The organism is Ureibacillus sp. FSL K6-3587 (genome assembly GCF_038593165.1).
GTDB classification, from domain to species: Bacteria; Bacillota; Bacilli; order Bacillales_A; family Planococcaceae; genus Ureibacillus; species Ureibacillus suwonensis.
Genome location: NZ_CP151969.1, coordinates 115,210 through 345,895 on the forward strand (window position 1 = coordinate 115,210; position 230,686 = coordinate 345,895).

The 230,686-nt window shown below is 41.5% G+C and carries 228 protein-coding genes, 5 pseudogenes and 2 other annotated features (2 of these 235 running past the window's edge); of the genes and pseudogenes, 52 read left to right on the top strand and 181 right to left on the bottom strand.

Annotated elements, in window-relative coordinates; genetic code table 11:
• From rpe to NSS77_RS00655, 15 genes and pseudogenes are all read right to left on the bottom strand, one after another.
• Positions 1–364, bottom strand: the 5' portion of a protein-coding gene (rpe, locus tag NSS77_RS00585; protein ID WP_342469914.1) for a ribulose-phosphate 3-epimerase. The gene continues 299 nt to the left of window position 1, outside the view; only the first 364 of its 663 coding nucleotides appear in the window; the start codon lies at positions 362–364; its stop codon lies off the left edge, out of view.
• Between the two features lie 2 nt (positions 365–366).
• Entirely contained in the window at positions 367–1,251 is an 885-nt protein-coding gene (rsgA, locus tag NSS77_RS00590) for a ribosome small subunit-dependent GTPase A (protein ID WP_342469915.1), read from the bottom strand.
• A 20-nt stretch (positions 1,252–1,271) separates the two neighbouring features.
• Positions 1,272–3,242 (bottom strand): Stk1 family PASTA domain-containing Ser/Thr kinase, encoded by a 1,971-nt coding sequence (gene pknB, locus NSS77_RS00595; RefSeq protein ID WP_342469916.1) that lies wholly within the window; start codon positions 3,240–3,242, stop codon positions 1,272–1,274.
• Positions 3,243–3,245: 3 nt separating this feature from the next.
• Complete coding sequence (locus NSS77_RS00600; RefSeq protein WP_342469917.1) at positions 3,246–3,992, bottom strand: Stp1/IreP family PP2C-type Ser/Thr phosphatase; 747 nt, start codon at positions 3,990–3,992, stop codon at positions 3,246–3,248.
• A 5-nt stretch (positions 3,993–3,997) separates the two neighbouring features.
• Positions 3,998–5,134: a 23S rRNA (adenine(2503)-C(2))-methyltransferase RlmN gene (gene rlmN / locus NSS77_RS00605; RefSeq protein WP_342469918.1), complete on the bottom strand. Its 1,137-nt coding sequence runs from the start codon at positions 5,132–5,134 to the stop codon at positions 3,998–4,000.
• A gap of 20 nt (positions 5,135–5,154) precedes the next feature.
• The gene (gene rsmB / locus NSS77_RS00610; protein ID WP_342469919.1) at positions 5,155–6,510 is read right to left on the bottom strand and encodes a 16S rRNA (cytosine(967)-C(5))-methyltransferase RsmB; all 1,356 of its coding nucleotides are present in this window, start codon (positions 6,508–6,510) and stop codon (positions 5,155–5,157) included.
• Positions 6,507–7,445 carry a methionyl-tRNA formyltransferase gene (gene fmt / locus NSS77_RS00615; RefSeq protein WP_342469920.1) on the bottom strand — a complete coding sequence of 313 codons (939 nt, stop codon included), beginning with the start codon at positions 7,443–7,445 and terminating at the stop codon, positions 6,507–6,509. The genes rsmB and fmt overlap by 4 nt, the downstream gene beginning before the upstream one ends.
• Positions 7,446–7,448: 3 nt before the next feature.
• Entirely contained in the window at positions 7,449–7,940 is a 492-nt protein-coding gene (gene def / locus NSS77_RS00620) for a peptide deformylase (RefSeq protein WP_342469921.1), read from the bottom strand.
• Positions 7,941–7,957: 17 nt separating this feature from the next.
• Positions 7,958–10,369, bottom strand: coding sequence for a primosomal protein N' (gene priA / locus NSS77_RS00625; protein WP_342469922.1), 2,412 nt, complete (start codon positions 10,367–10,369; stop codon positions 7,958–7,960).
• A 29-nt stretch (positions 10,370–10,398) separates the two neighbouring features.
• Positions 10,399–10,917, bottom strand: a pseudogene (gene coaBC, locus NSS77_RS00630) (bifunctional phosphopantothenoylcysteine decarboxylase/phosphopantothenate--cysteine ligase CoaBC); the annotation flags it as partial.
• 85 nt (positions 10,918–11,002) lie between these two features.
• A complete protein-coding gene (gene rpoZ, locus NSS77_RS00635) occupies positions 11,003–11,227 on the bottom strand; it encodes a DNA-directed RNA polymerase subunit omega (protein WP_342469923.1) in 225 nt (74 codons plus the stop codon).
• A 3-nt stretch (positions 11,228–11,230) separates the two neighbouring features.
• On the bottom strand, positions 11,231–11,848 hold the full coding sequence (gene gmk / locus NSS77_RS00640; RefSeq protein WP_342471323.1) for a guanylate kinase: 618 nt from the start codon (positions 11,846–11,848) through the stop codon (positions 11,231–11,233).
• 37 nt (positions 11,849–11,885) lie between these two features.
• Positions 11,886–12,761, bottom strand: coding sequence for a YicC/YloC family endoribonuclease (locus NSS77_RS00645; RefSeq protein WP_342469924.1), 876 nt, complete (start codon positions 12,759–12,761; stop codon positions 11,886–11,888).
• Between the two features lie 98 nt (positions 12,762–12,859).
• Entirely contained in the window at positions 12,860–13,780 is a 921-nt protein-coding gene (locus tag NSS77_RS00650) for an NAD(P)H-binding protein (protein ID WP_342469925.1), read from the bottom strand.
• Positions 13,781–13,868: 88 nt separating this feature from the next.
• The gene (locus NSS77_RS00655) at positions 13,869–14,435 is read right to left on the bottom strand and encodes a TetR/AcrR family transcriptional regulator (protein WP_342469926.1); all 567 of its coding nucleotides are present in this window, start codon (positions 14,433–14,435) and stop codon (positions 13,869–13,871) included.
• A 202-nt stretch (positions 14,436–14,637) separates the two neighbouring features.
• Between NSS77_RS00655 and NSS77_RS00660 the strand changes: the two genes are divergently transcribed.
• A complete protein-coding gene (locus tag NSS77_RS00660; protein WP_342469927.1) occupies positions 14,638–16,320 on the top strand; it encodes an NFACT RNA binding domain-containing protein in 1,683 nt (560 codons plus the stop codon).
• Between the two features lie 72 nt (positions 16,321–16,392).
• Here the strand turns inward: NSS77_RS00660 and pyrE are convergent, their stop codons facing one another.
• The 12 genes from pyrE to lspA form a co-directional block, all read right to left on the bottom strand.
• Complete coding sequence (gene pyrE, locus NSS77_RS00665) at positions 16,393–17,025, bottom strand: orotate phosphoribosyltransferase (RefSeq protein ID WP_342469928.1); 633 nt, start codon at positions 17,023–17,025, stop codon at positions 16,393–16,395.
• Positions 17,025–17,726 carry an orotidine-5'-phosphate decarboxylase gene (gene pyrF, locus NSS77_RS00670; RefSeq protein WP_342471324.1) on the bottom strand — a complete coding sequence of 234 codons (702 nt, stop codon included), beginning with the start codon at positions 17,724–17,726 and terminating at the stop codon, positions 17,025–17,027. Before pyrF ends, pyrE begins: the two co-directional genes overlap by 1 nt.
• Entirely contained in the window at positions 17,723–18,634 is a 912-nt protein-coding gene (locus NSS77_RS00675) for a dihydroorotate dehydrogenase (protein ID WP_342469929.1), read from the bottom strand. The genes pyrF and NSS77_RS00675 overlap by 4 nt, the downstream gene beginning before the upstream one ends.
• On the bottom strand, positions 18,631–19,404 hold the full coding sequence (locus tag NSS77_RS00680) for a dihydroorotate dehydrogenase electron transfer subunit (RefSeq protein WP_342469930.1): 774 nt from the start codon (positions 19,402–19,404) through the stop codon (positions 18,631–18,633). The genes NSS77_RS00675 and NSS77_RS00680 overlap by 4 nt, the downstream gene beginning before the upstream one ends.
• Positions 19,401–22,598: a carbamoyl-phosphate synthase large subunit gene (gene carB, locus NSS77_RS00685; protein WP_342469931.1), complete on the bottom strand. Its 3,198-nt coding sequence runs from the start codon at positions 22,596–22,598 to the stop codon at positions 19,401–19,403. Before carB ends, NSS77_RS00680 begins: the two co-directional genes overlap by 4 nt.
• Positions 22,591–23,688: a carbamoyl phosphate synthase small subunit gene (locus NSS77_RS00690; RefSeq protein ID WP_342469932.1), complete on the bottom strand. Its 1,098-nt coding sequence runs from the start codon at positions 23,686–23,688 to the stop codon at positions 22,591–22,593. Before NSS77_RS00690 ends, carB begins: the two co-directional genes overlap by 8 nt.
• On the bottom strand, positions 23,688–24,962 hold the full coding sequence (locus NSS77_RS00695) for a dihydroorotase (protein ID WP_342469933.1): 1,275 nt from the start codon (positions 24,960–24,962) through the stop codon (positions 23,688–23,690). The genes NSS77_RS00690 and NSS77_RS00695 overlap by 1 nt, the downstream gene beginning before the upstream one ends.
• A 2-nt stretch (positions 24,963–24,964) precedes the next feature.
• Entirely contained in the window at positions 24,965–25,834 is an 870-nt protein-coding gene (locus NSS77_RS00700; RefSeq protein ID WP_342469934.1) for an aspartate carbamoyltransferase catalytic subunit, read from the bottom strand.
• A gap of 113 nt (positions 25,835–25,947) precedes the next feature.
• Entirely contained in the window at positions 25,948–27,279 is a 1,332-nt protein-coding gene (locus tag NSS77_RS00705) for a solute carrier family 23 protein (protein ID WP_342469935.1), read from the bottom strand.
• A 20-nt stretch (positions 27,280–27,299) separates the two neighbouring features.
• Positions 27,300–27,845 (bottom strand): bifunctional pyr operon transcriptional regulator/uracil phosphoribosyltransferase PyrR, encoded by a 546-nt coding sequence (pyrR, locus tag NSS77_RS00710; protein ID WP_342469936.1) that lies wholly within the window; start codon positions 27,843–27,845, stop codon positions 27,300–27,302.
• 285 nt (positions 27,846–28,130) lie between these two features.
• Complete coding sequence (locus NSS77_RS00715) at positions 28,131–29,042, bottom strand: RluA family pseudouridine synthase (RefSeq protein ID WP_342469937.1); 912 nt, start codon at positions 29,040–29,042, stop codon at positions 28,131–28,133.
• On the bottom strand, positions 29,039–29,518 hold the full coding sequence (gene lspA, locus NSS77_RS00720; protein ID WP_342469938.1) for a signal peptidase II: 480 nt from the start codon (positions 29,516–29,518) through the stop codon (positions 29,039–29,041). Before lspA ends, NSS77_RS00715 begins: the two co-directional genes overlap by 4 nt.
• A gap of 563 nt (positions 29,519–30,081) precedes the next feature.
• Between lspA and tnpB the strand changes: the two genes are divergently transcribed.
• Together tnpB and NSS77_RS00730 are read left to right on the top strand one after the other, a co-directional pair.
• A complete protein-coding gene (gene tnpB / locus NSS77_RS00725; protein ID WP_141603390.1) occupies positions 30,082–30,435 on the top strand; it encodes an IS66 family insertion sequence element accessory protein TnpB in 354 nt (117 codons plus the stop codon).
• Positions 30,436–30,438: 3 nt separating this feature from the next.
• The gene (locus NSS77_RS00730) at positions 30,439–32,058 is read left to right on the top strand and encodes an IS66 family transposase (RefSeq protein ID WP_211358719.1); all 1,620 of its coding nucleotides are present in this window, start codon (positions 30,439–30,441) and stop codon (positions 32,056–32,058) included.
• Positions 32,059–32,279: 221 nt separating this feature from the next.
• On the opposite strand, the gene ileS is transcribed toward NSS77_RS00730, so the two are convergent.
• The 31 genes from ileS to NSS77_RS00885 all read right to left on the bottom strand — a co-directional run bounded on the left by ileS (position 32,280) and on the right by NSS77_RS00885 (position 62,170).
• Complete coding sequence (gene ileS, locus NSS77_RS00735) at positions 32,280–35,042, bottom strand: isoleucine--tRNA ligase (protein ID WP_342469939.1); 2,763 nt, start codon at positions 35,040–35,042, stop codon at positions 32,280–32,282.
• Positions 35,043–35,151: 109 nt separating this feature from the next.
• Positions 35,152–35,386, bottom strand: a binding site (T-box leader).
• 71 nt (positions 35,387–35,457) lie between these two features.
• On the bottom strand, positions 35,458–36,012 hold the full coding sequence (locus NSS77_RS00740) for a DivIVA domain-containing protein (protein WP_342469940.1): 555 nt from the start codon (positions 36,010–36,012) through the stop codon (positions 35,458–35,460).
• Between the two features lie 87 nt (positions 36,013–36,099).
• Positions 36,100–36,885: a YlmH/Sll1252 family protein gene (locus tag NSS77_RS00745; RefSeq protein WP_342469941.1), complete on the bottom strand. Its 786-nt coding sequence runs from the start codon at positions 36,883–36,885 to the stop codon at positions 36,100–36,102.
• A gap of 106 nt (positions 36,886–36,991) precedes the next feature.
• On the bottom strand, positions 36,992–37,255 hold the full coding sequence (locus NSS77_RS00750) for a YggT family protein (protein ID WP_342469942.1): 264 nt from the start codon (positions 37,253–37,255) through the stop codon (positions 36,992–36,994).
• Between the two features lie 24 nt (positions 37,256–37,279).
• The gene (locus NSS77_RS00755; RefSeq protein ID WP_342469943.1) at positions 37,280–37,738 is read right to left on the bottom strand and encodes a cell division protein SepF; all 459 of its coding nucleotides are present in this window, start codon (positions 37,736–37,738) and stop codon (positions 37,280–37,282) included.
• A 12-nt stretch (positions 37,739–37,750) separates the two neighbouring features.
• Positions 37,751–38,422, bottom strand: coding sequence for a YggS family pyridoxal phosphate-dependent enzyme (locus NSS77_RS00760; protein WP_342469944.1), 672 nt, complete (start codon positions 38,420–38,422; stop codon positions 37,751–37,753).
• 81 nt (positions 38,423–38,503) lie between these two features.
• Positions 38,504–38,740: a YlmC/YmxH family sporulation protein gene (locus NSS77_RS00765; protein WP_342469945.1), complete on the bottom strand. Its 237-nt coding sequence runs from the start codon at positions 38,738–38,740 to the stop codon at positions 38,504–38,506.
• A 278-nt stretch (positions 38,741–39,018) separates the two neighbouring features.
• Positions 39,019–39,801: an RNA polymerase sporulation sigma factor SigG gene (sigG, locus tag NSS77_RS00770; protein WP_342469946.1), complete on the bottom strand. Its 783-nt coding sequence runs from the start codon at positions 39,799–39,801 to the stop codon at positions 39,019–39,021.
• Positions 39,802–39,901: 100 nt separating this feature from the next.
• The gene (gene sigE / locus NSS77_RS00775; protein ID WP_342469947.1) at positions 39,902–40,609 is read right to left on the bottom strand and encodes an RNA polymerase sporulation sigma factor SigE; all 708 of its coding nucleotides are present in this window, start codon (positions 40,607–40,609) and stop codon (positions 39,902–39,904) included.
• A 20-nt stretch (positions 40,610–40,629) separates the two neighbouring features.
• Positions 40,630–41,457: a sigma-E processing peptidase SpoIIGA gene (locus NSS77_RS00780; protein ID WP_342469948.1), complete on the bottom strand. Its 828-nt coding sequence runs from the start codon at positions 41,455–41,457 to the stop codon at positions 40,630–40,632.
• 252 nt (positions 41,458–41,709) lie between these two features.
• Complete coding sequence (ftsZ, locus tag NSS77_RS00785; RefSeq protein WP_342469949.1) at positions 41,710–42,861, bottom strand: cell division protein FtsZ; 1,152 nt, start codon at positions 42,859–42,861, stop codon at positions 41,710–41,712.
• Between the two features lie 49 nt (positions 42,862–42,910).
• Positions 42,911–44,203, bottom strand: coding sequence for a cell division protein FtsA (gene ftsA / locus NSS77_RS00790; protein ID WP_342469950.1), 1,293 nt, complete (start codon positions 44,201–44,203; stop codon positions 42,911–42,913).
• 106 nt (positions 44,204–44,309) lie between these two features.
• Positions 44,310–44,678 (bottom strand): small basic family protein, encoded by a 369-nt coding sequence (locus NSS77_RS00795; RefSeq protein WP_342469951.1) that lies wholly within the window; start codon positions 44,676–44,678, stop codon positions 44,310–44,312.
• A gap of 2 nt (positions 44,679–44,680) precedes the next feature.
• Positions 44,681–45,397 carry a DUF881 domain-containing protein gene (locus NSS77_RS00800; RefSeq protein ID WP_342469952.1) on the bottom strand — a complete coding sequence of 239 codons (717 nt, stop codon included), beginning with the start codon at positions 45,395–45,397 and terminating at the stop codon, positions 44,681–44,683.
• Positions 45,398–45,411: 14 nt separating this feature from the next.
• A complete protein-coding gene (locus NSS77_RS00805; RefSeq protein ID WP_342471163.1) occupies positions 45,412–46,107 on the bottom strand; it encodes a DUF881 domain-containing protein in 696 nt (231 codons plus the stop codon).
• The gene (locus NSS77_RS00810; RefSeq protein ID WP_342469953.1) at positions 46,091–46,918 is read right to left on the bottom strand and encodes a cell division protein FtsQ/DivIB; all 828 of its coding nucleotides are present in this window, start codon (positions 46,916–46,918) and stop codon (positions 46,091–46,093) included. Before NSS77_RS00810 ends, NSS77_RS00805 begins: the two co-directional genes overlap by 17 nt.
• Before the next feature lie 19 nt (positions 46,919–46,937).
• Positions 46,938–48,026, bottom strand: coding sequence for a putative lipid II flippase FtsW (gene ftsW / locus NSS77_RS00815; RefSeq protein WP_342469954.1), 1,089 nt, complete (start codon positions 48,024–48,026; stop codon positions 46,938–46,940).
• Between the two features lie 34 nt (positions 48,027–48,060).
• Entirely contained in the window at positions 48,061–49,413 is a 1,353-nt protein-coding gene (gene murD, locus NSS77_RS00820; protein ID WP_342469955.1) for a UDP-N-acetylmuramoyl-L-alanine--D-glutamate ligase, read from the bottom strand.
• Positions 49,410–50,384, bottom strand: a complete 975-nt coding sequence (mraY, locus tag NSS77_RS00825) for a phospho-N-acetylmuramoyl-pentapeptide-transferase (RefSeq protein WP_342469956.1) — start codon at positions 50,382–50,384, stop codon at positions 49,410–49,412. The genes murD and mraY overlap by 4 nt, the downstream gene beginning before the upstream one ends.
• Before the next feature lie 169 nt (positions 50,385–50,553).
• Entirely contained in the window at positions 50,554–52,473 is a 1,920-nt protein-coding gene (locus tag NSS77_RS00830; RefSeq protein ID WP_342469957.1) for a stage V sporulation protein D, read from the bottom strand.
• Between the two features lie 65 nt (positions 52,474–52,538).
• On the bottom strand, positions 52,539–54,749 hold the full coding sequence (locus tag NSS77_RS00835) for a penicillin-binding transpeptidase domain-containing protein (RefSeq protein ID WP_342469958.1): 2,211 nt from the start codon (positions 54,747–54,749) through the stop codon (positions 52,539–52,541).
• On the bottom strand, positions 54,746–55,126 hold the full coding sequence (gene ftsL, locus NSS77_RS00840) for a cell division protein FtsL (protein WP_342469959.1): 381 nt from the start codon (positions 55,124–55,126) through the stop codon (positions 54,746–54,748). Before ftsL ends, NSS77_RS00835 begins: the two co-directional genes overlap by 4 nt.
• The gene (gene rsmH, locus NSS77_RS00845; RefSeq protein WP_342469960.1) at positions 55,127–56,077 is read right to left on the bottom strand and encodes a 16S rRNA (cytosine(1402)-N(4))-methyltransferase RsmH; all 951 of its coding nucleotides are present in this window, start codon (positions 56,075–56,077) and stop codon (positions 55,127–55,129) included.
• A gap of 30 nt (positions 56,078–56,107) precedes the next feature.
• A complete protein-coding gene (gene mraZ, locus NSS77_RS00850; RefSeq protein WP_342469961.1) occupies positions 56,108–56,539 on the bottom strand; it encodes a division/cell wall cluster transcriptional repressor MraZ in 432 nt (143 codons plus the stop codon).
• A gap of 179 nt (positions 56,540–56,718) precedes the next feature.
• Positions 56,719–58,332: a bacillithiol biosynthesis cysteine-adding enzyme BshC gene (gene bshC / locus NSS77_RS00855; protein ID WP_342469962.1), complete on the bottom strand. Its 1,614-nt coding sequence runs from the start codon at positions 58,330–58,332 to the stop codon at positions 56,719–56,721.
• Positions 58,333–58,457: 125 nt separating this feature from the next.
• The gene (locus tag NSS77_RS00860; RefSeq protein WP_342469963.1) at positions 58,458–58,850 is read right to left on the bottom strand and encodes a DUF3397 family protein; all 393 of its coding nucleotides are present in this window, start codon (positions 58,848–58,850) and stop codon (positions 58,458–58,460) included.
• Entirely contained in the window at positions 58,847–59,743 is an 897-nt protein-coding gene (locus tag NSS77_RS00865) for a 2-dehydropantoate 2-reductase (protein ID WP_342469964.1), read from the bottom strand. Before NSS77_RS00865 ends, NSS77_RS00860 begins: the two co-directional genes overlap by 4 nt.
• Before the next feature lie 171 nt (positions 59,744–59,914).
• On the bottom strand, positions 59,915–60,313 hold the full coding sequence (locus NSS77_RS00870) for a transcriptional regulator (protein WP_342469965.1): 399 nt from the start codon (positions 60,311–60,313) through the stop codon (positions 59,915–59,917).
• Between the two features lie 171 nt (positions 60,314–60,484).
• A complete protein-coding gene (locus tag NSS77_RS00875) occupies positions 60,485–61,255 on the bottom strand; it encodes an enoyl-CoA hydratase/isomerase family protein (RefSeq protein ID WP_342469966.1) in 771 nt (256 codons plus the stop codon).
• Positions 61,256–61,444: 189 nt separating this feature from the next.
• On the bottom strand, positions 61,445–61,618 hold the full coding sequence (rpmF, locus tag NSS77_RS00880; RefSeq protein WP_342469967.1) for a 50S ribosomal protein L32: 174 nt from the start codon (positions 61,616–61,618) through the stop codon (positions 61,445–61,447).
• A gap of 21 nt (positions 61,619–61,639) precedes the next feature.
• Positions 61,640–62,170, bottom strand: a complete 531-nt coding sequence (locus tag NSS77_RS00885) for a YceD family protein (RefSeq protein ID WP_342469968.1) — start codon at positions 62,168–62,170, stop codon at positions 61,640–61,642.
• Between the two features lie 146 nt (positions 62,171–62,316).
• Here NSS77_RS00885 and NSS77_RS00890 point away from each other — a divergent pair, with 146 nt between their 5' ends.
• The gene (locus NSS77_RS00890; RefSeq protein ID WP_342469969.1) at positions 62,317–63,525 is read left to right on the top strand and encodes a nucleotidyltransferase; all 1,209 of its coding nucleotides are present in this window, start codon (positions 62,317–62,319) and stop codon (positions 63,523–63,525) included.
• Here NSS77_RS00890 and NSS77_RS00895 read toward each other — a convergent pair whose 3' ends face one another.
• Entirely contained in the window at positions 63,526–64,572 is a 1,047-nt protein-coding gene (locus NSS77_RS00895) for a SepM family pheromone-processing serine protease (RefSeq protein ID WP_342469970.1), read from the bottom strand.
• A 227-nt stretch (positions 64,573–64,799) separates the two neighbouring features.
• Between NSS77_RS00895 and NSS77_RS00900 the strand changes: the two genes are divergently transcribed.
• Complete coding sequence (locus tag NSS77_RS00900; RefSeq protein WP_342469971.1) at positions 64,800–65,594, top strand: hypothetical protein; 795 nt, start codon at positions 64,800–64,802, stop codon at positions 65,592–65,594.
• Between the two features lie 45 nt (positions 65,595–65,639).
• On the opposite strand, the gene coaD is transcribed toward NSS77_RS00900, so the two are convergent.
• From coaD to NSS77_RS00915, 3 genes are read right to left on the bottom strand one after another with little or no spacing between them, the layout of a single operon-like run.
• Positions 65,640–66,131, bottom strand: a complete 492-nt coding sequence (gene coaD, locus NSS77_RS00905; RefSeq protein WP_342469972.1) for a pantetheine-phosphate adenylyltransferase — start codon at positions 66,129–66,131, stop codon at positions 65,640–65,642.
• A 13-nt stretch (positions 66,132–66,144) separates the two neighbouring features.
• Positions 66,145–66,696 carry a 16S rRNA (guanine(966)-N(2))-methyltransferase RsmD gene (gene rsmD / locus NSS77_RS00910; RefSeq protein ID WP_342471164.1) on the bottom strand — a complete coding sequence of 184 codons (552 nt, stop codon included), beginning with the start codon at positions 66,694–66,696 and terminating at the stop codon, positions 66,145–66,147.
• A gap of 19 nt (positions 66,697–66,715) precedes the next feature.
• Positions 66,716–68,134 carry an RNA polymerase II gene (locus NSS77_RS00915; protein ID WP_342469973.1) on the bottom strand — a complete coding sequence of 473 codons (1,419 nt, stop codon included), beginning with the start codon at positions 68,132–68,134 and terminating at the stop codon, positions 66,716–66,718.
• Positions 68,135–68,193: 59 nt separating this feature from the next.
• Between NSS77_RS00915 and NSS77_RS00920 the strand changes: the two genes are divergently transcribed.
• Positions 68,194–68,583 (top strand): methylthioribose kinase, encoded by a 390-nt coding sequence (locus NSS77_RS00920; RefSeq protein ID WP_342469974.1) that lies wholly within the window; start codon positions 68,194–68,196, stop codon positions 68,581–68,583.
• Between the two features lie 3 nt (positions 68,584–68,586).
• Here the strand turns inward: NSS77_RS00920 and NSS77_RS00925 are convergent, their stop codons facing one another.
• Complete coding sequence (locus NSS77_RS00925) at positions 68,587–68,862, bottom strand: DUF2129 domain-containing protein (protein ID WP_342469975.1); 276 nt, start codon at positions 68,860–68,862, stop codon at positions 68,587–68,589.
• A gap of 189 nt (positions 68,863–69,051) precedes the next feature.
• On the opposite strand from NSS77_RS00925, the gene NSS77_RS00930 reads away from it, so the two are divergent.
• Together NSS77_RS00930 and NSS77_RS00935 are read left to right on the top strand one after the other, a co-directional pair.
• Positions 69,052–69,987, top strand: coding sequence for a glycerophosphodiester phosphodiesterase (locus tag NSS77_RS00930; protein ID WP_342469976.1), 936 nt, complete (start codon positions 69,052–69,054; stop codon positions 69,985–69,987).
• 250 nt (positions 69,988–70,237) lie between these two features.
• Complete coding sequence (locus NSS77_RS00935) at positions 70,238–70,720, top strand: hypothetical protein (RefSeq protein ID WP_342469977.1); 483 nt, start codon at positions 70,238–70,240, stop codon at positions 70,718–70,720.
• Between the two features lie 49 nt (positions 70,721–70,769).
• On the opposite strand, the gene NSS77_RS00940 is transcribed toward NSS77_RS00935, so the two are convergent.
• The 6 genes from NSS77_RS00940 to NSS77_RS00965 all read right to left on the bottom strand — a co-directional run bounded on the left by NSS77_RS00940 (position 70,770) and on the right by NSS77_RS00965 (position 75,368).
• Positions 70,770–71,201: a hypothetical protein gene (locus tag NSS77_RS00940; protein ID WP_342469978.1), complete on the bottom strand. Its 432-nt coding sequence runs from the start codon at positions 71,199–71,201 to the stop codon at positions 70,770–70,772.
• The gene (locus tag NSS77_RS00945; protein WP_342469979.1) at positions 71,202–71,405 is read right to left on the bottom strand and encodes a helix-turn-helix transcriptional regulator; all 204 of its coding nucleotides are present in this window, start codon (positions 71,403–71,405) and stop codon (positions 71,202–71,204) included.
• A 131-nt stretch (positions 71,406–71,536) separates the two neighbouring features.
• Positions 71,537–71,995 carry a DUF523 domain-containing protein gene (locus NSS77_RS00950; RefSeq protein WP_342469980.1) on the bottom strand — a complete coding sequence of 153 codons (459 nt, stop codon included), beginning with the start codon at positions 71,993–71,995 and terminating at the stop codon, positions 71,537–71,539.
• Positions 71,996–72,111: 116 nt separating this feature from the next.
• Positions 72,112–72,555 (bottom strand): YlbF family regulator, encoded by a 444-nt coding sequence (locus NSS77_RS00955; RefSeq protein WP_342469981.1) that lies wholly within the window; start codon positions 72,553–72,555, stop codon positions 72,112–72,114.
• A gap of 100 nt (positions 72,556–72,655) precedes the next feature.
• Positions 72,656–74,122, bottom strand: coding sequence for a UDP-N-acetylmuramoyl-L-alanyl-D-glutamate--2,6-diaminopimelate ligase (locus NSS77_RS00960; protein WP_342469982.1), 1,467 nt, complete (start codon positions 74,120–74,122; stop codon positions 72,656–72,658).
• 187 nt (positions 74,123–74,309) lie between these two features.
• Positions 74,310–75,368, bottom strand: a complete 1,059-nt coding sequence (locus NSS77_RS00965) for a CAP domain-containing protein (RefSeq protein WP_342469983.1) — start codon at positions 75,366–75,368, stop codon at positions 74,310–74,312.
• Between the two features lie 146 nt (positions 75,369–75,514).
• On the opposite strand from NSS77_RS00965, the gene NSS77_RS00970 reads away from it, so the two are divergent.
• Complete coding sequence (locus NSS77_RS00970; RefSeq protein ID WP_342469984.1) at positions 75,515–75,877, top strand: YugN family protein; 363 nt, start codon at positions 75,515–75,517, stop codon at positions 75,875–75,877.
• Between the two features lie 117 nt (positions 75,878–75,994).
• On the opposite strand, the gene NSS77_RS00975 is transcribed toward NSS77_RS00970, so the two are convergent.
• The 6 genes from NSS77_RS00975 to coxB all read right to left on the bottom strand — a co-directional run bounded on the left by NSS77_RS00975 (position 75,995) and on the right by coxB (position 81,568).
• The gene (locus tag NSS77_RS00975; protein WP_342469985.1) at positions 75,995–76,456 is read right to left on the bottom strand and encodes a DUF420 domain-containing protein; all 462 of its coding nucleotides are present in this window, start codon (positions 76,454–76,456) and stop codon (positions 75,995–75,997) included.
• An 18-nt stretch (positions 76,457–76,474) separates the two neighbouring features.
• The gene (gene ctaG / locus NSS77_RS00980; RefSeq protein WP_342469986.1) at positions 76,475–77,407 is read right to left on the bottom strand and encodes a cytochrome c oxidase assembly factor CtaG; all 933 of its coding nucleotides are present in this window, start codon (positions 77,405–77,407) and stop codon (positions 76,475–76,477) included.
• A gap of 179 nt (positions 77,408–77,586) precedes the next feature.
• Positions 77,587–77,928 (bottom strand): cytochrome C oxidase subunit IV family protein, encoded by a 342-nt coding sequence (locus NSS77_RS00985; protein ID WP_342469987.1) that lies wholly within the window; start codon positions 77,926–77,928, stop codon positions 77,587–77,589.
• 1 nt (position 77,929) lies between these two features.
• Entirely contained in the window at positions 77,930–78,556 is a 627-nt protein-coding gene (locus NSS77_RS00990; RefSeq protein WP_342471165.1) for a cytochrome (ubi)quinol oxidase subunit III, read from the bottom strand.
• A complete protein-coding gene (locus tag NSS77_RS00995) occupies positions 78,553–80,445 on the bottom strand; it encodes a cytochrome c oxidase subunit I (protein WP_342469988.1) in 1,893 nt (630 codons plus the stop codon). The genes NSS77_RS00990 and NSS77_RS00995 overlap by 4 nt, the downstream gene beginning before the upstream one ends.
• 46 nt (positions 80,446–80,491) lie before the next feature.
• Entirely contained in the window at positions 80,492–81,568 is a 1,077-nt protein-coding gene (gene coxB / locus NSS77_RS01000; RefSeq protein WP_342469989.1) for a cytochrome c oxidase subunit II, read from the bottom strand.
• 819 nt (positions 81,569–82,387) lie between these two features.
• Between coxB and NSS77_RS01005 the strand changes: the two genes are divergently transcribed.
• Positions 82,388–83,317: a heme A synthase gene (locus tag NSS77_RS01005; protein ID WP_342469990.1), complete on the top strand. Its 930-nt coding sequence runs from the start codon at positions 82,388–82,390 to the stop codon at positions 83,315–83,317.
• A 314-nt stretch (positions 83,318–83,631) separates the two neighbouring features.
• Here NSS77_RS01005 and pyc read toward each other — a convergent pair whose 3' ends face one another.
• From pyc to NSS77_RS01020, 3 genes are read right to left on the bottom strand one after another with little or no spacing between them, the layout of a single operon-like run.
• A complete protein-coding gene (gene pyc, locus NSS77_RS01010; protein ID WP_342469991.1) occupies positions 83,632–87,069 on the bottom strand; it encodes a pyruvate carboxylase in 3,438 nt (1,145 codons plus the stop codon).
• Positions 87,066–88,253, bottom strand: coding sequence for a putative peptidoglycan glycosyltransferase FtsW (locus NSS77_RS01015; protein ID WP_342469992.1), 1,188 nt, complete (start codon positions 88,251–88,253; stop codon positions 87,066–87,068). Before NSS77_RS01015 ends, pyc begins: the two co-directional genes overlap by 4 nt.
• A gap of 54 nt (positions 88,254–88,307) precedes the next feature.
• The gene (locus tag NSS77_RS01020) at positions 88,308–88,601 is read right to left on the bottom strand and encodes a YlaN family protein (RefSeq protein WP_342469993.1); all 294 of its coding nucleotides are present in this window, start codon (positions 88,599–88,601) and stop codon (positions 88,308–88,310) included.
• A 176-nt stretch (positions 88,602–88,777) separates the two neighbouring features.
• On the opposite strand from NSS77_RS01020, the gene NSS77_RS01025 reads away from it, so the two are divergent.
• Positions 88,778–89,278, top strand: coding sequence for a peptidyl-prolyl cis-trans isomerase (locus NSS77_RS01025; RefSeq protein ID WP_342469994.1), 501 nt, complete (start codon positions 88,778–88,780; stop codon positions 89,276–89,278).
• Positions 89,279–89,288: 10 nt separating this feature from the next.
• Positions 89,289–89,492, top strand: a complete 204-nt coding sequence (locus tag NSS77_RS01030; protein ID WP_342469995.1) for a YlaI family protein — start codon at positions 89,289–89,291, stop codon at positions 89,490–89,492.
• Between the two features lie 108 nt (positions 89,493–89,600).
• Here NSS77_RS01030 and NSS77_RS01035 read toward each other — a convergent pair whose 3' ends face one another.
• The 4 genes and pseudogenes from NSS77_RS01035 to NSS77_RS01050 all read right to left on the bottom strand — a co-directional run bounded on the left by NSS77_RS01035 (position 89,601) and on the right by NSS77_RS01050 (position 91,930).
• Positions 89,601–90,395: an ABC transporter permease gene (locus NSS77_RS01035; RefSeq protein WP_342469996.1), complete on the bottom strand. Its 795-nt coding sequence runs from the start codon at positions 90,393–90,395 to the stop codon at positions 89,601–89,603.
• Complete coding sequence (locus tag NSS77_RS01040) at positions 90,385–91,149, bottom strand: ABC transporter ATP-binding protein (protein ID WP_342469997.1); 765 nt, start codon at positions 91,147–91,149, stop codon at positions 90,385–90,387. The genes NSS77_RS01035 and NSS77_RS01040 overlap by 11 nt, the downstream gene beginning before the upstream one ends.
• Position 91,150: 1 nt before the next feature.
• A pseudogene (locus NSS77_RS01045) lies at positions 91,151–91,612 on the bottom strand (ABC transporter substrate-binding protein); the annotation flags it as partial.
• A gap of 162 nt (positions 91,613–91,774) precedes the next feature.
• The gene (locus tag NSS77_RS01050; protein ID WP_342469998.1) at positions 91,775–91,930 is read right to left on the bottom strand and encodes a hypothetical protein; all 156 of its coding nucleotides are present in this window, start codon (positions 91,928–91,930) and stop codon (positions 91,775–91,777) included.
• 168 nt (positions 91,931–92,098) lie between these two features.
• On the opposite strand from NSS77_RS01050, the gene NSS77_RS01055 reads away from it, so the two are divergent.
• From NSS77_RS01055 to NSS77_RS01070, 4 genes are all read left to right on the top strand, one after another.
• Positions 92,099–93,535, top strand: coding sequence for a DDE-type integrase/transposase/recombinase (locus tag NSS77_RS01055; protein WP_340714312.1), 1,437 nt, complete (start codon positions 92,099–92,101; stop codon positions 93,533–93,535).
• Positions 93,536–94,434: 899 nt separating this feature from the next.
• Positions 94,435–95,565, top strand: coding sequence for an NADH-dependent flavin oxidoreductase (locus NSS77_RS01060; RefSeq protein WP_342469999.1), 1,131 nt, complete (start codon positions 94,435–94,437; stop codon positions 95,563–95,565).
• A gap of 200 nt (positions 95,566–95,765) precedes the next feature.
• On the top strand, positions 95,766–95,969 hold the full coding sequence (locus tag NSS77_RS01065; protein ID WP_342470000.1) for a hypothetical protein: 204 nt from the start codon (positions 95,766–95,768) through the stop codon (positions 95,967–95,969).
• Positions 95,970–95,990: 21 nt separating this feature from the next.
• Positions 95,991–97,571, top strand: coding sequence for a recombinase family protein (locus NSS77_RS01070; protein ID WP_342470001.1), 1,581 nt, complete (start codon positions 95,991–95,993; stop codon positions 97,569–97,571).
• A gap of 119 nt (positions 97,572–97,690) precedes the next feature.
• Here the strand turns inward: NSS77_RS01070 and NSS77_RS01075 are convergent, their stop codons facing one another.
• Positions 97,691–98,596 (bottom strand): TetR/AcrR family transcriptional regulator, encoded by a 906-nt coding sequence (locus NSS77_RS01075; RefSeq protein ID WP_342470002.1) that lies wholly within the window; start codon positions 98,594–98,596, stop codon positions 97,691–97,693.
• A gap of 146 nt (positions 98,597–98,742) precedes the next feature.
• On the opposite strand from NSS77_RS01075, the gene NSS77_RS01080 reads away from it, so the two are divergent.
• On the top strand, positions 98,743–100,230 hold the full coding sequence (locus NSS77_RS01080; RefSeq protein ID WP_342470003.1) for a DHA2 family efflux MFS transporter permease subunit: 1,488 nt from the start codon (positions 98,743–98,745) through the stop codon (positions 100,228–100,230).
• A gap of 159 nt (positions 100,231–100,389) precedes the next feature.
• Here NSS77_RS01080 and NSS77_RS01085 read toward each other — a convergent pair.
• The 3 genes and pseudogenes from NSS77_RS01085 to typA form a co-directional block, all read right to left on the bottom strand.
• A pseudogene (locus NSS77_RS01085) lies at positions 100,390–100,926 on the bottom strand (ABC transporter substrate-binding protein); the annotation flags it as partial.
• Between the two features lie 290 nt (positions 100,927–101,216).
• A complete protein-coding gene (locus NSS77_RS01090; RefSeq protein WP_342471166.1) occupies positions 101,217–101,516 on the bottom strand; it encodes a YlaH-like family protein in 300 nt (99 codons plus the stop codon).
• Between the two features lie 101 nt (positions 101,517–101,617).
• The gene (gene typA, locus NSS77_RS01095; RefSeq protein ID WP_342470004.1) at positions 101,618–103,465 is read right to left on the bottom strand and encodes a translational GTPase TypA; all 1,848 of its coding nucleotides are present in this window, start codon (positions 103,463–103,465) and stop codon (positions 101,618–101,620) included.
• Between the two features lie 119 nt (positions 103,466–103,584).
• Here typA and NSS77_RS01100 point away from each other — a divergent pair, with 119 nt between their 5' ends.
• The gene (locus NSS77_RS01100) at positions 103,585–103,770 is read left to right on the top strand and encodes a YlaF family protein (RefSeq protein WP_342470005.1); all 186 of its coding nucleotides are present in this window, start codon (positions 103,585–103,587) and stop codon (positions 103,768–103,770) included.
• Between the two features lie 375 nt (positions 103,771–104,145).
• Here the strand turns inward: NSS77_RS01100 and NSS77_RS01105 are convergent, their stop codons facing one another.
• On the bottom strand, positions 104,146–104,958 hold the full coding sequence (locus NSS77_RS01105; RefSeq protein WP_342470006.1) for an inositol monophosphatase family protein: 813 nt from the start codon (positions 104,956–104,958) through the stop codon (positions 104,146–104,148).
• Positions 104,959–105,291: 333 nt separating this feature from the next.
• On the bottom strand, positions 105,292–105,489 hold the full coding sequence (locus NSS77_RS01110) for a hypothetical protein (protein WP_342470007.1): 198 nt from the start codon (positions 105,487–105,489) through the stop codon (positions 105,292–105,294).
• 118 nt (positions 105,490–105,607) lie between these two features.
• Here NSS77_RS01110 and NSS77_RS01115 point away from each other — a divergent pair, with 118 nt between their 5' ends.
• The gene (locus tag NSS77_RS01115; RefSeq protein WP_342470008.1) at positions 105,608–106,237 is read left to right on the top strand and encodes a DUF1054 domain-containing protein; all 630 of its coding nucleotides are present in this window, start codon (positions 105,608–105,610) and stop codon (positions 106,235–106,237) included.
• A gap of 245 nt (positions 106,238–106,482) precedes the next feature.
• On the opposite strand, the gene NSS77_RS01120 is transcribed toward NSS77_RS01115, so the two are convergent.
• Together NSS77_RS01120 and NSS77_RS01125 are read right to left on the bottom strand one after the other, a co-directional pair.
• On the bottom strand, positions 106,483–106,755 hold the full coding sequence (locus NSS77_RS01120; RefSeq protein ID WP_342470009.1) for a UPF0223 family protein: 273 nt from the start codon (positions 106,753–106,755) through the stop codon (positions 106,483–106,485).
• Between the two features lie 31 nt (positions 106,756–106,786).
• Positions 106,787–107,755 carry a nitronate monooxygenase family protein gene (locus NSS77_RS01125; protein ID WP_342470010.1) on the bottom strand — a complete coding sequence of 323 codons (969 nt, stop codon included), beginning with the start codon at positions 107,753–107,755 and terminating at the stop codon, positions 106,787–106,789.
• Positions 107,756–107,891: 136 nt separating this feature from the next.
• Between NSS77_RS01125 and NSS77_RS01130 the strand changes: the two genes are divergently transcribed.
• Positions 107,892–109,361: an aminotransferase class I/II-fold pyridoxal phosphate-dependent enzyme gene (locus NSS77_RS01130; protein ID WP_342470011.1), complete on the top strand. Its 1,470-nt coding sequence runs from the start codon at positions 107,892–107,894 to the stop codon at positions 109,359–109,361.
• A gap of 50 nt (positions 109,362–109,411) precedes the next feature.
• On the opposite strand, the gene NSS77_RS01135 is transcribed toward NSS77_RS01130, so the two are convergent.
• The 5 genes from NSS77_RS01135 to NSS77_RS01155 all read right to left on the bottom strand — a co-directional run bounded on the left by NSS77_RS01135 (position 109,412) and on the right by NSS77_RS01155 (position 115,047).
• Positions 109,412–110,089 carry an LrgB family protein gene (locus tag NSS77_RS01135; protein ID WP_342470012.1) on the bottom strand — a complete coding sequence of 226 codons (678 nt, stop codon included), beginning with the start codon at positions 110,087–110,089 and terminating at the stop codon, positions 109,412–109,414.
• The gene (locus tag NSS77_RS01140) at positions 110,064–110,516 is read right to left on the bottom strand and encodes a CidA/LrgA family protein (RefSeq protein WP_342470013.1); all 453 of its coding nucleotides are present in this window, start codon (positions 110,514–110,516) and stop codon (positions 110,064–110,066) included. The genes NSS77_RS01135 and NSS77_RS01140 overlap by 26 nt, the downstream gene beginning before the upstream one ends.
• A 262-nt stretch (positions 110,517–110,778) precedes the next feature.
• On the bottom strand, positions 110,779–111,456 hold the full coding sequence (locus tag NSS77_RS01145; RefSeq protein WP_342470014.1) for an LrgB family protein: 678 nt from the start codon (positions 111,454–111,456) through the stop codon (positions 110,779–110,781).
• Positions 111,431–111,874, bottom strand: coding sequence for a CidA/LrgA family protein (locus NSS77_RS01150; RefSeq protein ID WP_342470015.1), 444 nt, complete (start codon positions 111,872–111,874; stop codon positions 111,431–111,433). The genes NSS77_RS01145 and NSS77_RS01150 overlap by 26 nt, the downstream gene beginning before the upstream one ends.
• A gap of 95 nt (positions 111,875–111,969) precedes the next feature.
• On the bottom strand, positions 111,970–115,047 hold the full coding sequence (locus NSS77_RS01155) for an efflux RND transporter permease subunit (protein ID WP_342470016.1): 3,078 nt from the start codon (positions 115,045–115,047) through the stop codon (positions 111,970–111,972).
• 106 nt (positions 115,048–115,153) lie between these two features.
• On the opposite strand from NSS77_RS01155, the gene NSS77_RS01160 reads away from it, so the two are divergent.
• On the top strand, positions 115,154–116,008 hold the full coding sequence (locus NSS77_RS01160) for a TetR/AcrR family transcriptional regulator (RefSeq protein ID WP_342470017.1): 855 nt from the start codon (positions 115,154–115,156) through the stop codon (positions 116,006–116,008).
• A gap of 175 nt (positions 116,009–116,183) precedes the next feature.
• Here NSS77_RS01160 and ehuA read toward each other — a convergent pair whose 3' ends face one another.
• The 10 genes from ehuA to NSS77_RS01210 all read right to left on the bottom strand — a co-directional run bounded on the left by ehuA (position 116,184) and on the right by NSS77_RS01210 (position 126,594).
• Entirely contained in the window at positions 116,184–117,002 is an 819-nt protein-coding gene (gene ehuA, locus NSS77_RS01165; RefSeq protein WP_342470018.1) for an ectoine/hydroxyectoine ABC transporter ATP-binding protein EhuA, read from the bottom strand.
• Positions 116,995–117,744, bottom strand: coding sequence for an ectoine/hydroxyectoine ABC transporter permease subunit EhuD (ehuD, locus tag NSS77_RS01170; protein ID WP_342470019.1), 750 nt, complete (start codon positions 117,742–117,744; stop codon positions 116,995–116,997). The genes ehuA and ehuD overlap by 8 nt, the downstream gene beginning before the upstream one ends.
• Positions 117,744–118,412: an amino acid ABC transporter permease gene (locus NSS77_RS01175; RefSeq protein WP_342470020.1), complete on the bottom strand. Its 669-nt coding sequence runs from the start codon at positions 118,410–118,412 to the stop codon at positions 117,744–117,746. Before NSS77_RS01175 ends, ehuD begins: the two co-directional genes overlap by 1 nt.
• Positions 118,413–118,495: 83 nt before the next feature.
• Positions 118,496–119,389: an ectoine/hydroxyectoine ABC transporter substrate-binding protein EhuB gene (gene ehuB / locus NSS77_RS01180; RefSeq protein WP_342470021.1), complete on the bottom strand. Its 894-nt coding sequence runs from the start codon at positions 119,387–119,389 to the stop codon at positions 118,496–118,498.
• A 23-nt stretch (positions 119,390–119,412) separates the two neighbouring features.
• On the bottom strand, positions 119,413–120,858 hold the full coding sequence (locus NSS77_RS01185) for an aldehyde dehydrogenase family protein (RefSeq protein ID WP_342470022.1): 1,446 nt from the start codon (positions 120,856–120,858) through the stop codon (positions 119,413–119,415).
• A gap of 16 nt (positions 120,859–120,874) precedes the next feature.
• On the bottom strand, positions 120,875–121,915 hold the full coding sequence (locus NSS77_RS01190) for a homoserine dehydrogenase (protein ID WP_342470023.1): 1,041 nt from the start codon (positions 121,913–121,915) through the stop codon (positions 120,875–120,877).
• Between the two features lie 20 nt (positions 121,916–121,935).
• Positions 121,936–123,174 (bottom strand): amidohydrolase, encoded by a 1,239-nt coding sequence (locus tag NSS77_RS01195; protein WP_342470024.1) that lies wholly within the window; start codon positions 123,172–123,174, stop codon positions 121,936–121,938.
• A gap of 13 nt (positions 123,175–123,187) precedes the next feature.
• The gene (locus NSS77_RS01200; protein WP_342470025.1) at positions 123,188–124,396 is read right to left on the bottom strand and encodes a cystathionine gamma-synthase family protein; all 1,209 of its coding nucleotides are present in this window, start codon (positions 124,394–124,396) and stop codon (positions 123,188–123,190) included.
• A 20-nt stretch (positions 124,397–124,416) separates the two neighbouring features.
• Complete coding sequence (locus NSS77_RS01205) at positions 124,417–125,394, bottom strand: cyclodeaminase (RefSeq protein WP_342470026.1); 978 nt, start codon at positions 125,392–125,394, stop codon at positions 124,417–124,419.
• A gap of 12 nt (positions 125,395–125,406) precedes the next feature.
• A complete protein-coding gene (locus NSS77_RS01210) occupies positions 125,407–126,594 on the bottom strand; it encodes a M24 family metallopeptidase (RefSeq protein WP_342470027.1) in 1,188 nt (395 codons plus the stop codon).
• Between the two features lie 234 nt (positions 126,595–126,828).
• On the opposite strand from NSS77_RS01210, the gene eutB reads away from it, so the two are divergent.
• Both eutB and NSS77_RS01220 read left to right on the top strand, forming a co-directional pair.
• Positions 126,829–127,836, top strand: coding sequence for a hydroxyectoine utilization dehydratase EutB (gene eutB / locus NSS77_RS01215; protein ID WP_342470028.1), 1,008 nt, complete (start codon positions 126,829–126,831; stop codon positions 127,834–127,836).
• Positions 127,837–127,867: 31 nt separating this feature from the next.
• Complete coding sequence (locus NSS77_RS01220) at positions 127,868–129,490, top strand: PucR family transcriptional regulator ligand-binding domain-containing protein (protein WP_342470029.1); 1,623 nt, start codon at positions 127,868–127,870, stop codon at positions 129,488–129,490.
• Here NSS77_RS01220 and NSS77_RS01225 read toward each other — a convergent pair.
• The 5 genes and pseudogenes from NSS77_RS01225 to pdhA all read right to left on the bottom strand — a co-directional run.
• Positions 129,470–129,688 (bottom strand): annotated as a pseudogene (locus NSS77_RS01225) (hypothetical protein); the annotation flags it as partial. The gene NSS77_RS01220 and the pseudogene NSS77_RS01225 sit on opposite strands and share 21 nt — an antisense overlap.
• Before the next feature lie 205 nt (positions 129,689–129,893).
• Complete coding sequence (gene lpdA, locus NSS77_RS01230) at positions 129,894–131,306, bottom strand: dihydrolipoyl dehydrogenase (protein ID WP_342470030.1); 1,413 nt, start codon at positions 131,304–131,306, stop codon at positions 129,894–129,896.
• A gap of 3 nt (positions 131,307–131,309) precedes the next feature.
• Positions 131,310–132,608 carry a dihydrolipoamide acetyltransferase family protein gene (locus tag NSS77_RS01235; RefSeq protein WP_342470031.1) on the bottom strand — a complete coding sequence of 433 codons (1,299 nt, stop codon included), beginning with the start codon at positions 132,606–132,608 and terminating at the stop codon, positions 131,310–131,312.
• Positions 132,609–132,628: 20 nt separating this feature from the next.
• Positions 132,629–133,606 carry an alpha-ketoacid dehydrogenase subunit beta gene (locus NSS77_RS01240; protein WP_342470032.1) on the bottom strand — a complete coding sequence of 326 codons (978 nt, stop codon included), beginning with the start codon at positions 133,604–133,606 and terminating at the stop codon, positions 132,629–132,631.
• A 3-nt stretch (positions 133,607–133,609) separates the two neighbouring features.
• The gene (gene pdhA / locus NSS77_RS01245; protein ID WP_342470033.1) at positions 133,610–134,713 is read right to left on the bottom strand and encodes a pyruvate dehydrogenase (acetyl-transferring) E1 component subunit alpha; all 1,104 of its coding nucleotides are present in this window, start codon (positions 134,711–134,713) and stop codon (positions 133,610–133,612) included.
• A gap of 381 nt (positions 134,714–135,094) precedes the next feature.
• Between pdhA and def (NSS77_RS01250) the strand changes: the two genes are divergently transcribed.
• Positions 135,095–135,661 (top strand): peptide deformylase, encoded by a 567-nt coding sequence (def, locus tag NSS77_RS01250; protein WP_342470034.1) that lies wholly within the window; start codon positions 135,095–135,097, stop codon positions 135,659–135,661.
• Between the two features lie 19 nt (positions 135,662–135,680).
• On the opposite strand, the gene NSS77_RS01255 is transcribed toward def (NSS77_RS01250), so the two are convergent.
• Together NSS77_RS01255 and NSS77_RS01260 are read right to left on the bottom strand one after the other, a co-directional pair.
• A complete protein-coding gene (locus NSS77_RS01255) occupies positions 135,681–137,333 on the bottom strand; it encodes an IS1182 family transposase (protein ID WP_342468739.1) in 1,653 nt (550 codons plus the stop codon).
• 262 nt (positions 137,334–137,595) lie between these two features.
• Positions 137,596–138,366 (bottom strand): Cof-type HAD-IIB family hydrolase, encoded by a 771-nt coding sequence (locus NSS77_RS01260; protein WP_342470035.1) that lies wholly within the window; start codon positions 138,364–138,366, stop codon positions 137,596–137,598.
• A 423-nt stretch (positions 138,367–138,789) separates the two neighbouring features.
• Here NSS77_RS01260 and NSS77_RS01265 point away from each other — a divergent pair, with 423 nt between their 5' ends.
• Together NSS77_RS01265 and rnjA are read left to right on the top strand one after the other, a co-directional pair.
• Positions 138,790–138,999 (top strand): DNA-directed RNA polymerase subunit epsilon, encoded by a 210-nt coding sequence (locus tag NSS77_RS01265; RefSeq protein ID WP_342470036.1) that lies wholly within the window; start codon positions 138,790–138,792, stop codon positions 138,997–138,999.
• A 5-nt stretch (positions 139,000–139,004) separates the two neighbouring features.
• Positions 139,005–140,669 carry a ribonuclease J1 gene (gene rnjA / locus NSS77_RS01270; protein WP_342470037.1) on the top strand — a complete coding sequence of 555 codons (1,665 nt, stop codon included), beginning with the start codon at positions 139,005–139,007 and terminating at the stop codon, positions 140,667–140,669.
• Positions 140,670–140,748: 79 nt separating this feature from the next.
• Here the strand turns inward: rnjA and NSS77_RS01275 are convergent, their stop codons facing one another.
• From NSS77_RS01275 to NSS77_RS01300, 6 genes are all read right to left on the bottom strand, one after another.
• The gene (locus tag NSS77_RS01275; protein ID WP_342470038.1) at positions 140,749–141,519 is read right to left on the bottom strand and encodes a sulfite exporter TauE/SafE family protein; all 771 of its coding nucleotides are present in this window, start codon (positions 141,517–141,519) and stop codon (positions 140,749–140,751) included.
• Positions 141,520–141,603: 84 nt separating this feature from the next.
• Positions 141,604–142,239 carry a response regulator transcription factor gene (locus NSS77_RS01280; RefSeq protein WP_141602986.1) on the bottom strand — a complete coding sequence of 212 codons (636 nt, stop codon included), beginning with the start codon at positions 142,237–142,239 and terminating at the stop codon, positions 141,604–141,606.
• A complete protein-coding gene (locus NSS77_RS01285) occupies positions 142,236–143,267 on the bottom strand; it encodes an ATP-binding protein (RefSeq protein ID WP_342470039.1) in 1,032 nt (343 codons plus the stop codon). The genes NSS77_RS01280 and NSS77_RS01285 overlap by 4 nt, the downstream gene beginning before the upstream one ends.
• Positions 143,268–143,470: 203 nt before the next feature.
• Entirely contained in the window at positions 143,471–144,883 is a 1,413-nt protein-coding gene (locus NSS77_RS01290) for an MBL fold metallo-hydrolase (protein ID WP_141602984.1), read from the bottom strand.
• A 12-nt stretch (positions 144,884–144,895) separates the two neighbouring features.
• Positions 144,896–145,429, bottom strand: a complete 534-nt coding sequence (locus tag NSS77_RS01295; RefSeq protein WP_141602983.1) for a hypothetical protein — start codon at positions 145,427–145,429, stop codon at positions 144,896–144,898.
• Between the two features lie 19 nt (positions 145,430–145,448).
• Positions 145,449–146,645, bottom strand: coding sequence for an FAD/NAD(P)-binding oxidoreductase (locus tag NSS77_RS01300; protein WP_141602982.1), 1,197 nt, complete (start codon positions 146,643–146,645; stop codon positions 145,449–145,451).
• Between the two features lie 312 nt (positions 146,646–146,957).
• On the opposite strand from NSS77_RS01300, the gene NSS77_RS01305 reads away from it, so the two are divergent.
• Both NSS77_RS01305 and NSS77_RS01310 read left to right on the top strand, forming a co-directional pair.
• The gene (locus tag NSS77_RS01305) at positions 146,958–147,728 is read left to right on the top strand and encodes a methyltransferase domain-containing protein (RefSeq protein ID WP_342470040.1); all 771 of its coding nucleotides are present in this window, start codon (positions 146,958–146,960) and stop codon (positions 147,726–147,728) included.
• An 84-nt stretch (positions 147,729–147,812) separates the two neighbouring features.
• On the top strand, positions 147,813–148,472 hold the full coding sequence (locus NSS77_RS01310) for a TrkA family potassium uptake protein (protein WP_342470041.1): 660 nt from the start codon (positions 147,813–147,815) through the stop codon (positions 148,470–148,472).
• Between the two features lie 25 nt (positions 148,473–148,497).
• Here NSS77_RS01310 and NSS77_RS01315 read toward each other — a convergent pair whose 3' ends face one another.
• The gene (locus NSS77_RS01315; RefSeq protein ID WP_141602979.1) at positions 148,498–148,935 is read right to left on the bottom strand and encodes a redoxin domain-containing protein; all 438 of its coding nucleotides are present in this window, start codon (positions 148,933–148,935) and stop codon (positions 148,498–148,500) included.
• A 54-nt stretch (positions 148,936–148,989) separates the two neighbouring features.
• Positions 148,990–149,532 (bottom strand): peroxiredoxin, encoded by a 543-nt coding sequence (locus NSS77_RS01320; protein ID WP_141602978.1) that lies wholly within the window; start codon positions 149,530–149,532, stop codon positions 148,990–148,992.
• A gap of 351 nt (positions 149,533–149,883) precedes the next feature.
• Here NSS77_RS01320 and NSS77_RS01325 point away from each other — a divergent pair, with 351 nt between their 5' ends.
• From NSS77_RS01325 to NSS77_RS01345, 5 genes are read left to right on the top strand one after another with little or no spacing between them, the layout of a single operon-like run.
• A complete protein-coding gene (locus NSS77_RS01325; RefSeq protein WP_141602977.1) occupies positions 149,884–150,426 on the top strand; it encodes an XRE family transcriptional regulator in 543 nt (180 codons plus the stop codon).
• Positions 150,427–150,444: 18 nt separating this feature from the next.
• A complete protein-coding gene (locus NSS77_RS01330) occupies positions 150,445–151,548 on the top strand; it encodes an ABC transporter ATP-binding protein (protein WP_342470042.1) in 1,104 nt (367 codons plus the stop codon).
• Positions 151,541–152,353, top strand: coding sequence for an ABC transporter permease (locus tag NSS77_RS01335; RefSeq protein ID WP_342470043.1), 813 nt, complete (start codon positions 151,541–151,543; stop codon positions 152,351–152,353). The genes NSS77_RS01330 and NSS77_RS01335 overlap by 8 nt, the downstream gene beginning before the upstream one ends.
• Positions 152,353–153,156, top strand: coding sequence for an ABC transporter permease (locus tag NSS77_RS01340; RefSeq protein ID WP_342470044.1), 804 nt, complete (start codon positions 152,353–152,355; stop codon positions 153,154–153,156). The genes NSS77_RS01335 and NSS77_RS01340 overlap by 1 nt, the downstream gene beginning before the upstream one ends.
• Positions 153,153–154,229, top strand: a complete 1,077-nt coding sequence (locus NSS77_RS01345; protein ID WP_342470045.1) for a spermidine/putrescine ABC transporter substrate-binding protein — start codon at positions 153,153–153,155, stop codon at positions 154,227–154,229. The genes NSS77_RS01340 and NSS77_RS01345 overlap by 4 nt, the downstream gene beginning before the upstream one ends.
• A gap of 82 nt (positions 154,230–154,311) precedes the next feature.
• Here the strand turns inward: NSS77_RS01345 and NSS77_RS01350 are convergent, their stop codons facing one another.
• Complete coding sequence (locus NSS77_RS01350) at positions 154,312–155,007, bottom strand: aspartate/glutamate racemase family protein (protein ID WP_342470046.1); 696 nt, start codon at positions 155,005–155,007, stop codon at positions 154,312–154,314.
• A 321-nt stretch (positions 155,008–155,328) separates the two neighbouring features.
• Here NSS77_RS01350 and NSS77_RS01355 point away from each other — a divergent pair, with 321 nt between their 5' ends.
• Positions 155,329–156,528, top strand: a complete 1,200-nt coding sequence (locus NSS77_RS01355) for an MFS transporter (RefSeq protein ID WP_342470047.1) — start codon at positions 155,329–155,331, stop codon at positions 156,526–156,528.
• 40 nt (positions 156,529–156,568) lie between these two features.
• Here the strand turns inward: NSS77_RS01355 and NSS77_RS01360 are convergent.
• The 14 genes and pseudogenes from NSS77_RS01360 to NSS77_RS01425 all read right to left on the bottom strand — a co-directional run bounded on the left by NSS77_RS01360 (position 156,569) and on the right by NSS77_RS01425 (position 169,994).
• Positions 156,569–156,992: pseudogene (locus NSS77_RS01360) on the bottom strand (DUF1801 domain-containing protein).
• On the bottom strand, positions 156,968–157,750 hold the full coding sequence (locus NSS77_RS01365; RefSeq protein ID WP_342470048.1) for a hypothetical protein: 783 nt from the start codon (positions 157,748–157,750) through the stop codon (positions 156,968–156,970). Before NSS77_RS01365 ends, NSS77_RS01360 begins: the two are co-directional and overlap by 25 nt.
• Entirely contained in the window at positions 157,747–158,448 is a 702-nt protein-coding gene (locus NSS77_RS01370; protein WP_342470049.1) for a hypothetical protein, read from the bottom strand. Before NSS77_RS01370 ends, NSS77_RS01365 begins: the two co-directional genes overlap by 4 nt.
• A 159-nt stretch (positions 158,449–158,607) precedes the next feature.
• Positions 158,608–159,864 (bottom strand): group II intron reverse transcriptase/maturase, encoded by a 1,257-nt coding sequence (ltrA, locus tag NSS77_RS01375; protein WP_342471167.1) that lies wholly within the window; start codon positions 159,862–159,864, stop codon positions 158,608–158,610.
• Between the two features lie 602 nt (positions 159,865–160,466).
• Positions 160,467–161,351, bottom strand: coding sequence for a LysR family transcriptional regulator (locus NSS77_RS01380; RefSeq protein WP_342470050.1), 885 nt, complete (start codon positions 161,349–161,351; stop codon positions 160,467–160,469).
• A gap of 92 nt (positions 161,352–161,443) precedes the next feature.
• A complete protein-coding gene (gene cbpB / locus NSS77_RS01385) occupies positions 161,444–161,887 on the bottom strand; it encodes a cyclic-di-AMP-binding protein CbpB (protein WP_342470051.1) in 444 nt (147 codons plus the stop codon).
• 114 nt (positions 161,888–162,001) lie between these two features.
• Positions 162,002–162,244, bottom strand: a complete 243-nt coding sequence (locus tag NSS77_RS01390; RefSeq protein ID WP_342470052.1) for a short-chain dehydrogenase — start codon at positions 162,242–162,244, stop codon at positions 162,002–162,004.
• Positions 162,245–162,343: 99 nt separating this feature from the next.
• On the bottom strand, positions 162,344–164,437 hold the full coding sequence (locus NSS77_RS01395) for an RNA degradosome polyphosphate kinase (RefSeq protein ID WP_342471168.1): 2,094 nt from the start codon (positions 164,435–164,437) through the stop codon (positions 162,344–162,346).
• 83 nt (positions 164,438–164,520) lie between these two features.
• The gene (locus NSS77_RS01400; RefSeq protein ID WP_342470053.1) at positions 164,521–166,065 is read right to left on the bottom strand and encodes a Ppx/GppA family phosphatase; all 1,545 of its coding nucleotides are present in this window, start codon (positions 166,063–166,065) and stop codon (positions 164,521–164,523) included.
• Positions 166,066–166,217: 152 nt separating this feature from the next.
• A complete protein-coding gene (locus NSS77_RS01405; RefSeq protein WP_342470054.1) occupies positions 166,218–167,120 on the bottom strand; it encodes a chemotaxis protein in 903 nt (300 codons plus the stop codon).
• Positions 167,121–167,160: 40 nt separating this feature from the next.
• Complete coding sequence (locus NSS77_RS01410; protein WP_342471169.1) at positions 167,161–168,480, bottom strand: MFS transporter; 1,320 nt, start codon at positions 168,478–168,480, stop codon at positions 167,161–167,163.
• A 30-nt stretch (positions 168,481–168,510) separates the two neighbouring features.
• Complete coding sequence (locus tag NSS77_RS01415) at positions 168,511–169,380, bottom strand: NAD(P)-dependent oxidoreductase (protein ID WP_342470055.1); 870 nt, start codon at positions 169,378–169,380, stop codon at positions 168,511–168,513.
• A 224-nt stretch (positions 169,381–169,604) separates the two neighbouring features.
• Positions 169,605–169,769 (bottom strand): aspartyl-phosphate phosphatase Spo0E family protein, encoded by a 165-nt coding sequence (locus tag NSS77_RS01420; RefSeq protein ID WP_342470056.1) that lies wholly within the window; start codon positions 169,767–169,769, stop codon positions 169,605–169,607.
• Between the two features lie 36 nt (positions 169,770–169,805).
• Complete coding sequence (locus NSS77_RS01425; protein ID WP_342471170.1) at positions 169,806–169,994, bottom strand: hypothetical protein; 189 nt, start codon at positions 169,992–169,994, stop codon at positions 169,806–169,808.
• Between the two features lie 114 nt (positions 169,995–170,108).
• On the opposite strand from NSS77_RS01425, the gene NSS77_RS01430 reads away from it, so the two are divergent.
• From NSS77_RS01430 to NSS77_RS01440, 3 genes are all read left to right on the top strand, one after another.
• Entirely contained in the window at positions 170,109–170,303 is a 195-nt protein-coding gene (locus NSS77_RS01430; protein WP_342470057.1) for a DUF2187 family protein, read from the top strand.
• An 80-nt stretch (positions 170,304–170,383) separates the two neighbouring features.
• Positions 170,384–171,001, top strand: coding sequence for a type II CAAX endopeptidase family protein (locus NSS77_RS01435; protein WP_342470058.1), 618 nt, complete (start codon positions 170,384–170,386; stop codon positions 170,999–171,001).
• 57 nt (positions 171,002–171,058) lie between these two features.
• Positions 171,059–171,706, top strand: a complete 648-nt coding sequence (locus NSS77_RS01440; RefSeq protein ID WP_342470059.1) for a hypothetical protein — start codon at positions 171,059–171,061, stop codon at positions 171,704–171,706.
• 77 nt (positions 171,707–171,783) lie between these two features.
• On the opposite strand, the gene NSS77_RS01445 is transcribed toward NSS77_RS01440, so the two are convergent.
• From NSS77_RS01445 to NSS77_RS01480, 8 genes are all read right to left on the bottom strand, one after another.
• On the bottom strand, positions 171,784–172,230 hold the full coding sequence (locus NSS77_RS01445) for a MarR family transcriptional regulator (RefSeq protein ID WP_342470060.1): 447 nt from the start codon (positions 172,228–172,230) through the stop codon (positions 171,784–171,786).
• Between the two features lie 74 nt (positions 172,231–172,304).
• Positions 172,305–173,756, bottom strand: a complete 1,452-nt coding sequence (locus NSS77_RS01450) for a HAMP domain-containing sensor histidine kinase (protein ID WP_342470061.1) — start codon at positions 173,754–173,756, stop codon at positions 172,305–172,307.
• A gap of 681 nt (positions 173,757–174,437) precedes the next feature.
• Positions 174,438–175,787 (bottom strand): potassium transporter TrkG, encoded by a 1,350-nt coding sequence (locus NSS77_RS01455; protein ID WP_342470062.1) that lies wholly within the window; start codon positions 175,785–175,787, stop codon positions 174,438–174,440.
• A 101-nt stretch (positions 175,788–175,888) separates the two neighbouring features.
• Positions 175,889–176,665, bottom strand: coding sequence for a TerC family protein (locus tag NSS77_RS01460; protein WP_342470063.1), 777 nt, complete (start codon positions 176,663–176,665; stop codon positions 175,889–175,891).
• Between the two features lie 290 nt (positions 176,666–176,955).
• The gene (locus NSS77_RS01465; protein ID WP_342470064.1) at positions 176,956–178,041 is read right to left on the bottom strand and encodes an SDR family oxidoreductase; all 1,086 of its coding nucleotides are present in this window, start codon (positions 178,039–178,041) and stop codon (positions 176,956–176,958) included.
• A gap of 226 nt (positions 178,042–178,267) precedes the next feature.
• Entirely contained in the window at positions 178,268–179,845 is a 1,578-nt protein-coding gene (locus NSS77_RS01470) for a peptide chain release factor 3 (protein WP_342470065.1), read from the bottom strand.
• A gap of 181 nt (positions 179,846–180,026) precedes the next feature.
• Positions 180,027–181,502 (bottom strand): UDP-N-acetylmuramoyl-L-alanyl-D-glutamate--2,6-diaminopimelate ligase, encoded by a 1,476-nt coding sequence (locus NSS77_RS01475; protein ID WP_342470067.1) that lies wholly within the window; start codon positions 181,500–181,502, stop codon positions 180,027–180,029.
• Between the two features lie 270 nt (positions 181,503–181,772).
• Complete coding sequence (locus NSS77_RS01480; protein WP_342470068.1) at positions 181,773–183,161, bottom strand: aldehyde dehydrogenase; 1,389 nt, start codon at positions 183,159–183,161, stop codon at positions 181,773–181,775.
• A 140-nt stretch (positions 183,162–183,301) separates the two neighbouring features.
• Here NSS77_RS01480 and NSS77_RS01485 point away from each other — a divergent pair, with 140 nt between their 5' ends.
• Entirely contained in the window at positions 183,302–183,466 is a 165-nt protein-coding gene (locus NSS77_RS01485) for a hypothetical protein (protein WP_342470069.1), read from the top strand.
• A 54-nt stretch (positions 183,467–183,520) separates the two neighbouring features.
• Here NSS77_RS01485 and NSS77_RS01490 read toward each other — a convergent pair whose 3' ends face one another.
• Entirely contained in the window at positions 183,521–184,108 is a 588-nt protein-coding gene (locus NSS77_RS01490; RefSeq protein WP_342470070.1) for a phosphatidylglycerophosphatase A, read from the bottom strand.
• A 125-nt stretch (positions 184,109–184,233) separates the two neighbouring features.
• On the opposite strand from NSS77_RS01490, the gene NSS77_RS01495 reads away from it, so the two are divergent.
• Together NSS77_RS01495 and NSS77_RS01500 are read left to right on the top strand one after the other, a co-directional pair.
• Complete coding sequence (locus NSS77_RS01495; RefSeq protein ID WP_342470071.1) at positions 184,234–184,959, top strand: alpha/beta hydrolase-fold protein; 726 nt, start codon at positions 184,234–184,236, stop codon at positions 184,957–184,959.
• Between the two features lie 68 nt (positions 184,960–185,027).
• Complete coding sequence (locus NSS77_RS01500) at positions 185,028–185,543, top strand: 2'-5' RNA ligase family protein (protein ID WP_342470072.1); 516 nt, start codon at positions 185,028–185,030, stop codon at positions 185,541–185,543.
• Between the two features lie 5 nt (positions 185,544–185,548).
• Here NSS77_RS01500 and NSS77_RS01505 read toward each other — a convergent pair whose 3' ends face one another.
• The 7 genes from NSS77_RS01505 to NSS77_RS01535 form a co-directional block, all read right to left on the bottom strand.
• A complete protein-coding gene (locus NSS77_RS01505) occupies positions 185,549–185,719 on the bottom strand; it encodes a hypothetical protein (RefSeq protein WP_342470073.1) in 171 nt (56 codons plus the stop codon).
• Between the two features lie 38 nt (positions 185,720–185,757).
• On the bottom strand, positions 185,758–186,003 hold the full coding sequence (locus NSS77_RS01510) for a stage VI sporulation protein F (protein ID WP_342470074.1): 246 nt from the start codon (positions 186,001–186,003) through the stop codon (positions 185,758–185,760).
• A gap of 11 nt (positions 186,004–186,014) precedes the next feature.
• A complete protein-coding gene (locus tag NSS77_RS01515; RefSeq protein WP_342471171.1) occupies positions 186,015–186,158 on the bottom strand; it encodes a YjcZ family sporulation protein in 144 nt (47 codons plus the stop codon).
• Positions 186,159–186,292: 134 nt separating this feature from the next.
• A complete protein-coding gene (gene spoVAE, locus NSS77_RS01520) occupies positions 186,293–186,661 on the bottom strand; it encodes a stage V sporulation protein AE (protein WP_342470075.1) in 369 nt (122 codons plus the stop codon).
• A gap of 9 nt (positions 186,662–186,670) precedes the next feature.
• Positions 186,671–187,666: a stage V sporulation protein AD gene (locus NSS77_RS01525; protein ID WP_342470076.1), complete on the bottom strand. Its 996-nt coding sequence runs from the start codon at positions 187,664–187,666 to the stop codon at positions 186,671–186,673.
• Positions 187,660–188,115 carry a stage V sporulation protein AC gene (gene spoVAC / locus NSS77_RS01530; RefSeq protein ID WP_342470077.1) on the bottom strand — a complete coding sequence of 152 codons (456 nt, stop codon included), beginning with the start codon at positions 188,113–188,115 and terminating at the stop codon, positions 187,660–187,662. The genes NSS77_RS01525 and spoVAC overlap by 7 nt, the downstream gene beginning before the upstream one ends.
• Positions 188,115–188,510, bottom strand: a complete 396-nt coding sequence (locus NSS77_RS01535) for a hypothetical protein (RefSeq protein ID WP_342470078.1) — start codon at positions 188,508–188,510, stop codon at positions 188,115–188,117. Before NSS77_RS01535 ends, spoVAC begins: the two co-directional genes overlap by 1 nt.
• Positions 188,511–188,664: 154 nt before the next feature.
• On the opposite strand from NSS77_RS01535, the gene NSS77_RS01540 reads away from it, so the two are divergent.
• Entirely contained in the window at positions 188,665–189,180 is a 516-nt protein-coding gene (locus NSS77_RS01540; protein ID WP_342470079.1) for a CotY/CotZ family spore coat protein, read from the top strand.
• A 172-nt stretch (positions 189,181–189,352) separates the two neighbouring features.
• Positions 189,353–189,697, top strand: coding sequence for a 4-diphosphocytidyl-2C-methyl-D-erythritol kinase (locus NSS77_RS01545; protein ID WP_342470080.1), 345 nt, complete (start codon positions 189,353–189,355; stop codon positions 189,695–189,697).
• Between the two features lie 93 nt (positions 189,698–189,790).
• Here the strand turns inward: NSS77_RS01545 and mgtE are convergent, their stop codons facing one another.
• From mgtE to NSS77_RS01570, 5 genes are all read right to left on the bottom strand, one after another.
• A complete protein-coding gene (gene mgtE, locus NSS77_RS01550; protein ID WP_342470081.1) occupies positions 189,791–191,164 on the bottom strand; it encodes a magnesium transporter in 1,374 nt (457 codons plus the stop codon).
• Between the two features lie 119 nt (positions 191,165–191,283).
• The gene (locus NSS77_RS01555; RefSeq protein WP_342470082.1) at positions 191,284–192,180 is read right to left on the bottom strand and encodes an RluA family pseudouridine synthase; all 897 of its coding nucleotides are present in this window, start codon (positions 192,178–192,180) and stop codon (positions 191,284–191,286) included.
• Entirely contained in the window at positions 192,180–192,974 is a 795-nt protein-coding gene (locus NSS77_RS01560) for an NAD kinase (RefSeq protein WP_342471172.1), read from the bottom strand. The genes NSS77_RS01555 and NSS77_RS01560 overlap by 1 nt, the downstream gene beginning before the upstream one ends.
• Position 192,975: 1 nt before the next feature.
• Positions 192,976–193,641 (bottom strand): GTP pyrophosphokinase family protein, encoded by a 666-nt coding sequence (locus NSS77_RS01565; protein WP_342470083.1) that lies wholly within the window; start codon positions 193,639–193,641, stop codon positions 192,976–192,978.
• A 32-nt stretch (positions 193,642–193,673) separates the two neighbouring features.
• On the bottom strand, positions 193,674–194,060 hold the full coding sequence (locus NSS77_RS01570) for a hypothetical protein (RefSeq protein WP_342470084.1): 387 nt from the start codon (positions 194,058–194,060) through the stop codon (positions 193,674–193,676).
• 101 nt (positions 194,061–194,161) lie between these two features.
• Here NSS77_RS01570 and NSS77_RS01575 point away from each other — a divergent pair, with 101 nt between their 5' ends.
• From NSS77_RS01575 to NSS77_RS01590, 4 genes are all read left to right on the top strand, one after another.
• On the top strand, positions 194,162–194,755 hold the full coding sequence (locus NSS77_RS01575; RefSeq protein WP_342470085.1) for a CYTH domain-containing protein: 594 nt from the start codon (positions 194,162–194,164) through the stop codon (positions 194,753–194,755).
• Entirely contained in the window at positions 194,756–195,469 is a 714-nt protein-coding gene (locus tag NSS77_RS01580; RefSeq protein WP_342470086.1) for a transglycosylase SLT domain-containing protein, read from the top strand.
• Between the two features lie 164 nt (positions 195,470–195,633).
• Positions 195,634–196,035 carry a globin gene (locus NSS77_RS01585; RefSeq protein WP_342470087.1) on the top strand — a complete coding sequence of 134 codons (402 nt, stop codon included), beginning with the start codon at positions 195,634–195,636 and terminating at the stop codon, positions 196,033–196,035.
• A complete protein-coding gene (locus NSS77_RS01590; RefSeq protein WP_342470088.1) occupies positions 196,032–196,856 on the top strand; it encodes a DsbA family protein in 825 nt (274 codons plus the stop codon). The genes NSS77_RS01585 and NSS77_RS01590 overlap by 4 nt, the downstream gene beginning before the upstream one ends.
• Before the next feature lie 564 nt (positions 196,857–197,420).
• Here NSS77_RS01590 and pepF read toward each other — a convergent pair.
• The 4 genes from pepF to spxA form a co-directional block, all read right to left on the bottom strand.
• Positions 197,421–199,226, bottom strand: a complete 1,806-nt coding sequence (gene pepF / locus NSS77_RS01595) for an oligoendopeptidase F (protein WP_342470089.1) — start codon at positions 199,224–199,226, stop codon at positions 197,421–197,423.
• Between the two features lie 43 nt (positions 199,227–199,269).
• Entirely contained in the window at positions 199,270–200,406 is a 1,137-nt protein-coding gene (locus NSS77_RS01600; RefSeq protein ID WP_342470090.1) for a competence protein CoiA family protein, read from the bottom strand.
• Positions 200,407–200,534: 128 nt separating this feature from the next.
• Positions 200,535–201,176 (bottom strand): adaptor protein MecA, encoded by a 642-nt coding sequence (gene mecA / locus NSS77_RS01605; protein ID WP_342470091.1) that lies wholly within the window; start codon positions 201,174–201,176, stop codon positions 200,535–200,537.
• Positions 201,177–201,550: 374 nt separating this feature from the next.
• Positions 201,551–201,946, bottom strand: a complete 396-nt coding sequence (gene spxA, locus NSS77_RS01610; RefSeq protein ID WP_342471173.1) for a transcriptional regulator SpxA — start codon at positions 201,944–201,946, stop codon at positions 201,551–201,553.
• 452 nt (positions 201,947–202,398) lie between these two features.
• Positions 202,399–202,611, top strand: a binding site (T-box leader).
• 55 nt (positions 202,612–202,666) lie between these two features.
• On the opposite strand from spxA, the gene trpS reads away from it, so the two are divergent.
• Entirely contained in the window at positions 202,667–203,662 is a 996-nt protein-coding gene (gene trpS, locus NSS77_RS01615) for a tryptophan--tRNA ligase (protein WP_342470092.1), read from the top strand.
• A gap of 261 nt (positions 203,663–203,923) precedes the next feature.
• Here the strand turns inward: trpS and fabF are convergent, their stop codons facing one another.
• Both fabF and NSS77_RS01625 read right to left on the bottom strand, forming a co-directional pair.
• Positions 203,924–205,162: a beta-ketoacyl-ACP synthase II gene (gene fabF, locus NSS77_RS01620; protein WP_342470093.1), complete on the bottom strand. Its 1,239-nt coding sequence runs from the start codon at positions 205,160–205,162 to the stop codon at positions 203,924–203,926.
• 68 nt (positions 205,163–205,230) lie between these two features.
• Positions 205,231–206,169, bottom strand: coding sequence for a beta-ketoacyl-ACP synthase III (locus NSS77_RS01625; RefSeq protein ID WP_342470094.1), 939 nt, complete (start codon positions 206,167–206,169; stop codon positions 205,231–205,233).
• Between the two features lie 190 nt (positions 206,170–206,359).
• On the opposite strand from NSS77_RS01625, the gene NSS77_RS01630 reads away from it, so the two are divergent.
• Positions 206,360–206,560 carry a DUF2929 family protein gene (locus NSS77_RS01630; protein ID WP_342470095.1) on the top strand — a complete coding sequence of 67 codons (201 nt, stop codon included), beginning with the start codon at positions 206,360–206,362 and terminating at the stop codon, positions 206,558–206,560.
• A gap of 165 nt (positions 206,561–206,725) precedes the next feature.
• Here NSS77_RS01630 and NSS77_RS01635 read toward each other — a convergent pair whose 3' ends face one another.
• Positions 206,726–208,864, bottom strand: a complete 2,139-nt coding sequence (locus tag NSS77_RS01635) for an AAA family ATPase (protein ID WP_342470096.1) — start codon at positions 208,862–208,864, stop codon at positions 206,726–206,728.
• A 207-nt stretch (positions 208,865–209,071) separates the two neighbouring features.
• On the opposite strand from NSS77_RS01635, the gene NSS77_RS01640 reads away from it, so the two are divergent.
• On the top strand, positions 209,072–209,758 hold the full coding sequence (locus NSS77_RS01640) for a Crp/Fnr family transcriptional regulator (protein ID WP_342471174.1): 687 nt from the start codon (positions 209,072–209,074) through the stop codon (positions 209,756–209,758).
• 50 nt (positions 209,759–209,808) lie between these two features.
• Here NSS77_RS01640 and NSS77_RS01645 read toward each other — a convergent pair whose 3' ends face one another.
• The 7 genes from NSS77_RS01645 to NSS77_RS01675 form a co-directional block, all read right to left on the bottom strand.
• A complete protein-coding gene (locus NSS77_RS01645; protein ID WP_342470097.1) occupies positions 209,809–210,486 on the bottom strand; it encodes an ABC transporter ATP-binding protein in 678 nt (225 codons plus the stop codon).
• Positions 210,483–211,313: an ABC transporter permease subunit gene (locus NSS77_RS01650; protein ID WP_342470098.1), complete on the bottom strand. Its 831-nt coding sequence runs from the start codon at positions 211,311–211,313 to the stop codon at positions 210,483–210,485. The genes NSS77_RS01645 and NSS77_RS01650 overlap by 4 nt, the downstream gene beginning before the upstream one ends.
• Positions 211,295–211,750 (bottom strand): nitrous oxide reductase accessory protein NosL, encoded by a 456-nt coding sequence (locus NSS77_RS01655; protein WP_342470099.1) that lies wholly within the window; start codon positions 211,748–211,750, stop codon positions 211,295–211,297. Before NSS77_RS01655 ends, NSS77_RS01650 begins: the two co-directional genes overlap by 19 nt.
• Complete coding sequence (locus tag NSS77_RS01660; protein WP_342470100.1) at positions 211,747–213,030, bottom strand: right-handed parallel beta-helix repeat-containing protein; 1,284 nt, start codon at positions 213,028–213,030, stop codon at positions 211,747–211,749. Before NSS77_RS01660 ends, NSS77_RS01655 begins: the two co-directional genes overlap by 4 nt.
• Positions 213,031–213,139: 109 nt before the next feature.
• Positions 213,140–213,790 (bottom strand): nitrous oxide reductase accessory protein NosL, encoded by a 651-nt coding sequence (locus NSS77_RS01665; RefSeq protein ID WP_342470101.1) that lies wholly within the window; start codon positions 213,788–213,790, stop codon positions 213,140–213,142.
• A 284-nt stretch (positions 213,791–214,074) separates the two neighbouring features.
• Entirely contained in the window at positions 214,075–214,383 is a 309-nt protein-coding gene (locus NSS77_RS01670) for a metal-sulfur cluster assembly factor (RefSeq protein WP_340705477.1), read from the bottom strand.
• Between the two features lie 69 nt (positions 214,384–214,452).
• Positions 214,453–215,229 carry a prolyl oligopeptidase family serine peptidase gene (locus NSS77_RS01675; RefSeq protein WP_342470102.1) on the bottom strand — a complete coding sequence of 259 codons (777 nt, stop codon included), beginning with the start codon at positions 215,227–215,229 and terminating at the stop codon, positions 214,453–214,455.
• A gap of 124 nt (positions 215,230–215,353) precedes the next feature.
• Here NSS77_RS01675 and NSS77_RS01680 point away from each other — a divergent pair, with 124 nt between their 5' ends.
• The 3 genes from NSS77_RS01680 (at position 215,354) to NSS77_RS01690 (ending at position 219,013) form a co-directional block, all read left to right on the top strand.
• Positions 215,354–216,163: a Cof-type HAD-IIB family hydrolase gene (locus tag NSS77_RS01680; protein ID WP_340710253.1), complete on the top strand. Its 810-nt coding sequence runs from the start codon at positions 215,354–215,356 to the stop codon at positions 216,161–216,163.
• An 83-nt stretch (positions 216,164–216,246) separates the two neighbouring features.
• Positions 216,247–217,104 (top strand): DegV family protein, encoded by an 858-nt coding sequence (locus NSS77_RS01685; protein ID WP_342470103.1) that lies wholly within the window; start codon positions 216,247–216,249, stop codon positions 217,102–217,104.
• A 142-nt stretch (positions 217,105–217,246) separates the two neighbouring features.
• Positions 217,247–219,013: an IS1182 family transposase gene (locus NSS77_RS01690; protein ID WP_342470104.1), complete on the top strand. Its 1,767-nt coding sequence runs from the start codon at positions 217,247–217,249 to the stop codon at positions 219,011–219,013.
• Between the two features lie 99 nt (positions 219,014–219,112).
• Here NSS77_RS01690 and NSS77_RS01695 read toward each other — a convergent pair whose 3' ends face one another.
• The 11 genes from NSS77_RS01695 to addA all read right to left on the bottom strand — a co-directional run.
• Positions 219,113–220,861, bottom strand: a complete 1,749-nt coding sequence (locus NSS77_RS01695) for an oligopeptide ABC transporter substrate-binding protein (protein WP_342470105.1) — start codon at positions 220,859–220,861, stop codon at positions 219,113–219,115.
• A gap of 30 nt (positions 220,862–220,891) precedes the next feature.
• Positions 220,892–221,785 (bottom strand): ABC transporter permease, encoded by an 894-nt coding sequence (locus NSS77_RS01700; RefSeq protein ID WP_342470106.1) that lies wholly within the window; start codon positions 221,783–221,785, stop codon positions 220,892–220,894.
• 21 nt (positions 221,786–221,806) lie between these two features.
• On the bottom strand, positions 221,807–222,769 hold the full coding sequence (opp4B, locus tag NSS77_RS01705; RefSeq protein WP_342470107.1) for an oligopeptide ABC transporter permease: 963 nt from the start codon (positions 222,767–222,769) through the stop codon (positions 221,807–221,809).
• 34 nt (positions 222,770–222,803) lie between these two features.
• Positions 222,804–223,748, bottom strand: coding sequence for an ATP-binding cassette domain-containing protein (locus tag NSS77_RS01710; RefSeq protein ID WP_342470108.1), 945 nt, complete (start codon positions 223,746–223,748; stop codon positions 222,804–222,806).
• Positions 223,745–224,743 carry an ABC transporter ATP-binding protein gene (locus NSS77_RS01715; RefSeq protein ID WP_342470109.1) on the bottom strand — a complete coding sequence of 333 codons (999 nt, stop codon included), beginning with the start codon at positions 224,741–224,743 and terminating at the stop codon, positions 223,745–223,747. Before NSS77_RS01715 ends, NSS77_RS01710 begins: the two co-directional genes overlap by 4 nt.
• 217 nt (positions 224,744–224,960) lie before the next feature.
• Positions 224,961–226,424 carry an alpha-amylase family glycosyl hydrolase gene (locus tag NSS77_RS01720; protein ID WP_342470110.1) on the bottom strand — a complete coding sequence of 488 codons (1,464 nt, stop codon included), beginning with the start codon at positions 226,422–226,424 and terminating at the stop codon, positions 224,961–224,963.
• 122 nt (positions 226,425–226,546) lie between these two features.
• A complete protein-coding gene (locus NSS77_RS01725) occupies positions 226,547–226,696 on the bottom strand; it encodes a hypothetical protein (protein WP_342470111.1) in 150 nt (49 codons plus the stop codon).
• A 148-nt stretch (positions 226,697–226,844) separates the two neighbouring features.
• Positions 226,845–227,207, bottom strand: a complete 363-nt coding sequence (locus tag NSS77_RS01730; RefSeq protein ID WP_342470112.1) for a YisL family protein — start codon at positions 227,205–227,207, stop codon at positions 226,845–226,847.
• A 192-nt stretch (positions 227,208–227,399) separates the two neighbouring features.
• Complete coding sequence (locus NSS77_RS01735) at positions 227,400–228,302, bottom strand: fumarylacetoacetate hydrolase family protein (RefSeq protein WP_342470113.1); 903 nt, start codon at positions 228,300–228,302, stop codon at positions 227,400–227,402.
• A 70-nt stretch (positions 228,303–228,372) separates the two neighbouring features.
• Complete coding sequence (locus tag NSS77_RS01740; RefSeq protein WP_342470114.1) at positions 228,373–229,548, bottom strand: DUF418 domain-containing protein; 1,176 nt, start codon at positions 229,546–229,548, stop codon at positions 228,373–228,375.
• A gap of 75 nt (positions 229,549–229,623) precedes the next feature.
• Positions 229,624–230,686, bottom strand: partial view of a helicase-exonuclease AddAB subunit AddA gene (gene addA / locus NSS77_RS01745; protein WP_342470115.1) — the 3' end only. Its footprint extends 2,675 nt past the window's final position; only the last 1,063 of its 3,738 coding nucleotides appear in the window; its start codon lies off the right edge, out of view — the gene reads right to left on this strand; it ends in the stop codon at positions 229,624–229,626.

Genomic DNA, 230,686 nt, shown 5'->3' on the forward strand with positions numbered 1-230,686 from the left:
TTTCAATCGGCGTGTGGGGATTTAGTACAACCCCCGGTTTTACACCAAAAGAACGGATTAATTGAATGGTGCGGTGCAAATGAGGACAAGCTTCCACATGCACAGAAATCCAGTCCGCTCCCGCTTTCGCGAAGGCTTCAATATATTGATCGGGATTTTCGATCATCAAATGCACATCCAATGGCAATGTGGTCAAAGGTCTCAACGCCTGTACGACAATCGGGCCCATTGTAATGTTTGGAACGAAATGGCCATCCATCACATCAATATGAATCAGGTCAGCTCCCGCTTCTTCCACTTCTTTTACTTCTTCGCCCAATTTCGCAAAATCCGCTGATAAGATTGATGGTGCAATTTTAATCATGTCTAATACCTCGGCTTTCGATCAATGATTTCTTGTAAAAATTGTAAATAATGCTCATAGCGGAATTCCTGGATCTCTCCGGACTCCACACCTTCTTTTATGGCACATTTCGGTTCTTTTAAATGGAGACATCCACGGAATTTACACTCATCTTTTTTTCTCTCGAACTCAGGAAAACAACTTGGCAAGTCTTCTTTTTCGATATGATCAAAGTCGAATGAACTGAATCCAGGTGTATCTGCCACAAGTCCACCGGCCACTTCAATCAATTCCACATGTCGTGTCGTATGTTTGCCTCTTCCCAAAGTTTGGGAGATTTCCCCTGTTTTTAAATTTAACTCCGGAATCAAGGTGTTTAATAATGTGGATTTTCCGACACCGGATTGCCCTGCCAACACCGTTGTTTTTCCTTCCAAAAAGGGTTCAAGTTTCTCAAGCAACTTAGGATCGTGTTTATAAGTATCTATCACTTCATACCCGATTTCTTGATAGATTTTTATATATTGTTGGATTTCTTCTTTTTCATTTTCCAAAAGCAGATCCATTTTGGTCAAGCAGATGATTGGCGTCACTTGATGGGACTCCAATACGACCAAAAACCGATCCAATAAAATCAGATTGAAATCCGGCTCTTTCACGGAAAAAACGAGCAATGCCTGATCCACATTGGCAATTGGCGGCCGAATCAATGCATTCTTCCGGGGAAAGATTTTGGTGATCACCCCATCGGAACCTTCTTTTTCTTTTGCGTATTCGACAAAGTCGCCGACGAGAGGTTGTTCCCCCCGTTTCCGGAAAACCCCTCGTCCACGGCATTGCAATAATTGTCCTTCGTCATATACATAGTAGTATCCGCTTAAAGCCTTTCGAATTTGCCCATTAGGCATCCCATTCCTCCTTCATCTGCTCACTCGTATGGAATTGTTTTTTCTTCAATAACCATTGAATCTTTTTCGATTCGGTATGCTGCTGTAGAACCTTCTTCAATCACCAATTGAATACGATATGTCGTATCTTCCGTAATCGTAAATTCATCATAAGGCTTCAACATATTGTTGGATTTATCCTGAATGAAAATTCTCACTTTCTGCGGTTGTCCCGTCAATGCATGATCATATGGGATCACCACATCTTTTACATAGACTTTTTCAAGTTTTTGTTTAGGTCCTTTTGAAATGGTAACGTTAATCGTTTCCCCAATTTCCAATTTTGTATTCGGCTTTGGATCCTGGGAAACGACGCTGCCAGCCGGTATATTGTCGGAATGGACTTCTTCGACAATTTTAATTTTATAGCCTGAACTTTTCTCATATTCCCTCATGGCTGACTGATTATAGCCAGTCAAATCCGCCACCGTGCCGATTTGTTTTCCTTTGCTCACCGTCAATGTGATAACCGTATCTTCCGGAACCACCGCCTCGCCCGGTGAAGGGTCTTGGCTGATGATTGTTCCTTCCGATTGATTGGAATATTCCTCGACCACATTTACATCTTTGAATTTATCACGAATAATGGAAAGCACCTGATCCAATTGTTTTCCGACATAGTCTTGCATTTCGACCTCTTCATCGCCAACCGATACGATCAAGTCGATTTTCGAGCCTTTCGCCCTTGTCAATCCGGCTTTCGGGTCCGTTTCGATGACCAACCCTTCTTCCACTTCATCGGAATTCTTTTCTCGTATTTCACCGATTTCAAATCCCGCTTTCTCTAATACGTCAGTGGCTTCTTCCACTTCCATATTCGAAACATCCGGTATTTCCACCTTATCCGGAAGAATCAAGTTAATCAAAACAATGAACAGGATAATTAGAAGAAGAGCTGCTCCTCCAATGATTGTCCACAGTTTTTTTCTATTTTTCTTTTGTTTGACCTTTTGTTTTTTCGTATTTTCCTTTTCTTTCCCATTATTCGTTATTTTATTTTTTTCAGAAAGGGCAGGCTTTATTTCTTTCGTTTTAGCCATATCATCGATTGGCATAGACTCCTTGATAATCGGAATGGCTTTCGTTTCTTCATTATCTATCGGTGGACGGAATTTCGGTTCGTTCCGCCTGCTGGGAGACAATACAGTTTCCAAATCCGCCGCCATTTCTTCCACAGAAGCATAACGGTGATCCGGATTTTTCGCTGTCGCCTTCAAGATGACATTTTCCAAACTTTGTGGAATCGACGCGTCAAAATCCCGGACGGAAGGTGTCTCTGCCTGCAGGTGCTTCAAGGCGATCGATACTGGAGATTCCCCCGAAAAAGGCACCTCTCCGGTCAATAGCTCATACAAAACAATTCCTAGAGCATAAATATCGGATTTTTTCGTCGCAACGCCTCCGCGTGCTTGTTCCGGCGATAAATAATGGACTGTTCCCATCACCGAATTTGTTTTTGTATAACTGGTCGCGGCAAGGGAGGTCGCAATGCCAAAATCCGTTATCTTCACATTTCCGTTTTCGTCCATTAAGATATTCTGAGGTTTGATGTCACGGTGTATGATTTGATTCTCATGGGCGTGGCTGATTGCGCTCGCCAGTTGCTTCATAATTTGGACGCTTCTGGCAGGGGAAAGAGGAGCATTTTCTTTTATGTACTGCTTCAGCGTTTTCCCTTTTACATACTCCATGACAATATAGTGCATATCCCCGTCTTCGCCTACGTCATAAATGCTGACAATATTCGGATGGGTCAAACTTGTTGCAGATAAAGCCTCCCGATGAAAACGGCGCATGCTTTCTTCTTCATTTGCCGAATCATAGCGCAATACTTTGATTGCCACATCCCGATTTAAAATCATGTCGTGAGCTAAATATACATTGCTCATGCCACCGCCGCCGATAAGTTTGATTACCTTATAGCGATCATTTATGCGTTTTCCTTCAAGCACACTTTACACCTCCTCTTCCGTCATCATCAGCAAGATAAGGGAGATATTGTCTTCCCCTCCGCTGTCATTGGCCAATTGGACAAGTTTCCGCCCTTTTTCGGAAATCGGCATTGGATAAGTGATAATGGCCGCCATTTCATCCGTTGATATTTTATTGCTCAAACCGTCTGAACAAATGAGCAAATAGGAATATTCTTTTAAGGTCAATTCGTAAAAATCCGGTTCAATTGTTGGCTCCGTCCCCAAAGCTTTTACAATAAAATTTTTCTGAGGATGATTTTGGGCTTCTTCTTCACTGATTTCACCGCTGTCCACCAAAATATTGACATATGAATGGTCCCTCGTAATCAGATCCACGCTGTTGGAAGTGAAATGATAAACCCGGCTATCGCCAATATGGCCGATCAGGCAGTGGTTTTTGTCGATCAACACAGCAATAAAGGTCGTCCCCATGCCTCTGCATTTTTCATTTTCCAACGAATAGTCGTAAATTTTTTTGTTGATATTGGCAATGGATTCTTCCATCCATTTCCGCTTTTCTTCCACACTTGCATTTTGAAACTCCACTTGCAAAAAATAATTGGTCATTTCCTGGATGGCCATTTCACTTGCCACGTCACCCGCGTTATGACCGCCCATTCCATCGGCGAGCAGCGCAAGTTTCAATGAATCCGGGCGCTCCAGAAAAGCTGCCCTGTCTTCATTGACGACTCTTTTTCGCCCAACATCACTTTCCACAGTAAATTTCACAATGGTCACCTCGTCTCGTGAACTCTCTCTTTCGCCCGTAATTGTCCACACGCTGCATCAATATCCGAACCGTGTTCCCTCCGGATCGTTACATTGATGCCATTCTTTTTCAAGGCCTTCTCAAAGGCAAAGATCTGATTTCTCGGAGTGCGTACATAATTCCGCTCCGGCACATAGTTGACCGGAATCAAATTGACGTGGCATTTAATGCCTTTGATGAGTTTCGCCAATTCTTCCGCGTGCTCGATTGTATCGTTGACACCACCGAACAGTCCATATTCGAATGTGACGCGGCGTCCGGTTTTCTCCGTATAATATCGGATGGCCTCCATCAATTTGTCCAATTTGTAAGCCCGGGCAATCGGCATTAACCGTTCCCGAAGTTCCTGATTTGGCGCGTGAAGGGACAATGCGAAATTAATTTGCAGTTCCTCATCGGCAAACTGGTAAATTTTTGGTATTATACCTGAGGTAGAAACGGTGATATGACGCGCTCCAATGTTTAAACCCTTCTCGTGATTGATGACATTCAAAAATTTCATCAATGCATCATAATTGTCGAATGGTTCACCGATTCCCATCACGACTACATGGGACACCCTTTCATCCGCTTCATCCAAAGCCTGCTGCACTTTGACCACTTGCTCCACGATTTCTCCCGGAAGCAAATGTCTTTTTAATCCGCCCAATGTAGAGGCGCAGAAGGTACAGCCGATACGGCAACCGACCTGCGTCGTCACACAGACGGAATTTCCATAATCATGACGCATCAATACGGTTTCGATGGAGTAGCCGTCTTGCAATTGAAACAGGAATTTAATCGTTCCATCCTTTGATTCCTGCTTTACAATTGTTGAAAGGGTTGTCATGGCAAATTGTTCTTGTAATTTTTCCCTCAGCGGTTTTGGCAAATTCGTCATATCATCGAACGTTTTTACCCGCTTATTATAAAGCCAATCATAAATTTGGGCGGCACGGAACGGTTTTTCTCCTTGATCCGTCAGCCACTCTTTCAATTCATCCAATGTGAATGAATAAATGGACTCTTTCAAATCGGGCTTTTCTTTTTTCTTTCGTTTCTGTGGTGTTTCCGCCTGCTCAACCAACTCATTAATACGTTCATTGAAAATATTGTTATCCATTCTTGATTAGGATTCTCCTTTTATTCAGCTTTTTCGAATAGGGCAACAAAGAAACCGTCGCTTCCAAAGTCTTGGGGAAACACTTGAAGCATTCCGTTCCGCTGTTTTTCCAGCAATGAAACCGGCAAATGTTGAATCGGTGCAAGTTTCATCTCAGGGTGTGACGCCAATAAGGCTTCAACGGTTTCTTCATTTTCTTTTTTATTGACAGTGCATGTGCTGTATACCAGTCTACCGCCCGGCTTTAACAAAGCGACAGCGTTATTAAGCAGTTCCGTTTGGATTTCATGCAAGCGGTCGAAATCCTCTTCCCTTTTCGTATATTTAATATCCGGCTTCCGTCGGATTACACCCAATCCGGAGCAAGGCGCATCGACAAGGATGGCATCGAAGGATTCGGGCTGCAACAGTTCCGCGGCTTTCCTTCCATCGATCGGTGCAGTGTCAACAATCGTGATTCCAAGCCGCGCGCAATTTTCTCCAATCAAATCCAATTTATGGGGATGAATGTCTGTCGCGAGAATCGATCCTTCGTTTTTCATGATTTCCGCCAAATGTGTCGTTTTTCCTCCTGGAGCGGCACACAGGTCCAGCACTCTGTCTCCCGGCTTCGGATTTAATGCGATGGAGGGCATCATGGAGCTTTCATCTTGAATCGTAATGATGCCGTTTTTGAACGCCTCCGTTCTCGCAGCTTGTCCGCTTAAAAGATATAAGCATTGTGGAATCACTTTGCTTTGAACAGCTTGTACGTCTTCATCAGCCAACAGTTGGATCGCATCTTCCACCGTAGCCTTCAATGTATTGACCCGAACGGTTTGTTTTGGTGGGAGATTATTAGCTTTTAGCATGTCCATCGTTGTTTCCAGTCCGTACATTTCGGCAAACATTTCCACAATCCATCGTGGATGGCTCGTTTCAATCGCGATACGGTCAATCGGGTCTTTGATCTTATCAAGGGAAGGGATCCCCATTCTCAGAATGGATCGTAAAATACCATTCACCATCGAAGCGATCCCTTTATGTCCCCTTCTTTTCGCAATTTCCACGGCTTCGTTGACAATGGCATGTTCAGGGATCTTGGACAAGTAAACGATTTGATAAACGGATAATCTTAGCAGCCATCGGACCCATGGATCGATTTTTCCGCGAATAAAGGGCTCCAAATAATAATCCAATGTATATTTATATTGCAGCGTTCCATAAGTCAATTCCGTGAGCAAAGCCCTGTTTTTCGCTTCGATCTGATATTTATTGATTGTTTGATTCAATAAAAGGTTGGAATATGCCTGATTCTGATCGACTGAAAGCAAAATGCTGAGCGCTGCATCTCTGACATTGCCATTCCAAATGAAACTGTTCTTCTTTTTCCTCATTCAAATAAATCTCCAATCTGCAATTTTGAACCCACGCCACGTAAATAATCTTCCGCTGACATGCGCTTTTTACCTGCAGGTTGTAATTCGAGAATTGCGAGGGTTCCTTCTCCGGTAGCCACTTCGAAGTGATCTTTTCCGATTTTGACAACTTCCCCTGGTTGACCTTCCGCTTTTGAGTCGCCCACTTTGGCCCACCAGATTTTCACGTTTTCCCCGTGAAAAGTTGTATATGCCACAGGCCATGGATGAAGGCCGCGCACTTGATTATAAATTTCCCGCGCACTCTTTGACCAATTGATCCGCTCTTGTTCCCTCGTAATATTGTGAGCAAAAGTCGCTTTGCTTTCATCTTGCGGGATGCGGTCATTTGTGCCGGCAATGATGTCGGGAAGGGTATCCTTCAACAAATCTCTTCCCAATAAACTTAACTTTTCAAACAGGATCCCTGTATGGTCCGTTTCTTCAATTGGAATTTCCCTTTGGGAGATGATGTCTCCCGCATCCAATTTTTCTGCCATATACATGATCGTTACGCCTGTTTTTTCTTCCCCATCGATGACCGCTTGATGGATTGGCGCACCGCCCCGGTATTTCGGAAGCAGTGAAGCATGCACATTGATGCATCCCAGTTTTGGAGCCTCCAATAATTCCTTTGGCAAGATTTGTCCAAAGGCGGCGGTAATAATTAAATCCGGATTGATGCGCAAAATTTCTTCCAATTCTTCAGAACCCCTCAATTTTTCAGGTTGAAGAACTTTTAAGCCTAAACGGACGGCTTCTTCTTTTACCGGAGGAGGAGTGAGTACCCGCTTTCTTCCGACAGGCCGGTCCGGCTGGGTAACAACTGCAGCAATTTCGTATCCTTCTTCATGTAGCATACGCAAAATTGGCACGGAAAAATCCGGTGTTCCCATAAACACGATTTTTGTCATAAATTATTCTTCCTCCTCCTCAAACATTTCTTCCAATTCTTCTTCCGTATAGATCCGGGTAATTTTCGAATCAAATAATATCCCATCCAAATGGTCGATTTCGTGTAAAATGCAGCGGGCGTCATAATCCATCGCTTCCAGCTGATACACTTGCCCGTATCGGTCATGGGCTTCAATTTTCACGTATGAAGGTCTCTCCACTTCCCCATAAAGCCCCGGAAAGCTTAAGCACCCTTCAATGTCCACAGATGAACCGGATGTTTCAATGACCGTCGGGTTGATCATTTCAATCAATGTCCGTTCTTCCCCCAACTCGACGAGGGCGATGCGAAGCGGGACATTCACTTGGGGAGCGGCAATGCCCATGCCGTCATATTCAACCATCGTTTCGTACATGTCATCCAATAAGGTGATGATTTCCTCATTGATTTCTGTCACTTCTTCGCAGACTTGCGTCAATATTTTTGCTGGATGTTTCACGATTTCTCTGATCATGGGTAACCTCTTTCCATCTATATCATCGTCGGATTCAAATCGATTGTTAAAACAATCCCTTTTTTGATCCATTCCGTTCGATATATTTTCATTAATTGTAAAAATGTTGGAATTAAATTCGGCTCTATTTTGTATTTTATCAGACATTGATAGCGATATCTATTTTGCAGACGGACGATGCCGGCTGTTGTCGGACCGATGATGGAAGCGTCAAAAGAAAGACTGGACCGCAGATAGTCGGCGCATCTTTTTGCGTATTCCGCCGACATCATAACATCTTCATGGGACACTTGGATGAGGGCGATATAATAATATGGCGGATAGGCCGCTTCATGACGCATCATCATTTCCTTTTTATAAAAAGGTTCATATTGTTGTTCTTTCGCAAATTGAATTGCATAATGTTCCGGCGTATAGGATTGGATGATCACCTCTCCAGGCTTTTCCGCTCTTCCTGCACGGCCGCTCACCTGGGTCAGAAGCTGGAAAGTCCGTTCAGCTGCCCGAAAATCCGGCAAATGCAGGGAAGTATCCGCACTTAAGACTCCTACCAGGGTGATGTTCGGAAAATCCAACCCTTTGGCAATCATTTGCGTTCCAAGTAAAATATCCGCTTTGCCGGCCCCGAAATCTTCCAAAATCGCTTCGTGGGCGCCTTTCCGTTTGGTCGTATCCACATCCATCCGCAATACGCGCGCTTCAGGAAAAAGTTTTGTCAATTCTTCCTCCACTTTCTGAGTACCGGTGCCAAAGTATCGGATATGCTCACTTCCGCACTCGGGGCAATTGGTTGGAACAGGCTGTTCATAACCGCAATAGTGGCATTTCAATTTCTCGTTATAACGGTGATACGTCAAAGAAATATCGCAATTTTCACATTGCATCACCGTTCCGCAATCCCGGCACAACACAAAGGAGGAGTAACCCCTGCGATTTAAAAACAGCACAATTTGTTCCTTCTTTTTCAAACGGTCGCGGATGGAGTCAGCCAATTTCTCTGAAAACATGGAGCGGTTGCCCTTTTTCAATTCCTCCCGCATATCGACGATTTCCACGGATGGCAACGGCTGCTTCAAAGCCCGCTCTTTTAACGTCAATAGTTTATAGACATTCTTCCTTGCCCTTGCATAGGATTCCAAACTCGGCGTGGCACTGCCCAAAATGACCGGGCATTGATGAAATTTGCCTCTCCAAATGGCCACATCCCTGGCATGGTATCTTGGCGAATCTTCCTGCTTGTAAGACGATTCATGTTCTTCATCGAGAATGATCAGCCCGACATTTTCAAAGGGCGCAAAGACAGCGGACCGGGCTCCGACCACCACTTTTACTTTTTGTTGGTGAACTTTCCGCCACTCATCGTACTTCTCGCCGACGGAAAGACCGCTATGCATGACCGCAACCTGCTCCCCGAACCTTGAGCGGAACCGGTTGGTAATTTGAGGCGTAAGGGAAATCTCCGGTACAAGGACAATGGCTTCCTTTCCTTGTTGGATGCAATGTTGAATGGCTTGAAGATACACTTCCGTTTTTCCGCTTCCTGTCACTCCATGCAATAAAAAGGTTTCCGGAGAACCTTTGTCCATTGCATCCAAAATGTCCTTTAAAGCCGTTTCCTGTTCCGCTGTCAATGTTAAAAAATCCGTTTTCTCCACATCTTTTTTAAATGGATTCCGATACACTTCCTCAAAAATGTATTCTGCAGCTCCCAGTTCAATAACGGCTTGCAGCACTTGGGGAGAACATGTTGTTTCTTCATGAATCACTTCCGGCTCCATGATTTCTCCCACATGTTCTTGCATCCATAAAACAAGCTGCTTTTGTTTTTTTGCACGATTTGAAAGTCCCTCATAAATCATTTGAAGAAGATTTTGGTCCGCTGCAATCTTCACTTTGCGGACTTCTTTGATCTTCCCTTTTTGTTTCACGACATTTTCGATTGAGAGCAAATGCATTTTTAACGCTTTTTTCAGCGGGATGAGCAATCCATCTTTCTCAAACTCTTTATAATCCACTTTCGTCGCATGTTGGAAAAACGGTTGCAACGGTTCTTCCAAATTCTTTACATCCGTCTCCAAAATGACCATTTTTTCGTATTTTGCCCTCAACGCCGATGGAAGCATGGCTTGTAAACAATCGATTTCATAGGAAATGGTTTCCCGTTTCATCCATTTCGCCAGTTCCAGCATTTCGCCCGTCAACACCGGCTCGATATCAAGCAAAACAGAGATGGGCTTTAATTTATCGGGGGGCACTTCCGTTTCATTTTTTATTGCCACAACAAAACCTAGAATGTCACGGTTTCCAAAAGGTACTTTCACCCGGCAGCCGCACTCAATAAGTTCCTCCATTGTTTCCGGAATGGAATAATCAAATGGGCGGTCGACCGGATATGCGGATACATCAACAATCACTTCTGCAATCTTCATTTGTTCCCTTCGCTTTCAAAATAACGGACAACCAATTCCGTTATTTTCTCAGGCTCTTCCAACCGTCCCTTCCCGACGTATCCGCATGCCAGGTACCCTTCAGAGGGTTCTATAAAGCCATAACCGTCTTCTATGAGCTGTGCAATATTGCGTTTCACTGCAGGATGGTCATACATATGAACGTTCATTGCGGGAGCGATCCAAACAGGACATGTGGCTGCAAGCAGGGTCGTCGTCAACATATCATCCGCGATTCCGTTTGCGAGCTTCCCGATTATATTTGCTGTGGCCGGGGCCACAATGATCAAATCCGCCCAATCCGCCAAATCAATATGGGCAATGGCACTCGGGTCTTTTTCATCAAATGTATCGATATATACATCATTTTTGGACATCACTTGAAACGAAAGCGGGGTAACAAATTTCATTGCCGATTCGGTCATGATCACTTTTACGTTAAACCCCGCCTGAGTCAATTTGCTGACTAGTGCAACCGCTTTGTATACTGCGATACCGCCTGATACTCCAAGTAAAATGTTCCGGCTCATCAAAGTTTCACCCTTTCAAAGGATAAGCTCCCAAAGAATGTTTCTCCGGGAGCTGTTCGTCGTTTCAGTCATTTTCTTTTTTCAGCTATTGTTCATCAGAATAAACTTTATTTTTATCCGGCATTTCCATTTGCAACACACCGGCAGCCACTTCTTCCAATGCCATGCCAACCGGTTTCAACGATTTATATTCGCTTAGCTTCAAAATTCCCGTTTCCTGGATTTGACGGGCACGTTTTGCGGCAAGACTGACCAATGAGTATTTGGAATCCACTTTTTCTTTAAGCAAATCGATCGATGGATAAAGCATATCTTATTCTCCTTTCAACATGGATAAATATCTTTTTTCGACCCGTTCACGGCGGCAATGTTCCGCTGTGATGATCGCATTTATTTTCTCACATGCTTTTTGGATTTCATCATTTTCTACAACATAATCATACAACTTCATCATTTCAAGTTCTTCTTTGGCTGTTTCGATTCTCTTTTTAATGATTTCTTCCGACTCGGTACCGCGTTCTATTAATCGTCTTTCCAACTCCGATAAACTCGGAGGTGCTAAAAAGATGAAAAGAGCTTCAGGCACTTTTTCCCGAATTTGGGCCGCTCCCTGCACTTCGATTTCCAAAAAGACGTCGCGGCCGGCATCCAATGTTTCATTGACGTAATCGAGGGGAGTGCCGTAGTAATTGCCTACAAACTCGGCATATTCCAATAATTTCTCTTCCTCGATCATTCGTTCAAATTCCTCTCTCGTTTTAAAAAAATAATCGACTCCATCCACTTCCCCTTCGCGAGGCGGTCGAGTGGTGATGGAGATGGAATATTCATAATTCGTGTCAGGTTGTTTAAATAGCTCTTTTCTCACCGTTCCCTTACCGACACCCGATGGACCGGAAAGAACAATTAATAATCCGCGTTCTTTTTCCATTGTTTCCATTCTCTCCCTCAATGCTACCTTTCCATGTTTATTCAATATTTTGAACCTGCTCCTTCATTTTTTCCAAAATGGTTTTCGATTGTACAACAACCGGTGAAATGTTCACTGACTGATTTTTCGATCCAATGGTATTGATTTCCCTGAGCATTTCTTGCATAAGGAAATCCAATTTTCTCCCGATGGAATGGGGTTCTTCCAATGTCTCTTCCAACTGTTGGAAGTGGCTTTCCAATCGATCCAATTCTTCAGATATATCAATCCGATCGGCAAAAAGGGCAACTTCCGCAAGAATCCGGTCATCCAAATCTTCCACATTCACGATTTCCGCAAGTCTTTCCGTCAACTTGTCGCGGTATTTCTTCACGGCATCTTGTGAATGTTCCCGGATGAATCTCACTTGCGTTTTGAGCTCTTCGTTATATTGAAGCAGTACTTGCTTTAATTCCTGCCCTTCCCGTTCCCGCATCTCCACCAATTTTTCCATCGCTTCGCGGACAGCAATTTCAACACTGGCTGCAATCTCTTCCGGTGTTAACTCCTTTTTTTCATACAACAGTGCACCTTCCAATGATAGCACTTCTTGCATGGAATATTGCTCATCTATCGGGATTACTTGGCGAAGTTCATCTTTTGCATTTTTATAGGATTCAATAAGAGACCAATTAATTTTAAAATCTTTTACTTCTTCACCAGTAAGTTTTAAGTTTACTAAACAATCAAATTTCCCCCGTTTAACATATTGGGAAATGATTTTTTTTGCAAGCAGTTCTGCCTCTAACCACTCTTTCGGAAATTTTGTATAAATTTCTAAAAAGCGATGATTCACTGAACGAATTTCCACTGTCAGTTGATAATCATTCGTAGTTGTGACACCTCTGCCAAAACCAGTCATACTACGCACCAAGGTAAGTCACACCTTTCATAAAGCTATGCTCCAATTATAACACATGATTAGAAAATTATAACGCATTTATCCATTATTAGAAGATGAACTCAACTTTTTTATTTTATTTGAAAAATATCTTTTAGTCCATCATAGTATGATGTTTTCGGCAAAGGACCGATTCCCCTCTCATATTTTTCACCGCTTAACACAACAGGTTCTTCAATTAAATAAAAAATCTCCGCAAATTCACGCATAAACGGGTTGAATAATCCCACCATTTGAACCATTCGTTTCGTTACAATGGAGATTTTTTTATCATATCCCGTAAACTCTCGAATCATTTGAATGATTTCTTCCCCGGTAATCGGACCGTAAGAAGGAATATTCCACTCTTGCCCATAAGCCTTTTCATTCAATACTAAGTTTACAAAAGCCTTTGCTCCGTCAGGCAAATAGATATATTCTCTCGCCAACTTTGGATTTCCTAAAAACATGGCCTTTTTATTGTTGATAACGGCACTGATGGTTGTATTTAATGTGGTATTGTCCGCATTTGGACCGTAAAAATCCGGGAAATGGGCAATTGTATATGTAATTTCGGAATTCTTGATCATGTTTTCCAATTGCAATCGGATTTTCCCTTTTTTAGTATGAGGATTTTTCGGCATATCCTCCGTCATTTTTTTGCCGACGCTTCGACCATAAGCATAGATATTATCAACATAAGCCAATTTTAAGTTGTACATTTTTACCGTTTGAATGACATTGTCCATTAATACAGGAAGTTTTTTCCATTCTTGATAAGGGATATTCACTGAATGGACGATTAAATCCACATCTTGGGCTGCTTTAAGTAAATCGGTTTGATTAAATAAGTCTCCTTGCACCACTTCCACTCGTTCTTCGTTGTGGAATAGCCTCAGCAATTTCTCCTTATTTCGTGCAAAAGCTTTCACTTCGATTCCCCGATCGGAAAATTCTTTTACAAGTGAAGAACCCATATTCCCTGAAGCACCAAGAACCAATACTTTTTTCATAAAAAACTCCTCCTTTTTATTGTCCAGTGGTCAATTAAAGGTTCATCAAGTTTTATTGACCACCGGTTAAATATATGTAAAAAAAAAATTAACACACTCCCTTAAGCAAAAATTTCACATGATCAATCGCAGCACCCTCCACCTCATCATAACCAACAATATGCGATAAATAGTGACTGACAAAACCATGCAAGGAAAGAAAAATTGACCAAATATCCTTTAATTGCAATTTTTGATTCGATAATGTGTATAAAGCATTGGCAAACTTGTCATATACCTTTATCGGTTCTTCATTGATGAAATTGCGCACCTCATCATCTTTAAGCATAAACATAATTTCATAATGGCTCTGATGGTTTAAACCAAACTTGATGTACCCAAGCATACATTGCTCAAGTTTTTCCGAGTTTTCAATGTCCTGCTCCAACACATGATCCAATTCCTGTTCCAATAGAACAAAATATTCCTTTACCAATGCATAAAATAATTCCGCTTTACTTTGAAAATGATAATACAGAGCTCCGTGTGAGCAGCCAAGTTCTTTTGCAATTTGACGCATCGAAACTTGCTGATATCCGTTTTTTACGAACAAATCTCTTGCTGCATCCATTATCATGTTTGGCGTAAGAACAGGTTTTGACGCATCTCTTGCCATAATAAATCCTCCATGTCTTTCTCGTTGCAATCAATTTATTGACCGCTGTTCAATAATAAGATAATTCAATTGCTGTTAAATGTCAAAAGAATTTTTCTCATTAAACTTTTCATATCTTGGGAATTGCTTTAGAATCAATGCAGATATATAGAAACATAATAAAATAATATCTCAGTGATTTTTTAAGAAAAGAGGAACAATTATGGCATTTGATGGATTATTTACAGTAGCGATGATCAATGAACTGAAGGGACTTGAAACCGGCCGGATTTCAAAAGTTCATCAACCGAATGCATTGGAAGTGATGCTCCATATCCGGGCAAAAGGGAAAAATGAGAAATTATTATTTTCCATTCACCCATCATATGCCCGTGTTCACATAACAAAAGAATCGATTGATAATCCACAAGAACCGCCAATGTTTTGCATGCTCCTCAGAAAACATATCGAAGGCGGCATTATTACACGAATTGAAAATGAAGGTTTTGAACGGGTGATCACGTTTCACATAGAAAGCAAAAATGAAATCGGCGATCCGGTCAACCGGAAATTGATCATTGAAATCATGGGAAGGCACAGCAATTTGGTCTTAGTCGATGGCGAAACCAATAAAATCATCGATGGATTAAAACACTTGCCGCCTTCCGTCAACAGTTTCCGTACGGTGCTTCCCGGATTTGAATACGTCCATCCGCCGGTACAGCACAAAGTGAATCCGCAAACCGTTTCAGATGAAGAGATTAAGCAGTTTTTCTCAACGGAAAAAACATCGCAAGAAGTGGTGTCCCATTTTGCCGGATTCTCCCCTTTTCATGCGAAAGAATTGTTGTATCGAATGAAGAGCGGGGATGCAATCAATGTGTTCCGCTCCTTTATCAATGAAGTGACGGGAAGCGCGAATCCAACTTATTTGGAAGCTGATGGAAAACCTTATTTTTCGCCGACAACCATCACGCATTTGACGGGTAAAATCACCCATTATGAAGATTTGAGCCCCCTTCTGGACCGGGTATTTTTCGCACGGGCAGAGAGGGATCGGGTGAAACAGCAAGCGGGTGACTTGGAACGCTTCATTCAGAACGAAATCAATAAACTGAACACAAAACTGGAAAAATTACATAACGATCTGGAACAGGCATCGAAACTGGATCAATATCAATTGTTCGGGGAACTCTTAATGGCCAATTTATATCAATTTGAAAAAGGCATGAAAGAAGTGACCGTCATCAATTATTACAATAATGATGAAATCACCATTCCGCTGGATGAAAGAAAAACGCCTGTGGAGAATGCACAAGGCTACTATACGAAATACAATAAAGCGAAAAATGCCCTTATCCGGGTAAAGGAACAAATTGATAAAACGAAAAAGGAAATCGATTACTTTGAAATGCTGTTGAACCAAGTCAACCAGGCAAGCCCGGCGGATATCGAAGAAATACGGGAAGAACTTGCCGAAGAGGGTTATTTGAAGAAGCGGAATAAAAAGCAAAAAAATAAACCGGTGAAACCCGCTCCCGAAAAGTTCATTTCATCTACGGGCATTCCGATTTCCGTCGGCAAAAACAATAAACAAAACGATTATTTGACCTTCAAGCTTGCAAAGAAATCCGATATTTGGCTTCATACGAAAGACATTCCCGGCTCCCACGTCGTCATTCATTCAAATCAGCCGGATGAAACAACTTTGAAAGAAGCGGCCATTTTAAGCGCCTATTTTAGCAAAGCACGAAATTCCTCTTCCGTCCCGGTGGACTATACCCAAATCCGCCATGTAAAAAAACCGAGTGGTGCAAAACCCGGCTTTGTCATTTATTTTGAACAAAAAACCCTCTACGTCACACCGGACGAAGAAGTCGTATTAAAGCTGAAGCAAAAAGAATAGCATCTCTCTTCCCTGGTTTGTTATAACAAAAAGACTCCTGATTTCTTCGATGAATCAGGAGTCTTTTTATTTTTATTTTAATCTGCCCGCTTTCAAATCTTCATGCCAATTTTTAAGGAACGGGATATCTTCCGATTTGATTGCGCCGGTTTCCTTTGCGGCTTCAATCAAATAATCGAAGTTTGTTAGGCTTACATATTTCACGCCGGCTTTTTCAAATGTCTCTTCCGCTTTTGGCAAATTGTATGTATAAACACATACAACCCCAACCACTTCGCAGCCTGCTTCTCTCAGCGCTTCAACCGCAGTCAAGGATGAACCGCCAGTGGAAATGATATCTTCCACCACAACCACTTTTTGCCCCGGCTCAATTTTTCCTTCGATTTGATTGCCGCGGCCATGATCTTTCGGTTTGGAACGCACGTACACCATCGGCAGCTGCAACAGGTCGCTCACCCATGCCGCATGGGGGATGCCGGCTGTGGCTGTTCCTGCAACCACTTCCGTTTCAGGGAAATGTTCTTTGATTTTCTCTGCCAATCCGTTCGCAATTTGTTTTCTTGCTTCCGGATATGAAATTGTCAGACGTGTATCACAATAAATCGGGGATTTGATTCCGCTTGCCCATGTGAATAAATCCGTCGGGTTCAATTCGACAGCCCCGACTTTTAACATAATTTGAGCGATATCTTTTTCGATTGCCATTAATTTCCCTCCCAAAGTCGACATACTTCTTTATATGCTTCCACTACATTCTCCGCTTTCGTCACTGCCCGTCCAACCACAATGTAGGACGAACCGTTTTGCCGCGCATAATCAGGTGTAGCCACCCGTTTTTGGTCGTGGGCATCTCCGCCTAAAAGTCTAATCCCCGGCGTCACCCGAAGGAATGCTTCCCCGCAACGCTCCGCAATCTGCTTTGCCTCATGAACCGAACAAACGACGCCATCCAAACCTGCTTCTTTTGTAAGTTGTGCATAATGCAACACCGATTCCATCAAAGTTAAAGGAATTTTTTGCTCCTTCTGCATTTGCTCTTCCGTTGTCGAAGTTAATTGAGTGACCGCAATCAGCAACGGTCTTTTCACGTCACTGCCTGCCTCCAATCCTTCAAGGGCCGCTTCCATCATTTTTTTGCCGCCAGCAGCATGGACATTGACCAAATCCACCCCTAATCGGGCAAGACCTTTCATGGCGGATTTCACCGTATTTGGAATATCATGCAGTTTTAAATCAAGAAAGATGTCATGTCCCAAATCCTTAATTTTTTTGACGATATCGGGACCTTCTTGATAAAACAGCTCCATTCCCACTTTCACGAACAATTTTTCATCGAAATGATGCAAAAATTGGAAAACCTCTTGTTCACTTGGAAAATCTAAAGCAATAATCGGTTTATTCATCAGCGGTGACTCCTTCCGATAATTTCTTTAATGTGTTTCACTCCAAGTTCATCCAATTTCGCCGGAAGTTCATCAATTAATTTTGGACAGATGAATGGATCGACAAAGTTCATTGTTCCTACCGCCACAGCGGAAGCACCGGCAGACATGAAATCGATCACATCTTGGACGTTTGTAACACCACCCATGCCGATGATCGGAATATCCACCGCTTTATACACTTCATAAACCATTCGAATGGCTATCGGTTTGACCGCTGGACCGGAAAGTCCCCCAGTCACATTGGCAATCAAAGGCTTGCCTGTTTTTTCGTCAAGTCTCATGCCCACTAATGTATTGATCATCGTAATGCCATCCGCACCGCCGATTTCAACCGCTTGGGCCATTTCAACGATATTGGTTACATTCGGGGATAACTTCACATATACCGGCACTTGAGAAACGGCCTTCACTTGTTCAACCAGCTCCCGGGCAATCACCGGATCCGTTCCGAACGTAATACCTCCTTGTTTGACATTCGGGCAAGAAATATTCAATTCCAATGCCTTTACATTAGGTGCAGTCGAAATGCGGCGGGCCACTTCCACATAATCTTCCGTCGTTGACCCTGCCACATTGGCGATAATCGGTACATCGAATCGCTCGAGCCAAGGCAATTCTTCAGCCATGACTTTTTCAAGACCCGGATTTTGCAACCCGATCGCATTCAACATCCCTGCAGGAGTCTCAGCTACACGCGGAGTCGGATTTCCAAGGCGCGGTTCTACGGTCGTCGCTTTAATCATGATGGCGCCCAACTTGGAAAGATCATACAACCCGGCAAATTCACGGCCGAATCCAAAGCAGCCCGAAGCAGGCATTATCGGATTTTTCAAATCTAATCCTGGGAGTTGGATATCCAATCGATTCATATTTTCACAACTCCTTTCTCAAAAACGGGACCATCCGAACAAATCTTCACGTAATCTTTTTCCTGTCCCTCCTGCGTTTTGCAAACGCAAGCAAAACAAGCGCCAATGCCGCAACCCATCCGTTCCTCCAAAGAAATATAACCTTTTTTGTCTTCATACATGGAGGAAAGCGCCCGTAACATTGGAAGCGGTCCACAGGAATAGAAGACATCAAAATCCGGTTTCAGTTCATTCAACAAATCCGTTACAAATCCTTTAAATCCTTTTGAGCCATCGTCCGTCACGTAATAGGTTTCACCTAATTTGGTAAATTCCTCTTCATAAAAGGCAACCTCTTCCGTTTGGAAACCAAATACGTGGATGGTGCGGACGCCACGGGCATTTAGCTGTTTGGCGAGTTCGTACAATGGAGGAACCCCGATCCCTCCGCCGACAAGCAAAGCTGTTTCACCTTGCTGGGCCGCTTCTACCGGAAAACCGTTGCCTAGCGGACCCAATACATCCACTTCATCGCCTATTTGCTTTTGGGATAACACATTCGTCCCTTTGCCTTGTGCGCGATAGATGATTGTAAACTCATTGGCGTTTTTATCAATATTTGCGATGCTGATTGGCCGTCTGAGCAGAGGATCCAGCAAATTTGAAACTCGTATATGAACAAATTGTCCAGGAGTCATCTCCTGAACAATTTGTCCTTGCAGCGTCATTTCGAAAATATTTTTCGCAATCTCCCTTTGGCGAACGACGGTCATCCGTTCCTGTTGAATCATGAATATACCTCCGATTTCGGCATTTCTTGAATAGCAAAGGTCATGGATTCAATGACTTTAATTAACGCATTTGCCGTATCCAAAGACGTTAAACAAGGGATTCCGTTTTCTACCGCTTCCCGACGAATGCGGAAACCGTCACGGGCAGGTTGTTTTCCTTTTGTTAATGTATTGATGACCACTTGCGCTTCTCCGTTTTGGATTACATCCACCAACGTTTTTCCTTTGCTGCCAATTTTTTCAACGACTTCAGTGAGGATGCCGGCTTCTTCAAATTTTTTCGCTGTTCCTTCTGTCGCCATGATGCGGTAACCGACAGCTTGGAAACGTTTCGCAATGCTCACCGCTTCTTCCTTATCTTTATCTGCCACCGTAAAGAGCACTGTTCCGTATGGTTGAATTTTCATGCCGGAAGCAACCAAGCCTTTGTACAATGCTTTTTCCAATGTTTCATCTTTACCCATTACTTCCCCAGTGGATTTCATTTCAGGGCCAAGGGTAATGTCTACACGGCGAAGTTTTGCAAAGCTGAATACCGGCACTTTGACATAGACGCCTTTTCTCTCTTCCACAAGGCCTGGTTGATATCCTTGATCCACAATGGATTGACCTAATATCACTTTTGTTGCGACGTTTGCCATCGGAATGTTTGTGATTTTACTTAAGAATGGCACTGTTCTGGATGCACGAGGGTTGACCTCAATGACATATACATTGCCGCCGGAAATGACATATTGGATGTTCATTAATCCAACAATATTTAATCCTCTTGCCAAACGCGTTGTGTAATCGACAATCGTGTCGATTTGTTCTTTTGTCAAACTTTGAGGCGGATAAACGGAGATGGAGTCGCCGGAGTGCACCCCTGCACGTTCAATATGTTCCATGATTCCAGGAATGATCACATTTTCTCCGTCTGAAATCGCATCGACTTCCACTTCTTTACCTGTCAAGTAGCGGTCAATCAACACCGGATGATCTGGTGAAGCTTCCACCGCATTTTCCATATAATGTTTCAATTCGTCTTCGTTATAAACGATTTCCATTGCACGGCCGCCAAGTACGTAAGAAGGACGAACCAATACCGGGAAGCCGATTCTTTTCGCAATGGCCAATGCTTCATCCAATGATACCGCAGTGTCCCCTTCCGGTTGAGGGATTTCCAATTCTTTTAATGCTTGTTCAAATAAATCGCGGTTTTCTGCACGGTCGATATCTTCCAAAGATGTACCTAAAATTTTCACACCGTGTGCCGCTAATTTGTCAGCCAAGTTGATGGCTGTTTGTCCACCGAATTGAACGACTACGCCAACCGGTTTTTCTAAATCGATGATGTTCATCACGTCTTCGATTGTTAACGGCTCGAAGTAAAGTTTGTCCGAAATTGAGAAGTCCGTTGAAACCGTTTCAGGGTTGGAGTTGATAATGATCGCTTCATACCCCGCTTCCTGAATCGCCCATACGGAGTGCACCGTTGCATAGTCGAACTCGATCCCTTGTCCGATCCGGATCGGACCTGATCCAAGCACGATGACGGATGGTTTTTCAGTCACAATCGATTCGTTTTCTTCTTCATAAGTGCCGTAATAATAAGGGGTTGCGGATTCGAACTCTGCCGCACAAGTGTCGACCATTTTGTAAACAGGAACAATTCCGTTTTCTTTGCGCAATTCATAAACTTCTCTTGCGTCCATATTCCAAAGTTCAGCGATTTTTTTGTCTGCAAAGCCCATGCGTTTCGCTTTTCTTAAAATGTCTAAATCCAATTTATTTTCTTTCAATTCAGATTCCAAATCGATGATATTTTTTAATTTGTACAAGAAGAATAGATCAATTTTTGACCATTCGTGGATTTGTTCAGGCGTAACGCCTCTGCGCATGGCTTCCGCAATGAAGAATAATCGTTCGTCCCCTGCTTTTCTGATGCGTTTTTCCACCCAGTGGTCGTCATGTTCTTCAGCATGTTTCAAATCGATATGAATATGGCCGGTTTCAAGGGAGCGCACCGCTTTCAAGATCGCCTCTTCGAAAGTGCGTCCTAAAGCCATCACTTCCCCAGTGGCTTTCATTTGAGTGCCCAAATTCCGTTTGGCTGATTCGAATTTATCGAATGGCCAACGTGGAATTTTTGCCACTACATAGTCGATGGCAGGTTCAAAGTCTGCATATGTAGTGCCTGTAACCGGGTTTTTAATTTCGTCCAGCGTTAAACCGACCGCAATTTTTGCAGCAATTTTCGCAATCGGATATCCTGTCGCTTTTGACGCCAAGGCAGATGAACGGGAAACCCGCGGATTCACTTCAATGACATAATAGTTGAAACTGTTTGGATCAAGGGCTAATTGAACGTTACAGCCGCCTTCGATTTTCAATGCGCGGATAATATCCAATGAAATGTCGCGGAGCATTTGATATTCCCGATCCGTTAATGTTTGGACAGGCGCAACGACGATGGAATCCCCTGTATGGATGCCGACCGGGTCCACGTTTTCCATGCTACATACAACAATCGCATTATTTTTGGAGTCGCGCATTACCTCAAATTCGATTTCTTTGTAGCCGGCAATGGATTTTTCAAGAAGACATTGTTTTACAGGGCTGTATTTCAAACCGCTTGACACGATTTCTTCCAGTTCTTGTTCATTATTACAAATTCCGCCGCCGGTACCACCTAAAGTAAAGGCTGGACGAACAATCACCGGATAACCGATTTTTTCAACAAAGGCTTTCGCTTCTTCCACGCTGTGCACAATGTCGGATTCCGGAACAGGAGCACCCAATTCATACATTAATTGGCGGAACATTTCACGGTCTTCCGCTTTATGGATGGCTTCCAATTTTGTTCCCAAAATTTCAATTCCCAATTCATCCAAAATGCCGGATTTTTGAAGTTCAATGGCCATGTTTAAGCCTGTTTGACCTCCAAGAGTTGGCAAGATGGCGTCAGGCCGTTCTTTTCGTAAAATCCGTGAAACGAATTCCAATGTAATCGGTTCGATGTAAACTTTGTCTGCAATTTGTGTATCTGTCATGATAGTTGCAGGGTTTGAGTTTATAAGAATAACTTTATATCCTTCCTCTTTTAAGGCAAGACATGCTTGTGTACCGGCATAATCAAATTCCGCCGCTTGTCCAATCACAATCGGACCTGAACCGATCACCAAAATGCTTTCGATATCTTTACGCTTAGGCATGTTGTTTTTCCTCCCCTGCTTGTTCCATTAATTTAATAAACTCATCGAATAGGTAGTTTGAATCTTCCGGACCCGGAGATGCTTCCGGATGGAATTGCACAGAAAATACCGGATATTTTTTATGTTTCAATCCTTCGATAGTTCCATCATTCAATGACACATGAGTGATTTCCAAATCCGTACCTTCCAATGAATTTTCATCGATTACATAACCGTGGTTTTGTGAAGTGATTTCGACGATTCCAGTTTGAAGATTTTTTACCGGATGGTTTGCACCGCGATGTCCGAACGGCAATTTATAGCTTTTCGCACCGCAAGCCAGCGCAATCAATTGATGTCCCAAGCAAATGCCGAACATCGGAACTTTTCCGATCAGTTGTTTGATTGTTTCGATGCCTTCAGTCACATCTGCCGGATTCCCCGGTCCATTGGACAGCAAAATCCCTTCAGGACGGAAGCTTAAAATTTTCTCCGCTGGTGTGTTATATGGAACGACGAGCACATCGCAATGGCGGTTATTCAATTCCCGCAAAATGCCCTTTTTCATCCCGAAGTCCATGAGTACCACGCGTTTTCCTCTGCCAGGGCTTGGGAATGGCATTTTTGGAGAAACTTCCTTCACATGGTTTTTCAAATATGGCGTTTCATTTAATTGTCTCACGATTTCTTCCACGTTTACTTCCTCGTCCGCTGCCGTCAACATGGCACGTACCGCACCTTTTGAACGGATAATCCGAGTCAGTTTCCGTGTATCGATTCCTTCAATTCCTGGAATATCTTGATTTTTTAAATATTCATCCAATGTGATTTCACAGCGGAAATTGGAAGGGATTTTCGTCAATTCTCTGACAACCACTCCGCGAATCACGGGAGCGATGGCTTCAAAATCATCGCTGTTGATTCCATAATTGCCGATCAGCGGATAAGTGAACGTAACGATTTGACCGTAAAAGGAAGGGTCCGTAAGCGTTTCCTGATAGCCAGTCATCCCTGTTGTAAATACAACTTCCCCTTGGCTTGCACGTTCGCTTCCGAACGCTTCTCCCTCAAATACTGTCCCATCTTCCAAAATTAAGAGACGCTTTTTCATCATTCTTCCTCCTTATAAACCACATTACCTTCAAAAATTGTCATTACCGGCCAGCCTTTTGCCTTCCAGCCATTGAATGGCGTATTGCGGCCTTTTGAATGGAATTCATTCGCATCAATTGTCTTTTCTTTATTTAAATCGATGATTGTCAAGTCGGCGGAAGCTCCTACCTCTATTTGTCCATATGGCAGATTGAAAATTTCCGCTGGTTTTTTCGTCATCCAATCCACCAATTGTTTCAGTGTGAAGATGCCCGGTTCCACAAATTTTGTATATAGCAATGGAAAAGCTGTTTCAAAGCCAACAATTCCAAAAGGTGCCCCAACCATGCCGCAGCATTTCTCTTCTTGCGTATGCGGCGCATGATCCGTGGCAATACAATCGATTGTGCCATCGAGCAATCCTTCGATAAGCGCCTTTTTGTCCTCGGAAGAACGCAATGGCGGATTCATTTTCCAGTTTGCATCATCGCTCGGAATATCCATATCTTCCAAAAGCAAGTGATGTGGACAAACTTCCGCAGTCACGCGGATTCCCGCTTTTTTCGCATCTCTTACCGTACGGACGGATTCTTTCGTGGAAACGTGGCAAACGTGATATCTTGCGCCTGCCGCCTCTGCCAGCAAAACGTCCCGCGCAATTTGCACCGATTCGCAAACGCTCGGAATGCCTGGGAGTCCCAATTCTTTATTGCGTTTTCCTTCGTGCATCACGCCGCCATAGATCAATGAATTGTCTTCGCAGTGGGCGACAACCACCGCATCGATTTTCGCTGCATCTTGCATTTGCTCGTACATTGTCGATGCAAGTTGAACACCGACACCATCATCTGAAAATGCGACTGCACCATGGGCTTTCAATTCGGCGATATTCGTGCGCTTTTCACCAGCTTCGGCAACTGTAAGGGAGCCATAAGGCAGGACACGAACGACAGCGCTTTTTTTAATCAAACCTTTAACATATTCAAGGTTTTCAACAGAGTCCGGAACAGGTTTAGTGTTTGGCATCGCACAGATCGTTGTAAATCCACCCCTTGCCGCGGAACGAGTACCTGTTGCAATCGTTTCTTTATGTTCAAATCCTGGTTCCCGCAAATGAACATGCACATCGACAAATCCCGGAGCCACAAAATTGCCTTTTCCATCGATCACTTCAGCATCGGACGGTTTTTCTTCACCGATGGCGGCAATTTTTCCTTTGTCGATTGTGATCGTTGTTTCAACGAGTTCTCCCTGTTCATTTAACATTTTGATATTTTCAATGAATGTTACCACTGTTATCTCTCCTTCAAAATTGTTTCCAGAATCGCCATACGAACAAATACGCCGTTCCGAATTTGATGGAAAATTCTTGAACGTTCACATTCCACTAATTCTGAGGCAATTTCCACTCCCCGGTTGACCGGTGCGGGATGCATGATGATGGCATGGTCTTTCATCTGCTTTTCCCGTTCAATCGTCAGCCCGTATTCTTGATGATAACTTTCTTTTGAGAAAGGTACGTCATGCCGTTCATGCTGAATTCGGAGCAACATGATTACATCGCTTTCTTCCAGCAGACCGTCCCAAGAGTGCTGCGCCTCAAATTTGCCTGCCCATTCCGGCGGACAAAGGAAATTCACTTTCACTCCAAGCCGGCTCAACGCAATCGCATTGGATTTGGCTACCCGGCTATGGGAAACATCGCCAACAATTGTGACAGTCAATCCTTCAAACCGGCCGAATTCCTTATAAATCGTGTATAAATCCAATAAACTTTGGGATGGATGCTGCCCGGTTCCATCGCCGGCGTTTATGACACTGACATTGATTCCTTCAAGCAATTCGCGATAATACTCATCTTCTTTGGCGCGGATCACTACCGCATCAAGGCCGATCATTTCCAAGGTTTTCACTGTGTCGTACAATGTTTCCCCTTTTAACATGCTTGAAAATCCGGCTTCAAATGGAATGACGGTACAACCGATTTTTCTTTCCGCCATTTCGAAACTGGTTTTCGTGCGGGTGCTCGGTTCAAAGAATAGATTGGCCACATAATAGGAGCGGTCCAACTTTGGTTCAGCACCGTTTTCAAACTCCCTTGCCCTTTCTAAAATTGCCATTACTTCATCGTTAGTTAAATGTTCCATTGAAAGTAGATTCTTCATGTCAATTTCCTCCTATACGAATTAAAAGGCTTAGGAGGGATGACAAGTATGCGCTTGCCATTCGTCTCCTTTTTTGCCTCACTGGACAAATCTTAAAGGATTGATGGATTACTTTATTCAAATTCTTCTATATTTTTATCTCTGCCTGGAAGAACCAAGTTTAGGATTACACCGATAATCGCCGCAAGTGCCATACCTTCAATCGAAAACGTTTCGGAGAACCGGATGGCCGCACCGCCGATTCCAACTACCAGAATGACAGAAGCAATGACCATGTTGCGGTTTTTGCCGAAATCCACTTTATTATCAACAATCATGCGGAGACCGCTGGAGGCGATAATACCGAACAATAGGATGGAAATGCCGCCAAGTACGGATGTCGGAATCGTTTGTACGAGCGCCATCGCTTTTCCAAAGAATGAAAGCAAGATGGCGATACAAGCTGCTCCCATTATCACATACACCGAATACACTTTTGTAATCCCTAATACACCGATATTTTCACCGTAAGTCGTTTTTGGAGGACCACCGATTAACGCACTGACAAATGTTCCAAGTCCGTCCCCAAGGATGGAACGGTGCAATCCTGGATCTTTAATATAATTCCGTTCAACGATTTTTCCTAAAACCAATTGGTGTCCGATATGTTCTGAAATCGTTACGATAACGATTGGAACCATTGCCAATAAAATGTTTGTCGTTACATGAAACTCATAATGGACGCCAGGAATTAAAAAGTCCGGCAAAGCGAACCATGATGCTTCTTTCACTTTTGTAAAATCCACGATACCAATGATTGCGGAATATATGTATCCAACGACCAGCCCTAAAAGGATCGGCATCGCACTAAGAATATTTTTAAAGTACACATTGAAAATAATCGCCGCAAACAAAGTCACCAAAGCTGCGGAAAAATGCCAACCGCTATATTGTTTTACCAGTTCCGTTTCACCTGTATCAGGATTCAATTGCTCAACGGAAATATTCATTGCCATGTCCACCGCTGTACCTGCAAGTCCAAGTCCGATTACCATGATGACCGGACCAACCACAACAGCCGGCAATAATCTCATAATCCACTTGTAACCACTTTTATAAATCAGTAAAGAAACGACGGCATAAACCAAACCGACTGCCATTGCACCAATCATGGCGTTTCCAGGATGTACTGCGGCGCCTTCCGGATCCAATCCCCCGGATACCAACAGCATCGGTGTAATAAAAGCAAAGGATGAACCCAAATAAGCGGGCACTTTAAATTGTGTTACAAGCAAAAAGATGATTGTAGCAATACCACTTGTTAAAAGCGCAATCGCCGGGCTCAATCCAACCAATTGCGGCACTAAAATCGTTGAACCAAACATTGCAAACATGTGCTGAAAACTTAATGTGATTAACTGTCCACCAGGCGGCTTTTCATGAATATCAATAACTTTGTTTGTCATATTGTTACCCCTCTATCTGTTTAATTTGTTTTGTGTAAAGTTACCTGATCTTTCCCATCTACTTCTGTGACTTGAACAACGATTCTCTCTGAACTTGATGTCGGAATGTTCTTTCCTACATAATCTGCGCGAATCGGCAACTCTCTATGTCCTCTATCGATTAATACCGCCAATTGAATTTGGGCTGGCCGTCCCAAATCCATCACAGCATCCAAAGCCGCCCTAACAGTTCTTCCTGTATAAAGCACATCATCCACAAGCACAATCTTTTGATCGTTCACAACATAATCAATATCCACTTGTTGAACTTTCGGCTCGTCACCAACAAATTTTGTGGATAAATCATCGCGGTATAATGTAATGTCCAACTCGCCGGTGCGAACCTTTTTCCCTTCAATTTTTTCGATCTTCTCAGCCAATCTCCTCGCGAGATAGGTTCCGCGGGTTCTTATGCCTACCAGAATGACTTTATCGATCCCTTTATTGCGCTCAATAATTTCGTGAGCAATTCTTGTGAGCGCCCTGTTCATGGCCTGGGCATCCAACAATTCTGTCACTTCGGCCATTTTCGAATTCCTCCTTTTCCCAAGAGTATTTTTTACGGGCATAAAAAAACCCCCTAAGCGTCTGCTTAAGAGGTTGAAATTACAGTAAAATATTATGTTGGTATAATAATTCTTTGCATATGAAGATACAGTATACCCATTCTTATAAAACTGGAAAAATATGATAGGGTATAAACTTCTTCACCAACATATCTTTTACCTTTTCAGCCTCTCTGGACTGCCATTAAAGGTATTTCCTATTTAATTTTTTACTGTTGTAAAGTATAGAACTAATTATCTCCCAAGTCAACCTTCTTTTCTTAATTGTTCAAGTAAGTTCACAAAATCATCCGGCAATGGCACTTCAAATTCCAGATATTCCTTCGTTCTGGGATGAACAAATCCCAAAACCCCCGCATGCAATGCCTGTCCGCCAAAATCGATGGTTTTCTTCGGACCATATTTCGGGTCTCCCACCAAAGGATAACCGATATATTTCATATGAACGCGAATTTGGTGGGTGCGGCCTGTTTCCAATCGGCACTCCACCAGCGTATATTTACCGCCGATCCGTTCAATTACTTCGAAGTGGGTAATGGCTTCTTTTCCATTATCTACCACCGTCTGTTTTTGGCGATCTTTCGGATCCCGGCCGATTGGTGCATCAATGGTCCCCTTATTATGGGGAATATGTCCATGAACTAATGCGGTATATTTTCTTTTCACCGTTTTATTCATCAACTGTTCGACAAGACCGTTATGGGCCATGTCATTTTTGGCAACCATCAACAATCCTGAAGTATCTTTATCGATGCGGTGAACAATTCCCGGGCGAAGGATGCCATTAATTCCGGATAAATCTTTGCAATGATACATCAATCCATTCACCAATGTCCCTGTCATATGCCCTGGAGCAGGGTGAACCACCATTCCCTTTGGCTTGTTCACCACTATGACATCCGAATCCTCATACACAATATCCAAGTCTATATTTTCAGGGATGACTTCCAGTTCTTCCGGTTCAGGAACTTCGACTTCGACAACGTCCCCTTCTTTGACTTTATATTTGGCCTTTACTTCCTTGCCATTTACCGTTACAAGGCCATCTTCAATCCAGTTGGAAATTTGTGTCCGGGACCATTCCCCTTGAATTGTAGATAACGCTTTATCAAGCCGTTCTCCTGCGTATGCTGCTTCAATCGTGATTGTTACTGTCATTGTTCCACCTTTTTCTTTCCGTTTTGATCTTCCTTAAACAATGCAATGATTAGCATGATGACTGAAATCGTCAACGCTGCATCGGCAACATTAAAAATTGGAAAATCATAATTGATGATCGGAATGAACACATCAATAAAATCAACAACTTCTCCGCGGAAAACCCGATCAATAAAGTTGCCAATCGCCCCGCCCAATAAAATCATTAAGCTGATGCCTAGCAATGGCTTATTTTTCCCTTCTTTATGAAAATAATAAATTACCGCAATCACCACAATGAGTGTAACCAGATAAAAGATCCACATTTGCCCTTGGAGCATTCCCCAGGCAGCCCCCCGGTTCCGGTGGCTTAAGATGCCAAGCCAAGGATCCCAAATTGCGATTCGATCCCCTACTTCCATATTTTTTACGATAAACCATTTTGTAAGCTGATCCATTATAATGACGAAAAGTGCTAAACTGTAGTATTTAAACACATTCTTTCCCCCGTTTGCCTATATATCTCCATTATTCTAACATATTCCTTCAATTAATACAGAAAATCTTCTCTTTCTTATGTAAGGGTCATGGGATGCATATCCTGTTCTTTGCAGAAGATAGGGTTTTTTGTTTGATGAGAACCCTTTAGTGCAGATGAATATCCCTTTGGTGCGGTTGAGAATCCCTTTAGTGTAGATGGATTCCCCTTTGGTGTGGATGAGAGCTCCTTTGGTGCAGATGGACATGCCTTTGGTGCGGTTGAGAACCCCTTTAGTGCAGATGCATCGTAAGCCCGAAATCAAACAACGCCTATAAATCAATGACACCTCCCTGTAAGATGAAAGTAACAATTACAGAGGAGGTGTTCTTTTTTTGACAACGGAAAAACTCAATATCGTGCCTGTAAAATTAGAGTCCAAATCTGATCCAACTCCATCCCCAGCAAGTCGTGGTCCACTCAGACCAATATGCGTCATTCAATCCAATCAGTGTAAAATCTCCTTCTACCCCGGTGTCAAACCTCAATTACTTCAAGCGGTTATCAGGGAGTTGAATCGAAATGATTCATGATTTTACAAAATGCAAAAATATCTATATCATTTGCGGTCATACAGATATGCGAAAAGGAATCGACGGTCTAGCAACGCTAATTCAGGATTCATTCGAACTCGATCCATACAGCGAGGCAATCTTCTTGTTTTGCGGTCGAAGGAAAGATCGTTATAAATGTTTATACTTTGATGGAGATGGCTTCGCTATGCTTTATAAACGATTGGATAATGGCAAACTCCAATGGCCACGAAATAAAAATGAAGTTCGTCGGCTCACGCAACAACAACTTCGTTGGTTACTTGAAGGACTCACAATTCATCAACCGAAAGCCATACAAAAATCTAAAAAAGGTGTCTTTTAACCAATGATTACTAGTGATATAATCAAGACATTATTGAATTTGGACGGAAATGTGGTGAATGATGTGAGCAATGATTCGAATGAAAAATTAATTCAATTATTAGAAGAACAACTCGCGCAATCCAATAAGAGAAATGAAGAACTGTTGAAACAAATTGAATCGTTGTCACAACAAGTTCGCTATTTAACAAAGCTTCTTTATGGCTCAAAATCAGAAAAATCAAAGTACCAAGCTCCAGATGGACAATGTTCTTTATTTGATGATGACTCTTTTTTTAACGAACCTGAGCACACAGAAGAACAAAGCACGGACACTGTTACCTATACAGTTGTTCGTAAAATACATAAAAAGAAACGAAACGATTTCTTCGTGGATGGTTTAGAAATTGAAGAAATTCATCATCACCCTGAAAACTTACAATGCGAGTGTTGTCAATCTCAGATGACAGAGATCGGCAGCACGATTGTTCGTGAGGAAGCAAAATTTATACCGGCTATTGTGAAGCGTGTTCGACATATCGAACACGCTTATGAGTGCAGGAATTGTAAAAAAGATCTCAGCAAAAATTCACAAATCAAACGAGGCAAAGCACCACAACCAGCGATTCAACGAAGTATTGCTGGACCAACGGTCTTGGCAAAAATCATCTACGATAAGTTTGTTCAATATTTACCTTTATATCGCCAGGTAAAGGAATGGAACCATTATGGTCTCCTTACAAACGATAAAAATTTATCGAACTGGGTGATTCGAATCGCGGAGGATTGGCTTCATCCAATCTACCATCGTATGAAAGAGCTCCTTATGAAAAAATCAATTCTTCATATTGATGAAACATACGCTCAAATACTCAACCGTTCGGATGGAAAGTCGGCTCAGTCTAATGCTTATAACTGGGTATTCCGAAGCGTTGCTTCTCAAGGGCCGACCATCGTCATGTTTCATAGTGCGTTATCGCGAAGTCGGGAAGTTTTAAAAGACTTCGTGGAAAAGTTCAAGGGAACCATCATTTGTGACGGATATTCTGCATACGCTGGTTTACCTAACGTCACATTCGCCAATTGTTGGGCACATGTGCGTAGAAAATGGCTAAAAGCCAACAGTAAAAACGCCGAAAAAGGTGTAGAATATTGTAATCGACTCTACGAATTGGAACGAAAGTTTAAGAAACTTTCACCAAGCAAACGTCGAAAAGCACGAAAAAAATATTCCAAACCGATTGTGGAAGAATTCTTACAATGGGTAGATGAATCTCCTTTTTACGGCAAAAGTGCCCTTGCGGAAGCGGCAAACTATACCTTGAAACATGCCGAAGGTCTAAAAGCATTTCTATATGACGGTCGAATTGCGATTGACAATAACCCAGCAGAAAATGCGATTCGTCCGAGTGTGATTGGTCGGAAGAACTGGCTTTTCTCTGTGAGTGAATTGGGAGCTGATGCCAATGCCGTTTGTTTGAGTTTAGCTGAAACGACAAAAGCTAATGGAATTGATTTCTATCAATACTTGGTCAAAGTATTGACAGAACTCCCAAACCTCCCAATCCATCAGCAACCAGAAATAATCGATCGCTACTTGCCTTGGTCTAAAAATATACGTGAATCATGTGCAATAGCAAAATAGCCCTCAATCTGAAAAAATTCAAGATTGTAGGGCTATTTGTCATGCGTACTAATAGGTACGCTTTTTTAATCCCTGTTTTAAGTTTTTCAATGCGTCATTTGAATTCGGGCTTACGATGCATCCCTTATTTGTTATTACTTTGTTTTCTTGCCAATTCCAACTGATCAAAAAAAAAAAAACGCCCTTGAATTGCAATCGCAAATTCAAGGGCGGCAAGAACATTATTCGTAATGATTGATCACAATTTCAGCGCAGCGGGAACATAATGTCGGATGTTTTTCGTTTTGGCCGACCGTTTCAGAGTAAGACCAGCAGCGCTCGCATTTTTCCCCATCCGCTTTTTCTACAGCGATGGATGTTTTTTCTAATGCAATCGCATTTTCAGGGGCATCTTTTCTGCTTCCGGCAACCACAAATTGAGATACAAGGGAAATTTGTTTGAAATCGACTTTTTCATCATTCAATAATGACAATACTTCTTCATCATCTGTATAAACCACCACTTTGGCATCCAATGGTTTACCGATGACTTTTTCATTACGCGCTTCTTCAAGGGCTTTAAGCACTTCATCGCGGATGTCCATCACTTTACTCCATTTTTCTTTGAGTTCTTTAAAGTTGCTGCGTTCATCCACTTCCGGGAAGTCTGTCAATTGTACAGACGGCTCTTCCTCATTTAAATAAGACCACAATTCATCCGTTGTATGCGGAAGGATCGGTGTCAAGATTTTCAACAATGTGAGCAAGCAATCGTACATCACCGTTTGCATTGCGCGGCGGTCTGGATTGTTTGGCGCTTCGATATAAACGACGTCTTTTGCCACATCCAAATAGAATGCAGACAATTCAACAGAAACGAAGTTGTTGATGGAATGGTAAACCGCAGAGAAGTCATACCGGTCATAAGCGGCGCGCACTTGTTTCAATACTTCCTGCAAGCGCATGTACATATATTGATCCACTTCTCGTAAGTTTTCATATGGTACACGGTCTTTTTTCGGATCAAAATCAAATAAATTTCCGTGTAAATAACGAAGCGTATTCCGGATTTTACGGTATACTTCGGAAATTTGTTTCAATAAATCCACCGAAATGCGCACATCGCCTGTATAGTCCACAGAAGCCACCCACAAACGGAGAATGTCCGCACCATACTGTTTCATTACTTGTTCAGGAACAATGACATTTCCAAGAGATTTACTCATTTTACGTCCTTCGCCATCAAGAACGAAGCCGTGGGACAGAATGCCTTTATATGGTGCAAAGCCGTTGATGGCAACCGATGTAATCAAAGATGAGTTGAACCATCCACGATATTGGTCGGAACCTTCCAAATAAAGGTCGGCAGGATATTTCATGCCCCGTTCCACAAGCACGCCTTGATGAGTGGAACCGGAGTCGAACCAAACGTCCATAATGTCTTTTTCTTTCGTGAATTTTCCATTCGGGCTTCCTGGATGCGTGAAACCTTCAGGCAATAAATCTTTCGCTTCTCTTTCAAACCAGATATTGGAACCGTGTTCACGGAATAAATTGGCCACATGAGCAATCGTTTCCGGCGTAATAATCTCCTCGCCATTTTCAGCATAGAATACCGGAATTGGCACACCCCAAGCCCGTTGACGGGAAATGCACCAGTCTCCGCGGTCACGGATCATGTTGTAAAGGCGGATTTTACCCCAGCTAGGAGTAAATGTCGTATTTTCAATCGCTTCCAATAACTGATCACGGAACGGCTCGATTGAACAGAACCATTGCGGCGTTGCACGGAAAATCACCGGTTTTTTCGTACGCCAGTCATGTGGATAGGAGTGCGTAAAGAAATTTAATTTTAATAAAGCTCCGACCTCTTTTAATTTTTCAGTCACCACTTTATTGGCATCATCATAGAACATGCCTTCAAATCCTGGGGCTTCATTTGTATAGCAGCCCCGGTCATCGATTGGGCTCAATACATCCAAACCGTATTTTTTCCCTACGATATAGTCGTCTTCCCCGTGGCCGGGCGCTGTGTGAACGCATCCGGTACCTGCATCCAATGTGACGTGTTCCCCTACCATGACTAAAGAATCGCGGTCATAGAATGGATGTTTCGCCACAATGTATTCCAATTGTTGGCCTTTCACTTCTTGAACGATTTCAACTTGTTCCCATCCAATTTCTTTTGAAACATTTTCAATCAATTCTTTTGCAATGATATATAAGTTGCCATCCACTTTCACAACGGCATAAGTAAATTCAGGGTTGACGGAAATTCCTAAGTTGGCCGGAATTGTCCAAGGGGTAGTTGTCCAGATGATGAATTTTGCATTTTCAGGAACAACACCTTTTGCGTCTTTGATTTCAAAGCTCACGTAAATGGAAGGTGATTTCACATCTTTATATTCAATTTCCGCTTCCGCCAATGCAGACTCGGAAGAAGGAGACCAGTAAACAGGTTTCAACCCTTTGTAAATGTACCCTTTCTCCGCCATGCGGCCGAACACTTCAATTTGGCGGGCTTCGAATTCAGGTTTTAATGTAATGTAAGGATTTTCCCAATCACCACGTACGCCTAAACGCTTGAATTGGGCCTTTTGATTTTCGATTTGTTCGTAGGCATATTCTTCGCAAAGTTTGCGGAATTCGGCAACCGACATTTCTTTGCGGTTCACGCCTTTTTTCGTCAAAGCATGCTCGATCGGAAGTCCGTGGGTATCCCAACCAGGAATATAAGGAACATGGTATCCTGTCATGGAACGGTGGCGGTTGATCATATCTTTGATGATTTTATTCAATGCGTGGCCGATATGAATATCTCCGTTGGCATATGGAGGGCCATCATGCAATACGAATTCCGGACGGCCTTTCGTACGCTCCAACACCAGCTTGTTAATATCCATTTCCGCCCATTTTGCTTGGATTTTTGGTTCGTTGACCGGCAGATTTCCTCTCATCGGAAAATCGGTTTTCGGCATTAATAACGTATCTTTGTACTCTACCATTGAATTTCCTCCTTCTAAAATTTTGACACCCTTTTAAAATCCTTTTTTAACTGCATAAAGGAATAGGCAAAAAAGAATTTCCCCCAAAATAAAAAAAGTTTCTCTATCCCTTAGGGACGAGAAACGATTACCCGTGGTACCACCCTTGTTCACAACGCAGAAAAAGGAAAAGCTCCGACGCTGCCTCATGACACTGTAACGTCGTGTGGACGAAATCACTTACTTTCCTTTCAGTGATTTGGCTCGGGAGTGATTTTCTTTTTTGCCGCTTGTTCGAGCTTCCACCGTCCTCGAATCGCTATATGACCGCCAGCAAAAAATACTCTCTCCTTCAACACCTGTCAGCCGCTTGTATTAAATTTCTGTGTATCAGTATATGAAAATCATGGGAGTCAGTCAAGTAGTAAGAAAATTGTTACAATTTTTCCTGCTCAGTCGCACTTTTTCTATAATATTCTTCATCGTCATCCTGCTTGAATTGCTCTTGTATTTCCGTAAGGCCCACATCATACTCCATTAAATGATCCCAATCATCGGAATTCAGCAAGTCCAATTGGGCTTCCACCAACATTTTGAAACGGTTGCGGAATACTTTGGACTGTTTTTTCAAAGCGTCGATTTCAATCGTAATTTTGCGCGCTTTGGCCAACGCTTCATTCACAATGCGGTCCGCATTTTTTTCCGCTTCCTTAATGATGAGCTTTGCCTCTTGCTGGGCATTTCTGCGCACTTCTTCCGCAGCCTCTTGTGCAACGACAATGGATTTTTGGAGCGTTTCTTCCATCGTATTGAAGTGTTCCATTTGTTCCGTCATTTGTTTCACTTTATCTTCCAGCTCTTTTTTCTCCCGGAGCAAGAGCTCATAATCTTTAATAATCTGGTCCAAAAATTCATTGACCTCGTCTTCCGCATAGCCTCGGAAAGACCTCGTAAATTCTTTATTATGTATATCAAGAGGTGATAGTGGCATCGTTTCGCACTCCTTTAATCAAAAATATAGGCATATTCCTATTATACCCATCAATGTTGTTCTTGACAGTAAATTTTTTTATACAATTCACTTTCTCTCGATTTGACTGATGACTAATCGGATCTTCTCCTTCTTCGTTCGCCCTTCGATTCCATCAATTTTGAAACGTCCATATCCCCGGCAGGAGACCAAATCGCCCTCTTGCAGTTCAAAAGCCGTTTCTTCGCAAAGGGCAAAGTTCACTTTTACTTTGCTTCCCCGAATCAAGTTTTGGGATTTTTGCCTCGAAAGATTAAAACTGCTTGATAAAACCGCATCCAGTCTCATGGAAGATACCGTCAGCCGTTGCTCCTTCCATTCCCCTTGCGGAGGAATCAGTTGATCCATGTTTTCAAGTTCTTGGATCCGGACATGAATTTTTCCCACTTTTTTTAAGTTTGTTTTTACATACGAGGCGATTTCCGATGTACAGGCAAACTGGATCGTTTCCTCGTCAATACGGATATCACCGAAGTGTTTCCGGTCAATTCCAAGGGAAAGCAATGCACCTAACACATCCGGATGCTTCAATTGGACAAACTTGGATGGAAAGGTCAACTGTAAAACGGTAATGTCGTAATCTTCCATTGTCGGAATAAAATAAGAAGGAGCGATATAAACCCTTTTCCTCTCCGCTTCCTGAAACATTCCTTCGCCATAAACGGATAGTCCGTCATGATTGCCCACAATGGACTGAACAATATGAAGTTCCCGTGGATCCAAAAAAGCGGTCAATTTAGGGGCGTAGCGATCTTCCACTTCTTTTTTCCACTCGATGACCCTTTCAATAAAAGGATGCTCATCTTTGCGAAAATGTTGCATAATATTTTGCATGGCGTCAACTCTCTCAGTACTTTTTCTTACAACCGGCACATGAATATTCAAGTAAAATCGGAACATTATATAAAATGGATGTGACTCCCCATTGAGCCGCATCCATTTAATAAAATAGCATATGCAACAAATTATAAATTCCCTGCTCGATAAATGTCAGCACAATTAAAGCGATAATCGGAGAAAAATCGATCATTCCAATTGGAGGAATGAATTTACGGAAAAATCCCAAATAAGGTTCGCACAATTTTTCCAAAAATTGTCCCAAAGCTGTATCCCTGGATGCAGGTATCCATGACATTAAAATGTAAATAATCAACATTAGCGTATAAATTCTGAAAGCAAAAGATATAATATCTGTTATGTCCATAGATTCTTTATTACCTCACTATTTTCATATATCGTCATAAAAGTATCCGGATATTTCGCCTTGCACTTCCACGTTGTCCGGTGTGCATAGGAAGATGTTATCACCGATACGTTGAATATCTCCACCTAAAGCATAGACGGTTCCGCTCAAAAAATCAATAATTCGCAATCCTGCTTCACGGTCAATCCGCTGAAGATTGACGATGATGGCACGTTTATTTTTCAAATGTTCAGAGATGTCCTGCGCTTCTGCATACACTCTTGGTTCAACAATGACGACTTTGGCATTTTTCAAAGCATTGGCCGATTGAATGTTGATGACATTCAACGTTTTTTCTTCGCCATGGCTATTGACGATTTTTTTCGTTGTTTTTCTTGTTACAGTCTCTTGCGGCAATGCGACCGGTTCATTCATTGATGGTTGAACTTGCTCTTCTTCTTCTTCCAAGTAAAAGAAATTTTTTATTTTGCTGAACATGCCCATCTTTCCAACCTCCTATCCAACAAGAGCTGTTCCGATCCGAATAAATGTGGCCCCTTCTTCAATCGCAATCTCGTAATCGTTGGACATACCCATCGATAATTCTTGACAAGGTGCGTAGGGCAAATTTAAATTTGCAATCTCTTGTTGTAATTCTTTCAATCCACGAAAGACTTTCCGAATCACTTCTTTGTCATCCGTATTTGGCGCCATCGTCATTAAACCGACAACCTGAATCTTGCTGAACTTTTCCAAAGATTGAATAAATGGTATCACTTCTTCCTTGCTTAAACCATGTTTGGATTCTTCGCCGGATACATTGACTTGAACAAAACATTTTACCGGGTTTACAGCCCGCTTCTCAATTTCTTCCGCCAAGCTCATACGGTCCAAAGAGTGCAAATAATCGATTTCATTGATGACTTTTTTTACTTTTCTTGATTGCAAAGTGCCAATATAATGCCAGATGGCTTGATCTTGAATCGCTTCTTTTTTTGCGAGCAACCCTTCCGGACGATTTTCTCCGAGATGGATGATGCCGGCTTCCAATGCTTCTTTTGTTCGTTCAACCGAAACTTGTTTTGTTACTGCGATTATTTGAATATGATTATCTTTTCGATGTGCCCTTGTTTTTGCGTCTTCTATTCTTTGCTGTATGATTTCCAAGTTTTCCCGAATGCTAGCCATATTGAATCCCATCTTTTCTTTACAACAATAGTTTCTTTCATTTTATCAATCAACTCTCGATTTTTCAATGAAATAGCGGCATTAAGAAATACCTTTAACTAAAATGACATCTTTCCCAATCACTAAAATATCACTGATCAGCACTTTTTGGATTGCCTCTTCTCCTTGGAAAAAGTTGAATAGTTTTTTTGGTTCCGCTACAAGAAAAGCTGTGATCATGCCCGTTTGTTCGCATACTTCAGCATCGATAATGTACCCGATAAACCGTCCGCTTCCCGCCTCAATGATCTCTTTTTGCTGCACTTCTGAAAACTTCAAGGGAATCTCCTTTCAACCAGACTATATTCTCAGTTATCACTAAATCTGATCAATTCATGAGAACAATCATAAAATTTCACAATTTCTCTAATCATTCACCCATAAAAAGACAGCTAAACCAATCGGAAAATGTATACGTTTAATTAAAAAAGTGTCAAAGACAATGAATTCAATTCTATTTTATGTTTCACAACCTTATTTGACCTCTTGCAGTTCTTCCTCTTTTAAAAATAAAAACGCACTTGTGAAAAGTGCGTTGGATTAGACGGAACAAAACATTATCCATATTTATAGTCTTTTTGCATTGTCTCAATGGCATTTTTTTCAAGTCTAGAAATTTGGGCTTGTGATATTCCGAGGGATTTTGCGATTTCTGTTTGTGTTTCGCCATAGTAAAACCGCTTTGCCAGAATCAATTGTTGGCGTTCATCCAACTTTTGAATACTTTCCTTTACGCTTACATATGCAACCCATTGATCTTCCGACACATCTTCATCCCTCAATTGGTCCATGATGTAGACAGCGTCTCCGCCGTCAGAATAAATCGGCTCCTGAAGGGAAAGAGGATCTTGAATCGCATCCAAAGCATAGAGCACGTCTTCTTTTTTCATATCAATCATTTCGGCAATTTGTTCAATGGATGGTTCATATAAATTTTCTGAAATGAATTTTTCTTTTGCCTGCATCGCTTTATAAGCAATATCTCTCAAGGATCTTGATACGCGAAGGGCATGATGGTCCCTTAAATGTCTGCGTATTTCTCCAATTATCATCGGTACAGCATATGTCGAAAATCGTACATTATGTTTTAAATCGAAATGGTCGATGGCTTTCAATAATCCGATACATCCAACTTGGAACAAGTCATCCGCTTGTTCTCCCCGATAAGAGAATCTGCCTACAATGCTCAACACGAGCCGCAGATTGCAGATCACCAATTGTTCTCTTACGGATGTATCACCATTTTTTAGACGGACAAACAACTCTCTCATTTCTTCATGTTTTAATACCGGCAAAGAAGCAGTATCAACACCGCAAAGCTCGACTTTTGTACGCACCATCTTCTTTTCCTCCAGACTTTTATCTCTTGGATTGTTTTTTAAGTTTGTCCGAAAAGGAAAAGAATATGCGTGCGTTGAGCGTCCAATTTCAACCAATTCCTTATGAGATTGGTTGGTTCAAGGATTCTCTCAACTCAGATATAATTTTCTTTTCTAATCGGGAAATATAGGATTGGGATATTCCCAAGTGATCCGCCACTTCTTTCTGCGTCATTTCCTTTTTGCCGTTGAGACCGAACCGGCATTCCATAATATATCTTTCCCGTTCGCTTAATCCGTTGATCGCTTCAAACATCGATGCACGCTCAATTTTCTTTTCAACATCATTCATAATAATTTCTTCATCCGTGCCTAAAATATCTGATAATAGGAGTTCATTCCCATCAGGATCCGAGTTCAATGGTTCATCTAAAGAGACTTCGCCTTTCATACGACTTGTCTTTCGCAAGTGCATCAAAATCTCATTTTCGATGCATCGGGAAGCATATGTGGCAAGTTTGATATTTTTTTCTTTATTGTATGTTTCGATGGCTTTGATTAATCCGATAGAGCCGATGCTGATCAAATCCTCAATTGGCGTGCCGGTGTTATCGAAACGTCTCGCAATATAAACAACAAGACGCAAGTTTCTTTCAATCAATGTATCACGCGCTTTCATATCACCATTCATAAATGCTTCAATTACAGACATTTCTTCTTCTCTGGACAATGGTACTGGCAATGAATCATGACCTCCTATATAGTATGTTTTTTTAGTACGAAACTTACTGAATATTTTCAAAAGAAGCTCTTTTAGTCTTTCAAACAACCATTCTCCCCCTTTATGAATTAGTTCAACGCTAAAACGTGGAGTATCATTTGTGCATTCTGCGGAAACCGGGCATCGTGTCGGGTAAATACCACATATTCTTCCAATATTTCCTTCTTTATGTTTCCGTAAAGAATCAGACGTTCAAAGCGAAAGGCAAGAGCGGTTGACGTTTCTTTTTGTACCGTTGACAACTTCAAAATTCTGATTTTAGGGTACATAAAGTCAGGAAACATTGTTAGTTGATAAGGATTCTTTTCGTCCCACGAAAGCAATCCCTCTTTTAACTCTTTCGGCAGTTTCTCTTCCACCGCCTGATACGATAAGAAATGAACCGGTTTGCCGCTGATCGGCTCCACACATTCATTTCCCGTATCAATGAATCCTTTCAACGAATACGATTTTTGGAAGAGCTCCAATTCGCAATCAACAACGAATGATTGCTGCAACCTCTCCTTTGTCATATTTCTCCATTTCGAATGAATAAAAGTTAAACTGAGAACAGCGATACTTAAACAAAAGATAAAAAAAATGAGATCGGATTGCCTGAGCAGGAAGGGCAATAAACTGGTCAAAAGCCCTCCCAGAAAAAAGGTGGCCACAAGCAGCACTGTGCCCTGTTTCAGCAAGGTTTGAATCCGAAAGGAGAAAGCGAGTCCAATTAGAAGAACAAAACTTGCAAGAGCCCCTATAAAAGATTGATAGAGAATTGATGACACGAGTCCGCTAATGAATGCACTGAACAACAACCTTCGTTTTTTTACATACAATCCCGTTATTTCCTTCGTAAACTTTAATAGGAAGTAATTAAATAACGTATTGTATAGTACGAGCAATTCTCCAATCATTTTAGCGTCCTCCTATTGATAGATTAACACTACCCTCATGTAGAAAATGTCAAAACGTCGGAGCTAATCCGGAGTTTTTATTGACAAAATATTGCATGGAACGGGAAATTATGCATAAAAAAAGAACTATCCGGAAAGATTTTCATCTTTACCGGATAGTTCATTCATAATTTGAATCAGAATACCGAAAAGCTCCGTTAAAAGAAATGTCGATTTTTTCGTTTTTTTGTAACAATATTTCCTTCACTGCTTTTATTGATTTCGGTGGCGACGGTTTCTTAAGAATGTCGGAATGTCTAATAGATCTTCTTGTTGGTTGCGGTAATATTCCTGTTGTTGCTGCGGCTCGATATTTCGTTCGCGCACAGGAGATTGCTGGGTTTGTCCAGCGTTTGCTTGCGTGCTGCGCGCATTGATGGACGTTCTTGCACTTTGGGCTGCCTGAGGTGCGGCATCATCGAAGCCAGTTGCGATTACGGTTACGATAATTTCATCATTCAAGTTTTCGTTAATGACTGAACCGAAAATCATATTCACTTCTTCATCAGAAGCGGAAGCAACAATATCCGCAGCCTCCTGAACTTCAAACAGGCTCAAGTTTGTACCGCCGGTGATGTTCATGATGACCCCTTTCGCACCATCAATGGACGTTTCAAGAAGCGGACTGGAAATCGCTTTTTTCGCAGCCTCTGTTGCACGGTTTTCACCGGAAGCGATACCGATCCCCATCAGTGCTGAACCTTTGTTTGACATGATGGTTTTCACATCAGCGAAATCCAGGTTGATAAGACCTGGTGTGGCAATCAAGTCGGAAATCCCCTGTACACCTTGGCGCAATACGTTGTCAGCTTCGCGGAAAGCTTCAAGCATTGGAGTGCTTTTATCAACGATCTGCAACAGTTTATCGTTCGGAATGACGATCAATGTATCCACCGCTTCTTTCATCGCAGCAATTCCACTGATCGCCTGTGTTTGTCTCTTCTTTCCTTCAAAAGAAAATGGCCTTGTCACAACCCCAACAGTTAAAGCTCCCATATCCTTTGCGATTTGTGAAATGATTGGTGCGGCACCTGTTCCAGTTCCTCCACCCATGCCTGCAGTGACAAACACCATATCGGCTCCACGTACAACTTCTTCAATCTGTTCTCTGCTTTCTTCAGCAGCCTTTTTTCCAATTTCAGGATTTGCCCCTGCACCTAATCCACGAGTCAGTTTACTACCAATCTGCAATTTTATTTCCGCTTTTGAGAGATTTAAAGCTTGAGCATCTGTATTTACAGCAATAAATTCAACACCTTGAACGCCATGTTCAATCATTCGGTTAACAGCATTATTTCCACCACCGCCAACACCAATTACTTTGATTTTGGCTAGTTGGTCAATATTCGTATCAAATTCTAACATTCTTTCTCCTCCTACCACACTAGTCTAAGATTTTGATTTTTTCTTTTCATTATTCGAAAAATTTGTCAAATAGTCGTTTGGCTTTGTCAAAGACGCTTGTTTTATTTTCGTTATCAGCTTTTTCAGATGCATGAGATTGTTTTTTAGGAGGAGTAGTAACTGAACCTACCGCTTGATAAACAGGTGCTTTCGAAACTGGGCTTCTTCCGAAGAATTCATCTTCCATATGCGCGTAACAAATTAAGCCAACAGCGGTTGTATATGATGGATCCCGGACACCTATAAAATCAGGTATATATATTCTTACACGGGTTTGCATCACTTGACGGGCAAGTTGCGCAATCCCTTCCAATGAAGCGACACCACCTGAAAGTACGATTCCACCTGGTAAGTCTCTGACTCCTAAACGGGCTAATTCATCCAAAACAAGTTCAAACAATTCTTCTAAACGTGAACCGATAATTTCCGCAATAAACTTTTGGCTGTACTCTTCTGTTACATCTGTGCCAACAACCGGCACTTCAAACACTTCATCTTCAGAAGCATCCTCATAAAAAGCATGTCCATACTCTCTCTTTATTTTTTCGGCTTGTTCAGTTGGAGTTTTTAATATGATGGATAAATCTTTTGTAATATGGTCGCCACCGACCGGAACGACTCCTGTATGAGTTAACAAGCCATCTTCAAATACGGCAATCGTGGTTGAACCCCCGCCTATATCAATAAATGCAGTACCTTGGTTTTTTTCGTCTTCCGTCAATGCAAAATATCCTGCTGCCAATGGTTGCAAATATATTTCTTTTATATCAAGACCTGCCCGTTCAACGCATCTTAAAACATTGTGCAATAGTGTGCGAGATGTGGTAATCATCGTAGCATCCATTTCCAGTCGGATACCAATCATTCCACGGGGATCTTTGATTTCATCCAGATTATCCACGATAAACTGTTTCGGAATCAAATTGACCAATTCCCGCTCCGGTGGTATCGACATCACTTGGGCAGATTCAAACACTCTTTCCAAATCTTCATCCGTAATTTCCCGATTTTCACTGTTAACTGCAACTACACCTTTTACCGGCTGTAATACTGTTTGATTTGCAGGAATTCCTAACACGACTTCTCTTATCTGTATTCCTGTCATTCGTTCCGCTTGTTCTACAGCTTTTTTTATGGATTGGACGGTTGCATCTATATCAACAATTGTGCCTTTTCTTACTCCGTTCGTTTTGACGTTTCCTACTCCTATCACATGCAACTGGCCGTCTGTCACGTCACCGATCAGCGCTTTTATAGAAGAGGAACCTATATCAAGTGAAATATATATATTTTGATGATTCATTCCACCGCACCTCCTTCGAATGCTACTCCACTCATTCTATTTTAAAATATTATATATGTGTCAGTAAATTTTTCTATAACATCATACATAATAAATTCTACCGTTATTATACAGTTTTTTCATCCTTTTTTACATGTCTGTCTTCCCACTTTTGTATCAAAATTCGTCGAATTATAGCAATATTTTGAAAAAGCCTTACTCCAAATGCAAAAATTGCAGCCAAATACAAGTCCACCCCTAAATGGACGCCCAAAAAAGCGAGTCCAATGGCCAATGCAATATTGAAGAAAAAGCCGGTAATAAATACCTTATCATCGTATACTTGTTGCAAATTGGCTCTTATACCACCGACAATGGTATCGAGGGCGGCAAGCACGGCAATGGAGAGATAATTTTCATATTCGGAAGGAATTTGAATATCCGTCAGCAATCCCAAAGCCAATCCTAATATCAATCCTAAAAATGGTAACCACATAATTAATCCCCTTCACTTTTCAACAAATAACTGTTCGTGAATTCTCCATCATAGGCGCCAATCGTAATTTCTTCTTCCGCCGGATTAATGGTCAACTTCAGATTATCGATGTAAAAACCATCCTGGAACGTTGATGCATATAAATAGCTGTAAAGTTTTTCAGCCTGTTCAAAGGTTTCCGTAATGATCAAAATATCCACATTCGAATTGCTTATTGGAACACTGTTCACCGTGGTTTTTCCATTGATATCCCGAATGGCCGTCGTATGGACAACCCTTTGTCCATCAATTTCGATATATAATCCGTTATATCGGTAGATTTCATTCACAAGGCGGATTAAAAGATCCGGGGATATTGGTTCCACTTTAAATCCGCTGAGAATCAGTTCTTCCGCAGGTTTAATATTTAAGCGCAGTCCAGGACCTGTCACTTCTGAAAGCCCCGCTCTTACCCTCAAATCTTCAACGGTTGATTGCAGGACTTTTCCAAGCTCTTTGCTGTTTTCATCTTCATACTCCGCTTTTATGTTTTTCAGGGAGGCAATTTCGTTCAGGAGCTCCGAATGCAGCTTTTTTTCTTCGGTCAGCTCTTGGCGTATTTCCCAAATGTCTCTCGTGTCACGGGATTCAGGCTTTTTTACTGTGTTATATTGGACTGCGATCATGAATCCTACAACAAAGGAGATTAAAGTAATCCGGATTACTACATTCTTCTCCACCTACCTGCCCCCTTTTACATTTTGATATCTTCCAAACCTTGAATCGTCACGACAATCGAATCATTGATTAATCGTTCGAAAACTCCGCCGGCTATTTTTAAAGAGGAGATTAAAGTATCAGCGTTTCCGATTGCTTCAATTTCGAATGGAGCAGGATATTGTTTTCCGTCGATTGTAATCACTGGACCGTTGCAATGAATATAAGAATTCGGTTTCAAGCGATGACCATTGATGGCGATGGCTTCTGCCCCGGAAATCTTCAATTCATTGATGACCATAAAAATGTGGCTCTCATGGACAATATAATCATTCGGATTTGTCGATTTCGGATCATAATGGCCATCTTGCAAAGTCACTTTGATTCCTTCGCCATGGGCAGGCAATTCACCAAGTATCAACCTCAGCCTCTCAGCCTCTTCGGCCAATTCCTTGTAATCTTCTTCATTTTCGGTAAAAGACTTCTCATATTCCCGGATCTGGGCTTTCAAATCATTGAGCTCGTCCATTAATTCTTTGTTTCTTTCCTGCTGCTCAATCAGTTCATTCCGGTAAGTATCCTCTTGTTCGATATAACTGGAACGGACTTTTTTATTGTCTTTTGCCAAATTGTAGGAATAACCGATCATGAAACCAGTCACGATGCAAACGAGCAGAAGGATGAAATGCTTTCTCGTAATTTTATTTTGTCTTCGGTTATGGAGTCGATTCATCATGTTCCACATCCTGTTCAACCGATGCATCATCGGATTGTCCGCCAATATTCAATTTCTTATATTCTTCGGAATATGGCTTGAAATATGAACCAACTTCAATATCTATGATCCCCTTTTCATTTTCCGCTGCGTTTTCAATCTGGGCGATAATGGCCGGATAATACTTCAGTTTTTCAGAAAGCGAAGTGATTTCCGCGCGAACCTCATAGCCATCATTCATAAACAACGTAATCGCATAGGGGTCCGTTTCCGTAGCGGTCAAATTAATTTGGGAAATTAATGCCAACACCTCATCATCGAGTTCAGCCAGTTCCTTCAGCACCATTTTTCTTAATTTCTCATCCTCAAAGTTTAAAAAGATGGGTGCGTCAATGGTGGGGACTTCGTCAGATGCTTTATAGACCACACCGTTTTCAAGAATTGGATGAAACTGATGATCTTCAAAAATATAGGCCACCCGGCGGTACTCTTTTACTTGTATTTCCACTGCCGTAAGCAATTTCCGTTTTACCTTCACTTCTTTGACCCAGTCTTCTTTCAATTTCTGTTCAACTTTTGATGCTTTGAATCCCCACAATGAATCGCCGACTTGGAGTCCGGATTTGTTCAAATAATATTCTTCTGTTGCCAGTTCGGCTCCATGTACTGTAATTTTTTGAATATTGCTGTAAGGAGATTGGAAGTAAAGGAGTAAAAATAACGTTCCCAAAAATAGCGAAATGATGACGGCAAACTTGATGTTCGTCCGTCTTCTCCGCTTTTTCTTTAAGGTGGGAATTCGTTCTTCAATATCAATGACTTTGTCCATTTTTACTCCTCCTTTCCATTTAAGTGGTTCGATTCGAAATTGAAACAATCACACCAACGATAAACCAGATAATCATAAGGGATGTACCGCCGTAACTAATGAACGGCAATGTCACACCGGTTACCGGAATGAGCCCGATCACGACTCCGATATTCAAGGCGGCTTGAAAACCGATCATTGCCACAAGAGAGCTGATGGCAAAGAAATCAGAGCTTCTGGTCGATTGCAATGCCAATCCCATTCCGGAATAGATGAATAAACAAAACAATGCGATGATGAAGCATCCGCCCAAAAATCCGATTTCCTCCAGTATGATGGAAAAAATAAAGTCGTTCTGCGGTTCCGGCAAATACAAAAATTTTTGTCTGCTTTGCTGGAAACCATGGCCCAAGAGTCCTGCAGGTCCGATTGCCATCAAAGACTGCACCGCCTGGAAACCGCTGCCCAACGGATCTGACCACGGATCAATGAAAGCTTCAATACGCTTCAATCGATAAGGTGCCGCTGCGATAAGACCGATCAGCCCAATCACCCCAAGGGCGATAAACGCCACATACAGCTTGATTGGATATCTTGCAATAAAAAGCAGGATAAATGAAGATACGACCAGGATAAACACGGAACCGAAATCCGGTTGCAGCATAATCAAAGCACTTGGAATAATGATGAGAAGGAAATGCCGGAGACGGACAACCTGCTCACCACTGGGCACCTTGCTTAATTGATGGCTTAAATACATCAAAGTCGTGATTTTCACCAACTCGGCAGGCTGTACGGTCAAAGGCCCGAGTCCAATCCAGCTTTGGGAACCGTTTCGCTCCAGCCCAATGCCCGGAATCAACACAAGTACCAGCAGTATGAGCGAAAATAGATACAAACTTCTCCATGTTTTTTCCTTGTGGAAAACCGGCATATTGGAGACGGTATAGAACACGATGAGCGCCAGCAGGAGATAAACGGACTGCTTGATGTAAAAAGGAATCTCCCCTTCGTAATGGATCGCACTCCAATATGTACCTGCCGAATAAATGAAAACCACACCTATTATGGAAAGCATAAATGCTGATATGATAAACAGCCTTTTATACGTAAATTTCAGTGAAGGCATCCTTTCCTAAAAATTTTTGCTTCCATACAAGCAATTAAGAAAGTTTCATTGCCGCCTCGATAAATAAATCTCCCCGGACTTCGAAGCTTTTGTATTGATCCCAACTTGCGCAAGCAGGGGATAATAAAATAATATCTCCACTTGCAGACAGCTCCGCAGCCTTTTCGACCGCTTCCTCAATATTTGCAGCAATTTCGCATGTTCCAACATTGCAGGATTTTGCAAATTCGATGAAACGGTGCTTTGTTTCTCCCATTGCAACAACGGCTTTCACATTTTTCATGGCTTCCCGCAATTCTTCAAAGGAATGTCCCCGGTCAAGCCCTCCAGCGATCAATACAATCGGCTGTTGAAAAGCTTCCAAAGCCACCTTGGTTGCCAAGCAATTTGTAGCCTTCGAATCGTTGTAAATCTTGCGCCCTTTCCATTCGCGTACAAATTGGGTGCGATGGCGTACACCAGAGAAGGTTTTCAGCACTTCTTCAATCGCTTCCTTGCCGCATCCGTAAAGGTTGCAAGCGGCAATCGCTGCCAACACGTTTTGCAAATTGTGTTTGCCCGGTAAAGCGATGATCTCCCGTTGCAAGAACGGTTCTCCCTGCCAGTAAATCGTTGTTTCATCTGCGCTGATCCCTTCATCCATCCGGCCTTGTATGCTGAAAGGTATTTTTTTGGCGCGCGATTCTTTCGCCCATTCCACCACTACATCTTGATCTTTATTGAAGATTAAATAATCCTCTTCCGTTTGGTTTTTGGTGATGCCGAATTTCGCTTTCGCGTATTCTTCAAAGGTGCCATGATAATCCAAATGGGCATTGTATAAATTGGTCAGCACCGCAATTTTTGGTTTGAATTGGTCAATCCCCATCAATTGGAAAGAGGATAATTCCGTTACAATCACTTCATCAGCTGCGGCCTTTTCCGCAACGCTGCACGCGACTGTACCGATATTGCCCGCAATTTTCGGATGGCGGCCACCCGCTTTTAACATTTCAAAAATCAATGTCGTTGTTGTCGTTTTCCCGTTTGTTCCGGAAATGCCAATCATCGGCGCTTCGCTGATCAAATAAGCCAGTTCGATTTCCGTAATCACGGGCAATTTACGGGAAAGAGCGTCTTTTACAATTGGATTCGTGTATGGAATTCCAGGATTTTTCACGACAAGTTCAAATCCTTCATCCAAAAGATCTTCCGGATGTCTTCCGCAAATGACTGTGATTCCTTTTTTCAGTAATGATTGGGCATCAGGATTTTCATCAAAAGGTTTTGCATCATTCACCGTCACAAAAGCTCCAAGTTTATGTAAAAGAAGTGATGCAGCTACCCCGCTTTTTGCCAAACCTAAAACTAACACTTTTTTATGTTGAAATTTTGTTGTATGAATCATAAATATGCCTCCGCTATCACAGCAATCATTGCTACTAATAATGCCATTGTCCAAAATACGCCAACCACTTTTCTCTCCGACCATCCTGATAATTCAAAATGGTGATGAATCGGAGCCATTTTAAATATACGTTTTCCTCTTGTTTTAAAGCTAATTACTTGAAGGATCACCGATAAAGTTTCAATCACAAAAACAAGCCCTACAACCAGCAGCAGCAATTCTTCCTTTACAATGATGGATACGAGCCCGAGAGCTCCTCCCAATGCAAGGGATCCGGTATCCCCCATGAACACTTTTGCAGGGTTCGCATTGAAAATTAAAAATCCTAACAATGCTCCCGTGACAGCAAAAGTGAATACCGCCACATCCGCTTGTTCATTAAATAGCGCAATCACTCCAAAGGCACTGAAGGCAATGGATGCAGTGCCGGCCACCAATCCATCCAACCCATCCGTCAAATTGACCGCATTGGAAAAACCGACAAGCCAAAAAATTAAGAAAGCTACATAAAGAATTCCCAGGTCAATCGACCATTCGGTAAACGGGATGCTGATGGAAGTATCGAAAGCCCCAAGTCTTAAAAGCAGGAATGCCAGGATGGAAATAACGATTTGACCAATCAATTTTTGCAAAGAAGTTAATCCCAAATTTCTTTTCAAAACAATTTTGATGCTGTCATCGAGCAGTCCGATCACGCCAAATCCCACCAGTACGAGCAACAGGACGACGGACTGGGTAGTGAATAAATTAAAGATTTTCCCTGCAATGATGGTAGTGGCAATGATGGAGATTAAGAATATCACTCCGCCCATCGTCGGTGTACCCGCTTTTTTCATATGGGATTTTGGGCCTTCTGTGCGAATGCTTTGACCGAATTTCAGTCTTCTTAATATTGGTATGAATATCGGACCTAATATCACTGAAATAATAAAGGATACAGCTAAAATGGTTATTGTTGTTTCGATAGACATGTTAGATCTCCCTCAAAAACTTCTTTCTGAATTGATTTCTACAATATCACAAAATATTACATGGCACCATTAACAAATTGTGGTAGTATTTCATTCCGGGAATTTCCTGCGGGATAAAAGCGGATCCCGCAGGTGATAAGCGATTGGAAAACAATCCCTTCCAATCTGATCAATCCCCCAAATATAGATGAATGGTTCCATCGACTTCCAATATGTTGTCCGGTTCTGGCAATTGGGATTTAACAACTTCTCCTTTTCCATGCAATTCGATATGGAACGGATAATTCAATTTCATGATTTCATCCACTTTCATTCCCACTAAATTCGGTACCCGTTCCGTCATTGGATCTCCCCAACGATACTGCTTTTCCAACTGGCCTTCCCGATTGACTTGCAACCCGATAATCGGCGCAATATCCTCGATGATTTGCCCTACGATAGGAGCGGCGATCGTGCTTCCAAATACAACGGAACTTTTCGGACTATCAACGGCAACGTATACAACCACTTGTGGATGATCGCTAGGTGCAAAACCGATGAAAGAAACAATATAATCACCCGATTTGTATCGGCCGTTTTCCACCTTTTGGGCCGTTCCGGTTTTTCCTCCAATGCGCAGCCCATCCCGGTAAGCATTGCGTCCAGAGCCATTTGCAACAACCGATTCCAAAGCGTACCGAACCTTTTCTGAAGTTTTTTCGCTGATTACAGTACGTTTCAGCTCCGGTTTATTTTCAAGAATGGTTTTTCCCGTTTCAGAATCGACTATTTTTGAAACGACATAAGGCTTATAAAGTTTCCCTCCATTAATGGCTGCGGACACTGCCTGGACTTGCTGGATCGGAGTCACCGCAATCCCTTGCCCGAAGGAAGTTGTCGCATGTTCAACGGGTCCGAAGGCTTCTTTTGAAAATAGGATGCCGGTCGCTTCACCTGCAATATTTGATCCTGTTGATTCCCCAAAACCAAAGTTTTTAATGTATTGCAATAATTTGTCCGGCCCCACCCGTTGGCCAAGTTCGATAAAACCAGGGTTACAGGAGTTTTCCACCACTTGCAAAAAAGTTTGCTGTCCATGGCCTTCCCGTTTCCAGCAACGCAACCTCGAATCTTCCACGATTGTATACCCTCTATCGTAGAATGTATCTTTGTCCAAATCGACTTTGCCCTCCTCAAGGGCAGCAGCCAAAGTAATAATTTTAAATGTTGACCCTGGCTCAAAGGTCATCCAGACTGGCAAGTTGCGGTTATAGATTTCAGGTTTCGCATTTTCATAATTGCTGGGATCGTATGTAGGATATGAAGCAAGGGCCAATATTTCACCCGAATTTGGATTCATCACGATTGCCAGCGCCTGTTCCGCATTGTATTTTTTCATCGCTTGCGCCAATTCTCTTTCCACCACTTGTTGGACTTCCAAATCAATGGTCAGTTGCACCGTCGCACCTTGTTTCCCTTCCCGCCACTCATCATCCACGTGTGGCAAAGCATTCCCTTTCGCATCTGTAAAAAGCCGGATGGCCGCATCTTTTGACGTCAAATATTTATCGTATTGAAATTCGATTCCTGCCAATCCTTGTGTGTCGTAGCCGGTGAATCCAAGGAAACGGGAAAGCAGCGTTCCGTAAGGGTAATGCCGTACGTAATCGACACCGGTATATAAGCCGTCGATTTTCAATCCTTGCAGTTCAACGGCTTGTTCGTACGTAATGTTTTTCCCTTCCGGCGCAAGCTTGACTAAATAGGATTTGGAGTTCATTTTTTCATAGAGTTTCTTTTCATCCACTTTTAATACGGAAGCGATTTGTTTTGCAGCTTGTTCGATATTGTCATTTTGAGCCGGCATGAAATATAGGGTCGGAGCCAATTTGTTTGTTACAATCACTTCACCGTGTCGATCGACGATTTCCCCACGCTCTGAAGCGAACGGAATTTCCCGATCCCAATTTTCCTTTGCCAGTTCTGTCAACTTATCATGTTGAATAACTTGGACATAAAACAGCCGTACAATGACAGCGGCCACAAAAAGAATAAATCCAAAAAGCACAATCCTTAACCGTTTTTTCGAAACGGTTGAAATCCACTTCATTCGACACCACACCCCGTTTTTAACAAGGTATGAATCGAACTTCTCATCTATTCAAAAGGGATGAATTAATCTTGTGGCAACTCTTCTTTTGTCCCCTCTTCATTTTGAACAAAGGATTCTTCAGGCGTTTTCAATTTTACAACGATTGGTGATGAATCGGTAATGACCGTATTTTCTGAAACACTTTGGCTTTCTACATATCCTTCCCCCACAATTTCAAGATTTATACCGGACATCGATTTATAGATGAGCAAATTTCTTAATGACCAATTTTCAAATGAAGGCAATGTCACAGCGCCATCGGTTTTTAAAAAGACGAGGCCGTTTTTCAACAAGGATACCCCCTCTTTCGGATATTGGTCGATGATTTCTCCCCCTTCACCGATAATGATCGGTTTCAAACCTTGACTCTCCAATTCTTGTTTTAGATTATCGGCATTTTTCCCTATATACTTTCCGATTTTCACCGTTTCTACCGGCTTCACATCTTCGGGGTTGATATTTAAATATTTCAAACTGTTTTCCATTACAGGTTTAAATACTTTGGCCACCGGTTCAGAACCTACTTCAGTATCTTTGAGTTTCGGTCTTTTTACCGCCACATAGACGATCAACTGGGGATCATCGGCAGGAGCCATCCCTAAAAAGGAATACAAATAATTGTTTTTGCCGTACAAATAGCCTCTTCCATTCGGATTCGGAATTTGGGCTGTCCCTGTTTTACCTGCAACTTCATAACCGTCAATGTGATAGTTTCTGGCAGTACCGACTTCCGAAGTGACTGTGGATGACAATATTTTCCTTACTTGTTTTGCGGTGCTTGCCGAAATCGGCTTTCCTTTTTCTTTCGGTTTATGTTCTTCAATCACTTTTCCAGTGGAAGAATCAACTATTTTGTCAATGACATACGGCTGCATCATCACGCCATCATTGGTGATGGCCGTCATTGCCTGCACAAGTTGTATCGGCGTCACCGTAGATCCTTGTCCAAATGAAGTCGTTACATAGTTGATGGGATAACGGGTCAAAATGGTTCCGGTTACTTCCCCAGGCAAGTCAATTCCTGTCTTTTGTCCGAAACCGAATGCATTTAAATATCGAATGAACGTATCGTTCCCCATTGTTTGGAGCAAATTGGCCATCGCCGTATTCGATGAGCGTTGGAAACCTTCCAAATAAGTGATCCGTCCCCAACCGTAAACGTTGTGGTCCCGGATTGTTCTGTCAAGCACCTTATATGCGCCCGATTGATAGGTGGCATTCGGATTCCAATGGCCGGAATCGATCGCTGCAGCCAATGTGAAGGTTTTCATTGTGGAACCCGGTTCAATCACTTCCTGGGTGAGATAGTTCAACCAATTGTTTTCCAAACCTTCCTGCGTTTCCGGATTGAAAGTTGGACGCTGGGACATTGCGAGGACTTCTCCCGTTTTGGCATCCGCGACAATGCCGACCATCATTTCCGGATTATATTCTTGGTAAACATTTGTCATGGCATCTTCCAAAAAGTTTTGAATCGTTTTATCAATCGTCAAGTATATGTTGTCTCCGTTTTTCGCCGGTTTGACCATTTTTTCTCTGTTCGGGATCAGATAATGGAATGCATCCGTTTCGTATTCAATCTTTCCGTTTTCCCCGGTCAATTGTTTATTGTAAATCAACTCCAACCCCATTTTTCCGACAGAGAGGAATGTTCCATCATCCTGCTTTTCCTTCTGCGTAAAACCGATTAAGTGGGAGGCAAAGACACCATTTGGATAATATCTTTTGGTATCACTTACAAACTTAATTCCAGGCAATTGTTCCTTTTCAATTTTAGTTTTGATTTCGTGGCTGATTCCTCTACCTGCCGCGCCAAATTCCACTTGGTAATAATAGCGGCCATCCGGTCTTCGTTTTGTTAAAATTTTATAAATTTCCGATTCATCCAGGGAAATATATTTTGACAACACTTCCGCCGTCTTTTCAGGGTCCACTACATGCTGCGGTTTTTTCGGGTTTGTTGTTGCGACCGGATTGACGATGGCTATCAATCGGTAACTTAACGTGTCCTCCGCAATCACATTGCCGTTCCGGTCCAGTATTTTGCCCCTTTCGGCAGTGATCACCGCTTCCTTTTGATACAATGCCGCAGCTTTCGCCTTCAATTGTTCCCCTTCCACTTGACCTGTCGCTTGAATAAACGTAATCCTCAACAATAATGCAAAAAAGAGCCCTCCATAAAAGACGAACAATAGAAAGGCTCCCCATTGAAAACGAAATTTCTTTTTCTTCATTCTCCCGGCACAACCTTTACATTATCTTCTTTCAGAGTCAAACCGAGTGAATTTGCTTTTTCCCAGATTCTTTCGTATGTTGATAATTCGCTGACTTGCACCTTTAAATCAACATTTTGTTTCTCAATTTCCGCAATTTCTCTTTCAATTTTCTCTATTTCGATCGTTGTTTTTTGAATAGAGCTTTGCTTATGTAAAATGAATATGGATAGTGTTGCGATAAGTATGACAAATGCTATATATAGAAACTTTTCCCTTGCTGTGATGATTTTCCGGTGTTTCTTTGGTGACTGTTTGGTCTTAGGTTGGATAGCGGGTTGTTCATAGGGTGCTTCTTGATGCTGATAATAAATTTGTTGCCTTACACGAACTGCCATTTAGCCACGCCCTTTTTCATGAATTTTTTCCGAGATCCGCAGTTTTGCCGATCTCGCCCGATTGTTCGCCATTATTTCTTCTTTTGATGGCACAATCGGTTTTTTTGTAATTATTTTTAATACCGGTTGGAATTCATCTGGAATGATTGGTAACCCTGGAGGTAACTCCGGCAATGAAGAAGCCTCTTTAAATATTGTTTTGACGATGCGGTCTTCCAATGAATGGAATGTAATGACGCTGATACGACCACCCACACGCAACAAATCAATGGCATCAGTAAGCGAATCTTCAATTGCTCCCAACTCGTCATTTACCGCAATGCGGATTGCCTGGAAAACTCTCTTTGCAGGATGTCCGCCTGTGCGACGACGGGATGCTGGAATCGCTTCTTTGATTAATTCCGCAAGCTGTCCAGTTGTTTCGATTGGTCCCTTTTTTCTTGCCAATTCAATTTTGCGGGCAATTTGCTTGGAAAAGTGTTCTTCTCCATAACGAAAAAAAATGCGCACTAACTCTTCATAAGGCCACTCGTTCACAATATGATAGGCAGTCAATTCTTGGGTCTGATCCATTCGCATGTCCAAAGGAGCATCATGTTGATAGCTGAATCCCCGCTCTGGAGTGTCCAATTGTGGGGATGAAACGCCCAAATCATAGAGAATGCCATCAACTTTCTGAATATTTAGCAAATCCAATTGTTGCTTTAAATAACGGAAATTGGAATGAACATAAGTGATTTTATCGTTGTATTGTTCCAAACGTTTTTTTGCATGCTCAATAGCATTTAAATCCTGATCAAAACAAATCAATCTTCCCGCGTCTGAAAGCTGTTGAACCAAATATTCGCTATGACCGGCCCCACCTAACGTACAATCCACATAGATTCCGTCCGGTTTGACATTCAATCCATCGACAGTCTCTTTTAGCAATACGGTAGTATGATTGAACATGTGATTTTGCCCCTTCACGGATGTATTCTCTTAGAAGTCAAAACCGATAAGATTTTCCGCAATATCGTTGAAAGACTCCTCTGCTTGGTTGAAATATTCTTCCCAAAGCTCTTTTGACCATATTTCAATTTTGGTTGAGACTCCCAAAATGACACATTCTTTTTCCAGTTTGGCATAAGCAGCAAGATTCGATGGGATGTTGATGCGCCCTTGTTTATCCAATTCAACTTCAGTAGCCCCTGAGAAGAAGAACCTGGCAAACGCTCTCGCATCTTTTTTTGTCATTGGCAAGTCTTTTAATTTTTCTTCGAGCTTTCGCCATTCGTTCATAGGATAGCCAAAAAGACAGTTATCAAGACCTCTTGTAATCACAAAAGAATTGCCTAATGCTTCACGAAATTTTGATGGTATGATTAAACGTCCTTTGGCATCAACGGTGTGTTGATATTCTCCCATGAACATGCTACTCACCCCACTTTAGTAAATAATGTACCACAATCCCCCACTTTCCTCCACACATTTTTCATTACGATGATAAACTTTTGATAAATCATGACAATCGTACTCATAAGGGAGCATTCTGATAAAGTAAAAAAGAGCTACCTCTGCCAGAGATAGCTCATAAAAATAGTCGGATATTATTAAAATTTTACTAAATAGTGGGAATTACTTATTTTCAAAGGCAACTTTAATAAATCCGAAATAAGACTTTGTCCATAGATATTTAAATACTGATAAGGATTGTATACCCGCTCTTGCCAATTGTCATTCGGATATAACTCACTTGCAATGGTATTTAATCTGCGGATCGTATGTTCATGCTTCAGCAGCACTTCCTGTTCAACTTTTTTATTCAAATAATCCAGCTGCATGAAATGATACTGTTTATTTTTTTCCAGTATCTTTTCCAAATGAATTTGTTTCGAATCAAGATATCGGGACAAGTCTTCGTATTCCGCTTCAAGCATTTTCCGAATATGATCGATTTTGTTTTTCGCTTCCGCATCCTGAATGTTTTCGATAAATTGTTGTTTTATTTTTTCCACTTGGCCATTTACAACATCTTCAAAAGTCAGATCGTATTCAGAAAGCAATTGTTCCGCTTGTCGCGTGACAAGGGTAATGTTTAATCTCGGCGCCAAAATCGGCATCTGCAAATTCAATATTTCAAAAGCATCTTTTAATGTCGCCCAATATTGAAGCTCACCCGGACCTGCCACAAATGCCAATACCGGCAAACACATTTCTTGCATCAATGGTCTTGTCACCACATTATTGCTCAACTTTTCCGGTGACCGTTCAGCAAGCTGCAAAAGCTCGTCTTCCGTAAATTTCACGTTTGCAGCCAAATTGACAAAATCCCCATTTTTTCTTTCCAGTAAAAATCGTTCTCCGTCTTTTACATAAAACAGGTTCGCATTTTCCTCCGCCGCTGAAATCGGCGTACCATATCCGTTTTTGTCAAATAATCGCTCTTTTTCAACAACCGCCGCGCTGATTGCCTCATTTTTTTGGATGATCTGTTGAAAAAAAGCGGATTGATAATGTCGAAATGGCGGAAACGCCGAATCAATCATCAAAAGTCCTTCTTCTTGAAATAATTCGTTCAGTAAACGGGAGAAGAAATCTGTGAATGTTTCGCTTTCATTCATATGATGGAGGACCGATTGATAAATTCCCCGTGTATGTTCCGTTTCTCCATAATCTTTAAAAATTTCATCAATGAAAGCTTTCATTTCTGCATGATCAAACCGGGTTTCGGAAGCAATGGTTTTATGGCGGGGAGCTGTGCCATAAATTCTCTTTTTCGGCACCCCTTCCGCAATCGTGAAGGTATGATTGATTTCAAGAATATCGTGATCTTCCCCTGCAATCCAAAATATCGGTACCACATCAATGCCCAATTTTTCACTTTGTTCTCTTGCCAATAAAATGACACTGATCGCTTTATAAACAGAATAAAGCGGACCCGTAAGCAGCCCTGCCTGTTGTCCGCCAACGACCGCCAACGCTCCGTTTTCCAATTTATTTAAATGCTCCATCGATTTTTGTGAAATTCCGAAAGGCTCCATAAATTGATAAATGACATTGCTCAAACCTTTTCTGTCATATTGCTGTTCTTTCAAATATCCGGCTCTTATGCGAAATGAATCGTCGTTGTATGGATATTGGTAAAACGACAATAATCGTTCGCTTCCCGCCCAAAAATCAGATAACAACTGATTGCCAACTGGTGATAATCTTTCCAGTTCCATATTACTTCTCCTCTACTTATCTCTATACATTCATATTCATTAAAAGAGTTTTACTTGTACTATTGTAAACTTTAAAGCATTGTCTGAAAAGAAAATGGCTTCAATTCTTATGTAATTCAATCCGACTATGTAACAAAAAAAATGACGCTTTGAACAATGCCCACTATCCAAACGATGTTATATACGATCAACAAGTATAAAAATTGCATCCGCCAAATCCTTCTTAAAAGGGGAACCACTTCGATCTCTTTTTGGGTTCTCCAGTCTATATAAGTCATAATCATGGCAATCAATAATGATATGGAAATGGTCACGATGCTAAATGTGGCCCCCCATAATGTTGTGATGGAGATGGTGACGGAGAAAAACAGAACAAAGGTGGTGATGTCCGCAGCCAACCGAAAACTGCTGTTCACTTGTTTTTTCAAGAGTTTGCGGAAGAACAGAAAAGATAGAATGAAAATCGTTACCGGTAATAATATCAGGATGCCAAGCACATATGCCAATACCAATTTCAAGTTTTTTCACCCTCTATGGCCAACACTAAATGGTATAACGTTTTTAGAGTGGGCAATCTTTTTCCTTTTTGCTCCGCTTTTTTAATCACAGCCCCTACAATCGAATCCACTTCCGTTTTTTTGTTCATCAAACGATCCTGGAGCATGGAAGAAGTGTTGGAAGCCGTTTTCTCACATAATGCAATCACATCTTGGAAAGATATAAGCTTTCTTTGTTCCGGAAAAGCTTCCATGCATTCTTCATATAATACTTCCAACAATTTTCTGGCATGACCATTTGTCGCCAAGTCGCCATTTTTCACTTGCAGTATCGCCGTCAATGGGTTGATGAAACAATTGTATAATGCCTTCTCCAACAGCATCGTTTCAGCATCATCAACCCATTGGACAGGGAACAATCCATTCTTCACATCAAGCAAGGATTGGTATGCTTCATGATTTCCCCGACCAACCGCTAATTTTAACACACCAACACCCCGATGAATAACCGTATGATCATTTTCCTTTTGCGCACCAAATTGGCAGGATCCGAAACCAATCGATTTTTGCGGCAGTTTCAGCGCTTCTTCAAAATGGGCCAATCCGTTCTGCATAAACAAAATGGGCATATCCATTGATAATTTTTCCAGCTGAGGCAAGACATCTTTCAAATGAGTATATTTCACTGCCACAATCACTAATGAATCCCCTGCTATTTCCGCATAGCCGGAAGTGACATTCACAAATGTCTCCGTAACAGTACCATCCAAATTTCTTCTAATGATTCCATGTTTACGGATCGCTTCTTCCTGCTCTTTTCTTCGAACGATCACCGTGACTTCAAAATGTTCGGCCAAAAACGAAGCCATCAACATTCCGACAGAACCTGCACCAATCACCACAATCTTTCTCATATCCGCTACCCTCTTTGACACTTCTTTTCTTTTCATTGTACCCGCTGCCATAAAAACTCAACAAGAAAAGGTGTGACCGAAAGAGTGCCACACCCTTTTTCCATATTATACTGGAACTATTTGAAGTTTTCGATCATTTTCGTCCGGATAGTAGAAAGAGAAAATATCCGATTATTGCTGCTGCTTTTGTTGCTGCTGTTCAATGAAAACGGCTCCTTGTTGAAGCCACTTTAACACGCGATCGTGTTCCGTTTGAAGCTCCCGGTATTTCAGTTCAAGCTCATTATACGCTTCCGTCAATTCATCAAAACTGTTCAGTGCAAGTTTCAAATGGCTTCTCATTAGTTGCTTCGGTCTTTTTCTGACACTATTCAGCATTTGACCGTATTGTTGCCTTAATGTTTTATTCCAGCGGAAACCGCAAGCTTGCTTTGTACGACCCAGCACTTGCGCAGCCTCTGCAAAAGCTTCCAATTGAGTTCTTCCATTTTGAACGGCAGTTATCACAATCTCTGCCAATTTTTCATCATCTTCAGGGGTCCATTGATCTTTCCTTCTTTTCCCTTCCATACCTATCACCTCTCATTTTTTTACTCTACTATATGCAAAAAGAGAATAAATAGAATTAAAGAACATAGAAAAAAATAGGTTGCGACATATAAAAATTTTGTCACAACCTATTTTCATCAACCCAGGTTTCTTTACGGTAATATGGTTGAAAAGAATGTTTTCATATACCATTTATTTTTTGCTGCTTGACTTGGACAAGAAACGTTCCACCGCTTTTTCATGCTCTTCGCTTTCCCAAAGTTTGGCGCAAAGTCTGATTTCTTCCATCACGCGTCCATAGACATTCCGCTCTCTCCATTTGCGAAGTTCAATTTCCTTATAGGCATGGTGGACAGAAGGATGAACTTTTTTCATATCCTCAATGAAGGCTTCCAACGCCTCTTCTTTTGGACCATCAAACACCCTCATCGCCCAGCCGATTTCATATAATTGCTCGGCCGTATAAGGCTTGGCATCAATCAGCATTTTCAACGCCCGATCATGGCGCAATCCTCTTTCAAACAAATAAGTTCCGCCACCCCATCCAGTCGTAATGGCCAATGTTCCTTGAATGAATCCGCATTTTGCGTGGCTGGCCACCAACCGGAAATCGCAGGCTGTGGCAATTTCGCAGCCTCCACCAACGGCTGTCCCATTAATGAGTGCAATGGTTGGAACATGCAATGTGGCAAGTTCATATAAAATATTCCCCATTTTGCTGAGCATTCCAAAGGCTTCCTCTGCCGTTTTCAAACTATGGAATTCCGACAAATCCCCTCCGGAACAGAAGGCTCTATCCCCCGCACCGGTGATGACCAAAAACCGTACGTCTTTATTTTCTTTTATATGCTTAATGACTTGTTTCAACCCATCCATCACTTCGTCATTAACCGCATTTCTCTTTTCTTCCCTGTCGATGGTAAATGTTAGGATCCCATCTTTTAGATCAATTTTGTAAGACAATGAACAACATCCCCTTTTAAACAATTATTTCAACATAACGCTATATGATTTCATAGTAATAGACGAATCCGTTCTTGACAAGATTTGGTTATTACCGAAATTCATTGAAAAAAGCAAAAAAAGACTATTAGAGAGCCATGGTCACTCTAATAGTCTTTTGTAAGCAGCGTACGAACGATGCACGCTTTATTATTTGCTTACCACTTCTTTACCTTTGTAATGTCCGCAAGATTTGCAAACATGGTGAGATAAAGTTAGTTCACCGCAGTTTGGGCAATTTACCATACCAGGTACTGATAATTTGTAATGAGTACGGCGTTTTCTTTTAGCAGTTTTAGAAGTTCTTCTAAATGGTACAGCCATGATTAGCACCTCCTTACAGGTTTATTCATCTTTTTGATCAAAAAACTTAGCTAATCCAGCAAGTCTTGGATCCACTTTTGGTTTGTCATTTTGTTGACTTAACTCTTCTTCTGTATAATAACTCCAGTCTTTTCCGCCTTTGATGGTACCTTCAGTGCCTTCCTTGAACACTTGCATCGGTACTTCAAGGAGAATCAAATCTTCCAAGACCGGTTTTAAATCGATGACTTCTCCATCTATATAATGGATATCCTCATCTTCATCATTTCCCCGAAGTTCTGAATCAGCCCAACTGAAGACTTCAACCGTCTCAACTTCAACAGGAAATTCAACATCTTCCCAAGTGCGGGCACAGGGAAGGGTTAAGGTCGCTGTCAAATGCAATTGACAAGTCATTTGTGAATTTCCGATAGTACAGTGACCTTTTATATGAACGGGTGAAATATCGCGAATATCTTTATTTCGCTTTTTCACATCATCCAGCTCGACGACTGTATCAATCGGCATTCCAGTATGGCGATACTTTGATAGTTGATGAATAGACCATTTCATTCACGAATCACCCCAAGACAACAATGATGATTATATAATGTGATAATTTAGATGTCAAGATATTTTCTTGTCACTTTACAAAAACGATGCAATATTTCAGTATAAACTTATAGGAATCAAACAGAAATTTTGGAAAGGGGCATATTATGAAAGCTGTCGGAATCGTTGTGGAATACAATCCATTCCATAATGGACATTACTATCATGTTACCCAATCAAAAAAAATTACAAACGCTGATGTGGTCATCGCTGTCATGAGCGGCCCCTTTCTGCAAAGAGGAGAACCGGCCCTCGTTTCCAAATGGCACCGGGCAAAAATGGCGTTGAAGAGCGGCGTTGATATCGTTGTGGAATTGCCTTATGTGTTTAGCACCGCAAACGCTCCTTTATTTGCTGAAGGCGCGATTTTCCTCCTTGGCGCGCTGCAATGCGAAGCCTTTTCATTCGGGAGCGAAGATGGCAAATTGGAGCCGTTTTTGAACACCGCCGACTTAATCGAAACCCATTTTGATGAATATAATGAACTCATTAAAAAGTTTGTGTCAACTGGCATAAGTTATCCGCAAAGTTTGTTTTATGCATATGAACAACTGAAACAAAAGAACAGCCGTGTTTATCTTGACTTATCCAAACCGAATAACATTCTTGGCTATCACTATATTGTCGCCGCCAAAAAATTCGATTTGCCTGTTCAACCGGTGACAATCCAACGAATCCAGGCAAATTATCACGATTCTATCAATGAAAGGTCGACCATTGCAAGTGCAACGGGCATCCGAAAAGAAATTTTTCAGAAGGGGACTGTGGAAATAGTCCGCCCTTACGTTCCGGATGCAACGTTCCAGGAACTTACGGAATGGCGGCATCAGTATTCGCGCTTTGTGGATTGGGAAGCGTTCTGGCCCCTATTGAAATATGCCATTATGCGTCATCGTCCGGAACACTTGACCGCCTTTGCAGACGTTTCGGAAGGCATTGAATATGCACTGATTAAGCATGCCAAACAAAGTGATACCTTTACACAACTGATGTCCGGCATCAAATCCAAACGCTACACATGGACGAGATTGCAACGGATGCTCACCCATATATATACAGGCATTACGAAAGAAGAACTGCATCAATCCAAAACGCCGACCTATATCCGTCTGCTTGGAATGACAAAAAAAGGGCAGGCCTATTTATCGGAACGGAAGAAAACCTTGGAGCTTCCTTTGATCAGCCGTGTGGCACAAGCAAAAGATCCGATGCTTCAAATCGATATCCGGGCATCCGAAATGTACGCTTTAGGCGTCGAGCATTTTTCAAATAAAAAAATTGACGGAGATTATAAACTTCCGCCAATTCGTCTGTAATCATTTCTTTTTTTCAGGCAGGCTCTCCAAATAGTTCAAAGCGTCATCAACCGTTTTTACCGGCACGATTTTCATGTCGGTATTTATTTTTTTGGCCGTTGTGACAGCCGCTTCATAATTGGAGATAAGTCCAGGATCTTTCTTCTTGGCTTCCTCTGAAATTTCATCATCGGGGGCGAAGAAAATTTCCACCCCGTCTCTATCGGCGGCGACCACTTTCTTTTCGATGCCCCCGATCCGGCCAACCGTGCCATCTTCATTGATGACACCGGTGCCCGCAACCGAATACCCTTTTGTAATATCTTCATCCATGAGCTGGTTGAGAATTTCTAATGTGAACATGAGTCCCGCAGAAGGCCCCCCGATATCTTTCGAATTAATTTTTACGACCGGATCTGTTTTTATTGTGACATTTTCCTTATAAGTAACGCCTAAACCGATTTTCCCGTCGCTATCGGGGATCTCTTTTAAAGTGACGGATTCGTCCAATAATTTTTCATCCCTTTGAACCACCAGTTGGACAACATCGTTTTCTTTTTTTTCTACCAGAGCATGAGCCAAATCTTCCGGCTTCTTAATGACTTTTCCATCAATTTCCACAATTTTATCCCCTGGCTGCAAGATACCGGCGCTCGCCCCATCGGACAATACGTTTAACACGATGATGCCGTCATATTCCACCTCATATGGCAAACCTGTCTTATTGAAGGCAACATAAATGGCATTAAATTGGGACTCTTTCATAAGCGTCAATTGACGAACATTATATTCACGATCGTCTTCTTCCTTTTGATGGATTTCCTTCTTTTTAACAATATCTTGATACTTGCTGAATTTCGCAATCAAGAGCGTCAAGGGAGTGGCATTGCTCATCGATACAGTCATTAAACTGAATGTTCCTTCATCATCCACATCGCCATTTTCCACTTTGACAAATTCGCTAACATCATAGGCGCTTCCAGGTTTCATAATATAGTAATCAAGCTGGTAAAAAGATAAAAAAATTGCGACGAACAACGCAAGTATCATCCATATCAGACGTTTCAACGGTTTGAGCACCCCCTATGTCAGCTCAAAAAAGCTAAATAAATAAAGTTGCACCTGCATATATTAGTTTAGCAATCAAAGAATGAACCAAAGAAAAACAAAAAGTTGAAAAGAGTTGATGGCTTATTCCACTACTATATCTTTTCGTATGTATTACACTCATTTGTTTATTATTGATCTTTCCAGGAATTGCACACAAAGGGGCAGACCTTGGACTTGAACTATTCATGGAAGCCCTGTTCCCCTATTTGCTGCCATATTTGATTTTAACACAATGGTTTATCCGCTTGACACCTGAAAAGGACAATTCCTTGTCCAGATTTAAATTATATTTGAAGACGTATGGCATCAGTGCCCTCGGCGGCTTTCCAACCGGTGCGGCAACCATTGCCTACTTGAAAAGGACAAATCAGATTTCAAAACAGGAAGCAAACGGCCTTTTAAGTATTTGCCATAGTCCAAGCCCTTTATTCGTATTGGGATTTGTGGGCAATGACTTATTGAACAATACCCGGTTCAGCTGGCAATACCTGATTTTATATCATACCGTTTCGATCTTGATTCTGATATTGTACTACTTTTATCATCGTTCAAATCCTCGACAGGCCGTGAAATCAGACAACCTTAAACGGATTGAAAACCCGTTTATATCAAGCATCAAAGACAGCATTCCGACCGTTCTGGTTGTCGGTTCTACCATCATTTTTTTCACAACCGTCTATACCGTCGTCATGTATACGATTCATACCATTTTTCCAAATATACATAAATATTTCCTACTACTGACAGCAGCATCTTTGGAAATGACGAACGGACTCCAAATTTCGCAAAAGTTTTTTTCCAATGACCCCATCTTGCTGCCGATGCTGATGGCCACCTTTTTATCCAGCCAAAGCTTGAGCATTCATATGCAAGTGGCGGTCATTGCTAAAAGCGAAAATATTTCGCTGAAACCCTATATTCTTTTAAGGATCTTTATCACTTTTATTATTCCTTTTTTATATTTTATATTATTTTTATAAGGCAGGATAAAGGAAAAACTCGACAGACATGCACGTCTGCCGAGTTTAAATGTTTTGCTGATATTTCGCTTTCAATGCTTCTTCCACTACACAAGGCACAAGCCCTTTGACACTTCCCCCATATCGGGCAACTTCTTTCACAATGCTAGAACTTAAGAAGGAATATTGATTTTTCGTCATGATGAAAAATGTTTCGATGGATTCTTCCAAAAAGCGGTTCATCGATGTGATTTGCATTTCATATTCAAAGTCAGAGACCGCACGCAGGCCACGAACGATGGCAATGGCGTTTCTGGCTTTTGCATAATCCACCAATAATCCGGAAGAACTTTCAACCCGAACATTCGGAATATCTTTCGTCACTTCTTTGATTAGTTCAATTCTTTCTTCAATGGTAAACAATGGCTTTTTCGAAGAATTCTTTAACGCAGCCACATAGACAACATCAAAAATATCCGCAGCCCGTCTGATAATGTCCAGATGTCCATTCGTAATCGGATCGAAACTTCCAGGTACAACAGCGATTTTTTCCGACAATTTTTCTCTCTCCCTAATTCATTCGATAAATTGAAATATTGGTATTTCCATAAGTTTCTTCTCGAACGCAAACAAATTGTCCGTAGTTTTTGGGCAATTGCACTTCTGACGAATGCTCACAGACGATGATGGCATCACGGGAAAGCTTTCCGCCTTCCGCAAGAATTGAAAGGTAATCATAATATTCCAGTTTTTTATATGGAGGGTCGGCAAATACATAATCAATTTGTATATCCCTCTTCAAGAGCGCCCTGACAGCGCGGCCGGCCTCTGTGCAATACATTTCCGAACGATCTTCGTAACGGCATTTCTTAATGTTTTCTTTCAATATTTGAAATGCCTTCCGATCTTTCTCAACAAAGATGGCACGTTCCGCCCCCCTGCTCAACGCTTCAATTCCCAAACCACCACTGCCTGCAAATAAATCTAAAGCGGTTCCTCCATCAAAAAAAGGACCAATGATATTAAAAATGGATTCTTTCACTTTATCTGCAGTCGGCCGTGTAGTGGTTCCAGAAATCGCTTTAAGCGGTATTCCTTTTCTTTCACCGGCTACCACCCGCAATTTCATCACCAAACTTTCCCTATTGTTCTGAATGGATCGTTTTAATGGAAATCGAGTCTTTCTTTTTAACAATTTCTACCATGAACAGTTTTTGCAGCCAAGATTCTTCAATATAGTATTTTCCGGCAATTTCTTTAATCGGTTGTGAAACCGTATTGTATCGTCTTTGATTATAAACATAAAATCCATGATCCATCGGGAAACGGAATTGCCGGATTTCATTATTCGCATAATAACCGTTTTCCCCAACCCGCGTTTCATAACCGAGATGACTCAACAAAGTATCGGCGGAATACAACACTTGCCCATCTTTGAAAATCACTTCAACATCCTTGGCCACATTGGAATTTACATATAATTCCCTGTTATCATTAAAAAGCAACGGAAATACTTCATCTGTTGCAGCATTGGCCTGGAAATATTGTGTGTGATTTCCAAACACTTCGCTCAACAATTCATCCAGCATTGCAACGTCCAGTTTGGTTCCTTCTAAATTTTGCAATTTTTCAGTCCAAACTTTTTGTTGTTCTTCCGTCATCCGGTTATTTAATGTTAAAGTAATTTCTTTTGCCTTTTCTCCGCCAATCCCGGTATTTGTCAGAAACGAAGCCAATACCTCAGGCACCCATTCCGGCACATCATCAAACTGATATTTCATGTTCAATTGGGATAAAATGATCTCTTCCTTTAAGGCTTCCAATGATGCATTGCCCGAAAATAAAATGCGGTTTCCTTGGGTTTTGATGCCGGAACCGAGAACGATGGCGATATGCTCATCATTCAGCAGATTCATTTCATCCAACTGTTCCATCATATCACTTTGAATCGGATTTGGCGAATAGATGGTAACCAATCCATCTTTTTCTCGATGTTGCAACGGATTCACTTGATAATACAGTTCGTTTACCGGGCCTGTACCGCTGAACATCGTGTAGTTTACCAAAGATAATGATTGCTGCCCGGTTAAAGGCAAACCCGATACCCATGTACCGTTAACGGATTGATCGGTTGTAATATGTACTGTCGTATGGGATACGATTCCATTTTCCAATGTAACAAAAATATCTTTCAAAAACTGATTGGATTTCAATCCGCCCTTTAAAGGGATGATATAAGAAATGGATTGATTTTGAATATCGCTTTTTTCGAATTTGGAAAAATCCTCGCTTAACCGTTTGCAACTGTTTTCCTTTTCAATAAAACAATCCGGGCTTACGGCTTGCTCCGGCCAGTTGATAGAAACCGTTTGATTTGGTAAATTTCTAAAGTGGTGGCGGATGTCCAAACTTTCTCCTCTCAGGACTATATCAATTTCCTGGTTGTAAGTGAAATCGTCCACTTTACTCTCCTGCTGGTTGGAAAACACCTGATATTGAAAAAAAAGGACACCGCCTATAAGTAAGACAAGCAAACTGAAGAAGCTGACAATATATTTCATGGGCAAGCCACCTCTAACATGCTAATATATGTATTATGTATATAGAAAGGATGATCAAAATGACACAACAATTTGTCGAGCTAGGACAAGGTTATGGAGATATTTATGAATTGTGTGAATTGATCCGCACAAACGAAAAACGATTCCATAATGCCTTTTTGTTTATATCTTATAAAGGAAACGAAGCGTACGCTTCCCCAGCTGTAGCCTTTCAACCGGTCGGCGATGGCAACTTTATGCCTATATACATATGCCGTGAAGGAATCCCTTATAATCCCGGAAAACCTTCCAAAAGGCTGCAATTATTTGAAGAAGCATTAAAAGAAATCGGCAAGGAAGCGATTCCGATGGACATCAAACATTCCTGCTATTATGCGGAAACCATTTTATTCTATCAACATTTGATCGGAGTATTGCGAATGAACCGCTTAATTCCGCCACTGGATTAACGGTTAAAGCCCGATGCGGTAGTCATATTCTTCTTTATCTTTTTTGAATTTTGTATTTTCAAATTCATTTTTTACAAACGGCAAGTAGGATTCAACCACGTCTTTCACGAATGGAAGGCGTTGTATTTTATTTTTTATATAAGGTATTTCGTCCCGATTGCAGTAGAGGACCACATATTTTAATTTTCTTGAAATATAATGCACATGGCCGAACTTTCTTAAACTCTTGGCGTGTTTCAACTGATAAACATACACGATAAGCCCTTGTCTTTCTTGCATTTTCATTACCCCTTTTCTTCATTTCAAGGATACCATACACGTATTTTTAATAGCAACCGACATTCGTGACATGACGTTACAATTTTCGTTATAATCTTTTTTAAGGGACTTGATTATGGTGGAATGAATACAAGGAAATCTCATATTAGAAAATATAGATTAGAAGCTCGTAAATGAAGGAGGCCAATCATGGGAAAAAAGACAAAACTGGCGTTGGCAATCGCCGCTGCAAGTGCGGCTGCATGGGCTGGAAGCAAAGCCTTTATGAAACCCCAAAAACGGGAAGGAAAAGAAGTGCTGCAAAAAGCCCCGGTCGTGCTGGCTCATAGAGGAGGGGCTAAACTCGCGCCAGAACATACAATGATCGCTTTTGAAAAGGCTTTTGAACTCGGAGTCGACGGTTTTGAAATCGATATCAGGCTCACGAAAGATGAAGAAATTGTCGCGTTCCACGATGAAACGATCGACCGAACATCTGACGGATTAGGTGCCGTAAAGGACTTTACACTGGAAGAATTAAAAAACTTTAATTTTGCTTACCACTTTAAAGACGAGGATGGAAATTACCCTTATCGGGATCAAAAAGCGGAAATTGTCACATTGAAAGAACTATTTGAAAAGTTTCCAAATATGTATATCAACATCGATATCAAAGATAGCCCGGAAACCTATGAAGGAAGTTTGATGCCTTCGAAACTTTGGAGAATAATTGAAGAATATAAGGCGGAAGACCGTGTAGTGGTAACGAGCTTCTATAGCGAACAAGTCGATCGTTTCAATTTGTATGCACAAAACCGGGTGGCTTTGGGAGCCGGTGAAACGGATGTAAGGAAAGCTTTTGCCGCATATACGAGCCAATTTGGGCATCTCTATCATCCGAAGGTGGACGTTTTCCAACTTCCGACAAAACATGGAAGATTTTCTCTTGATTCACCAAAATTTATCTCTTTTTTAAACAATTTAAATATTCCGGTGCATTATTGGGTCATTGATGATGAAGAGCAAATGGGGAAACTGTTGGACAATGGGGCGAAAGGCATCATCACCGACCGGCCGGATATCGCCGTTCCCTTCGTCCGGAATTGGATGGAGCAGCAACAGGAAAAAGGGGAAAATCAGAAATAGTGTTTTTTTGGAGATTTCAAGACTTCTTCACATTCGTAGTACAGGCCGTACCAAGGTTTGTGCTACTATTTTTTTAGCTGAAATCAAGATATCTTAAACAACTTATGAACTAACCAGTCATATCCGCTTCCTTCCAACATGTGTACCTATGGATTTTGAAAATCCCGCAGAAAGGGATGACTCCAAAGAAGAAGGAATAGGCATTTACAGTTTTAGGATGGGTTATCCAAACTTGAAAGGGGTATTTTATTTGAAAAAAACATTACTTGTCACATTTTTTGCCCTGTTATTGATTGCTTGCGGAAATGAAAAAACTTTCGATTATACAGTTCATGATTTTATACAAAAATATGAGGAAACGGCGGGGGATTCCATTCCGATTGGTGAAAAGATCCAATTTGATGAAAAAACTTATTTAGTTGAAATCCTCCCGACAGTTGCATTAGTTCTTAATACGGATGATCATAACAATCTTGAAAAAGCGGCTGTCAGCGTCAAACCGGAAGCGATTTCAAAGGATATGGATATAGTATTGGCCAGTTTTCATACGCTTCTAAAATCCATCGACCCCTCTCTGACGGATGACGACATCGATCAAATATACAATCAATTGGACATTGCCGGTCCAACCCTTGCCAATCATGAAAAATCATACACTTTGAACCATATCAACTATAAAATTGAAAAAGATATCGAAAGCGATTCAATTCTGTTGGAGGCCTCGCCCGACTGAGCTGAAAATAACCATCTTGGGGAGGCTTCCATTTCCGCAATCAGATTGATCATTCTTCCTGAGTTCCATCCAGACGTTTCTTTCTCAAGTTATACAAATAAACGATCGGGAAAATTCCGCAGATTAAGATTATTCCTCCTATTAACATCCCATCCAGGAAGTTGTAGCCATCGGTCAGTGCCGTTGCAATCCCTAAACCAAGGGAAATGAAAACAAGAACCACCATTGAAATCATCATTTGCTTTTTTGGATTCATTTCGGTGCTTTCATAATCTGCGGCAATACCCATGGACAAGTATGCAGAAATCACAGTCGTTAGCATAAATAACATCCATAGAGGATTATCCCACATTGCATCGAACCCTTTTGTCACCCAGTCATACCCCAAAATGCAAATAATCCCAAAAGTTTGGATAAAATAAACAATCCGGATGTTTTTTAAATTTTGCAGCTTTAGGCGTTCATCACCGATTTTTTTCATTTATTCATCCTCCTTTTCAATCCAAAATACCTCATCCAATGTTTTATTCACCGCATAACAAATATCCAGACACAGCCTGAGTGTCGGGTTATATTTCCCCTTCTCGATGAGGCTGATCGTTTGGCGGGTCACCCCGACCTTTTCCGCCAACTGTTGCTGTGTCAGATTTGCTTCTACTCTTGCAATCCTCACCCTATTTTCCAAAAGTTCAATCACCCCTTCTTACTTTATATTGTAATATATATATTACATAATGCAATATATATTTTACATTCCAATATAAATTTCTTGAATAAATTCAAAATAAAAAGGACCCTATACTTTGGGTCCATCGATCAACTCAATTCCTTCACAAACTGTTCTTCTGAAATGACTTTAAAACCATTTCTCTTAAGCAATGCGGAAGTGACTCCATCTCCCGCGATTTTCTGCCCGTTAAATTCTCCGGAATATATCATCGTGCTTCCGCAAGAAGGGCTGTTTTCTTTAAGTACAACCAAGGTGGCCCCCACTTTTTTAGCAACTTCCAAAGTGGCGTAAGCCCCTCTTAAGAAATGTTCCGTCACATCTTTTCCGTTTTCCGTTACGACCTTTGCCTTTCCATCCAAAACGTCATTACCGTCTCCGCCTATGATTTCTGCGGGTTCCCTTGGAGTCGATAATCCCCCCAAGACTTCCGGACAGACCGCCACAGCTTTCTTTTCCTCAATCAATTTCGCCACTTTTTCATCCAGACAATGGGTGCCATTATAGCGGACTTTTAATCCCGCCAAACAAGAACTGACCAGAATCATATCTACCTCCAGAATTGAATAAATTGCACTGTAAAATCCTTTGCCTTAAAGACTGTCGAAAACAATGAGGCTGTTCAGAAAGAAACTTCCTTCCAAACAGCCTAAATACTCCTTGTTTAAGCCGAACAAGAACATTTTCCGCCTGATCCGCAACCGCCGGAGTGGCAAGCCGTCTCAAAAAACGGATTGCTGACAGGCACTTTGACCGCTTCCGAAACAGACTTTCCAATAATGAGACTGATTTCATCCAGCATGTCTTGCAGCTGGTTTTCCACGAGCCTCAAATTTGCCACCTTTTCATTGAGATCCAGTTCTCTTTTTTGCTTTCTGATTTCTTTAGTAATTTTATGATAATCGGGATGATATTTGCCGAACCGCTGTACATCCTCGTATTGTTCTTTCATTCGATTAAATGCGGCAATCTTCTCAACCAACACTTGATCACTGTATACCGCATGATGGGCTTTACGATAATTGTGAACAAGTTCAGAATTGAGAATCATGGAGCTTAATGCGTCCGCTTCATCTAAAATGAAGGCCCATTCTGATGTCATCATCATCAATTATTCCTCCAATCTGTACATCTATCATAGCAAATTTTTATGGAAGTTTGTATTTGCAATACTTGCTTTTCCAGCCTTCATTAAGAAGTGCAATCCGCTACCTTTTTATTTTTGTCAATACGGATTGCACGCATTCATAATCGGAAAAATAGATTTCCCTATCCTTAAAGGTTTGGGTTGTTTCATGGCCTTTCCCGGCAATGAGGATGGTATCCCCTTCTTTGGCGGATAAAATGGCTTTTTCAATCGCTTCCGCCCGGTCCAAAATCATTTCGTATTTTTGCGTCGAGACGAATCCTGCCGCAATTTGGGAATTGATAAAGGCCGGATCTTCGCTTCGTGGATTATCTGTTGTCAAGTAAATCATATCCGCATATTTCGTTGCGACTGCTCCCATTTTAATCCGCTTATGTTTATCCCGATCGCCGCCGCAACTGAACACTAAAATCAAATCCCTTTTCGCCGTCTTTTTCAACGTTTTTAATACCGCCCTTAATGCCGCTTCCGTATGGGCATAATCAATATAAATAGATAAATTCAAATCATTTGGAACAGATTCCAGTCTTCCTTTCGGCAATCTTAACGTTTCGGCTGCTTCGCAAATTTTTTCGATCGGAAACCCTAATTCGCTGACCGTCGTAATGGCGGCAATGGCATTTTGCAATTGATGTTCTCCCACAAATGGCAATGTAAACACTTTTTGTCCTTTATCGCTTTGCAAGCAACAAGTGGTATGGTGAATCCCCTCCGCCAAAGTTTGCAATTGATAATTCACACGATTTCCGAGCCCAAAGTACGTTTTTTTCTTTTTGGACTGCAAGCCGACTGTGCGGCAAAAGGAGTCATCGCCGTTTAATACGAGTTTATCCGCCAGCTGGGCCAAAATTTGCTTGGACTGTTTATATTTTTCATAAGAACCGTGTTCTTCAGTATGATCTTCCGCCAAATTTAAAAAGACGCCAATGTCAATATCGCAGTCATCCAGCCGGTGAGTCGCAAGCCCCATGGAAGATGCTTCTAACGCGACATATTGCACCCGGTTCCTTACCGCATACTGCAATATTCTGTGCAAGTGTTTCGGTTGCAGTGTCGTCAAATGTTCATAATCCAGATCGATTTCTTCCCCGTTGATAAATACGCCAACTGTTCCAATCACCATTACTTTTTTATGTAGTGCATGGAGCAGTTGCCCAATAAAATGGGTTACCGTCGTTTTTCCGTTTGTGCCCGTTACCGCAATCACTTGCAATGCTTCCGCAGGGAAACGATAAATTTTTGCGGCGCTGAATGACATAAATTTTAAACAGTTTGGCACCCAAATGAGGGGTACTGACAATTTTAATTGATCGAGTTTCGTTTCATCTTCAATGACAACTCCAACTGCACCATTTTGGATGGCTAAATCAATGTATTGATAGCCATCAAATTTTTTGCCTTTTCTTACAACAAATAAATCTCCAGGTTTTACATGCTGGGCATAATCCTCTACCCCTGATACTTCCACTCGTATGGAACCGCCTTTTACCGTACAAGGCCAATCCTTTAATAGCTCCGCTAGCTGCACTGTGTCACTCCTTTTCCATATCATATGCCCAGGAAAATAATGTGACACAAGGGGGAAGGAGGTCGGGAAACATTTTTGCCATAATTCCCTATCCCCACGGAAAATAAAAAAGCGGATGTAAACACATCGGTTTCACCATCCGCTTTTCTGAAATTTTTTGTAAAAGTCCACAGTTACACACACTATTTCAGCGATCAGGTTTATTCAGAAAGATTTGCGTATAATAGTTCATAAAGACCCCCGAACCGACATGGGTGAATTTGTCATTCAAAATTAATTTACGGTGATCTTCCGAATTAAACCAGCCATTGGCGGCCTCAATGGCGTCATAATAAGCAGTGGCCAAGTTTTCCCCCACTTCATCATAAACGACTGAATGGGCTGCCAGACGCTCTTTCAACGAACCATAATTCGGTGAATCATGGGACAAATAGTTTTCCGTGTACATTTCTTCGCTATGCTCCATTGCCGCAACGCTTGCTTCATCATCCCATTTTAGCGTCGGAACTTGTTCATTGCTCCGAAATACATTGATAATATCAAACAATTGTTTCGAATACGCTTGATTGCTTTCTTGCAACATATAAGAATTTAAGTTCGGCACCCGGATTAATTCCCCGACAAAGGTCATTTCATAGGGTCTATGTTTCACAAGGGTTTCGCTGTTGACAAACCGGATCCCGATCAATTTTTCGGTAAACGGATCGATATATAACTGGGCAAAAACGCCATCGAATTTGACTAAAATGCGGGTTTGCATATCGTTTTCTGTCAAGGTGAAGGTGTAAACATTTTCGCCTATTTTCGCGGTAATTTCCGGTTCCACAATGGTCATACGATAAATTTCGTCAAGGGACTGACCCACTTTATACGGAGCAGCATCCAATTGATCTCCCGCTATATATACCTGGACAATCTTTCCATGTTCCACCCCAAACATGACAAAGGTTTCAGGATGGTTATTATAAACCCACCATTCATAGCCAAAAGCACTTTGATCAATCCGGTTCGGTTCACCAAATTCATTAATGAGAAGGTCACTGTTTTGATTTATGTATGTGGATAGTCCAGTTTCCGGTCTTGGCAAGGCATCTTCATCACCTTCAATAACCTCGGTTTTCGGGATGACAGAAGATTTGGAATTAGGCCCTTCCAACGGTTTCAGTTCATATGATGAATCGGATGTATAATAATAAAGAATCGCCAAACAAAATAGCACAATTAATATACGAAAGAGAGTTTTCATAAAAGTTCAGATCCTTTGCTATAATAATTTCATTGTACAAAATTTATTGAGTATGACACAATGTTGTCATTGCAACTATTAAGAAATTGCACTATTATAAAATTATGCGTTAAAATTTGTTCGATGTAACAAAAGGAGGATCATTCATGTATTTTGAAAACAAAACGGTTGAAGATATAATCGTAGACCAAGCGGTACTTGTTGAAGTAATGGAAAAAAACGGCTTGGAATGCCATGGCGGATGGGACTATGACCGTATGACATTCGACAAACGTTTTGATATCAAAGAAGGCCGTTACTATCTTCGTGTCTTCTGCACAGCGGTTTCCGGCGACTGTGGAAACAACTCCGCATCATTGAAAATCTTGAAACCTGCTCTTGGTAAATACTATTATCCTCATGGTGTGGAATACGGTGATGATGAAGTGTTCCCAGCTCATTTAGTGAAAAAATGTGAAACAATTTTGGAAAATGTGAAAAAAGATTTAGCAGAACTTGGCATCGCCTAATCGCACTTATATAATTCATTTATATTACAAAGGAGGCAATAAAATGGCCTCTTTTTTTTTATTTTCCATTATTTTTACCAAAATAAAAAAGAGGCTAGTGGTTAGCCTCAAAATAGGTTAAAATCCTAAAATCGCTTTAATGACGGAAGTGGTTTCCCCGCCTTCATAAATCACATAAAGGAGCAAATATACAAGTACTCCGGTGATGGCCGTAAAGAACCAAATAATGCTTGAGATCGGTCCGAGGCGGCGATGCACACCCAACTTGTCTTTCAATCCTGTAACGATACTTATAATGCCGAATACTGCGCCTACCGCAGCCAAAATAATATGGAAAATTAAAAAGAAAGTATAGTATATTTTTACCTCTTCAGGACCACCAAAAGCGGTATTTCCAATGAATACCGTTCTTGTTGCATAAATAATAAAGAAGATTAATGCGCTGGCTCCGGCAGCCAACATGACTTTCTTATGTGCTTCTATTTTTCTGGCGATGATTAGACCCCATCCAATGGCCACCAAAATGGCACTGATTACGATGAATGATGTACTGATTGTTGGTAAGATTGGTACACCCATGCCCACATTCTCCTATCCTTAATATTGGTTTCTTTTTTTCTCTTGAAAGTCATTTAAAGCTTTTGCTGTAATTTCTTCTTCAGTGAGTTTATGTTCCTCACTCCACCATTCACGAAAGGCAAAATACAAAATGACACCCAAAATGATTTCCTGGATGATTTTCATTAGCACTCCGCCCAATTGCTGGTCGCGCAGTGGAGACAAGTTTGTGAATAACTCCGGTCCGGACAATTTTACTGTCGTATTAAGGCTCGCCAACGTTTTATCCGGCACACAAAGCGACATCGCTTTCAGCCAGGCTTCTCCATCGGTATATGTTGCGTATACCGGATTTTTTGTAAAAATGATGAGTGCGCAAGCAGGTGTGATAACAACAGCAGTAGCGATAATATACCCGATTTTGTATAACCCTTTTATTTTCCGTTGGCCCGGTACTTCGTTTACCAACGGCCAATACATGAAGAAGGCTGACAGAAACAGTGCCAGACTAGCCAATCCATGCAATGTTTCATCAATTTTAATGTAGTCGAATACAATCGGAAGGTGATAAACCGAAAAGGTTAAGGCAAACCCTAGAACTGATACAACCGGGTGTGTTAACGCTTTGACGATTTTATCGACCACCGGGAATTCAACGACTACCCGCCAAACCCACCAAGGAATTCCTTTAATGATCAGGATCGGAATCAATAGCAGATAAAAGGCCATTTGAACCATATGCATCGTAAAGGTAATATTTGACAATAGATCAATTGGAGATCCTTTAACTATATATAACAATATGATACCTAAAATAAAGTAAACCGCTTCTTTCTTTTTTAACGGTTCGTTCCCCTTAAAATCGCTTCTCCAGCGAATGGTCACAAGAAAATAAACGATGATGATAAACACTAATGTCCCAATCATATATGGGCTCCACATTGCTTGAAACCCAAATATACTTAAAGGCATAATATCGCTCCTCAACAAAGAAGTAATCTAAAAAAAAGCAAAGTGCTATTGGTATTATAACATTATTTCTTAAGATAAAATATGAAGAAACCTATCAACTTTTTGAAGAAAATATGATAATTTTGAAAATCCGAACATACAAGAATGGCTGCCTAGATCATCTAGACAGCCATTTTCCATTACCACCAAATAATTGTGTTGAATGCTAGGAAGAATGTAAATGCAATTACAGCTCCTACCCACACAAAAGTGGAAATGACACCGATATATGGTGCGTGTTTATCATCCATATGCATGAAGGAATAGAGTTGCAATACAACTTGGATTCCGGCAAGCAATAAGATGATTGGTTTGATAAATGTTGGCGCAAAATCTGCCGCCACTGTTGCAAAAGCAACAAACGTTAGGAAAATCATGATCGCAAAATTGATCACCTGTTTACGCATTTGAACTGCGCTTTTTCTGCGATCGAATTCATATTGGGCTTGGCTTCTGCCTTGAATCTCAGTATCGTGACTCATATTATCCTAACACCCCCATGAGGTAAACTACCGTGAAGATGAATACCCAAACAACGTCGATAAAGTGCCAGTAGATAGAAGCAACAAAATATTTTGGCGCGTTGTAAAGGTTAAGACCACGTTTAGCGTTACGGATGATTAAGCAAATCATCCAGATTAAGCCGATGATTACGTGCAATCCGTGTGTTCCAACAAGCGTGAAGAATGCGGAAGAGAACGCGGATTGAGTGTAACCAAAGCCAATGTGTACATAATGATAGAACTCATAAATTTCAAGGCAAAGGAATCCGAGACCTAGAAGGATTGTTGCTCCAGTCCAAAGCTGAACCCCTTTGAAATTATAGTTTTTCAAATGATACATCGCATATACGGATGTTAGTGATGAAGTTAAAAGGAACATTGTCATCACAAAGGCGAGCGGCAGTTCAAAGAGTTCTTGGGAAGTGAACTCCATTCCTGCTGGACCTCTGTTTCTTAAAGAAATATATGTTGCAAATAAACTTGCGAACAATACGATATCGCTACAGATAAAAATCCAAATACCAACGTACTTATTTTTACCTTCTTGTGTAACTTGTTCCGGATGTTCTGGCCAAGTTTGAGGGGTGAATTTAGTATCCAACATTATTTATTTCCCCCTTTTCCATAAAGCTCTTCTTCAATTGCCAAGATTTCATCTACATGTACATGATATCCCAAGTCATCTTTCACGGAACGGGTAATCATAGCTAGTACTGTAATACCAAGTCCAATTACCATTACAGGAATTGACCAGGATACACCATCTGGATGATATAATGCACCGAATGCAGCAACGAATAATCCAATTGCCATTACCAACGGCAAGATTGAATTGTTTGGCATATGAATGTCGCCAAGAGGTTCTGCATATGTCATGCCTTCTGGGTTGCCTTCATGTTTTTCAATCCAGTATGGGTCAAATCCACGTACAAGTGGAAGTTGTTTGAAGTTATAGAATGGGATTGGTGTTTGGATTGCCCATTCAAGAGAACGTCCATCTCCCCAGTAGTCTCTGCAGTTCACTGGTTTAGATTTAATTGACAACAACATGTTGAGTACCATTAGTACTACACCGATAGCCATCATGATCGCACCGATGGATGAAATGAAGTTGAATAAATCCCAACCTTGACCTTCCATGTATGTGAATACGCGGCGTGGCATACCCATTAATCCAAGGAAGTGTTGTACAAAGAATGTTAAATGGAATCCGATAAAGAAAATCCAGAATGTCCAATAACCTAATTTTTCGCTCATTACACGGTTGAAGAATAACGGCCAATAGAAATGGAATGATGCAAAAATCGCCGTTACGATACCACCAACGATTACGTAGTGGAAGTGTGCAACGATAAAGTAAGAGTCATGCAATTGATAATCCAATGGTGCAGTCGCGTTCATTACACCTGTTACCCCACCGGCAACGAAAGACGGAATGAATCCTAATGCATAAATCATTGGTACAGTAACCTTGATTGAACCGCCCCAAATTGTCAGAATCCAGTTAAACACTTTCATACCTGTTGGAACGGCGATCGCCATTGTTGCTACCGCAAAGATCGCGTTTGCAGTCGCACCAAGACCTACTGTAAACATGTGGTGGGCCCAAACCATGAACCCTAAGAAACCGATCAAGATTGTCGCGAATACCATTGAAGAGTATCCGAACAAACGTTTACGGGCGAATACCGGAATAATTTCAGAGAATAATCCGAATGCCGGCAATACTAAGATATACACTTCAGGGTGACCGAAAATCCAGAATAAGTGCTCCCAAATAATTGTGTTACCACCCATTGTATGATCGAAGAAGTTCGCATCGAACATACGGTCAACCAACATTAGGAACAAACCTACTGTTAGTGGAGGGAATGCGAATAAAATCAATGTACTGGAAATAAGTGTAGTCCAAGTAAATAAAGGCAAACGCATGAACGTCATACCTGGTGCACGCATTGTGATGATTGTCACAATGAAGTTAATACCAGAAATCAATGTACCTGCACCGGAAATTTGCAACCCTAATACATAGAAGTCAATACCATGACCAGGTGAATATAAAGATAATGATGCATATGATGTCCAACCAGCATCTGGTGCTCCACCCATAAAGAATGATAAATGCAAGAATGTAGCACCTAAGAAGAATAACCAGAATCCTAATGAGTTAAGGAATGGGAATGCTACGTCACGAGCACCGATTTGCAATGGTACAACCATGTTCATGAATGCGAATAAAAGTGGTGTCGCTGCCAAGAAAAGCATTGTTGTACCGTGCATTGTTAATAACTCGTTAAAAGTACCAGCTGAGATGAAATCGCTATTTGGGTACATCAACTGTATACGCATTAAAAGCGCTTCAAAACCTGCGATGGCGAAGAACAATAGCCCGGAGAATAAATACAATACCGCAAGTTTTTTGTGGTCAACAGTTGTTAAATAGTCCCAAATAACCGCACCCACGCCCTTTTTCTTTGTGACTGCTACTGAGCTCACAACTTTAACCTCCTTAATTTGTTCTCTATCTATATCTGCGAATTAATTATTTTTCTACTGATAAGCCTAGCAAGTAATCAGCTACAGCGCTGATTTCCTCATCAGTCAACTCTTTGTACTTACCAGTCATCAAGTTGCCTGGTTTGATTTTTTCAGGATCTTTAATCCAAGCTTCAACGTTTTCTTTAGTGTGATCCAAGTAACCTGCAACGCGGTTGCGATCACCAAATGTTGTCAAGTTTGGACCAGCAGCGCCAGCAGGAGTTACTGCAGAAATTGCGTGACATCCTAAACAGTTTTGAGCGAATGTCGCTTCACCCAAATCAGTTGAATCAGCAGAAGCTGTTTGGCCTTCAGTAGCTTTCATTGCTGCTACCCAAGCATCGAAATCATCACGATTCAATGATTTTACTTTGAAATCCATCAAAGCGTGGGAAGGACCGCAAAGTTCAGCACATTTTCCGTACCATACGCCTTCTCCATCATTGAGTCCTGCAGATTCTTTATCGAATACCAAGTAGAATTTGTTCAAATTGTCAACGTTCGTATCCATTTTACCGCCGATAGCAGGAATCCAGAATGAGTGTTTTACATCAGCTGCTTTCAAGTTGAAGTAAACCTTTTCATTTGTTGGAACAACTAGTTCTTGGGAAGTGACAATGCCATATTGCGGATATTCAAATTCCCACCAATACAATTTTGCAGTAACATTGATTGTTAATGCTTTTGGATCTCCGTCTTCATCCACTTCTTCCATAGCGGATACATCGGCAAATTTGTAAGTAGCCAAGATTGTTGGTACAGATAGAATTAATAAAAGGATGATTGGAATAACTGTCCAAATAACTTCTAGAGTGTGGCTACCTTCCACTTGTTTTGGCATGTAATCTTCGCCAAGTTTAGAGCGGCGAAATTTTGCGAAAGTGAGTAAATAAAGAACAGAAACTACTACAACTACTAACGTCATGATACTTGCAGCTAGTAATAGTAGATTAAATTGCTCTTTTCCGACAGCACCGGATGGTCGAAGTGCAGAAATATATTCTTCACCACAGCCCGATAAAACAACAGCCAATGCTGCTAACAACGGGAAAAGAGACCATTTTTTAAGCCCTTTCTTCATAGCTTAATTAAACCCCTCTTTCTTTTAATTGTCTTGTCTAACTGGAAGTTATGCTCTATCTATTTGAATTCTTTATTGAAGAAAGAATCCCAAAGGGTATAAAAGCGCGGATTGATGAATATTATTTATTATCAAAAAATGGTAAAATGGTTATCATCAATCACAAGTAAACAACATATATTTAGTAAAAACTATTTTTAATCTAATTATGATGTTTAATAAGTGCAAAACCGCTAGAAAACAGTTTGTACATAAAAATGAAACAATAACCATATTAACACACAATTTTCGAATGATGAACGACATTTTTTATAATTTAAAAAATGTTCAAATCTCATTCATGTCTATACCTCTAAACTAACACACACCCAGTTTGGCCGATCGCCACATGCGAATATGATCCAAGTCTTCCAGCTTTGAGTTTACTATGCTGCTCTTTTTAAAAGCAAGGTCCATTAACTGGATAAACTCCAACCGCTGCCATTCCCCCTTTTTCTTTCAAATTTGTAAGCTTTACTTACTAAATTCTACTATATCGAACTTTGTGCCAAATTTCTAGATTTTAAGTGAATTTTATGTGAAGTGGACAAGTTCGATGAAAGCAGACAATACCTTATTAAAAAGCATATTATAAGGATTGAAGATTTAATAGTATCTTTGTGAAATATTTTTCACATTTCTGTGAACAGTTTGTGAAATTTCATAACAATTATTTTGTGAGAATTCTTTGAAGTTGTCTTTTTTTCCCGAATTCGCTATCATCATAAAAGCATAGCTTTTTTCATGCAATCTTTACAGATATAAAAGTAGGTGTCATTGATGCAACACAGGTATAATTGGTTATTGAAATGGGTTGCAGTACTTACCACCCTTGGCATGTTGCTAATCCTTCTGGGAGGCGCTCTCGTAACAAAAACAGACAGCGGTTTAGGCTGCGGCCGTAACTGGCCTGATTGCAATGGATCATTGATTCCAAAAGAAATCACGACAGAAGTGTTGATCGAGTTTTCCCACCGATTTGTTACCGGAGCAGTCTCGATACTGGTATTAATATTAGTGATTTGGACATGGAGAGCTTTAAACCACGTTAAAGAAGTGAAATTTTTAGGCTTTCTGGCAATCTTTTTCCTTGTACTGCAAGCATTGATCGGTGCTGCTCAAGTGCTTTGGGGACAAGGTGATTTTATTTTGGCCTTGCACTTCGGCATTTCACTGATTTCTTTTGCAGCGGTGATGTTGCTATCGATGATTGTTTTCGAAGTGGATCAGAAATTTGATGCCGATCGGGTGATCATTCGAAAAAAATTAAAGTGGCATACCATCGGTGTTACCCTTTATTCATACATAGTCGTCTATACCGGAGCGCTCGTTAGACATACAGGTTCCAGTTTAACATGTACAAGCTGGCCGTTTTGCGATAATCGCAATCCCTTTGAGCTGCCTGACAAAATGTATGAATGGGTGCACATGGGCCATCGGTTCGCTGCATTTTTAATCTTCATCTGGATTTTGTACATCATGGTTCATGCAATTAAACATTACAAAGACCAGCGGGTGATCTATTGGAGCTGGATTATCGCCCTTGTCCTTGTTTCATTGCAAATCATTGCTGGCGCATTCATTATCTTTACTCAATTAAGTCTATTCATATCTTTATTGCATTCATTATTTATTACGCTGCTGTTCGGGCTTTTATGCTACTTGATATTATTGGTGGCCCGAAGCTCTTACAACGAAAGAAACCACTGACACCAAGGATTGTTCCCCCGACCAAAGGGGACAATCCTTTTTTCTGCGCTTCAATTAATGACCATTTCGGATTGGAACTGCATACCAATGATCTTTGAACGGTTCTTTCATTCTATTTTCCCTAATTGTAGGAAATTACTCCTCAAAAATGGAATTATTACCAGATTTTCAAAATGGCCTCTCTATTCAGGAAAGATCTTTCCGAATCCAAAATTTTCCCCTTCCCCCATTTAAGTTCTAAAATGTTTTATGCAAATAAAAAAAGCGAATGAATGCTCATTCGCTCACAAACAATGGAATTGCCCCAAAATTTCTTATTCAAGCTCAATTAACAAATCGCCCGTTGAAATCGCATCGCCCGGTTTTGCGTAGATTTCCTTCACTACACCGTCACTTGGCGCTTGCACAGTTGTTTCCATTTTCATCGCTTCCGTAATCAATAAATGATCGCCGCGTTTTACATGGCTGCCTTTAGAAACGAGCACTTTCAATACAGTACCCGGCATTGTCGCCCCAATTTGATTTGGATTGTTCGGATCCGCCTTCACGGCAATTGATCCATCGGCTTCCACCGTTTTATCTTCCACAACCACTTCACGAGGCTGACCGTTGAATTCAAAGTAAATTACCCTTGTTCCATCGTGTTCCGCTTCACCGATGGACACCAATTTAATAATTAACGTTTTCCCTTTTTCGATTTCAACCTCAATTTCCTCACCGATTCGTAAACCGTAAAGGAAAGAAGGCGTGTCTAATACGGATAAGTTTCCATACTTTTCAACAGCCATGAAATACTCTTCCACCACTTTAGGATATAAAGCGTAGGAGATGACATCCTTTTTCTCCACCGGCTTTTTCACTTTGTTCTCCAATTCTTTTTTCAGTGCATCGAAATCCACCGGCTCAAGGAGTTCGCCAGGCCGCACAGTAATCGGCTTTCTTTCTTTCAAAATGACCTTTTGCAACTCTTCCGGGAACCCGCCATAAGGCTGTCCTAAATAGCCTTGGAAAAATTCGACGACTGAGTCCGGGAAGTCGATCGTTTTTCCTTTTTCCAAAATATTGTTTTCATCCAAATTGTTTTGCACCATAAATAGCGCCATATCGCCGACGACTTTGGACGATGGGGTTACTTTTACGATATCGCCAAACAGCATATTCACGCGGGAATACATTTTTTTCACTTCATCCCAACGGTCTCCAAGCCCCACGGCCTTCGCTTGTTGTTGCAAGTTGCTGTATTGTCCGCCTGGCATTTCATGAACATAGATTTCGGAATGGGGACTTTTCATGCCGCTTTCAAAATCCCGGTAATACTCCCGAACATCTTGCCAGTAATATGATAATTGTTCAAGCGCTTCGATGTCCGCGCGCACTTTTCGTTTTGCGCCGCTCATGGCATAATACAGCGCATTGGCGCTTGGCTGGGATGTTAAGCCTGCCATGGAACCCAATGCTGTATCGACTATATCGACACCCGCTTCGATGGCTTTTGCATAAGTGTAAATTCCGTTGCCGCTTGTATCATGAGTGTGCAAGTGGATTGGCAAGTCCGTCGCTTCTTTCAATTCAGAAATAAGGACATAAGCCGCCTCCGGTTTCAACAAGCCCGCCATATCTTTGATGGCCAAAATATGGGCTCCCGCACGCTCCAATTCCTTCGCCATTTCTTTATAATATTGAACCGTGTATTTTGAGCGGGAAGGATCCAGAATATCGCCAGTGTAGCAGATGGCCGCTTCCGCGATTTTCCCTGTATTACGCACTTCATCAATGGCGATTTCCATCCCCTTGATCCAGTTTAAGCTGTCGAAAATGCGGAATACGTCAATTCCGGCACTCGCCGCTTCCCTCACAAATTCGCGGATCAAATTGTCCGGATAGTTTGTATAACCTACTGCATTGGCGCCACGGAACAACATTTGGAACAAAACGTTCGGGATTTGTTTTCGAAGTTTTGCAAGTCTTTCCCATGGATCTTCTTTCAGGAATCGATAGCTGACATCAAACGTTGCGCCGCCCCAAAGTTCCAGGGAGAAGAAATCATGCATCATCCGTGCATTATAATCTGCAATTTGATACATGTCCTGGCTGCGGACCCTTGTAGCAAGCAGCGACTGATGCGCGTCACGGAATGTGGTATCTGTCAATAGAACATCATCCTGTTCTTTGATCCATCGAATGACTCCATCGACGCCTTCTTCTTCAAGTATTTGTTTTGTTCCCCGCGGAATTTCCGTATGCTTGATATCCAATTTCGGCTTTTCAGGTTTTACAAAGATTGGTTTATTCTTTTTCTCAATTCCAGGGAATCCGTTTAATGTAACATCCCCAATATATCTCAACAACTTAGTGCCGCGGTCTTTGCGAACGGCTAAGTCAAATAGTTCCGGCGTAGAATCGATAAAGCTCGTATCAAATTCTCCGGATAAGAACTTCTCATGCAACACCACATTCATGAGGAACGGAATGTTCGTTTTGACGCCGCGGATACGGAATTCCCTCAAGTTGCGGTCCATTTTAGCCGCGGCTTCCTTAAATGTTCTACCCCATGTGGAAATTTTGACGAGCAAGGAATCGTAGTAAGGTGTCACAACGGCACCTTGGAAACCGTTACCTGCATCCAAACGCACCCCGAAACCGCCGCTTGAACGGTAAACCATGATTTTTCCTGTATCCGGCATAAAGTTATTGGCTGGATCTTCCGTCGTCACACGGGATTGTATCGCATAGCCGAATAACGGAATTTCGCTCTGTTCAGGAACGCCGATTTCTTTTGAATGAAGTTCATATCCTTCCGAAATTTTAATTTGCGCATGAACGATATCAATGCCTGTAATCATCTCCGTGATGGTATGCTCCACTTGAATGCGCGGATTCACTTCGATGAAATAGAATTCGTTGCCGGAAACCAAAAATTCTACAGTGCCGGCATTTACATACCCGACATTTTTCATCAATTTTACTGCCGCTTCACAAATTCTATTTCTTAAATTTTCAGAAAGCGAAATCGATGGAGCGATTTCAACCACCTTTTGATGACGGCGCTGAATCGAACAATCGCGCTCATATAAATGGACAATGTTTCCTGCATAATCCCCTAAAATTTGCACTTCTATATGCTTCGGCTTAATGATCGCTTTTTCCACATACACTTCGTCGGATCCGAAAGCCGCTTTGGCTTCAGATTTCGCCCTTTCATAGGCGCTTTTCAGTTCCTCTTTTGCATGCACCAATCGCATTCCGCGGCCGCCGCCCCCCAAGGCAGCTTTGATCATCACCGGATATCCGACTTCATCTGCGAATTGTTCCAGTTCTTCATAAGATGAAACAGGGCCATCACTTCCAGGAATCACCGGAATTCCCGCAAGGATTGCCTGCTCTCTTGCCTTCACCTTATCGCCAAAAATCTCCAAATGCTTTGAATTTGGACCGATAAAGATGATCCCTTCTTCTTCACAACGTCTGGCAAATTCAACATTTTCCGCCAGGAAGCCATATCCTGGGTGAACGGCATCAGCGCCTGATTCTTTTGCGATTTCAATGATGCCCTCGATATCCAAATAAGCATCAATCGGACCTTTCCCGACACCGACAAGATAAGCTTCATCCGCTTTGTAACGATGGTGGGACGCGCGGTCCTCTTCCGAATAAATCGCAACTGTTTTAATATCCAATTCATTGCATGCCCGCAATACGCGAATGGCGATTTCCCCTCTGTTTGCGACTAAAAGCTTGTGAATCTTTCTCATTTTGTCCCCCTTAACTTTCTTTTTTCAAGTTTCTCATACATAGAAACATTGATTAATATGCCTATTGCGAAAGACAATACCAAAATAGATGATCCACCATAACTGATGAAAGGCAATGTCACCCCAGTCAATGGGATAAGTCCTGATAAACCACCTAAATTGACAAAGGTTTGTATGGCAATCCAGCTGGCAATACCTGCCGCAATCATTCTGGCCAACGGATCTTTCGTAGTCAGAGCAATGGATAATCCTTTAAATACGATAAATCCCAAACCTCCTAGAACGATTATAACGCCCAACAAACCTAATTCTTCCGCAATTACAGCCATTATAAAATCTGTTTGCGGTTCTGGCAAATATCCGAGTTTTTGCACGGATTGACCAAGCCCTACCCCTTCTATTCCACCAGAACCGATGGCAATATAGCCTTGAACCACTTGGTGCCCTGAACCTTGTTCATATTCAAATGGATTTAAAAATGCCTTGATTCTCCCGATGCGGTTTGGCGTCAAAATTTTATCCCCTTTGATCAATAAAATGACACCGAGAATGGTTGCACCGAGAATCGCCAATTCGGCAAAAAACTTAAAGAAGGTTCTTATCCGTATGCCGCTTGCCGCTACTACCGCAATGGCAATGCCGGAAATGATCATGACGGCACCGATATCTGTTTCAAGTGCCACGAAAAAGATGATAAAAATCCATACTAAAATAGGGTAAATAATATGATTTGGGTGTAAATCAACCATTGGGGTTTTTAAACTTTTCCGATAAAAAGCCCCTGCAAAATATAAAATAATGATGAGTTTTGCAAGTTCAGAAGGTTGGAAAGACATCAGGCCGAACAGACTGATCCAGCTTTTGGACCCCGTTCCGCTTTCACCGAATCCGAAAAAAAACACCCAGAACATCAAAACGGTGATCAATCCAACCATAAAGACCATTATATTTTTTCTGCTATAATGCTTGTACGGCACAAAAGCACCGACGGTAAAGAAGAAAAATGCAACCATTAAATTAAATAATTGTTTTTTATAATAATAATCCGGTTCCTTCCCGTCGACAAGTGCCACCATGATGCTGGAACTGTAAATCATCACCAGGCCGAATAAACACAAAAATACATAAACGAAGAATAAAGGGTAATCAAAATTCCGAATATAGTACGAAAGATATTTTCTCATAGCGAAGACCTCTTTTAGAAAAAAAACTCAAATCACATTGATTTGAGCCTTTTGTTACTTGTTCGAGTTTGCGTTTGTATATGCTTCATGTAACAAGGACAATTCTTTTTCTAATGTATCCAAAATCTTTCTTCCTTGTTCACGTTCAATTAATCCCAATTTCACGGCGAAATCGATTTCCCGGGACAAACCAAACATTTGTGTATCCAGAACTTCTTCGTACAAAGGACATTGCGGCATCGTCAAATGATCCATTTGCACTTTGATCAAACGCGCTATTTTATCTGCATCTTCAAGCAGCAATTCCAACGCTTTTTCCTGGAAGGAAGCTTGAGTTTTTTTCTCCATGAGGACGCCCCCATTAATGTAATTTCTTCTATTCTATCTTAATAAAGTTTATCTTTTAGCAAATAAAAATGCAAGTGGCAACACAAGATAGAACAGTTAGAAATGATTATTTCTTTATTATGTGAAAATCTAACTGTATACTGATATATGTAAAATAGTTAAGGGGGAGAATTCTGATGGAAAGCATCATTCCAATTAAAGGAAAAGTGAAATATAAATTGACATTGGATCCATCCGTGTGGATTTTTGACGATCGAAGAATTGATTTGAAAACATATTTTACAAAACCAAAAGAAAATGAGGACGAAGATTTAAAATACTTGTTTAAAATGGGCGAACATTGGTCCCGTGAAATTATGGAAGGTGCAACATTCCCTCCTACTTTAAAAACGGAAAGAAAATTTGACCGGAAAGGGATGCAAACCGGTACGTTCGGCATGGAAATAAAATATTTCCTTAACAATGCCGAAATCGAAGAAGATGCAACAAAAGTGGTCTTTGAATGCAAAGATGGCACAGAGCACGCTTTTGCAATCGATGATGCATACAAATTGATTTTCAAATTTAGCCAAGATGGTAAGCCGCTGACAGAGGATGGGCCTGTTCATATTATTTTTGGTGACGGTTCCAATTTGGACAACCCAATCAAAAACATTGCAGCGATTCGGGTGGAATAGGATTTAACCTATGCGTGTCCAATGTGTAATTTGTGATTCCATCCATGAACTGGAAGACGACTCACCACTGGCTAAAAGATTAAGAAATCGGCCGATCCACACATACATGTGTGAAACTTGCCATGATCGCATTACAACAAAAACGCTGGAGAGACTGGCGACGGGCAAATTCCGTTTCTTCCGCAGCTCTTCAAGCATTGATGAAGAACTATGACAATATCATTTTCCCGCAAAAAAATGGCCTATTATGAAATCCAAAATGGAATTTCATAATAGGTTATATTTTTTATTCTTAAGGATGAACAAAATGTTGCATGATGGATTACTCATTTTTGATCAATCGTCTCTCCAGCATTTCCACCAGCTGGTACATGAGTGTTGCGAAGATGGCAATGATGAGGAGCGACATTAATACGAGATTGAAGTTGAACACTTGGAATCCATAAATGATCAAATAGCCGAGCCCCTGGGAAGAAACGAGGAATTCGCCGACAATGACCCCTACCCAAGACAATCCCACATTCACTTTTAATGTGGAGATGATTGTCGGAAAAGAGGCGGGCAAAATCGCTTCTTTGAACATTTGCCATTTCGTCGCATTGAAGGTTTGCAACACTTTCAGATAGTTGGCATCCACGTTGCGGAAAGATGTGTAAATGACGATGGTGGAAATGATGACGGAGATGATGGCCCCCATTGTGATGATGGATGTCATCCCTGGACCGAGAGCAACAATCAAAATCGGTCCAAGTGCGACTTTCGGCATGGAATTCAACACAACCAAATACGGGTCCAAAATTTTGGAAAAAGTCGGGAACCACCAAAGAATGGCCGACAAAACCGTGCCTACGAGCGTCCCCAAAATAAACCCGAGAACCGTTTCAAACAATGTATAGTTCATGTGGATAAAAATCGTGCCATCCGAAATCATGTTCATCAGTAACCGGAAAATCCTCGAAGGCGCGCTGAATATGAGCGGATCAATCCAGCGGTTGGAAGAGGCGGCTTCCCATATGGCAAAAAAGCCGACCAGGATGAACAACTGGTAAAATCGAATCCATCGTTTTTCCTTCGCCAATCTTTTCTTATATGCCAGATGGAGTTCTTTAATGTTCAAGGCTTTCAAGCTCCTTCCAAATTTGTTGAAATAATGGTGAATAGCTTGAATGGCTTCTTGCTTCAAAAGGAGTCAAGTTTCTGATTTCTTCCGGCACTTCAAAGGTTTGATGGATTCGTCCGGGCCTTCTGGAAAATAAGAAAATGCGGTCGCTCATCGCAATGGCTTCCCCGATGTCATGGGTCACAAGAATGGCCGTTTTATTGTACGCTTTTAACATGTTGTATACCAAATCTTCCAGCTTCAATTTGGATTGATAGTCCAGGGCGGAAAACGGTTCATCCAGCAATAGCACTTTCGGATCCACCGCAAGGGTTCTGGCGAGCGCCACCCTTTGCCTCATCCCCCCCGATAATTCCCGGGGATATTTTTTCTCGATGGATGGCAATCCCACATCTTCCAGCAGCTTTGACGCAATATGCCGATCATACTCTTGATTCGACAGTTTTAATCCAAGGGTGATATTTTCCTCGATGGTTTTCCACGGGAATAAATAATCCTGCTGCAACATATACCCGATGGAGAGCTCTTTATTTCCGTACACCTTTTGATTTTCAATGTAGACATTTCCTGAAGTCGGCTGAAATAATCCGGCGATGATGGAGAGAAGGGTTGTTTTACCGCACCCGCTCGGCCCGATAAAGGAAACGAATTCCCCTTCATCAATGGTCAAATGGATGTCCTGTAACGCTTCCGTTGCCGCATCCTTTGAAAAATACGCATGGCTGACGTGATCAACAAGCAAGAAACTCATATCACTTCGTTACCTTCTCGGCGAATGTTGTATCCACCAGTTTTGAGTAATCTATGCGCATCGGAAGCTCCCCCACTTCTTCCATGATATCCTGCAAGTTGTTCCACTCTTCCTCATCCAAAATCGGATCCTTCGCAAAGGATTCCTGCTGGCGGTAGCGTTCCACCACTTGTGCAATCAATTCAACGTCCGTATCTTCAAAGAATGGCTGAATGGCTTTTGCCACTTCTTCCGCCGGAGCATCATACACAAAGTCTTGCGCTTTTTTGATGGCTCTCGTAAATTTCTCCGCCACTTCCGGATTTTTCTTCAAGTAACTTTCTTTCGCCATAAACACCGTATATGGAACATGCCCGGATTCCGTACCGAATGATGCCACCACATAGCCGATTCCTTCTTTTTCAAAAACGCTTGCAGTCGGTTCAAATAGTTGTACGAATTCCCCCGTTCCGGATGCAAAAGCGCGAGGGTACAAAAGACACTACTGTCATGTCAGGAAAGGTCATCCTAAATACAGATGGCAACATAGGCTTTTGATTCCGGGATGGCCGGCAGTTAGGATGGAAGATTCGGGATCATTGACTGCAGGAATAAGGCCCTAATCGATGTTTGCAGCAATTGATGATTAAGATAAACGGGCGTTTTGCCGAATCCCTAACAAAATAAAAATCGCCCCCAAGAGAAAGAAAAGGATCCCTTTTGTAAAACCGATCATAAAAAATACAACCCCGATTAAAAGATAGCTTGCTACATGTGGATTCTTAAAATTGATTGGCTTCATAAATATTCCCCCTTAAAAATACGGCGTATTGTCAAAAATTACTTAATAAAACTTACGTTTTTGTTGATATAACTAGTTTTATATAAAAAAAACTTGCCACCCCCTTAAAATTAGGGTATTTATGAGGTAACCACACACTCAAAAATCCCTAATAAAGGAAGTGACAAGTTGTTACCTCAATTATTAACCTATTTGCTTGAATATATCAAGTACCAAGATCAAATGATTCGAACATTACTTACCCTTCTGATTGGAAAAAACATGTTTGATAAGCCAACTGAAAAGCCTGTCAATAAGCCTTATCAAAAACTCCAGGTGGATGAGCTGCCAATCATTGAAACTCTACAAAAGCTCGATTATCAAATTCTTCTCAAAGAATATTTGGAGAAGAACGGGAAACCTCTCAAACCTGTTCAGAGGCGTTCCAATTCAAAAGGTAAAGTACCTTCATCCATGAAATGTCCAAGGTGTGGTGCTCCGTCAGATTATCTTTATGCCAATAACGGAGGTAAAGGACAGTATCAATGCAAGGTGTGTGCGTGTCTGTTTAATAAAAAGAATCAATATGCCAAGGAGGCTATACTAAAATGTCCACACTGTTCGAAAACACTCGAGAAGATCAAGGAAAGAAAAGATTTTCTCGTATTTAAGTGCAAAAACAATGACTGTCCGTATTACAAAAAGAAACTGCAAGGAATGTCTAAAAAAGAGAAAAAGCAGTTCGAAAAGGATTCTCCGTCTTTTAAAGTTCGATACATATTTCGTCAGTTTCAAATTGATTATCAGCCGTTAGCCAAACATTCACCTAAGAAGCCAAAAGTGGATTTGTCCAGGCTTCATGTGTCACCGCACACATTGGGGCTCATTTTAACCTACCATGTAAACTATGGCTTATCGGCTCGGAAAACAGCTGCACTGATGAAGGATGTTCATGGCGTACCCATCTCTCACCAGAGTATATTGAATTACGAAAACAGCGTAGCACTTCTTCTCAAACCTTATGTGGATCATTATCCTTACGAGCTTTCTGATCAATTCTGCGGAGACGAAACATACATTAAGGTGAATGGTCGTTGGCATTATCTTTTTTTCTTTTTTGATGCGGTAAAGAAAATTATTCTGTCCTACCCTGTTTCTCCAAATCGTGATACGGTATCAGCCATTCGTGCGATTGATGAGGCCTTATGGAAGATGAAAGAGATCCCGGAAGACCTCACCTTTGTCGTAGATGGCAATCCGATTTACCTTTTAGCACAACACTTTTTTGCCCAGCACGGTATTACGTTTGATGTGAAGCAGGTCATTGGACTAACCAACGAAGACCAGGTTTCAACGGAATACAGACCGTTAAAACAAATTATTGAAAGACTGAATCGAACATTTAAGGGCAATTACAGATCGACACACGGATTTGGATCCGATCACGGATCCGTTTCTTATGTGACTTTGTTTGTGGCTTATTTTAATTTCTTGCGGCCACATTCAGCCCTGGAAGGCAAAGTGCCTGTAGTTATTCCAGAGCTAAAAGGACTGCCGAATATGCCTGCACGTTGGACAAAACTGATTGGTTTAGCTCAACAATGGCTAGTAGAGCAAACTGCCTAACTTTTTGTTTAGCAGAGCCCTTACCAGCATCGGCGAAGCGAACTCTTGACAAACCGAACCAGTCAATGGTTTAAAATGGGAATTGGCAAGGGCTTCTTTGGTGTGCCTTCTTTTTGTTCCCTTCGCCCTTGTTGGTTCGAAATCAAACCATTGACGTGTTTGTCAAGAGCGATTGCGGCGGCATTTCCTCTAGTTTCGCTAGATCACATCCCTCCAAAACTAAGTTTTCATAGATTTTTTGACACTACCAAATACGGTGGTGATTTCTACGAATCAATGGAAAAAAGTTCCCTGATTTTTGCTTGGCCATATTTTCAAAAATAAACATTCCAATCCGCCCATAAACAAAAAAAAGCCCCTTTTTCAAGGAGTCTCCTGATTGCCGGATCTGACTGAAGCTTCCAAACGGTCATTCAATCATTCGCCTTCAAAAAGGGCATCTAAAAAAAGAAGCAAAAAACTGGAGGCAAAAAGGAATACGGATAAGCCCGTCAATAGATACATTACATTCTCAAACGCCGAAACCTTTTTCTCCAACCTTTTTCTTTTTAATTGTCTGTAATAGATATACCCGCAAAATAATAAGAAGAACGTTGCTATTCCTTGTACCGTTTCAAAAAAATGAATCAGCGGACTCACCTCTGCAACATGCAATCAAAAAATTCTTTTTTACAAAAGATGGTTTAATGGATTAAGCCATCAGTTTGAATATATGTATTTTCACTTCAGAATATCTTAAAGGAGAAATCATATTTGTAAAGAAATAACGCCCTAAAGAAGCCGTTCCTCACCTCTGCCCAACAGGGGACTCTCCATCTTTTTTATGCGTTATATTTGAAAAATTATCCAACATAGACGTATCGTTAAAGAGAGTGAAATAACTGATTGGGGGAAAAGTTATGAAGGACAAATTTAAAAGTTTATTTTCACCTTTTACCTTCCCGAATGGTGTGACATTGAAAAACCGCATCGTCATTGCTCCAATGACACACTGGTCATCCAATCCGGACGGCTCCGTTTCAGAAATTGAATTAAAATACTATGCCCGGAGATCTGCGGGCGTGAGTGCAGTCATCACGGCTTGCGCTTATGTAACCCCAAATGGGAAAGCATTCCACGGCCAATTTGCCGCAGATCGTGATGAAATGATTCCGGGGTTAAGAAAAGTGGCAACCGCGATTCAACAACAAGGAGCCAAAGCCATACTTCAAATCCATCACGGCGGAAGATTATGCCCGCCTGAACTTGTACCGGACGGAGATATTGTTAGCGCGAGTGCGGTTCCGGCTGAAAGACCCGGGGCGGAAACACCCCGATCTTTGACGATTCAAGAAATTGAAGAAATCATTGATGCATTTGGTGAAGCGACCCGCCGCGCGATTGAAGCCGGTTTTGATGGCGTTGAGATTCATGGGGCGAACGGCTATCTGATTCATCAATTTTTCTCGCCACATTCCAACCGCCGGGAAGACCAATATGGCGGCACCCTTGAAAAACGAATGTCGTTCCCGCTTGAAATCATCAAGAAAGTAAAAAGCGTTGTCGACCAACATGCAAAATCCCCTTTCATCGTCGGTTACCGTTTCTCTCCGGAAGAACCGGAAACACCTGGCATTACAATGGCGGATACTCTTGTCTTTGTTGATGTACTTGCAAATCAAGGACTTGATTATCTGCATGTTTCATTAAATGATTTCCGCTCCACTCCAAGAGTCGGCGTCGAGGATTTCACTAAAACGCGGATTGAATATTTACTTGAAACCATCAACGGCCGTGTACCACTCATCGGTGTCGGTTCCATTATAACTGCCGACAATGCGAAAGAAGCGCTGGAAACAGGGGTTGACCTCATTGCCATAGGCAGAGAAATGATTGTGGATCCGGATTGGGTGCAAAAAATCCAGGAAGGAAGGGAAGATGAAATCTCCATTGTCATTTTCACTGACCAACAGGAAGAACTGATCATTCCGGATGGATTATGGGAACAAATCATTTCCAGACCAGGCTGGTTCCCGGTGAAAGAACGCTAAAGATTCCTGATTCATTATAAGTAAACGGAAAAATTGGCCCCATGAAGCTGTACACACATGTGCAGGTCTTTTATGGGGTCTTTTTTTGTAAAAAAGTTGATTCCGACTTGGCGTTTCGACATTTCCGTTTCGGAAAATGACTAATATTATCAATTCAGCACGAATACAATTTAACACCTTAAAAAAACGGGGGGATTTGATTGAATGATGTTAATCCTTCAAAGCAATCGGGTGAAATGGTCATTGGCGGAGTGAAATATTTGCACAAATCCGATGATGGGTTTGATTATTTAACGGATTTATCAGACAACGAAGTGAAAATACACCTGAAATTCACGAAAGATGAGGAGAAAAGAAAGGAAGCCCGCAATGCATTAAAAACCTTTTTCCTGGAGCTATTATAACTTTTGGACGGGTGTGTGGTAATGAAACGGGTTTGGTGCCTTTACCGGGTGTCGAAAAAACAACAAGTCAGCGCAGATGAAGACATTCCTATGCAAAAAAACGCCTGCCATGAATTCGTCAACGGCAAACCCGATTGGACCATCACAAATGAGTTGTACGAAAAGGGCGTATCCGGCTGGAAAAAATCCGTCAATGAGCGGGATGAAATGGCGGCACTAAAAGAAGGAGCTTTAAAGAAAAAATTCGATGTGTTGCTGGTTTTCATGTTCGACCGTTTAGGACGCCGGGAAGATGAAACACCGGTCATGGTCAATTTTCTGATTCAACATGGCATCGAAGTCTGGTCAGTAAAAGAAGGGCAACGGAAAATCGAATCCCATGTCGACAAACTGCTGAATTATATCAGTTTTTGGCAATCCGATGGGGAAAGCCAAAAAACATCCATCCGGGTGAAAGAAGCCAAAAAACAACTGAGTGAACAAGGCTATTTTCAAGGCGGAACAGCACCATTGGGCTATAAAATTGTCGAAACAGAAGAGCGGCATTGGAAAAACAAAGACCGCCGTGTAAAAGAATTGGTGCCGGACGAAATGGAATCAGAAATCATTAAGCTGATTTACCACTTATATGTAAACAAACATATGGGCTATCGAAAAATCGCCGATCATTTAAATGAACAGGGCTATCGTAACCGTGATGGCAAAATCTTTGCTGTGAGCACCATCCAAAGAATACTGTCCAACCCCATTTATATCGGATTTAAAAGATATAAAACGGCTGCAGGAGGAACGCTGCCATTTAACGAAAAACTGCAAATCCTTCCTGAGGAATTGTTTTATCAGGCTGAGCGAATCCGAAAAATTAGACGCGGCAACATGAAAGAACAGGACAAATCGGATATCCCGAGATCAGGAAAATTGCTGCTGTCAGGCCTTGCCTATTGCAAATATTGCGGTTCAAAGCTGACTTCCAATTACCTTTACAAATCTTCAAAAGATAAAAGGCATAAAACCGCCATTTACCGATACCGATGCCCTTTAAACAAAGGCAAAACTTATTGCCGTCACCGTCAAAACATATGGGGTGGAAAAAAATACGACACGCTCATTATCAATAAACTCAAATCCATCCTATCCCAATTCGAACTTCAACCATACCTGGAAGCAGGCAAACATTTGAAAGCTGAAAGAGTAAAACTGAAAGAACAAAATATCAAACATTTAAAAAAAGAGTACGTTGATTTAAAGAAACAGCAGGAAAAACTGAATTTAGAAATCGGGAAGGCTTTGATCGGCGAGAGCGCATTTACACCGGAACAGCTTTCTCTTGCCTTGGAAACAATTGAAAAACAAATGGAGGAAAAGTCGGCGCTAATCCATTCTTTGACGGAAGAATTGCAAAAAGAACGGGAAACCTGTTCAGATGTCAATTTCTTGGCGAATGAATTGAAACATTGGGCGCAAAAGTTCGAAGTAGCGGATGGGGATCATAAAAAAGCATTGCTCTCGAAATTAATCAATAAAGTGTATTTAGGCAAAAACGAAATTGAAATTGAATTGAATATCGGGTTGTCGGATTATTTTGAAGGGAACATCAATTAAACTTTTTCATCGGAACGGCTCTTCTTGTACGGCATATAAAAATGAGCTATTTTAGTGGCTGGCGTCTACTAAAATAGCTCATTTTTTTAGAAGTTGTCCCGCTTCCTTCGTCAATGGGATCAAACTTTTTGCGCCTTTTTTTGACGCAACTGTTTTGAACGCACATCATACCAAATAAGGCTTGCGATTTCTTTCACTGTCTGTTCCAATTCGGAGCCTTTAAATTCGTCAATAAAAACTTTCAATAAAGCATTGAGTATAATGGTCCGGGGAGATTCGCGATGGAATTCCTCGATGATGGCCATTGTAATTTCTTTCTGATTGCTTGATAAATTTTCCTTGATCAGATCTTCCAGTTTCTTTTTTATTTCTGAAATATCCAAACGATATTGTTTTTTCGAAATGGATAAAATGGTATTTATTTTATCGGCATTTAATACTGCCGTTTTTTCATTTATCATCATATCAATAATTTTTTCCAAATATTTCAACAATATTGAAGCGATTTCCTCCAAAGAAATGGAATGGTGATTGGAAATTTTGCAGGTGAAGGTTAAATATTGAAACATTCCATAAAATAATATTGCCGCTTCAAACCCGTAATTGCGCATTTCATCTCCGTAAACTTCAATCAAACGCAATCGGAACCATTCAAACTCCAATATCCGATGACGCAAAACCAGTTCTTTCAATTCGTCTTCCCCTGAATGCAAAATTTCTTCGTATAGCACATCCAATCCGGATTCCTGATTAATCTTCCATAATACAGCAATCTGGTTGGCGAATACGTTGATATCCGTAGGGTCTTTTCCTATCATGAGTTCGGCCCGTAAAAGTGAGGCATCATATCTCGCCTGCTCCAATATCGCTTCAATACATTCCGTTTTGGAAGAGAAGTAATTATAAAAAGTTCCTTTTGAAATCCCTGCTCTTTCAATGATTTGTTGGATTGATGTTTTCGCAATTCCATGTTCTACAAACAATCGCAAAGCATGATCAATGACCGCTTTTTTTCTTTTATTCATTTTGAACTCCTCTATTTATATAATGCTCTATTTATTATACACAAAAAATCAATGTTGGACTGAATGTATTTTTTTATTGATAAAATTGAACTATGGGTATAAAATGTTTAAGTCGATAAAAAGAAAGAAATGGGGAAAGGGATAATATGACATTAGATAAACAAGGGAAAAAACCGCCATATTTAGTGATTGCAATACTTTTCTTTGGCGCGTTTGTTTCATTCTTAAATAACTCTTTGTTGAATGTTGCACTACCAACAATCATGAAAGATTTTGAAGTGGATTATTCAACTGTTCAGTGGTTGGCTACAGGTTACATGCTGGTAAGTGGTGTTCTGATTCCTGTATCCGCCTTTTTAATTACACGGTTTAAAAACCGTCATTTATTTATTACAGCCATTTCGCTATTCACTATTGGTACCGCATTGGCGGCATATGCTCCCCACTTTGGTGTGCTTTTGGCCGGGCGTGTGATTCAAGCGGCTGGCGGTTCCGTAATGGGTCCGTTGCTTATGAACATCATGCTTGTGAGCTTCCCCCGCGAAAAACGTGGCGCGGCAATGGGGATTTTCGGATTAGTTATGATTACTGCCCCAGCCATTGGTCCAACATTATCCGGTTATATTGTGGAATATTGGGACTGGCGGGTATTATTCGAAATGATACTGCCCTTTGCTGTCATCAGCTTGATTTTAGCTATTTGGAAATTGGAAAACATATTGGAAACACGCGACGTTTCCATTGACTACTTTTCCATTCTATTATCGATTATCGGTTTCGGTGGCGTACTATACGGCTGTTCAACGGCCAGCACTGAAGGATGGTCGGATGCAAAAGTTCTTTCGACGTTGATTATAGGAGCAATCGGCATCATTTGGTTCATCATCCGCCAATTCCGCTTGGAACAACCTTTATTGGATTTGCGCGTTTACAAATACCCAATGTTTGCCGTTGGTAACATCATTTCGATGGTTGTCACAGCCGCCATGTTTTCAGGGATGATTTTAACACCGGCTTACGTTCAGAACGTCCGCGGTATTTCACCGCTTGATTCAGGTTTAATGATGTTGCCGGGTGCCCTCGCAATGGGAATCATGTCACCAATCACAGGAAGATTGTTCGACAAATTCGGTCCGCGTATTTTGGCATTTGTCGGGTTATCCGTTACTGCTTACGGAACTTATTTGTTATCCACGATGGATTTGGAAACAACAAAAACGACCATTGTTTTAATGTACACATTGCGGATGTTTGGTATGTCAATGGTCATGATGCCTATTATGACAAACGGTTTGAACCAATTGCCGAACCGCTTGAATCCACATGGTACAGCGGTCAACAACACGGTTCAACAAGTGATTGGTTCAATCGGAACGGCGTTGTTCGTGACGTTGATGAATTCTGTCGCTACCAATAAAGGGGAAGAATTGGTGGAAGCGGTAAAAGCCGCAAATCCGGCAGAATTGCAAAATCCGACGTTTATCGCAGGGATCCAGCAACAGGCATTGCTTGAAGGTATTCAAGTGTCATTCTTGGTTGCAACAATCGTGACGATTGTGGCTTTAATCTTGACATTATTCTTAAAACGGGTTGATGTAAGCAAAGTCATCGCGGAAAATATTGAAAATAAATAAACGGGTTGAATCAAATCCATTAAACAATGAAGCTGCTTGCCCCTTTGAAGGAAAAGGGATAAGCAGCTTCATTTTGTCATTCACCATATGGTTTAAAATCTTTTCATTGCAACTTCCATGAATCCATCCCGGTTGTAAGTAGTGTCTTATGTACCCGCATGCAAAGGCTGTTGCAATATTGGCAAATTCTATGTTTTGGATCAAGTTTAGATCCTTGTGAGGGTCGATGCCATGTTTTTTCAATACAAATTCCCCAACCATTTGCGGCATGCCGCCTTTGCGCTGGCCAAGGAATGTGGAACCTTTCAGCAGATCCCATGAAAATTCGTCAATTTTTTCCCGGGACACTAAGAACGTTCCATCCGTTTGGGTTAATTGGGCAAAGTTTTTGATCGGATCATTGGCGCCTTGTGCTGTCACATAAATGGAAGTTTCCGCTCCAACAAGGGCAATATCGATTCCACCTGAAAGGAGGGCAGTCATTGTTTTATCCCCGCCGGGAATTGTGGAAAGTTCAATTTCCAGCCCTTCTTCTTCAAAATATCCTTTGGAAATCGCCACGTATTGTGGTGCATAAAAGATGGAACGTGTTACTTCCCCTACTTTCACTTTTGTCATCTCTTTGTCTCCGCACGCGGCAAGAAAAACCATCATCCCTGCCAGCATGACGGAAAGACTAATCTTCCACCATTTCATCCCTCTTACCTCCTTGTTTCGTCAGTATCCATTATCAAGAGTAGGTTATGCGAAGGGAAAATAATGTGTGAATGCCCATGAATTTGGTCCGGCTCCCGGATAACGATACCAATGTGTCTTATCCGCCTTCCAAAAGGAGGGTAAGCTGGCCGATCAAAAATATGAAACCATGGACACATGTGCAACAAAAAAAGCGAACCGGGAAAACAGTCCGTTTCCCGATTCGCTCAACTCTACAAATCTTCATTGAAAAATGATTGACCCGATGACAAGTCTCCCTATTTCCCTTGTCAGGAAGCCTCTTTCTCTTCTCTTTTCTCTCGCCATAAACGGATTTTATAGAGAATCAAAACAAGTGCCGCAACAATCAATCCTTCAATCATCGGCAAGAATAGGGCGAAAAAGGTAAGAAGAATACAACCTAGAAATAGAAAAATATAAATGATTATATTTTTCCCCAAACTCAGTTTTTTGGCAAAACCGAGTTTGTAAACAATGGCGGACAGGATGAACACCAGGATAAAAATGATGTATCCTGCCACTTGATTATTCGGTGCGTTTTCGTAAACATAGCGAGTGACTGCCGACATGCGATTAAATACCCGGTCAGAATCACTGACAGCGGCGGATGCCAAAATTAAACCAAATAGCTTCAAGTCGAACAACACCTTTCACATTCCCAAGAAGAGAATTATTCTTGCTCGGCGTATTTTTGTTTTTTCGCCAATTTTTCTCTTTCACTTTTATTTAAAATTTGTTTTCTTAAACGGATGGATTGTGGTGTTACTTCCAAATATTCGTCATCATTCAAAAATTCCAATGCTTCTTCCAGTGTCAAAAGGCGCGGTTTTTTGATGACCGCTGTCTGATCTTTCGTTGCGGAACGGATATTCGTTTTTTGTTTTTGTTTTGTGATGTTGACGGCAAGGTCGTTCTCCCGGCTATTTTCCCCGACAATCATTCCTTCGTAAATATCCGTGCCCGGCTCTACAAATAGTGTACCACGATCTTCTATCTGCATCATACCATAAGTTGTCGCTTTTCCAGTTTCCATCGATACAAGAGCCCCGTTATGGCGGCCACCGACACGGCCAGGAACAACCGGTTGATAGCTGTCAAAGGAGTGGTTGATGATTCCGTACCCTTTGGTGATGGACATAAATTCCGTTGTATACCCGATCAATCCGCGGGATGGCACCATGAAAATGAGGCGGGTTTGTCCATTGCCGTTATTGATCATATCCACCATTTCGCCTTTGCGATTGCCCAATGATTCAATCACGGCACCCACATATTCTTCAGGAACATCCACTTGTACCCGTTCCACCGGTTCGCATTTGACTCCATCGATTTCTTTGATGATCACTTTCGGTTTTGAAACTTGCAATTCGTATCCTTCGCGGCGCATATTTTCAATCAAGATGGATAAATGAAGTTCTCCTCTGCCGGAAACAATCCATGCATCCGGTGAATCGGTATCTTCCACCCGCAATGAAACATCCGTTTCCAATTGCTGTCTTAATCTTTCTTCCAATTTACGGGCCGTCACAAATTTTCCTTCTCTTCCTGCAAATGGGGAATTGTTCACAAGAAACGTCATTTGCAATGTCGGTTCATCGATGCGAAGTGGCGGCAACGCCTCTTGATGCTCAATGGCACATACCGTTTCCCCTACGTTAATGTCATCCATTCCGGAAACCGCGACGATATCTCCGGCACTTGCCGATTCAATTTCTTCCCGTTTCAAACCGGAGTAGCCCAACAATTTCGTCACGCGATATTGTTTGACACTGCCATCCAGTTTCATTAGGGCAACGGATTGGCCCACATGGATTTCTCCCCGGAAAATGCGTCCGATTCCGATCCGTCCTACATAGTCATTATAATCCAGCATAGTCACTTGGAATTGCAATGGTTCATCCGAATTATCCACCGGTGCAGGAATGTGATCAATAATCGTATCAAACAAGCATTGCATATCAGCGTCCTGATTTGCCGGATCCGGATCAAGGCTTGCTGTTCCGTTGACAGCTGAGGCATAGACAACCGGGAAGTCCAATTGGTCTTCATCCGCACCCAATTCAATTAATAGATCCAATACTTCATCCACCACTTCCAAAGGGCGGGCAGAGTCTTTATCAATTTTGTTCACCACCACAATCGGTGTCAACTTTTGTTCCAACGCTTTTTTCAATACAAAGCGTGTTTGGGGCATACAACCTTCGTATGCATCCACGACGAGCAGAACCCCGTCAACCATTTTCAGAATACGTTCCACTTCGCCCCCGAAATCCGCGTGTCCCGGAGTATCCAAAATATTAATTTTTGTCCCTTTATAGTGAACGGCAGTATTTTTTGCTAAAATAGTGATGCCGCGTTCGCGTTCTAAGTCATTCGAATCCAATACTCGCTCTTCAACATGCTCATTTACACGAAAAGTTCCGGATTGTTTCAATAATTGATCGACTAATGTTGTTTTTCCGTGGTCAACGTGTGCAATGATAGCGATGTTGCGAATATCTTCACGTAATTTTGTCATGATTCCACTCCAATTTCTTTGTTCATAAGATTAACTGTGTTATTATATCACAAGAACATGAAAAATGTCTTTTTTTAATAACACTTTTTTAACCTTCGAACTCTAAAGGGGGGCTTTTGATGAATAAAGCGAAGTTTGTCATGCTGCTTTTCTCCATCGCTGCACTATTATCAATGGTTTCCATTGGTTACGCGATCGCCATAAGAAGCGTTCCTACAATCATTGCTTGCATCGTGGCATTATGTGCCGTTATGGGAATCGGTTTCCGCATGAAAAGAAAATTTCGTGAAAAAGGGCTGCTATAGTAAAAAGAGGCTGGGACAAAAGATAAAAAACACCATTTTCTCACGGGAGAAAAATGGTGTTTTTTTGATAATTGAAGAAAATTGATTTCCGTTCCGGGGACGCTTTCCGCGGGCCCGGCTCGAGCCTCCTCGGAGCTCAAACCTTCGCTCCTGCGGGGTCTCGAGACTCGGGCTGTTCCCGCAGGAAAGCTTTTGCTTTGCGACGAAAGCGGAGCGACAGGAGCACTCGCCCCGTCACTCCAATCAATTTTCTGTGATATCAATTTTTTACAAAAAATTTTTTTGCAGCTCGTTCACTTTATTAGTTATGTCTCAGCCTCTTTTTATTTTATCCCAGATCCGCAATCTTAAAATTGGATTGGAAAGGTTGATTATTTAATTGGAATGCTGCTTCTCGTCTTTTAATTCGATATAATGTTCCAGCAACAACTGATGGATTGATGGGTTCGCAATAAGGAATGTATCGTGGTTCAATAAATTGAACGGTTGGCCTTTCAAGTTCGATACAACCGCTCCCACCTCCTGGGCGATGACCATTCCGCCTCCGATATCCCATGGAGCCAATCTCATTGATAGATAAGCATCCAGTTTGCCTGTCACCACCAAAGCAATTTCCATGGCGGCTGAACCGTATGAACGGGTGCCGCGCACAGTCCGGATCAGTTTTACCACTTTTTCGTGATTGATTTTTCCATTCGGGATCACCCAGCTGGAGTTGATTCCAATCACAGCTTCTTCAATCTTCAACGGCTTTAATTTGCCGATTTGCTGATCATTGATGAACGCACCTTCGCCTTTGATCGCGTAAATTAATTCATCCCGCATCACATCATACAAATACCCCAACTTCCCGACTCCATCGACAAAGAAACCGATCGAAATCATGAAATTGCGGCCTTGTTTGATGAAATTCATCGTGCCGTCAATTGGATCGATAATCCATAGGGGGCCATCCAATGTCACAATTTTATCCCCCATCCCTTCTTCCCCCAAAATCTTATGGGAAGGGTCCAATTCCTTTATTTTTTCCACAAAATATTGTTCGATTTTCCGGTCGATGTTTGTCACCAAATCATTGGCGCTCGCTTTTGTTTCTATAATCAATTCTTTTGAAAAAGATTCGCGTATTTGATCACCGGCATGAAAAATAGTTTTTATTGCAAAATCGTTTATTTTCCGTAAATCCATTTGTTAAAAACCTGCCTTCTTATCTACCATAGATTTCTACTATTTTGAAATATATTTTCTAAAATTCAGAAATTTCATAAGGCCATTTAAGAATGAAAGATTCCCCTTTATCATTATTTTAACATGATTTATTGAAAAGGGGTCCTAAATTGCCAAAGTTGCAATCCCTGTCATAAAATCTTAATTTTTTTTATTTTTCACGTTATTATTATATACTTTTTTAGAAGGCTGCAGAAGATAAATTGAAAACAACCTATGACTTAACATTTTTCAAAAATAAAAAATCACTTGCTCGACGATCAAAGCAAGTGATTCTATAGGAAGGGAAACTGCTTACGCATACGCGTGCAGACCGTTTAATTCATCTTGGATTTCTTTTAAGCGTTTTTTGCATCTTTCCATTTCCTTCGTATCGTTTTCTTGCATCGCGGAATAAAGGGAAGCCAATTCATAATCTAATTCCAACCGTAAAGCGTGTTCATATTGTTTTTCAATATCAACTTTGCGAATAATCTTAACCGTTTGTCTCATGCCACTCACTTTCCTTTCCCAATTATTTTTGTCTCAAGGTGAAGTGCTGTTTGTTACAAGATTTTTCCCAAAAAACATGGAAAATAAACATAAGATTCAAAAAGGAGGAAAACAATTCATGGTTGATATCAAATGGACAAATTCCGATTTTGATGTTTTTACAATAGACGGTTTAGACGCCCGAATGGATGCATTGAAAACGATTGTACGTCCCAAATTCCAAGCGCTGGGGGAACATTTTGCCGGATATTTCAGTGCGAAAACCGGTGATGAATTTTTTGCCCATATCGCCAAACATGCAAGAAGAACCGTCAATCCGCCGAATGATTCATGGGTGGCATTTGCCCCATATAAACGCGGATACAAATCGCTTCCCCATTTTCAAATTGGGCTTACAAACAACCATTTATTCATCGTTGTTGCAATAATTTATGAAGTTCCACAAAAATCTGCCATGGCCCATCGTTTGCTGAATTCATTGGATGCATTTCGGAAGTTGCCTGATGATTTCATTATTTCAGGCGATCATACGTCCCCTGATGCCATTCCTTTAAAGGATGCATTGGATGTCCGGTTGGAGGAACTTCTGGTTCGACTTCGGGATGTGAAAAAAGGGGAATTTTTGGTTGGACGTCATATTCCTCGTGAAACATGCATAAATCTATCTTCGGAAGAGTTTTTAAAAGTGGCGGAGGATACTTTTGAAGCACTTTTCCCAATTTACGAAATGATGATTGGAAAAAATTAAATTGTGCTTTTTGTATTCCATTTAAACGGCATGAACTTCTTCATTTTCTTTTGAATGAGGATTGATTTATTTCCTGCTGTATGTTGTATAAATAAATATGCTGTTGACGACATTAAACATTACATTTTTCAGCCGCTTTTTTTCTTGGAATTTAATAATATTCCGCATCAAGTCTTCATAAAATGCTGTTTGGAAAAAGAAAAAGGAGCCATATTGCTCCTTTTTTTCGTCAAGAGGATGTGGACTCAATTCAAATGAATCCAATCCCCATCCTTTAATTCCCTCGCCTGCTTCACCACAGGGTAGCTTGCATATCCGCTGACCTCTTCAAATTCCCGGAAGAGGGTTTTTTCTTCCGCTTTTGAAGGGACGATTTGTTTAAAACGGCGATACTTTTCCAACATCTCCTCCCTTTTGATCCCTTTTTCGTACGCTTGTTCAATTCCCTCAAAAAATTTCACCACTGCAATTATTTCCTCTGTTGACCAATCAGGTGAAATTGGATACGCATATTCCATACGGCTTTACCTCGCTTCATTTGTTTTTTCTTTATCTTCCCCATTTTAACCGAATTTCTTCCGCTTCCCGAATCATACGCTCAAACAATTCTTGTACTGAAGGGACATCTTTGATTAAACCGGTTACTTGCCCTGCCCAACCAAAGCCGTTTTCCGCGTCCCCATCGTAAATAAAGCGTTTATTCGCTTCTCCGCTGATATAGTCTTTAAGGGCTTCATAGGTTGGGGTTTCCTTTTCGATTTGCAATATTTTTTCTGTAAATCCGTTTTTTAAGGCTCGGGCTGGAGTTCCTAATGATCGCTTGATGACCGCCGTATCCGTTTCGGAACTGTTGAGCAAAGCTTTAATATATTCCGGGGAGGCATGCACGCATTCCTTCGTCGCAATGAATCTTGTCCCCATTTCGATTCCTTCCGCTCCCAAAGCCAAAGCCGCCATCAACCCTCGTCCATCTCCAATCCCTCCAGAAGCGATGACAGGGATGGATACGCTATCCACGACTTGCGGTACGAGCACCATTGTCCCCACATCATCTCTTCCCAAGTGTCCCCCTCCTTCTTGTCCAACCACCATCACTGCATCCGCACCAAGTTCTTCCGCTTTCTGGGCTTGACGGCGTGCCGCAACCAAGACCAACTTTTTCACGTCGACCCCTTCAAGCAATTTGAACATCGGAGCAGGATTACCGCCCGTCATCGAAATGACCGGCACTTTTTCCTCGATTGCCACTTCCACCATCGGTTCATAGCCTTTTCCATAATTGCCGAAAGCAAAATTCACTCCGAAAGGTTTATCGGTTTTTTCTTTTGTTTTTCGGATCTCTTCCCTTAATTGTTCAGGAGATTCCAAACTGAGGGCTGTAATTTGTCCGAGTCCCCCCGCATTGGATACGGCGGCCGCCAAATCGGAGTAGGCCAAATAAGCGAGTCCCCCCTGTATGATCGGATATTGGATTCCCAATAATTTTGTCACTCTTGTTTCCCAATTCATCATGCTCATCCCCTTTTTTTCATATTGATTAATGAGTTCTTCAATAAAACTTAAATTTCCTTTAAATTTTTATAGCAAGTGGAGCCCATAGATGCTATAATTTCATTGTTTTTTAAAATTACAATAAAGTGAGGTGGTACCTGCGTTGTCACAGTTAGAAACTCCTCTGTTCGACGCATTGTTAAAACATCGAAACAGACATCCGATCCAATTCCACATCCCAGGCCATAAAAAGGGGCAAGGAATGGATCCTGCTTTTCGAGAATTTATTGGAGACAACGTTTTATCCATTGATTTAATCAATATTGCTCCACTAGATGACTTACATTCGCCAAAAGGTGCAATTAAAGCGGCACAGGAACTTGCTGCCGAAGCCTTTGGTGCTGACCATACATTTTTTTCTGTTCAAGGAACTAGTGGTGCTATCATGACGATGATCATGTCTGTCGTCGGTCCGGGAGATAAAATTTTGGTACCACGAAATGTTCATAAATCTACGATGTCTGCGATTATTTTGTCTGGTGCGATTCCGATTTTCATTTATCCTGAAGTGGATGAAGAATACGGGATCACCCATGGAATTTCTGCCGAATCCGTTGAAAAGGCAATCGAAACATATCCAGACGCAAAAGCTTTGCTTGTGATTAATCCGACTTATTTCGGATTTGCTGCTGATTTAAAACGCATTGTGGAGATCGCACATGCTTCAGATATACCGGTAATTGTCGATGAAGCCCATGGAATCCATTTGAGATTCCATGATGAACTGCCAATCTCAGCAATGGAAGCTGGAGCCGATATGGCTGCGACAAGCGTACATAAGCTGGGAGGTTCTTTGACCCAAAGTTCCGTATTAAACGTCCGGGAAGGACTTGTGAGCATTAGCCGCGTACAATCCGTATTATCGATGTTGACAACCACTTCAACATCATACCCATTGCTCGCTTCCCTTGATTGCGCCAGAAGACAACTGGCAATCAATGGCAATCATTTAATCGACAAAACGATCCGTTTGGCAAAAGAAGCAAGAAAACGAATCAATAAAATTCCGCATTTGAAGGTAGCTGGACGAGAGAGGCTCCATTCATCCGCGACATATGATATGGACCCTACAAAGCTGTTAATCAGCGTCAAAGACTTGGGGATTACGGGCCATCAAGCGGAAGAATGGCTCCGACAAAATGCCAACATTGAAGTGGAATTGTCTGATCTTTACAACATCCTTTGCCTTGTTACATTGGGGGATACAAAAAAAGAAATCAATTTGCTTGTGAATGCATTGCAACGCATGTCCCAGGCATTTGATTCGGAGGCTTGCATAAAAGAAACGGAAGTGAATGTGCCGGATATTCCAGCCCTTGCCATGACCCCAAGAGATGCCTTTTATTCCAGCACGGAAGTGATTCCTTTCAAAGACTCCGCCGGCTATATTTGCGCCGAGTTTATCATGGTGTATCCGCCTGGCATCCCAATTTTTATTCCGGGTGAAGTCATTACCCAGGAAAATATAGACTACATTCAAATGAACATTGAAGCGGGACTGCCGGTGCAAGGACCCGAAGATACAAGTCTGCAGACGATTCGTGTCATTAAAGAACGGAAACCTATATATTAATATGCGGAAAATGTCAAAAGCATTCTAGCGGGACTAGAATGCTTTTTCCTTTACATAAAAAGATAAACAAATATCGGACATAGAATGGCACCAACCACCGCGCTTAGCCCCATCGACAATGAACCGATCGATAAATCCAGTTCACCATAGTCGACAAGCTTTGCCGTGCCGACTCCATGGCTTGCGCTTCCCATGGCAATCCCCCGGCTGATCGATGAATCGATTTTTCCAATGGTGAACATGACCGAACCAAGCAGGGCACCTGTAAAGCCCGCAATTAATACCAATACAGCGGTAAGGGATGGGATTCCACCGATCGTTTCGCTCACATGCATCGCGACCGGTGTCGTCATCGATTTTGGTAGGGCCGTCAATATATACTCCTTATCGATTTTAAATACGACTAGAAGCGTATAAACGCTGATCAAGCCGCTTACCATCGCAATTACAATGCCTGATAAAATCGTATATTTGTATTTCAGCACCATATGCCACTGGTTGTACAACGGATAGGCCAAAGCGACGACAGCAGGTCCAAGCAAATGTTGAAGGTAGCGCCCGCCTTCCATATAAACGTCAAATGGGACATTCAAAAAGAGCAGGCCCGCAATGATGATAATGGTCGAAGTTAAGATGGGCATGAGGATCGGCGAAGGGTACCGGGCATGCAACTTCTTCATTAATAAAAAGATGATGACCGTACTAATGATGGATAAACTTGCTCGCATGTTCCACTTCCCCCTCTTTCTTCCTCTTCATCGCCAATTCTTTTTTCTCAATCCATTGGCAAATCATGCTTGTCGTCAGAAGCACGAAAAGCGTACTGATGATGACCGACGCCACCAATAGCGAACCGGATACGGAAATAAGCTCCGGATAATCGATGATGCCGACAATGGGCGGAATAAAAAATAACGTCATAAACCCTATCAGGAAATTTGCCCCGTCTTTTATATAATCCACTTTGATCCATTTAAATTGTAGGCAAATAAATAGAAGCACCAAACCGATGATGCTGGCAGGCAATGGTAAATGTGTGATTTCAACCATAAACACCCCAATGTAGTAAAAAACGTACAGAAGCAGAATTTGAATGATCGTTCGAACAATTTTCATACTTCCATCGGAAAAAGGAACACCCTTTTCCAAACTCACCTCCCCCGTATTCGTTATTTTATACTTGTGACAAAATATTGTCTATTAATTATTATAGAAAAATCAAAAGAATCTAAATTTTGGAGATGCATTCAGGATATTTGTGATGAAGATATCCCTTTGGGGAAATCGGCTTCAGAAAGGATGTTTTTACGGAATAGGAAACTATCAAATGAAAAGAAAACAGATGCCAGAAAATCGGCATCTGCTTCCATTATGTGGTTATCGGCACCAAACATTTTTTTAGACAACCCAGCCTATGTTAGAAAAAGAGAGAGACAAAAATGGGACAAAGGATGGCCCCGATGACTATACTCAAACTCATGGAGACCGAACCGATGGACAAATCTTCCTCGCCAAAATCCTTCAGCCGTGATATTCCGACACCGTGGCTGGCACTTCCCATGGAAATCCCCCTACTGATGGGTGAATCGATTTTGCCCAATTTATAAACGACAGGTCCAAAAAGCGCCCCGGCAAAGCCTGCCACCATCACCAAAACGGCGGTTAACGGCGGGACTCCCCCGATGGTTTCACTTACTTGCATCGCAATCGGTGTTGTCAAGGATTTGGGCAATGCGGTCAAAATAAACGTTTTTTCCTCGTGGAACAATTTCAATCCGGCAAAAACACTAAACAAGCCAATCAGCATGGCAAAAACGATACCCGAAAGGATGGTATATTTATATTTCAGCACCAAATGCCGTTGGTTGTATAACGGATAGGCCAGGGCAACCACTGCCGGCCCCAATAAATGTTGGATCCACTTTCCCCCTTCCATATACTCGTCATATGGAATATGCAGCAATAAGATGAAAACAACCAAAACGATGGTTGTAGTAAGGATTGGCATCAAAAACGGATAGGGGAAACATTTATATATTTTCATCATAATTAAAAAGATTATAATCGTGCTAACGATATAAATGATGGCTTCCACTCTTTTCTTCCCCCTTCCCCTTCTCTTTTTCTTCTATTTTTTTACTAAAAATGCCCGTCATATAAATTGTCAATATCGTACTTGCAAACACGGTCACTATTAAAAAAAACCCTTTTGAAGACAACAATTCAGGATATTCCACGACGCCAATCATCGATGGAATAAAAAATAAAGTCATAAACCCTATTAAAAAACCTGCCCCTTCCCGGATTATTCCGACTTTGATCCATTTTTGCCGCAAGCACAAAAATAGCAAGAGCAAACCGATTATGCTTGGCGGGATGGGAAGATGCGTCCCTTTAACAATAAATACGCCCATATAATAAAAAAGATATAAAATCAGGATTTGCAAAATTGTTCGAATAACGGTCATATCAACGGTATAGAAATTGTTATACCTTCCCTCCTTCTTGTACACCGCTATTCTACGCCTGCGTTTTCAAATTGTCCAGTCATGCAAAAAAAGAATTCACCCCAAATTCCATGCAAGAAGGGCGAATTCTTTTTTGAAAATTAATCTTCTTCAATTTCTGTACGGTTTTTTCTCAACACTTTTGACAAGATTTCATACACGATCGGCACGACGATCAACGTTAACATCGTTGAACTGAATAAACCGCCGATTACACAAATACCTAAGTCCCTTGAAATCATTCCGCTTCCTTCCGCACCGATTGCAAGCGGTATTAACGCACCGATTGTGGCAATCGCGGTCATTAAGATTGGACGCAAACGAGTGGCTCCCGCTTCCAGGATCGCTTCACGCATTGGCATACCCGTACGTTCCATGTTGATGATTCGGTCCACCAATACAACGGCATTTGTAACAACAATACCGATCAGCATGAGCATACCCATCATAACCGATACGGAAATGGTTTCTCCTGCAATCCAAAGTCCCACCAATGAACCGATGACCGTAAACGGCAATGAGAAGAGGATGGCAAATGGCGCCAAACCTTCACCAAATGTTACCACCAGAATGAAGTACACGATTCCTATCGCGACAATCATGGCAAAACCTAATTGGGTAAAGGCTTCTTCCATATCCGCTGTAACGCCGGAAACGCCGATTTCAACGCCTTTAGGCAATTCAAGTTTATCGATTTTTTCATCCACTTCTTTTGAAGCTTTTGTCACGTCTTTGCTTGTCACAGTACCGGAAACACTTGCATACAACTGTCCTTTACTGCGGGAAATTGTGTTGGATACTGTTCCTTCTTCCACTTGCACAATGTCTTTCAACTGTACAGCCGCTCCCGTAGCGGTTGGGACAGGTTGATTCAACAAATCTTCGAAGGATGTCGCCAAATTGACATTCCGTTTCACAATGACATCGATGTCCGTGCCGTCTTTTTTCAACGTCGTCAACACTTCATCCTGTTTGTTCGGATTTAACATCATGGCCAGCTGTCCTGCTGTTAAACCATATTGCAGCAATGTTTGCTGGTTCACTCTTAATGTGAATTCATCAAATCGTTCGGAAAGGGATGTATCCACATCTTTCAAATTTCCGGATTCTTTCATGATATTCTCGATGTCTGCTACCGTTTTTTCAATTTTATCCATGTCATCTCCATAAACGGTATAGCTGAGTTCATTATTGGACATGGACATGCTGAAGTTCTGATTGATCCATTTGCCTGATTGATCCAAACCTTCAATGTAGTTTGTGATTTCATCTTGGACATCATCAAAATTCTTTGTATCATCATCGAAAATGACATACATTAATGCTCCGTCAGTGCCCATCATGCCCATCATCGCATTACCGCTGCCACCGATGGAAACTTGAACGATATCCACATCATCCCGGGCCAATAATTTATCTTCAACGACTTGGACATTTTCCAACGTTTTTTCTTCAGACTCACCCGGCTCAGGAGTGTAAGTGAGATACATCACTTTTTCCTGATCAGCGGAAAGGAAACTGAATCCTACCACCGGAATCAAGAATAAGCTTCCCACCAATAATGCAATCGCAATTAGGGATGAAACGACTTTATGATTCAATGACCAGCGCAACACTTTTTTATACCATAAAGCCAATGCGCCCGGTTTTTCATGTTTTACTTTTCCGCCTTTTTTACCGCCATATAAACGCTTTTTAAACAGCGTATGGGACAGTGATGGAACCACCGTGATGGCCACCAGCAATGAAGCAAGCAAGGCGAAAGCCATCGTAAAGGCGAATGGAGTGAACAGTTCTCCAACCATGCCTCCGACTAATACAAGCGGCGCAAACACGGCGATTGTAACAAGGGTGGAGGCCAATATCGGTTTGAACATTTCGATCGTTGCTGAACGGATCAATGCTCGTCCTTTTAATTTTTCATCTTTCAAATGCAATCGTCTGTATATATTTTCAACCACTACAATCGAATCGTCGATTACCCGTCCAATCGCAACCGTCATCGCGCCAAGGGTCATAATGTTCAATGTAATGTCCATTTGATGCAAGATGGTAAAGGCAATCAACAAAGACAACGGAATGGAAATGATGGATATGATTGTTGATTTGATATCACGCAAGAACAGCAAGATAATGATAATCGCAAATCCTGCACCGTATAACGCTTTTCCTAACATCGTAGAAACGGATTCTTCGATCGGTTCCCCTTGGTCAAGCGTCACATCGATGTGCAACCCATCATTTTTCGCTTCCAATTCTTTGATAATGTCTTTGGCTTCATTTACGACTTCAACCGTGTTAGCATCCTGACCTTTTACAATTTGGATGCCGATCGCTTCTTTTCCGTTCGTACGTGAAACCGATTCGACTTCTCCTACTAATTTTACTTTTGCAATATCACCCAAAGTCACAAAAGGTGTCGGATTTTGTGCTGTTGGTGTAACCGGGATCAACAAGTTTTTCAACTCGTCGACGGTCGTAAATTTTCCATCAATGACGATGGATTGTTCTTTTTCTTTAAATGGATACAAACCAAGCGGCGCCTTCAAGTCGCTTGCTTGAATCATTTGTTTTACATCGTCTTCCGTCACGCCCAGAGAAGCCATCTTTACTTGGTCGTATTCAATTTCCACTTTATTCACATGTTGGCCTGAAATCGAAACGGAAGAAACGCCATCAATACCTTCCAATTTTGGTACAATGACATCTTCGACTGTAGCAGTCAACTCTGCAATATCTTCAGTGTCACTTGACACGCTTAATGCCAAAATCGGGAAAGTGTTGACCGTGATACGGGCAATTGTAGGATCCTGTGCCGTATCCGGAAACTCCATGCCATCAATGACCGAACGCAATTCCCGTTCCGCATCCAGCATGTCTGTTCCATATTCATATTCGATTTGTACGCTGGACATATTCGAATATGATGTTGAATAAACACCTACAACATTTCTCAGGTTTTGTACCGCTTTTTCCAGAGGAATGGAAATATCATTCATCGATTGTTCAGGAGTAGCACCTGGATATACTGTCATTACAGTAATATAGGGAATGGAAATATCAGGAATTGTTTCTTTGTTCATTCGGGAAGTGGAATAAATTCCCGTCACCATTAAAATAATGGCTAATAACCATACAGCTAGTTTATTTTTTATGACGAAATTCACTAATCCATTCAAAATTGAACCCACCTTTTTTGACTAATCGGTCACATTTTAATATAATAATTGACTAAGCAGTCACTGTCAATGTAATTGATTTACTTAGATACCCGGAGGAGATTTTGTGTCAAAAAAATTGATGATCATGGAAAAAGCAATAGAACTTTTTTCGAAAAACGGAGTAGAATCCACTTCCATACAAGATATAACCAATGCATGCGGAATTTCCAAAGGCGCCTTTTATCTCAGCTTCAAATCGAAAGATGATTTGCTCGTGGAAATTACCGATTACTTTATAAAAAAATTTATCGCCGTACAAAACGAAATTTTGGATGACAGCATCCCGGTCAATGAGAAATTGCCGAAGTTCTTTTACTACAATTTCAGATTATTGGAAGAACATTATTCCTTTATTTCCATGTGCATGCGGGAAAATTTCCAGCCGATGAACAATGAAGTCATCCAGAAAATAAAAGAATTTAATACGGTTCATAATGAAGCTCTTCTCACGATTATACACCAAACTTATGGTGAAAAAGTTGAACATTTTAAGTATGATTTATTATTAGTTGTTCGTGGATTATTGATCAGTTATACGGAATTTATTACAACCCATCCACGAAAATATAATTTTGAACAGCTTGCAAATAGCCTGGCTGAAAAAGTGAATATTATCGCCGAACATAGCACCCTTCATTTCGTTACAGAAAAGCTGTGGAATACAAAAAGCGCTTCCTCTTTCGTCGAAATGGTTTCAAAAGAACATATTTTATATTTGCTTCGACAATTGGAAGGCCAATATAAGAAAACGCCTTTAATCGATGAATCGATCCATCTTTTGATGGAAGAATTGATGAAAGAAAAACCGAGATTGGCCATTTTATCCGGATTAGCTTCCAATTTGCAAAAAAATGAAGATTTTTCAATGGTTGTGTTCCTCGTAAGACAATACGTTTCGGATCTGCAATCGGTTTCATAAAAAAGTGATAAAAAAAGGAACATTTTATAAAAGCCGGGTTAATTCAATATTTGATACACACAAAAAAAAGAGAATTGGTATTCACCAAAATTCTCTTTTTTCCTTATCTGGAGAGGGCTTCTATCCCAGCTGCTCCATTTTTTTATCAAATTCATACTATTTCGCCCTTTGTCACCTATGCTTTTCTAAATCGTTTCAAGAATGATTGAACACGTTCATTTTTCGAATCCACCAATACCTCATATGCCGTTCCTTGTTCAACAATAACCCCTTGATCAAGGAAAAGGACTCTATCGGCAATGTCCAGGGCAAATTCCATTTCATGCGTTACCAAAACCATCGCCATATCATCATTTTGGGCAATATCCCGAATCACTTCCAGCACTTCCCCTACTAATTCCGGGTCCAGGGCGGAAGTCACTTCGTCAAAAAGCATGATTTTCGGCCGCATCACCAAAGCCCGGGCCATCGCGACACGCTGTTTCTGTCCGCCGGAAAGTTGGGATGGATAAAAATTCAATTTATCCCCTAATCCCACTCTTTCCAACATTTTTATCGAACGTTCCCTCACTTCATCTTTGTTTTCCTTCTTTACATGGATTGGTGCCGCCATACAATTCTCCAAAATTGTCATATGGGGGAAAAGGTTGAAATGCTGAAATACCATGCCGATATCTCCGCGCACTTCTCTTAAATGTTTTTCATTCGCCTTTACCAGTTGCCCTTTTTTCTCCATCTTCCATAAATTTTTTCCGTTTACAACAATATCGCCGGAACTGGGTTCTTCCAAAGTCATCAACATTCGGATAATCGTTGTTTTTCCGGAACCGCTTGGGCCAATGATCGCAATTTTCTCTCCCGGATGAATTTCCAGATCGATCCCTTTTAACACATGATGATCTCCAAAGGATTTTGTTACATTACGATATTTCACAATTGGTTCGGCCGAAATGGGTACATTTTTTTCTATATTTTTTGTCAATGCATTAGGCAATACGATCACTCTCCTTCAGATTCATGTTGGGGAGGCCATTCTTTTTTGTCTTTTCCAAAAGTGCATTTTTATCGAATTTGGTATTCATTTTCACTTCCAATTTTTTAATCAGTATAGAAGATGGGTAACTCAAAAGTAAGAAAATGATACCCGCAATTGTCAATGGCTCTAAATAAGCGAAGTTCAAAGCGCCATATGAATTCGCCATCGCCAATATTCCGGTAACACCAATGATTGACGCTAATGGCACCTCTTTGAACATAATGATAAAGTAGTTCCCCAGCATTGGAATGGTTGGCGGAATTGCCTGGGGTAAAATGATCTTTCTCCACTTATCAATAGTGGAAAAATTCAAAGCGGTCGACGCTTCCCATTGACCTTTATCCACACTCTCAATACCTGAACGGTAGATTTCTCCAATATACGTACTATAATGGATACCAATGGCCAGAATTGCGCATGTAAAAGGTTCCAATGTTATACCGATAACCGGTACCACGGGCAATGCATAATAAACAAAATATAATTGAACCAGAGGTGGCGTTGAACGAATAAATTCCATCACCCAAACAGCGATTGTCACAACCGGTTTATTCGGAAACCGTCTGAAGAGGATCCATACAAAACCGAAAAGAAGGGCAAATCCAAAACAGGCAAATGTCAAACCGATCGTTGCGCCCAATCCTTGTAAGACTATTGGCAAAGCATCAAAGAATGTATCCCATCTGAAATTGCCATTCATCAACCGGCCACCCCTTTCTTCGCGATCGTTTCTCCTTTTTTAGTCAACCAAATCAAAGGCAATGCCAAAATGAAGTATATAAATAACACTACTACGTAGATTAATGGAGCTTGAGATAGATTCGTATTTCTCATAATATCGCCGTAATATAAAATATCCCTCATGCCAATCAATGAGACGAGCGATGTCGCTTTCATCATTTGGATTGTGTAGTTGCCGAACTCCGGAAGCATCATCCGTACTGCTTGGGGTAATATGATGAACCTCATCCGTTGATAACGGGACATATTCAAAGCGATAGCCGCTTCCGTTTGCCCTTTATCCACTGCCAAAATGGATCCGCGTACCACTTCTGATAAATAAGCGCCATAATTCAGAGCGATTGCAATGACTCCGGTCCACCAGTTTGAACCCAATTGAATACCAAAAAGCATCGGGATGGCATAATAGAGCCAAAATAATTGTACGATGAGTGAAGTTCCACGAAATACTTCGACATAGACTCCTGTCACCTTGTTTAATATGACATTGTTCGAAACTCTTGATAACCCTGCAGCAAAAGCGACAATATATGAGATGATTGCCGAACCAAGCAATACAGAAATTGTGATACCCAGTCCTCTCAACAGTTGTGGGGTAATTTCGAATATGGCACTAATAATGATCATCCCCTTCTTCCAAGGTTGTAAATAGAAAATCCGAAATAGGGACAAGACTTTTCGGAATTAAAGCTTGTCCCTAATAAGTTTACCTAGTTTTGACCTGCACATATTTGTTCAGTTGTTATTTCACCCGCTTTGACAATATTGTTCACAGAACTGAATCCATACTCTTCCAAAATTTTGCCGATTGTACCATCTTCTATTAATTGTTTTAATTTTTCGTTATAAGCGTCCCGAATTTCTTTGTCTTTTAAGTTGAATGCGGCTGCACCGTAACTTGGTACTCCTTCCACATCCGGTTGTTCAAAGGAATCAACAAACTCCAATTTATCCGTTGCCGCAGACTGAAGGGCCATTTTCAGCGTCATTTCAGTAGCTGTTGTCACATCCGCACGACCTGCTTGAATGGCGGAAAATGTTGCTGGAATATCCGGAGCAGTAATGATTTGATTTGGGTTTACCCCCTCTTTTTGTAAAAATTCAATTTCCGTTGTCCCTTCCATCACAACGACTTTTATATCAGGATTTGCAGCAATATCTTTATAACTGTGGATGTTATATGGGTTGCCTTTTGCTACAACGATACCTTCACCGTACTTGATTTCAGGTTCGCTGAACAATACGCGTTCACAACGGTCCGGTTTAATGGCCATTCCCGCAGTAATTACGTCAAACTGTCCTGCTTGCACCCCAGGGATCAATTGGCTAAAATCTGATAATTGTGCTTCCAAATTTTCAATTCCCAATTCTTTAAATACCGCTTTGGCAATATCTACGTTTGCCCCTTTGATTTCACCGTTTTCTTCATATGCATAAGGAACTTCATTCGCAAAGCCGATTCTCACCTTTCCGGATTCTATTAATTGATCCAGCTTGCCTGTATCCGATGTGCCATTCGCTTCATTTTTTTCATTTTCCGAACCACTGCATGCCGACAAAATTACCATGAATACTGCGATTAATGTGATCAATAATTTTTTCATACGCAACCCTCCAAATTTATTGATTAGAAATTTGATCCTATTTTGAAACATACAACTTTTTGTTCTGTCATTTCCTGAATGGCAAAAGCCACACCTTCTCTGCCGATTCCTGATTGTTTCATTCCGCCAAAAGGCATGGAATCAATTCTGAAGTCGCTGCTATCGTTGACCATAATGCCCCCAAACTCCATCTCTTTTATCGCGCGGAATGCGAAATCAAGATTTTTTGTAAAGATACCTGCCTGCAGACCATACATGACATTGTTCGATTTTTGGATCGCTTCATTCAGATCCCTTATACTGTCCAAAATGACAACCGGACCAAAGATTTCCTCTTTTGCTATTTTGCTTTCCGGATGAACATTTGTAAGGATGGTCGGTTCATAATAAGCGCCATTTCTTCTGCCGCCACAAAGAAGTTTTGCACCTTCCCGCAAAGATTGCTGGACAAGTTTTTCTATTCGGATCGCTTCTTTTTCAGTGATTAACGGGCCCATATCGGTCATTTCGTTAAGCTTATCACCGACACGCATTTGTTTGGTCCGATCAACCAGCAATCTTTCAACAGTTGAATAGATTTCTTCCTCAATATAAACCCGCTGGACACCTAAACAGTTTTGTCCGGCTGCCCAAAAAGCGCCTGATACAATCGATTCGACCGCATCTGGGATATCCGCATCCCGGAGGACAATGCAAGGTGAATTTGAACCCAGTTCCATACTTAACTTTTTTATCCCGGCTTTTGATGAAATGCTCTTTCCCGCTTCATATCCGCCGGTAAACGAAATCATCCGCACTGCTGGATGTGTCACCAGTTCATCGCCAATGTCACTTGAATGACCCGTTATGACCGTTAAAACTTTTTTGGGCAATCCCGCTTCATGAAATGCTTCAGCTAATAACAACGCACTTAATGGGGTGAGTGTCGAAGGTTTCACAATGATTGAATTCCCGGCAGCAATAGCTGGACCTATTTTGTGCGCAACCAGATTCAGAGGATCGTTAAATGGAGTGATTGCAACAATTAACCCGATTGGGAAACGCTGATAGTATCCAACCCGATTTTCATTTCCTGCCAACTGATCAAAGAGAATCGTTTCTCCATGAAGTCTTCTTGCTTCTTCCGCACTGATGCGGATCGTCTGGATGCATCGAAGGACTTCTTTTTTCGCTTCACGAATTGTTTTACTGCCTTCAGTGGCAATCGTTTTAGCAAAAAGGGATTGTCGATCTTCAATCCAATTTGCCACTTTATTTAATATGGAGATCCTTTCATAAGTCGGCATATTTCTTGCGATTTCTGCGCCTTTGATCCCTTCTTTTATCGCAAAGATCGCATCTTCCCTGCTCGCGGCCGGCACTTGGGCGATAATCTCGCCATTTTGGGGATTTTCCACATCAATCGTTTTGTCCCGGAAAACCCATTCACCAGCCAAATACATTTTCCTTTTTAACATCGTTTGTTCCATTCACTCACTCCTCTCGTTAAAGTTGCTTTCGATGGATATTAATCAAATCGATCAATATCGCAAAACCCGTTTCGGTTTTGCCTGCCCCTGCCCCGATTAATGTAACGGGACCGGATAAATCGCAATGGTACGTTATGGCATTTGTGGCATCAGAAATATTTGCCAAAGGATGGTCTAATGGAATCATTTCAGGTTTAACGGAAGCAACCACACTGCCGTTTTCCTTTTTCAGCTTTGCAATCAATTTCCACTTTCGGTTGCTTTGCCGCGCCAGTTCAATGTCTTCGTTTGTCAAATGGGAGATTCCCATTCTTTCAACTTCGTGAACTTTTAACGGATAATTCATCACCACATTTGCTAAAATGACAATTTTGTATAGAGCGTCATACCCTTCCACATCACTCGTCGGATCGGCTTCCGCATAACCCAATTTCTGGGCTTCGCTCAACGCCTCGTCATAAGAAAGTCCATCTTCCATGCGAGTCAACATATAGTTGGTCGTACCATTTAATATCCCTTGAATTTCATATATGTCATTTCCCGCCAGTGAAGTGACGGGCATACGCAAAGATGGTGTCCCGCTCATTACGGAACCTTCAAAGCCCCAACGGACGTTCCTTTTCTCCGCCATTTCTTTTAATTGGGCGTATGCCAGTGCAACCGGCCCTTTATTGCTCATGATGACATTTTTTCCATATTCAAAGGCGCATTGACAATGATCGATAGCCGGTTGACCTGTTTTCACATCCGTAAAGGTGACTTCGACAATTGTGTCCGCATTTGTTTGCTTGATCGTTTCAAAACTGTTCAATCCCCGGATCAGCCCTTCTTGTTCGGGATAATCATCAAGCTTTCCGGTTTCCTTCACAACCGCCAGTAAATCCTCTATTGACAGTCCATCGGGATGATAAACAGAACCTTTCATCACGTCACTTACCGCCACTATGGCCGCATCGAGCCCAAACTGCTCTTCCAGTACTTGCTTTTTATTTTTCAAAATTTCCGCAAACCCTTGTCCTACAACACCAAAACCTAATAATGCGATACGATGTTTCATGCATTGATCCCCTCCTTTCCCTATATAACGGCTTTCTCCTCATTTGCATATTGTTGAGGAAGTTGTGCATTTCCAAGTAAATATTTAAGTATCGCTTGAGTTAAAATCGCTGTGCCGATTGGTAAACATCTTTCATCAATATCAAAAATCGGTGTATGGAGATCCCGCTTGATTCCATCAGGATAGGCACATCCCAGGAAAAACATGGCCCCAGGGACTTTGTACGTCATATGGGAAAAATCTTCGCCACCCAATCCAAAAGGAATTTCCTTTATTTCCATGCCCGGATACAATTCGGAAACCACTTCTTTCAACACTTTGTTGACCTCAGCATTATTAAATAAAGCCGGTTCTCCATGGGTAATATTCAATTCGAACCGTCCCCCAAATGCTTCAACTATCGAAAAAGCATTTTTCAACCTTGTTTCCAACTCTTTTCGGACTGATGGCGTATAACTGCGAAGGGTGCCCTGCAAATATACTTCGCTCGGAATAACATTACTTGCCGATCCGGCTTTTATCTCTCCCACACTGATCACCGCTGCATCAAGGGGAGATATATTTCTTGCAACAATTCCATGGATGGCTTGGAGCACCGGACCCAGCATCCAAATTGGGTCCGTTCCTAAATGGGGGTATGCTCCATGTCCTCCGGTTCCAAAGAGTTTCCCTTGAAATACATCCACATTGGCCATGCTGTATCCATCGTGTATCAACACGGTTCCCACTTCATGTTCCGGATCCATATGAAGGGCCATAATGCAATCCACATCATCAAGGGCGCCTGCTTCTATCAAATAAGGGGATCCTGTCTTTCCGTATTCATCTGTATTTTCTTCAGCTGGTTGGAAGATGAATTTTACTGTGCCTTGAATGTCAGTTTCTTTCCAAATTTGACCTATGATGGTCGCTACCGCCAAACCGATTGAAGTGTGGGCGTCATGGCCACAAGCATGCATGACGCCTACATTTTTTGAAGGGAAGGAATGGGAAGTTGCTTCGACAATGGGAAGGGCATCCATATCTGCGCGAATGGCAACGGTTGGGCCATCCCCTCTGGAAAGGGTGCCGATGACAGCCGTTTCAACCCCGACTCCCTTGACCACTTTCATACCATCGATGTTCGACAACTTTTCATAGACAAACTGTGAAGTCTCATATTCTTTAAAGCTGAGTTCCGGATTTCGATGAATATGTCTTCTCCATTCAATGATTTCATCCGTCAATTGTTGAACCCTGGAAAGGATATTGTGTTCCATCCGTTTCACCTTCTTATTTTCCGACTGACAACATGTGCTCTTTTAAAATGGCGAAAGCATTTTCCAAATCGTTAATTAAATCTTCCGTGTCTTCAATACCCGCCGAAATTCGTACAAGCCCATCCGGAATGCCGACTGCGGCGCGTTCTTCCGGAGTACATTCAATATGGCTTGTCGTTCTTGCAGGACCGTAAGTTGTTTCAACAGCTCCCAGATTGGCTGCACGGTTGGCGTATTTTAATGCAGGAAGTAAAATTTTTACCGCATCCATGCCGCCTTTTAATGAGAAGCTGAGCATTCCGCCGAAACCTCTCATCTGCTTCTTCGCAATATCATGATTCACATGAGTTTCCAGTCCTGGATAGAAGACTTCCTCGACAAGTTCCTGAGTTTGTAGGTAACGTGCGATTGCAAAGGCATTTTTCTCTTGCTGTTCCATACGCAGTTTCAATGTTTTCATACCGCGCAATAATAAGTAAGCTGACCAAGGATCCAATGTGGCACCATTAATTTCACGGTAATGATAAATTGGTTCAATTAATTCCTTCGATCCGCAAACGACACCACCAAGTGCATCCGCATGACCGCCCAAGAATTTCGTTGCACTATGAAGGACAAGATCTGCGCCGAGTTCAAGCGGTTTTTGATTAATTGGTGTGGCAAATGTGTTATCCACCACAACAAGCGCACCGACTTCTTTTCCTTTTTTCGCTATTCTTTCAATATCCGTAATTTTTACAGTCGGATTTGTTGGCGATTCCAAATAAACGATTTTACAGCCCTTTTCAATTTCTCTTTCCATTTCTTCATGATTGCCGGTTTCGCATAATACGATTTCAATGTTCATTTGCGGCAAAAATTCAGTAAAAATTTTATTTGTACCGCCATACGTATCTTTGATTGAAACAATCCGATCACCTGGTCTCAAGAATGTATAAAATATGTTGCTAATGGCAGCCATTCCTGTTGAAAAACTTGTGGCAGCTTCTGCCCCTTCCATGATTCTCACTTTTTCTTCAAAGGCTTGTACTGTCGGGTTCGTATTTCTTCCGTAGATATGTCCCGGTTTTTTTCCAGTCGCAACATCATACCATTCGTCCATGTCATCATAGTTGTAAGCGACACTTACCACGACCGGAACTTGTGTGGCTCCATGCACTAATACGTCTTTTTCTCCTGACCATACAGCTTGTGTACCCATGTTCACTTTTTTGTTACTCATAAAATACCCCTCCAATGTTTTTATCTAATAAAAGATTTTTTGCCTGTTACCAGCTGTTCATAGGCAAAGCGCGCGATGACTGTATCTTGCACCCCAGTGCCTGTCAAATCGCAGACGGTTATTTGCCCATGATCGGTTCTTCCTGTTTTTGTACCTGTGATGATTTCTCCCAGTTCTATAATGTTTGCCTCTTCATCTATGATTCTCTTATCTTTTGCGTGATGCAGCTCACCTAATCGGAAACATTGAGATTTGACATCACAAGCGATCAAATCCGCCTTACTAAAAATGTTTTCATCCAGTTCCTGCTTATGCTCGGCATCAGATCCCATCGCCGTAATATGAAGACCCGGATGCAGCCATTCGGCTTTAATCAATGGTGAAGTGGCAGGAGTTGTTGTGATTACAATTTCACTCATTTTGACCACTTCTTCCGGGCTTTTGGCGACAATGACCTTTTTCCCTAATTTCGCTTCCATTTCAACAGCATAGTTTTTTGCGGCTTCATCTTTGCGACCATAAACATAGATCGTCTCAAATTGCCTTATTAGTGAAAGTGCTTCAATCTGGTACCTGGCTTGGGTTCCGGTACCTATGACACCGACACTTTCAACGTCCGGTTTCGCCAAATACTTTGCAGCAATGGCACCGGCCGCCGCTGTTCTTACATCGGTCAAATAGCCATTATCAAGCAAGATGGATTGGGCAAGCCCTGTTTTCGTGCTGAACAGGAGCATCATGCCGCTCAGGCTCGGAAGGCCGATCGACGGATTGTTGAAAAAACCTGAAGATATTTTGATTGCAAACGTATCCAAACCTTTTATATAAGCTGTTTTTACATCAACTTCTCCATTGTTTTCCGGAATATCGACCCGCATAATCGGTGGCAGGGTGACCATTCCATTTGCCAATGCCGCAAAACCTTCCTCCACAATTTCAATTGCTTTTAAATTCAATCCGACCAATTGCCGAATCTCTTCTTCTTGGAATATTTTCATAGCATTCACCACTTAATAAACATTTGTAGCATTCTTTACAAATAATTTTCTTGGGAAGTTTGCAAATACTTCGATTCCATTCTCCGTCACTCTGAACGATTCACTCAGTTCAACCCCATAATCATCCAGCCATATTCCCGGAATGCAATGGAAAGTCATATTCGGCTCGAGTACGGTTTTATCTCCCGGCCGCAAGCTTGCAGTGTGTTCACCCCAATCAGGAGGATAATTTAATCCCATTGAGTAACCGATACGGGATTCTTTTTCAAATCCGCTTTTTGCAATCGTTTTTCTCCAGACTTTCTCGACTTCTTCACAAGTGACACCCGGTTTAATGAAATCCAGTGTCGCATTCAATCCTTCGATCACAACGTCCGCCAAATATTTGACCTTTGGATCGGGTTCTCCGATAAATACGGTCCGTGATAATGGAGAATGGTATCGATTATAACAACCTGCCAATTCCAAAATGACCGGTATTCCGGATTTGTATTTTTCATCTGTCCAAGTCAAATGGGGAGTTGATGTCTTTTTGCCGGATGGAAGTAATGGCATAATCGCCGGGTAATCCCCGCCAAACTCTTCCGTTCCGCTGATTTGGGCATGCATGATTTGCGCCACTACATCACATTCGCGAACGCCTTCTTCAATCGCATCAATGCCGGTTTGCATCGCCTTTTCCACAATCTTTGCGGCCTTCCTCATATATTCAATTTCTTTATCCGATTTGATAATGCGCACATAATTCACTAATGAAGTCGCATCCACAAAAGTGGCCAGTGGGAGTCCAAGTTTTAATTGCGTATAACACTTTGCTGTAAAATAGTAAGTATCCATTTCAATACCAATCGTTGCATTCGACTTTCCAATTTCTTTTAATATGTTGCAAACGAAATCCATTGGATGCCTTTCAGTGGATTGAACATAATGGTCCCGGTAAGGAATGATGTGGTTTTCATTCAACCAGGTCGTAACTTTGGCACCATTTGCATCTTGGCCTCTTCCAATCCAGAATGGCTCTTCATCATCCAGAAGTACAATTAAACATTGATGCACATAAAACGACCATCCGTCATAACCGGTTAAATAATTCATATTGGCCGGATCGGTCACCACCAGCACTTCTATCCCTTTTTCCTGCATCCTTTCTTTTGTTTTTCTTAACCGCGTTTGATACTCTGATATGTCAAATATCGCCATTCTACAAAACTCCCTTCCATATCCTCATTGCGATGAATGATTTGTTAATTGAATGGTAAATTATCTGACATTTCAGAACAATGCGTCAACTTGTATGAAATTTTTAGACAATTTATACTATTGAGATTTTTGATATTTTTTTATACATTTTTTTCAAAACCGAATAGAAATACGTAAGATTCCATTACACAATATGTTAGAATACTTAACATAGGGGAAGGGGCAGTCGAATTTATGGCAAAATTATTAAATGTACGAATCAATGAAAGTAAGGAAATTACATTGCAAAATGTTTGGCAGGCTAAAAAAAATTTAGCTTCCCATATTAACAAAACACCTTTAATCTTTTCACCCAAACTTTCAAATTTAACGAACTCTGAAGTCTATTTAAAATATGAGCATTTGCATGAAAGTCGCTCATTTAAAATGCGCGGTGCTTTTAATGCCATTTCCAACTTGTCCCCCGCTCAGAAATCCCGGGGCGTGACGACATTTTCCACAGGAAACCACGGATTCGCTGTAGCACTGGCAGCCAAAAAATTAGGAATACGCGCAGTGATTTGTGTATCCAAACATGTTCCAAGGGCGAAAATTGAAAAAATCAAGAGTTTGGGCGCAGAGTTGGAAATTTACGGAGATGGACAGGATGATGCAGAGCAACGCTGTTATGAACTCGTTAAAGAAAAAGGGTTGACGGTTATCCCGCCCTTTGATCATCCGGAAGTAATTGCAGGCCAAGGAACCATCGCTCTTGAAATCCTTGAAGAATTGCCGGATGTCAATTGTGTCATTGGAGGTTTATCCGGGGGAGGGCTGCTTTCCGGTATTGGTTTGGTGATGAAAACCACGAATCCGGACATAAAAGTGATAGGTTTATCCATGGAAAAAGGAGCGGCAATGTTTGAAAGTTTAAAAAGAGGAAAACCGGTGACCGTTCGCGAGGAACCGACCCTGGCAGACAGCCTGTTGGGCGGCATTGGGGAAAAGAATCAATATACATTTAAAATGGTTCAACAATTTGTCGACCAATCCATCTTAGTGGAGGAAGAAGCGATCAAAAAAGGCATGGCTTATTTATACAAGGAACATAACATTGTCGTAGAAGGAGCGGCAGCCATCGGTATCGGGGCTATATTAAACAATGCGGTTTCACTTGAAGAAAACACAAAAAACGTCATTATCATTTCAGGATGCAACGTTGATTTGGATGCACACGCAAATGCCATAGAAGCATATTTATAACTTTCTATTCGAAACATCAAGGGGGAATCTTATGCAATTTACAATCAGAGATTTGTTGTCCATTCCACTTTTTTCAACCGCAAAACTATTATCTGCTAACAATATCATTTCTTCACAAGTAATCGAATCTGTTACCGTTATGGAAATTCCCGTTGAAGACTTCATCAAAAAGAACGAACTCGTTTTAACAACCGCCATTGGATGCGGGAACAATCCCGACTTATTTCTTACATATGTCAAAGATGTTCACTCCTCGAATGCTGCCGGAATGACGATAGCAGTCGGGGGGCATGTCCAATATATCCCGGAAGAAGTGATTGAATACTGCAAATCCGTAAATTTCCCTCTTATTGAACTACCGTGGGAAATGCGCTTTTCGGATATTCTCAAAGTCATTTTGGAACAGTTGAACAGTTGGGAACAACAATCCATTGATAAAGCGGATACTCTCCAAAGAGAGCTTTTAAAACTTTATTTGGATAACTATCCTCTCGAAGAAGTTTTAACATTTTTATCGAAAGAATTTCAGATGGAAGTGGAATTGAAATACAAGGAACAAATAGAAAATGACACAATACAACAAATCTCCGAGACATCGTACACCGATCAACCCGCCATCATCCGGTACGATAACGGAAAGTTTTTGCAAATCGTCCCTATCAGCCCTTTATTGGATCAATCTTCAAGCTTTCTTATTTTTAAATCAAGAAAATTAAATGCGAAACCCATTTCCGCTTTAATTTTAAATAATATCGTAACCATTTTGACGTTATGGATTCAAAAAGAAATGGCGTCAATGATTTCCAAAAATAAAGAAAAAAAAGAATATATTAAAACCCTTTTAAACGGAAGCTGGACAAAAAAAGAAGATTTCATTAACCAAGGGAAAAAATTCGGATTCGAAGTGGATCTTCCTTACATTTGTATTGTCGGTTCTCCGGAAAAATTGAAGGAATTTTATATTGTCCATAAAAAAGAGCACATACATGAAATGGAGAAAGATTTTAAAAGAACCTTCTCAGAAATTTTAGAGAATGTCAGCAAAAAATTAAATAAGCATCTCATTTACACATTCAAAAGGGACTTGACCATCATTTTCCTGGAATGCAAATCTTCAGAGGCAGACCGGGAAGTGAACCACTTTTTAGATATGATTGACAGTTATGTGAAAAAAAATCAACTGCCAACCATTTCATGGGGAATTGGGGAAAACCATACCGGAAACTTAATGTTTCATTTAGGTTATAAAAATGCCCGCACTGCCCTGGAGATCGGAAGAAATCATAAAGGGCCCGGAACTAGGAACACTTTTGCAAGTACAGGCATTTACCACCTATTGATTTCCTTATCCAATAATTCCATGTCCACCGAATTGATGCACTCAACGATAGGTGCAATTGCCGCTTACGATAAAAATAACGGATTGGATTTGATCAATACCCTTTCGACCTATATTTACCATCAGGGCAATGTCAGTCAAACCGCCAGGGCGCTATCTCTCCACCGTCAATCTTTATTATACCGTTTAAGAAAAATAGAAGCCTTGACGAATCGGTCTTTAAACGATCCTGATGATATCTTCTTACTCCAACTTTGTTTAAAATTGTGGTCTGTTCGTTTCGAAAATAACGACTCATATGCTGTTGCCGAATAACCGCCTGTACGAAAAGAGGCTGGGACAAAAGATAAAAAACACCATTTTCTCACGGGAGAAAAATGGTGTTTTTTTGATAATTGAAGAAAATTGATTTCCGTTCCGGGGACGCTTTCCGCGGGCCCGGCTCGAGCCTCCTCGGAGCTCAAACCTTCGCTCCTGCGGGGTCTCGAGACTCGGGCTGTTCCCGCAGGAGTCGCCCCGTCACTCCAATCATTTTTCTGTGGTATCAATTTTTTACAAAAAATTTTTTTGCAGCTCGTTCACTTTATTAGTTATGTCCCAGCCTCTTTTTAATTTTGCCACTATGGCAATAAAATTTATCCCCTCTATCCTTTCCCGATATCACCATTCCGTCATAACAAAAAAGGGCGCCTAAAAAGACGCCCTCTTTCATTACACATTATTTGGAAATGATATGGATTGGATTGCCTAGAAGGACTTCGGCAGTTTCCATTGTGATTTCGCCCAATGTTGGGTGTGGATGGATTGTAAGCGCGATATCTTCAGCAGTCATGCCGCCTTCGATGGCCAAGCAGATTTCTGAAATCATGTCGGATGCACCCGTACCAACGATTTGTCCGCCGATGATAAGGCCATCTTCTTTACGCGCAACAAGTTTCACAAATCCTTCTGTTTGATTTAATGCTAAAGCACGGCCGTTTGCAGCAAATGGGAATTTTGCCACTTTCACTTCGATGCCTTCCGCTTTTGCTTGTTCTTCTGAATATCCTACAGACGCCATTTCCGGATCTGTGAAGCAAACCGCAGGAATTGCCAAATAATCCACAACAGATTTGTGTCCGGCAATTGCTTCCGCAGCCACTTTACCTTCATAAGAAGCTTTGTGGGCAAGCTGTGGACCAGGCACGATATCACCGATCGCATAAATGTTAGGAATATTTGTGCGGCATTGTTTGTCCACTTTGATTAAGCCTCTTTCGCCAAACTCGATGCCGATTTGTTCAAGACCAAGTTCATCTGTATTCGGTCTGCGTCCTACTGTCACAAGCACGTAATCCGCTTCCACTTTTTTCTCTTCGCCGTTCACTTCATAAGTGACGATGACACCATTTTCTGTTTCTTCCACACCTTTGGCAAGAGCGTTTACTTCAATTGTCACGCCTTTTTTCTTCAGACCTTTTTTCACGATTTGAGTCATTTGTTTCTCGAATCCGGCTAAGATGTCGCTTGCCCCTTCAAGAATCGTTACTTCTGTGCCGAAGTTTGCATAAGCAGTACCTAATTCTGTACCGATGTAGCCACCGCCGATAACCACCAATTTTTTAGGCAGTTCTTTCAGATTCAATGCGCCAGTGGAGTTCAATACGCGATCAGAATATTTGAATGTTGGGATTTCCACAGGACGTGAACCTGTCGCAAGGATGGCATTTTTAAATTTGTATGTTTGAGCTTGATCACCGTTCACAACGCGAACCGTATTGGCATCAACGAAATACGCTTCACCTTTGATAACATCCACATTATTTCCTTTTAATAGGCCGGCCACCCCGCCAGTCAATTTTTTCACTACGCTGTCTTTGAATGCTTGCACTTTTGAAAAATCAAGTTTGACATCAGAAACGATAACACCCATATCTTCTGAATGTTTCGCCTGCTCATAGCGATGGGCAACTGAAATTAACGCTTTTGAAGGGATACATCCTACGTTTAAGCAAACGCCGCCCACTTCATTTTTTTCCACAACTGTCACTTTTTGTCCAGTTTGTGCCGCACGAATCGCTGCAACATATCCACCAGGACCCGCACCAACTACCAGTGTGTCGATTTCAATTGGAAAATCTCCTACTACCATCTGTTACGCCTCCATTAATAAAAGTTCTGGATCACTGATTAATCGTTTTAAGTAATTTAATGCATTTTGAGCCAATGCTCCATCGATCAATCGATGATCAAAGCTCAAAGATAATGCTAACATAGGTGCTGCTATAATTTCACCTTCTTTTATTATAGGCTTTTCTGAAATTCTTCCAAGCCCCAAAATTGCGATTTCCGGATGATTAATGACCGGCGTAAACCATTGGCCTCCAGCAGATCCTATATTCGTGATGGACATGGAGCCGCCCTTCATTTCATTCGGAGCCAGTTTGCCTTCGCGCGCTTTTGTTGCCAATTCATTAATTTCTGACGCCAGGGCAAAAATGGATTTTCTGTCGGCGTGTTTGATCACTGGTACAAGAAGCCCTCGTTCAGTATCCGCAGCGATTCCTATATTATAGTAATGTTTTTGGATAATTTCTTCCGTCGCATCGTCGAAGGAACGGTTGAATTCCGGAAATTCTTTCAGCACCGCCACCAACGCTTTGACCACGTAAGGCAGATACGTCAGCTTGATTCCTTTTTCCGCTGCAATGTCTTTGAATTTTTTGCGGTGTGCCACCAATTTTGAAACATCCACTTCGTCCATCAGTGTCACATGAGGAGCTGTTTGTTTGGAATGTACCATCGCTTTCGCAATGGCTTTGCGGATTCCTGAAATTTTTTCCCTAGTTTCCGGGAATTCGCCCTCCAATACCGGAACTTGCGGAGTTTTTGCCGGCACTTCTTCTTTTTCCCCATGAACTTCCGGAGCTTCCTGAACTTTTTGGCCGCCTTCGATAAATCGGATAACGTCTTCTTTCAAAATACGGCCGTTTTTGCCTGTTCCTTGGACTTGACGAATGTCGACTCCCTGCTCCCTTGCAAATTTGCGGACTGAAGGCATCGCAATGACGCGTGTAGCCACTTCTTCTTTAGCCGTTTGTGATGCTACTTGTTCTTTCGCATCTTCCACTTTTCCATCTTCCGCAGTTGCTTGCACCTGCTCTTTCGTCTCCTCTTCCGCATGCACGTCGCCTTTAAATTGCATATTTTCATATCCTGGTGCATCAAAACGGATGAGCACATCACCAACAACCGCGACAGTTCCTTCTTCCACTAAAATTTCTTCAACTTTTCCGTCCACCGGGGAAGGAATTTCCACAACCGCTTTATCATTTTGGATTTCACATAAAATGTCGTCCTCTTTCACTTCATCCCCAGGTTTTACAAACCATTTCACGATTTCACCTTCGTGAATTCCTTCGCCGATATCAGGCATACGAAATTCAAACGCCATACCATTCACCCTTTCTCCCACTAGAATGTCAATACTTTTTTCGCTGTTTCGATTATGTCTTTATAATTCGGCAACCAAACATTCTCCGCTTGCGGGAATGGATAAACCGTATCCGGAGCCGCCACCCGAAGCACCGGTGCTTCCAGACTTAACACAGCTCTCTCCATAATTTCCGCTACGACATTTGCCGCGATCCCCGCCTGTTTTTGCGCTTCTTGGACAACAATCGCCCGGTTCGTTTTTTCAACGGAAGCCACGATTGTTTCAACATCAAGCGGCTGCACTGTACGAAGGTCCACCACTTCCACGGAGTATCCTTCTTTCTCCAATTCTTCCGCCGCTTTCAAACTTTCATGCACCATGAGTCCATACGCAAAAATGGATAAATCTTTTCCTTCACGTTTTACGTCCGCTTTGCCGATCGGAATTGTATATTCTTCTTCCGGCACTTCTTGACGGAAGGAACGATATAATTTCAGATGTTCCAGGAAAATCACCGGATCATTATCGCGAATGGCGGAAATCAACAATCCTTTGGCATCGTAAGGAGTTGAAGGAATGACCACTTTTAATCCCGGTTGTTGCGCCATCAATCCTTCCAAACTATCAGAGTGCATTTCAGGAGTTTGCACACCGCCTCCAAATGGCGAACGAATGGTGATTGGCATATTAAATGTTCCGCCAGTACGGTAACGATAACGGGCCATTTGACCGCTGATGGAATCCATCACTTCATAGACGAAACCGAAGAACTGGATTTCCGGAACCGGACGGAATCCCTGCAAAGCAAGTCCGATCGCTAGCCCTCCAATTCCTGATTCAGCAAGAGGAGTATCAAATACCCGGTCCACGCCAAATTCTTTTTGCAAACCTTCCGTTGCCCGGAACACCCCGCCGTTGACGCCGACGTCTTCCCCGAACACCAACACATTTTCATCATTTCTCAATTCCGTTCTTAACGCATCCGTAATCGCCTGAATCATTGTCATTTGTGCCATAGGTTATTTCAACTCCTTTGCTTTATAAATCTCATATTGCTCTTTTAGATGGGATGGAAGTTCTTCATGCATGATGGAAATTAAATCCGTCACTTTTTGTTTAGGAGCTTCATCCGCTTTTTTGATCGCTACTTTTATGTCATTTTTCGCCTTTTCAATCACTTCTGTTTCTTTCTCTTCAGACCAGAGCCCTTTGCTTTCCAAATATTTGCGGAAGCGCACAATCGGGTCTTTTTTCGCCCATTCATCATCAATTTCGGCTGTGCGGTAGCGCGTTGGATCATCACCGGACATTGTATGAGGACCATAACGGTAGCAAACCGTTTCAATCAACGTTGGTCCTTCCCCAGCCACCGCGCGATTGCGGGCATCTTTCGTCGCCACATAAACCGCAAGCGGATCCATTCCATCCACTTGCACACAAGGGATACCTGCCGCGATTCCTTTTTGTGCAAGCGTTTTTGCTGCTGTCTGGATTTCCCGCGGAGTGGAGATGGCATATTGGTTGTTTTGAATAAAGAAGATCGCCGGCGCTTTGAAGGCGCCTGCAAAGTTGATGCCTTCATAGAAGTCGCCCTGTGATGATCCGCCATCGCCTGTATACGTCACCGCCACATTTTTTCCTCCGCGCTTCTTAATTCCCAACGCCACACCGGCTGTTTGGATATATTGGGCACCGATAATGATTTGAGGAGGTACAATATTCAACCCTTCCGGTATTTGGTTTCCGATAAAATGGCCGCGGCTGAACAAAAATGCTTTCCATAACGGCAAACCATGCCATACGATTTGTGGCACGTCCCTATAACCAGGCAAAATCCAGTCATCTTTTTCCAATGCGTAATGGGAAGCGATTTGGGAAGCTTCCTGTCCTGCAGTAGGTGCATAGAAACCGAGCCGTCCTTGTCTATTCAGGGAAATGGATCGCTGGTCTAAAATTCTTGTATAAACCATGCGAGTCATCAATTCTACTAAATCTCCATCTGATAATTTCGGATCATATTCTTCGTTCACGATTTCTCCGTTTTCATTCAGAATTTGAAACATTTCAAATTTACTTTCCACATCTTGTAATACGCCCTTTGGATCAAAAATTTTCTCACTCATAGAACACCTCTCCTTTAACTGTATTAGTTTTCACGACCCGAAAAACTGATACAACCTGCAATTAATTACAGTATATATTACCAATACACAATCGGTCAATTATTGTTTTTTCTTTTTAGGTCACAATTTTTCTAGTTTGCTATACTAAAAGGATTTCCCTCTCTGTTGTAATACAAAAATATATTGTATTATAACAGTTTAAAAAATTAGACAAAATTAACATGTTATGTTCAAAAAACTTTTTTCATTCACGAATTCATTATCGCCTATGAAAGGCATATAATATTCATTGGTCCATTTATTAGAAAAAGAAAATGACATATGATATTTTTATACTGAAGAACTTTAATTTTTGATAGAGAAATTGAAAGGGAGTAAAAGATGATTTTAATGAAAGACATTGTCCGTGAAGGGCATCCTGCCTTAAGAACAAGAGCGGAAGAAGTGAAATTCCCGTTAAGTGATGAAGAACGCAAAACAGCAGAAGACATGCTGCAGTTTTTAAAAAACAGCCAAAACCCGGAATTGGCTGAAAAATATGGCCTTCGCTCCGGAATTGGTCTTGCCGGAAACCAAATCAATTTCTTAAAAAGAATCTTTGCCATTCATATAGAACAAGAAAACGGAGAACCTTTGAGCTTTATCGCAGTAAATCCGAAAATTGTCAGCCATTCCGCCGAAAAAACTTATTTGCCTCAGGGAGAAGGATGTTTATCTGTTGACCGCAGCGTCCCTGGCTATGTCCCTCGCTACGCACGGATTACCGTAAAATTTTACACATTGGATGGGGAAGAGAAAAAATTGCGCCTGCAAGGTCTACCGGCCATTTGTTTCCAACATGAATTGGACCATTTAAATGGCGTGATGTTTTATGATCACATCAACAAAGAAGATCCATTTGCCCCAATCCCGAACGCCTTCCCATTGGAAGCGGAAGAAGAGGAATAAAAAAGAGGCTGGGACAAAACTAGCTTCTAGATAGGAAAAAGGAGAATTTGAGCCAACTCAAATTCTCCTTTTTCCATTTATCCCCATTATTTTTGGTTAGTTGATCTTTGTTGGCCGTGTATTTTCGTAAATTCACGGCCATTAAGGCAATGCCCATTTCATTTTCCACTTTCGATTTTCCTCGAACGGAAAATCGAGTGAAACGCAAATTAGCCTTCAAGAATCCAAAAACTGGTTCTACGTCTATTTTACGTTGACGGAAAATAGAACCAGCTTTTTCTTCTGAAAGCTTCGCTCTTACATATTCTTTTTGTTGTTCCCATTTTTCATTCACCATGACCTTTCGGTGATTGCCTTCCTTTGCTTTTGTGCATGATGAACGAAATGGACATCCTGAACAGTTTTCACATTCATAGATTTTCAATTCTCGTTTGAAACCAGTCTTATCTGTACGTACAGAACGATAACGGAAGGTTACTCGCTGCTGATTTGGACAAATGTAGGTATCACTTTCTTCGTCGTACATCCAATTGTCTGGATGAAATGGATTTTGTTTATATTTCTTCTTTTGTTCTTTCTCATACATGGTATATGGAATAAGTGCCTCACATTTTCGATTCGAAAGGATGTCCTCATAGTTCTGTTCACTACCATAACCAGCATCTGCGACAATATATTTTGGCAATGGAAAATAATGCTTCTCAATCTCATTCAAGAACGGAATCAATGTACGTGTATCAGTAGGATTTGGAAAGATGCTATAAGCTAGTGCGTATTGACCTTCTGTTGCGATTTGTACATTGTATCCAGCTTTCAATTGACCGTTTTTCATATAGTCGTCTTTCATTCGCATGAACGTTGCATCTTGATCTGTTTTGGAATAACTGTTCCGTTCCCCCAAGATGTCCAAGTCTTTTTGGTATTTTTGTTTTCGTAGAATGAAGTCTATTAATTGTTTGTACGCTTGTTTTGGATATTTTCGTTCGCTTCTTAATGCTTTTCGTTCTGTGGCATCGGGCGATGTTTCTATCTTTTGGTCATATTCCTTAATGACTTCATCGACTTGTTGCACCATTTGAGCGAGTTCTTCAACGGACAGTTCTCCCTCATTTTCCCGCTCCATTTCAGGGATGATTTCTTTTTCTAATAGTTCGTTGTATAACTGATTGGACTTTTCAATTAAGTTTTGGTTGTATTTTTCAATGGATTTCTTCCATACGAAAGTAAATTTATTGGCATTCGCTTCAATCTTCGTACCATCGATAAAAATGGCTTCTTGATCGATTAACTTTTCTTCCACCAGTTGGCAACGGAATTGGACAAAACATTGACGAATTAATTCTTTTACTTCCGGATGCACACGAAAACGATTGATCGTCCGATAACTTGGTTCATATCCTTGTGCCAACCACATCATTCGTATACTGTCCTTTAATAGCGCTTCAATTTTTCGACCTGAAAAGACAGACTGCGAATAGGCACACAAAATAATTTTTAGCATCATGCGTGGATGATAAGCAGGACAACCTGTATTTCGAAGAAACGGCTGGAAGGCTTCATCTGGAATACTTTCAACTAAATGGTGAATGTGGAAGGCAATATCATTTTCTTGTAATTTTATTTCTAAATCTAGAGGCAAAACTAATTGATTCATGTTATAATATTTGAACATAAGGACCCTTCTTTCTGTTAGGTTTTGTCTGCTAACTTAATTTTAACAGAAGAGGTCCTTATTTTTTATTGAAAAAATGAAAAACAGCCCATGAAATTTCATTCCAAAATTTCATGGGCTGTTTCCATTTTAGAGGGGGTTTTGTCCCAGCCTCTTTTACATTCTCACATCATCTATAATCTAATCTGTAAAATACTTGCTTTCTCCTTCCATTCAGAAGGAGCCGAGACTGAATACCATCCTCATGCATATAATTAAAATACTAAATAATCTCTAATTTCTTCATCACTTTTGCCAGTCCGTCACGATCGACATGATCGCCGACCACATCAGCAATTTCTTTTACCTGCTCTTTCGCATTGCCCATCGCAACACCGACGCCGACTGCCTGAAGCATTTCAATGTCGTTTAATCCGTCGCCAAAGGCAATCGCATTTTCAATAGGGACATTCATTTTTTCCAACACTTTATGAATCCCTCTTGCCTTTGAACCGTTTTTGGGCAGAATGTCACAGGAATACGGATGCCAACGGACGAATTTGACATTGGAAAAGTTTTGATGATAAACCGGTTCTTCCTGTTCTTCCATAAAGATGAGGGTTTGATAGACGGCATTTTCTTTATAGAAGTGGGGATTGATCTTCGGATAAGGATAGCGAAGGGACTTTAAGCTTTGTTCAATCTTTTTGTTTCCGCCTGCCGTCGCAATCATTTTTTTGTCATCAATAAAAACGACCGGATGATCCCGTTTGGAACCAAATTCGATAATTTCCGTCAACTCTTCTTTCGGGACACTGTCGGTAAAAATCACTTCATTTTTATAAACGACATACTGCCCATTAAAAGTGACATATATATCAATCTCCAACTCTTTTAAAATCGGCTCGATCATAAAAGGGGCACGGCCTGTAGCAATCGCAATTTCATATCCGTTTCTTTTCGCTTGAAAAATCGCTTCTTTTGCGGATGGTGGCAATTGTTTCTTACTGTCGTAAAGCGTTCCGTCCACGTCAAAAAACAGCACTTTCTTCATAGTCACTAACCCTTCCAACGCATATTTGTATGTAAATGAAAAATACTTTACATATATATCATTCTACCTTATACTTTTAATAAGGAGTGATGTGCCATGTTGAAAAGACTCAAAAAGAAACTTTTGAGACGTCTCAATGGCATCCTCGGCAAAAAATCAATCGCTTAAGCCCTTCTCCGAAAATGAAGGGCTTTTCTTTATTTTAAAAGATTCCCATGATAATATAAAAGAAAATGCATGTCATTTTCTTTGGGAAATTTTGCTTTTTTTGATTTTATTATTTTAATGATGAATCGCCACTTCACGCAAATGGTTGTGAAAGGAAAAACCATTTGCGTTAATATATAATATTAATTGATTATATTCGTAAAAAGTGGAAAAATAATAAATGCAAAAATGTACGGTTAAAGAAGGAGAGAAAAAATGATTTACAAAGTGTATTATCAAGAAAATCCAGATGAAGTGCCTATTCGCGAAAATACAAAAAGCCTATACCTGGAAGCAGATTCAGAGCGAGAAGTCCGCGAATATTTAAAAGATCGCCGCATTTTGATCGAGTATATCCAATTACTAGAGGGCAAATATTTGGATTACGAAAAAAATAGCCCGAATTTCCGTTTGGAGAATGCATAACCTATATGAAGTTTGTAAAAAATGATCAAACGGCTGTTTTCGCTCTCGGCGGACTGGGCGAAATCGGCAAAAACACTTACTGCGTACAGTTTCAAGACGAAATTATTATCATCGATGCAGGCATTAAATTTCCTGAAGATGACCTTTTGGGAATCGACTATGTCATCCCTGACTACACTTATTTAGTGCGAAATGCAGATAAAATAAAAGGGTTGTTTATCACCCATGGCCATGAAGACCACATCGGTGGAATTCCGTATTTATTGCGTCAAGTCAATGTTCCGGTGTACGGAGGAAAACTGGCTCTCGGGCTCTTGCGCAACAAATTGGAAGAGCACGGATTGCTTCGCCAGACAAAGTTAATCGAAATCAAAGAAGACGATGTGATCAAATTCCGAAAAACATCCGTCAGCTTCTTCAGAACAACCCACAGTATTCCGGACGCATTTGGAATCGTGGTGAAAACACCGCCTGGCAACATCGTTCATACGGGCGACTTTAAATTCGACTTTACACCGGTTGGCGAACCCGCGAACTTAACAAAGATGGCTGAAATTGGTCGCGATGGAGTGCTTTGTTTATTGTCGGACAGCACGAATGCCGAAGTGCCCAACTTTACAATGTCAGAACGGAAAGTTGGCGAAAGCATCCACGATATTTTCCGCAAAGTGGAAGGACGCATCATCTTTGCAACTTTTGCTTCCAATATTCACCGTCTCCAACAAGTAACCGATGCAGCAGCCCAATACGGCAGAAAAATTGCGGTTTTCGGACGATCAATGGATAATGCCATTTCGATTGGCCGGGAATTAGGTTACATTACCGCTCCCAAAGAAACGTTTGTTGACGCTCAAACGATCAATCGACTTCCTGCAAATGAAGTGATGATTTTATGTACAGGCTCTCAAGGTGAACCGATGGCCGCATTGTCGCGTATCGCAAACGGCACTCACCGGCAAATTCAAATTCAGCCTGGAGATACTGTTGTGTTTTCCTCTTCACCAATTCCTGGAAACACGATAAGTGTCAATAAAATTATCAACTTATTGTACAGAGCGGGAGCAGAAGTCATCCATGGATCCATCAACAACATCCATACTTCCGGACACGGTTCCCAAGAAGAACAAAAGTTGATGCTCCGATTGATGAAACCGAAATTCTTCATGCCGATCCACGGTGAATATCGCATGTTGAAAATGCATACAAAGCTTGCCATTGATTGCGATGTTCCACCTGAAAATACTTTCGTGATGGAAAATGGAGATGTGCTTGCGTTAAGCTCAGATGAAGCGTATGTGGCAGGAAGGGTTCCATCCGGAGATATCTACATCGATGGAAGCGGCATTGGTGACATCGGCAATATCGTGTTGCGCGATCGACGCATTCTTTCCGAGGAAGGATTGGTCATCGTTGTGGTCAGCGTAGATATGAAACAGCAAAAAATTATGGCAGGTCCTGATATCATTTCCAGAGGCTTTGTGTATATGCGCGAATCGGCTACGTTGATCAGTGAAGCACAAAAAATGCTTTCTGAACACTTGGCAGAAAAAATTCAGGAAAAATCCCAATGGACAGAGTTAAAAAATGAAATTACGGAAATTTTATCTCCTTATTTATTTGAAAAAACGAGACGTCGGCCAATGATTTTGCCGATTATTATGGAGGTATAAAAAACAAGGCTGCCTGGGAAGCGTTCTTCTCCTTGGCAGCCTTGCTTTATTTCCAATCCTCATTTTCCACAAATAAGAACTACAATATGTCAATCCAAGTTTTAATGGCAGCGGCAGTGATAAGTACAGCCAAAATCATTTTTAACACCTTTGTATCCATTTTCTTCCCCACCTTTGCTCCAAGGGGAGTGGCAGTAATACTGGCGATGATCATAATGAAAGCGGACCAATAATCTATTTGATTGGTTATTATTTTCCCAAAAGTCCCTCCAATAGATGAGATGAAAGTGACGGCTAAACTTGTTGCAATGGTTACCCTTGTAGGAATTTTTAAAATGACTAATAAAATAGGAACGAGCAAAAAACCACCGGCTGCCCCAACAATTCCAGAACCTATTCCGACAATAAATGCCAGGGAAGCAGCCAACCATTTATTAAAAGTGAGGGTTGATATATCATCAATTTCCTTTGTGGGAATGAACATCAATAGAGCCGCGATGATAGCTAACAATCCATAAACAAAATTAATCGCTTCTTCCGAAAAATAATTGGATCCAAAACTTCCCAAAAGACTTCCTGCTAATATGGAAACCCCCATATATAAAATAAGAGTTTTATTTAAATAACCGTCTTTGCGGTACGACCAGATGCCTGCAAGTGAGGAAAAGAATACTTGGATTGCGCTGATACCAGACACTTCATGGGCAGTGAAAGATGCGAGTCCAAAAAGTGGCGGCAAATAGAGGAGCATTGGGTATTTAATGATGGAACCACCTATTCCAACCATGCCGGAAACAAATGAGCCCACAAATCCAATGCAGAAAATGACAACGGCAAACGTGAATGCCATACTTGATTCACCTGCTTTTTTAGAACTTTTTTTCAATGTATAGCATTCACGTTGAATATCCTATAGGGGGATTCCACTAATTTTTCAGATAATATATTTATTGGCAATGCCGTATTGAATCAGTTCCGCTTTCGTTTTTAAATCCAATTTCTGCATGATGTTTGCTTTGTGGTTTTCCACTGTTTTGGAACTGATGGACAATTTATCGGCAATTTGCAAATTGGTATATCCCAATATGGTTAACCGCACAATTTCTTGTTCTCTGCTTGATAGAACGTCCTTTTTCTGTTTTCCTTTATTTTTAAACCATTTTTCAAGCTGCTCTTTTGGAATTCCAACATCATAATATTTTCTTCCTGAGTAAACCGCCTGAATGGCTTGATATACTTGGTTTGCCTGACTATTTTTTAAAATGTAGCCATCCGCATCAGTTTCAATAGCCTTTTGAATGTAAGCAAATTCATTATGCATCGTAAGCATGACAACCTTGATTTTTGGAAACTCCTTCTTTATCTTTCGAGTGGCTGTGAAACCATCAATGCCTTTTGGAATGGAAATATCCATTAAAACCACATCCACATCCAAACTGTATAACTGTTGCAAACATTCTTCTCCATCGCTCGCTTCCCCTACCACTTCCAAATCACGATAGTTTTCTAATAATAAGGCGATACCCTTGCGGATTAAAACATGGTCATCGACTAGAAAAACTTTTATCATGTATTCGGCCTCCATCTCGGAATAGTAACTTCAACAACGGTACCTTTGTTCATTTCTGAACGAATGGCACATGTACCGCTTAACAAATCAACTCGTTCTTCAATATGTTTTAAGCCGAGTCCCTTGTTTTGAATCGATTTGCGGTCAAATCCGATTCCGTCATCTTCAATTTTCATATGAATGTGCGTATTATTTTTCCGAATAGAGATTTTCACATAGGATGCCTGCGCATACTTGACCACATTGTGCAACGCTTCTTGGGCAATGCGGTATAGATTGATTTCAATAGCCGGATCACATCGGTCAAGCCCTTGGGTTGTTAACTCGAATATCAGATGAGGGGTCATTTTTTTCATATTGTCTATTAAGTTTTCCAAAGCTGCTTTCAATCCCAATTGATCTAAACTTTGCGGACGTAAATTGTAGGAATACGTATACACATCTTCAATCACTTTCCGCAGCTCATTTCGCACTTCTTTTACATAACTGGACAGTTTTTCATTATCCTGCATATACGCTTCAATCGCTTCTAAGGCGACCGAAACCGAGTAAAGTGATTGTCCAACCCCATCATGCAATTCCTGAGCTAATCGCTTATGTTCAGATTCTTTCGCATCAATCAAAGCTTGAATCATTTTTTTATTGAGCGCTGCTTCCTGCGCTTTCAACATGGTTTCACAATCCCTTAATACAAGTAAATACTCATTTTCTCCAGTTTCTACATTTCTATTAATGACCGAAACACTCATTTCCACATCCAGTGTTTTTTTTCGATTTGTTGACATTTGGGACAATATGGACGGAACATCTTCGTTGGCCATTAAATAACAAGACGGGGTTTCTACCCGCCGATTTCTTGTCGTGCAAAAACTGCAGTAAGGAACATAGTCACCAACTTTCCACCCGGTCAGCCTTTTTGCCGCTGGATTCAACATAATAATTTCCCTGGATTCCCTCATTACAACGATTCCATCTTGAATGTGTTCGTAAACCTTTTGGAAGTATTCTGTATGATTGATTTTGTGCAATGAAAACACCTCAATTAAATTACTTTCCGATATCATAATCTCATATGTTTATGATAAAAAAAATATAACAATGGCAGAAAGAATCCCTACAGAAATTGAAAAAAATAAGCAACTGATTCCGTTAAAAAGAGCCTGAGCCTCCAAACTTAATTGAACAAGTTTCGAAAGGCCCAGGCAAAATTTTTACTAGTGTTGTTTATCCATTAATTTCTTACGGCATCTGTTTGAGTTTCTGTTACCCATCTTTCATATCCGCCATCTAAATTCACGACATCTTTAAATCCTTTTGACAATAAAATGCTTGTAGCTATACCCGAACGGGCACCAGAACGGCATTGCATAATAACTTTTCCTTTTGGCACTTCGTCAAGTCTATTCTTTAACGTTCCCAGCATAATGTGCTTTGCTCCATCAATATGCCCTTCTTCATACTCGGATAAATTCCGCACATCCACAATTTGCGCTTTTCCCTCACTTAATAATGTTCTTGCTTCCATTGGTGTAATATTTTCATAACTGCATAACTTATTGGATTGAGACAACATCCCCTTTACATCGGCAAAGCCGGCAATTTTGTCAATTCCAATGGAGCGGAGAGCAATCAGTACTTCTTCAATATCAGTTGGATTCGTCAATACATAAATTGGTTGATTGTAATCGACAATCCAACCTGCCCAAGTGGTGAATGATTGACTCAATGGAATATTGACTGTTCCTGCAATAAAGCCTTTTGAAAAATCTTTAGGGCTTCGGGTATCGATTACTAAGAATCCATCCTTGATCACTTTTTCAATCTCTTTAAGGGAATCGATGAATGGTATTTCCGGTAAGTTTTTAATCAATTCTATTCCGATTTTGTTCACTCTCTTCATAACGGCAAAGTAATATGGTGCCTCAGGCTGTCCCCGAAGTAATTCCTTTACAAATTCCTCTTCATTTTCAATTTTCATTGCCCAGTTAAATTGCTTTTCATAACCTACCGTTGATGATGGAACCGCTCCCAACGCTTTTCCGCAGGCGCTTCCCGCTCCATGTGCCGGCCACACTTGCAAATAATCGGGCAGTTCTTTAAAACGTTGAATGGACTTAAACATTTGGCGTGCCCCAACTTCCGCAGTCCCAGCCATTCCAGCTGCTCTTTCCAATAAATCCGGACGGCCAATATCACCGACAAAAACAAAATCCCCTGTAAAAATGCCAATCGGCTTATCCGCAGCTGCACCGTCTGTTAATAAAAAGGAAATGTGCTCTGGCGTATGCCCTGGAGTATGCATCACTTCAAAAGTAAGATTCCCTAATTTAATAATGTCGCCGTCTTTCAATAGTTGATAGGAAAGCCCCTCTAAATTTGTATATTTCCAATTTTCGTCCCCTTCATCGGAAATGTACAAAGTGGCTCCGAACCGGTCGGCCAATTCCCGGGATCCGCTGACAAAATCTGCGTGAATATGCGTTTCCAATGAACCGACTATCTCCAATTTTTCCTTTCGGGCTACTTCAATATATGGTTCAATATTCCGCATAGGATCAATAACAACCGCCTTGCCATGTTGTTGGCAACCCACCATATAAGAGGCATGGGCCAATTTTTCATCGTAAAAATAACGCAATAACATAGTCATTCCTCCTTATGATTTTTTATTTAATACCGATAAAGTGGCTTGCACATATTGAAGCACCTTTTGAACAGCAGGATCTTTCAACCACTTGTAAATTGTGATTAGTTTAATAGGCTCCTGTGCAGATTCAGCCCGTTGCTGAATTTCTTTTAGCAGGGACATGCCGCTTTTTCCTTTTTCAACAATCGGATGGGCATATTCTTTTAAAGCATCAGTAATATGTTGTGTTGTCGCTTCGTCATGCATTATGGATTGTATAAAATCAAGGATATTTTCAAGTTGCTCAATCATTTTGTTCAGCCTTGGCAATTTCTCCAATAATTCAAGTATTGCTTCCAATGTTTTTAAATTGATATCGTAAGTGCGAAATAATTGATCGTATGGTTGCAAAACCTCTTTATCGGCTAAAATTTCCTTGCCGAAATTGACGTATTGTCCAATTTGTTGTAGTTGTTTTTCATAAGCCGGCAAATTTTTAAGAAAGGAAACAATAGCCTCCTGTATTTCCGGCTGTTCCAACTGATTTTGAACAGATGTATTCACTGTTGGATTCCCTCCAATTTTACATCGTGCCTTTTAACATGCCATTCCAATATAAAACAGGCAGCAAGTCTTTTTTCAAAATGTACATACTCGTCCTTTCAACTCCTTGGTCAAAAGGCATTGATTCCGTAGGTTCTTTGGAGTAGTCAAATTCCGCTAAAATCAATTTGTTATATCCTGTTACAATCGGACAAGAAGTATAGCCGTTATAAATCGTTTTTGTCGTTTGATTTCTGATGCTGGCAATCAAGTTATCAACAAGAACAGGCGCTTGCTTTCGTATGGCCGCACCTGTTTTCGAAGTAGGAAGGTTTGCGTTATCCCCCAGTCCGAAAACGTTTTCAAATTTTTTATGTTGAAGGGTATGAATGTCGACCGCCAAGAATCCTGTTTCATCTGCAAGAGGACTTTCTGCAACAAACTTCGGTGCCCCCATATATGGGGTAACATGTATCATGTCGTATTGGATTTCATCTTTTTTTCCGCTATTTAAATCTTCAAAAATCGCAATTTTTTCATCCGGTTTAATTTCTACCAAGTTATAACAGAAACGGGCATCAATCCCCTTTCTCACCAATATCTTTTCCAACTCTTGACGGTACTTGGCAACATCAAATATGGTTGCGTTTGCTGAACCGAAAATAATTTTGATTTGATCTCTTACACCTGTTTTTCTGAAATAATCATCTGCCAAGTACATAATTTTTTGAGGTGCACCGCCGCATTTTACAGGTGAAGCAGGGTGTGTAAAAACAGCGGTTCCCGATTTGAAATTCCGAATGGTTTCCCAAGTGTAATCAACATGTTCATAAGAATAATTGCTGCAAACGTTTTTCGTACCTAACGCCTCTTTTAATCCCTTAATTTTATCCCAGTGAATCTCGAGGCCTGCAGCCACCACTAAAAATTCATAATGAACGAAATCATTGTTTTCCAGCTGCACTTTATTGTCTTTTGGATAAAATTTCTTAACTGCTTGTTGAATCCAAGTAGCCCCTTCAGGAATTACTGTTTTCATGTCTCTTACAGATTTTTCTTTTTTGTATACCCCACCGCCGACCAATGTCCATAAAGGCTGATAATAATGCTTGCCGGAAGGATCAATTATGGCAATTTGATCCCTCAAAGTCGGCATTTTTCTCAAAAGCTGGGCAGCGACGGTTATCCCACCCGTTCCTCCGCCTACTATTACGATTTTATAAGTCTGATTCTCCATTTTCAGCCCCTTCCTTATCCATCAGTAATTCTCTTATTGTCATGGTATAAGATTGGAGATTTGTAACATATAGGGGAATCCCCCTAATATTTAATATTTCAGAAAATTACGAAGTTTTGTTTTCCATTTCTATTGGAACCGGACAAACAATGCTATGTCATGCTTTGGAGGAAATGCACCGGCGATCGCATGTTACAGACCTTTTTTGTCATCCTTAAATGAAAAAAAGTTATAAAGAATATTCTTATCATTCATTTTTTCATTCAAATCGTTTTATGTATAATTTTTCTAAATATGGAAGGAGTGATGTTCATGGGCACAATGCGGAAAGATCAATGGAATCCATCACTTTATGATGATAAACATTCTTTCGTTTCAGCATTTGGAGATAGTTTGGTCAAGGTGCTGGCACCGAAAAAGGGGGAAAAAATACTGGATGTCGGATGCGGAACAGGAGATTTGGCTTGTCAAATGGCGGATGCCGGAGCAAAGGTTGTTGGGATTGATTCAAGCGAAAAGATGATTGCCAAAGCGAAAGAGAAATACCCGCATCTTTCATTTTACGTAAAGGATGTGACACAACTCGATTTTCATAATGAATTTGATGCCGTTTTCTCGAATGCCGTATTGCACTGGGTCAGACAGCCCGAAAAAGCCCTGACAAATATTTATAATAGCTTAAAAAAAGGCGGCCGATTTGTTGCCGAGTTTGGCGGCAAAGGAAATGTGCAAACGATTTCCCAAGCAATTGATACGCAAATCAAAAAAGCGGGAATCGAAAAAAACATCCCATTCCCTTGGTATTTTCCGAGCATCGGGGAATATACCACTTTGATGGAACAGGCCGGTTTCCGTGTAATTTTTGCCATGCATTTTGACCGCCCTACACCGCTTGAAGGGGAAGAAGGACTAAAAAATTGGATTGACATGTTCGGAAGTCTGTTTTTCGAAGGCATCCACGAGGAAACGAAACAGCAGATTATTGAAAATGTTGAAAAATCATTGAAACCTTCCCTTTTTGAAAACGGGGTTTGGGTTGCGGATTATAAACGAATCTGTGTCATTGGCATCAAAAAACAATAGATGGGCTTCCCCTCTATTTGTGGAAATTAGAAGACTACGTTACAATAATGACATCGATGTACATACAACGCACGGAGGTAACTAATGAGAAAAGAATTTGTCGTCATCGGATTAGGACGGTTCGGAGGAAGCATCGTGGAAGAATTGGTCCGACTGGGGGCGGATGTGATGGCAATCGACTCTGATCCCGAACGGGTGGAAGATTATGCAAAAATTGCAACGGAAGCGGTCATTGCGGATGCAACGGATGAAGAAGCTTTGAAATCGCTCGGACTCCAAAATTTTGAGCATGTCATCGTCGCGATTGGGGACGATATCCAAGCCAGCATACTGGCAACGCTAATCTTAAAGGAAATGGGAGTGCCGCAAATCACAGCGAAAGCCCAAAACGATTATCATGCAAAAGTGCTGCATAAAATCGGTGCGGACGTCATCGTTCATCCGGAGAGGGATATGGGCATCCGGATCGCCAACAACATGATGTCCAATAACGTACTCGATTATCTGGAATTATCTGATGAATATTCCATTATGGAAATCAAATCCAATGATCGGATTGCCGGTTATTCCATCAAAGATTTGGACATTCGTGCCAATTACGGTATCAACATCATCGGCATCAAACGCGGGGATCACATTATTATCTCCCCTGGGGCTGATGAGAAAATCCTATTGGGCGATGTGTTGCTTGTAATCGGAGCGGTAGTGGACATCAACCGTTTCGTTAATCGGGCAATGACATAAGTGCCTGGCATTTTCGCCAGGCACTTCAATTTAGGATACGATTCAACCGCTGTTCCAACATTTTCATTCCTTTTCCGCCAGCCTGATAGTGGCGCAACAAACCGGAACGGTCAAATACGTAATACGATGGCACATATTCATTTTCAAATAAATCCGATAAGATAAAATCATTATCCACGTAGATTGGCTGTGTGATTCCTAAATCTTTGGCCACTTGTTCAATCGTTTCCAAATCCTGGTCCTCTTCGGAACGGGGCATATGCACAGCCACAACATTCAATTGATTTTTATACTTTTCCCGAAGCCCGTTAAGATCAGGCATCGCTTCTTTACATATATAACAGCTGACCGACCAGAAATGAATTAACGTCGCTTTTTCCCCCAGCAACTCTTCCTTCGTCACTTTACCATTGATCCAGGTCGTTGCACCACCCAACTCAGGCAATGGTGAACGCAGTTTCATCGATTTCCTCCTTTTATTGATAAATCCCCACATTAATTAATATGGGAAAAAACATCACAAAGTTGATTCGCCTGGACGCCAATTGGCTGGGCATAGGCCTCCCGTTTGAAGCGCCTGCAATACACGCAAAACTTCATCCACATCCCTGCCCACATTGTTGTGATGCACCACTTCATATTGAATTTGGCCCAGAGGATTAATAATGAATAATCCGCGCAATGCGACTCCCTCTTCTTCGATTAACACTCCGTACTCCTTGGCCACAGCATGGGTATGATCTGAAGCCAAAGGATATTTCAGTGTACCGATGCCGTTTTTTGTGCGCTCCGTATTAATCCAGGCAAGGTGGGTATATATGGAATCCGTCGAAACACCAATCACTTCCGCTTCCAATTCCTGAAACTCATCATAACGGTCGCTGATTGCCGTAATTTCAGTCGGACATACGAATGTGAAATCCATTGGATAAAAAAATAAAACTGTCCATTTCCCTTCATTTATAATTTTTTCCAAAGAGACTTTACCAAAGGTTTTGTCCGGCATTACCGCATCCAGTTCAAATAATGGTGCCTGTTTGCCGACTAAACGCTCTGCCATGATTGTTTCCCCCCTTATTGAATAATGAAGGTAATACTTTCCTAATTTTTACACTAACAAATGAATGAATGAATTTCAATTTATTTCACAAAACGTCCTTTATTATCATACTGAAAACCCCATAAAAATATATCTCCACAGAATTGTTCCGTTGCGAATCGGTCCACAAATCAGCTGCTTCTCCAAAGAAGCCTTTTGAAATTGAAATTTTAATAAAAAATGTTGCATTCCCTTTAAAATTCTGTATAATCATTATCTGTAATTGTAAACTTAAAGTTTTGTATTAGTAAACTTTCTTACTGAATGTTTAGGAAAAATAAACCGCTTGTTGCTAAAGAGGAGTTTTACTATATGCAAATTGGAAAGAAAATTAAAGCATTGCGCATTAAAAAAGGGTTGACACAAGAAGAGCTTGGTGAAAGAACAGATTTGACAAAAGGCTATATTTCCCAGCTTGAACGTGATTTAAATTCCCCTTCCATCGACACGCTTTTTACCATTTTAGAAGTGTTGGGTTCAACCCCCAAAGAATTTTTCGATGATGATATGGAAGAACAAAAAGTGGTTTACAGCGAAGAAGACCAAACCTCTTATATAGATGAAGAAAAGAAATACGAAATCAAATGGCTGATTCCCACTTCCAACGATAAAGAAATGGAGCCGGTGATTATCACTTTTCAAAAAGGCGGGGAATATAAACAATTTGAACCGTCCCTTTCGGAAACCTTCATTTATGTTTTGAAGGGGCGGATCCGTGTAGTGCTGGGGGAAGAAGAATTTATTGCAAGCGAAGGAAACTCGGTCTACTATGAAGCTTCTAGCAATCACCAAATTTTTAATGCCAATGATGGTGAGTCACAACTGCTTCTTGTAGCAACAGAATCTTATTTATAGGGTTTAGGAGGCTTGAGTATGGGTAACACAATCATTCAATTTGAAAATGTTTCAAAATCTTATGACGATGGAACAGTCGTACTGAAAAATATCAACTTTGAACTGGAAAAAGGAAAATTTTATACCCTACTGGGGCCATCGGGTTGCGGGAAAACAACCATCCTTCGAATCATCGCGGGTTTCACAGCGCCTTCTAGCGGAAACGTTTACTTTAATGGAAAAAAAATAAACAACGTTCCGGCTCACCAGCGGCAAGTCAACACAGTGTTTCAGGATTATGCACTTTTTCCTCATTTAAATGTTTTTGAAAATGTCGCGTTCGGCTTGCGCATAAAAAAAATGAAAGAAAAAGAAATCCAAGAGCGTGTGAGAGAAGCGCTGAAATTTGTCAACTTGGAAGGATTTGAAAACCGGGAAATATCCGAAATGTCAGGGGGGCAACGACAACGGGTTGCCATTGCCCGGGCCATTGTCAATGATCCGGAAGTGATTTTACTCGATGAACCATTGTCAGCTCTTGATTTAAAATTGCGTTATGAAATGCAATATGAACTCAGGGAATTGCAGCAACGCCTCGGCAAAACCTTTGTGTTTGTCACTCACGATCAAGAAGAGGCGTTGGCCATGTCCGATGAGATTTTTGTTTTGAATGATGGCGAAATTCAACAATCCGGTTCCCCTGTTGATATATACGATGAACCAATCAACCGGTTCGTTGCGGATTTCATTGGAGAATCGAACATCGTTGAGGGAATCATGTTGGAAGACTATAAAGTGCAATTTACCGGAAAAGTATTTGATTGTGTGGATAAAGGGATGAAACCGAACGAAAAAGTGGATATTGTCATCCGCCCGGAAGACTTGGAAATCACTTCCGTCGATAAAGGGAAGCTTGTTGTGACGGTGGATACCCAATTATTCCGAGGCGTGCATTATGAATTATCAACTTATGACAAAGACGGCAATGAATGGCTTGTCCATTCTTTGAAAAAGGCGGAAGTGGGCGAAGAAATCGGCTTATATTTTGAACCGGAAGCAATCCATGTCATGCGTTTGAACGAGACGGAAGAAGAATTCGACAAGCGATTGGAATCCTATGGAGATGATGAGCGGAATGCGTGATCGCGTAGCAAAGGGGCCTCTCATCCCCTATATTCTTTGGATTGTATTCTTCGTCATCGCTCCAATCGCGTTAATCGTCTATTATTCCATGCTCGATTTGAACGGCCATTTCACATTCGAAAACTATAAACGATTCTTTTCGCCTGTTTATCTGAAAATGACATTCACAAGCTTTTTTTACGCCGTTGTGATTACATTCTTTACTTTATTGGTATCTTACCCAACGGCCTACTTTTTGACGAAAACGAAACATAAATATCTTTGGCTGATGTTCATCATCATTCCTTCATGGATCAACCTGCTGTTAAAAACCTATGCATTCATCGGCATCTTCGGTTTATACGGACCGATCAATGCCGTCATCAGCGTGTTTGGTATCGAGCCGAAACAAATCTTGTTTACCGATTTCAGCTTTATCTTTGTGGCTGTGTATATCTTTATTCCATTTATGATTATTCCGATTTTCAACTCCTTGGATAAACTGAATCCATCATTGGTGGATGCGGCAAGGGATTTAGGGGCATCACCATTTACCACTTTCCGCCGCGTCATTTGGCCATTGACGATTGAAGGGGTGAAATCGGGAATCCAGGTGACATTCATCCCTGCCTTGTCGCTCTTTATGATTACGCGCTTAATAGCAGGAAACCAGGTGATTACACTGGGTACAGCCATTGAACAGCAATTCCTTGTGGCGCAGAACTGGGGAATGGGTTCAACGATTGCCGTATTCCTCGTGCTGATCATGTTTGCAAGCATGATTTTTACTGCCAGAACTAGAAGAACTAAAGGAGGCCGCGTATAATGAATAAATTATCAACAACTGCAAAAATTTATCTGGTTGTCGTATTCATTATATTATACGCGCCTATCTTCTATTTGATTTTCTATTCGTTCAACAGCGGCGGTTCCATGTCCAACTTTGAGTCCTTTACTTTGGAGCATTATGAAGCCGTTTTTGAAGATTCCCGGCTGTTGGTGATTTTGATTAATACGATCATCATCGCTCTGTTGTCGAGCCTGATTTCCACCATTCTCGGCACTTTGGGGGCAATAGGAATCGCATCCATCAAAAGCCGGAAAATGCGGAATACATTGCTTTCATTGAATAACATTTTGATTGTCAGCCCGGATGTTGTCATCGGGGCGAGCTTCTTAATCCTTTTTACAATGATCGGCGTGAAACTTGGGTTTGCATCCGTGTTAATTTCCCATATTGCCTTCAGCATACCGATCGTTGTGCTGATGGTGTTGCCGAAGCTGGCCGAGATGAATCCGAATTTAATTGACGCAGCCCAGGATTTGGGGGCTACGAAAAGGGATGTCATGTATCGCGTGATTATTCCTTACATCAAACCGGGCATTTTTGCCGGCTTCTTTATGGCGCTCACTTATTCGCTCGATGATTTCGCCGTTACATTTTTCGTGACAGGAAACGGATTCACGACATTATCCGTGGAAATCTATTCCATCGCCCGTGTAGGTATTTCGTTGACGGTCAATGCCCTTTCCGGAATTATCTTTATCGTGACGGTGCTGATTGTCATTGGATATTATTTCGTAACCCGCCGCACGAAATTAATCAACGGGGGGGGCGGTAAATTATGAAATCTTTGATCAATATAAGCATTGCCATTTTAATCGTCTGTGCCGGACTTTATTTTGTCGCTGACCATTTGGAAGCCTCCGGAAGCAAAGGAAGCAAAGACACGATCACGATCTATAACTGGGGTGACTACATCGATCCGGACTTATTGAAACGATTTACCAAAGAAACCGGCATTAAAGTCATTTACGAAACGTTTGATTCCAATGAAGCGATGCTCACCAAAATCGAGCAAGGCGGCACAACTTACGATATTGCCGTCCCATCTGAATATACAATCGAAATGATGATTGAAAAAGATTTGCTTTATCCGATCGATCATTCAAAAATACCAAATTTAAAATATATCGATCCTTATTATTTGGATTTGCCTTTTGATCCCGGCAACCAATATTCCATCCCTTATTTCTGGGGTACGGTGGGAATCGTCTATAATCCAAACTTGCTCTCCAAACCTTTGAATTTTGAATCTTGGAACGATTTATGGGATCCTTCACTGAAAAACAAAGTATTTTTGGTGGACAGCGCCCGTGAAGTCATGGGAATGGGCTTGAACTCAATGGGCGAATCGTTGAATGCAAAAGATGAAAAACTGTTGCAAAAAGCCACGGATAAGCTTATTAAACTTTCTCCCAATATTAAAGGGGTGATCGGTGATGAGATTACTCCGATGATGGAGAATAATGAAGCAGCCGTTGCCCTCACTTGGTCCGGGACTGCCGCCGATATGATGGCGGAAAATGAAGAATTGGACTATGCGGTGCCAAAAGAAGGTTCCAATTTGTGGTTTGACAACTTTGTCATCCCGAAAACGGCGAAAAATATCGAAGGAGCCCATAAGTTTATCAACTTCATGCTGGATCCTGAAGTGGCGGCGCAAAATGCCGAATATGTCGGATACTCCACACCGAACAAAGAGGCATTGGAAATCATGGATCCGGAAATCGCCAACGATGAACGTTTCTACCCGCCGGAAGAAGTGAAAAATAGATTGGAAGTGTATGAAAACCTGGGATTGGAATGGCTAGGCAAATACAATGAATACTTCCTGCAATTCAAAATGTCCATTAAATAACATCTAAAAATGAAAAGGGTTTTACATAGTTCGATACAACGATATGTAAAACCCTTTCTTTTTTATTAACATCTTCATGATCTCATTGAGAGGCCAATGCTTTATTCACCGCTTCAATTGCATGAATTTTTGCCGTATCAAATAAAGGCGCTTCCGAATCCTCTTGCTTCACTAATAAACCAATTTCCGTGCATCCCAAAATAATTCCTTCCGCACCTTGTTCAACCAAATTCCGAATCACGTTCTTGTAATAATCTCTTGATGATGGTTGGATTTTGCCTAAACACAATTCTTCATAAATAATCTGATTGATCCTTTTTCTTTCTTCTTCATTCGGCACCAAAACTTTTATTCCGTTTGATTCAATCCGTGATTTATAAAAATCCTGCTCCATCGTGTATTTCGTCCCTAATAGTCCCACCTTTTGGAGGCTTAATCTTTTGATCTGCTCTGCAGTGGCATCCGCAATATGTAAAACGGGGATGCTTATTTTTTCTTCCACATACTCTACCACCTTATGCATCGTATTCGTACAAATGACAATAAAATCCGCCCCCGCTTTTTCCAATGAATAAGCCACATTTCCTAACAGCTTTCCTGCTTCCTCCCACTTGCTTTCCGACTGGAACCGCTCGATTTCCTCAAAATCGACGCTGTATAAAAGACATTTTGCCGAATGCAAACCACCCAATCTTTTCTTCACTTCTTCATTGATGATTCGATAGTATTCAACCGTAGATTCCCAACTCATTCCGCCGATTAGCCCTATTGTTTTCATGTAAGTTCCTCCACTATTTCATTGTCATCAGTTCAGTGAACACTTCATAAAATGCCAAAATTTCGGGAAACAACATTTTGGCATTTTGTATTTTTTGGATAAATTGATGAAAAAATATTAAAATAAAATTTGCCCGCCAGCACAGTTGATGGTTGAACCATATTTTGCCGTTGGAATCGTTATGTTTATATTTTACAAAAAAATATGTTAAATTAATGTTATTTCAAGTAAATTTCATCTATGTTTTGCCCTTCGCAATATGATAAAATATACTTCATTATTTTGAAAGAACGGTTTTTGAATTGAATGGTAGGTGTGCGTATGTCACAGAACAAGAAAAAATTCATCATCATGATGTTAATGTTTAATTTATTTATCACGATGGGAGGCGTTGGTACAGTTGTTCCGGTATTGCCTTCCTATTTGCAATTATTTGGGGTTGGAGGCACCATTCTCGGATTTTTAATTGCCGATTTTGCCTTTGCCCAATTTATTTTTTCACCGATAGCAGGAAATTTATCGGACCAACACGGAAGAAAAATTTTCATCATTATCGGTCTCATCATTTTTGGTTGTTCCCAAATTATTTTCGGAATGGCAAAAGCGATTGGCATGCTGTTCTTTGCCCGCTTTCTTACCGGTACGGGAGCAGCCTTCATCATGCCGCCGGTAATGGCCTATGCTGCGGATATTACCACCATAGAAGAACGCGGGAAAAGTATGGGGCTTTTGGGTGCAGCCATCTCTTTCGGATTTATGATCGGACCGGGAATTGGCGGCTTCCTGGCAAAAGTGAATTTGCATTTCCCTTTCTATTTTGTGGGCGTCGTTGCTCTAATCGCTGCCTTCATTTCATTTGTTGTATTACCAAATATTAAAATGCAGCCAACGGAAGAAAAAATTCCAGCAAAAAATGAAAATATATTAAAACAATTAGCCCGTTCCGTACATACTTCTTACTTTGTCATGTTAATCGTTGTTTTTGTATTCAGTTTCGGCATTGCCAATTTCCAATCCACCCTGTCCATGTACTTAACGGAGAAGTTTGATTATACACCAATGGATATTGCGATTGTGATGACGATTGGCGGATTTCTTGGCGTCATCTTGCAATTGTTCATTGTCGATCAATTATTCAAACGCTTTGGAGAAATGAAAGTCATTTTAGTCAATTTAATCATTGCGGCCATATCGATGATTGGCATGGTGTATGTCAGCGGATTCTTCCTTATTTTGTTGGTTGCATCAGTCTTTCAAATCGCCACTACCTTTATCCGGCCAGCCGTTAACACATTGATTTCAAAACTGGCAGGAAACGAGCAGGGATATGCAGCCGGCATGAATAATGCCTATATGAGTTTGGGCAATATGATCGGCCCGGCCCTTGCCGGCGTACTCCTTGAATGGAAGCTGTCTTCCCCATTTATTTTCGGTGCAATGATTTTATTCGGCTGCTACCTCTTGGCCCATCTTTGGACCGTCAAAAAAGCGCCGCAATTATTGAAAACAACAAATGAATAAAATCGTGGGCGGATGGACGCTTGCTTTCCATCCGCCCTTTTTATCTTTGGGGATAAGTTTTTTGAATATATTCAATGGAATGAAGTATAAGTTTCTTTAGTACCCCTATATCTATATCCTCCAATTTATTAATATAAACACATGCTTTCTCTTTTGTATGTTTCCCCAAATTTTCACTTCTCTCTTTCCTGTTCATCCAGCGTGAAATATAAACTGATTTTTGACTTTCTGGGAGAAAATCCTACTAATGGCGCATCGCCTTCATGTCCGCTTGCATACTTGTAATGGTAAGAACCGAATCCGATTATGCTCGGCCCCCACATCTTCCCTTTATATCCTGTCGTGTCATCAAAAATCTTTAATAGTTTATGGGCATCTTCACGTTTTTTTGGACTTTCGACGGCTTCGATGAATTCATTGACGTCCATGTCCGTTTCTCTCATTTTTTGTTCGTATTTTGCCATTTGCCTTCATCCTCTTTCCATTCCAAAAATTCGATATCCTTTTGATCTTCAAAAAAGATGGATTCACTCATCACTTTTGCATCACCGCCGTAAGAGCTGTTTCTTTGTTCAATCCAGGCAACTTCACCCTTTTGATCAATCATGTTCCATGAAAAATACAACTCATTGTTTGTTGAAAATATATTGCTGAACATATCCCCGTTTTCTTTCGAAATGCCGCTCATTTCTTTATACACCTTCAGCATTCCTCCACTCAAGGGCACTACACCATAAGACTTTTCCCGGTCAAAAGATGCCCCCATCTGCAAACGGGGTTCATAATAAAAATCCTCGTCATTCCCCCGGTAAGACCGATTCCTTATCAAGTAGATATTTATTTTTTTGATTTGTTCATCTTCCGGGAAGTTCCAAACAAAATAATAAGTCGAAGGGTCGTTTTCATCCAGTTTGACGATGTTTATACTGCTATTGACCGTTTTTTCAGAAAGGCGCCATTTTCCATTTTTCCACTCCCAAAGGCTGAAGCCATATTCATTGTCTGCTGAAATAAAAGGCATAAATACATGCTTTTTATCCAAAAAAACAACATCCTGAACCGTTTTTACTTCGATTGCATTTTCTGCTTGATTCAATTTTTTTATCGCTTCCCCTTCCGATAAAAATTCATCCGGAAAAAGATTGGCCGCCAAATAAATGATGTTTGCCAACACCACCAAAATTACAGCAACAACCCCCAGGATTATTTTCTTATTTCTCATAAATCTTTCTCCTTCAACACTTTTTCATTGGAACGGAAATAAACGCTTCTCTTTTCCGTATTCACCAAAATGCCTTTCCCATCCTTTTCGATATAAATGACGGCATCCGCACCGCTTCCCCATCTTGGCTTGCTATTGGCCAATAAATATGGAAAGCGTTCATTCTCCTTTTGGAAATCATCCACCATGTCGTCATAAGAAACGACAGAAAAGAATTCCTTCTGTTTCATTTTCGATATGATTTCCATAAAATCCCCGCTTAACTGCGGATTTCCTTCTCCATCGGGATGGACTGGTATGATTTCCGCTTCAGAAATGTCGCTTATATAGTGGGACAACTCATTTTCATCGTAAATCAGATGATAGATGAAGATGGATATGAAAAAAGCGGCAAGGAAAATATAATTGCCGGCAAAGCCTAAAAGTGCATATGGACGATAATTTTTCCAACTGTTTCCCTTATTCCTTAAGAGGAAATACAAAATCCATACACCCAGCGGTAAAATGGCCAATTCAACCGTCTTTTCGAACATTGGAAAATGAATCGAAAAAGAAAATACCCCGACAATGATGACTACAATCACTTTCCATTTGCTCAATTTTACTTCCTGTTTTCTATAAATCCTAATCGCAAGAAAGGCGATGATCCCCAATGCAACCAGATAAAAAATCAAGTCCACGATATTATCAAACCACAAATAGAATCACTCCTTCATCTTTCCATATTCTACATAAAAAGGGAGATTCCCTTTTGCCGTCCGGAAGAAATGGTAAATAATCGAGTAGGAGGGAGCGATTAACTCCCGTCCTCTCACACCACCGTACGTACGGTTCCGTATACGGCGGTTCAATTAAGATCATTGACGCAAGTTTTCATAACGAGCTTCAAGACTTTCCAACCCTTGGTTTCTCCAATAGGAGTTACCAAGGGTTCTGTGTAATATTGGACTATTTGAAATACGCCAATAACTCTTCCGAGTATTTCCCCATTCATACGCTTGCCATTGTGGTACGCCAAGCTGAATAAGGTTGCGTGTCTTTGTTTTCGGTTTCTTCCAGTTCTTCCATAGACACATTCGAAGTCTTCTACGAATCCATTTATCTAATTCAAGGAATATAGATTTGGTGTCTGCTAACGCAAAATATCCACACCATCCCACTAGATATTGATTCAGTTTCTGAATGCGGTATTCCATCGGGTAGGGCATCTTGCGTGATGTGATTTCACGAACTTTATTCTTCATTCGTTTAAGGCTTTCTTTTGCGATACGAACCTTTGGCTCTTTATGATAGGTAAAGCTAAATCCTAGAAACTTACGTTTCCATGGACGGTCGACCGCTGATTTCTTTTCATTTACTTTCAGTCGTAGTTTTCCTTCAATGAATCGTTGAATGCTTGCCATTGTGCGAAGTCCTGCTCGTTTACTTTTCACGTAAATGTTACAGTCATCCGCATATCGAACGAATTTGTGTCCTCTTCTTTCCAATTCTTTATCTAGTTCATCTAGTACAATGTTAGATAGTAGCGGACTTAATGGTCCTCCTTGTGGAGTTCCTTCTAATGTGCTTGACACCACACCATTAATCATGACTCCCGATTGTAAATACTTACGAATCAATTTCAGTAATGGTTTATCTTGGATTCTCTTCGCGAGTGTACCCATTAATCTGTCATGGTTGACCTTATCAAAGAATTTCTCCAAGTCCATATCTACAACCCATCGATGTCCATCTCTTATATATTCTTTCGCTTTCTTCACCGCATCATGGGCACTTCGGTTTGGTCTAAATCCGTAGCTGTTTTCAGAGAATGTAGGGTCATACACTTTTGAAAGTACTTGGGCGATTGCTTGTTGAATCAAACGGTCTGTTACGGTAGGGATTCCTAGTAAACGAACACCGCCGTCAGGTTTCGGGATTTCGACTCTGCGGACTGGCATTGGTTCATAAGTTCCCTTGAGAATTGCCTCCTTAATAGATAGCCAGTTTTCGACTATGTGCTGTCGTAGGTTTTGTACGGGCATCATATCTACTCCGTGGCTTCCTTTATTCTGTTCTACACGTTTTAGTGCTTGAAGCATGTTCTCCCGTGACAGGATTTGATTCAAAAGCATCGTTATTCTCCTTCCGTGAATAGCTGTTCTCTTTATGCCAGTGGTCACTCCACCCTCCAAGAGGTCCCCCACGGGATTCACCGCTTCCTTCCTCAAGTGAGGTACTACGTTTTCTGTTTTCATCATGACTCACTGAATGCCAAGGGCTATTCTCTCTTAATTGTTCGGTCCTTCTTAGTTGTTCTAGACCAACTAATACTATGACCTCTGCTGACTTCTGACGGTTCAGCTACTTATCACTAAGTAGGTTATGAAGCGTACTTCACCTATCCGCCAGACCTCCCCGGGTAAGTACATGCACTTTCACACCATCTATCCGCCTCATCTACTCGATATGACCTTCGACAGAAAGAGCTTTGTTTTGTTTTGCAAACTCACTCAATCATACCTAGCCTTATATGAGGTTCGTGTTCCTCGGACCGGTGTTTTGCCTCCAGCTTCCTTCAGATTCCGCGTCACCACGGACACCCTTCGTTGAGCTAACCTCTACTTCTGTCTTCGGGGTTCGGGACTTACACCCTATAGTTCATGTACATGCCGGGCGCACAAAAAGAGCAAATCGGAAAATGTTGTTTTGCCGATTTGCTCTTACGATATGCGCTTTAAGTTTCATTGACGGAATGGGCATGGTTTTTCACGATTTCAACAAAAGCCGCCACTTGGCGTAATTGGAAGGAAGATTCATAGCCAATCAGCCAAGTGTCCCGTGTCAACCCGATATCATGATTGCCGGATGTCAGTGCGATTTTATTGACATTTTCCCCTCCGTTCAATGTGATGGAAGGTAAAATGGCGTAACCGATCCCATTGAGCGCCATCTGCTTGCAAGTTTCAATTTGATCCACAATAATTTGCCGTTTTGGACTGGAAGCGAAATGCTCCTGCCACCAAACTTGAATTTCCTGATAATAATTGGAATCGCTTTTGAATTGAATAAAAGGCCGTTCCGTCGTTAAAACTTCTTCCAATCTCTGTATTTCTGTATCGACCAAATACATCGTGTCCCGGAATAAGTGCATTTTTTTCCCTTTCCACTCGGATTGTCCTCTGACGATTCCCACTTGGGCTTCCCCATCGTAAATCGCTCTTACAATTTCTGAACTCCAACCGGTAATTAAAGAGATTTTTACATCCGGATATGTTGTGACAAATTCTTTCAGCACTTTTGGCAGCCAGTTGATTCCGACAATCGATGCACAAGCGATCTTTAGTGTACCATGCACTTTTGAATCAAGGGCCTGAATCTTTTCAAGCACTTCTTCCTTCTTCTGCAATGTTTCAATCGCATACTGAATGACCAATTCTCCTGCCGGTGTCGGTGTCAAACCTTTTTGGGAGCGGATAAATAATTGCGTCCCCCAATATTTTTCAATCGACTGCAACCGCTGGGACAAGGCCGGCTGGGTGATAAACAGCCGCTCGGCAGCCTTGCGCATGTTCCGTTCTTCCGCCAATATTTTTATAATTTCTGCTTCTGTTGTTGTCATCCAATCACTCCAAGAAAATACACTACATAAAAATTCAATAAAAATCGACAAAATCCTCTTTCCTTATGGATTTTGCCGATGATTTTCAACTGTTAATCTAATGTTTGATAAATATATTTTTTCAGCTGCTTCAAAATCACTCTTCGTGTTAAAATTCCGGCGAATGTGCCATCATAATCGACAACACATAAAAATGGATGGTTAATGACCAGATCCAATGCTTTTTTAAAAGTATCATCGATTCTCAAATAAGCCACATTCCGCTCCATGCAATCATCCACTTTGATATGGGCCAACTTCTCATATTCGATGCGTTCCAGCCCAAGTATGGATTCTGTAATCATTTTGGAACTTACCAATCCATGAATCTTAAAGTTTGTATCCAGTACCGGTACTTGCGAATATCCTGTCTTTGTCAGAACCAATAGCGCATGCTCGGCGCTGTTTCCGACCAATACGTGGGCCACTTTTTCCGCCGGGATGATGAAATCACTGATTGGCGTTTCTAAAAAAGCCCGTGTCTTTGTTGAAATCAAAACCTTCAACCCCTTCCATGAGGACCGCACTTACCAATATCATATCATATTTGACAGATTTTTGACCATGACAATGGCACATGAATTTCGGGTTGAAGGTTGAAATTAAATTATTTAATAACCGTATTTTGCCCATAAGTAAAAGATCAAAATTCCTAAAAACGTAAGAAACACCACATACATTAGAATGATTGGATTCATCAAGATGGGATGATCGCGAACCATCCTGCTGATTGGCACGTCTGTCGTGGAAGCCCGCTCATCCGTTTTCTTCATGACACCGACAGTCGTCACATACGATACTCCAATTAAAATGATGCTCACGATAATGGTTAAAACTGTCCAAACACTGTTCATCCGCAAACACTCCCTTCCTAGAGTTACAAAAAGTATGTGCCGTTTCAATCTTTTTATTCCGTACCCTGAAGGGAGTGGATTGATCTTTAAAATTTAATGTCATTCTTCCACTACAACGGTTCTCATCGCTTCCAAAATAAATTGCTCCTGGCTGTTGATGATTGGTTCTCCTTCCTTGCGTTCCTTATAATGGTATTTCCCTCTGTGGTCCTGGATGCGCGCTTTCACATTATCCGCAAGTTGGGTGGATAAAATATGCATCACCCGTTTTTTGATTTCTTCCGAATAAATCGGGAACAATATTTCCACCCGTCGTACCATGTTCCGGGTCATCATATCCGCTGAAGATAAGAAGATTTTATTTTCTCCGTTATGATGGAACCAGTAGATGCGGGAATGTTCCAAGAAACGTCCGACGATGCTTGTAACGGTGATGTTTTCACTAATACCTGGAATGCCCGGCCGCAAACAGCAAATTCCGCGTATAAGCAACTCGATTTTGACTCCATTGATGGAAGCTTCATACAGTTTCATAATTAAATCTTTATCTGTCAGTGCATTCATTTTGGCGCGGATTAAACCGTTACCGTATTTCTTATGGTATTCGATTTCTTCATCAATCAATTCAATAAACTTATCCCGAATATCATAAGGGGAAACAACAATATGGTGGAATTTCGGCTTCTCCGTATAGCCGCTCAAATAATTGAAAAAGTTCGTCGCATCGGTGCCAAATTCTTTATTTGTTGTAATAATGCCCATATCCGTATAGATTTTTGCCGTCGCATCGTTATAATTGCCCGTTCCCAAATGGACAAAGCGCTCAATTTTTCCATTCTTCCGCCGAACGACAAGGGTGATTTTCGAATGGGTTTTTAAATTATGCATTCCATAAATGACAAGGCAGCCGGACTGTTCCAACTCTTTCGCCCAGTGCACGTTGTTTTCTTCATCAAACCGCGCCTTCAACTCCACTAAGACGGTCACCTGCTTGCCATTTTCAGCCGCCTGTTTCAATGCCTGGATGATCGGTGAATTGCCGCTTACCCGATACAAAGTTTGCTTGATCGCTAAAACCGATGGATCATTTGCCGCTTCCGTAATGAATTCCACAATCGGCTCAAAGGACTCATATGGATGATGGAAGAAAAGGTCTTTTTCGAGGGCCTTCTCAAAGATATCCTCATCCGACTCCAAATCCAGCGGCCGCTGAGGAATAAAGCTTTCATACAATAAATGTTCCCTTCCCTTTGACAACTCTTTCACAAAACTAAATAAAAAGGTCAAATCAAGGGGACCGTCAATTTTAAATACATCGGATTCGCTCAGTTCAAATTCGTCTAATAAATATTCCAATACGTCATCGTCCATTTCGCCTTCCCGCACTTCCAGTCTGCTTCCAGATCCCCATTTGCGCTTTTTCAATTCCTTTTCAATTTCAACGAGCAAATCTTGTGCACCTTCTTCATGAATCGTCAAATCGGCATTTCTTGTCAATCGGAATGCCTGTACCGATTTCACTCTATAGCCGTAAAATAATCGATCCACATGGGAAGTGATCACATCTTCCAATAAAACAAACACTTTTTCGTCCGTTCCGGTTGGGACTTCAATAAAGCGGTTCAATACCGACGGCACCTGGACAATCGCCACTTTCTCATTAAACTCGCTGGATGCCCTCACATCTTCCAACATGACAAGCAAATTCAGCGTTTTTCCCTGCAAAGTCGGAAACGGGCGGTAAGCATCGACCGCAATTGGCGTCAATACCGGAAAAATCGTTTCTTCAAACAGATCATTAATATAGTGGTGCTGTTCAAAGGATAATGATTTTAAATCCGCCAAGTGTATCTTTTCTTTTGGAAGCGATTCGTAAACAAGATGTTTATAGACTTCCATCTGTCTTCGCACAAGGGCTTGGGTTTTTTCCGCAATCTTTTCCAATTGTTCCTTTGGAGTCAAGCCGGCTTTATTTTCCGGTTTATGGAATCCTGCACGGACCTGATCTTGAAGTCCCGCCACCCGAACCATGAAAAACTCGTCTAAATTGGAGCTGAATATGGCCAGAAATTTCAAGCGTTCCAATAAAGGATTTGATTCATCTTCCGCCTCTTCCAGCACCCGTTCATTGAATGCAAGCCAGCTGAGTTCCCTGTTGTTGTAATATTCAGGTTTCGCAATTTCTTCCAGCATTTTCTGCCTATCGATTTCATTCACTTCATCGACTTCCGCAAAATTCTCCCTATCAGAAAAGTTTAGTCCTGTCTCAGTACTCATCACTCATTCCACCCTTCATTGTTAAACTCGATTTTTAATTTCTTCTTAAACAACCGTTCAATGTGTTTCTTTTGGTTTTCGGCCCTGTAAATTTCCGCCATCGCCCTGTTTGTTACATAGACATAAAGAATCAGTTTATCCCCTTCTAATTCCATTTTAATACTTTTTACGACATTTCTTTTGGAAACATTTAATGAATATGCAAATTTTAATAATGCCCCGAACTGGCTCAACATTTTCAATTCTTCCCGGGTAAACCATGTACGGAACGGCCGGCTTAAACGTCTAAAATAATCTCTATTCTTGTAGGACGCCAATAATGCAATCCTTACCCGATCTTTGTGGTTCAAGCCCGGAATCGATTGGTTGGCCAGCAAATAAAACGTGTGTTGATTCGATGAATCGATTTCGATGTAATCCCCAATCGAAAACACGCTTGCCGCTTTTTTTAATAATTGAAAATGTTCTTCATTATAAGGCAATAAGTTGAGTTTACAGCTTTCCAAATATAAATTTTCCGCCAAATTCACCAAATTGGCGACTTCTTCCTCCGTTCTGCCGTATTTAAAAGCGAGGTGGTTGGCATATTCTTCAAAAATGTTGTCGAGATGAAAAGCTTCCGGATTGGATTGCATCACATTATGGATGATCAACCCTTCCCGCAGTCCGCTTTTGCTGATATAAAAGGAATCTGTATTGACAATTTCCATCAATGTTTGAAAGACGACTAAAGCAATCTCAATGATGTCCGCCCGGTCGGAGGATAATCCCTCGATTTGGATCAATTGTTCATAAGTTCGTCTTCCCAAATAATCCCCGAGATTTCTTAACGCTTCCCCGTCCATTTCATAATGGTGAAGACCGGAGATGGGATAATCGATCAAATGGTGATGGATTTGGGCAAGATTTCTTGCACTTCCACCGATTCCAACTACGGGCAATCCCACTTGGCCGATCCAGCCCAAACTTTCGAACTGTTTTTTTACATATTGGTATAGTCGGGTTTTTTCTTTTTCATTAATTTTATCCCCAGAGACAAAACTTTGTTTTAATGAAACCGTGCCAAATGGAAAGCTGAAGAAATGCTGCAGTTTTTTATTGTCATAAAGCGTGATTTCCGTTGATCCTCCGCCGATATCGATGGTTACGGCTGAAGGAAGATCCATCGAGTAAACGACCGCCAAATAGCCGAAATAGGCTTCTTCTTCTTCGGACAATAATTCGATTTTGATCCCGGTTTCCTGTTCCATCCGCAAAAGGATTTCTTCATTGTTTTTTGCCTGCCGGATTGCCGCGGTTGCAACAACCTTCATTTTTGCCACATCAAAGTCTTCCAAAATATGTTTAAATGAAATCAACGTATTTTTTAATTTTTCAATGCCTTCTTCAGACATGTTTCCATCCCGTTGAATATATTTTCTTAATCTGGCAACCTTCTTTACATTGCTGATTTCATGCAATCCCGCCTTCTTGCTGTAACTGTATATCACTAAGCGGATTGTATTCGAACCAATATCGATGATGGCTGTATTGAATGTTTCCACGGAATTAAGTCCCTTCTCCCTTGTTTGAATATTGAAATATTATCAATATTTTGACATAGGAACAGTGACGGTTCAACGAATAAAAATAAAACACAAGCCGGCGCCCTTGAGGCAACCGGCTTGAAACAGTATGTATATGCAATGTAAGGGGATTACAAAATCAATTCATCAATTTTCAAAATCAAATCCGCTATTTCCGGCTTCGATACTTGATCATCCGCCCCCACTTGTTCCCCTTTATGTCGAAGATCGTCGGTAATCAAACTGGAGAAGATGACAACCGGTAACTTTTGCAATTCCGGGTGGGTTTTGATTCTCTTCGTTAAATGATGTCCATCCATTTGCGGCATTTCAATATCCGTTACAACCAATTGGACATATTTTGAAATATCTCCGCCTTTGTCCAGCAAGGACTCCAAATAATCATATGCATCTTTGCCGTTTTCGAAAAACTCCAGATTTCCATAACCCGCTTCGGATAATGTTTCATTCAACAATTTACGCAACAACGGCGAATCTTCCGCCACAACAATTCTCTTTTCGGAACGTTCGCGTTTTCCCAATTTTTTCACCGGTTCCACACTGATACCTGAATCCGGATTAATATCCATCATAATTTTTTCAAAATCCAGCAGCAAGATCATCGTTTCTCCTATCTTCACAACGCCGATCACCTGGTTTGAGCTGCCTTGATAAATATCCGAAGGCTTTTCGATCTGAGTCCATGAGATCCGGTGAATTTGGGTTACATTATCCACATGGAAAACGACTCTCAATTTGTTAAAGTCAGCCACAATATATTTTTGCTGATCGCTGTATTTCCCATTATTGATTCCAAGCACTTTCAACATATCCACAACCGGCAGCACTTCACCGCGGAGCTGAATAATCCCCTCTATGTGCGGATGGGCATGGGGAATAATTGTGACAGGAATCGGCTGGATAATTTCCTTCACCTTAATGACATTGATTCCATACTTATTGTTTGCCACCTCAAATTCGACAATTTCCAATTCATTCGTTCCAGATTCCAATAATATCCCTTTTTGCTCCATTTCAATCATCCCTTCCTTATGTAATGCTACACCAGCTTTTTTAATCGGAAATTTGCCGTTGATCTTGTTTGACTTGCAAATGGACAATCAATCCAATGACCGTCAATACAATCAACGATCCAAGGGCAACCCGTGAAGCAAGAGTGCCATAATCCTTCAATAAGAGCGTCACTGTCCCGTACAATGCCGGTCCGATGATGGATGATACTTTTCCGGAAAAAGCAAACAGTCCAAAAAATTGCCCGCGTTTTTCTTCAGGCGATAATTCAATAATCAACGTTCTTGATGTCACCCACATGGAACCCAGAGACACGCCAAACATGCTGCCTGCAATCCAAAACATCCATTCCTGTGTGGCGCAGACCGCGATAATGAGCGCAATGATCATGATGACGCTCACAATGGCAACAGATTTCCGCGCACCGATCGCTTTTGTAATGTTGCCGAACACGAACGAACCAATCACGGTGGAAATGGTGCTCACCAAATATAATAAAATAAATTGCCCGGAGGTGAAGCCGACGATGATCGTTGCATACACAGCCATCATGGCAATCGTTGTCTGAATGGCATCGTTCAAGAAAAAATAAGCAATCATGAATGTAAAAATTGCTTTGTATTTTTTCATATCTTTAAAAGTATCGACAATTTCTCTGTACCCTTTAATAAAACGGATCTTTTTTCGATTTTCTTTCGGAATCGGGGAGTCTTTAATAAAGAAAAACAATGGCAGAGAAAAGATCAAATACAGTATGGCTGTTGGAATAAAAGCCCGATGGAAACCGCCATCCTGCACGAAAAAGTAGACGAGTAAACCGACAATCGTTCCCAGATAACCAACAGCGACCCCAAATCCTGAAATTAACGGGATTTCATCTCCCTTGCCAAGATCTCCCAACATCGTATCATAAAATACTAAACTCGAATTAAAACAAAATTTTGCAATGACAAAACTGAGAACAACCAAACAAAGACTGAGGGGCAACCCTGAAAATTGAGAAGAAACATCCAGATGCGCAAATACCCCCATCATAAATGTGAAAAATATGGATATGGACGCAAACCACACGATGAATCGCTTTTTATAACCGGTTTGGTCGATCCAAACTCCATACAGAGGGGAAAACAGCACCAAAAAGAAACTCGCGCAAGCATTCGCATATGAAATGAAAGTGCTTGCCACCTGCTCCATCACCTGATCTGTACCGAGCACTTCATCCATATAAAACGGGAAAAAAACCGTATTGATATTGGATGAAAAAATTGTATTGGCAAAATCGTACAATGCCCATGAAAGAATCGGAAGGGAAAAATATAATGCCCATTGACTCCTCGCGCCCAAATGTTTTTTCAATAAAATCGCCCCTATCAGTCTATGAATTTGTAAAACTTACACTTGATAATATTTGATCAACGCCTGTGTGCCAAAATCCCCATACCCTTTCTCCAGCAACGTCTCATACATTTCTTTGGCCAGTTTCAATCCAGGCAAATCCAGCTCCATTTTTTCCGCTTCTTCCAAAGCGATTTTCATATCCTTGATGAAATGTTTAATATAAAAACCGGGATCCAAGTCCCCTTTTAATATACGCGGTCCCAAATTCGATAATGACCAGGAGCCGGCTGCACCAGTGGAAACGGATTGCAGCACTTTTTCCAAATCCAGTCCCGCTTTCATGCCGTAAGCGATACATTCGCAAACACCGATCATATTGGTCGTCACCAGCAATTGGTTGCACATTTTTGCGTGCTGGCCGGCGCCGGCGCCTCCGTGATAAACGATATTGGAACTGAACAACTCAAAAATCGGCAGCATTTCCTTAAATACTTCTTCATCTCCGCCAACCATGATGGATAACGTGCCGTTTCTCGCCCCGATATCTCCGCCGGACACCGGTGCATCCAAACTCCGGACCCCTCTTTCCTTGGCGGCCACATAAATTTCTTTGGCCAGACTTGGCTTTGAAGTGGTCATATCCACAACGATGGAACCTTCTTTGGCCGTCCGGAAAATCCCATGTTCCCCAAAATATACTTCTTCCACATCTTTAGGAAAACCGACCATTGTAAAAATGATATCCGCATTTTCTGAAGCAAGGGCTGGTGTATCAGCCCAGAGAGCCCCAAGCCCAATCAGAGGATCCGCCTTTGCTTTTGTCCGGTTGTACACCGTCACTTCAAAACCCGCTTTCAATAAATGTTTGACGATGCTTGATCCCATCACACCCGTGCCGATAAATGCAATCTTTTTTTGACTCATTGTCACCCAACACCCCTTTAAGATATAAATTTATGTATATTTTACACTTTCTTGTAATGTACCATATAAAAGGGGAATTGTTGATATGTAAAAAAAAGATTATTTTCCATAAAAAAAGAGCAGCAAAATTGCTGCTTGAAAAGGGGGAAAATGAGAATGTTGCTGTGTTCAAAAATACTATTTCCCATTGACATGCATTTTATAACAAAATATTGAAAAATTTTTTATTTTTTCGCAATTAGCAGCAGGGATATTTGAACATATTGATTGATGATTTGATCCAACTGTTCGCTTAGTCGAATCGTCTTCGGAGCATGCAGGCCGTGCTCCAAACCCGAACGGATCATTTTTTCCCGAATTTGCTCCAATTGAATTAATAATTGCTCCATGTCCTGATCCCCTCTTTCTAATGAATTGAGGAAGGTTTATGCTCGCGGTTTTTCCGAATACGTATAGATGACCCTTCCCCCCTGCTTTGCTTCCCCTCGGAAATGTTTAAATTTTTCATCGTTCACAAGCACTTCTCGAAACTCCCAAAATTCCTCTTTCGTAATTTCTATACTTTCTATTTCCCCGTTTTTTAACTTTTCAATCATCATTTTATATTTATTCATCATCCTTAACCTCCTCATATTGCTTGTTGACAGAAATTATTCGAAAATCACTTTACTTTTGTTCTATTATCATGCAAACTAACTTCATAGTAGCTTAAAAGGAGGAGCATGCCTATGAAAATTGCTGAAGTGGGAGATATCATCGAATTCAAAGACGGGCTTCGCGGATTGGTGGAAAAAGTGAACGACAACTCGGTGATTGTTGATTTAACCATCATGTCCAACTATCGGGAATTGGATTTGGAAGAAAAAACGGTCGTTAATCATAAACGTTATAAAATTATAGAATCAAAAAATCATTTAGAATAAAAAAACCTTCCCCTTTTCATTGGTTATAGATGATAGGGGGAATTTTTTTTGTTAATATGATATCAAAGGAGGCAAAAAACATGAAATCATCCAAACATTTGATTGTACTCCTTCTCTCTCTTGCTTTCATCTTTATTAGCATGTATTTCACCTTCGAAGAAAAAAATATCTTCTGGCATCTATATACGTTCACTCTCCTCGTTGGCATCGCCATTTCCATCCTTTTCGGGAAATTCAAAGATGAACTCCCAACTTGGAAGTATATCTTATTTGGAATCGGATTTGGTACAATCACTTACGGAGTTGTACGGCTCAGCTACATTTTGCTAAAAACCGTGGATCACGGTTCCGTCAAAACGATCCGAAAATTCTTGGAAACTTATGGTCCAAATAATATTTGGCATTATTTACTGCTCATCTTTATTATCGTTATCGGTGAAGAAATGTTTTGGCGCGGCTATATTCAGCATGCTCTCAAACAATACGTCCCGCCAATCCTTTCATGCATCATGACAAGCGTTTTGTTTGCACTGACAATTGCGTTGAGCGGATTTATTCCGGGCGTTATTTGTGCATTCATCATCTCCCTTATTTTCGGCCTTTTATATGAGTGGAAGCAAAGCATACCTTTAGTCATTGTCGCGCATGAAATTTATGTTTTGCTGTTGTTTTTCATCTTGCCTTTTATCCATTATTGACCGGGAGATGAAACTTTTTAAAAGCAGAGACCGTCTTATTATCAAGGAGGCTGGAGAATGAAAAAATTACAACTTTTATTTACATCCCTTTTACTTATTTTATTGCTTGCCGCATGTGGAACAGCGGAAGACCAGAATGCCGAACCTGACAATACAGACCAGGAGACGGAAGAGGAAACAAACAACATTGAAGATGAAAGTGCAAAAGAGAACGGAACTCAACAAGAAGAAAATGCAAATCAAAATGAAAATCAAATTCAATACACTTCCAATAACGAAACACGCACCGCTGAAACTGCCAATGTAGAAGAAGATCTTTATACGATTCAAATTATGGAAGGCTATGAACTTACAAAAGAAGAGCCCGGAAAAGAATTGCTGTTCCTTCAAGATAACGATGCCATCAACATGCGCATTGAAGTGATGCCAAAAGAAGAGGCGGATTATAATAATCTTGTAAAAAATACACAAGAAATGATGGCAGCAATCAGCGACTATGAACCGTTCGATATCAGTGAAGCGGTGAAATCACATCCGGAAATTTCAAATTCCATTGCGTATATCGCGACAATTGAAAATGACGAAGTGGTCGGCATCGTTTACGAAAAAGGCAATCTTCTTGTCCGTTTAACGGTATATGACCAAAAAGATTACGATTTGAAAGATGCTCTTATCAAAATGGGGCTGACAATCAAAGAAAAATAATCTTCCGAAGGGTCTTGAAACCCGTTCTGTTTCCACAAAAAAGGGCTGTTCAAACAAGTCGAACAGCTCTTTATTAATTAATAAGACAAATCTTTGATCGATAACCCCAATTTTTTCAACAATTCAATGGCGGTATCCTTTTCTTCCGGGGTTAATGCATTCATCAACTCGTGCAAATTTTTTTCATGTTCCGGAAATATTTTTTCCATGAAGGCGGCACCTTTTTCGGTAATTTCCGCATAAGTGACTCTTCTATCTGAAGGACAGGATACCCGTTTGATTAAACCTCTTTTTTCAAGTTTATCGACCACATATGTGATCGAACCGCTGGCCAATAAAATTTTGCTTCCTATTTTTTGTAAGGGCTGTCTACCTTTATGATATAACAATTCCAACACAGCAAATTCTGTCGGATTGATTCCATTTTGCTGAAAAAACTGATTTGTCACTTCATTTATTGCCTTATTGGCCCTTGACAATACGATGTACAGTTTAAGCGATTGTTTGATTTCATTTGACGACAAGACAAATCATCCTCTTTTTTCTATCTCTTTAAGAGCATTATAGCTATTAGAGAAAAGATTTGTCAAAGCGGCGGCTATACAAGCGGGACAGAATTGGCCGTGCGGGATGCCAACAGTTTCTTCATTTGATTTTCATCGTAATAATACTTAGTATAATTCTCTGTATAACCCGGAAATTCCAAAATGAAAGTGGAACCGACATCAACGATGCTTTCCACCGAAATTTTTCCATGATGCTCATCCACCACTTTTTTGACGAGTGACAACCCGAGTCCTGTTCCTTCATCTTTTGTTGTAAAAAATGGCGTGAATAATTTATTTAAATTTTCTTCCGGAATCCCTGTTCCTTCATCTTGGATCAATACTTGGACTTTATTGCATATATTTTTTAATTCAATTGTAATCGTGCCGCCATTTTCCATCACTTCAATAGCGTTTTTTACCAAATTGATGAACATTTGTTTTAAATGATTGACATTGCCGGTAATCATTGAATCACATTCTTCATCGGCCTTCAATTGGATCACGACATGGTTTTTATAAGCTTGGGGCTGCATAATTTCAATCACTTCTTCGATCACATGCAGCATGGATACCTTTTCTTTAATAAATTTGGTCGGTTTTGCCAAATAGAGTATTTCTGAAAGGATGGTCTCCATTCTTTGCATTTCGGATTCAATGATTTTTATATATTTTTTTCCTTCTTCCGTCGTATTGAATTTCAATAACTCCATAAATCCTTTCAACGAGGTTAACGCATTTTTCAGCTCATGGGTAATATTTGCGGAAATCTTTCCGATTTCACTAAAATGTTCAAGTTCTTTCACTTTTTGTTTCAATTTGACCGTTTCCGTATGATCCACAATGGAAACCACAATCATGTCCAAATAATGGAAATATTTGCAATTCATTGTTAAATATCTTTCTTCATTTTGCCGATTCAAACGCTTCACTTCCAGCGTTGCATGTCCAAAAGCTTTCAGTTCGGATAAAAATTGCAGCTTTTTATAACCGTAATCGAAATACTTTGAGAGAAAAGAATCAAAAGACAAGTTTGAAATATTCCCCAAGTCGATATCCAGCAATTCAATCGCCCGTGAATTGAATTCATTAATCATTTCGTCTTTAAAGAAGAGAAGGCCATAAGGCAAATCATTCAGAAAATGTTTCCTGTACAATTGAAACTTGTTGTCCGAATCTTCGTTCAATATTTTTAAAAACACCAGGTTATTCTTTTTCAGAAACATTCCGAAAACTTTTATTTCTTTATACGCAGAATCTTTGCCTTTAATATTAAATGAAGAGAAGGAAAATTTCTCTTGCCGGATTCTTTTTAAAAATGAATTCCATCTTGATTGTGATAAATCGTCCATGGGAAGGGGCTTCCCTATCTCTTCATCCAAATTTAATATCTGAGCTGCCTTGTTGCTGATTGACTCGATATTACATGAAGTATTTAATATAAGCACAGGATCATCATATTGGAACAAATTTTCCAATAGAGGTACCATTGTCGCTTTTGTCATTTTGAAACACCCATCCTTCCCCACAATCATTAAATAATTTTTTTCTCTCTCTATCTACAATTTATTCAATAAATTTTAACTTTCCGAAATTTTCTTAATATAAGTTTTATAAAAATTATTTCATAAAATTTTAAAGAATAAAATAAGCATTAAATACCGATTTTCAAAATTCAGACAATTTTTGGTGTTATTTTTTTGTTTTTTTATGTATTTTTTTATGTATATGGTAGTATTGCTCTATATTTTTATTACTCGTTGATAAAAGATTTTGAATTATATATTATTACTTATAGACTATTTTTTGTTTCTCACATACTGTTCATTATTATTGTCTGTAAAATATTATTATTTTAATAAAAATATATCCACTTCTACACAGCATATGACATAAAAGACGAGAATATTCATATTTTTTAGAAATTATTTCGTTTTTGTCCATTTTATGACAACTTTGTACAGATCTATTTAAAAAAAATTGTTTTTCCCCTTTCTCCATTTCACCAAAATGCTACCGGAAAACGGTGGCTTGTCCACAAAAAAATCATCCATTCGCAATGAATGGATGATTTTTTTTGATTGTATACCGCACTAAAGTGGCAGGTCTCTTCCAGGAGTGTTTTTACATCAAGGAAAACCGTTCACACCTTGCGCTTTTGACATAATTACATTTTTTCCTTCCGATTATCCGATGATAATGCGTTCTTCCGGATATCGGAATTTCGGTTTTTGCGCCTTTCCGCCCAATGTATATAAGAACGAAATCAGCCCGACTCTTCCGACAAACATTAATACCATGATGACCAATTTGCCTGCGGTCGATAAACTTTCTGTGATTCCGAGGTCCATACCGCACGTACCGAATGCGGATGTGATTTCAAAGATGATTTCTGTGGTTGTTGCATCCGGCTCCGTCATCGACAACACCATTGTCGCAATCAATACCATAAACGCTGCAAGGATGATCACCACAAAGGAACGCAAAATATCTTCCAAGCAGATTTCCCGTCCAAACACTTGAATCTCTTTTCTTCCATTGGCGAAATTAATCAAAAATAACATGGCGATCGCAAATGTCGTAGTCCGGATACCCCCACCGACGGAACTTGGCGATGAACCGACAAACATCAAAAAACTCAAAAATATATTTGTCGCCTCACTAAACAATTCCACATCCATTGTCGTCAATCCCGCTGATCTTGAAGAAATCGATTGAAACATCGAAACAAAGAGTTTCTCATGCCAAGGCATTCCTTTTAAAGTTTGAAACGACTCCAGCAAAAAGATGGCAAAAGCGCCGATAATAAACAATACACCGTATGTTACAGTGGTGATTTTCGTAAAGAGGCTGAAACGAAAAGAGGGATCTTTCTTCAATAAATAATGCTTCAATTCCACCAGCACCGGAAATCCAATGGCGCCAAGCACAATCAATATCATTGAAATAAATTGAACGAAATAGTCATTATAAAAAGGTTCGAAGCTGTGTCCGGTAATATCAAAGCCGCTGTTCGTCGTTGCGGAAATTGCGGCAAACAGCCCATTTTTGAATGCTTCCGACCAGGAATCAAAATATCTCATAAAATGGATGGTCAGTATCAAAGTGCCGATCGCTTCAATAAAGAACAAAATTTTGATGATTTCTTTAAGAAGCCGTACTACCCCCGCCAACTGAGTCTGATTAAAATCGATCATGATCAGCTGTCTTTCGCGCAAGCCGATTCTTTTGCCTATCAGCAGCCAAATAAAGGTGCCGATGGACATGACCCCAATCGCACCCAATTGGACAATAATCAATAAAATGATTTCCCCAAAATCCGTAAACGTTTCTGAAATATTGAATACGGTCAATCCCGTTACACTGATGGCACTCACGGCAGTAAAAAGCGTATCAATTACGGATACTTCTTTTCCATCCTGGTATACGCCCGGAATCCGCAACAACAAAAAAGAAATCAACATGGCCAGAAAATAAAATGTGACAAGAAGTTGAAACGGTGTTATTTGTTTGTTTTTAATGGACATGTTTGCCATGGGCTTCTCCTCTTTATTTCCAAATAAACTTTTTATTAGTATAAGAAAAATTCATTAGAAAATAAAGAGGAACAGCCTTTTTACAGCCGTTCCTTCGCAGGTTAGATCTCTTTTGCTTTTTCCTTTTTTTTCTTTGCCACACTGATGATCCATCCACCGGCTGCAATAGCCACAAGCACAGCCCAGAATGTGATTTCCCAAGGTGCTGAATGCGGGAAATCATGAGGCAGGATGCCGACTTTTTCGTGGGATAATGTCAAAACCACCAATTTAATACCAACCCATCCAACAATTAAAAAGGCAGCTGTTTCAAGTTCCGGATAGTTGTTCAACAATTTGACGAACGCTTGTGCAGCAAATCGCATCAAAATCATCCCGATGATTCCGCCGAGGAACATCACCGTAAATTGTCCCGCATTGATGCCACCGATATGAAAATGGCCAATTTCCGGCAGTGTCACCGCAATTGCAACGGCAGCAAGCATTGAATCCACAGCAAAGGCGATATCCGCCAATTCAACCTTCAATACCGAAGCCCATAATCCTTTCCCTTTTTGCAGATGTTCTTCAATTTCCCGTTCTTCTTCCTCTTTTTTGAATTTCTTTTCGTAAATATTTTTAAACGCAATAAACAATAAATATGCTGCACCAATCGCTTGGATTTCCCAATAGTTCACTAAAATCGTGATTAAGAATAACGCGGTAAAACGGAAGATCAACGCTCCAAACAATCCGTAAAACAGGGCTTTTTTCTGCTGATCCACCGGCAAGTGTTTGACCATCACCGCCATAACCACCGCATTATCCGCGGCCAACAGTCCTTCCAGCGCGACGAGAACGACCAGAACCCACAAATATTCCAAAATGATTGCTTCCACGAATTACTCCTCCTTAATGTTTGTATGCCCAACTGAAACTGCTTCTACAATTCAAGGGAAATGCCATTTTTATACAATATAAAAGACCTTTGCCCTTGAAAGGCAAAGGTCTTGCTAAGCAAACGGATGAATTTGCTTTCATATCCGATGGCACCCGCCATGTAATGACGAATATGAAGTAAGTATTTGGGCGTCCAAATACTTATAGCTACTCCCCTTTGACAATGTCAATGGTTATTCATTTTTACGTAAACTAAGTATATCAGCACCAAAATTGATTTGCAATGAATTTATTTGATTTGGATATGGTACTGTTCATTGCTTTTATTTTCTTTATAAAACCGGACCATCACCGGAATCGTTTTGATAAAATCCGGACAGGTGATATTTCCTTTTGATAAAAGCGCTTTGGCCATCGTACAATCAAAAGTCGCATTCCATGTCAGATAATCGATGGTTTCCTTTTCAACCCCCAGCATTGTCCGAACTTTTTTGATTTGCAAGAACGCCTTTGCAGCGGAAAGGGGGATTCTCCCTTTAGGGAAGTGACCTGTCATTTCTTTCACCATCGTCCGGTACACTTCCTGGACCGGATGCGGGTTTGGATCGGTCAAATGCACCGTTTTGCCGATCGCATCCTCATCATGGCAAAGGAAAATCGCCGCTTCCGTTATATAGTCTATTGGCACCACATTGATTCGTGCATCGGATTTTCCGATGTAAGGTATAAACGGCAGGAAACTCAAACGATCGATCAAGTTTAAAAAGAAGTATGGACCGTCAAATTTATTCGTTTCCCCCGTTTTCGAATTCCCTATCACAATCCCTGGCCGAATGATGGTCAACGGAATCTCATCAATCAAATCTCTCACCAGCAATTCCGCTTCAAATTTCGTTTCTTCATAATGGTTTTTGAAGGATTCCGGCCGTATTAATTCCGTTTCAAGAAGCAACCCTTCCCTTCTGCCCGCCACATAGGCTGTGCTGAAGTACATATAACGCTTTAATCGAGGCAATTTTTTCACAAAATCATTCACATTGGATGTGCCGTGCACGTTGACTTTCCAGGCGGCATCCCGCGGTACGGCCAAATCGTATATGGCGGCCAGATGCCAGAAATATTGAACCTCCTCTGCCATTTTTTTCATCGTATCTTCTTGGAGGTTTAAATTCGGCAATGTAATATCGCCTTCGATGATTTCAATCTTTCTGCCAGGATACGCTTCCAAAATGCTTTCCCGCACCGTTTCCGCTTTTTCTCTTTCCGTTTTCAGCACAAGGACGTATACCGTGTCCGCTACATTATTTTCAAACATCCGGCGAATCAATTGTCTCGTGATAAACCCAGGAAAACCTGTAAAAAAATGAACTGCCATGCCCTTTTCCTCCATCCCCAATATTCCTATTAATTACTTATTCTTGATACGGTTCTTTTTTTCCTTTCACAAGTCATCCATTTGCTGTTTTGGGCAATTCCATACCCCATTATTCAACAGTTTGAACCCTTTCGAGGAAATATTTATGGGGATTCTGTTCCGCCGCTTCCAAAACAATCGAAAAGAGCGAACGGAAAACAATTTTCCATTCGCTCCAGTCCAAGTATTACAACAAACTATATAATTGAATATGTTCATTTTTCTCCGAGAACCAGCGCATAGCAAATTCATTTTCGAATAAAAAGACGAGTTTGCCGAAGCGATCTTTCACCAGCATGGAACGGGATGAATTCATTGAATCCTTGACATCCTCTTCATTTTTGATCCAGCGGGCAATTTTGGATCCGATCGGCTGCATGACAACTTCCACATTATATTCATTTTTCATCCGGTGCTCGAACACTTCAAATTGCAATTGCCCCACCGCACCGAGAATGATTTCCTCTGTATGCAGCGTTTTATAATATTGGATGGCCCCTTCTTGCACAAGCTGCAAGATGCCTTTATGGAACTGTTTCGATTTCATCACGTTTTTCGGGCTGACTCTCACAAACAGTTCCGGTGTAAATTGAGGGAGTTTTTCAAATTGGAACAATTTCTTTCCACCCACGATGGTGTCTCCGATTTGATATGTTCCCGTATCATAAAGCCCGATGATGTCTCCTGCCACCGCTTCGTCCACCGTTTCCCGGGTTTCCGCCAAAAATTGCGTCGATTGGGTCACTTTGAACGTTTTTCCTGTACGGGCCAATGTCACATTCATTCCCCGTTCAAATTTGCCCGAAACAATGCGCACAAAAGCGATTCGATCCCGGTGTGCCGGGTTCATGTTTGCCTGAATTTTGAAAATGAATCCGGAAAGCTCCTCATGCTCCATTGAATCAATCAGCTGCTCATCTTCTGTCAATCGCGGTTGCGGAGCAGGAGCGAATTTCAAATAAGTTTCCAAGAAAGTTTGCACGCCAAAGTTTGTCAAAGCGGAACCGAAAAACACCGGCGTCAATTCACCTTGGCGGATCTCCTCTTCCGAAAAAGCGTTCCCCGCTTCATTCAAGAGTTGAATATCGTCCAACGCCTGCTGATAATAGGAAGTTTCCTTCATCGGATGATCAGCGGCCAATTCGCCATTTTCATCCAATGGCAAAAAGCGTTCTTTATCTTCCACCCGGAACTGTTCCACCCGATGATGGTAGCGGTCATAAATGCCGTAGAATTCTTTCCCCATACCGATCGGCCAGTTCATCGGATAGGCTTTGATTTCAAGCACTTCCTCGATTTCTTCGATCAATTCAAGGGGTTCTTTCCCTTGGCGGTCCAATTTATTGATGAATGTAAAAATCGGAATGCCGCGCATACGGCAAACTTTGAACAATTTAATCGTTTGCGATTCGATCCCTTTTGCCGCGTCAATCACCATGACGGCACTGTCCACCGCCATCAGTGTACGGTACGTATCCTCCGAGAAGTCCTGGTGTCCCGGTGTGTCCAAGATATTCACCCGATAGCCGTCATAATCGAATTGCAAAACGGAGGAAGTAACGGAAATTCCCCGTTGTTTTTCGATTTCCATCCAGTCACTTGTGGCGAATTTTCCGGTCTTTTTCCCTTTGACTGTACCGGCAGCGCGGATGGCTCCGCCAAATAGCAAAAGCTTTTCCGTCAACGTGGTCTTCCCGGCATCCGGGTGGGAAATGATTGCAAACGTCCGACGGGATAATATTTCTTGTTTTAATTTTGAATCCATATTTCTGCGTCTCCTTTTTTCATACGTAAACAATAATAAAAGAATTGTCCATGTTTCGACAACCATTTTCTCATTTTAATTCACTGCCATCATTGCAATTTGAAACGCTTTTCGTACAAATACCTGTAATTATCATAATTTTAGCCGTCTCGCTATGTTTTGAGACGGCTCATTCTAAAATTCACCCTTTGACAAATTTCAATTTTGCAGCTTCCAAGGCAATATCCGCATCACTGTGAGGATATTTTTTGTTGCCGATGATTTGATAATCTTCATGTCCTTTACCGGCAAAGATGATGACATCCCCAGGCTCCGCAACCTCGATCGCATGCCGGACCGCTTCCGCCCGGTCACCGATGCAGGCATAATTCTCATGAAGCATCCCTTTTGCCAAATCGCCTGTAATGCTATCGTAATCTTCGAAGCGGGGATCATCTGTTGTTAGCACGACGTAATCCGCTCTTGAGGCTTTCTCCGCCATGGCAGGCCGTTTGGATTTATCCCGGTTTCCTCCTGTCCCCACAAGGAAAATCAATTTATTCCCCGGCTTTTTGAATGGCATTGCCGCATCGATGGCTTTTTCGATGGCATCCGGTGTGTGGGCGTAATCGATGAAAATATGTAAAGGCAAGTCCGTTTTGATTTTTTGCATCCGCCCACGAATCGGTACCAAGTCTTCAATCTGCTCGATGATCGCCTCCATCGGGTAACCGCGGGAATATAAAACGGCGGTCGCCGCCAATATATTATAAACGTTAAATTCCCCTAACAATTGCATCGTTACCGGAAATTTTCCTTCAGGCGTAATCATATCAAAAGTCGTAAAACCTTCATTGAAACCGCAATTTTCAGCCCGGAAATGGGCATCGTTTTTCAAACCATATGTCCATATAGGGTATGGGGTCATACTTTCATATTTTTTGGACCAAGGATCATCCGCATTTAATACGGCCGCTTTATTTTTTGTCAAATCCTGGCCCAATTGGGAAAACAATAAACCTTTTGCATATCCGTATTCTTCCATCGTTCCGTGGAAATCCAAATGATCATGGGTCAAATTTGTAAACACGGCCACATCGAAATCCACCCCCGCAAGTCTTCCCAAAGCCAGGCCGTGGGAAGAGACTTCCATGACCATCGAATGGCATCCTTCCATTTTCGCACGGAATATCATTTGCTGCGTGCTTAATGCATCGCTTGTCGTATTCGCTGTTTCATAGAGCACCCCGTTCAGATTAAAACCGATGGTGCCTGATAATGCGGATTTTTCTCCCAATCCGACAAACATTTGATGAATGATGTTCGATACGCTGGTTTTCCCGTTTGTTCCTGTCACTCCAACCATCGTCAAGTCTTCAGACGGATAATCAAAAAACTTGGCGGCGATAAGCCCTAATGTCCGGTTCGTATCCGGCACGATGACTTGCGCCACATTGCCTTCCAGTTGCAACGGTCTTTCCGCGACCACCACCGTTGCCCCTTGATTGACCGCATCTTGAGCATAGTCATGGCCGTCCACCGTATATCCTTTGATGCATACAAACATGCTTTTTGGCTGAACACTTCTTGAATCATCCGAAATATCCTTGATGGTATTCGGCAACTGTCCAATCACTTGTTTCATTGGAATGACGCTCAATATTTCTTCTGTAATCATCTTTCTTCCTCCGTATTAAGCAATGGTAAGTTTCGATGAAAACGTTCCAATTTTTAACAATTGCAAAATCATATTTTCATTCGATATTTTTTCTTAATGATATCAATCATATCAAAAATAGATAAATTTCGACAAAGAGGATTCGTAGAAAAAACGAACTTTTTTCGTTATGTCGAATTTTGCCGACATGAGTTCATTTTTTTAGAATTTTCAATCAAAGTATTTTATTATATATCGTTCCCGATCACAACATCTATTCAATATTTCAAATTATCTCAACACTTTTCGCACCAATTTCACCTTTTGTTTATATGGTGGATATAATAAATTATTGGCCAATTTTGAAGATCGCTTCATGATGGATTTCGCATGGGTGAAGGTTTCGAAGCTCGCTTTGCCGTGATAGCTGTTCATTCCGGAAGGCCCGACGCCGCCAAATGGCAAATAATGATTGGCTACATGGGTCACCGTATCGTTGATGCATCCTCCGCCAAATGGGATCTCCTGTAAAAAAGCATCGATATGTTTCTCGTTTTCCGAGAAGAAGTAAGCGGCTAACGGCTTTGGAAGCTTGCGTATTTGATCAAAGGCCGAAGCGAGATTTTCGTATTTGATGATTGGAAGCAATGGCCCAAAAATTTCATCTTCCATAATCGGACTCTCCCAGCTGACATTTTCGAAAATCGTAGGTCCGATATATAAATCTTTTCTGTCCGCTCTTCCACCGAAAGTGATGTTGTCCTTTTCCGCTTGCAGCAGTTTGGCCAGGCGATCAAAATGGCGTTCATTGATGATTCGTCCGTAATCCCTGCTGGCTTGGGGATCCTTTCCATAAAATTGGACAATCGTTTTCTTCAATTTTTTGATAAACCGTTCATAGATGGAGGAATGGACCAAGACATAATCCGGTGCCACACAAGTTTGTCCGACATTGTTGAATTTCCCCCATGCTATCCGTTTAACAGCGACATCAAGATTGGCGCTTTCATCGACAATGACGGGGCTTTTCCCTCCCAGCTCAAGGGTGATTGGGGTAAGCCTTTCCGCCGCGGCGCGCATCACAATTTTCCCGACAGACACGCTGCCTGTAAAGAAAATATAATCAAAAGGGGCATGGATAAGGGCGTTTACTTCTTCCTTCTCCCCTTCCACCACCCGCACGAATTGCGGTTCAAACGTTTCTTCAATGATTGTTCTGATGATTTGCGCCGTATGGACGGAAGACTCGGAAGGTTTTACAATGGCCGTATTCCCGCCGATGATCGCACCGATTAACGGTTCCATCACCAATTGGAACGGATAATTGAAAGGTCCGATGATCAATACTGAACCATATGGCTCACGAACGATGAAGCTCTTTGCCGGTTGAAAATGCAACGGCGTTTTCACTTCCACCGGTTTTGCCCATTCATCAATGGACTTGAGCATATATTGAATGCTGTTCAAAACGAAACCGACTTCATTTGAATATGCTTCAAACTCACTTTTTCTTAAATCCAGATTCAATGCTTTTAAAATTTCTTTTTCATGTTTTATTATGGCACTTCTTAACTTCTTCAATTGTTTTTTCCGAAACTCGATGTCCCTTGTTTGACCGGAATAAAAAAATTCTTTTTGCAGGTTGATCATCTTTTCAACTTCATGCGCTTGTAATTTCATTCTTTCCCCCCAAAGTACATAAAAAATAGTTTTCAGCCCATACTAACTACAGTAATATTACTACAATTTGTTGAAGAACTACCATTAAAAGTTTGAGAATGTGCAGTCTTCACAAAAATATTGAAGAGGGGGCAAATGATATGATTTCGACAGAATATTGGTGGGAGGAAATTTTTTCAGGACCTTTGGCGATAGGGATCAATGAAGAAAAAATTCATCAATTGGAGGACGAATCATTTTTATATTTCAACGGACAATTGCCACATGAAGATGAGGATTCTTCAAATAAGGAGACAGAAAATTGAACATTGAGATAAATGCCAACAGGCTGGGCGATTTAAACCCAGCCTGTTTATTTATCATGGCTCATCATCCACCGGCAGCATTTCACCTTCCGGACCCAATTCCTTTGGATGCACATTTCGGAATGTTTCCCCTTCTTCCTCCAGATCCCGCATTTTATGGGCAATACGGCTTGCAGCACATGCCGCGATGCTCGCCACGAGATCATCCAAAAATGTATGGACATCTTTGCCATTCTTCGTATTCAATTTTTTGATAATGCCGATTTTATTTTTATCCAAATGGCCGTACGTCGTTAATGCAATGCTGCCATAAGTCATGACAGAGCTCAATGCGATCGTTTCATCGACGCCGAATAACCCCTCATCATTTTCTACAATCGTTTGCAAAGGTTCTGAAAGCATTTTTTTCTCTGCCAATTCATCCAATTCCACGCCCACGAGCACCGCATGTTGAACTTCCCGCTTCAGAAGCACCCGTTCAATCGATTGAATGCAATGTTCCAAAGTCAATCCATGATTAAAAGGCGATTGCATTTCATACACAATTTTTGCAATGTCCTCTATATTTACCCCTCTTCTTTTCAATGCTTCCTTGGCCGCTTTTGTCACATCATCTGAATGAACACGTTTATATTCTTGCATGGTGAATCCTCTCTCTTTTATATGATTTTTTCTATTTCTAATGTAAAAATATTCTTTTATTTCATCATACATGATATTTTTTTTATATGATACAATTATGAACTACAACTTAAGGAGGACAACAAGTGGAAACAGGATCCATACAAGATATTCCATTTTACAGTAATACCTTGCAGGAGAATTTCGAATTGCTGATTTATACTCCAGCAAATTATACTCCACTTAATAAATATAACATTTTAATCGCTTCTGATGGGAAAGACTATTTCCAATTAGGTGGAATTTCCCATATTGCTGATGAATTGATTGACAACTACGAAATTGAGAACTTGATTATCGTAGGTGTTCCTTACAAGGATGCACTGGATCGAAGAAGAAAATACATACCATCGGGAGAGCAGCATGAAGCCTATTTAAAATTTCTGGCCCATGAACTTGTACCCTTCATCGACAGCGAATTTTCGACAACCGAGCTTGGGTCAAGCCGGGGATTGATCGGCGATTCCATGGCTGCCACCGTGTCCCTTCTTGCCGCAATAAAATATCCGACTATTTTCGGCAAAGTGATTTTGCAATCGCCTTATGTGGATGAATCGGTGTTAAAGGCGGTTGAAGAAGCGCCGACACACGAATCTTTGGCCATTTATCACACGGTCGGAAAACAGGAATCGGAAGCTGTCACATTCTACAAAGAAGTGAAAGATTTCCTCACGCCGAACCGGAAATTGCATCAATTGTTAATATCCAAAAATTATCAACATATGTTTTATGATGAACTGGATGGCAATCACACTTGGAAATCTTGGAAACCTGATTTGAAAAGAGCCCTTTGCAATACTTTTGGGATTTAAAAATCGTGTATCTTTCGAGCATAATTTGCTATACTTAAGTAAAATTTGCATTTCAGGGAGGAAAGCGGATGAAGTTAAGTGTTGTGGCATTCCCATCAAAAAAACTGCAAGATTTGGCGAACACTTATCGTAAGCGATATGATTCCCACTATACGAAAATAACACCCTATATCACGATAAAAGAAGCTTTTGAAGTGGATGAATCGCAAATCGAAGACATTTCACATAAAATCAAATCCATCGCCAATAAATATGGTCCGCTAAAAATACACGCATCCAAAATCAGTTCCTTTTTTCCTACAACGAACGTCATCTATTTCAAGATTGAGCTGACAGAACAATTACAAAACATTCACGACGAACTGTATCGAGAAATCAACATCGGAAACCCGAAACATGTTTTTATTCCCCATATCACCATCGCCCGTGATTTGACAGCGACTGAGCATGATGACATTTTTCCTCAGCTGCGCATGATCGGGATCAACGAAAAGGAAGAAATTGACCGTATCCACCTCATTTATCAATTGGAAGACGGTTCTTGGACAACATATGAAACCTATAAATTGACCGGGGAAATGTAGGGTTTTTATTCGGCACCGTTTGATCCAAAAGCGAATGAAACCAGCATTCGCTTTTTCTTTTTATTCTCCGGCCTTTTTTCGATTTTCCGGGATGGGGATTCATCGCCCGCTGACCGAGTTTTTCCCGTTGGCGATTTCCGTCCCCCGGCTTTCCGTTTTTCCTTCCAATTAAGCAAGGGCTGCCCCCATTTTTGGCGAGACAGCCCGCTATCCTTTAGCCCAACATTCTTTGAATGCTATTTAAATCGATGGATTCTCCGTTTTGAAGGATTGAATTGACAATTTGATCTTCCAAATCTTTTGAAATCGGTTTGTTCGCCAATTGGCTAACCCGGCGAACAATTTTCCTTACCTGTTTTTCATTCGTAAAGTCTGCATGCTGTATTGCGTTTGCCAGTGCGAAGATTTCTTCCATGCTTACGCCGGTCTTTTTTTCGATTTGTTTAAAAAAATGATTCATGGCTCCCCTCCTTACCACTTGCTACAGCTGCCCACGATAATCAATAAAATGAATAATACAACGATCAGTACAAAAAGATCACCGTTGTATTTACATTTACCTTTATAATATGACGGACTTACATAAGATGGTCCGCAATAGTCGACAGGGCTCATTTGCATCGGTCCCATTTGCATCGGCCCCATTTGGCTGTATTGTTGGCATCCACATTTATCCCACATAAGAATTCCCCTCCTTTCTTTACTGTTGTAGTGTATGCATCACTGCAACGGTAAGGAGGGGTATTCGTCTAATTCACTTTTCCTTTTGATTTAAAAACTAGGGCGGCAATAAACCCGAAGACGATGGCAGAACTGATTCCCGAGCTTGTCACTTCGAACATTCCCGTCAAAACACCAACCCAGCCATGCTTTTCCGCTTCCGAAATCGCCCCTTGGGTTAATGAATGGCCGAAAGAAGTGATGGGAATTGTCGCTCCGCCACCCGCCAAATCAATCAATGGTTGATACCAACCTAATCCGGAAACAATGGAACCTGCAACAACAAGGATGGACAATGTTTTTCCGGGAGTCATTTTTCCCACATCCATCAGCAACTGTCCAATCGCACAAATGATACCGCCGACAATAAATGCAAGTATAAAGTCCATTATGATCATGTTATGGCCTCACTCCATCGTCACTTCGATTGCATGGGCAGTGCAAGGAATCGTTTCTCCTTGCTGGAACGTCAATGGGGAGAGGAGGGAGCCGGTTGCCACGAGCAACACCCGTTTAAAGCGCCCACCTTTCAATTGCTGTAATACATAGCTGAAATAAACGGAAGCGGAACAGCCGGCACCGCTTGCCCCAGCCAAAAAGGATGGATCTTCCCCATAAAATTCTGCCCCGGCGTCACGGAAAATATTGCAATCCGCTTCACTTGCACCTGTCTCTTGAAACATCCGTTTCAAGATTTGCAGCCCGATTTTTCCCAAATCTCCTGTCATAATCATGTCGTAATCTGTTATTTTTTGATTCCGTTTTTCCAAATGCCTTTGGATCGTATCATATGCAGCCGGCGCCATCGCAGCTCCCATATGGAATGGATCCGTTTGTCCGTAGTCGATGACTTTTCCAACCGTCGCCGCTGCAATGGAAGGGCATTTCGGGGTGTGTTCCCCAATCAAAGTGAAGCCCGCAGCGGTAACAGTCCATTGGGCAGTGGCCGGTTTTTGACCACCGTAATATACAGGGTACCGGAATTGCCGTTCCACTGAATTATGTTGACTGGAGGCACCCGCAATGGCATATTTCGAAGCTCCCAATTCCGTCAATACACTTGCAATAATGACGGAAGATACGGATGTTGCACAGGCTGAAAATAATCCGATAAATGATGCCGCAATCTCCTTGGCGGCAAAATTCGTCGGGGTCATTTGGTTCACTAAATCCCCCGCCAAAAAGAAATCGATATCCAAACGGTTCAAGTCCGCCTTTTTCAATATGATTTCGCATGCTTCTTGAATCATCTTTGCATTTCCTTGCTCATTCGTCGCCTGGTGCCAGCGTTCATCCTCCATGACAGAATCAAAATAGGAATAGAACACGCTCTTTCTTTCCAACGGCCCTGCGACAGCCGCGCTTGCAATAATGGAAGGTTTGCTCTGAAACACGATCACCATTCGATAACACCCATTGTCACAAGAATTAATTTAATCAAAGCGACGACAAATGCGGAAGCGACACCGAATAAAATGACTGAACCTGCCAATTTAAACATATTGCCTCCCACTCCAAGCACAAAACCTTCCGTTTTATGTTCAATGGCTGCCGAAATCACCGCGTTGCCAAAACCCGAAACCGGCACCGCACTTCCCGCTCCCGCAAATTGGCCGAGTTTTTGATACAAACCGAAACCTGTCAGCAGCATGGAGAGGAAAATCATGGTCGCAGCAGTCGGGTTTCCCACCGTTTTTTCCGTAAAATCAAAAAAAATGATATAAAAATATGTGATTGCATGTCCGATCGTGCATATTAGGCCGCCAACCAAAAATGCTTTCAACACATTTTTGACATAGGGGGTGCTGGGTGTGATCTGCTGTTCAATTTGCTCAAATTGTTCCTGATTCATTACGTTTCCTCCTTCTTCAGCTTCTTTAGTTTTTCCACTTTCTCCTTCACTTTTTCACTGTCTTCTTCATCCAAAAGTTTTTGGGCTTCCCAATAAAGTTTGTAATCCGAGGAAACTGTGATGTCATATTCAGGAAAACTTTCTTTCAGCTTCTTTTTTAAGTTCTTTTCAATTTTTGTTTTTTTATAATCAAGCCATGGTTTTGCCTGGACTGCAACCATCAACTGATCTTCCACAAAAATTGCTCTTCCGCTGTAGATGGACTCTTCATTTTCCATGATCGCCTTCACTTCTTCCGCTTCTTCGCCCCCAAGATTATTGACTTCCAGCGTTTTCTCATCATTGCATCCCATTAATAAAATGGCGAAGCATATGGGAAGTGCCATTTTTTTCAAGCTGCATCCCCCTTTTTAATGTCATTATGCGTTTTCATAAAAAAAACTATTCAAGAAAAATGACCTAACGTTTCCGCCCATAGACTATCGCCCGATTGTCAAGAGCACTTTTTCATATTGTAGATTGAACAAAAATAAGTGAGGTGAAAAGACAATGGGTTGTGGAAGAAAACATTCTGAAAGTTCATCTCTTGGCCGTCGTCGTCATGAAGGATGCATCTGCGAAGTAGTAGAGACAATTTTGGAACTTCAAAACCATGTTGTGGAAGAAGATGACGATACTTGCGGAACTAGCTGCTTTTTGGAACCGCTTGGAGGAATCAACAACAAGCATCGCCGAAACCATGCGGATACAAGAGTATTTATGTTATTGACAGAAGATGGATCTCCGTTTAAAGTCATGTTCTATGACAAAGAGTATGGATGGTACAAAACGCCATTCTTCAGGGTGGAAGACATGTTTGGCGATTGCTGTGCAACACTCCGGGCAATCGCTCCAACCAGCGAAGCATACGAACCAATCTCTGTTGTTGACGGGGAACTTGATGCCAGTGGAATGATGGATTTCTACCACTTCAAGAAAACAGACACATGCGTGACAGTTGATTTATCGCGCTTTACTGGAATTCAATGCGTTGCGGATGTAAATTTGCACATTCATAAGAAATAATCCGAAGGGGCCTTTCCGCTCCTTCTTTTTATTTGTTTTTCCTTAACCGAAGTTTACCCATTATCGCCCTTCCAACCATTTAACGACACCGCCTTTCTTGGGCCAATCAGGTTGGACGGCAGTCACGAAAATGGATGAGTTGCATATTGTATGAAAAAAAGGATGTGCATCATTGGAAGAGCCATTGCTATTTATTCAAACTCCGCCTTTTTATTACGTCGAGGTTGATGAAGATACGGAAGAAGCCTCTCTTGAAGAGAGCACTTCAGTGTATGAACTTTCGCGGAGAGAGCGGATCAAAAATCCGGTCATCGCAAGGCAGCTGCATTATTTTTCACAACCTGTCAACCGCAAAAATCGATGTTTGACCTTTCATCTGACAAATGGAGAAAAAATTACAGGGTTTATAGAAGGAATGGATGGAATACTGATCAAAGTCCGCACCCTCAATGAAACAAAGACCATCAATGCCAACGAGATCGAATCCATCTCGATCGCACCCAAAGGATTAAAATGACTTCTTGTCCACTCCCCCCATTCTTATTTCAATAATAAAAAGAAAAAAATCTGCCCACTATCCATTATGTAGGCAGATTTTTTTCTTTTTGCATCAGATCTGTCCGAGCAACAATGTCGCCAAGCCCAAATAAATCAAAATACTGGTAATATCATTTAACGTGGTGATGAAAGGACCTGACGCCACCGCAGGATCAATGCCCAATTTATGAATAAGAAGCGGAATGAAAGATCCTGCGATTGTCGCTACAAAAATGGAGCAACAAATGGCCGTTCCAACAAGCAATCCGATCATCAAAGACTGCTTCCATAAAAACACCACGCCAACAACAATCAAACCGCAAGCAATTCCTGTGATCAATCCGGTCCCCATTTCCCGGAAGATCATTTTCAATTTGCTTTTTTCATCAATTTCTCCCGTTGCAATCCCGCGCACAACAACGGCCAATGCTTGAGTGCCGCTATTGCCGCTTGTCCCGGAAATGAGAGGGATAAATAAAGCGAGCAATGCCACCTTTTCAAGGGTTGCTTCAAACTGCCCCATCAAGGTCGCGGTGATCATGCCCAAAAACAGCAGCATCACCAGCCACGGCAATCGCTGTTTGGCCGCTTTTAACGGGCTTGCATCGATATCATCTATATCGGAAATCCCCGCCAATTTCGAATAGTCGTCGCTTGCTTCTTCATCAATGACATCGATGATATCGTCGACCGTAATAATCCCTTGTAAAACCTGCTGATCATCGACTACCGGAACAGCCACAAAATTATAATCTTTGAAAATCTGGGCAATGTCTTCCTGGTCGTCTGTCAATTTTACATAGACCACCCGATCGTTCATAATGTCCCGAAGCAAAGTATCTTCGTCCGCCAGAATGAGTTCCCTCAATGACAAAACGCCGGTTAACCGATGATTTTCATCAACAACATAAATATAATAAATGGTTTCCGCATTCGGCGCCTCTTTTCGGAGCACATTCATTGCCGAACGGATCGTGGAATTTTCTTGGATGGATACGTATTCCGTTGTCATGAGGGAACCGGCAGTATATTTTTCATACCCGAGCAATTCCGAAATTTCTTCTGCCGTTTCCTCATCCATCAGTTCAAGAAAATTATCGCGGTCATTTTCATCCAATTCATTCAAAACATCGACCACATCGTCGGTATACATGCAAGACAGCATTTCCGCCGCATAGGTCGGATCCATTTCCTTAATAAAATGTTCAATCTCTTCATCGTCCAATTCGATGGCTTCATAAATTTCAGCCATCTCTGCGGGAGACAAAAAATGATACATCGTCTTTCGTATGTCAGGTCCAACCTTTTCATAAAATTGGGCTTGATCATACGCATGCAGTGACAAAAAATGTTCACGGAATTCGTCAATATCCCCATCAATCAACCATTGGATCAATTGGTTTTCATCATAAGAAACATCCCGTTTTTCATCTTTTTCTTCGATCATTTTGTCCCCCTCCTCTCAACCTCAATTCAATGATAGGTTGCATTGATTCATACGACAATAGATTTTTTATGAATTCTTTTCCCATCAAATGAAAAAAGATGTCCGATATGTTCGAACATCTAATTATGGATTATTTTTTTCATTGAATCAACTATTTCGCTGGAAAATATGAATTTTTCCCTGGATAATGGATGAAAGAATTCCAACTGGACACAATGGAGGGCTTGACGATCGAAGAACTCTTGGTTTCCGCCATAAAGATCGTCTCCGACAAGGGGATGGCCGATATGGGACATATGGACGCGAATTTGGTGGGTTCTTCCTGTATGCAACCGCAATCGTACGTGGGAAAGGGGCTCCCGCTGATAGACGAAATGTTTTAAAACTTTCACATCCGTATGGGCGAATTGGCCGTCTTTCCTCACTTCCCGTTCAATAATGCTTGTGCTTTTCCGTCCAATGGGGAGAATGATGGACACATCCGATGACACATGCCCGTGCACAATGGCTTCATATTCTTTTCGGATCAATCCCTTTTGCAATTGCAAGCTCATTAAATGGTGAATATGGCGGTGTTTGGCAATGCAAACAAGGCCCGAAGTATCCCGATCGAGTCTTGTGACGACATGGATGGTGGAATCAATCCCGCGCTCCTGAAAATATCCGTAAACATAATTGGCAATGCTTCCCGCCGGATGTTCCCGCGATGGAATTGTGTTGATATAAGGCGGTTTATCAATGATTAATAGCGCGTCATCCTCATAAATAATATTCAAATCTCCCTGTTCGGGCTCCAAGGAATCACTGGCTTTTTCTTCCGGAAAAATGATGGTGATTTCATCTCCCTTTGAAAGGATGTGACGGACATTTCTTTCCTCGCCGTTCACTAAAATCTTGCCGCCGCGATATTTGATATCCGTCAACGCCCTGCTGGAGATTTCCTGCTTTTGAATCGCATCCCTCAATAACTCTCCATCTTTTGTGGCTTGAAACTGCATTTTAAATGGCATGAACATCACTCGCTTGCGATAAAGGAATCATGGACTCTTTCCCAAAACGGAAACGGTCGGAATCGTGCAAATCGCACTTTTTCTTTTGCCACTCTGAAAATGACATGATCCAATTCCGTATGGTCCAATTGCAGATGGTCCACCGTCATCGTAAAGGTTTGGTTTTTTACCGGTTTCAGTTTACATGTGTGATGAGCCGGCAAGACGAGAGGGGAGCCGATTGTCCGGAATACCCGGTTATTGATGGACGCCATTTCCGTCACTTGGATCGCTTGCAACGTAGGATGGATGATGGCACCGCCCAACGCTTTATTGTATGCCGTACTGCCCGATGGTGTGGAAATGCATAAACCGTCGCCGCGGAAACGTTCAAAATGCCGATCATTCAAATAAACATCCATCACGAGCGTGACACTTGGGGATTTGATCGTCGCTTCATTCAGGGCAAGATATGTGCTGATTTCCGAATGATTGTTGCACACACTCACTTCCAATAATGGATATTCAACAACCCGGTATTGATTTTTTGCAATGCATAGCACCAATTTTTCCAATTCGGAAGGTTTCCAGTCAGCGTAAAACCCTAAATGCCCTGTATGGATCCCTACAAAGGATACTTTATCCAACCGGTTGATATGATGATGGAAAGCATGGAGAAGGGTGCCATCTCCGCCAATGGAAATGACGATGTCCGGTTCCTTTTCATCCAATACTAATCCAAAATCTTGTAAGTAATTCGTTGCAAGTTCCTTCAATTCATTGGATTGCGAATCATTGCGTGATTGAATGGAAAACTTCAAACTATTCACGCTCCTTTTCCTCTCGGATCTTCGGATTTTGAGCTTCCTTATTTTCGCTGAAAAAAGCCTGGGCCTCCTGGATTTCATGTCTGATCGACGACATTTCTTCATCCAGTCGAAATGCGGCTTCAGCTGCGCGCTTCAAGCGCAATTTGATTTCTTCCGGGAAGTCGCCTTTATATTTGTAATTTAAAGAATGTTCGATTGATGCCCAAAAATTCATGGCCAGCGTGCGGATTTGTATTTCGACCAGCACCGTCTTTTTGCCTTTCACCGTTTCCACCGGATATTCCGCAATCATATGATAGGAACGGTAGCCGCTCGGTTTTTTATTCGTAATATAATCCTTTTCCTCAATGACCTTTAAATCTTCCCGCCCGCGGATTAAATTGACGACCGTCGATATATCATCCACAAACTGGCACATAATGCGGATGCCGGCGATGTCTTGCAGTTCTCTTGCCAATTGTTCGGAAGGTTCAAAGGGTACGCCTTTTTCAATGCTTTTGTCGTATATGCTTGCCAGCGGTTTTACCCGGCCGGTCACAAATTCGATGGGTGAAGTCAACCCTTCTGTCGTAAACTGGGATCGCATCCCCCGGAATTTCACTTTCAACTCATCCACTGCTTGTTTATAAGGCTCCAAAAAACGTTCCCATTGCCCCATATTCATACCCCCAATACTCGCTGCAAAAACGGTTACTGCTTCTTTAAAATATCACTGAAAGTTTCTTCGACTGCTTGTACAAAGGCTTCGCCATAATTGCCGTTGCCTTCGATGTTAAACACGAGCATTTCCAATTCATTCGCAAAATTTTGTAATAAAATCATTTCACCATTTTTCGCCAACAGTGGATCTTTCTTCGTTTCCAAGACGGAAACAAGCCCGTTCCAGACTTTTTTCGGAAATTGCAAATAACTGTAATGGTCGCCTTCATCCACAACGTATACAAATGCAATTCCATCCGAATCCGTCAACACCTGGCCAGCCGGCTCGATTTGTATTTTCAACGGACTTTCGTTTAAACTAAAATAAAGGTTGTCATTTTCAAAACGAAAATCATCGATGACATATACATTGCGCATTTATAACAATCCCTTCCAACCATTTCTCCTCATATTTTAACACAGCAGGAACTATTTTCGATAAAAAGCTTATGAAAAACCATAACGAAAGGGAAAAACAAATGATCCAGGAATATGAAATTGAATATAAAAATGTTTTGACGAAAGAACAATATGAGCAATTACTGGAAGAATTCAACATACAGCCGCAACAAATCGTCCGGCAAGTGAACCATTACCTTGATACAAAACATTGGCACTTGAAAACATTATCAAGCGCCCTCCGCATCCGGGAACAAAAAGGAAAAATTGTATGCACTTTAAAGGAACAGACGGCTGAACATATCCACTTGGAAACAACGGATATTTTAACGGAAGAGCAAAGGGATGAAATACTTGAAGGAAAAAGCTTTTCGGCACCTTCCGTCAGGGAAAGACTGGTGGAGTTGCGGGTGCCGGTCGAAGAATTGCGCCTCTTTGGAACATTGACAACGGATCGGGTGGAAGTTCCATATGAAGGAGGAATCCTCGTTTTTGACCACTCCTTCTATTTGCACTGCGACGATTATGAGGTAGAATATGAAACAAAAGATTCCACACTCGGAAAAAAACTGTTTTTAACATTTTTGCGGGAGCGTAAAATAAATATTCAAACAGCCGACAAAAAAATTGCCCGCTTCATGAAGGCTTTACAGGAGAGAAAGGAGGAACAATGAATGGACGCAGCCATGATGAAAACCATTTTGGAAATCGATGCACTCCGTTCGCTGGACACCACTTCCGTCAATTCGACGGATGGAGACAGCTTGTTTGCCGAAATTTTTTCGGAAATATTGGCACAAACCCAGGCAAGCGATAATGTGGAAAGTGCGCTTTTAAAAGCCATAGACAACTTTTCCGAAGAAAACGGGTTAAATGATGAAGTGAAGAACTATTTATCCAATTACTTATTATCCAATCCCAATCCTTACATAACGAAAGCGTATGAAAAAGTCATAAACAATGCCGGTTCCGCAACCGAATCAGTCGGAGCATCGGCAACGGCAACGGATGCCAAATATTTGGATATCGTGAAAAAAGCTTCCGCCCGGTTTGGGGTACCTGAAAAACTTATCCTTGCAGTGATCAAACAGGAATCGAATTTCAATCCGAATGCGGTGAGCTCTGCAGGGGCAACCGGGCTGATGCAACTCATGCCGGGCACCGCGAAATATTTGGGTGTATCCAACTTAAAGGACCCTGAGCAAAACATTATGGGCGGCACAAAGTATTTGCGCCAAATGCTTGACCAATTCAACAACAATTTTGAATTGGCGTTGGCGGCCTACAATGCGGGACCTGGAAATGTGAAAAAATACGGGGGCATTCCTCCGTTCAAAGAAACTCAAAACTATGTGAAGAAAGTGCTAACCTACTATAAAAACATGTAAATGCTTATGATTTCTATATTTCTCCTTGTTTATCAACACTTGCTGTAAGCGATTTGTTTGAGAAAATGCCTGGTCGTTGATAGAATGAATAATATCAAAGGCAGGTCTTCATATTTCGGTCACAATTACGCATATGCGGAAAAGTGGATAAAGGAGTTACACCTATGAATGAAAAATACAAGGTTCCTTATGAGGAAATAGGTGCTGAAAAGTTGAAAGAACTTATTCATGCATTTTATAAACGGGTTGATGTGCATCCATTACTCCGACCTTTGTTTCCGGATGATTTGAAAGAAACCATTCGCAAACAAATTCAATTTCAAACTCAATATTTAGGCGGCCCCAATTTATTTACACAAGAACATGGCCATCCAATGATGAGAGCAAGGCATATGCGGTTTAAAATCACGCCCGATCATGCCCAGGCTTGGCTGGAATGCATGAATGAAGCAATGGATGAAGTAGGGCTTGAAGGACCGTTACGCGAACAATATTTTCAACGTCTTGTGTTGACCGCGCATCATATGATCAATGCGCCGAACGAGGATGAGGGGGGATTCGATTGAATAATATCCAACTGTTGTCAGAACCTGTTGCATCCGAGAAAACAACGAAACCGATCGAGTTATATGTTTTTATTGACCCGCTTTGTCCAAATGCCTTCAAAATGCAGTCAATGTTAAAAAAGCTCCAATTGGAGTATGAACATTATTTCACTTGGAGATACGTGTTAAGCACAGAATTGACCACTTTAAACTGTGTCACACGGCGTATCAAAGGGTGTTTAACAGGTGCTGATGTGGATATTACTCATCCTGCCTTACCCTCCCTTGCAATAAAGGCAGCCGAATTGCAAGGAAAAAAAGCGGCGAACCGTTATATCCGGAAGCTGCAGGAACACGTATTATTGGAAACGAAAAACGTCCTCTCCTATACGTCTTTGATCGACATTGCCAAGGAAGCGAAGTTGGATCAGGAAGAGTTCATTAAAGACTTTGGATCAAAAGAAGCGGTGCGGGCCTTCCAATGTGATTTATACATCACACGGGAAATGGAAATCGATGAAGTTCCAAGCATCGTATTCTTCAATGAATGTATCGAAGACGAAGGGTTAAAAGTAAGCGGAATGTATTCTTACGAAATTTATGTCCAAATCTTGCAAGAGATGTTGGACGAGGAAATCGTCAGAAAACCGCTGCCAACCTTCGAAGAACTGTTCCAACGTTTTCAATATTTGACGACCGATGAAGTGGCAAGCATTTATTCCATCTCCGTGAGCGATGCGGAGCGGGAATTGAAAAAACGCATGCTGCAGCAAAAAATCGAGCGTATTTCAAACGATGCGGTGACATTATGGAGGCTTAAACAACCGACCTTTTCATTCTAGCAATTGTTTTATATAGTATCATCACAGATTTTTTCACATGTAGGCATTTCGGTGTCTACATTTTTTTTGCACCTTTTTTTGCAGGGTTGATGGTTTTGTGGATGAATGATTTTTTTCATTTTGGGAATAGATCGCATTTTGAAAAAGAAGAGGATATGAAAGTAAAAGAGGCATTTGCTTTCGCAAATGCCTCTTTACACAAAGGGGATGGGAGAAATGTTCACGTTCAAACAAAGGGGTGTATGTTTGATATGTGATTTATTTCACGTTTATAATTTATCATGGAATAATAATTAATGCAATAAATACGACGTGATTTTCACAAATTCGACATATTGTAAACACTTTCAAAAAACTTTCGAAAAATATTGAAATATTAAGAAAAATTGTCCCATTGAACGAATATTTCCATCGTCAACATTCGTTCACATTCTACAAAACTAACATACTTAAAAAGTTATATAAGAATAATTTTTAAAAGAAGAAAAAAACGCTTCAAAAGAGAATTCAACTCCCTTTTGAAGCATTTTTACTAATTTGAGCGTGTTTATTGTGGCAAAATCACTATTTTAACAACAGAGATTCCAATTCATTTAATTTTTCTTCAAACACTTTGCAAGCTTGGGCGATCGGTTCTCTGGATTCCATGTCAACTCCGGCTTTTCTCAGCACTTCAATTGGGAAATCGGAACATCCGGCTTTCAGGAAGTTGTTGATGTAACGGTCCACCGCCGGTTTTCCTTCCTCCAATATTTGACGGCTCAAAGCGACTGCCGCACTTTGACCTGTCGCATATTGATAAACGTAGTAATTGTAATAGAAGTGCGGGATTCTCGCCCATTCCAAGCCGATTTCTTCATCCACCGTCATTTCTTCGCCAAAGTATTGTTTATTCAAATCATAATAAATTTCCGTCAACCGTTCTGCCGTGATGGCTTCCCCGTTCCGGTCCATTTCGTGGATCATATGTTCAAATTCCGCAAACATCGTTTGTCGGTAAACCGTGCTTCTGAAGCTGTCCAGCCAATGGTTGAGAAGATAAAGCTTCACTTGCTTATCATCGGTTGTTTTCAATAAATGATCGAACAACAGCTCCTCATTGCATGTGGAAGCGACTTCCGCAACGAAAATGGAGTAGTCCGCATAAGGATATGGCTGGTTTTTTCTCGTATAGTAGCTGTGCATACTGTGGCCGAATTCATGGGCCAATGTGAATAAGTTGTCGATATTGTTTTGCCAGTTCATCAATACATACGGATTTGTGCCATAGGTTCCCGAAGAATAGGCCCCGCTGCGTTTTCCTTTATTCTCCAACACATCCACCCAGCGGCTGTTCAACCCTTCCTGCACAATGGATTGATATTCTTCCCCCAATGGAGCGAAACTTTTCACCATTATCTCTTTCGCCTTTTCATACGGCATGTCGATTTTCACTTTCTTTACAAGGGGAACGAACAGGTCATACATGTGCAATTCATCGAGTTCCAACGCTTTTTTGCGCACCTTTACATAACGATGCAGAGCAGGCAAATATTCATGGATCGTTTCAATCAATTGATCATACACTTTTTCCGGGATGTTGTTGCTTGCAAGTGCGCGATGGCGTGCGGAATTGTAGTTGCGGATTCTCGCATACACATTGTGCGCTTTCACGTTGCCCGCCAATGTGGAAGCAAAGGTGTTAATGAACTTGCCGTACGTGTCATACATCGCTTTGAAAGCATTTTTTCTCACGTCACGGTCTTCGCTTTCCAAAAACGTGATGTAATTGCCGTGAGTGAGCTGCACTTCTTCGCCTTCATCATTTTTTATGACCGGAAATTCCAAATCCGCATTGTTCAACGCGCTGAAAGTGGTGCCTGGAGAGCTTGTCACTTCGGAAAATTGGGCCAAAATGGCTTCTTTGTCCGCCGTCAATACATGCGGACGCTGCAAGTTCAATTCTTTGAACATTTGCGTATAAAGGCGCAATGGTTCATGTTCATCCAAATATTGCTGAATTTGTTCCTCTGACAAAGATAAAATTTCCGGTGTCAAGAAAGACCAGGCGGCGTTGATTTTTGCGCCTAAAGAACGAGCGCGGCTTTCCATCCCTTGATATTTGCTTTTCGTTGTGTCTTCGTCATGTTTTAAATGGCTATAAACGTAAAGCTTACCAAAGCGTTCAGAAATTTTGTCGCTGAACTGCAATGTTTCATATAAACTTTTTGCGCTTTCTGTCGCTTTGCCCTTATATTTTTCCGCTTCTCCTATTAGTTGTTCAAGCTCTTTAAATTCTTGTTCCCATGCCTCGTCTGAAGGGAAAATCGTCGATAAATCCCAAGTCAGTTCCACTGGCACTTCTTCGCGTGTCATCAGTTTTTTTGCCATAAGAATGCCCCCGTAATGAAAATTTTTTGTCAATTCTATTTTCTCAATATTTACCTGTCGTTGCAAGAAATTGGCTGTAAAGCACCTCTTCCAGTTGCCGCTCCTCTACAGGACACTTCTCATCTTCAATGGCCAATTCATTGAGAAGTTCCACATATTGAAAGACCGTTTGAACCGCCCCATCCGTATCTGCCCGACCGGACCATTGAAAAAAATCCATTATCACTTGTTCATTGACTGCATGTACCTTTATGCCATTCAGCCGGATGAAATACAAAAGTTCCGTTTGCCATTCAACGGCACATGCCTGGAGCGCTTCATTCCCTGAGATCGGGACTCCTAGAAAAGTTGGAAGCTGCCCTGGATTCAATCGGAGTTCATAAACACTTCTCAAAAATAAATCATTGACACCTTTTCGGCTAACTAAAACCCTGGATTTCAAAAATTGCTTTATAAAATGATGATATGCTTTAAAGACAAAGGAAAATTCATCTTTGGTCAACGGCTTTGGGATATAAAACGGGAAATGCTGTTTGAAAAGCGGGAGTCTGCTCACCTTTCCGAAAAAACTGATCCCCTTGAAATGAATAAGGTTGGACAAATAAACAAACTGTTTGTTGGCAGGGTCGTAAGTCATCAAATATTTGGGCTTTTGGGCATGGGCAATGAAAAGTTGGAGCTGATGGGAAAGGTTGATTTTTTGGAGGGGAGTTTCTTTTATTTTTTGACCGGGTGTCAGCGGAATCCAAATCGGGGCAATCCTTTTTTGGAGGTACCCCCGGTTCCGTTCAAAAAAGCGATTCTCATTGATTGGGCTGCATTGAAACTCGATGGCATAAGCCGAACCATTCTTGAAAATCAATAAATCCGGGCGCTGTTTTAACTCCTTTAGATAGGGCTCGAGTTCCGCATGGAGCTGAAGGGATTTGAACAGTTCAAACAGCTGCTGTTTTCCTGACAGATGTTCGACCGTTTCGCCTTCTGAAAAATGGGATTCACAACGGCTTTTGGAATAATGGGCAAAATGAGGGATTTTGATATTCCCGATCTTTAATTGGACCATTTCTCCACATTGGGGACAAAAAAAATTCTTTTCTTCTTTTATCCTTCTTAACGTTGCATGGGAAATCTTTGAATGGATCACAAAAGGTTCTTTGTTTTCCGTGCATGCGACCAGCATAAAAAACCCCCTTTTTGAACCATTTTATTGTAAAGACTTTTTTGTTCGCAAGGGGGTGCCGGAAAGTTTTAATTTGCACGGAAAAAGTGCCGCAAAAACAAAAAAAAGTGCCATCTTTCAGGCACATGTTAATCAAAATAATGAACAATCGTTTCGAAGCAATCTTCTTCCATGATGATTGTTCCATATTCTTGCAGACGATAAATCGTCATTTTGGAGCTTGTTAAATACTCATTCAAAATGGAACGGATATTTTGACGGGTTGCACTATCATTCACACCGGCAAAATCAATGGCAATGTAGTAATAATCTTCATATTTATATAAAGAGCTGTTTAACCCATACTCGACTAATCGGTTCGCTACTGGCACGATTTCATCAATATCTTTGAATTTATATATGGACATATTGACAATTCCTTCATGATTTAACACATCATCTTCGTCGAAGGGATTGAATGGGTCTTTATGGCCAATTGTTGCTTCGTGTTCTTCAAAACTGGAGAGCAGTGAGCCTGGATCTGAATCGGAAACATTGGCACGTGTGACAATGACTTCCAAACCTTGTTCAGAGGCGTTCACATGAATCCAAATTGGACCGTCCAAATCGAAGTATTCTTCCGTGTTGATTTCACCAATCATATCCCAAAACAATTCTTCGCCTTTTGCTCTGTTATACCAGATTTCTTCACGGCTGTAACCGCGATCCTCAATATCACGATATGTGATAAAGAGCTTGATTGTATTTTCATTTACGCGTTCGATGTCCATGAGACTTCAACTCCCTTCACAGTCATTGGTTGAAAACCCGAAAGCGTGTACTTAGTATGTTTGAATCGGAGCCAAAATACACTCCAATTCGATAGTGCCTTTCCCTTATTCTTTCCCTTGGTATACAGAACAAAACGCTTATTATTATATATATGTCTATTCTATGATTCTATTGTATGATGAACTAATAGAAAATGAAAAGGAAAAACACCCTTCAAATAAAATTATTTGAATTATTCAAAATTGTAGATGACAACATCAATTAAATCAAGTATTAAGTGAAAAATGATGAATTTTCTTTGCAAATAAAAAAAGCGTAAACAAGTCAAACAAAGTTGACTGAATTTACACTTTTTCCAAGGAAAACTATATGATTAATTGACCATTTTTTGGGCTTCCATCAATTGGTAAGCACGAACTTTCCGTGGCAGGAACCGACGGATTTCATCTTCATTAAAACCGACTTGTAGACGTTTTTCGTCCAAAATAATTGGCCGGCGAAGAAGTCCTGGATGTTCCTGGATCAATTCATATAATTTTTGCAAAGGCAAGCTTTCTACATCCACATTCAACTTTTGGAACACTTTTGAGCGTGTGGAAATGATCTCGTCTGTTCCATCCTCTGTCATTCGCAAAATTTCTTTGATTTCACTGATTGTAAGAGGCTCGGAAAAAATGTTGCGTTCTCTATATGGAATATCATGCTGCTCAAGCCAAGCTTTCGCTTTTCTGCATGATGTACAGCTTGGTGATGTATATAATGTTACAATCATTGTTACACTTCCCTTCCATTTGATGAGTGTTGTCTATGTTCATGATAGGCATCTATGTCAAATTTTATTAATTTAGAATTAGTATTATTTTAAATTCTGTATCAATTATACACCATTCTTTTCATTTTGAATATAGGATATTTTAAAAAATAATATATTTTATGTTGAATTTCTAAAAAAATTCGTTATTTTTGCTTAAAACCATAAAAAAATTCTTTTGCCTCCAAAATTTGCTGAACGGGATACCTCCTTTATTCCATTCCCTTTTTATTCTCATTTAGACGACAATAACCGAGAATATTCTTAATTTATTGACAAATTTCATTCTTTATGACCTACAACAGTATTACCCAATTCTGTTTAATCTCATTCCAAATTGAAAAAATTTTCGCGTTTGATTTTTCCCATAAATTACTTTATAATTCATTCATAATTCTACGATCATAAGTTAAACAACAATGACGAAGAGTAGTACATTTGATTCCTGTGTTCAGAGAGTCTGTGGTTGGTGCAAACAGATGACAGGGCAAATGGAATGGACTTCCGAGTTGGCTTTGCGAAAATGAAGGTAGTAAAGCTCGTACACTTCACGTTACGAAGAACCAAGTGGCCTCTTTAGGCAAACTGGGTGGTACCGCGGATACACATCATTCGTCCCAATACAACTGTATTGGCCGTTTGATGTTTTTTTATGGATAAAAATAGGAGGTAATATTGATGAAAACAATCTTTTCAGGAGTTCAACCAACGGGCGTTATTACTTTGGGAAATTATATCGGCGCCTTCATGCAATTCCCTGCGCTGCAAGATGAAGGAAACGCCATTTACTGCATCGTGGACCAACATGCCATCACCGTTCCGCAAGATCCCCAAGAATTGCGGCAAAACATTCGCACTCTTGCTGCCACTTATCTTGCAACGGGCATCGATCCGAAAAAAGCGACGTTATTTATCCAATCGGAAGTTCCTGCCCACACGAAAGCCGGCTGGATGCTGCAATGCATCACATCCATTGGGGAACTGGAACGAATGACGCAATTTAAAGATAAATCGGCGAAAGTCGGAAAAGAATTCGTTTCAGTCGGTCTTTTGACATATCCTCCATTAATGGCGGCAGATATCTTGCTTTATAATACAGATATCGTCCCTGTCGGAGAGGACCAAAAACAACATCTTGAATTGACCCGCGACTTGGCGGAGCGATTTAACAAACGCTTTGGCGAAGTGTTCAAAATTCCGGAAATCCAATTGCCAAAGGCGGGAGCCCGCATTAAATCCTTGCAGGATCCGACGAAAAAAATGAGCAAGTCCGACCCGAACACAAAAGCGACCATCCGCTTATTGGATACGCCAAAAGAAATTATGAAAAAAATCAAATCCGCGGTGACGGATTCCGAAGGCCAGATTTACTTCGATGAAGAAAAGAAACCGGGCGTTTCCAACCTGCTCACCATCGAAGCGGCCATTACAAACAAATCCATCGATGAAGTCGTGAAAAAATATGAAGGGCTTGGCTATGGCGCCTTTAAAGAAGGTGTGGCGACTGCCTTGATCGAGCATTTGACGCCAATTCAAGAACGCTTCAACGAACTTATCCAAACGGATGAATTGGATAAAATTCTGGATGAAGGTGCTGAAAAGGCCAATGCGATCGCCAACGAAACCGTTAAGAGAATGGAGATCGCGATGGGAATAGGTCGAATATCAAGATAAACAGCACGGCCAGCGAAATGATCATCAAATACAGCTCCGGAACGCCTAATATGAAGGAAAAAACGGCGCGCCATGAATATCCGAGCGTCCGGAAATTCAAATATAAAAGAAGATTGCTCACCGAGATGACGCATATGCCGTAGCTGAACAGAAACAGCATAAACCGAAAAATCATGCCACCATCCTTTCATACCCTTTTTATTCATCAATGAAAATAAAAATGCGTTTAGCACCAGGCTAAACGCATTTTTATTTACCTATTTATTCTTCGATTTTTTTAAACACAAGGCTCGCATTATGTCCGCCGAATCCCAGCGAGTTGCTCATCGCATATTGAATATCCGCTTTGCGGGCCTCATTTGGCACATAGTCAAGATCACATTCAGGATCCGGATTTTGCAAGTTGATTGTCGGAGGCAAAATGCCCTCTTTCAATGCCAATACCGTAAAGATCGCTTCCACACCGCCAGCAGCGCCAAGCAAGTGCCCTGTCATTGACTTTGTGGAACTCATGGCGAGCTTGTAGGCATAATCGCCAAATACCGTTTTCACCGCCATCGTTTCATATAAATCATTGTATGGCGTACTTGTACCATGAGCGTTGATATAGCCGATTTCTGTCGGATCGATTCCCGCATCATGAATCGCACGTTTAATCGCGCGGGCGGCACCTTCCCCATTTGGCGCCGGAGCTGTAATATGGTACGCGTCACCTGTTGCGCCGTAGCCAATGATTTCCGCATAAATTTTTGCTCCGCGGGCTTTCGCAAATTCGTACTCTTCCAATACCAGAATACCTGCCCCTTCACCCATGACAAATCCGTCGCGTTCTTTATCAAATGGACGGGATGCCGTATTTGGATCCGGGTTCAATGAAAGAGCCGTGGCTGAACAGAAACCGGCAAGCGACATTTTAACGATCGGTGCTTCTGTCCCACCGGTAATCATCACATCCGCATCACCGCGCTGGATCACTTTAAACGCATCGCCGATCGAGTTTGTTCCTGATGCGCATGCAGTCACTGTACATGCATTTGGACCTTTGGCTCCCAAATAAATGGAAACTTGTCCGCTCGCCATATCCGGAATCATCATTGGGACGAAGAACGGGCTTACACGACGGGGACCCCGGTTCATGAATGTTTCAAATTGCTGTTCATAGGTTTCCATTCCGCCGATTCCGGAGCCGATCCAAACGCCGACGCGATCGGCAATTTCATCGGTAATTTTCAAATCCGCATCTTTCACCGCCATCAAAGCCGATGCGAGGGCAAAATGAGTGAACCGGTCCATTCTTCTTGCTTCTTTTCGTTCAATAAATTGTTCAATATCAAAATCTTTTACTTCCGCAGCAACTTTCGCAGGGAATAATTCAGCATCCACCCTTGTCAACGGCCCAATGCCGGATTTCCCTTCTTTGATGGCTGCCCATGTTTCATCAACTGTGTTACCAAGCGGCGTAACCGCGCCGATCCCGGTAACGACTACTCTCCTTTTCATATATCTCTAGTACCCCCTTACGAATCACTATCACCATTATAAATTACTACAACCGGTATGAAAATCTATTATTTTCCCCATCGGATGACAGCGCCGCCCCAAGTGAGCCCGCCACCGAATCCAACAAGAACTACGATATCGTCATCTTTGATTTTTCCTTCATCCAGTTCATCTTTCAAAGCGATGCCGATGGAAGAGGAGGATGTGTTTCCGTACTTATGGATGCGTTTGGACAATTTATCTTCCGAAAGTTCCAGTCTTTCCCTCGCCGCTTCCATGATGCGGATATTTGCCTGGTGCGGCACAAGGAAATCCACATCTTCTTTTGAAAGGCCCGCCTTTTCAAGGACGGACAATGCCGTCGCCCCCATTTGGCGCACCGCAAACTTGAACACTTCGCGGCCGTTCATATAAATAAAATCTTCATCGTTCATATGCAAATATTTTCCGCCAGTGCCATCCGCCCCTAATTCAAAGGCCAAAATGCCGCGTCCTTCCGACACTTTGCCGACAACCGCAGCGCTTGCGCCATCACCAAACAGAACCGCCGTATTGCGATCTTTCCAATCCGTAATTTTCGATAATTTTTCTACACCAACGATTAATACATAGTCATAAGTGTTGCTTTCAACATACAATTTCGCTGTTGCAAGGGCATAAATAAATCCGGAACAAGCGGCTGAAACATCCATGGCAGCCGCATTGATGGCCCCCAATCGATCCTGGAGTTGGCATGCCACGCTTGGGAAGGCACGATCCGGCGTAATCGTGGCAACCAAAATCAATCCGATTTGCTCCGGTGAAATTCCGGAGTTTTCAAGGGCTTGCTTGGCTGCTTCATAGGCCATGTCGGAAGAATGTTCATCCTCACGGGCAATTCTTCTTTCCTGGATTCCTGTTCGCGTGCGGATCCACTCATCGTTTGTATCTAAAATTTTTTCCAAATCCAAATTCGTCACAACTTTTTCAGGAACATATTTACCTAATCCGAGAATTCCAGCATTCATGGTCACTTAACCCCCATTTTTATACTTACGATTAGTAGTTGGTCTTAATTATAGACCATAATTTTATTTTCCACAATATAAAATTTGACTAGGTAAAAAGTTTATTGTTTATTATTGACATACTATGGTATGATTATAAAGATGAACAAGGCATATAATAGTAATTAAAGTGCAATAGAGGTGAAACGAAATGCAATATATTATGTCATTCGTTTGGGGAATCATGTTGATTTCAATGTTGAGTTACGTGGTTGGTTCCATTTTGGGCGTAACAACATTTGATATTGTCACAACTGCTGTTATTGCAGTGATCTTTATCATCCTTGTTTGGATTATAGCTGCAATCATTCCAGGCGAGTCTCCAAAAGAACTTAAATCTGATGAACATTAATATTGATGCATAGCAAAAAACCGGATGGGACAAGGGAGCCCATCCGGTTTTTTTGTGTTCTTCAGCCATTATCGGAATGATCGCCGCCATTCCCCGAAAGGTACTAGGCATTCCGGCCAGCCAACGCCTCCGGATAAAAAAAGGCGGCCGGGCCGAACAATCGGCTCAAGCCGCAGGTTTTCCAACGACCAAATGTCCATCTTTTAATGACACTCTCATCGTTTCTCCCGGAAGGATTTCCCCTTTTAACAACTCTTTGGCCACTGCCGTTTCCACATGACGTTGCACAAACCGTTTCAAAGGTCTTGCCCCGAATTGCGGATCGACGCCATTTTCAACAACCCAATCCACCACTTCATCATCCACAACGAGTGTGATTTCATTTTCCGCAACCCGCTCCTGCAATTGTTTGATGTATTTTCGGGCGATGGCATTGAAATGTTCGTCCGTCAAGGCATGGAATAAAATGATGTCATCGATGCGGTTCAACAATTCCGGTTTGAAATGTTTGCGAAGTTCTCCCATCACGACTTTTTCCACGTCTTCATTGAAATGGGAACCGGCTTCCAATAAATAGTGGGAACCGATATTGGATGTCATAATGATGACTGTATTGGTGAAATTCACAAGACGTCCCTGGCTGTCGGTGATGCGTCCATCATCCAGAATTTGAAGCAAAATGTTGGCCACATCCGGATGGGCTTTTTCGATTTCATCCAATAAGACGACGGCATAAGGATTGCGGCGAACCGCTTCCGTCAATTGGCCGCCTTCTTCATAGCCGACATATCCAGGAGGGGCGCCGACAAGTCTTGATACACTGTGTTTTTCCATATATTCACTCATATCGATCCGGATAAAATGATCTTCCGAATCAAATAATTGGGCTGCCAACGCTTTGGCGAGTTCCGTTTTCCCTACGCCTGTCGGACCCAGGAAAATGAAGGAACCGATTGGTCTGTTTGGATCTTTGATGCCGGAACGGGCGCGCCATACCGCTTCTGTCACGAGTTTGACCGCCTCATCCTGTCCGACGACTCTTTCATGAAGGGTATCTTTCAAGCGCAACAGTTTTTCCCGTTCGCCTTCCATCAATTTCGTCACCGGAATTCCGGTCCAACGGGAAACGATGGCCGCAATTTCATCCGCCGTCACTTCTTCCCGTAAAATGCGGTTTTCCGAAGCATTCGCCAACGCTTCTTCCAATTGTTTGATTTCCTTTTCCACAGCCGGGATTTTTCCATGGCGAAGTTCCGCCGCTTTATTCAAATCGTACTTGCTTTCCGCATCTTCCAACTGGCGGCGGTATTCATCCAATATTTCCCGTTTCTTTTGAAGCTGTTCCAATCCTTCTTTTTCAAACTGCCATTTCTTTTGGAGTTCCGCCTGTTCTTCTTTCAATTCTTTCAATTCTTCCCTCAGAGCTTCCAACCGTTTTTTGCTTGCTTCATCCGTTTCTTTCATCAACGCCTGTTCCTCGATTTCCAATTGCATAACTCTGCGTGTGACATCATCCAATTCTTGCGGCATGGAATCGATTTCCGTACGGATCATCGCACATGCTTCATCAATCAAATCGATGGCTTTGTCCGGCAAAAAGCGGTCCGTAATATAGCGGTTGGACAGCTGGGCGGCCGCGATAATGGCCCGATCATGGATTCTGACCCCATGATGCAATTCAAAACGCTCTTTCAAGCCGCGCAAAATCGAAATCGTATCTTCAACGGATGGTTCCCTCACCATCACTTGTTGGAATCTACGTTCTAAAGCCGGATCTTTTTCAATATATTTTCTGTACTCATCCAATGTGGTTGCGCCGATGCAATGGAGTTCACCGCGGGCAAGCATCGGTTTTAAAATATTCCCGGCATCCATCGAACCTTCCGCTCTTCCGGCGCCGACAATCGTATGAATTTCATCGATGAATAAAATGATGCGCCCTTCCGATTCCCGGATTTCTTTTAATACGCTTTTTAACCGCTCTTCAAATTGTCCGCGGAAGCTGGCACCCGCAATCAATGAACTCATGTCCAATTCCCAAATGATGCAGTCTTTCAATCCTTCCGGCACGTCTTTCCGGACAATCCGTTGCGCCAACCCTTCAACAATCGCCGTTTTGCCGACGCCCGGTTCCCCAATCAGCACCGGATTGTTTTTCGTCTTTCTGGATAAAATACGGATCACATTCCGGATTTCTTCGTCACGACCGATCACAGGGTCAATTTTTCCTTTTTTCACTTCTTCATTTAAATTACGTCCATATTTTTCTAAAGCGTTGCGATTATCTTCCTGTTGTAATTGCATACAACCCACCTCTTCAAAACGGTTTGACCTTTTTTGACTAACTTGATTATAATTTTATTAACCGGAAAAAGCAAAAAATCTCTCCAAAAATATTCAATATTTACACGGGAGAAATGTGGTATTATATTTATAGGTTTTTTGTTCGTTTAATGGAACCTCGTGGGAAGTGTACATCAGTTATAAGGATGTGATAAATGAATGGTTTTAATGGAAAAGGTTCCGATGGATTTTCATACGTTATTTGAAGAACACGGGTTGTTGTTGAAAATCGAGAAAGGGAATTCCATTTTTCAGGAAGGCGAAAATGCGGATGATCTTTATTTGATTTTGAAAGGATCCGTCCAAATAAGCAAAGAAACGGAAAATGGGAAGGAATTGACACTCAGAATTTGCGGCCCCAACTCCATGATCGGTGAATGCACCATCTTTGGACCGCCCGCCATCCATACAATGTCAGCAAAAGCTCTGATGAATACCGAGCTTTTATCGATAAAAAAAGATAATTTGGAAATGTTGTTGACCGAGCAGCCAACATTGATGATCGAATATATCCGGTGGCTTCAAACGGAGCATTTGAAAACCCAAAGCATTTTGCGGGATTTAGTGCTGAATGGCAAAAAGGGCGCGCTCTACTCGACGCTCATCCGCCTTGCGAATACTTTCGGCAAATCAGACGATAATGATGATATCTATATTGACATCAATTTAACGAATACCGATCTTGCCAACCTTTGCTCCACAAGCCGCGAGATGGTCAATCGGATGTTGAACGATTTGAAAAAACAAGGCATTGTTTCATTTGATAAAGGCATCATCAAAATCCACGATTTGGACTATTTGAAGAAAGAAATCTGTTGCGAAGAATGCCCGCTCACTATTTGCCGCATCGATTGAACATGGGGGAACTGTAATCATTTACAGTCCCCTTTTTTTATAGCCTTTCTTTATAAATCAATTTTTTGCAGCCACAGTTCCTCCAAATGTCCGCAATGATGATCCCTTAATAATTGTTGCACTTCCCCCGCCGCCAATATTCTTCCTTCATGCAAAATAATGACGTCATCAGCCAACTGTTCCGCGAAAGCCAACATATGGGTTGAAAACAATACCGTTGCCCCCCGATTCCGTTCTTGGGCCATCATATCTTTCAATTGTGCAATCCAATAGGGATCAAGACCGTTCGTAGGCTCATCCATGATGATCAGCCCATCCCCTCCAATGAGACTCTGGGCCAGATTTAGGCGCTGGCGCATTCCCTTTGAAAAGGAAGAGACTTTCTGCTTTTTCACTTCAAAAAGTCCGACCTTTTTTAATATTTCATCTTGTTCCCCTTTTCCAACCTTTTTTAGTGAACCCAGGAGTCCCAGCACTTCTTGCGCCGTCAGCGTGGAAGGAAAATCCACATCATCCGGCATATAACGCACAAAGTCATCCTGATGCCAAATCAGTTCCCCATTCGTCGGCTTCTCCTGCTTTGTCAGCAGGCGAATCAGCGTGCTTTTCCCCGCACCGTTGCCTCCCGCGAGAGCGACGATGCGGCCTTTTCTAATGGTGAAATTGGCATCATGGATTCCCCGATTGTTCTTATAAATTTTCTGCAAATTTTTCGCTTCAACGATCATTTTTCAACACCAAGTTTCTTTAATTTGATGGTTGCCACAATGAGTGGAAGTGCAATCCATAACAACGTCACTGCCACAAACACTATTGTTCCAAACGCCGACTCATAAAAGGCGATCAAATCATAATAAGTCGGACCAAGAACCGCCGTCTGATGGGAAAGGAGGAAATATCCAAACCGCAGCCAATCTGCCGGATTGATATGCAGCATGACAATCGTGAGTTTTTGCAACACATGTCCAGGAACAACCGTGCCGACAGCCATAACCAAATATGATAGAAGCAATAATAACAATGCCCACACAACAAGGGAAATGGCAAGGGCATGCAGGCGGTTTTTCGCCAAACTTCCGAGCAATATGGCAATCGATGAGAAAATGAAAATCAAACCGAAAGCGATGATCAACAATTCAAAAGGAACTTTGACGCCGCCGAATAACCCTCCAAGGGTAAAAACCACCCCAAGGGCCAATAGGACTATAAATATGAAGGAACCGATCAGCGCAATAAATTTCCCCAATACATATTGGACAATTTTCATCGGATAGGTTTTCAATAAAGAAAACCAGCCGGATTCCACATCCCCCGCCACACTCATTCCTCCAATGGTGAGCGTGAACAGCGGCAATAAAAACAATAGCAAATTCAAAAAAGATGCCGTTTGTCTCGTAAATCCTTCAATATCCGGCAGTGCCAGCTGCTGAATCATGACGATGGCGACAAAAACGAAAATGAAGAGGATGGCCACCAGTTGCAGCCATCTGCTGCGGAGCATTTGTTTCCATTCCAATAAAATGAATTTGCCCAGCATCAGAAATGGATTCCCCATTGAAAATCGTCCAATTGTTCAAAGGAATACACTTCGCCTTCACCGTTCTCTTCCATGTATTGTTCCGCAGCATCTTTGGAAGGGAAGGCGAGCACGCCATAATTCATCGGTGTCCAATAGTCTTTGGAATAAACATAGGTTGCATCTTCCACAGGAAGCCATTCGTTGCCGTCAGCACTTTTTATATAAGCGGCACCCACTTCCGATTCCTCGACATCTTTCATAAATTCCACCAAACATCCCAAATCATCGAACACTTCATAATCCCCGTTTTTAAAGATCAGTTCCGCCGCATAATCTTCATGGGCAATCCCCATGTTGCACACTTTGCAAATATCCGTTTCCACATTGATTTCTTTCGGCTCATAGGCTTTTTCCGAGCAGCCGACTAAAAACAAGCTCAATGATAGAATGAAAATAAACGTTTTCCATTTCATATTAGGACACTCCTTCTCCAAATAGCGATGCATCCGATTGTAAGAATCAATCCAATGATGAGTTGAGGCAAATGGAATTGAAAATGGAAGGCTTTGTCCCTTTCAAATTGGGTTGCCGGTGTTTCATCCACCAACAGCTGTTTGGCGGTTTTATTGGTTTGTTGATCGATTTGATTCAATAAAACCACGCTCGGCGCTTCCACATAATATTGGTACACCGGTTTTCTCACCATCCACTGGCCAAAGCTTTGCAATGCCACATAGGACTCGTCCCCGATTCCATCATCGTCGATATCAATCCCTGCATAGTCATCGTAATAATTTTCCTGCAGCTGAATGCCTTTCACATCTGAACGGACATTCACCAAATTCCCTACAAAATAGTTTTTGACAACCTGGTTCGTGCCCGATTGAATGGATTCAATCGCCGTTTGATTCATTTGAAAAATATTGTCGGAAATCGTGACTCCATCGGATTTTTGAATGGAAAGGGCAACCCGGTTTCCTGAAACGGTATGTTTTTGTATTTCGATATTCTTGACCTCATATAGGGTGATTCCCGTCCCGTTAAACCCATTTTGATAGGAAATATCGTTATTGAATAGGCTTACATTTTCCGTCATCATGATCATAAAACCTGTCACATTTTTCCGGAACTTGTTTTCTGATGCTTCAGCATCTTCACTATACATAAAATGGGTTCCGTACCGGCTGTTTTCCACTCTATTGCCTTTTACGGTGATTCCCTTTGCGTTTTCAATGTAAATTCCGTCCTGCACTTTGGAAATTTTATTATGTTTGATGGACAGGTCGTAACTGTCATAGATGGCGATGCCGTTTCGTTTATTGGCAAAATCTTGATCATTACCCGTAACGGCAACTTGCCGGATATCGATTTGTTTGGAATTGTAGATTTCGACCCCGCTGTATACATGGTTCATTGATACGTTTGAGAGCTGAACATTTTCCGAATTTTTAATGAGAATCCCTGTTCCGGATGTGCGCAATTGCAAATTTTGAATGGACACATCCTTTGCCCCCGTAACCGCAATGACCGGTTCTTCTGGATTTTTGGGAAGAAGGATGACTTTCTCATCCCCAATCAATGTAATCCCCTTGGATATGGATACATTCCCTTCATATGTACCTGCCGGAAGATGAATCGTTGCCCCTTCCCCGGCATCATCGATGATTTGCTGCAGATCCATGTTGGCGTCCGCTTCATGGACAAAGGCTACAAAGCAAATCAAGAATACGAGGTGGCTTATTATATAACGCACGCTGATCAACTACTTTCAAACGGTATTGGGCCGTCCAGAAAACTCTAAAGACGGCCTTCACAATTTTTACTTTAGTTCTTTTTTCAATGATTTTTCAAGATGGATTTCATTAATGGTTATGTCCATCGTGTGACATATTTTGCATGTTTTGCATATTTCCTTGTTGTTGCTGTTGTTGTTGTTCCGCTTGTTTTTTCAATTTAGCTTCGCGTCTTTCTTTTGCTTCTTGTTTTACGACATCAAGCGCTGTGATTTTGTAGCTAGGGTTGTCTGCGATGAATTGATCTGCATCTTCTTTGTTTTTAAAGAATACGTAACCCCAGTTCATTGGAGATTTTAAATCTGTTTTTACGATCGTTGCATCATCCACAAGTACCCATTCCAATGTATTGTAATCACGCACATATTTTTGGTTCTTTTCATTGTGCGCCAACTCCGCGTTCAATAAGCAACCGATATCATCATAGAAAGCAATCGTGCCATCTTCTTTGATCGCTTGACCGCTGAATTTTCCTAAATCATCTGTCACTTCATAAACTTTCATATTACACATTTCACATTTCGTATCGGCAGTCGGTTCTTCAAGGCGTGCATCCGGTTTGGATACGGTAACTTTCTCATCTTGTTTGTCTTTGCTTACTTCCGTTTGTTTTGTGTCGTCATTTGCATTTTTTGAATCGTTACTTGCGTCATCCGATTGTCCACAAGCAGCCAATGTGAACAAGGCGAGCAACATCATGAGTGTCAATAATTTCTTCATTCTGATAAGACTCCTTCCAAAATATTACTAGTATAAGTTCTACGCCTATTACTTTACTAAGAAGTTGTGAAAAAAGATGAAAGTGTCTGTTAAAAAAATGAGAAATAAAATTGGCAATTTTGTTGCATGCCCGTTTCATTCCAAACAAAAAGAGCGAACCGGAAAACTCAACGTTTTTCCAATTCGCTCTGCATTTACAATCAAACGAGGTGTCGGAAATGCCTTTTTCGCGCTTATATTTTAACCAAATTATATGATTCAATACATCCGTTTGATCACTGCAATCATCGGATTCCCAATGCCATTTTTGCGTAGCGGGACATCATATCTTTATTCCATGGCGGATTCCATACAATATTGACATCCACATCTTTGATTTCCGGAAGTTCGCTCAACACCGTTTTAATTTGATCCACAATGATTGGACCAAGCGGACAGCCCAATGAAGTCAGTGTCATGGTAATTTTGCAGACACCTTCATCATCCATATCCACATCATATACCAAACCGAGATTGACGATATCGATTCCCAATTCAGGGTCAATGACGTTTTCCAAAGCACCAAGAATACTTTCTTTCATATCCGCATCCATTGCCATCAGCCATCGCTCCTTTCAATCCGAAAATGATAACTGTTCTCAATCATCATACTATACTAAAAATCAAAATACAAAAGTTTCGTCTTCTGTCAAATGTTTCGCAAGGAATTCTGTCACTTTCAGCATCCCTTCCCGATTCACTTTATGCCCCTGGTTTTCATCAATGATCAATTGCAAATGTTCCGGCTGTTGATAGTATGGACGGGCCTGTTCATAAAAATGTACCGCGTTTTCCATAGGGACGGTCACATCTTTTTTTCCATGCCAGAATATCACAGGGCGATTGTTTAATCGTTCCGGCGTTTTTGATATATCATATTCAGAAAGAGCGGTATGTATCTGTTCGATTTGCTCATCGCTCAAAGGAAGCGGAATCCCCGCTTTTTCAAACTCCGCCAGCTGATAATCCGCAAAGGCGTTGTATCCCGGTGCACCCATGCAAATGCCGGCCGCATCAATCCAATCATATTTCTTCAAACAGCCGCATGTTGTAATTCCGCCCATGCTTGTTCCTGCAATACCCAATTTTTTCGGTTGGAAACGGGACCGGATTTCATTGTATAACTCCCCAACCTCATGTATAGAATTCAATACGATGTTCCAAAATTGCAAATTCATTTTTTCTTCGGATAATCCCTCGCATCTGTCGCCATGCAATAGGGCATCCGGCAAAATCACGCGAACCCCTTTTTTCACTAGTTGATAGGCATAATGTAAGTTGTGTTCTTTCGCACTTGTAAATCCATGTAAAAAAATGAGAACGGGTGAACATTCATTCATTTCTTCATTATAAAAATGAATCAGCGGAATATCCTGCCATAATTCTTCATCTATTAACATTAACGCTTCACTCCTCAACAACTCTCTCTAATCAATTATGTTACCAAAAATTATAACTGGTGACAAAATTTTGACGAACTCCAATCGTCGCGATAAAATCGTAAAGACAGAAAGGGGACTTTCCATGAAACAACATCTAATTGTTTTGGACCTGGATGGCACTCTATTGACGGACAATCATACCATTTCGCCTAAAACAAAACAAACCTTGATGAAGGCGAAAGAAGCCGGCCATCTAATCATGATCGCCACAGGAAGACCATTCCGGGCGAGCAATATTTATTATCAGGAATTGGGATTAACCACTCCGATTGTCAATTTCAACGGAGCTTATATACATCATCCAAAAAATCCGTCTTGGCAGGCCATCCACTCCCCCATCGATATGCGGGTGGTGCACGACGTCATAGATTCAGTGGATAAATACCAGTATGAAAACTTAATTGCCGAAGTCATTGATGATGTGTATATACATGTGGAAGATCCGACGATGATGAACATTTTCAAAATGGGGGATCCTAAAGTGACCATCGGAAATTTACGCGGCAACTTGAATGAAAATCCAACAAGTTTGCTCATCCACGCCAATGAAAACAACGTGCCTTTGATCCGCCGGCATTTGCAGGAGGTGCATGCGGAACTCATTGAACATCGGCGCTGGGGAGCACCTTTCAATATTATCGAAGTGGTGCGGAAAGGATTAAATAAAGCGGTCGGCGTTTCCCTCATTGCAAAAGATTTGGGCATCCCAAGGGACCGCATCATCGCCTTTGGGGATGAAGACAACGACTTGGAAATGATCGAATATGCCGGCATCGGGGTTGCAATGGGCAACGGCATCAACGAATTAAAAAGCATCGCCAACGAAGTGACCGGAACAAACAATGAAGATGGCATTGCAAATTTCTTATCAGAAAGATTAAAATTATCATAACATGATTCCATCATGAGGCACCCTTCCTTACCAATTTTTGAGAAGGGTGTAATAATTTTATAAAGGATGGAAAGGAGAGTAAAATGATTCTATTCACAGATAGCGCGAGCGATTTGCCAAAAGCTTATTATGATGAGCATAATGTGGTCTTTTTCCCGCTGAGAGTCCACCTCAATGATACAGAATATGATGATGTCATCGGCATTGATCCAAAAGAAGTTTACGATGAAATGAGAAAAGGCGCTGCACCAAAAACTTCCCAAGTATCGCCTGAAATGTTCTACAATACCTTCGAAAAATACGCCCAAAGCGGTGAAGAAGGGGTTTATATCAGCTTTTCTTCCCAACTGTCCGGCACTTACAACACGGCTGTCATGATTGCCGAACAATTGCAGGAAAAGTATCCGGATTTCAAATTAAAAATCATTGATACGAAATGCGCTTCCCTTGGACAAGGCCTTGTTGTGAAAAAAGCCGTAGAATTGAGAGATGCTGGAGTCCCTTTCGATGAGCTCGTTGAAAAAGTGGAACATTACGCAAAACATATGCAACATATTTTCACCGTGGAAAATCTGGATTATTTGGCAAGAGGAGGGCGCATTTCAAAATCAAGCGCGTTTTTCGGCGGCTTATTGAGCATCAAGCCCATCCTGCATGTGGAGGACGGGAAGCTCATTCCTCTTGAAAAAATAAGAGGAAGAAAAAAAGCCCTTGCCCGGATGGTTGACATCATGGCGGAACGCGGCGGAGATTTTTCGGATAAAATCGTCGGAATCTCCCACGGGGATGATTTGGACACGGTGGAAGAAGTGAAAAAGTTGATTGAAGACAAGCTCCGTCCGAAAGGCTTTGATGTCACGATGGTGGGCGCTGTGATCGGTTCCCATTCCGGCCCTGGCACATTGGCGATCTTCTTTACGGATAAAGATTATCAGGAATAAATGTTTAAAGGGGCTGTCCGAAAAGTCGATTGAATCGACCTTCGGCTCAGCCCTTTTTTCTGTTTTTAGGGTACAAAAAAATCGTCCTTTTTTATAGAATGAAATTGACCAAAAAAACATTCTAAAGAAAGGACGATTTTTTATGAATAATCAAATGACTATTCAAGAAAATTATAACACGCAATTAGAAATGACTCTAGAGGGTATTCAAAAAATAGAGGTTCAAAAGAACAAGAAACGCAAAAAGCTAGTTTTCCAACCTTATTGCAATCGTCAAGTCATGAGCATTTTAGATATCGAAATGTATATTCCTGAAAATCATGTCGCCCGTTTAGTGGATGAAATGGTGGAATCGATTCCGGATGAAGTGTTGTATACTCATTATGTTGGTGGGGGTCGTGCACCCTATCACCCTAAAATGTTATTGAAAGTGATTTTATATGCGTACACTCAAAACGTTTATTCAAGTCGGAAAATAGCGCAAATGGTGAAAGAAAATCTTCCGATGATGTGGTTGGCGGGATTGCAAACCCCTGACCATCGCACAATAAATGATTTTCGTAGTGTTCGTATGTCAAACATGATGGATTCTGTATTTGAACAATTTGTCCTTCAACTAGTAGAACAAGGATTTATCGACCTCGACCATATTTTTGTGGATGGTACGAAAATAGAAGCGAATGCCAACAAATATACGTTTGTATGGCGAAAATCCGTAGAAAAATATGATCAGAAACTACGAGCCAAAATTCAATCGTTTCTACAAGAAGCGCACCAAATCGCCTTGGAGGAATTAAAAGAAGAACAATTAGAAGAAGAATTAGAAAAATCATCGGCACAACTTTCTGAGAGAATAGAAGCTTTGGAAAAAGATTATAAACAGGAAGAAGACAAAGAAAGAAAAAAAGAACTTCGCTCTAAAAAATCCCAACTCACCAAACAACTGAAAACGATTCAAACGGATTATCTTCCACGATTACGAAAATACAAAGTACAAAAACAGATTCTAGGTGAACGAAATAGCTACTCGAAAACCGACCATGAGGCCACTTTTATGCGAATGAAAGAGGACCATATGAAAAACGGCCAACTCAAGGCGGGTTATAATGTTCAACTCGCCACACAACATCAATTTATCGTGGGATTTGAAATTTATCAAAATCCAGGAGATACTCGCTGTTTCCAACCATTTATGGAAAAGTTATTGGAATCGATACCGAAGGAAAAGAAACTCAAGTATGTCATTGCCGATGCAGGATATGCGAGTGAAGAAAACTATTTATATGCGATTGGCGAAGAAAAAGAACCTCGTTTTGAATTATTAGCCCCATACCAAACCTATTTGAAGGAACAAAGTAAAAAGTTTAAAAAGGATTTATCAAAAGTACAAAACTGGAAATACATCGAAGAAGACGATTGCTTTATCTGTCCGAACAATCGGAAAGTCGTATTCAAGTATTATCAAAAAAGAAAAAATGCATCTGGATACATACAAGATTTGAAAGTGTACGAGTGTGAAGATTGTACGGATTGCCCGTTGAAGAATGGGTGTACGAAAGCCAAAGGAAATCGTCGAGTATATTGGAACACGATTTATGAAGAAATGAAAGCGAAAGCCAAAGCAGCTCTTGGTGACGAACAAAAGGCAGCTCTTTATGCGAAGCGTAAAGTGGATGTCGAAAGTGTGTTCGGGAACATCAAGGGCAATTTGCGTTTCACTCGATTTCTGTTACGGGGGCTTCATAAAGTCCGAACAGAATTCGGGATTGTGGCAATGGCCCACAACATACTGAAATGGGCCGCAAATTCCCAAACCAATTTCAAAAATAAGGAAACAGAGCGAATGGAAAAACTCATTGTTTTCTCCATTCGCTCTGTTTTTATGGACTTTTTAGACAAGCCCTTTTGATTTTGTGCTATATTCAACAATATCCACGCTGAATGTGTCCATATCGACCATTTTTGTGACAATATCCTCTGATTTTGTATACATCATGACCGTTGTCCATTATTTACTCTTGATCGGCTCCTTCGCCAACAGCTCGATTTCATGCAATTCAGTAGGATTTTCAAAATCGATGCTGTAATTTTTCACCCGCTTGTTCACCGGAACGATTTCATAGCTGAACTGAAGGGGAATCACCGGCGCTTTTTCCGCCATATATTGCTGCCAAATGCGGAACTGCTCCGCGCGGTAAGATTGGTCAAAGGCTTCCGGTGAATCGATTTTTTGGATTGTTTCTTCTAAAAACTCAGAAGTAAACCGGCTAAAATTAAAGGCATCGGATTTGCCGTACAATCCGGATGGCGAAGGGTTTGTCCCCGTTCCCCATGCCGCCATAAAGACATGGATTTCCGGATCATCGGCCTCCACTTTATCGTAAAAAGCATTCACTTCAATCGGCCTTCCTGTTGTTAAAGTGACGTTCAAACCGACATCCCGCCAGTTTTGCAAATAGTAAGCGGCAATTTCATCCTGGATCGTATCCCCCGCCATTGTGGCAAATTTGATTTCCAGCTTATTCCCTTTTGGATCTTCCCGGAAACCGTCTCCATCAATATCGATGTAGCCTGCTTTGTCCAAAATCTTTTTTGCCTTTTCGGGATTATACGTATATCCTTTCAAGGTTGCATCATGGTAGGTTTTAAAGGCTGGCGGAATCAATGAATTGGCCCGTTGCCTGAAATTGAAAAAGAGCACTTCGCTAACCGCTTCCACATCCAATGCGTACCCCATCGCCTGCCGTAAAGCCTGATCCCCCACCGGCGTCGAATTTAAATCGGTCACCACTTCCCGCTTTTTCGGATCCCATTTTCCCAGCTTGAATCCCAAGTAAGAATAATATAATTCCGGACGCCCCAAAATCTCGATGTTGTCATATTTTTGGATTTCAGGCCATTTGGTTGCGGTGAATCCCGACACAATATCATACTTTCCGGAGCCGATCGCGACAGATACGGAACTGGATGGAACAACTTCCACAAAGACGCCGTCCAGCTTCGGTTCGCCTTTCCAATAGTACGGATTTTTCACGAATTGCACCGATTCGCCGGGAACGATTTTATGAAATTTGAATGGCCCGAGGGTCACGGGGTTTTTCCGCACGGCGTCGCTTTCAATCAGCTTCTTTACAGGAATGCCTTTCAGCTGGTGACTGGGCGCCGCATAGGTCCATAAACCGTCCCCGCCGGAAAATATCGCAGGCGACAACTTTTTGAACCGGATTTCCAATGTGCGCTCATCAATTTTCCGGATGCCGGAGATGGTTTTCGCTTTTCCTTCGTGGTATTCTTCCACCCCTATGATATTCTTGAATTCCGTATCGTAGCGGACGCCCGTATAATCCGGATGGGCAATGATTTCATAAGGCAGAATCAAATCTTCTATTTTCAGCGGCTCCCCATCGGACCACCGGACACCTTCCCGGATGGTGATGGTCACTTTATTCTCCTTTTGGTTCACATCCATGGAAGCGATGCCTTCATCATTGATCAAAAAATCGCCGTCCATTTCAAAAATGGCGTTTGAGGCATAGCTCATAATCGCGCCATCATAGCGGTTTTCATATAGTTCCGCCAAAAACACCCCCTGGAAAGGTTCATCTTTGACAATCCCTACTTTTAAGATGCCTCCTTTGATGGGTGTCCCTTCATTTGTGACGGAAGTTGGGAGCGTCACGTTTTTTGAAAAGGCATTTGAACCCGTCAGTGCTGTGATCAGTAAGACTGCGATGCAGAGTGAAATGATTCGTCTCATGATGTCCTCCCTTGATGCTGTTATATTCCATTAGCCCAACCGCTGTTTCACATCCACGGATCTCCTTAATGCTTGGCCGATATAGTTGATGGCGAGCATCATAAATAATATCAATAGGGATGCCGGAAGCCATACCCACCAATATTGTTGCAACACGGCCGGATTGTTCGCATAGCTTACCAATGTGCCCAATGAAGGGGTGGTTGGCGGCAGACCGAATCCCAAATAAGAAAGACCCGTTTCAATCCCCACGTTTCCCGCAAAGTTCAACGTCATCTCGACAATCAACAAAGAACTTAAATTTGGCGCCACTTCCCTCCGGATGATGGCAAAATCGCCCGTTCCCAACGTCTTTGATGCGCTCACATAATCCCTTTTGCTTTCGGACAACGCCTTTGAACGGACAAGCCTCGCCGTCCCTGTCCATAAAAACAGGCTCATAATCAAAATGAACGTTGTGACCGAATACTTTGGCACAAGGGTCACAAAAACGATGATGAACAATAATGAAGGAATCGTAACGAAGAAATCGATGATCCTCATGATGATATAATCGACCCAGCCGCCGAAATAACCGCAAATGAGCCCCACAACAATCCCGATCAAACCGGTGATCAGCGTGATGGCAAGGGCGATGAAAATGGAGTTTCTGGCCCCGATGATGAGCTGCCCTAAAATATCTTTGCCGCCCTGGTCCGCACCCAACAAATACTTTTCCCCCGGCGGACTGTAACGGTCATACAAATTGATGCGCATCAACTGCTCCTGATCGATGAAGAGAGAGGCAATAAAAACAAATAGAATGAAGAATACTAATAACATGAATGAAGTCATCGCGATACGATCCTTCTGAAACTCCCGAAATACCACCTGCATGCCTCGGGCGCGCCCTTTTTTGCGATATCGTTTCTTCTTACGTCTCATTGTTCCACCATCCCCTCCTCTCTATTCAATACGAATGCGGGGGTCCACAATGCTTAAAATGATGTCGGAAAGCAGACTTCCAAGCAAAGTCAAAAATCCGTAGAGCATGACCAAAGCGCAAATGACGCTGTAATCCCTTGAAGCGATGGAACTGACAAACAACTGTCCCATCCCCGGATAGCCGAAGATCGTTTCAATAAAAATGGAGCCGCCCAAAAGCCCGGTGATGGTAAACCCCAAAAAAGCGGCAATCGGAATAAAAGAGTTTCTAAAAATATGCTTCGTATAGATTTTTCTCATCGGTACCCCTTTGCTTCTTGCGGTTCGTACATAATCCATCGTTTTGGCATCGATAATTTCCGAACGCAAATACTGGATCACCCCGGTTGTCCCTAAAATGGCATAGGTGATTGCCGGCAGAAGGATGTGGTAGAATCGGTTCCATATGTACTGGATGGTTCCTGGTTCCACTTCAATGTCCACGCTTCCGCCCGTCGGAAACCATTGCAATTTGTAGCCGAAAATATATAAAAACAATAAGGAGAGCACAAAAGTCGGAATGGCATAAGTGATGAAACTGTAGAACACGATGGTTTTATCCAACCTCGATTGTTGGTACCTTCCCGCCAAAATCCCCAATGGAATGGCGATCAGATACAATAAAATGACGCTGACAAAAGACAGCCAAAAAGTGTTCAACGCCCGCTCTCCAATGAGGGAAGCCACATCCCGCTGAAAGGTGTAGCTCTTGCCGAAATCCCCCTGCAGCGCATTTTTCACCCACCGGATGTATTGCACCGGCAACGGATCGTTCAATCCCAATTCTTCCTTCAATTCTTCAATCCGCGCAGGATCCGTTTCCGGCGTGATCATGCCAGTGAACGGGTCCCCCGGCATCATCTTCGCCAACCCAAACACAAGGATGCTCAGTGCAATCAATTGGGGAATCATCAGGAGGAGACGCCTTATAATCGTTTTCCACATTGTCCCGACCTCCCTTGAACGTGAAATTCCATAATCATACAATTTCTTTTTTGCTTGAAGCGGAAACGTAATGGGTATCCGAAAGGGGAATCAGGTCATACACTCGTCCATTTTCATCAAAGGCTTTATGGATATGCTTTTCATACACTTTTTCAAAGGCTTGCCGGGCGGATTTCCGTTTTTCCCTTCCGACCGGTGTTGATGCCGGTATGGATGAAAGCAGCCGTTTGGTGTATAGATGTTTCGGATTTTCGTATATATCCTCCTTCGTGCCGCATTCCACAAACCTTCCTTTATACATGATGTAAATATAGTCGCACATATGTTTTACGACCCCTAAATCGTGGGAGATGAACAAATAGGTCAATCCGAATTCCTTCTGCACATCTTTCATAAAATTTAACACTTGTGCTTGTACGGATAGATCAAGGGCGGAAACCGGCTCATCGGCAATGATCAGTTTCGGGTTCGTGGCAAGGGCCCGTGCGATATTGATGCGCTGCTTTTGCCCTCCTGAAAATTCGTGCGGGTATTTCTCTTTCGAATCGGCGGGCATCCCCACAATTTCAAGGAGTTCATCGATTTTCTTCATTTCTTCCCTTGGCGGCAAATGCAAAAAATTCCGGATCGGTTCTGCAAGGATATCCGCGATCCGTTTTCTCGGATTTAAGCTGGAATGGGAATCCTGGAAAATCATCTGCACTTCCCGGTGAAAATGGGAGGTGCGCGATTTCCGATCCTTCGTCACATCTTCCCCTTCAAAAAGGATTTTCCCTGATGTGATTTTCTCAAGGCCGATCAGCGCTTTTCCCGTCGTCGACTTCCCGCAGCCCGACTCCCCCACAAGCCCGTACGTTTTTCCCTGTTCAAACTCCATATCAATCCCGTCCACCGCATACACCCAATCGATGACGGAATTAAAAAATCCCCCCCGGATCGGATAATGCACTTTTAAATCAACGACTTGCATGAAGCTCAATCAGCTTCCCCCTTTTCATCACGGAAACGGAAATACTTCCAGCACGTACATTTGACGAAATGGTCCTTTGAAATTTTGTGAAACTTCGGCTGTTCTTCATGGGCTTCTTTTGGAATCCATGGAATGCGATGGGAAAATCTGCATCCGTTTCTCGGCAAATTGATCAGAGAGGGTACGATTCCTTCTATGACATGGAGGCGTTTCTTTGTGGAGTGAAGTTGTGGCATGGAGTGGAATAATAATCTTGTATATGGATGTCTCGGATTGGAGAACAACTTCTGCACCGGCGCTTCTTCAATGATTTCTCCCGCATACATCACCATCACCCGGTCGGCCATTTCCGCAACCACCCCCAAATCATGGGTGATTAAAATAATGCCTGCACCGGTTTCTTTTTGCAGCTCCTTCAACAAATCCAATATTTGTGCCTGAATCGTGACATCCAAAGCCGTTGTCGGTTCATCGGCAATGATGATTTTCGGTTTGCAAGAGATGGCGATCGCAATCATCACCCGCTGCCGCATTCCCCCGGACAGCTGATGGGGAAATTGTCTGGCCGTCTGTTCCGGCCGATGGATGCCGACTTGCTTCAACAATTGCAAGACTCTCTCTTCCCGTTCCACTTTTGACAATTCCGTATGATAGGTCAACGCTTCTTCGATTTGATCGCCAATTCGCATCAACGGATTCAAAGCGGACAAAGGATCCTGGAAAATCATCGCAATTTCCGCCCCACGGATATGGTCCATTTCCTCTTCGGACAATGCCAACAGATTGCGCTCCCCGTAAAGGATTTCTCCCGTCACCCGCACATTCCGCCCGTGATGGAGCCCGATGATGGAAGTGGCCAGGGTGCTTTTCCCGCAGCCAGACTCCCCGACGATGGCAAGAATTTCGTTGTTTTTTAACGTGAAGGAAACCCCATCCACCGCATCGTAAAATGCGTCATTTATCCGGAATCCGACATGCAAATTTCGGACGGCCAACAAGTCCATTGGGAAATTCCCCTTTCCCTTGCAATCGATGTTAATGAATTGTATGAATCGAAGTGGAAAATCATTAACTTGGGCAACCGGTTACAAGGGGAAAATTGAATGGACATCCCCCTAAACACACCAGATTTTTCCACCCTAATACAAAAGCATCTTTTCCGGAAAAAATAAAACAGCGAAAACCCAACCATTTGGATTTCGCTGTTTTATTTCATTTCAATTATTCCGCTTTAGATCGTTGACGTTTTCCCCGTTTGATCAATGCCACGACAAAGGCGATGAAAATAATATAAACAAATGCCAATGCGATGATATATGAAATATTGATGCCTTGTTCATCAATCACTTGATAAATTTCAACAACTTCCCGATCCTGGACAATTCTGAAAATGCCGTCATCGCCTTCGCGGAATATTTCACCTTCCAAAGTTCCGCGGATTTCTTTATTCTCTCCGACCAGCTCTTTTGGAATTTCAATTTTCTTTCTTTCGCTTGTATTGTTGATGACGACGATCCAATTTTCTTTATCGGATTTGCGTTGGAAAACGATTAATCCACTGTCGTTCTGAATGAGATTAAACTCCCCTTTGCGGAGGGTTTCCGATTGATTTCTCAATGTTTGAATATCTTCAATATAATCTTTCAGTTCTGTATCCGTTTTAAAATTATAAAGTTGGTGCGCTTCCGGACCCGCCTTTCCGTTCATGGCGATTTCCGTACCATACTGCATGACAGGTACCCCCGGCAAAAGCAAAGCCGCACCCAATACCATTTTCAACCGTGTCGGAGGATAAATTTCAGCAGTATATAAAAAGCGGTCCGAATTGATATGATCGATCATGATTTGCGCTGGGATGTCCGTTTCCCCCTTGGCGAACGCATTGAAATATTTCATTAAATCCGCCGTATCTTCATCCACATTTTTGAATGCATAACGGAAAATATCGCTCACTTCATTGAAATATTCCGCATCAAAATGTGCATCGCTTTCACTGTTGGAAATCACATAAATCGACTCATCGATGGATTTGATGGCATCAATCATTTCGTTCAAAAAGTCTGTATCCGCATCTTCCATATTGGTTAAGCGGACACCATCCAACCCGAATGTGGAAACGAAATCAACAACCGCATCGATCAATGCCTGTTGCACTTCTTCATTATCCAAATCCCAGCGGACTTTTCCATCCGTTTTCTCCAAAATCCAGGAAGCTTTGGATGGATCCTTCGCCCACTCATGATTTTCGCTCACATTGGAAAGCGGGAAATCCACCATGACGGACATGTCATTGTCTTTCACGAATTGGATCAACTTCTTGAATTCATCTTCCGTGCCAAAGTTTGGCTCTATTTCACGGTAACTTGTCACAGATGAACCATTATAAGTTTCCGTTGCAAAGACCGGTCCAAGGGAAAGGATGGAAAATCCCATATCTTTGATTTGGGAAAATTTATCTATGATTCCTTGGAAATCCCCTCCGGCAAACTTCTCTACATTTTTCGGATCGGTTTTTGAGCTGTCATCATTGCTGTTCGTGGCGTTAAAATACCGGTCAACCAATACATCGTATATGCTTTCATCAGCAATTGAGCGCTTCTCTTCCGCGCTTGCTACTGGCGTCAATACACTTGCGGATAATAATGTAGCCATTGCTGTCGTTTGAATCCATTTCTTGAGTTTCAAAATAATCCCTCTCCTTTAAAACCAATCAACGACATTTTACCAAAAATGTGGACACTGCTCTCCATAATTAAGAAAAGTTTTATCAAATCCGCTTGTATATTTGACGAAATTGTGACAAATAATCACGGCCATTTCCCGTGCCCGCCTTGCTCTTCCTCCAATTCATCCCATTCTTCCTTCCGGGGATGCACCGGGTTTTGCAAAAAAGCGAAAACAAGGAAAAATATCATCAGACAAGCGGTGAATACAAGCATGAAAATTGAAATCATCATCCATTCCCCTTCATTTTCTCAGTTGAATTCATTTTAGAGGAATTGAGAAAGAATTTCTATTACTTCCGCTCCATTTCTTGCGCAACGACCAAAGATTCCAATAAAAAACGCAAAGTACGAATCCTTGTACTTTGCGAATCGCAATCATTTAAGCTAAGAAGTTCATACCCATCGGCAATTTGAATCCGTAGAATAATGTCCAAAATAAGAAAATGACAAACAGAATCCAAAATGCAGTCGCTGATTTCCCTTTGGATTGGCGGACAAGCACCATTTCCATCATACTGATCACCAAAATGCCCAAAATGAGCTTAATGCCATAGTTCATGCCTTGGCCGTAATCCATCGCTTCAATAAATAAAGCGCCGCCCGTGATAATGATTAAAATATAGAATAGACGCAATGCCATATGTAACCCTTTATTCGGTTTGATGGCCCCAATAAGGAACAAGATGATTCCGATAAACCATGTTGTAATGTGTAAATGTGTCGAGCTAGTCAAAAAATCCATTAATTCTCCCACCTCATGTTCATTTTTCATTCATTGTCCATGCTATCATGGGATTTAGTTTAATTCAAATATAATAACCTTTATTACTTGGAAGTCATTTTAATATATAGAAAAAGAACCCGCAAGTTTTTTTGCATTTTATTGCAAATATTTACGGGTTCTTCCATTCATTTTAGCGAAATTCAAAGGTTTTTATTCAAAACGGTTTGTCAATGTACCGATTCCTTCAATGGAGATTCTCACGACATCCCCGGATTTTAAGAACTGTGGAGGATTCATGCCTTTCCCGACCCCTTTAGGCGTTCCCGTCAAAATGACATCGCCGGGCTCCAACGTTACATGATGGGAGATGATGGAAATCAATCGATCGATCGGGAACATCATATCTGCGGTATTTCCGTTTTGCCGCACTTCCCCATTCACCTTTGTCACGATCGTCAAATTTTGAGGATTTGGAATTTCATCTTTCGTCACAATGTAAGGGCCCATCGGACAAGTGGCATCCAAACTTTTGCCCAAGAAATATTGTTGATGGCGCTCTTGAACATCACGGGCTGTTAGATCATTGGCGATCGTATAGCCGAAAATATAATCATAGGCCAAATTGACAGGAATGTTTCTGCCAACTTTTCCGATGATCACCGCCAGCTCCCCTTCGTAGTCAAGGGAGTCGGTTTTGTCCGCATGGATGGACAGCACTTGATTGTCAGCCGCAATCGCTGTCGGAGATTTTGTGAAAATGACCAAATCGGACGGAGCAGCTTCTCCTCCCATTTCCTTTGCATGTTCATCATAGTTTTTCGCCACACAAATAATATTTTTTGGGGTTCTTGGGATCGGCGACAACCATTCAATCTCGCTGAAAGATAATTTGAACTTATCCGGTTTGTCCGATTTTTCCGCTACTTCCACCAATCTGCGGATCTTCTCAACAAAATCATACCCCAATGCAACGCCTTCAATAATCGTTTGCGGGAAGGATGGAAACACTTCAAGGGATTCCTGGATCGCCAATACATCCCAAACGGCTTCTTCTTTTTTTACTTTTGGACCAAATTTCAATTGATTATTGAATTTAAAGGATAGAATCTTCATCAGTAATAGCCCCTTTTCATTTTCACAAATTATTTCTGATATTAATAACAATATTACATGAAAAAAACCGTTATTGCTCCATTTTCTTTAACGTTTTTCCGTACGTGATCCGTTTGACCAGGTATTCCAGCGGACCTTGCCGGAACTTGATGAACCATAGCTCGGCAAAGGCGGCTTGAATCACATAAATGCTGATGGCAATCACTATTCCCATCAAGACATCCACTTTGCCGTAAAGGCCGAAACCGTAATTGTAGAACAACAACGTACAAATGACGGACTGCATGAGATAAAGGGTCAAGGACATGCGGCCCGCTTTGGCGATTGGGCTTAACAGCTTCGGAAGGAATGGGATGAGGCAAAGGAGCACAATGGCTGATGCATATCCGACTGCGACAATCGGTCCTCCCATATAAACCCGGACATATTCCCATAAGTAAGTCCGCGTTGTATGGAATGGATAGCTTTTTAAAAACAGCCCCCCCGCAATGCAAACAATGGCAAGGATAATCCATCTCCCTTTCAACTCTTTTGCCCTTTCCACCAGTCGCCATTTTGCCGCTGCCGCTCCGACCAACATATATGGAAGGATTGTAAACATGGCACTGATCCACATTGATGGAGACATTTGGATCGCCAAATCATTTAGGCGCTGCATGAATGCATCTTTCCATGTCCCGATTCCGTAGGCAGTAATGGCATCTTCTATCGCACTTATATCGACAAACGTTTCATACTCATCATTGGCAATCTCCGCCATCGCATAAACGGAAATGATCAATGTATGGAAAAGTCCATTCAAAACCAATGCAATGGAAAGCATCCAGCCGCTATTCAATCTCAGCAGCAAAATCAGAAAAAAGCCGCAAACCGCATACATCGTAATGATGTCGCCCCACCAAAGGAGAAAGGCATGCAGCAAACCGATGATGAAGAGCACAAGGAGGCGCTTCAATGCAAACGGATAAAAATTCGTCCCCGTCCGTTCCGCTTTCATGTACTGCATCGCCAAGCCGTAGCCGAACAGCATGGAAAACAAAGGATAAAAGCTTCCTTGCACATATATATCAAGCAATTGATAGTTCAGTTGATCATGAATGTCCGTGAACCAACTGTTCAAATCATGGACATGGGGAAGCGGTTGGGAAAAGGCGAACATGTTGACAAGCAAAATGCCTAGCAGACTCACTCCCCGCATAATATCGAGGGTATGGATTCTTTCGTTTAACGTCGTTGGTTGAAACATTTCATTCGACCTCCTAAATACAATTAAACTACCATTTTCCTAAATAACTTACAAGAAAAATTGACGAATGATGTTTCAAACCAGCGACCCCAATTGCACCTCTTTCCCGGCATCGAACAAGTAGAGCATCTTTTCATCCACTTTGATGCGAAGAATCTTTTCGACCGCTTCCGTATAAAGTCGGATTTGTACCCCATAGCGTTTCGTCACTTCACGGATCAGCGCCTCTTCTTCCTCAAAGGAAGGCAAAATTTTATCCGTTTTGTAATCAAGAAGCACCCATCTTCCATCCTCATCCAGCATCAGGCAATCGACAATCCCCTGAATGATTTGGGAATCGCCGTCCGCATCTTTCACGTTTAATGTGAACGGCACTTCCCGGTACAATTTTTGCGCATGGCTGAACCGCTGTCCGATTGGAGTCTGGAAGAAATGCAACAGTTTTTCCAGCTCGATTGCTTTCCGTTCTTCTTCCGTAATCAATTGTTTATTGGCAAGCCCATCAAGGAATTGCTGCGCTTCCTCCATGCTTTCAAACCCTTGCTGCGGCACATGTTGCATCACCGTGTGCATCGCTGTCCCGATTTCCGTCGCCGTCAACTGTTTTTCTTCCATAAACAATGGCCGCTTCACAAGGGATTTACCGCGTTTTTTTAAGATGAGCTTCATGATCTCCGCATCCTGCTCTTCATCCTGCCGCAAGTTTTCAATGCGCTTCATTTCGGATACGCTTGTTTTCGATTTTTTCTTCGTCGCCCGTTCAAACGGGTATGCGTAAGTAAATCGGCGGTTGAGCTCTTGCAGCAAGTGTTCATCCACTTCTTCCATTTGTCCGTTGGTTGCCGACTCTTCCGCTTCCAACGGTTTTTTCAGGAACGTTTCATTGGAGATGACACTCACTTTCCAGGCGGACGGATGCGGTATCGGCATGTATTCTTCATCACTGAATTCTTTAAAAGCCTCATGTCTGCTGATGGCTGGACCGATCCAATCAAGGTAACTTTTTGCTCCCGCCCTTACATAGTCCGGCAGCATCTCATGGTGGGGCAAGCTTTGCATTTCACACCAACTGTGTTTCGTTTTCTCCCAATCTTTCACGGAGCCGACGAGAATGAGACGCTCTTTCGCCCGGGTCATC

Excerpts from the sequence above, each read along its gene's own strand:
- NSS77_RS01060 (WP_342469999.1), top strand. The coding sequence starts at position 94,435 with ATGAAGGACAAATTTAAAAGTTTATTTTCACCTTTTACCTTCCCGAAT.
- NSS77_RS01090 (WP_342471166.1), bottom strand. The coding sequence starts at position 101,516 with ATGTCGGCAGTCACTCGCTATGTTTACGAAAACGCACCGAATAATCAA.
- NSS77_RS01355 (WP_342470047.1), top strand. The coding sequence starts at position 155,329 with ATGTCACAGAACAAGAAAAAATTCATCATCATGATGTTAATGTTTAAT.
- sigG (WP_342469946.1), bottom strand. The coding sequence starts at position 39,801 with ATGGTGCGTACAAAAGTCGAGCTTTGCGGTGTTGATACTGCTTCTTTG.
- NSS77_RS01455 (WP_342470062.1), bottom strand. The coding sequence starts at position 175,787 with ATGGCAAACATGTCCATTAAAAACAAACAAATAACACCGTTTCAACTT.
- NSS77_RS00805 (WP_342471163.1), bottom strand. The coding sequence starts at position 46,107 with ATGAATCGACTCCATAACCGAAGACAAAATAAAATTACGAGAAAGCAT.
- NSS77_RS01465 (WP_342470064.1), bottom strand. The coding sequence starts at position 178,041 with ATGGCAGTTCATTTTTTTACAGGTTTTCCTGGGTTTATCACGAGACAA.
- NSS77_RS01470 (WP_342470065.1), bottom strand. The coding sequence starts at position 179,845 with ATGGATTCAAAATTAAAACAAGAAATATTATCCCGTCGGACGTTTGCA.
- NSS77_RS01645 (WP_342470097.1), bottom strand. The coding sequence starts at position 210,486 with ATGATCGTTGAAGCGAAAAATTTGCAGAAAATTTATAAGAACAATCGG.
- NSS77_RS01510 (WP_342470074.1), bottom strand. The coding sequence starts at position 186,003 with ATGAATCATTTTTTTAAACAAATCGAAAAAAAGACCGGCGTAAGCATG.
- def (WP_342469921.1), bottom strand. The coding sequence starts at position 7,940 with ATGATCAGAGAAATCGTGAAACATCCAGCAAAAATATTGACGCAAGTC.
- NSS77_RS00890 (WP_342469969.1), top strand. The coding sequence starts at position 62,317 with ATGAAAGCTGTCGGAATCGTTGTGGAATACAATCCATTCCATAATGGA.
- NSS77_RS01670 (WP_340705477.1), bottom strand. The coding sequence starts at position 214,383 with ATGGATGCGGATATGAAAGAAAGTATTCTTGGTGCTTTGGAAAACGTC.
- rnjA (WP_342470037.1), top strand. The coding sequence starts at position 139,005 with ATGAAGTTTGTAAAAAATGATCAAACGGCTGTTTTCGCTCTCGGCGGA.
- pepF (WP_342470089.1), bottom strand. The coding sequence starts at position 199,226 with ATGGCAAAAAAACTGATGACACGCGAAGAAGTGCCAGTGGAACTGACT.
- NSS77_RS01390 (WP_342470052.1), bottom strand. The coding sequence starts at position 162,244 with ATGAACAGTGTTTGGACAGTTTTAACCATTATCGTGAGCATCATTTTA.
- opp4B (WP_342470107.1), bottom strand. The coding sequence starts at position 222,769 with ATGTGGAAAACGATTATAAGGCGTCTCCTCCTGATGATTCCCCAATTG.
- NSS77_RS01350 (WP_342470046.1), bottom strand. The coding sequence starts at position 155,007 with ATGAAAACAATAGGGCTAATCGGCGGAATGAGTTGGGAATCTACGGTT.
- NSS77_RS01450 (WP_342470061.1), bottom strand. The coding sequence starts at position 173,756 with ATGACAAAAGCGACAATGGTACCTCTATTGGAAAATTTGTTCCAATAT.
- NSS77_RS01190 (WP_342470023.1), bottom strand. The coding sequence starts at position 121,915 with ATGAAACATCGTATCGCATTATTAGGTTTTGGTGTTGTAGGACAAGGG.
- NSS77_RS01195 (WP_342470024.1), bottom strand. The coding sequence starts at position 123,174 with ATGGAACACAATATCCTTTCCAGGGTTCAACAATTGACGGATGAAATC.
- tnpB (WP_141603390.1), top strand. The coding sequence starts at position 30,082 with ATGATTCATGATTTTACAAAATGCAAAAATATCTATATCATTTGCGGT.
- NSS77_RS01435 (WP_342470058.1), top strand. The coding sequence starts at position 170,384 with ATGAAATCATCCAAACATTTGATTGTACTCCTTCTCTCTCTTGCTTTC.
- ftsA (WP_342469950.1), bottom strand. The coding sequence starts at position 44,203 with ATGAATCATCAAAATATATATATTTCACTTGATATAGGTTCCTCTTCT.
- NSS77_RS00675 (WP_342469929.1), bottom strand. The coding sequence starts at position 18,634 with ATGAATCGATTGGATATCCAACTCCCAGGATTAGATTTGAAAAATCCG.
- rlmN (WP_342469918.1), bottom strand. The coding sequence starts at position 5,134 with ATGGATAACAATATTTTCAATGAACGTATTAATGAGTTGGTTGAGCAG.
- NSS77_RS01575 (WP_342470085.1), top strand. The coding sequence starts at position 194,162 with ATGATCCAGGAATATGAAATTGAATATAAAAATGTTTTGACGAAAGAA.
- NSS77_RS01105 (WP_342470006.1), bottom strand. The coding sequence starts at position 104,958 with ATGGATTTACGGAAAATAAACGATTTTGCAATAAAAACTATTTTTCAT.
- NSS77_RS00795 (WP_342469951.1), bottom strand. The coding sequence starts at position 44,678 with ATGTGGTTACCATTTTTAGGATTGATATTAGGATTGGCTTTGGGATTG.
- NSS77_RS01405 (WP_342470054.1), bottom strand. The coding sequence starts at position 167,120 with ATGGAGCAAAAAGGGATATTATTGGAATCTGGAACGAATGAATTGGAA.
- NSS77_RS00985 (WP_342469987.1), bottom strand. The coding sequence starts at position 77,928 with ATGAGTCACGATACTGAGATTCAAGGCAGAAGCCAAGCCCAATATGAA.
- eutB (WP_342470028.1), top strand. The coding sequence starts at position 126,829 with ATGGCAAAATTATTAAATGTACGAATCAATGAAAGTAAGGAAATTACA.
- NSS77_RS01300 (WP_141602982.1), bottom strand. The coding sequence starts at position 146,645 with ATGGAGAATCAGACTTATAAAATCGTAATAGTAGGCGGAGGAACGGGT.
- rsmH (WP_342469960.1), bottom strand. The coding sequence starts at position 56,077 with ATGTTCAATCATACTACCGTATTGCTAAAAGAGACTGTCGATGGATTG.
- NSS77_RS01655 (WP_342470099.1), bottom strand. The coding sequence starts at position 211,750 with ATGAAATGGAAAACGTTTATTTTCATTCTATCATTGAGCTTGTTTTTA.
- NSS77_RS00885 (WP_342469968.1), bottom strand. The coding sequence starts at position 62,170 with ATGAAATGGTCTATTCATCAACTATCAAAGTATCGCCATACTGGAATG.
- NSS77_RS01100 (WP_342470005.1), top strand. The coding sequence starts at position 103,585 with ATGAATAAAGCGAAGTTTGTCATGCTGCTTTTCTCCATCGCTGCACTA.
- NSS77_RS01600 (WP_342470090.1), bottom strand. The coding sequence starts at position 200,406 with ATGCTGGTCGCATGCACGGAAAACAAAGAACCTTTTGTGATCCATTCA.
- ftsW (WP_342469954.1), bottom strand. The coding sequence starts at position 48,026 with ATGCCTTCACTGAAATTTACGTATAAAAGGCTGTTTATCATATCAGCA.
- NSS77_RS00650 (WP_342469925.1), bottom strand. The coding sequence starts at position 13,780 with ATGAAAAAAGTATTGGTTCTTGGTGCTTCAGGGAATATGGGTTCTTCA.
- NSS77_RS01425 (WP_342471170.1), bottom strand. The coding sequence starts at position 169,994 with ATGAATAAATATAAAATGATGATTGAAAAGTTAAAAAACGGGGAAATA.
- mraY (WP_342469956.1), bottom strand. The coding sequence starts at position 50,384 with ATGTCTATCGAAACAACAATAACCATTTTAGCTGTATCCTTTATTATT.
- NSS77_RS00715 (WP_342469937.1), bottom strand. The coding sequence starts at position 29,042 with ATGACAGTAACAATCACGATTGAAGCAGCATACGCAGGAGAACGGCTT.
- NSS77_RS01005 (WP_342469990.1), top strand. The coding sequence starts at position 82,388 with ATGCAACACAGGTATAATTGGTTATTGAAATGGGTTGCAGTACTTACC.
- NSS77_RS01265 (WP_342470036.1), top strand. The coding sequence starts at position 138,790 with ATGATTTACAAAGTGTATTATCAAGAAAATCCAGATGAAGTGCCTATT.
- gmk (WP_342471323.1), bottom strand. The coding sequence starts at position 11,848 with ATGGAAAAAGAACGCGGATTATTAATTGTTCTTTCCGGTCCATCGGGT.
- NSS77_RS00965 (WP_342469983.1), bottom strand. The coding sequence starts at position 75,368 with ATGAAAACTCTCTTTCGTATATTAATTGTGCTATTTTGTTTGGCGATT.
- NSS77_RS00920 (WP_342469974.1), top strand. The coding sequence starts at position 68,194 with ATGACACAACAATTTGTCGAGCTAGGACAAGGTTATGGAGATATTTAT.
- pyc (WP_342469991.1), bottom strand. The coding sequence starts at position 87,069 with ATGAGAAAGATTCACAAGCTTTTAGTCGCAAACAGAGGGGAAATCGCC.
- NSS77_RS01485 (WP_342470069.1), top strand. The coding sequence starts at position 183,302 with ATGATTTCGACAGAATATTGGTGGGAGGAAATTTTTTCAGGACCTTTG.
- NSS77_RS00780 (WP_342469948.1), bottom strand. The coding sequence starts at position 41,457 with ATGATTGGAGAATTGCTCGTACTATACAATACGTTATTTAATTACTTC.
- mgtE (WP_342470081.1), bottom strand. The coding sequence starts at position 191,164 with ATGATCGAAGAAAAAGATGAAAAACGGGATGTTTCTTATGATGAAAAC.
- NSS77_RS00970 (WP_342469984.1), top strand. The coding sequence starts at position 75,515 with ATGTATTTTGAAAACAAAACGGTTGAAGATATAATCGTAGACCAAGCG.
- NSS77_RS01365 (WP_342470048.1), bottom strand. The coding sequence starts at position 157,750 with ATGAGAAATAAGAAAATAATCCTGGGGGTTGTTGCTGTAATTTTGGTG.
- ftsL (WP_342469959.1), bottom strand. The coding sequence starts at position 55,126 with ATGGCAGTTCGTGTAAGGCAACAAATTTATTATCAGCATCAAGAAGCA.
- spoVAC (WP_342470077.1), bottom strand. The coding sequence starts at position 188,115 with ATGAATCAGGAACAATTTGAGCAAATTGAACAGCAGATCACACCCAGC.
- NSS77_RS01580 (WP_342470086.1), top strand. The coding sequence starts at position 194,756 with ATGGACGCAGCCATGATGAAAACCATTTTGGAAATCGATGCACTCCGT.
- lpdA (WP_342470030.1), bottom strand. The coding sequence starts at position 131,306 with ATGGTAGTAGGAGATTTTCCAATTGAAATCGACACACTGGTAGTTGGT.
- NSS77_RS01015 (WP_342469992.1), bottom strand. The coding sequence starts at position 88,253 with ATGAGAAAATATCTTTCGTACTATATTCGGAATTTTGATTACCCTTTA.
- NSS77_RS01675 (WP_342470102.1), bottom strand. The coding sequence starts at position 215,229 with ATGTTAATAGATGAAGAATTATGGCAGGATATTCCGCTGATTCATTTT.
- NSS77_RS01335 (WP_342470043.1), top strand. The coding sequence starts at position 151,541 with ATGCGTGATCGCGTAGCAAAGGGGCCTCTCATCCCCTATATTCTTTGG.
- NSS77_RS00705 (WP_342469935.1), bottom strand. The coding sequence starts at position 27,279 with ATGACAAACAAAGTTATTGATATTCATGAAAAGCCGCCTGGTGGACAG.
- NSS77_RS00810 (WP_342469953.1), bottom strand. The coding sequence starts at position 46,918 with ATGGACAAAGTCATTGATATTGAAGAACGAATTCCCACCTTAAAGAAA.
- fabF (WP_342470093.1), bottom strand. The coding sequence starts at position 205,162 with ATGAAAAGGAGAGTAGTCGTTACCGGGATCGGCGCGGTTACGCCGCTT.
- mecA (WP_342470091.1), bottom strand. The coding sequence starts at position 201,176 with ATGGACATCGAACGCGTAAATGAAAATACAATCAAGCTCTTTATCACA.
- NSS77_RS00680 (WP_342469930.1), bottom strand. The coding sequence starts at position 19,404 with ATGATTCAACAGGAACGGATGACCGTCGTTCGCCAAAGGGAGATTGCG.
- NSS77_RS01320 (WP_141602978.1), bottom strand. The coding sequence starts at position 149,532 with ATGGCAGAGCGTTTAGTCGGCAAACAGGCACCATTATTTGAACTGGAT.
- NSS77_RS00925 (WP_342469975.1), bottom strand. The coding sequence starts at position 68,862 with ATGCAAGAAAGACAAGGGCTTATCGTGTATGTTTATCAGTTGAAACAC.
- NSS77_RS01110 (WP_342470007.1), bottom strand. The coding sequence starts at position 105,489 with ATGAGACAAACGGTTAAGATTATTCGCAAAGTTGATATTGAAAAACAA.
- NSS77_RS01690 (WP_342470104.1), top strand. The coding sequence starts at position 217,247 with ATGAATAATCAAATGACTATTCAAGAAAATTATAACACGCAATTAGAA.
- NSS77_RS01080 (WP_342470003.1), top strand. The coding sequence starts at position 98,743 with ATGACATTAGATAAACAAGGGAAAAAACCGCCATATTTAGTGATTGCA.
- NSS77_RS01500 (WP_342470072.1), top strand. The coding sequence starts at position 185,028 with ATGAAGTTAAGTGTTGTGGCATTCCCATCAAAAAAACTGCAAGATTTG.
- mraZ (WP_342469961.1), bottom strand. The coding sequence starts at position 56,539 with ATGTTCATGGGAGAATATCAACACACCGTTGATGCCAAAGGACGTTTA.
- NSS77_RS01515 (WP_342471171.1), bottom strand. The coding sequence starts at position 186,158 with ATGAGCCCTGTCGACTATTGCGGACCATCTTATGTAAGTCCGTCATAT.
- NSS77_RS01630 (WP_342470095.1), top strand. The coding sequence starts at position 206,360 with ATGCAATATATTATGTCATTCGTTTGGGGAATCATGTTGATTTCAATG.
- NSS77_RS01480 (WP_342470068.1), bottom strand. The coding sequence starts at position 183,161 with ATGAAATTACAAGCGCATGAAGTTGAAAAGATGATCAACCTGCAAAAA.
- NSS77_RS01430 (WP_342470057.1), top strand. The coding sequence starts at position 170,109 with ATGAAAATTGCTGAAGTGGGAGATATCATCGAATTCAAAGACGGGCTT.
- NSS77_RS01725 (WP_342470111.1), bottom strand. The coding sequence starts at position 226,696 with ATGATGATTTCAATTTTCATGCTTGTATTCACCGCTTGTCTGATGATA.
- NSS77_RS01625 (WP_342470094.1), bottom strand. The coding sequence starts at position 206,169 with ATGAATGCTGGAATTCTCGGATTAGGTAAATATGTTCCTGAAAAAGTT.
- NSS77_RS01175 (WP_342470020.1), bottom strand. The coding sequence starts at position 118,412 with ATGATCATTATTAGTGCCATATTCGAAATTACCCCACAACTGTTGAGA.
- NSS77_RS01475 (WP_342470067.1), bottom strand. The coding sequence starts at position 181,502 with ATGATTACAGAAGAAATATTGAGCGTCATTCCAATGAAACAAGTGATT.
- murD (WP_342469955.1), bottom strand. The coding sequence starts at position 49,413 with ATGATTCATACAACAAAATTTCAACATAAAAAAGTGTTAGTTTTAGGT.
- rsmB (WP_342469919.1), bottom strand. The coding sequence starts at position 6,510 with ATGAGGAAAAAGAAGAACAGTTTCATTTGGAATGGCAATGTCAGAGAT.
- NSS77_RS01325 (WP_141602977.1), top strand. The coding sequence starts at position 149,884 with ATGCAAATTGGAAAGAAAATTAAAGCATTGCGCATTAAAAAAGGGTTG.
- NSS77_RS01565 (WP_342470083.1), bottom strand. The coding sequence starts at position 193,641 with ATGGGGCAATGGGAACGTTTTTTGGAGCCTTATAAACAAGCAGTGGAT.
- NSS77_RS01730 (WP_342470112.1), bottom strand. The coding sequence starts at position 227,207 with ATGGATTTTTTGACTAGCTCGACACATTTACACATTACAACATGGTTT.
- NSS77_RS00745 (WP_342469941.1), bottom strand. The coding sequence starts at position 36,885 with ATGCAAAATATTATGCAACATTTTCGCAAAGATGAGCATCCTTTTATT.
- NSS77_RS00865 (WP_342469964.1), bottom strand. The coding sequence starts at position 59,743 with ATGAGAAAGATTGTGGTGATTGGTGCAGGTTCTGTCGGAATGTTGATG.
- NSS77_RS01185 (WP_342470022.1), bottom strand. The coding sequence starts at position 120,858 with ATGGAACAAACGATGTTAAAAAGGAAAATGTATTTGGCTGGTGAATGG.
- NSS77_RS00900 (WP_342469971.1), top strand. The coding sequence starts at position 64,800 with ATGGAAGCCCTGTTCCCCTATTTGCTGCCATATTTGATTTTAACACAA.
- NSS77_RS00955 (WP_342469981.1), bottom strand. The coding sequence starts at position 72,555 with ATGATGATGACATCAGAATGGGCCTTCATTTTAGATGAAGCGGACGCA.
- NSS77_RS00940 (WP_342469978.1), bottom strand. The coding sequence starts at position 71,201 with ATGAAAAAAATCGGTGATGAACGCCTAAAGCTGCAAAATTTAAAAAAC.
- NSS77_RS01315 (WP_141602979.1), bottom strand. The coding sequence starts at position 148,935 with ATGAAACTGCGTTCACCATTGCCTGAGTTGGGTGGTGCAACGACCTGG.
- typA (WP_342470004.1), bottom strand. The coding sequence starts at position 103,465 with ATGACAAAATTACGTGAAGATATTCGCAACATCGCTATCATTGCACAC.
- carB (WP_342469931.1), bottom strand. The coding sequence starts at position 22,598 with ATGCCTAAGCGTAAAGATATCGAAAGCATTTTGGTGATCGGTTCAGGT.
- NSS77_RS01290 (WP_141602984.1), bottom strand. The coding sequence starts at position 144,883 with ATGTTATTGCGTTATTTTTACGATGAAAAATTGGCCCATGCCTCTTAT.
- NSS77_RS01115 (WP_342470008.1), top strand. The coding sequence starts at position 105,608 with ATGGTTGATATCAAATGGACAAATTCCGATTTTGATGTTTTTACAATA.
- NSS77_RS01310 (WP_342470041.1), top strand. The coding sequence starts at position 147,813 with ATGAGAAAAGAATTTGTCGTCATCGGATTAGGACGGTTCGGAGGAAGC.
- spoVAE (WP_342470075.1), bottom strand. The coding sequence starts at position 186,661 with ATGATCATAATGGACTTTATACTTGCATTTATTGTCGGCGGTATCATT.
- NSS77_RS00760 (WP_342469944.1), bottom strand. The coding sequence starts at position 38,422 with ATGGCTAGCATTCGGGAAAACTTGGAAATCATACAGCAAAGAATAGAA.
- NSS77_RS01020 (WP_342469993.1), bottom strand. The coding sequence starts at position 88,601 with ATGGAGAAAAAAACTCAAGCTTCCTTCCAGGAAAAAGCGTTGGAATTG.
- NSS77_RS00915 (WP_342469973.1), bottom strand. The coding sequence starts at position 68,134 with ATGAAATATATTGTCAGCTTCTTCAGTTTGCTTGTCTTACTTATAGGC.
- NSS77_RS01490 (WP_342470070.1), bottom strand. The coding sequence starts at position 184,108 with ATGCAAGAATATAAACGTGTTCATTCAGATGATGTGACAAAAGCGGCC.
- NSS77_RS01235 (WP_342470031.1), bottom strand. The coding sequence starts at position 132,608 with ATGGCGTTTGAATTTCGTATGCCTGATATCGGCGAAGGAATTCACGAA.
- pyrR (WP_342469936.1), bottom strand. The coding sequence starts at position 27,845 with ATGGCCGAAGTGACAGAATTGTTGGATGCCCAGGCCATGAACAGGGCG.
- pdhA (WP_342470033.1), bottom strand. The coding sequence starts at position 134,713 with ATGAGTGAGAAAATTTTTGATCCAAAGGGCGTATTACAAGATGTGGAA.
- NSS77_RS01200 (WP_342470025.1), bottom strand. The coding sequence starts at position 124,396 with ATGAGTAACAAAAAAGTGAACATGGGTACACAAGCTGTATGGTCAGGA.
- def (WP_342470034.1), top strand. The coding sequence starts at position 135,095 with ATGATTTTAATGAAAGACATTGTCCGTGAAGGGCATCCTGCCTTAAGA.
- NSS77_RS01640 (WP_342471174.1), top strand. The coding sequence starts at position 209,072 with ATGGAAAAGGTTCCGATGGATTTTCATACGTTATTTGAAGAACACGGG.
- NSS77_RS00930 (WP_342469976.1), top strand. The coding sequence starts at position 69,052 with ATGGGAAAAAAGACAAAACTGGCGTTGGCAATCGCCGCTGCAAGTGCG.
- NSS77_RS00655 (WP_342469926.1), bottom strand. The coding sequence starts at position 14,435 with ATGGCAAGAGATGCGTCAAAACCTGTTCTTACGCCAAACATGATAATG.
- NSS77_RS01255 (WP_342468739.1), bottom strand. The coding sequence starts at position 137,333 with ATGTTCAAATATTATAACATGAATCAATTAGTTTTGCCTCTAGATTTA.
- NSS77_RS01330 (WP_342470042.1), top strand. The coding sequence starts at position 150,445 with ATGGGTAACACAATCATTCAATTTGAAAATGTTTCAAAATCTTATGAC.
- rpmF (WP_342469967.1), bottom strand. The coding sequence starts at position 61,618 with ATGGCTGTACCATTTAGAAGAACTTCTAAAACTGCTAAAAGAAAACGC.
- NSS77_RS01740 (WP_342470114.1), bottom strand. The coding sequence starts at position 229,548 with ATGTTTCAACCAACGACGTTAAACGAAAGAATCCATACCCTCGATATT.
- NSS77_RS00950 (WP_342469980.1), bottom strand. The coding sequence starts at position 71,995 with ATGATTCTGGTCAGTTCTTGTTTGGCGGGATTAAAAGTCCGCTATAAT.
- priA (WP_342469922.1), bottom strand. The coding sequence starts at position 10,369 with ATGAAGATTGCAGAAGTGATTGTTGATGTATCCGCATATCCGGTCGAC.
- NSS77_RS01120 (WP_342470009.1), bottom strand. The coding sequence starts at position 106,755 with ATGGAATATGCGTATCCAATTTCACCTGATTGGTCAACAGAGGAAATA.
- NSS77_RS01700 (WP_342470106.1), bottom strand. The coding sequence starts at position 221,785 with ATGAGACGTAAGAAGAAACGATATCGCAAAAAAGGGCGCGCCCGAGGC.
- ehuB (WP_342470021.1), bottom strand. The coding sequence starts at position 119,389 with ATGAAAAAATTATTGATCACATTAATCGCAGTATTCATGGTAATTTTG.
- NSS77_RS00830 (WP_342469957.1), bottom strand. The coding sequence starts at position 52,473 with ATGAAGTGGATTTCAACCGTTTCGAAAAAACGGTTAAGGATTGTGCTT.
- NSS77_RS00690 (WP_342469932.1), bottom strand. The coding sequence starts at position 23,688 with ATGAAAAAGCGTCTCTTAATTTTGGAAGATGGGACAGTATTTGAGGGA.
- coxB (WP_342469989.1), bottom strand. The coding sequence starts at position 81,568 with ATGAAGAAAGGGCTTAAAAAATGGTCTCTTTTCCCGTTGTTAGCAGCA.
- NSS77_RS01685 (WP_342470103.1), top strand. The coding sequence starts at position 216,247 with ATGATTCTATTCACAGATAGCGCGAGCGATTTGCCAAAAGCTTATTAT.
- NSS77_RS00660 (WP_342469927.1), top strand. The coding sequence starts at position 14,638 with ATGGCATTTGATGGATTATTTACAGTAGCGATGATCAATGAACTGAAG.
- NSS77_RS01305 (WP_342470040.1), top strand. The coding sequence starts at position 146,958 with ATGGGCACAATGCGGAAAGATCAATGGAATCCATCACTTTATGATGAT.
- NSS77_RS01420 (WP_342470056.1), bottom strand. The coding sequence starts at position 169,769 with ATGGAGCAATTATTAATTCAATTGGAGCAAATTCGGGAAAAAATGATC.
- NSS77_RS01715 (WP_342470109.1), bottom strand. The coding sequence starts at position 224,743 with ATGGACTTGTTGGCCGTCCGAAATTTGCATGTCGGATTCCGGATAAAT.
- NSS77_RS00870 (WP_342469965.1), bottom strand. The coding sequence starts at position 60,313 with ATGGAAGGGAAAAGAAGGAAAGATCAATGGACCCCTGAAGATGATGAA.
- NSS77_RS01695 (WP_342470105.1), bottom strand. The coding sequence starts at position 220,861 with ATGAGACGAATCATTTCACTCTGCATCGCAGTCTTACTGATCACAGCA.
- NSS77_RS01260 (WP_342470035.1), bottom strand. The coding sequence starts at position 138,366 with ATGAAGAAAGTGCTGTTTTTTGACGTGGACGGAACGCTTTACGACAGT.
- NSS77_RS01040 (WP_342469997.1), bottom strand. The coding sequence starts at position 91,149 with ATGAGTTTCTTGCTTGTTGATCACGTCAGCCATGCGTATTTTTCAAAG.
- NSS77_RS01680 (WP_340710253.1), top strand. The coding sequence starts at position 215,354 with ATGAAACAACATCTAATTGTTTTGGACCTGGATGGCACTCTATTGACG.
- fmt (WP_342469920.1), bottom strand. The coding sequence starts at position 7,445 with ATGACAAAAATCGTGTTTATGGGAACACCGGATTTTTCCGTGCCAATT.
- ehuD (WP_342470019.1), bottom strand. The coding sequence starts at position 117,744 with ATGAATGGCAATTTCAGATGGGATACATTCTTTGATGCTTTGCCAATA.
- NSS77_RS01380 (WP_342470050.1), bottom strand. The coding sequence starts at position 161,351 with ATGACAACAACAGAAGCAGAAATTATAAAAATATTGGCGGAAGAACGG.
- NSS77_RS00750 (WP_342469942.1), bottom strand. The coding sequence starts at position 37,255 with ATGGACATAACAGATATTATATCTTTTGCTTTCAGAATTTATACGCTA.
- NSS77_RS01415 (WP_342470055.1), bottom strand. The coding sequence starts at position 169,380 with ATGAGTCAAAAAAAGATTGCATTTATCGGCACGGGTGTGATGGGATCA.
- NSS77_RS01240 (WP_342470032.1), bottom strand. The coding sequence starts at position 133,606 with ATGGCACAAATGACAATGATTCAGGCGATTACGGATGCGTTAAGAACG.
- NSS77_RS01585 (WP_342470087.1), top strand. The coding sequence starts at position 195,634 with ATGAATGAAAAATACAAGGTTCCTTATGAGGAAATAGGTGCTGAAAAG.
- ltrA (WP_342471167.1), bottom strand. The coding sequence starts at position 159,864 with ATGCTTTTGAATCAAATCCTGTCACGGGAGAACATGCTTCAAGCACTA.
- NSS77_RS01735 (WP_342470113.1), bottom strand. The coding sequence starts at position 228,302 with ATGAAGATTCTATCCTTTAAATTCAATAATCAATTGAAATTTGGTCCA.
- NSS77_RS01280 (WP_141602986.1), bottom strand. The coding sequence starts at position 142,239 with ATGATAAAAGTTTTTCTAGTCGATGACCATGTTTTAATCCGCAAGGGT.
- NSS77_RS01525 (WP_342470076.1), bottom strand. The coding sequence starts at position 187,666 with ATGGTGATCGTGTTTCAGAGCAAACCTTCCATTATTGCAAGCGCGGCT.
- NSS77_RS00700 (WP_342469934.1), bottom strand. The coding sequence starts at position 25,834 with ATGAAGAATCTACTTTCAATGGAACATTTAACTAACGATGAAGTAATG.
- NSS77_RS01075 (WP_342470002.1), bottom strand. The coding sequence starts at position 98,596 with ATGAATAAAAGAAAAAAAGCGGTCATTGATCATGCTTTGCGATTGTTT.
- NSS77_RS01070 (WP_342470001.1), top strand. The coding sequence starts at position 95,991 with ATGAAACGGGTTTGGTGCCTTTACCGGGTGTCGAAAAAACAACAAGTC.
- NSS77_RS01210 (WP_342470027.1), bottom strand. The coding sequence starts at position 126,594 with ATGGCGATATTTGACATATCAGAGTATCAAACGCGGTTAAGAAAAACA.
- NSS77_RS01570 (WP_342470084.1), bottom strand. The coding sequence starts at position 194,060 with ATGCGCAATGTATATGTCATCGATGATTTTCGTTTTGAAAATGACAAC.
- NSS77_RS01555 (WP_342470082.1), bottom strand. The coding sequence starts at position 192,180 with ATGTTCATGCCATTTAAAATGCAGTTTCAAGCCACAAAAGATGGAGAG.
- ctaG (WP_342469986.1), bottom strand. The coding sequence starts at position 77,407 with ATGCCTTTAAGTATATTTGGGTTTCAAGCAATGTGGAGCCCATATATG.
- NSS77_RS01030 (WP_342469995.1), top strand. The coding sequence starts at position 89,289 with ATGCGTGTCCAATGTGTAATTTGTGATTCCATCCATGAACTGGAAGAC.
- NSS77_RS01050 (WP_342469998.1), bottom strand. The coding sequence starts at position 91,930 with ATGAAGCCAATCAATTTTAAGAATCCACATGTAGCAAGCTATCTTTTA.
- NSS77_RS01440 (WP_342470059.1), top strand. The coding sequence starts at position 171,059 with ATGAAAAAATTACAACTTTTATTTACATCCCTTTTACTTATTTTATTG.
- rpoZ (WP_342469923.1), bottom strand. The coding sequence starts at position 11,227 with ATGCTTTATCCATCGATCGATTTGCTTAAAGAAAAAGTGGATTCCAAA.
- NSS77_RS00740 (WP_342469940.1), bottom strand. The coding sequence starts at position 36,012 with ATGCCACTATCACCTCTTGATATACATAATAAAGAATTTACGAGGTCT.
- NSS77_RS01205 (WP_342470026.1), bottom strand. The coding sequence starts at position 125,394 with ATGAAAATATTCCAAGAAGAAGAGATTCGGCAATTGGTCGGATTGAAT.
- NSS77_RS00975 (WP_342469985.1), bottom strand. The coding sequence starts at position 76,456 with ATGGGTGTACCAATCTTACCAACAATCAGTACATCATTCATCGTAATC.
- NSS77_RS00730 (WP_211358719.1), top strand. The coding sequence starts at position 30,439 with ATGATTACTAGTGATATAATCAAGACATTATTGAATTTGGACGGAAAT.
- NSS77_RS00755 (WP_342469943.1), bottom strand. The coding sequence starts at position 37,738 with ATGGGCATGTTCAGCAAAATAAAAAATTTCTTTTACTTGGAAGAAGAA.
- bshC (WP_342469962.1), bottom strand. The coding sequence starts at position 58,332 with ATGGAACTGGAAAGATTATCACCAGTTGGCAATCAGTTGTTATCTGAT.
- NSS77_RS01395 (WP_342471168.1), bottom strand. The coding sequence starts at position 164,437 with ATGCTGGAAGAAATTGCGAAACCTGAATATTACAACAACAGGGAACTC.
- rsgA (WP_342469915.1), bottom strand. The coding sequence starts at position 1,251 with ATGCCTAATGGGCAAATTCGAAAGGCTTTAAGCGGATACTACTATGTA.
- ftsZ (WP_342469949.1), bottom strand. The coding sequence starts at position 42,861 with ATGTTAGAATTTGATACGAATATTGACCAACTAGCCAAAATCAAAGTA.
- NSS77_RS01135 (WP_342470012.1), bottom strand. The coding sequence starts at position 110,089 with ATGCGAGCAAGTTTATCCATCATTAGTACGGTCATCATCTTTTTATTA.
- NSS77_RS01345 (WP_342470045.1), top strand. The coding sequence starts at position 153,153 with ATGAAATCTTTGATCAATATAAGCATTGCCATTTTAATCGTCTGTGCC.
- ileS (WP_342469939.1), bottom strand. The coding sequence starts at position 35,042 with ATGGTAGAGTACAAAGATACGTTATTAATGCCGAAAACCGATTTTCCG.
- NSS77_RS01220 (WP_342470029.1), top strand. The coding sequence starts at position 127,868 with ATGCAATTTACAATCAGAGATTTGTTGTCCATTCCACTTTTTTCAACC.
- NSS77_RS01665 (WP_342470101.1), bottom strand. The coding sequence starts at position 213,790 with ATGAAGAAATTATTGACACTCATGATGTTGCTCGCCTTGTTCACATTG.
- trpS (WP_342470092.1), top strand. The coding sequence starts at position 202,667 with ATGAAAACAATCTTTTCAGGAGTTCAACCAACGGGCGTTATTACTTTG.
- pyrE (WP_342469928.1), bottom strand. The coding sequence starts at position 17,025 with ATGGCAATCGAAAAAGATATCGCTCAAATTATGTTAAAAGTCGGGGCT.
- NSS77_RS00835 (WP_342469958.1), bottom strand. The coding sequence starts at position 54,749 with ATGAAGAAAAAGAAATTTCGTTTTCAATGGGGAGCCTTTCTATTGTTC.
- NSS77_RS01275 (WP_342470038.1), bottom strand. The coding sequence starts at position 141,519 with ATGGCATTCACGTTTGCCGTTGTCATTTTCTGCATTGGATTTGTGGGC.
- NSS77_RS01125 (WP_342470010.1), bottom strand. The coding sequence starts at position 107,755 with ATGAGCATGATGAATTGGGAAACAAGAGTGACAAAATTATTGGGAATC.
- NSS77_RS01540 (WP_342470079.1), top strand. The coding sequence starts at position 188,665 with ATGGGTTGTGGAAGAAAACATTCTGAAAGTTCATCTCTTGGCCGTCGT.
- NSS77_RS01340 (WP_342470044.1), top strand. The coding sequence starts at position 152,353 with ATGAATAAATTATCAACAACTGCAAAAATTTATCTGGTTGTCGTATTC.
- NSS77_RS01650 (WP_342470098.1), bottom strand. The coding sequence starts at position 211,313 with ATGGGGAATCCATTTCTGATGCTGGGCAAATTCATTTTATTGGAATGG.
- NSS77_RS01635 (WP_342470096.1), bottom strand. The coding sequence starts at position 208,864 with ATGCAATTACAACAGGAAGATAATCGCAACGCTTTAGAAAAATATGGA.
- NSS77_RS01025 (WP_342469994.1), top strand. The coding sequence starts at position 88,778 with ATGGAAAGCATCATTCCAATTAAAGGAAAAGTGAAATATAAATTGACA.